At 72.6% G+C, this 175,329-nt stretch carries 153 protein-coding genes and 1 pseudogene; 93 read left to right on the top strand and 61 right to left on the bottom strand.

The window, feature by feature from the left end:
* Positions 1 to 60: 60 nt before the first annotated feature.
* Both FLW16_RS26555 and FLW16_RS26550 read right to left on the bottom strand, forming a co-directional pair.
* A complete protein-coding gene (locus FLW16_RS26555) occupies positions 61 to 285 on the bottom strand; it encodes a hypothetical protein (RefSeq protein ID WP_142562853.1) in 225 nt (74 codons plus the stop codon).
* Between the two features lie 195 nt (positions 286 to 480).
* Positions 481 to 2,568 carry a tetratricopeptide repeat protein gene (locus FLW16_RS26550; protein ID WP_260615605.1) on the bottom strand — a complete coding sequence of 696 codons (2,088 nt, stop codon included), beginning with the start codon at positions 2,566 to 2,568 and terminating at the stop codon, positions 481 to 483.
* Positions 2,569 to 3,267: 699 nt separating this feature from the next.
* Between FLW16_RS26550 and FLW16_RS26545 the strand changes: the two genes are divergently transcribed.
* Both FLW16_RS26545 and FLW16_RS26540 read left to right on the top strand, forming a co-directional pair.
* A complete protein-coding gene (locus tag FLW16_RS26545; RefSeq protein WP_142562851.1) occupies positions 3,268 to 4,443 on the top strand; it encodes a pyridoxal phosphate-dependent aminotransferase in 1,176 nt (391 codons plus the stop codon).
* Positions 4,444 to 4,496: 53 nt separating this feature from the next.
* The gene (locus FLW16_RS26540) at positions 4,497 to 4,814 is read left to right on the top strand and encodes a type II toxin-antitoxin system death-on-curing family toxin (RefSeq protein WP_260615601.1); all 318 of its coding nucleotides are present in this window, start codon (positions 4,497 to 4,499) and stop codon (positions 4,812 to 4,814) included.
* On the opposite strand, the gene FLW16_RS26535 is transcribed toward FLW16_RS26540, so the two are convergent.
* The gene (locus FLW16_RS26535; RefSeq protein ID WP_185949605.1) at positions 4,798 to 5,439 is read right to left on the bottom strand and encodes a TMEM175 family protein; all 642 of its coding nucleotides are present in this window, start codon (positions 5,437 to 5,439) and stop codon (positions 4,798 to 4,800) included. The genes FLW16_RS26540 and FLW16_RS26535 overlap by 17 nt on opposite strands.
* Positions 5,440 to 5,676: 237 nt before the next feature.
* Here FLW16_RS26535 and FLW16_RS26530 point away from each other — a divergent pair, with 237 nt between their 5' ends.
* The 3 genes from FLW16_RS26530 to FLW16_RS26520 are packed head-to-tail and all read left to right on the top strand — an operon-like array spanning position 5,677 to position 8,318.
* Complete coding sequence (locus FLW16_RS26530) at positions 5,677 to 6,612, top strand: carbamate kinase (RefSeq protein WP_260615600.1); 936 nt, start codon at positions 5,677 to 5,679, stop codon at positions 6,610 to 6,612.
* Entirely contained in the window at positions 6,612 to 7,718 is a 1,107-nt protein-coding gene (locus FLW16_RS26525) for a ring-opening amidohydrolase (RefSeq protein ID WP_142562849.1), read from the top strand. Before FLW16_RS26530 ends, FLW16_RS26525 begins: the two co-directional genes overlap by 1 nt.
* Before the next feature lie 36 nt (positions 7,719 to 7,754).
* Positions 7,755 to 8,318, top strand: a complete 564-nt coding sequence (locus FLW16_RS26520; RefSeq protein ID WP_142562848.1) for an SseB family protein — start codon at positions 7,755 to 7,757, stop codon at positions 8,316 to 8,318.
* Positions 8,319 to 8,331: 13 nt separating this feature from the next.
* Here FLW16_RS26520 and FLW16_RS26515 read toward each other — a convergent pair whose 3' ends face one another.
* Positions 8,332 to 8,571, bottom strand: a complete 240-nt coding sequence (locus tag FLW16_RS26515; protein ID WP_142562847.1) for a hypothetical protein — start codon at positions 8,569 to 8,571, stop codon at positions 8,332 to 8,334.
* A 196-nt stretch (positions 8,572 to 8,767) separates the two neighbouring features.
* Between FLW16_RS26515 and FLW16_RS26510 the strand changes: the two genes are divergently transcribed.
* From FLW16_RS26510 to FLW16_RS26485, 6 genes are all read left to right on the top strand, one after another.
* Positions 8,768 to 9,490 (top strand): A24 family peptidase, encoded by a 723-nt coding sequence (locus FLW16_RS26510; RefSeq protein WP_185949604.1) that lies wholly within the window; start codon positions 8,768 to 8,770, stop codon positions 9,488 to 9,490.
* Between the two features lie 92 nt (positions 9,491 to 9,582).
* Positions 9,583 to 10,761, top strand: coding sequence for a chorismate synthase (aroC, locus tag FLW16_RS26505; protein ID WP_221891302.1), 1,179 nt, complete (start codon positions 9,583 to 9,585; stop codon positions 10,759 to 10,761).
* Between the two features lie 14 nt (positions 10,762 to 10,775).
* Entirely contained in the window at positions 10,776 to 11,288 is a 513-nt protein-coding gene (locus FLW16_RS26500) for a shikimate kinase (protein ID WP_142562845.1), read from the top strand.
* On the top strand, positions 11,285 to 12,361 hold the full coding sequence (aroB, locus tag FLW16_RS26495) for a 3-dehydroquinate synthase (protein WP_142562844.1): 1,077 nt from the start codon (positions 11,285 to 11,287) through the stop codon (positions 12,359 to 12,361). Before FLW16_RS26500 ends, aroB begins: the two co-directional genes overlap by 4 nt.
* Positions 12,358 to 12,792: a type II 3-dehydroquinate dehydratase gene (aroQ, locus tag FLW16_RS26490; RefSeq protein ID WP_142562843.1), complete on the top strand. Its 435-nt coding sequence runs from the start codon at positions 12,358 to 12,360 to the stop codon at positions 12,790 to 12,792. The genes aroB and aroQ overlap by 4 nt, the downstream gene beginning before the upstream one ends.
* A 14-nt stretch (positions 12,793 to 12,806) precedes the next feature.
* Complete coding sequence (locus tag FLW16_RS26485; protein ID WP_142562875.1) at positions 12,807 to 13,601, top strand: SGNH/GDSL hydrolase family protein; 795 nt, start codon at positions 12,807 to 12,809, stop codon at positions 13,599 to 13,601.
* 88 nt (positions 13,602 to 13,689) lie between these two features.
* Here the strand turns inward: FLW16_RS26485 and FLW16_RS26480 are convergent, their stop codons facing one another.
* On the bottom strand, positions 13,690 to 14,181 hold the full coding sequence (locus tag FLW16_RS26480; RefSeq protein WP_221891301.1) for an NUDIX hydrolase: 492 nt from the start codon (positions 14,179 to 14,181) through the stop codon (positions 13,690 to 13,692).
* A gap of 231 nt (positions 14,182 to 14,412) precedes the next feature.
* Between FLW16_RS26480 and FLW16_RS26475 the strand changes: the two genes are divergently transcribed.
* On the top strand, positions 14,413 to 15,147 hold the full coding sequence (locus FLW16_RS26475) for a hypothetical protein (protein WP_221891300.1): 735 nt from the start codon (positions 14,413 to 14,415) through the stop codon (positions 15,145 to 15,147).
* Between the two features lie 69 nt (positions 15,148 to 15,216).
* On the opposite strand, the gene FLW16_RS26470 is transcribed toward FLW16_RS26475, so the two are convergent.
* Complete coding sequence (locus tag FLW16_RS26470) at positions 15,217 to 17,304, bottom strand: ATP-dependent DNA helicase (protein ID WP_142562842.1); 2,088 nt, start codon at positions 17,302 to 17,304, stop codon at positions 15,217 to 15,219.
* 225 nt (positions 17,305 to 17,529) lie between these two features.
* Here FLW16_RS26470 and FLW16_RS26465 point away from each other — a divergent pair, with 225 nt between their 5' ends.
* Both FLW16_RS26465 and FLW16_RS26460 read left to right on the top strand, forming a co-directional pair.
* Positions 17,530 to 18,762, top strand: coding sequence for a hypothetical protein (locus tag FLW16_RS26465; protein ID WP_142562841.1), 1,233 nt, complete (start codon positions 17,530 to 17,532; stop codon positions 18,760 to 18,762).
* A gap of 47 nt (positions 18,763 to 18,809) precedes the next feature.
* Positions 18,810 to 20,399: a Na+/H+ antiporter gene (locus FLW16_RS26460; protein ID WP_142562840.1), complete on the top strand. Its 1,590-nt coding sequence runs from the start codon at positions 18,810 to 18,812 to the stop codon at positions 20,397 to 20,399.
* Between the two features lie 18 nt (positions 20,400 to 20,417).
* Here the strand turns inward: FLW16_RS26460 and FLW16_RS26455 are convergent, their stop codons facing one another.
* Positions 20,418 to 20,678, bottom strand: coding sequence for a ubiquitin carboxyl-terminal hydrolase 14 (locus tag FLW16_RS26455; RefSeq protein WP_142562839.1), 261 nt, complete (start codon positions 20,676 to 20,678; stop codon positions 20,418 to 20,420).
* A 123-nt stretch (positions 20,679 to 20,801) separates the two neighbouring features.
* Between FLW16_RS26455 and FLW16_RS26450 the strand changes: the two genes are divergently transcribed.
* Both FLW16_RS26450 and FLW16_RS26445 read left to right on the top strand, forming a co-directional pair.
* Complete coding sequence (locus FLW16_RS26450) at positions 20,802 to 21,521, top strand: ferritin-like domain-containing protein (protein WP_142562838.1); 720 nt, start codon at positions 20,802 to 20,804, stop codon at positions 21,519 to 21,521.
* 105 nt (positions 21,522 to 21,626) lie between these two features.
* On the top strand, positions 21,627 to 21,992 hold the full coding sequence (locus tag FLW16_RS26445) for a hypothetical protein (protein ID WP_142562837.1): 366 nt from the start codon (positions 21,627 to 21,629) through the stop codon (positions 21,990 to 21,992).
* 27 nt (positions 21,993 to 22,019) lie between these two features.
* Here the strand turns inward: FLW16_RS26445 and FLW16_RS26440 are convergent, their stop codons facing one another.
* Positions 22,020 to 23,414: an MFS transporter gene (locus FLW16_RS26440; RefSeq protein ID WP_185949603.1), complete on the bottom strand. Its 1,395-nt coding sequence runs from the start codon at positions 23,412 to 23,414 to the stop codon at positions 22,020 to 22,022.
* Positions 23,415 to 23,493: 79 nt separating this feature from the next.
* Here FLW16_RS26440 and FLW16_RS26435 point away from each other — a divergent pair, with 79 nt between their 5' ends.
* From FLW16_RS26435 to FLW16_RS26425, 3 genes are all read left to right on the top strand, one after another.
* A complete protein-coding gene (locus tag FLW16_RS26435) occupies positions 23,494 to 24,354 on the top strand; it encodes a helix-turn-helix domain-containing protein (RefSeq protein ID WP_185949602.1) in 861 nt (286 codons plus the stop codon).
* A 71-nt stretch (positions 24,355 to 24,425) separates the two neighbouring features.
* Complete coding sequence (locus tag FLW16_RS26430; protein WP_142562835.1) at positions 24,426 to 24,761, top strand: YidH family protein; 336 nt, start codon at positions 24,426 to 24,428, stop codon at positions 24,759 to 24,761.
* A 7-nt stretch (positions 24,762 to 24,768) separates the two neighbouring features.
* Positions 24,769 to 25,095: a DUF202 domain-containing protein gene (locus FLW16_RS26425; RefSeq protein ID WP_142562834.1), complete on the top strand. Its 327-nt coding sequence runs from the start codon at positions 24,769 to 24,771 to the stop codon at positions 25,093 to 25,095.
* 61 nt (positions 25,096 to 25,156) lie between these two features.
* Here the strand turns inward: FLW16_RS26425 and FLW16_RS26420 are convergent, their stop codons facing one another.
* The 3 genes from FLW16_RS26420 to FLW16_RS26410 all read right to left on the bottom strand — a co-directional run bounded on the left by FLW16_RS26420 (position 25,157) and on the right by FLW16_RS26410 (position 27,691).
* Positions 25,157 to 25,912: a hypothetical protein gene (locus tag FLW16_RS26420; protein ID WP_142562833.1), complete on the bottom strand. Its 756-nt coding sequence runs from the start codon at positions 25,910 to 25,912 to the stop codon at positions 25,157 to 25,159.
* On the bottom strand, positions 25,912 to 26,475 hold the full coding sequence (locus FLW16_RS26415; RefSeq protein ID WP_142562832.1) for a hypothetical protein: 564 nt from the start codon (positions 26,473 to 26,475) through the stop codon (positions 25,912 to 25,914). The genes FLW16_RS26420 and FLW16_RS26415 overlap by 1 nt, the downstream gene beginning before the upstream one ends.
* Before the next feature lie 103 nt (positions 26,476 to 26,578).
* On the bottom strand, positions 26,579 to 27,691 hold the full coding sequence (locus FLW16_RS26410; protein WP_185949601.1) for a ferritin-like domain-containing protein: 1,113 nt from the start codon (positions 27,689 to 27,691) through the stop codon (positions 26,579 to 26,581).
* Positions 27,692 to 27,798: 107 nt separating this feature from the next.
* Between FLW16_RS26410 and FLW16_RS26405 the strand changes: the two genes are divergently transcribed.
* Entirely contained in the window at positions 27,799 to 28,467 is a 669-nt protein-coding gene (locus FLW16_RS26405) for a TetR/AcrR family transcriptional regulator C-terminal domain-containing protein (RefSeq protein ID WP_142562831.1), read from the top strand.
* A 23-nt stretch (positions 28,468 to 28,490) separates the two neighbouring features.
* On the opposite strand, the gene FLW16_RS26400 is transcribed toward FLW16_RS26405, so the two are convergent.
* Entirely contained in the window at positions 28,491 to 28,994 is a 504-nt protein-coding gene (locus FLW16_RS26400; protein ID WP_142562830.1) for a lytic transglycosylase domain-containing protein, read from the bottom strand.
* A gap of 314 nt (positions 28,995 to 29,308) precedes the next feature.
* On the opposite strand from FLW16_RS26400, the gene FLW16_RS26395 reads away from it, so the two are divergent.
* Positions 29,309 to 29,797: a glutathione peroxidase gene (locus FLW16_RS26395; RefSeq protein ID WP_142562829.1), complete on the top strand. Its 489-nt coding sequence runs from the start codon at positions 29,309 to 29,311 to the stop codon at positions 29,795 to 29,797.
* Here the strand turns inward: FLW16_RS26395 and FLW16_RS26390 are convergent.
* Positions 29,787 to 30,791 (bottom strand): LacI family DNA-binding transcriptional regulator, encoded by a 1,005-nt coding sequence (locus FLW16_RS26390; protein ID WP_142562828.1) that lies wholly within the window; start codon positions 30,789 to 30,791, stop codon positions 29,787 to 29,789. The genes FLW16_RS26395 and FLW16_RS26390 overlap by 11 nt on opposite strands.
* 123 nt (positions 30,792 to 30,914) lie before the next feature.
* On the opposite strand from FLW16_RS26390, the gene FLW16_RS26385 reads away from it, so the two are divergent.
* Positions 30,915 to 32,135: an ABC transporter ATP-binding protein gene (locus FLW16_RS26385; protein ID WP_142562827.1), complete on the top strand. Its 1,221-nt coding sequence runs from the start codon at positions 30,915 to 30,917 to the stop codon at positions 32,133 to 32,135.
* A gap of 6 nt (positions 32,136 to 32,141) precedes the next feature.
* Here FLW16_RS26385 and FLW16_RS26380 read toward each other — a convergent pair whose 3' ends face one another.
* Together FLW16_RS26380 and FLW16_RS26375 are read right to left on the bottom strand one after the other, a co-directional pair.
* A complete protein-coding gene (locus tag FLW16_RS26380; protein WP_142562826.1) occupies positions 32,142 to 33,266 on the bottom strand; it encodes a hypothetical protein in 1,125 nt (374 codons plus the stop codon).
* A complete protein-coding gene (locus FLW16_RS26375) occupies positions 33,263 to 34,432 on the bottom strand; it encodes a glycosyltransferase (protein WP_142562825.1) in 1,170 nt (389 codons plus the stop codon). Before FLW16_RS26375 ends, FLW16_RS26380 begins: the two co-directional genes overlap by 4 nt.
* Positions 34,433 to 34,598: 166 nt before the next feature.
* Between FLW16_RS26375 and FLW16_RS26370 the strand changes: the two genes are divergently transcribed.
* Positions 34,599 to 35,822, top strand: a complete 1,224-nt coding sequence (locus FLW16_RS26370) for a nucleotide sugar dehydrogenase (RefSeq protein WP_142562824.1) — start codon at positions 34,599 to 34,601, stop codon at positions 35,820 to 35,822.
* 1 nt (position 35,823) lies between these two features.
* On the opposite strand, the gene FLW16_RS26365 is transcribed toward FLW16_RS26370, so the two are convergent.
* Both FLW16_RS26365 and FLW16_RS26360 read right to left on the bottom strand, forming a co-directional pair.
* Positions 35,824 to 36,573 carry an SDR family oxidoreductase gene (locus tag FLW16_RS26365; protein WP_142562823.1) on the bottom strand — a complete coding sequence of 250 codons (750 nt, stop codon included), beginning with the start codon at positions 36,571 to 36,573 and terminating at the stop codon, positions 35,824 to 35,826.
* A 51-nt stretch (positions 36,574 to 36,624) separates the two neighbouring features.
* The gene (locus FLW16_RS26360; RefSeq protein ID WP_142562822.1) at positions 36,625 to 36,987 is read right to left on the bottom strand and encodes a carboxymuconolactone decarboxylase family protein; all 363 of its coding nucleotides are present in this window, start codon (positions 36,985 to 36,987) and stop codon (positions 36,625 to 36,627) included.
* A 333-nt stretch (positions 36,988 to 37,320) separates the two neighbouring features.
* On the opposite strand from FLW16_RS26360, the gene FLW16_RS26355 reads away from it, so the two are divergent.
* The 5 genes from FLW16_RS26355 to FLW16_RS26335 all read left to right on the top strand — a co-directional run bounded on the left by FLW16_RS26355 (position 37,321) and on the right by FLW16_RS26335 (position 43,924).
* Positions 37,321 to 37,992: a hypothetical protein gene (locus FLW16_RS26355; protein WP_142562821.1), complete on the top strand. Its 672-nt coding sequence runs from the start codon at positions 37,321 to 37,323 to the stop codon at positions 37,990 to 37,992.
* Positions 37,993 to 38,005: 13 nt separating this feature from the next.
* The gene (locus FLW16_RS26350; protein ID WP_142562820.1) at positions 38,006 to 40,987 is read left to right on the top strand and encodes an AAA family ATPase; all 2,982 of its coding nucleotides are present in this window, start codon (positions 38,006 to 38,008) and stop codon (positions 40,985 to 40,987) included.
* A gap of 107 nt (positions 40,988 to 41,094) precedes the next feature.
* Positions 41,095 to 41,610 (top strand): MarR family winged helix-turn-helix transcriptional regulator, encoded by a 516-nt coding sequence (locus tag FLW16_RS26345; RefSeq protein WP_260615596.1) that lies wholly within the window; start codon positions 41,095 to 41,097, stop codon positions 41,608 to 41,610.
* Between the two features lie 2 nt (positions 41,611 to 41,612).
* Positions 41,613 to 42,863, top strand: coding sequence for an epoxide hydrolase family protein (locus FLW16_RS26340; RefSeq protein ID WP_221891299.1), 1,251 nt, complete (start codon positions 41,613 to 41,615; stop codon positions 42,861 to 42,863).
* A 269-nt stretch (positions 42,864 to 43,132) separates the two neighbouring features.
* Positions 43,133 to 43,924, top strand: coding sequence for a ThuA domain-containing protein (locus tag FLW16_RS26335; protein WP_142562818.1), 792 nt, complete (start codon positions 43,133 to 43,135; stop codon positions 43,922 to 43,924).
* A 200-nt stretch (positions 43,925 to 44,124) separates the two neighbouring features.
* Here the strand turns inward: FLW16_RS26335 and FLW16_RS26330 are convergent, their stop codons facing one another.
* The 3 genes from FLW16_RS26330 to FLW16_RS43930 form a co-directional block, all read right to left on the bottom strand.
* Entirely contained in the window at positions 44,125 to 45,630 is a 1,506-nt protein-coding gene (locus FLW16_RS26330) for an aldehyde dehydrogenase family protein (RefSeq protein WP_142562817.1), read from the bottom strand.
* A gap of 38 nt (positions 45,631 to 45,668) precedes the next feature.
* Entirely contained in the window at positions 45,669 to 48,614 is a 2,946-nt protein-coding gene (locus FLW16_RS46000) for an AAA family ATPase (RefSeq protein ID WP_312847157.1), read from the bottom strand.
* A gap of 77 nt (positions 48,615 to 48,691) precedes the next feature.
* Positions 48,692 to 49,114 carry a hypothetical protein gene (locus FLW16_RS43930; protein ID WP_185949600.1) on the bottom strand — a complete coding sequence of 141 codons (423 nt, stop codon included), beginning with the start codon at positions 49,112 to 49,114 and terminating at the stop codon, positions 48,692 to 48,694.
* Between the two features lie 20 nt (positions 49,115 to 49,134).
* On the opposite strand from FLW16_RS43930, the gene FLW16_RS26315 reads away from it, so the two are divergent.
* Complete coding sequence (locus tag FLW16_RS26315) at positions 49,135 to 50,004, top strand: fumarylacetoacetate hydrolase family protein (RefSeq protein ID WP_142562815.1); 870 nt, start codon at positions 49,135 to 49,137, stop codon at positions 50,002 to 50,004.
* Between the two features lie 63 nt (positions 50,005 to 50,067).
* Here FLW16_RS26315 and FLW16_RS26310 read toward each other — a convergent pair whose 3' ends face one another.
* Positions 50,068 to 50,613, bottom strand: coding sequence for a DinB family protein (locus FLW16_RS26310; RefSeq protein WP_142562814.1), 546 nt, complete (start codon positions 50,611 to 50,613; stop codon positions 50,068 to 50,070).
* A 288-nt stretch (positions 50,614 to 50,901) separates the two neighbouring features.
* Here FLW16_RS26310 and FLW16_RS26305 point away from each other — a divergent pair, with 288 nt between their 5' ends.
* From FLW16_RS26305 to FLW16_RS26275, 7 genes are all read left to right on the top strand, one after another.
* Entirely contained in the window at positions 50,902 to 51,894 is a 993-nt protein-coding gene (locus FLW16_RS26305) for an SWIM zinc finger family protein (protein WP_260615603.1), read from the top strand.
* Positions 51,891 to 53,276, top strand: a complete 1,386-nt coding sequence (locus FLW16_RS26300) for a DUF5691 domain-containing protein (protein ID WP_142562813.1) — start codon at positions 51,891 to 51,893, stop codon at positions 53,274 to 53,276. Before FLW16_RS26305 ends, FLW16_RS26300 begins: the two co-directional genes overlap by 4 nt.
* Entirely contained in the window at positions 53,273 to 54,340 is a 1,068-nt protein-coding gene (locus FLW16_RS26295; RefSeq protein ID WP_142562812.1) for an AAA family ATPase, read from the top strand. The genes FLW16_RS26300 and FLW16_RS26295 overlap by 4 nt, the downstream gene beginning before the upstream one ends.
* On the top strand, positions 54,330 to 56,699 hold the full coding sequence (locus FLW16_RS26290; RefSeq protein ID WP_221891298.1) for a DUF5682 family protein: 2,370 nt from the start codon (positions 54,330 to 54,332) through the stop codon (positions 56,697 to 56,699). The genes FLW16_RS26295 and FLW16_RS26290 overlap by 11 nt, the downstream gene beginning before the upstream one ends.
* Entirely contained in the window at positions 56,699 to 57,832 is a 1,134-nt protein-coding gene (locus FLW16_RS26285) for a VWA domain-containing protein (protein ID WP_142562811.1), read from the top strand. The genes FLW16_RS26290 and FLW16_RS26285 overlap by 1 nt, the downstream gene beginning before the upstream one ends.
* Positions 57,833 to 57,861: 29 nt before the next feature.
* The gene (locus FLW16_RS26280; protein WP_260615595.1) at positions 57,862 to 59,217 is read left to right on the top strand and encodes an MFS transporter; all 1,356 of its coding nucleotides are present in this window, start codon (positions 57,862 to 57,864) and stop codon (positions 59,215 to 59,217) included.
* Between the two features lie 108 nt (positions 59,218 to 59,325).
* Entirely contained in the window at positions 59,326 to 60,321 is a 996-nt protein-coding gene (locus FLW16_RS26275; protein ID WP_142562809.1) for an enolase C-terminal domain-like protein, read from the top strand.
* Between the two features lie 92 nt (positions 60,322 to 60,413).
* On the opposite strand, the gene FLW16_RS26270 is transcribed toward FLW16_RS26275, so the two are convergent.
* Both FLW16_RS26270 and FLW16_RS26265 read right to left on the bottom strand, forming a co-directional pair.
* Positions 60,414 to 61,949 (bottom strand): LCP family protein, encoded by a 1,536-nt coding sequence (locus FLW16_RS26270; RefSeq protein ID WP_142562808.1) that lies wholly within the window; start codon positions 61,947 to 61,949, stop codon positions 60,414 to 60,416.
* Positions 61,950 to 62,117: 168 nt separating this feature from the next.
* Positions 62,118 to 62,747: a TetR family transcriptional regulator gene (locus FLW16_RS26265; protein WP_142562807.1), complete on the bottom strand. Its 630-nt coding sequence runs from the start codon at positions 62,745 to 62,747 to the stop codon at positions 62,118 to 62,120.
* A gap of 129 nt (positions 62,748 to 62,876) precedes the next feature.
* Here FLW16_RS26265 and FLW16_RS26260 point away from each other — a divergent pair, with 129 nt between their 5' ends.
* Entirely contained in the window at positions 62,877 to 63,302 is a 426-nt protein-coding gene (locus tag FLW16_RS26260; RefSeq protein ID WP_142562806.1) for a MarR family transcriptional regulator, read from the top strand.
* 54 nt (positions 63,303 to 63,356) lie between these two features.
* Here the strand turns inward: FLW16_RS26260 and FLW16_RS26255 are convergent, their stop codons facing one another.
* The gene (locus FLW16_RS26255) at positions 63,357 to 64,862 is read right to left on the bottom strand and encodes a S9 family peptidase (protein WP_142562805.1); all 1,506 of its coding nucleotides are present in this window, start codon (positions 64,860 to 64,862) and stop codon (positions 63,357 to 63,359) included.
* 127 nt (positions 64,863 to 64,989) lie between these two features.
* Between FLW16_RS26255 and FLW16_RS26250 the strand changes: the two genes are divergently transcribed.
* Complete coding sequence (locus FLW16_RS26250) at positions 64,990 to 66,090, top strand: exonuclease SbcCD subunit D (protein WP_142562804.1); 1,101 nt, start codon at positions 64,990 to 64,992, stop codon at positions 66,088 to 66,090.
* A gap of 37 nt (positions 66,091 to 66,127) precedes the next feature.
* The gene (locus FLW16_RS26245; protein WP_142562803.1) at positions 66,128 to 69,811 is read left to right on the top strand and encodes an AAA family ATPase; all 3,684 of its coding nucleotides are present in this window, start codon (positions 66,128 to 66,130) and stop codon (positions 69,809 to 69,811) included.
* A gap of 127 nt (positions 69,812 to 69,938) precedes the next feature.
* Here the strand turns inward: FLW16_RS26245 and FLW16_RS26240 are convergent, their stop codons facing one another.
* Both FLW16_RS26240 and FLW16_RS26235 read right to left on the bottom strand, forming a co-directional pair.
* On the bottom strand, positions 69,939 to 70,997 hold the full coding sequence (locus tag FLW16_RS26240) for a hypothetical protein (RefSeq protein ID WP_142562802.1): 1,059 nt from the start codon (positions 70,995 to 70,997) through the stop codon (positions 69,939 to 69,941).
* A 112-nt stretch (positions 70,998 to 71,109) separates the two neighbouring features.
* Positions 71,110 to 72,411, bottom strand: a complete 1,302-nt coding sequence (locus tag FLW16_RS26235; RefSeq protein ID WP_260615594.1) for a hydroxyacid-oxoacid transhydrogenase — start codon at positions 72,409 to 72,411, stop codon at positions 71,110 to 71,112.
* 77 nt (positions 72,412 to 72,488) lie between these two features.
* Here FLW16_RS26235 and FLW16_RS26230 point away from each other — a divergent pair, with 77 nt between their 5' ends.
* Positions 72,489 to 73,271: a GntR family transcriptional regulator gene (locus FLW16_RS26230; protein ID WP_142562800.1), complete on the top strand. Its 783-nt coding sequence runs from the start codon at positions 72,489 to 72,491 to the stop codon at positions 73,269 to 73,271.
* 48 nt (positions 73,272 to 73,319) lie between these two features.
* Positions 73,320 to 74,306: a threonine/serine dehydratase gene (locus FLW16_RS26225; RefSeq protein WP_142562799.1), complete on the top strand. Its 987-nt coding sequence runs from the start codon at positions 73,320 to 73,322 to the stop codon at positions 74,304 to 74,306.
* Positions 74,307 to 74,338: 32 nt separating this feature from the next.
* Here the strand turns inward: FLW16_RS26225 and FLW16_RS45380 are convergent, their stop codons facing one another.
* Positions 74,339 to 74,659 carry a MerR family DNA-binding transcriptional regulator gene (locus tag FLW16_RS45380; RefSeq protein WP_260615593.1) on the bottom strand — a complete coding sequence of 107 codons (321 nt, stop codon included), beginning with the start codon at positions 74,657 to 74,659 and terminating at the stop codon, positions 74,339 to 74,341.
* A 41-nt stretch (positions 74,660 to 74,700) separates the two neighbouring features.
* Complete coding sequence (locus tag FLW16_RS26215) at positions 74,701 to 75,420, bottom strand: M50 family metallopeptidase (protein ID WP_260615592.1); 720 nt, start codon at positions 75,418 to 75,420, stop codon at positions 74,701 to 74,703.
* A gap of 170 nt (positions 75,421 to 75,590) precedes the next feature.
* Between FLW16_RS26215 and FLW16_RS26210 the strand changes: the two genes are divergently transcribed.
* The 4 genes from FLW16_RS26210 to FLW16_RS26195 all read left to right on the top strand — a co-directional run bounded on the left by FLW16_RS26210 (position 75,591) and on the right by FLW16_RS26195 (position 79,153).
* A complete protein-coding gene (locus FLW16_RS26210) occupies positions 75,591 to 76,682 on the top strand; it encodes a magnesium and cobalt transport protein CorA (protein WP_260615591.1) in 1,092 nt (363 codons plus the stop codon).
* Positions 76,683 to 76,762: 80 nt separating this feature from the next.
* A complete protein-coding gene (locus FLW16_RS26205) occupies positions 76,763 to 77,320 on the top strand; it encodes a PadR family transcriptional regulator (protein ID WP_142562797.1) in 558 nt (185 codons plus the stop codon).
* Entirely contained in the window at positions 77,317 to 78,294 is a 978-nt protein-coding gene (locus tag FLW16_RS26200) for an ATP-binding cassette domain-containing protein (protein ID WP_142562796.1), read from the top strand. The genes FLW16_RS26205 and FLW16_RS26200 overlap by 4 nt, the downstream gene beginning before the upstream one ends.
* Positions 78,295 to 78,298: 4 nt before the next feature.
* The gene (locus FLW16_RS26195) at positions 78,299 to 79,153 is read left to right on the top strand and encodes an ABC transporter permease (protein ID WP_142562795.1); all 855 of its coding nucleotides are present in this window, start codon (positions 78,299 to 78,301) and stop codon (positions 79,151 to 79,153) included.
* A gap of 124 nt (positions 79,154 to 79,277) precedes the next feature.
* Here FLW16_RS26195 and FLW16_RS26190 read toward each other — a convergent pair whose 3' ends face one another.
* Entirely contained in the window at positions 79,278 to 80,612 is a 1,335-nt protein-coding gene (locus FLW16_RS26190) for a hypothetical protein (protein ID WP_142562794.1), read from the bottom strand.
* Positions 80,613 to 80,817: 205 nt separating this feature from the next.
* On the opposite strand from FLW16_RS26190, the gene FLW16_RS26185 reads away from it, so the two are divergent.
* Positions 80,818 to 83,031 carry a thiamine pyrophosphate-dependent enzyme gene (locus FLW16_RS26185; protein WP_142562793.1) on the top strand — a complete coding sequence of 738 codons (2,214 nt, stop codon included), beginning with the start codon at positions 80,818 to 80,820 and terminating at the stop codon, positions 83,029 to 83,031.
* 43 nt (positions 83,032 to 83,074) lie between these two features.
* On the opposite strand, the gene FLW16_RS26180 is transcribed toward FLW16_RS26185, so the two are convergent.
* Positions 83,075 to 83,356: a PIN domain-containing protein gene (locus FLW16_RS26180; RefSeq protein WP_142562792.1), complete on the bottom strand. Its 282-nt coding sequence runs from the start codon at positions 83,354 to 83,356 to the stop codon at positions 83,075 to 83,077.
* Positions 83,357 to 83,410: 54 nt separating this feature from the next.
* A complete protein-coding gene (locus tag FLW16_RS26175) occupies positions 83,411 to 84,001 on the bottom strand; it encodes a TetR/AcrR family transcriptional regulator (protein WP_260615589.1) in 591 nt (196 codons plus the stop codon).
* A gap of 46 nt (positions 84,002 to 84,047) precedes the next feature.
* On the opposite strand from FLW16_RS26175, the gene FLW16_RS26170 reads away from it, so the two are divergent.
* The 6 genes from FLW16_RS26170 (at position 84,048) to FLW16_RS26145 (ending at position 90,676) form a co-directional block, all read left to right on the top strand.
* Entirely contained in the window at positions 84,048 to 85,622 is a 1,575-nt protein-coding gene (locus FLW16_RS26170; RefSeq protein ID WP_142562791.1) for a carboxyl transferase domain-containing protein, read from the top strand.
* Positions 85,623 to 85,718: 96 nt separating this feature from the next.
* Positions 85,719 to 87,680: a biotin carboxylase N-terminal domain-containing protein gene (locus tag FLW16_RS26165; protein WP_142562867.1), complete on the top strand. Its 1,962-nt coding sequence runs from the start codon at positions 85,719 to 85,721 to the stop codon at positions 87,678 to 87,680.
* Complete coding sequence (locus tag FLW16_RS26160) at positions 87,671 to 88,564, top strand: hydroxymethylglutaryl-CoA lyase (RefSeq protein ID WP_142562790.1); 894 nt, start codon at positions 87,671 to 87,673, stop codon at positions 88,562 to 88,564. The genes FLW16_RS26165 and FLW16_RS26160 overlap by 10 nt, the downstream gene beginning before the upstream one ends.
* Position 88,565: 1 nt before the next feature.
* The gene (locus FLW16_RS26155) at positions 88,566 to 89,714 is read left to right on the top strand and encodes an acyl-CoA dehydrogenase family protein (RefSeq protein ID WP_142562789.1); all 1,149 of its coding nucleotides are present in this window, start codon (positions 88,566 to 88,568) and stop codon (positions 89,712 to 89,714) included.
* 81 nt (positions 89,715 to 89,795) lie between these two features.
* Positions 89,796 to 90,356: a histidine phosphatase family protein gene (locus FLW16_RS26150; protein ID WP_142562788.1), complete on the top strand. Its 561-nt coding sequence runs from the start codon at positions 89,796 to 89,798 to the stop codon at positions 90,354 to 90,356.
* 86 nt (positions 90,357 to 90,442) lie between these two features.
* Positions 90,443 to 90,676, top strand: coding sequence for a hypothetical protein (locus FLW16_RS26145; RefSeq protein WP_142562787.1), 234 nt, complete (start codon positions 90,443 to 90,445; stop codon positions 90,674 to 90,676).
* An 11-nt stretch (positions 90,677 to 90,687) separates the two neighbouring features.
* On the opposite strand, the gene FLW16_RS26140 is transcribed toward FLW16_RS26145, so the two are convergent.
* From FLW16_RS26140 to FLW16_RS26130, 3 genes are read right to left on the bottom strand one after another with little or no spacing between them, the layout of a single operon-like run.
* Positions 90,688 to 91,971: a molybdopterin-dependent oxidoreductase gene (locus tag FLW16_RS26140; protein WP_142562786.1), complete on the bottom strand. Its 1,284-nt coding sequence runs from the start codon at positions 91,969 to 91,971 to the stop codon at positions 90,688 to 90,690.
* Positions 91,972 to 92,019: 48 nt separating this feature from the next.
* Positions 92,020 to 92,691, bottom strand: a complete 672-nt coding sequence (locus FLW16_RS26135) for a response regulator (protein ID WP_142562785.1) — start codon at positions 92,689 to 92,691, stop codon at positions 92,020 to 92,022.
* Positions 92,688 to 94,388 carry a sensor histidine kinase gene (locus FLW16_RS26130; protein ID WP_142562866.1) on the bottom strand — a complete coding sequence of 567 codons (1,701 nt, stop codon included), beginning with the start codon at positions 94,386 to 94,388 and terminating at the stop codon, positions 92,688 to 92,690. Before FLW16_RS26130 ends, FLW16_RS26135 begins: the two co-directional genes overlap by 4 nt.
* Positions 94,389 to 94,583: 195 nt before the next feature.
* On the opposite strand from FLW16_RS26130, the gene FLW16_RS26125 reads away from it, so the two are divergent.
* Complete coding sequence (locus tag FLW16_RS26125; protein WP_260615588.1) at positions 94,584 to 95,963, top strand: cation:dicarboxylate symporter family transporter; 1,380 nt, start codon at positions 94,584 to 94,586, stop codon at positions 95,961 to 95,963.
* A 5-nt stretch (positions 95,964 to 95,968) separates the two neighbouring features.
* Here FLW16_RS26125 and FLW16_RS26120 read toward each other — a convergent pair whose 3' ends face one another.
* Positions 95,969 to 96,334 (bottom strand): nuclear transport factor 2 family protein, encoded by a 366-nt coding sequence (locus tag FLW16_RS26120; RefSeq protein WP_142562784.1) that lies wholly within the window; start codon positions 96,332 to 96,334, stop codon positions 95,969 to 95,971.
* 94 nt (positions 96,335 to 96,428) lie between these two features.
* Here FLW16_RS26120 and FLW16_RS26115 point away from each other — a divergent pair, with 94 nt between their 5' ends.
* Positions 96,429 to 97,313, top strand: a complete 885-nt coding sequence (locus FLW16_RS26115) for a LysR family transcriptional regulator (RefSeq protein ID WP_142562783.1) — start codon at positions 96,429 to 96,431, stop codon at positions 97,311 to 97,313.
* A gap of 83 nt (positions 97,314 to 97,396) precedes the next feature.
* Complete coding sequence (locus FLW16_RS26110; protein WP_142562782.1) at positions 97,397 to 97,840, top strand: GNAT family N-acetyltransferase; 444 nt, start codon at positions 97,397 to 97,399, stop codon at positions 97,838 to 97,840.
* Here FLW16_RS26110 and FLW16_RS26105 read toward each other — a convergent pair.
* Genes FLW16_RS26105 through FLW16_RS26095 form a run of 3 tightly spaced genes read right to left on the bottom strand, consistent with a single transcriptional unit; the run spans position 97,824 to position 101,825 of the window.
* Entirely contained in the window at positions 97,824 to 99,950 is a 2,127-nt protein-coding gene (locus tag FLW16_RS26105; RefSeq protein WP_142562781.1) for a hypothetical protein, read from the bottom strand. The two genes, FLW16_RS26110 and FLW16_RS26105, sit on opposite strands and share 17 nt — an antisense overlap.
* A gap of 37 nt (positions 99,951 to 99,987) precedes the next feature.
* On the bottom strand, positions 99,988 to 100,926 hold the full coding sequence (locus FLW16_RS26100) for a carbohydrate kinase family protein (RefSeq protein WP_142562780.1): 939 nt from the start codon (positions 100,924 to 100,926) through the stop codon (positions 99,988 to 99,990).
* Positions 100,923 to 101,825, bottom strand: coding sequence for a pseudouridine-5'-phosphate glycosidase (locus tag FLW16_RS26095; protein WP_142562779.1), 903 nt, complete (start codon positions 101,823 to 101,825; stop codon positions 100,923 to 100,925). Before FLW16_RS26095 ends, FLW16_RS26100 begins: the two co-directional genes overlap by 4 nt.
* Positions 101,826 to 102,050: 225 nt before the next feature.
* Between FLW16_RS26095 and FLW16_RS26090 the strand changes: the two genes are divergently transcribed.
* The 4 genes from FLW16_RS26090 to FLW16_RS26075 all read left to right on the top strand — a co-directional run bounded on the left by FLW16_RS26090 (position 102,051) and on the right by FLW16_RS26075 (position 106,883).
* Positions 102,051 to 103,592, top strand: coding sequence for an NAD(P)/FAD-dependent oxidoreductase (locus tag FLW16_RS26090; RefSeq protein ID WP_142562778.1), 1,542 nt, complete (start codon positions 102,051 to 102,053; stop codon positions 103,590 to 103,592).
* A 20-nt stretch (positions 103,593 to 103,612) separates the two neighbouring features.
* The gene (locus FLW16_RS26085; protein WP_185949598.1) at positions 103,613 to 104,332 is read left to right on the top strand and encodes a response regulator transcription factor; all 720 of its coding nucleotides are present in this window, start codon (positions 103,613 to 103,615) and stop codon (positions 104,330 to 104,332) included.
* Complete coding sequence (locus FLW16_RS26080) at positions 104,329 to 105,762, top strand: cell wall metabolism sensor histidine kinase WalK (RefSeq protein ID WP_142562776.1); 1,434 nt, start codon at positions 104,329 to 104,331, stop codon at positions 105,760 to 105,762. The genes FLW16_RS26085 and FLW16_RS26080 overlap by 4 nt, the downstream gene beginning before the upstream one ends.
* Before the next feature lie 179 nt (positions 105,763 to 105,941).
* A complete protein-coding gene (locus FLW16_RS26075) occupies positions 105,942 to 106,883 on the top strand; it encodes a glycosyltransferase family 2 protein (RefSeq protein ID WP_221891297.1) in 942 nt (313 codons plus the stop codon).
* Positions 106,884 to 107,350: 467 nt separating this feature from the next.
* Here the strand turns inward: FLW16_RS26075 and FLW16_RS26070 are convergent, their stop codons facing one another.
* Complete coding sequence (locus FLW16_RS26070) at positions 107,351 to 107,797, bottom strand: type II toxin-antitoxin system VapC family toxin (protein ID WP_142562775.1); 447 nt, start codon at positions 107,795 to 107,797, stop codon at positions 107,351 to 107,353.
* Between the two features lie 8 nt (positions 107,798 to 107,805).
* Complete coding sequence (locus FLW16_RS26065; protein ID WP_142562774.1) at positions 107,806 to 108,102, bottom strand: FitA-like ribbon-helix-helix domain-containing protein; 297 nt, start codon at positions 108,100 to 108,102, stop codon at positions 107,806 to 107,808.
* Between the two features lie 237 nt (positions 108,103 to 108,339).
* On the opposite strand from FLW16_RS26065, the gene FLW16_RS26060 reads away from it, so the two are divergent.
* The 3 genes from FLW16_RS26060 (at position 108,340) to FLW16_RS26050 (ending at position 112,176) form a co-directional block, all read left to right on the top strand.
* Positions 108,340 to 109,512, top strand: a complete 1,173-nt coding sequence (locus FLW16_RS26060; protein WP_142562773.1) for a bifunctional glycosyltransferase family 2/GtrA family protein — start codon at positions 108,340 to 108,342, stop codon at positions 109,510 to 109,512.
* A complete protein-coding gene (locus FLW16_RS26055; protein WP_142562772.1) occupies positions 109,509 to 111,698 on the top strand; it encodes a glycosyltransferase family 39 protein in 2,190 nt (729 codons plus the stop codon). The genes FLW16_RS26060 and FLW16_RS26055 overlap by 4 nt, the downstream gene beginning before the upstream one ends.
* 61 nt (positions 111,699 to 111,759) lie before the next feature.
* Positions 111,760 to 112,176 carry a bacterioferritin gene (locus tag FLW16_RS26050; RefSeq protein ID WP_139574893.1) on the top strand — a complete coding sequence of 139 codons (417 nt, stop codon included), beginning with the start codon at positions 111,760 to 111,762 and terminating at the stop codon, positions 112,174 to 112,176.
* A gap of 121 nt (positions 112,177 to 112,297) precedes the next feature.
* Here FLW16_RS26050 and FLW16_RS26045 read toward each other — a convergent pair whose 3' ends face one another.
* Entirely contained in the window at positions 112,298 to 113,437 is a 1,140-nt protein-coding gene (locus tag FLW16_RS26045; protein WP_142562771.1) for an FAD-dependent monooxygenase, read from the bottom strand.
* An 84-nt stretch (positions 113,438 to 113,521) separates the two neighbouring features.
* On the opposite strand from FLW16_RS26045, the gene FLW16_RS26040 reads away from it, so the two are divergent.
* On the top strand, positions 113,522 to 114,013 hold the full coding sequence (locus FLW16_RS26040; RefSeq protein WP_182899310.1) for a TetR/AcrR family transcriptional regulator: 492 nt from the start codon (positions 113,522 to 113,524) through the stop codon (positions 114,011 to 114,013).
* 100 nt (positions 114,014 to 114,113) lie between these two features.
* On the opposite strand, the gene FLW16_RS26035 is transcribed toward FLW16_RS26040, so the two are convergent.
* From FLW16_RS26035 to FLW16_RS26000, 8 genes are all read right to left on the bottom strand, one after another.
* Positions 114,114 to 114,959: a helix-turn-helix transcriptional regulator gene (locus tag FLW16_RS26035; RefSeq protein ID WP_142562769.1), complete on the bottom strand. Its 846-nt coding sequence runs from the start codon at positions 114,957 to 114,959 to the stop codon at positions 114,114 to 114,116.
* Positions 114,960 to 115,026: 67 nt separating this feature from the next.
* Positions 115,027 to 115,242: a hypothetical protein gene (locus FLW16_RS26030; RefSeq protein ID WP_142562768.1), complete on the bottom strand. Its 216-nt coding sequence runs from the start codon at positions 115,240 to 115,242 to the stop codon at positions 115,027 to 115,029.
* Positions 115,243 to 115,283: 41 nt separating this feature from the next.
* A complete protein-coding gene (locus FLW16_RS26025; RefSeq protein ID WP_142562767.1) occupies positions 115,284 to 117,044 on the bottom strand; it encodes an acyclic terpene utilization AtuA family protein in 1,761 nt (586 codons plus the stop codon).
* Positions 117,041 to 117,841, bottom strand: a complete 801-nt coding sequence (locus FLW16_RS26020; RefSeq protein WP_185949597.1) for an enoyl-CoA hydratase-related protein — start codon at positions 117,839 to 117,841, stop codon at positions 117,041 to 117,043. Before FLW16_RS26020 ends, FLW16_RS26025 begins: the two co-directional genes overlap by 4 nt.
* Positions 117,838 to 120,153, bottom strand: a complete 2,316-nt coding sequence (locus FLW16_RS26015; protein WP_142562766.1) for a biotin carboxylase N-terminal domain-containing protein — start codon at positions 120,151 to 120,153, stop codon at positions 117,838 to 117,840. Before FLW16_RS26015 ends, FLW16_RS26020 begins: the two co-directional genes overlap by 4 nt.
* Positions 120,154 to 120,205: 52 nt before the next feature.
* Positions 120,206 to 121,804: an acyl-CoA carboxylase subunit beta gene (locus FLW16_RS26010; protein WP_142562765.1), complete on the bottom strand. Its 1,599-nt coding sequence runs from the start codon at positions 121,802 to 121,804 to the stop codon at positions 120,206 to 120,208.
* Positions 121,805 to 121,934: 130 nt separating this feature from the next.
* On the bottom strand, positions 121,935 to 123,779 hold the full coding sequence (locus tag FLW16_RS44630; protein ID WP_221891296.1) for a serine/threonine-protein kinase: 1,845 nt from the start codon (positions 123,777 to 123,779) through the stop codon (positions 121,935 to 121,937).
* Positions 123,780 to 123,829: 50 nt separating this feature from the next.
* Positions 123,830 to 125,170, bottom strand: coding sequence for an FAD-binding oxidoreductase (locus tag FLW16_RS26000; RefSeq protein ID WP_260615585.1), 1,341 nt, complete (start codon positions 125,168 to 125,170; stop codon positions 123,830 to 123,832).
* Positions 125,171 to 125,367: 197 nt separating this feature from the next.
* Between FLW16_RS26000 and FLW16_RS25995 the strand changes: the two genes are divergently transcribed.
* Together FLW16_RS25995 and FLW16_RS25990 are read left to right on the top strand one after the other, a co-directional pair.
* Positions 125,368 to 128,121 carry an immune inhibitor A domain-containing protein gene (locus FLW16_RS25995; protein ID WP_142562764.1) on the top strand — a complete coding sequence of 918 codons (2,754 nt, stop codon included), beginning with the start codon at positions 125,368 to 125,370 and terminating at the stop codon, positions 128,119 to 128,121.
* Between the two features lie 122 nt (positions 128,122 to 128,243).
* Entirely contained in the window at positions 128,244 to 129,173 is a 930-nt protein-coding gene (locus FLW16_RS25990) for a diacylglycerol kinase family protein (protein WP_139574900.1), read from the top strand.
* A 3-nt stretch (positions 129,174 to 129,176) separates the two neighbouring features.
* On the opposite strand, the gene FLW16_RS25985 is transcribed toward FLW16_RS25990, so the two are convergent.
* The 3 genes from FLW16_RS25985 to FLW16_RS25970 form a co-directional block, all read right to left on the bottom strand.
* Positions 129,177 to 130,055, bottom strand: a complete 879-nt coding sequence (locus FLW16_RS25985) for an SWIM zinc finger family protein (RefSeq protein ID WP_142562763.1) — start codon at positions 130,053 to 130,055, stop codon at positions 129,177 to 129,179.
* Positions 130,056 to 133,202, bottom strand: a complete 3,147-nt coding sequence (locus FLW16_RS25980; RefSeq protein ID WP_185949596.1) for an SNF2-related protein — start codon at positions 133,200 to 133,202, stop codon at positions 130,056 to 130,058.
* A 184-nt stretch (positions 133,203 to 133,386) separates the two neighbouring features.
* Positions 133,387 to 134,037: a TetR/AcrR family transcriptional regulator gene (locus FLW16_RS25970; protein WP_185949595.1), complete on the bottom strand. Its 651-nt coding sequence runs from the start codon at positions 134,035 to 134,037 to the stop codon at positions 133,387 to 133,389.
* Between the two features lie 83 nt (positions 134,038 to 134,120).
* On the opposite strand from FLW16_RS25970, the gene FLW16_RS25965 reads away from it, so the two are divergent.
* Positions 134,121 to 135,272 carry an FAD-dependent monooxygenase gene (locus FLW16_RS25965; protein WP_185949594.1) on the top strand — a complete coding sequence of 384 codons (1,152 nt, stop codon included), beginning with the start codon at positions 134,121 to 134,123 and terminating at the stop codon, positions 135,270 to 135,272.
* Between the two features lie 70 nt (positions 135,273 to 135,342).
* Here the strand turns inward: FLW16_RS25965 and FLW16_RS25960 are convergent, their stop codons facing one another.
* From FLW16_RS25960 to FLW16_RS25950, 3 genes are read right to left on the bottom strand one after another with little or no spacing between them, the layout of a single operon-like run.
* Positions 135,343 to 136,077: an FAD:protein FMN transferase gene (locus FLW16_RS25960; RefSeq protein ID WP_221891295.1), complete on the bottom strand. Its 735-nt coding sequence runs from the start codon at positions 136,075 to 136,077 to the stop codon at positions 135,343 to 135,345.
* Positions 136,074 to 136,649 (bottom strand): FMN-binding protein, encoded by a 576-nt coding sequence (locus tag FLW16_RS25955; RefSeq protein ID WP_142562760.1) that lies wholly within the window; start codon positions 136,647 to 136,649, stop codon positions 136,074 to 136,076. Before FLW16_RS25955 ends, FLW16_RS25960 begins: the two co-directional genes overlap by 4 nt.
* Positions 136,650 to 136,670: 21 nt before the next feature.
* Positions 136,671 to 138,044 carry a ferredoxin reductase family protein gene (locus FLW16_RS25950; RefSeq protein WP_260615584.1) on the bottom strand — a complete coding sequence of 458 codons (1,374 nt, stop codon included), beginning with the start codon at positions 138,042 to 138,044 and terminating at the stop codon, positions 136,671 to 136,673.
* A 149-nt stretch (positions 138,045 to 138,193) separates the two neighbouring features.
* Here FLW16_RS25950 and FLW16_RS25945 point away from each other — a divergent pair, with 149 nt between their 5' ends.
* The 4 genes from FLW16_RS25945 to FLW16_RS25930 all read left to right on the top strand — a co-directional run bounded on the left by FLW16_RS25945 (position 138,194) and on the right by FLW16_RS25930 (position 143,312).
* Positions 138,194 to 138,922 (top strand): response regulator transcription factor, encoded by a 729-nt coding sequence (locus tag FLW16_RS25945; RefSeq protein ID WP_142562759.1) that lies wholly within the window; start codon positions 138,194 to 138,196, stop codon positions 138,920 to 138,922.
* 109 nt (positions 138,923 to 139,031) lie between these two features.
* Positions 139,032 to 140,492, top strand: coding sequence for a cell wall metabolism sensor histidine kinase WalK (locus FLW16_RS25940; protein WP_221891294.1), 1,461 nt, complete (start codon positions 139,032 to 139,034; stop codon positions 140,490 to 140,492).
* 59 nt (positions 140,493 to 140,551) lie between these two features.
* Positions 140,552 to 142,927, top strand: coding sequence for a bifunctional serine/threonine protein kinase/MFS transporter (locus FLW16_RS25935; RefSeq protein WP_142562757.1), 2,376 nt, complete (start codon positions 140,552 to 140,554; stop codon positions 142,925 to 142,927).
* 121 nt (positions 142,928 to 143,048) lie between these two features.
* Positions 143,049 to 143,312 (top strand): hypothetical protein, encoded by a 264-nt coding sequence (locus FLW16_RS25930; protein WP_139574909.1) that lies wholly within the window; start codon positions 143,049 to 143,051, stop codon positions 143,310 to 143,312.
* A 121-nt stretch (positions 143,313 to 143,433) separates the two neighbouring features.
* On the opposite strand, the gene FLW16_RS25925 is transcribed toward FLW16_RS25930, so the two are convergent.
* The 3 genes from FLW16_RS25925 to FLW16_RS25915 form a co-directional block, all read right to left on the bottom strand.
* Positions 143,434 to 143,835 (bottom strand): cellulose binding domain-containing protein, encoded by a 402-nt coding sequence (locus FLW16_RS25925; RefSeq protein ID WP_142562756.1) that lies wholly within the window; start codon positions 143,833 to 143,835, stop codon positions 143,434 to 143,436.
* A 100-nt stretch (positions 143,836 to 143,935) separates the two neighbouring features.
* Positions 143,936 to 146,317: a glycoside hydrolase family 9 protein gene (locus FLW16_RS25920; RefSeq protein WP_142562755.1), complete on the bottom strand. Its 2,382-nt coding sequence runs from the start codon at positions 146,315 to 146,317 to the stop codon at positions 143,936 to 143,938.
* A 152-nt stretch (positions 146,318 to 146,469) separates the two neighbouring features.
* Complete coding sequence (locus FLW16_RS25915) at positions 146,470 to 148,818, bottom strand: glycoside hydrolase family 48 protein (protein ID WP_396686810.1); 2,349 nt, start codon at positions 148,816 to 148,818, stop codon at positions 146,470 to 146,472.
* 492 nt (positions 148,819 to 149,310) lie between these two features.
* Here FLW16_RS25915 and FLW16_RS25910 point away from each other — a divergent pair, with 492 nt between their 5' ends.
* From FLW16_RS25910 to FLW16_RS25900, 3 genes are read left to right on the top strand one after another with little or no spacing between them, the layout of a single operon-like run.
* The gene (locus tag FLW16_RS25910) at positions 149,311 to 149,709 is read left to right on the top strand and encodes a phage holin family protein (RefSeq protein WP_142562753.1); all 399 of its coding nucleotides are present in this window, start codon (positions 149,311 to 149,313) and stop codon (positions 149,707 to 149,709) included.
* A complete protein-coding gene (locus FLW16_RS25905) occupies positions 149,706 to 150,587 on the top strand; it encodes a DUF3618 domain-containing protein (RefSeq protein WP_142562752.1) in 882 nt (293 codons plus the stop codon). The genes FLW16_RS25910 and FLW16_RS25905 overlap by 4 nt, the downstream gene beginning before the upstream one ends.
* A complete protein-coding gene (locus FLW16_RS25900) occupies positions 150,584 to 151,588 on the top strand; it encodes a YihY/virulence factor BrkB family protein (RefSeq protein ID WP_142562751.1) in 1,005 nt (334 codons plus the stop codon). Before FLW16_RS25905 ends, FLW16_RS25900 begins: the two co-directional genes overlap by 4 nt.
* A 103-nt stretch (positions 151,589 to 151,691) precedes the next feature.
* Here the strand turns inward: FLW16_RS25900 and FLW16_RS25895 are convergent, their stop codons facing one another.
* Entirely contained in the window at positions 151,692 to 152,294 is a 603-nt protein-coding gene (locus FLW16_RS25895; RefSeq protein ID WP_142562750.1) for an ABATE domain-containing protein, read from the bottom strand.
* A gap of 143 nt (positions 152,295 to 152,437) precedes the next feature.
* Between FLW16_RS25895 and FLW16_RS25890 the strand changes: the two genes are divergently transcribed.
* The 12 genes from FLW16_RS25890 (at position 152,438) to FLW16_RS25835 (ending at position 163,584) form a co-directional block, all read left to right on the top strand.
* On the top strand, positions 152,438 to 153,343 hold the full coding sequence (locus FLW16_RS25890) for a phosphotriesterase (protein ID WP_142562749.1): 906 nt from the start codon (positions 152,438 to 152,440) through the stop codon (positions 153,341 to 153,343).
* A 170-nt stretch (positions 153,344 to 153,513) separates the two neighbouring features.
* Positions 153,514 to 154,032: a MaoC family dehydratase gene (locus FLW16_RS25885; RefSeq protein ID WP_142562748.1), complete on the top strand. Its 519-nt coding sequence runs from the start codon at positions 153,514 to 153,516 to the stop codon at positions 154,030 to 154,032.
* On the top strand, positions 154,032 to 155,192 hold the full coding sequence (locus tag FLW16_RS25880; RefSeq protein WP_142562747.1) for an acyl-CoA dehydrogenase family protein: 1,161 nt from the start codon (positions 154,032 to 154,034) through the stop codon (positions 155,190 to 155,192). Before FLW16_RS25885 ends, FLW16_RS25880 begins: the two co-directional genes overlap by 1 nt.
* Complete coding sequence (locus tag FLW16_RS25875) at positions 155,189 to 155,623, top strand: HIT family protein (RefSeq protein ID WP_312847154.1); 435 nt, start codon at positions 155,189 to 155,191, stop codon at positions 155,621 to 155,623. The genes FLW16_RS25880 and FLW16_RS25875 overlap by 4 nt, the downstream gene beginning before the upstream one ends.
* A 23-nt stretch (positions 155,624 to 155,646) precedes the next feature.
* The gene (locus FLW16_RS25870) at positions 155,647 to 156,552 is read left to right on the top strand and encodes a haloalkane dehalogenase (protein WP_142562746.1); all 906 of its coding nucleotides are present in this window, start codon (positions 155,647 to 155,649) and stop codon (positions 156,550 to 156,552) included.
* A 128-nt stretch (positions 156,553 to 156,680) separates the two neighbouring features.
* Positions 156,681 to 157,862, top strand: a complete 1,182-nt coding sequence (locus tag FLW16_RS25865) for a sensor histidine kinase (RefSeq protein ID WP_142562745.1) — start codon at positions 156,681 to 156,683, stop codon at positions 157,860 to 157,862.
* Between the two features lie 85 nt (positions 157,863 to 157,947).
* Complete coding sequence (locus FLW16_RS25860) at positions 157,948 to 158,697, top strand: LytTR family DNA-binding domain-containing protein (RefSeq protein WP_139574924.1); 750 nt, start codon at positions 157,948 to 157,950, stop codon at positions 158,695 to 158,697.
* Between the two features lie 18 nt (positions 158,698 to 158,715).
* Positions 158,716 to 159,150 (top strand): hypothetical protein, encoded by a 435-nt coding sequence (locus tag FLW16_RS25855; protein ID WP_260615582.1) that lies wholly within the window; start codon positions 158,716 to 158,718, stop codon positions 159,148 to 159,150.
* A gap of 60 nt (positions 159,151 to 159,210) precedes the next feature.
* Positions 159,211 to 160,656 (top strand): cation acetate symporter, encoded by a 1,446-nt coding sequence (locus FLW16_RS25850; protein WP_142562856.1) that lies wholly within the window; start codon positions 159,211 to 159,213, stop codon positions 160,654 to 160,656.
* A gap of 202 nt (positions 160,657 to 160,858) precedes the next feature.
* On the top strand, positions 160,859 to 161,203 hold the full coding sequence (locus tag FLW16_RS25845) for a DUF485 domain-containing protein (RefSeq protein WP_142562744.1): 345 nt from the start codon (positions 160,859 to 160,861) through the stop codon (positions 161,201 to 161,203).
* Complete coding sequence (locus FLW16_RS25840) at positions 161,200 to 162,810, top strand: cation acetate symporter (protein ID WP_142562743.1); 1,611 nt, start codon at positions 161,200 to 161,202, stop codon at positions 162,808 to 162,810. The genes FLW16_RS25845 and FLW16_RS25840 overlap by 4 nt, the downstream gene beginning before the upstream one ends.
* A gap of 174 nt (positions 162,811 to 162,984) precedes the next feature.
* On the top strand, positions 162,985 to 163,584 hold the full coding sequence (locus tag FLW16_RS25835; protein ID WP_260615580.1) for a TetR/AcrR family transcriptional regulator: 600 nt from the start codon (positions 162,985 to 162,987) through the stop codon (positions 163,582 to 163,584).
* 47 nt (positions 163,585 to 163,631) lie between these two features.
* On the opposite strand, the gene FLW16_RS25830 is transcribed toward FLW16_RS25835, so the two are convergent.
* Complete coding sequence (locus FLW16_RS25830) at positions 163,632 to 165,344, bottom strand: wax ester/triacylglycerol synthase family O-acyltransferase (protein WP_312847153.1); 1,713 nt, start codon at positions 165,342 to 165,344, stop codon at positions 163,632 to 163,634.
* A gap of 321 nt (positions 165,345 to 165,665) precedes the next feature.
* Here FLW16_RS25830 and FLW16_RS25825 point away from each other — a divergent pair, with 321 nt between their 5' ends.
* The 8 genes from FLW16_RS25825 (at position 165,666) to FLW16_RS25790 (ending at position 175,086) form a co-directional block, all read left to right on the top strand.
* The gene (locus FLW16_RS25825; RefSeq protein WP_142562741.1) at positions 165,666 to 166,172 is read left to right on the top strand and encodes a flavin reductase family protein; all 507 of its coding nucleotides are present in this window, start codon (positions 165,666 to 165,668) and stop codon (positions 166,170 to 166,172) included.
* 116 nt (positions 166,173 to 166,288) lie between these two features.
* The gene (locus tag FLW16_RS25820; protein ID WP_142562740.1) at positions 166,289 to 167,527 is read left to right on the top strand and encodes a transposase domain-containing protein; all 1,239 of its coding nucleotides are present in this window, start codon (positions 166,289 to 166,291) and stop codon (positions 167,525 to 167,527) included.
* A 369-nt stretch (positions 167,528 to 167,896) separates the two neighbouring features.
* Complete coding sequence (locus tag FLW16_RS25815; protein ID WP_142562739.1) at positions 167,897 to 169,006, top strand: terpene synthase family protein; 1,110 nt, start codon at positions 167,897 to 167,899, stop codon at positions 169,004 to 169,006.
* Complete coding sequence (locus FLW16_RS25810; protein WP_142562738.1) at positions 169,003 to 170,445, top strand: cytochrome P450; 1,443 nt, start codon at positions 169,003 to 169,005, stop codon at positions 170,443 to 170,445. The genes FLW16_RS25815 and FLW16_RS25810 overlap by 4 nt, the downstream gene beginning before the upstream one ends.
* The gene (locus FLW16_RS25805) at positions 170,442 to 171,464 is read left to right on the top strand and encodes a polyprenyl synthetase family protein (RefSeq protein ID WP_260615579.1); all 1,023 of its coding nucleotides are present in this window, start codon (positions 170,442 to 170,444) and stop codon (positions 171,462 to 171,464) included. The genes FLW16_RS25810 and FLW16_RS25805 overlap by 4 nt, the downstream gene beginning before the upstream one ends.
* 80 nt (positions 171,465 to 171,544) lie before the next feature.
* Positions 171,545 to 172,900, top strand: a complete 1,356-nt coding sequence (locus FLW16_RS25800) for a cytochrome P450 (protein WP_185949593.1) — start codon at positions 171,545 to 171,547, stop codon at positions 172,898 to 172,900.
* Between the two features lie 6 nt (positions 172,901 to 172,906).
* Positions 172,907 to 174,340, top strand: a complete 1,434-nt coding sequence (locus FLW16_RS25795; protein WP_142562736.1) for an MFS transporter — start codon at positions 172,907 to 172,909, stop codon at positions 174,338 to 174,340.
* A 14-nt stretch (positions 174,341 to 174,354) separates the two neighbouring features.
* The gene (locus FLW16_RS25790) at positions 174,355 to 175,086 is read left to right on the top strand and encodes an IclR family transcriptional regulator (protein WP_185949592.1); all 732 of its coding nucleotides are present in this window, start codon (positions 174,355 to 174,357) and stop codon (positions 175,084 to 175,086) included.
* Between the two features lie 85 nt (positions 175,087 to 175,171).
* Here FLW16_RS25790 and FLW16_RS45365 read toward each other — a convergent pair.
* A pseudogene (locus tag FLW16_RS45365) lies at positions 175,172 to 175,329 on the bottom strand (4-hydroxy-3-methylbut-2-en-1-yl diphosphate synthase); the annotation flags it as partial.

The raw sequence follows: 175,329 nt of genomic DNA, 5'->3' as shown, positions 1-175,329 counted from the left end.
AAGCCCGCCTACGGGTGATCCCCGGCGACACACCGGACCAGGAACAGCTCCCGGACAGCCTCACCGCATAACCTGCAGAAACGGATCACGCGGTGGCAGCTCGTACACCACTTCCCTGGACGTGACCGGAGACAGTGGCGTCACGACCCGCAGGCCGGCCTGCTCGTAGGAGCCGTCGGCCTCGATGACGATGAGGTCGGATGGCCGCAGGCCAGGTGACTCGGTCTGGCTGTTCTCGTCCTCGTCCTCGTCCGCGCATGCGCAGAAGGCACGCGGCAGAAGCACGCGGTTGGTGTGAATACGCCCGTCGATGTCGCAGACACCCCTCACCGCTGGCGGAGCGTACGTGAGGCTCGCCGGAGCCGCTCGGTTCCGGTGAGGAGGGACTCGCCTCCATGGAAGGCGACGTGCGTCGTCTGAATTCGATGCTCGCGCAGGTATGTAGGTCCCCTGTACGGCGGCACTACTTCAGGTCCGACCCTATGAGGAGTGATTCCCATCGTCCAGCCGGTGACGGTCTGCGAGGCACTCCCGCACCCCTTTCTCGGCGGCGGTCGAGGATGGGTGACCTTCCCCCAAGACCTGACGAGCCAGTCTCAAAGACTCTTCGTACAGTTCGAGGGCAGAAGCCGTGTCGCCGAGCAGGCGCATGACCCGGGCGAGGTTGTTCATGGAGACGATGCTCGCGGGATGCGTCTCACCCAGTACCTTGCGTCGCATCGTGAGAACTTTCTGATGGAGCGCATGTGCCTCTTCCAGATCTCCCCGCACACGCGACACCTCCGCAAGGTTGTTCATCCAGACGAGATTGTCGGGATGTTCCTCTCCTAACAGCTCGCTTCCGACCCTTACTACCTCTGTGGCAAGAGTATGGGCGGTGGAGAGGTCGTGAAGACGACGGCACACCTTGCCGAGATTGTTCATTGCCATAAGAGTATGGACATTGCGTTCGCCGAGTGCGCGTAGTCGCGCGAGGACGACTTGCTCGCATATGCGCTTTGCATCGGGAAGGCGCTCATCCTGCTCCATGAGGACACCGGCCAGATCATTCATCGTCTGGATCGTGTCCGGGTGATCCTCTCGGTAGTCGCGGCGGTACACAGAGAGCATCTGCTCATAAAGGTCTTTTGCTTCGTTCAGATTTCCCAGTCCGTGAGTGACCTGCGCAAGACAGTTCGTCAGGCGCAGCAGGCGTGGGTCCGTGTCCGAGAGTGCCTCTTGGCCGATCCGCCGAGCTCGGCGGCACAGTTCTTCGGCCACCGCGTAGTCGCCGCTTCGGAACAGTCGAATGCCAAGCTCGCCGAATAGTTGTGCGGCAAGAATCCTCTCTTTCTCGCCGAATGGCACCTCTCCGTTCGCCAGGTGGGTCCAGACCTTGTCCGCATGGGGAAGCAGGGTGGCGGCGCGGCTCCAACCGTCCGGGTCTCGCTCGTCTACCTGCACGCCCGCCCACAGGAGAGCCAGTGTGGCGTTCACCCAGCGTGAGACGCTCCAGGACGAGGACGAGTCTCTTCCGGGTAGAAATACCGTTCGCAGGGCGCGCAACCATCGCAACCTGCGGTTCCCATCGGCTGTGACCCTCTCGCGGAGCACGTCTGAGATCAACTGGTGAACACGGATGTGCTCGGCGGTGGCGGAGGTGAGAAGTGACGCCTGGAGGAGCGTCGCGATGGTCTCGTCGAGGCCCACGACATCGGCACAGGCGCGCGCGAGCGCACGGGGAAGCACGGACGGGTTCATCGCCGGCAGGTTTCGAGGGACCTCCGACGGCGCCATGAACGCGAGAACGCGAAGGAGTTGCATGGCTGCAAGATTGCGTCTCGCGACCCAGTCGAAGGAGAGCTCGACAGCCGCCTCCACACTGACGCGATTGTGGCCTGAGCCCTGCCGGAGCAGGCGCGCGCGACTGGAGTCGTAGCGCTGCAGGTAGTCGCGGAGACCGATGCCGGAGTCACGGCAGTAGGCGCCCGCCTGCTCCAGCGCGAGAGGCAGGCCCCCAAGCCTTGTCGCCAGTTCCGCAGAGGAGTCCTGGTCGCTGTCGCCGGCGCGGTTGCGTAGGAACCGGGCGGCCTCTCCCTGTGGAAACACCTCTAGGAGCAAAGTCTCTGCGAGACGATCGAATTGTGGATTCCTGGACGTCATGAGGACCTGACCGCCTGACGTGACAGGTACCAGATCCAGCAGGTCCTCGCAGGTCCTGGCGTCATCGAATATCAGTAGCCATCCCTCCCGCTCGCTCAGAGACTCCACAACTCTCCTGGCTGTGGACTCGGCGGTGGCGGAGGACAGGTTCAGTTGGCTGCCGAGCTCTGCCAGGGAAGAGATCACCGACGTTCGGCTACCCGCCGAAATCCACCATCCCAAACTGATCGACGATCGTCGGCGATGTGCGTAAGCGAGAGCGAGTTGCGTTTTTCCGACACCTGCCATGCCACACAACAGAAGCGCGCGACCGCTTCCTCGCATCAGTATCGTGCCGATCCTGCGAAACTCCGCTCTGCGATTGCTGAAGTCCTTAACGGGTGCTGGGATGTTCCATATCTGAGCGTCGGTGTTCGGGGCGACCATAACTGGGGGAGGTGTAAGTTCGGCAGACGTGCCGTGCCGTGTGCGCAGCTCCATCATGAGTACGGGAATCGCGAGCAGTATGCATATAGGCCACGCCAGCCACAGGTTCGATCGCCAGGAATCGGGAAGAGCATTCGAGGCGACGTTGGTCGTCGTCGGCAACAGGACGACAGCGATGACCGATGTAGTCAAAACCCAAGAGGTCCGACGACGTGGCAAGACCAGCTCCTTCGAACGCTCTTCCCGAGGGCGGTGCCGCCGCCTTCTCGACAGATTACTCGTAGGAAGCGCCTGTGGCCACGTCGCCGGACAGATGAAGGGCTACAGATCCGGCGGTGCCGGCGGCCAGGTCTGAAGTTAGCCTCCGGGCCGAATTGGTGGTTCAATCAGCTGTGATTAATGGCGAAGTGAATCCTTCGGCTCGCTTGTCGTCCGGCAGCCCCTCCAAAGCCATGCCGGCGCAGTCGGGGGCCGGAGTGTGCAGTATGAAGATGCCGTTCATGGGATTCCCGCTGATCGTGAGCCGAGGAGTCTTCGCCGCCCGATCTGGGGGAGCAGGGTAACAGAATTGCCGTGTTACGCGTGGCTCATGCCCTAATAGCCACGGTGCGGGCAGAGAGGCGGTTGTCCCCGTCGTCTGCATTCTGCTGTCGAGGCGTGCTTGGCTTACATATAGAAGGTTTCAGATAGGCTGACGGCGTGAACGAGCCGCTGGTGCGGCGGATGCGGGAGTTCGGCACGACCGTGTTCGCCACGATGACGAAGCTGGCCGTGGAGACGGGCTCGATCAACCTGGGCCAGGGCTTCCCGGACACCGACGGGCCGGAGCGCATGCTGGAGCGCGCGGTCGAGGCCGTACGGAGCGGTCTCAACCAGTATCCGCCCGGACCGGGCCTCCCCGAGTTGCGCCAGGCGGTCGCCGAGCACCGCAAGCAGTGGTACGGCCTCGCCTACGACCCCGACGGGGAGGTCCTCGTCACCGTCGGCGCCACCGAGGCCATCGCCGCCGCGATCCTCGCGCTCTGCGAACCGGGCGACGAGGTGGTCGTCTTCGAGCCCTACTACGACTCCTACGCCGCGGCCGTCGCGCTCGCGGGAGCCGTACGCAGGGCGGTCACGCTGCGTGTCGACGCGGGGCGGTTCACCTTCGACCCGGCCGAGCTGGAGGCCGCGATCACGCCCCGCACCCGCGCGATCCTGGTGAACTCGCCGCACAACCCGACCGGGACCGTGTTCACCCGCGAGGAGCTGGAGTGCGTCGCCCGGATCTGCCTGGAGCACGACCTGATCGCGGTGACCGACGAGGTCTACGAGCACCTCGCCTTCGACGGCGTCGAGCACGTTCCGCTCGCCACGCTGCCCGGCATGCGCGAGCGCACGGTCATGATCTCCTCCGCGGGCAAGACCTTCAGCGTCACCGGCTGGAAGACCGGCTGGGTGTGCGCTCCTGCGCCGCTCGCGGGCGCCGTGCAGGCGGTCAAGCAGTTCCTCACCTTCACCGCGAACGCTCCGTGGCAGGCCGCGGTCGCGTACGCCCTGCGGGAGGAGATGGAGTGGGTCGCGGCCCAGCGGGCGGCCCTGCAGGCCAAGCGGGACCGTCTCGTGACGGGCCTGGCGCAGGCCGGCTTCGACGTGCTCCGGCCGGCCGGCACCTATTTCGTGCAGACCGACATACGGCCGCTCGGCTTCGAGGACGGTCTGGAGCTGGCCCGGCGGCTGCCCGAGCTGGCGGGAGTGGTGGCCATCCCGACCCAGGTCTTCTACGACCACCCCGCGCGGGGTCGTCACTTCCTTCGGTTCGCCTTCTGCAAGCGGGACGAGGTCATCGACGAGGCGGTTACCCGCCTGCGCCGCCTCGGCGGCGATCGGGCGTGATGGCGGAGGGTCACCTCCCGGCCGATGGTATCGGCGTGATACCGCTCCATAGGATGAAGACTGACATCGGGTTTCTCGAGGCGGCGCTGCTTCGTCCGCAGACGTCGTTGTTCGGGCGGGACGCCTACCCGGATCTGCTGACCAAGGCCGCGGCCATCCTGCACTCGATCCTCTCCAACCACCCGTTCGTGGACGGCAACAAGCGAGCGGGCTGGCTCACGACGTACGTCCTCTGCGCGAAGAACGGAGTGGACATCGAGCCGCAGGACGACGACGCCGCCTACGACTTCGTGATCGCGGTGGCGTCGGGGAAGCTCACCGAGGTCGACGAGATCGCGGATGTGTTGCGCGGCTTCACCGCCGCATCCTGAGCACACGGACCGTGCCGGCGGCGACGAGCGGGGTCGCCAGCCACAGGAAGGGCACCGCGGTGGCCGCCCACGCGCTCGCCGCGGCGGTCAGCAGCCAGTAGATCCCGATGGCCCAGTAGACCCAGGCGTTGCCGCGCAGGCGTCGCAGGTTGGCGTCCGGCCGGTGCAGGCGCTGCGCCAGCACCAGGGTGAACAGCGCGCCCTGGCAGAGCAGCAGGACGGCCTCGTTGCCGGCGAACAGGCCGGTCCCCAGGGCCCTGCCGTCCGCCTCGGCCGGCAGGTGGCCGGCGTTGGCCTCGCCGAAGATCGACGTCGTGTAGGGCAGGACGGCCACGAAGAACAGCAGCGGGATGTGCAGCAGGAGCATCGACTGGGACACCCGCTCGATCTGGTCGAACAGCGTGTGATGGGCCCGCCAGGCGAACCAGAGCATGAGAAAGGCGATGGCGAAGGCCATGAAGGAGCCGAAGTGGTCGCCGAAGAAGGCCCCCAGCCGCTGGAAGTCCTCGCCCTCGGGACGGGGGAGTTCCAGGGCGAGCAGCGTGATGGCGATCGCGAAGATCGCGTCGGCGAAGACGCCGACGCGTTCGTGCGTGAGCCCGGGACGCACCTGAGGCGTGGCCATGGGGATCTCCATGAGAGGGGGGCAGTGGCGAGCATTCTGGCAGAAGTCGCCTCGGACGGGAGCCGGAGGAGAGCCGGCCGGCGAAGGGACGGTCATGCGCAGGACCCCGGCGGGAACGGCCCTGCCGGCTCGATGCCGGGCTTGTTCGCCCACCTTGGTGAAATCTGCCCATGGATGCGGCAGGGGTGGGCGAGACTCGCCAATGAAGGCCCGGATGGGGCTGGATAGTTTCCGGATGTGGGCGGACGCGTACTGATCGCACTGGGCGGCAACGCCATGACGGCTCCCGACGGGAGCGCGTCCCCGGCCGACCAGCAGCGGGCGATCGGCGAGGCGATGGCCGACGTGGCGGAGCTGCGGAGGGCCGGGCACGAGGTGGTGCTCACCCACGGCAACGGCCCCCAGGTCGGCAATCTCCTGCTGAAGAACCAGCTCGCCGCCCACGTCGTGCCGCCCGTGCCGCTCGACTGGTGCGTGGCCCAGACGCAGGGCACGATCGGCACGCTCATCATGAACGCCCTGCAGCGCGAGCTGGGGCACGCCCGGGTGGCGGCGATCGTCACCCGCACGCTCGTGGACCCGGCCGACCCGGCGTTCCAGGACCCCGTCAAGCCGATCGGGCGGTACTTCGGGCAGGACGAGGCACGCCGTTTCGAGGGGCACGGCCAGGTGTGGCGGCGCTTCGACCGCGGATGGCGGCGGGTGGTCGCCTCGCCGCGGCCCGTGGAGATCCTGGACGCCCCCGCAGCCGTCGCGCTCATCGACGCCGGATTCACCGTCGTCGCCGCGGGAGGCGGGGGAGTGCCGGTCGTGCGAGGGGAGGACGGCACGCTGACCGGGATCGAGGCCGTGATCGACAAGGATCTCGCCGCCGCCGCGCTTGCGGTCGCCATCGGCGCCACCGACCTCGTGATCGCGACCGACGTGCCGTACGCCGCCGTCGACTTCGGCACGCCCCGCGCCCGTCCCATCGGGGAGATCGACGTGGCCGCCCTGCGCGGGTTGCAGGCGGCCGGTCACTTCGCCGGAGGCAGCATGGGGCCCAAGGTCGAGGCCGCCCTGTGCTTCGCCGAGGAGACCGGGGGACGGGCCGTGATCACCTCGCTGCACCACATCGGTGCCGCGCTGTCAGGAAATATCGGTACGAGGGTGTACAGAGGGGTGGAGAGATAGTGCCGGATCCGATCGAGGTACGGAAGGTCCCCATCGAGAGCGTCACCGACGCCTCCGGGCTGGCGAGGCTGATCGACGACGGCGTGATCGAGGCCGACCGCGTGCTGGCCGTCATCGGCAAGACCGAGGGCAACGGCGGCGTGAACGACTACACGCGGATCCTGGCCGACCGGGCCTTCCGCGAGGTGCTCGTGGCCAAGGGCACGCGTACCGCCGAGGAGGCCGCACAGGTGCCCCTGGTGTGGTCGGGCGGCACCGACGGCGTGCTCAGCCCGCATGCGACGATCTTCGCGACCGTCGATCCGGCCACGGCCGTACGGACCGACGAGCCGCGGGTGAGCGTCGGCGTGGCGATGAGCGAGGTGATCCTCCCCGAGGACATCGGCAGGCCCGCCATGGTGGAGAAGGTGGCCGCCGGGGTGCGCGAGGCGATGAAGATCGCCGGCATCGACGACCCGGCCGACGTCCACTACGTGCAGACCAAGACGCCGCTGCTCACGTTGTCCACGATCACCGACGCCAAGGAACGCGGCCAGACGGTCGTCACCGAGGACACGCTGAAGTCGATGGACATCTCCAACTCCACCACGGCGCTCGGCATCGCGGTCGCGCTCGGGGAGATCGAGACGCCCTCGGCCGAGCAGATCCACAAGGACCTGTCGCTCTACTCGTCGGTCGCCTCGTGCTCCAGCGGCGTCGAGCTCGACCGGGCCCAGATCGTCGTGGTGGGCAACGTACGCGGGATCGGCGGGCGCTACCGCGCCGGCCACTCGGTCATGAAGGACGCCCTGGACACCGACGGGATCTGGGAGGCCATCCGCGGGGCGGGCGTCGACCTGCCGGAGCGCCCGAACCGAGATGATCTCGGCGACCGGCTGGTGAACCTGTTCATCAAGTGCGAGGCGGACCCTTCAGGCCGCGTACGCGGGCGGCGCAACATCATGCTCGACGACTCCGACGTCCACTGGCACCGCCAGATCAAGGCGACCGTCGGCGGGGTGGCGGCGAGCGTGACCGGCGACCCGGCCGTGTTCGTCTCCGTGGCGGCGGTGCACCAGGGCCCGTCCGGCGGAGGACCCGTGATCGCCATAGCCGACCTGGGCTGACACCACCGGCGCGGTCCTTGGGTAGGGTCGGGAGACGTGCCATCGATTCCGCAGCCCCTGCGCCCCGACGACGACGGCGGCACCGACGCGTCCGTCGCGTCGGCGCTGTCGGCGTTCCAGGCCGGCACGGCGACGGCGGCCGACGTCCTGGCGGTGCTCGCCGGGACGAGGCTGCTGGTGCCCGTGGTCGCGCTGCTCACCGAGTCGGAAGTGGGGGAGCACGGCCTGCGCCAGGAGAAGGAGAGCGAGATGGCCCTCCCGAAACTGGTCGGCAAGGACGGTCGTGAGGCCGTGCTCGCCTTCACCGGGACCGAGCCGATGCGCAGGTGGCGCCCGGACGCCCGGCCTGTGCAGGCCACGGCCCCGCAGGTCTGCCAGGCGGCGCGGCACGAGAACGCCGCCGCCGTCGTGGTGGACGTGGCCGGGCCGGTCCCGTTCGTGATCGAGGGCGGCCTGCTGCAGGCCCTCGCCACGGTGGAGGAGGCCAAGAGGGACGCCTCCGCCGTCGACCGGCTCGCCCGCGAGGTGCCGGGCGCCACGGTGGCCCATTTGGGGACCGCGGAGGAGAAGCGCCGCCGCTGGTGGAGCCGCCGCGCCTGACCCCGCCCATGCGCTAGCGGAAGGGATTGCGCCCGGTGACCGTCAGGTAGAGCGGGAAGAAGACGGCCCACATGATGAGGCATCCCAGAAACCATGCCTCGGGCGTCGCTATCCGGACGGGCCCGAAGGTGAAGACCGCGGGGTGGCCCCGCCTGAGGTGCTCCTTGGCATCCGCGTAGACCCACGCGTCGACCGCGCACGCCGCGATCAGGACGAGAATCGGTGCCAGCACGGTCAGGGATGGCCCTGTCATTGCGCCGTCCTTCCGGCCTCATCGGCGAAGTGCTTTCGCGATCAGCCTACTGGCTTCGGCCTTTTCGCCGTGGGGTACGGCGAGCGGCGCCGGGTCCGTCGTCCACAGGTGCGGGGTCGTCCGCAGAAGCGCGGTCTGTCCACAGGGCAGCGCGCACCCCGGGCGGTGGCGGCGCGCGGGCGTTAGGGTCGGCCGCGTGTCCCTCCTCGTCCTCGCCGCCGTCCTCGCCGCCGCCGTCCTCGGCCTGGTCGCGGGAGCGTACGCCCGGGCGGTCGCCGCGGGGTTCGAGACGCAGCCGGGAGCACAGCCCGGAGCACAGCCGGGAGCGCGGCCCTGCGGGGAACCGGGCGGCCTCCGCGGGGAGGCGCTGCCGGCGTTCGCCGCGGCGGCCCGCGCCGTGCCGCTGCCCCGCCCGCCGTACGTGATCGAGGGCGCGACCGCGCTGGCCGCGGCGCTGGTGACCTGGCGCGTCCACGACGGCTGGGTGCTCGCCGCGTGGCTGTACGCGGTTCTCGCGGGGGCCGCCCTCGCGGAGATCGACCGGCGGACCTGGCGACTGCCCGACGCGATCACGCTGCCGTCGTACCCGATCCTGCTGGTCCTGCTCGCGCCGTCGGGCCGCCTGCTGCCGGCGATGGCGTCGGGCTGCGCGCTTGGCGCGGTCTACGCCGTGCTGTGGTTCGCCCGCCCCACGGGCCTCGGGCTCGGCGACGTGAAGCTGGCCGGGCTGATCGGGCTGCTCACCGGGGCGCTCGGCGTGCAGGCCACGATCGTCGCCGGGATGGCGGGCCAGGTCCTCGGCGCGCTGTACGCCGTGGGGCTGCTCCTGGCGCGCAAGGCCACCCGCACGACCGAGTTCCCGTTCGGCCCGTTCATGCTCGCGGGCATGCTCGTGGCGCTGGCTTTTCCGGATATATAGGACGGGCCGTTTCCCGGTATCGGGGCACCCGTGGATGGTCAAGGGGGTGTCAGGGGGCGGCGCACTGGGACGCACATGGAAGACTTGTCACCATGCTGCGCTGGTTGACCGCCGGGGAGTCACACGGCCCCGAGCTTCTCGCGATCCTGGAAGGCCTGCCCGCCGGTGTGGAGGTGACCACCGCCGACCTCGCCGAGGCGCTGCGCCGCCGCCGTCTCGGATACGGCCGCGGGGCGCGGATGAAGTTCGAGCAGGACGAGGTGACGATCTCCGGCGGCGTACGGCACGGCCGCACGCTCGGTTCGCCCGTCGCGATCCGCATCGGCAACACCGAGTGGCCGAAGTGGGAGACCGTCATGGCCGCCGACCCGGTGGACCCGGAGGTGCTGGAGGGCCAGGCGCGCAACGCGCCGCGCTCGCGCCCCCGCCCCGGCCACGCGGACCTCGCCGGCATGCAGAAGTACGGCTTCGACGACGCCCGGCCGGTGCTCGACCGGGCCAGCGCGCGGGAGACCGCCGCCCGGGTGGCGCTCGGACAGGTCGCCCGCTCCTTCCTCAAGCAGGCGCTCGGAGTCGACATCGTCAGTCACGTGGTCTCCATCGGCGAGGCGAGCGCGCCCAGCGACGTGCTGCCCGGCCCCGGCGACATGGAGGCGGTGGACGCCGACCCGGTGCGCTGCGTCGACCCCGCCGCGAGCGCGGCGATGGTCGCCGAGATCGACAAGGCGCACAAGGACGGCGACACTCTCGGCGGTGTGGTCGAGGTCGTCGTCTACGGCCTGCCGCCGGGCCTCGGCAGCTACACCCACTGGGACCGGCGCCTCGACGCCCGCCTCGCCGCGGCACTCATGGGCATCCAGGCGATCAAGGGGGTCGCGGTCGGCGACGGCTTCGAGACAGCCCGCCGCCCCGGCTCGCGGGCGCACGACGAGATCGAGAACACCCCCGAGGGCGTGCGCCGCATGACCAACCGGGCCGGCGGCGTCGAGGGCGGCATGACCAACGGTGAGCCGCTGCGGGTCAGCGCCGCGATGAAGCCCATCTCCACCGTGCCCCGCGCGCTCGCCACGGTCGACGTGCTGACCGGCGAGCCGGCCAAGGCGCACCACGAGCGCTCGGACGTCTGCGCGGTCCCGGCCGCCGCGATCGTCGCCGAGGCGATGGTGGCGCTCGTGCTCGCGGACGCGGCCGTCGAGAAGTTCGGCGGCGACTCCGTGGAAGAGGTCGCGCGCAACCTGGCGGGCTACCTGTCGTCCCTGGTCATCAAGTAATAGGGTTTGTGATCATGCAATCGGCGCCACAAGGCCCCGCCGCGGTCCTCATCGGCCCGCCCGGCTCGGGCAAGTCCACGGTCGGGCGGCTCCTCGCGGACCGCCTCGGCCTGCCGTTCCGCGACACCGACGCCGACGTCGAGGCCGTCGCCGGCAAGAGCGTCAGCGACGTGTTCGTGGATGACGGCGAGGAGCGGTTCCGCGAGCTGGAGGCGCAGGCCGTGCGCGACGCGCTGGAGACGCACCCGGGCGTGCTCGCGCTCGGCGGCGGCGCGATCCTGCACGAGCACACGCAGAAGCTGCTGGCCGGCCACCGGGTCGTGTATCTCCAGGTCGGGCTCGACCAGGCGGTCAAGCGGGTCGGGCTCGCCTCGGCCCGGCCGCTGCTGGTGCTCAACCCGCGCAGCCGGCTCAGGCAGCTGATGGAGCAGCGCCGCCCGATCTACGAGAGCCTCGCCGCGATCACCGTCGCCACCGACGGCCGCGAGCCCGAGGACGTGGCGACCGACATCGAGGCGGCGCTGTGACCGCGACGCGCATCACCGTGCGGGGCGACAGCCCCTACGACGTCGTCGTCGGCACCGACGTGCTGGCCGAGCTGCCCGGCCTGCTGGACGCGAAGGTGCGCACCGTCGCCGTGATCCACCCCGCCGGGCTTCCCGAGATCGCAAGACCGGTCCGCGAGACCCTGGAGGGCGCCGGATTCGAGGTCGTCGCCCTGCCCGTGCCGGACGGCGAGGAGGCCAAGTCCGTCCACGTCGCGGCCGAGCTGTGGTCGGCGTTCGGGCGATACGGCATCACACGTTCCGACGCGGTCGTCGGTGTCGGCGGCGGGGCGACCACCGACCTGGCCGGATTCGTGGCCGCGACGTGGCTGCGCGGCGTCCAGGTCGTGCAGGTGCCGACCACGCTGCTGGCGATGGTGGACGCGGCGGTCGGCGGCAAGACCGGCATCAACACGCCCGAGGGCAAGAACCTGGTCGGGTCCTTCCACCCGCCGAAGGGCGTGCTGTGCGACCTGGCCACCCTGGCGAGCGTGCCGCGCGAGGACTACGTCGCCGGCCTCGCCGAGATCATCAAGGGCGGGTTCATCGCCGACCCCACGATCCTCATGCTGATCGAGGACGACCCCGCCGCCGCCCGCACCCCCGAAGGCGAGCACACCCGAGAGCTGGTCGAGCGCAAGATCCGGGTGAAGGCCGACGTCGTCGGGGCGGACCTGCGCGAAAGCGGCCTGCGGGAGATCCTCAACTACGGCCACACCCTCGGCCACGCCGTCGAGCGGGTGGAGGACTACCGCATCAGGCACGGCGAGGCCGTGGCCATCGGGTTGGTCTACGCCGCCGAGCTGTCCCGGCTCGACGGCCGCGTCGGCCGCGACGTCGTGGACCGCACACGCTCGATCCTCGAGTCGGTCGGCCTGCCCACCTCCTACCGCGCCGACGCCTGGCCCCGGCTGCGCGAGCACATGCGCGTGGACAAGAAGGCCAGGGGAGCGGTGCTGCGGTTCGTCGTGCTCGACGACGTCGGCAGGCCAGCCCGCCTGGAGAACCCTTCGGAGGAACTGCTCCAAGCGGCGTACCGGGAGGTCGCCCGATGAGGCAGGTGCTCGTCCTGAACGGGCCCAACCTGGGCCGTCTCGGGAGCCGGGAGCCCGACGTCTACGGCGCGCAGACCTTCGACGACCTGGCGGCCCTGTGCCGCGAGATCGGCCGCGAGCTGAGCCTGTCGGTGGAGGTCAGGCAGACCGACGACGAGGCCGAGCTGGTGAGCTGGATCCACGAGGCGGCCGACACCAGGACCCCCGTGGTCCTCAACCCCGCCGCCTTCACCCACTATTCGTACGCGTTGCGTGACGCGATCGCGCAGCGTACGGCTCCGCTGGTCGAGGTGCACATCTCCAACCCCAACGCGCGGGAGGAGTTCCGCCACACCTCGGTCGTGGCGGCGGTGGCCACCGGGACGATCGCGGGGTTCGGCATGCGGTCGTACGAGCTCGCGCTGCGCGCGATCGCGGACATGGGCGAGTGACGAAAGAAGGGATCATGGGCTACCGGTCGTACGTGGCGGTCGGAGACAGCTTCACCGAGGGGCTCAACGACCCCCTCCCGGACGCGCCCCCTCCGGCGCCGGGGGAGGTGGTCCGCTACCGGGGCTGGGCCGACCGGGTCGCCGAGCGGCTCGCCTTACTCGAACCGGACTTCCGCTACGCCAACCTCGCGGTGCGGGGGAAGCTGATCGACCAGATCGTCGCCGACCAGGTGCCCGTGGCCGTCGGGCTGAAGCCCGACCTCATCAGCTTCTGCGCGGGCGGCAACGACCTCATCCGCCCCGGCGCCGACCCCGACCAGATGGCCAAGAAGCTGGCCGGCGCCGTACGCGACCTGCGGGCCACCGGCGCCGACGTCGTGCTGTTCACCGGGACCGATCCCCGGGACACCCCGATCATGCGGCAGCTGCGCGGCAAGTTCGCGATCTTCTTCATGCACGTCCGCTCGATCGCCGACCTGTACGGCTGCCACCTGGTGGACATGTGGTCGATGCAGGGGCTGCGGGACTGGCGGGCCTGGAGCGGCGACCGGCTGCACATGAACGCCGAGGGTCACCGCCTGGTCGCGGCCCGGGTCCTGCACGTGCTGGGCGTGCCCGGCGAGGACGACTGGCGCAAGACCTGGCCGCCCCGGGAGACGGTGGACCCGAGGGCCAAGCGCCGCGAGGACGTGCAGTGGCTCAGGGAGCACTTCGGCCCGTGGATCGGGCGGCGCCTTCGGGGCACGTCCTCCGGCGACGGCCTCGCCCCCAAGCGTCCCGAGCTAGGCCCGCTGCCCCCTGCCACCTGACCCTGCCACCTGATCGTGCTCCCTGACCCTGCTCCCTCTCCCCGACCGGGCGGGCCTGCGCCGCGGGACAGCGCGTCCCCGCGGACGACTACGCCGGCGCGCCGGTCCGCGCCGTCGCGCGGCGCAGGCTCCGTGATGTCCAGGGTGGGCAGTCCGGATCGCCTTCGGCCTCCGCGGCGGTGAGCCAGAGGAATTCCTCCACCTCCTCCGGCGAGGCGGCCACGGGCTGGGCGTGGGGCGGCATCGTCGCGCGGAAGACCACGTTGACGACGGGGTCGCCGTCGTCGGTGACGAAGAACCCGCTCTCCACGTAGAAGAGTCGGGCTCCCGTGATGTCGACCCCGATCTCCTCGGCGACCTCACGCCGTGCCGTCTCCTCGAGCACGTCGAGTCCCGCGCCGTCGACCTCGACCTTGCCGCCCACGCCGGCGAGCGTGCCGGGTGCGTGAGCCTCCCGCTTGCCGCGCCGGATGAGCAGCCATCGGCCGTCTCGCTCCAGGAAGACCTCGACGTTCACGACGAAGGCCGGTCGGCCGCCCCGCGTGAGGCACATCGACGTGACGGGGGTGTCAGCGCTCATGCCCCCGCACTCTACGCGCGGTCGCGGGTCTCACGCCCTGCCCGAGGCGCGGACGGCGCCGTCAGGCCACGCGCCGGCGCCACCGGCGGCGCTGCCGGGCGAACGCCACCTCAGATCGGAGGAGGTCCTACCACGGTCCGATGCGCGACGGGCGGACATCGCGCGAAGATCCTGCTTCACGGCCACCGGCTCAGGGGACGCCGATGCCGGATTCGAGCAAGGGGAGCGACGATGGCGTGGAAACGATGGCGCGTGCGCGGACGGGTGTGGCTGCTCGTCGCGACGGCGGCCCTGCCGATCGCGGCGGCCGCCGTCGTGGCGGTGGCCTTCCCGTCGGTCGCCGCCACGACCTGCCCCGGCTGTTACGGGCTGGAGCGGCTGGCCCCGGACGTCTACGCGGAGTCGGGCCTGCCGCAGGACCGGAGGCGGCAGGTGGTCTCCGCGGTGGAGGAGGCGGAGCGGCGCGTCCGCGACTTCTACGGCGGCAGGCGGGCCTCTCCGCGGATCCTCGCCTGCCTCAGCGACCGCTGTTACGGCCGCATCGGCGGCGGAGGGGAGCGGGGCGTCGCGGTGCTGAACCGCGCGGTGATGCTGTCACCCGAGGGCGTGGACCCGGTCATCGCCTCCCACGAGATGTCGCACGTCGAACTGCACGCCCGGCTCGACTCGGGCGGCGCGGAGGTGCCGCAGTGGTTCGACGAGGGCCTGGCCGTCCTGGTCGCCGGCGACCCGCGGTATCTCGCGCCGGAGACGGCGGCCGACCGCTGCCTGGTGAGCACCGACGCCGCGCTGCCGGCGACGCTGGACGCCTGGCTGCGGGCCGCCGGCGCCGACCAGCACACCTACGCGAAGGCGGCGTGCCGGGTGAGCCGCTGGGTCACCGCGAACGGCGGGCCGCACGCCGTGCTCGACCTCGTCCGCCGCCTGAACGCGGGGGAGACGTTCGGCACGGTCACGAAGATGTGACCAGAGCCGGAGCGGCCGGGTCTCCCCGCACGTGAAGGCGGGACGCCTGAGCCTGCCCGGCGGCCCGGCTCAGGAGCCGGCGGTGAGGCGGCGCAGGGCGTCGCGGACCTTCGCGGGATCGGTGGTGCGCCAGAAGGGCGGCAGCGAGTTGAGCAGGAACCCGCTGTAACGGGCGGTGGCGAGCCTCGGATCGAGAACGGCGACGACGCCCCGGTCGTCCATCGACCGCAGCAGCCGGCCCGCGCCCTGCGCCAGCAGCAGCGCGGCGTGGGTGGCCGCCACGGCCATGAAGCCGTTGCCCCCCGTGGCCGCCACGTGCCGCTGCCGGGCCGAGGCGAGCGGGTCGTCGGGACGCGGGAACGGGATCCTGTCGATGATCACCAGGGTCAGCGACGGGCCCGGCACGTCGACGCCCTGCCACAGGGACAGCGTGCCGAACAGGCAGGTGGCGGGGTCGCCCGCGAACTGCTTGACGAGTTGCGAGGTCGAGTCGTCGCCCTGGCAGAGCAGCGGCACGTCGAGCCGCTCGCGCAGGGCCTCCGTGGCGGCCTTCGCGGCCCTCATGGAGGAGAACAGGCCGAGCGTCCGGCCGCCGGCCGCCTCGATGAGCTCGGCGATCTCGTCGACGTACGCCTCGGGCAGGCCGTCGCGGCCGGGCTGGGGGAGATGCGTGGCGACGTAGAGGATGCCCCGGCGCGGGTGATCGAACGGCGAGCCGACGTCGAGGCCGGTCCACTCCCCGGCGCGCAGGCCCCACTGGCGGGACAGGCTGTCGAACGAGCCGCCGAGTGCGAGCGTGGCGCTGGTGAGGACGACGGTGCGATCGCCGAACAGCTTGTCGCGCAGCATGCCGCCGACCGACAGCGGAGCCACCCGCAGGGTGGGAGGAACGCGCCCGCGCCCCTCCTCCAGCCAGACGACCTCCGCCCGGTGGACCTCCTCGGATCGCGCGTCTCCCGGGCCGCCGTTCGCGCCGCCCGCCGAATCCCGTGACTCTCCCGAGTCCCGTGAGTCCCCCCCGTCCTCCGCGTCGTCTCCGGCCTCGTCACGACCGGCCGCGGGGCCGAAGGCGTCGAGCATCCGCTGGGCGGTGTCGTGCACCTCGTCCAGCGCCGTGAAGGCGGCCTTGCGCAGCCCGGCGTTCTCCGGGTCGTCCTTGTCCTTGTTGCGCGGTCCGAGGGCCGTGATGCAGGCGAAGGCGGCGTCGCGCACCAGCGCGAGCGTCATCGCGAGCGACCCCGGCAGCGTGTCGACGCGGCCGGGCGGGGCGACGGCCAGCAGGGCGCGCAGGTCCTCGCCCGCCTCCTGGAGCCGGTCGGCCACCCCCTGCTCGATGAGCCGTCCGGCCCGGCGCACGGCGAGGCCCACCGTGCTCTCCGACAGCTCTCCGGTGACCACCGACGTCACCCGGTCGACCAGCTCGTGCGCCTCGTCCACCACGACCACGTCGTGCTCGGGCAGGACCGCGAAGTCCTCCATGGCGTCGATCGCCAGCAGCGCGTGGTTGGTGACCACGACGTCGGCCTCGCCCGCGCGCTCCCGCGCGAGCTCGGCGAAGCAGTCGGCGCCGCTGGGGCACCGCTGGGCGCCCAGGCACTCCCGGGCCGTCACGGAGAACTGCCGCCAGGCCTGGTCGCTCACGCCGGGGACGATCTCGTCGCGGTCGCCGGTCTCGGTCTCGTTGGCCCACTCCTGGATGCGCTGCACCATCCGGCCGGTGGCGCTGACCTCACGCGGGTCGAAGAGCTGGTCGTCCTCGTCCTCGGGCATCCCGTCGGCCATCTTGTGGCGGCACAGGTAGTTACGGCGGCCCTTCAGGATCGCGAACTCGGGCCGGTGCGGCAGCAGGCCCTCCAGCGCGTCGGCAAGCCGGGGCAGGTCGCGGTCGACCAGCTGGCGTTGCAGCGCGATCGTCGCGGTGGACACCACCACGGCCTGGCCCTTCTCGGCCGCGTGCCTGATCGCGGGCACGAGGTAGGCCAGCGACTTGCCGGTGCCCGTGCCGGCCTGCACCGCGAGGTGCTCCTCGCTCTCGACGGCGTCGCGCACCGCCTGCGCCATCTTGACCTGCCCCGGGCGCTCGACGCCGCCCAGTGCGGTCACCGCGGCGGTGAGGAGTTCTTCGACGGGCGGAAGCTCGGGACGGTCCTTGGGCACGGAAGAACGCTACCCGGTGCCACCGACATCCTGTGCGTGTCCGCCCCACCACATCCTGGCGTTCCAGGAACTCCCTCCCGGCACGCGTGGCACACTGAGATGTCAGTGCTCTCAAGGTCAACGGCGATCTACCCAGTGAGGTCGAAAAGGGACGAAACGGAAGTTTCGCGAGGGTTCCCGAGATCGAGTGGACGGAAAAGGGCAGGTAAAGGCACTATGTCTGCCATGTCGGAAGTTGTCCCACTGCCATCGTTCGGCGAGGTGTTCTTCGACGCGCGAGGCCAGGACCGTGTGCTCCGGGTCACGTGGCACGACGGCACGCTGGTGCTGAGCCTGTGGCGGGGCGAGATGTGCACGGCCAGTTTCCGCATGCCCATGAACGACGTGGGACGGCTGATCGACACTCTCGACGAGGGTTTCGCCGAGGCGGGCGGCGAGGAACAGGACGCCGGGACCGGGCCGTTCCCCCGGCAGGGCGCGGCGGGCCAGGACGGCTACGCCCCCCAGGAGGCGTACCCCGCGCACCCGCAGGACCAGGGGCAGGACGCCTACGCGACCCAGGTCCACGACCCGTACGCCACGCAGGTCCACGACCCGTACGCGGCCGAATCCCCGGACGCGTACGCGACGCGGGCCCAGGACGCCTACGCCGTGCCCGACGCGTACGCGGGGCAGCCCGGTGACGGATATGCGGCGCAGGATCCCTACGCCGCGCCCCAGAACGCGCCCCACCCCGCGGCCCAGATCCCGTACCCCCAGGCCCGGGACGGGTACGCCCCCGATGAGGGCCATGCCACCGCGCCCCACGGCTACGGCCAGGCCTCCGACGGGTACGCGCGGGGCGAGAACGGGTACGTCGCCCGGGACCGCCGCGGGTCGCACGACGCCGGGTTCCCCGAGCAGGCCGCCCCGTCCGACTACAACTACCAGGACTATCCCGGCCCCGATTACCCGGGGACGGGGCAGTACGCCCGTCCGCCGGTGCCGCCGCCCGCACCGGCCCCCGAGGCCTACCCGGCGCCCGCCGCGCTCGGCCCCAACGACGTGCTCGTCGCCCGGGGCACGCCCACCCAGGACCGCCTCGTCGCGTCCTCGGCCCAGACCGGCCCGCAGCCGGCCTACCCCCAGGCATCGCAACCCCAGGCCCCGCAGCCCGTGGCAGCGCAGCCGGCGGGGCAGCAGCCCGGGGCGGTCGACCCGAGCGACCCCCTCGGCCTCGGCGCGGTCCGGCCCTACGTCAACGAGCCGTACGCGAGCGAGCAGTACGCGAGCGAACCGCCGCTCTACACCACGGGCGAGCGCCTGCGGCCGGACCAGTGGCCGGCCGGTCAGGCCCCGGACCAGCACGCCGAGCACGAGCGCCGCGGGGGGCGGCGCGGCGGGCAGCCCTCCACGGACTCCCCGATTCCGTGGTCGGACGAGGACGGGGAAGGCTGGGATACCCAGCGGGGGTGGTGAGGGCCCCGGTCCGCGGGAGTTCCAGCTGTAAGTAACCTCGTCGTTTGATGGACACGTCAACGGCACTGCAGTTCCTCCTGCTCCCGGCCGGCGCCCTCGGCGTCGCCGCCCTGGCCAGGTGGCGCGACTGGTCGGCTCCACTGCTCCTGGTGGTGGCCGGCCTGGCCGCCTCCTACGTGCCGGGGGTCCCCGACTACAGCCTCGACCCCCACATCGTCCTGGTGGTCTTCCTGCCGCCGATGCTCTACTCGGCGGCTCTGGACAGCTCATACCTGCGGCTGCGCGACGCCGCCAGACCCGTCGGCCTCCTGGCCGTCGGGCTCGTCCTGGCGACCACCCTGGTGGTCGGCTTCGCCGCGCACGCGATCGTCCCCCAGCTCCCGCTCGCGGCGGCCTTCGCGCTCGGCGCGATCGTCGCCCCTCCCGACGCCGTGTCGGCGGTCGCCATCGGACGCAGGCTCGGCCTGCCCCGGCGCGCGCTGACCATCCTCGTCGGCGAGAGCCTGTTCAACGACGCCACGGCGCTGACCGCCTACCGGGTCGCGGTCGGCGCGATGACCGGCGCCGCCGCCGACCTGCTCGACATCGGCGGGGAGTTCCTCCTGGCCGCCGGCCTCGGCGTGGCGATCGGCCTCGCCATCGCCTATCTCGCGGGGTTCGTGCTGCGGCGGCTCGACGACGCGCTGATCGCCAACGGGGTCTCGCTGCTCGTGCCGTACGCCGCCTACCTCGCGGCCGAGGCCGTGCACGCCTCCGGCGTGATCGCCGTCGTGATCGTCGGCATCTACCTGGGCCACGAGCTCAGCCGGACGACGTACGGCACGCGGCTGCTGTCGGGCGCGGTCTGGAAGGTCGCCGACCTGGTGCTGGAGTCGATCGTGTTCGCCCTGATCGGCCTGCAACTGCGCCCGATCATCGCCGGGCTGGGCGGCGAGCGGCCCCAAGAGCTGGCGACGTACGCCATCGTGCTGTTCCTGGTGGTCGTGCTCGTGCGGATCGCGTGGGTGCCGCCCAGCACCTACCTGCCGAGGATGCTGTCGAAACGGGTGCGCGCCCGGGAGCCCAAGACGCCGTCCTGGCAGAACGTGATGCTGACGAGCTGGGCGGGCATGCGCGGGGTGGTGTCGCTTGCCGCGGCCTTCGCCCTGCCCGAGAACTTCCCCCAGCGCAACCTGCTGCTGTTCCTGACGTTCGCGATCGTCGTGGGCACACTGATCGTCCACGGGCTCTCGTTCCCCTGGCTGATCAGGCGGCTGGGCGTCTCCACCGCCCGGGAGCGGTACGCCGACGACCTCGCGGAGGCGGGCGCCCAGCAGGCCGCCGCGGCCGCGGCCCTGGCGCGGCTGGAGGAGCTCACCTCCGACGGCGTGCTGGACGTTCACGAAGAGGTCGTCGACCAGTTGCGCAGCCGCTCCGAGCGCCGGGCCCTGCACGCCTGGGAGCGGCTCGGCGGCGGTACCGGCCCCGAGGGCGAGGAGACGCCCGCCTCGCTCTACCGGCGGCTGCGCCGCGAGATGCTCGCCGCGGAACGCGAGGTGTTCGTGCGGCTGCGCGACGAGCGGCGCATCGACGACGAGGTCCTCCACCGTGTCATGCAGGAGCTCGACTTCGAGGAGGCGACGCTCGAACGCGGCTGAGCGGGCTCAGGGCACGGTCTATTGGCTCAGGCGCTGGTCCACGAAGCACCAGCGCCAGTTCTCTCCCGGCTCGAACGAGCGGATCACCGGGTGGCCGGTCTCCTTGTAGTGGGCGGTGGCGTGCTTGCCGGGAGAGGAGTCGCAGCAGCCGATGTGGCCGCACTCCAGGCACTTGCGCAGGTGGACCCATCGCATGCCGCGCTCCAGGCACTCCTGGCAGCCTTCGGGCGTGAGCGGCTCAGGATCGGCCGCCACGAGCAGGTGTTCGCAGTTCCCCATGCCGCAGATGCTACGGCCCGCGATCGGGTGACCGCCGCGCCCCCGCGCCCGCGGGCCGTGTACGCCGAACCTCGACAAACTCCCCCTCGGGATCTGCACATCGCTTCCGTAGGTTCGTGGGCCATGACGACGACGGTCGACACGGGCGACTTCACCGCCTGGTTACGCGACTTCGAGGGCGCGGCGCTGCTGCGGCGCACCTGGGGCGACCCCGACTGGACCGCGGGAGCACGGCTTGAGCCCGCCCTTGTACGGAGCCTCCAGCGGTTCCAGGTGGGGGAGGACGGCGACGGCGCCCGCCTCATGGACAAGGCCCGGCGGGCGGGCGACCCCGTGTACGCGGAGGCGGTCCGCCTGTTCGTGGCCGAGGAGTGCGAGCACGCCCGCCTGCTCGGCCGGCTCCTGGAGGCGGCGGGCGCGGCGACGATCTCCGGCCACTGGTCCGACGCCGCCTTCGTCCGGCTGCGGCGGCTCCTCGGACTGCGCATGGAGCTGATGGTCCTGATGCTCGCCGAGGTGGTCGCGCTCGGCTACTACCGGGCCGTGCGCGACGGCGTCAGGGACCTGCTCGCGGCGGAGGTCGCGGGCCGGATCCTCGCCGACGAGCTGCGCCACGTGCCCTTCCACCGTGATCGGCTGCGGCGGTCCTTCCGGAGATCCTCCCGGCTGTCGCGGGCGATCGCCTCGGCCCTGTGGTGGTCGCTGCTGGCGTGCGTGCTGGCCGTGGTCGCCCTCGATCACGGCGACGCCCTGCGCGGGGCCGGAGTGTCCAGGACCGCCTTCGCCCACGAGGTCGCCGGGTATTTCCGCCGCGTCGTCGCCGAGGTCATGACGCGGGGATGACGCGGGGATGACGCGGTGGCGACGAGATGAGTGCGCAGGGGCCCCGAAGGGCGCCCCTGCTTCGGTTCCGCGGCGGGCGGGCCGCGGTTGGGTAGGGTGATCGGCATGCGACTCCTCCCGTTCGCCGCCGCCTGCGCGGCCGCCGTCCTGCTCGCCTCCGGCTGCGCGAGCGCGGACAAGGCGCAGACGTGCGCCGAGTCGACGCGGCTGATCAGCCAGACCATCAGCGAGATCGGCAAGGTCGTGGACGACCCCGCCGCCATGCGAAAGAAGATCGAGGACGGCGCCGCCGACCTGGAGGACATGGCGAACAAGGCCACCGACACCACGCTCAGGGACGCACTCCAGGGGCTCGCCGACAGCCTCCAGAAGCTCAACGTCGACGACGCCAACGCGGCGGTGGACGCCGCGCAGAAGGTCGCCACCGACGGCGCGACCTACCTGCGCGAGGTCAGCCAGGCCTGCCTCTGACCCGGCTCCCGGCGCCGCCCCCTCCGCTCAGGCGTGGTCCGCGAGCCGGTCCCTTCCGGCCGGACGGAGTGCGAGCGTGACCACCACGCCGGCCACGGAGACCACGGCGGCGACCAGGAGGGCGGAGCGCAGACCGCCGGCGGTGGCCGCGCGCAGCGCCTCCCCGGCCGGGCCGGCGGTTTCGCGACCGGCCACGGCCACCAGGACGGCCAGGCCCGCGGCGCTGCCCGCCTGCAGGACGGTGGAGGACAGGCCGGAGACCACGCCCTGCTCCCGCGGGGCCACACCGGTCGAGGCGAGGATGAACATCGTGGAGAACCACAGGCCCGCGCCCAGGCCGAACCCGACGACGCCGGCCAGCAGGCCGAGGTAGGACCCGTCGGCCGACAGGCGCCACGCCAGCACCGCCGTACCCGTCGCCCCCAGGGCCACGCCGAGGATCAGTGTGCCGCGCAGCCCGAGGCGCGGGATGAGGCGTTCGGCGGCCAGATTGCCCGCAGTGATCGCGAGGGTCGGTCCGAGGAAGGCCAGGCCCGACTCGGCGGCGCCGTAGCCGAGCACCTCCTGGAAGTGCAGCGTGAGGAAGTACGGCACGCACTGCAGGGTCAGGCCGTAGACCAGGATGACCCCGGTCCCGGCGGCGGTGTGCCGGTTGGCGAGCAGCCGTGGCGGCAGCAGCGAGTCGCGCCCGTGCGCCTCGATGAGGAGGAAGGCGGCGAGCAGCCCGGCCGCCGCGACGGCGGACGCCAGCACGCCGGGGGAGGTCCAGCCCCACTGGGGGCCCTGCGCGACGGCGAACACGAGTCCGGTGACGCCCACGGTGCCGGTGAGGGCTCCCGGCAGGTCGAATCCGCCGGCCCGCCGCCTTCCGTCCGGCGTCAGCACGGCGAACGCCGCGGCAGCGCCCACCGCGGTCAGCGGCACGTTCACGAAGAAGACGGCCTGCCAGCCGAACGCGCCGGTCAGGACGCCGCCGAGCAGCGCGCCGAGACTCAGCCCGGCGGCGCCGCACGCCGCCCACACGGTCATCGCCCGGTTGCGGGCGGGCCCTTCCTCGAACATGGTGACGACCAGAGAGAGGGTCGCGGGCATCAGCACCGCTCCGCCGACCCCCTGCAGCGCCCTGGCGCAGACCAGCGGTACGGGGGAGGAGGCCAGCCCGCCGAGCAGCGAGGCGACGCCGTACAGCAGCATGCCGGCGACGAACATGCGCCGCCTGCCGACCAGGTCGGACAGGCGGCCCCCGAGCAGCAGGAAGCCGCCGAAGGGCACCGCGTAGCCGCTGACCACCCACTGCAGCGCGTACGGGGAGAATCCGGCCTGGCGGGCGATGTGCGGCAGCGCGACGTAGACGACGGTGAAGTCCAGGGCGGTGATCGAGCTGCCCAGGCCGAGAAGGACGAGAGGGATCACGAATCGCATGCGGGCAGCCTGATCGCGACCCCGGGCCCCAGCCAGCCCCGGGTTCTGACTACTCAGAAGTTGCCTAGGCTGGACGATCGTGGATCGAGCGGTCGAGCTGAGCGAGTTCCTCAAGTCCCGCAGAGCGCGGGTGCGGCCGGAGGACGTCGGCCTGCCGTACAAGGGCAACGGGACGCGGCGCGTGCGCGGCCTGCGCCGCGAGGAGCTGGCGCTGGCGGCGGGGGTCAGCGTCAGCCACTACACGCGCCTGGAACAGGGCAACGGCAGGAACGTCTCGGCCGAGGTGCTGGACGCCATCGCCGACGTGCTGCGGCTCACCGGTGACGAGCGGGTCTACCTGCACGCGCTGGCCCGCCCTGCGCATCGGCGCCACGACGTCGCGCAGGCCCCGATCAGGCCCGGGTTGCAGCGTGTCCTGGACTCGCTGGTGCTCACGCCGGCGCTCGTCCTCGGGCGGCACGCCAACGTGGTCGCCTGGAACAGGGCGGCGGCCGCCGTCTTCGCCGACTTCGCCGCGATCCCCGAAGAGCGCAGGACGATCGCCCACCTGATCTTCCTGGACGAGGACGTCAAGCGCATGCACGGCGAGGGGTGGCCGCGGCTCGCCCGGGAGCACGTGGCCCAGCTCCGCGTCCTGGCCGCGCGCCACCCGCAGAACGAGCAGATCATGGAGCACATCGACGGCATCTGCCGGCAGAACCCCGAGTTCGGAAGGCTGTGGCACGAGCACCACGTGGCCGCCGCGACGCACCGCGACTACGTCCTCGACCATCCGGTCGTGGGCGAGCTGCGGCTGTCCGCAGAGCTCGTCGGTCTGCCCGGCGACCCGGAGCTGCAGGGGATGGACCTGTTCGCCGCCGAGCCCGGCTCGGAGTCGGAGGACAGGCTGCGGCGCCTGATCGCCACGACGACGCGTGCGGCGTCGTCCCGTCTCCCGTGAAAGAGGCGACCTTCCGTAGAAGTGGCAACCCGGCAAATCTAGGGGAAAAGGGGCAGAAATAGCGTTCTCGTATGGAAGAGAACGAACCAGACCCCCGCTTCGTCCTCGCCAACGAGCGTACGTTCCTCACCTGGATCAGCACCTCCCTCGCGCTGAGCGCGGGCGGCATCGCCATCGCGGTCGTCCCCGAGGACGTCTTCGTGCCGTGGGTGCGCACGCTGCTCGCCGTCGTGCTCGTGCTGCTGTCCGCAGTGGCGGCCGGTTCGGCCTATCCTCGCTGGCGGCACATCGACCGGGCGCTGCGGCAGGACCGCGCGCTCCCGCCGCCCGCCCTGGCCCCCATGTTCGGGTACGGCGTGGCCGGCGTGGCCGTCCTGGCCCTGCTCCTCATCCTCCTGGCACGGTGAGCGGCGCGTGAGCGGCGAGCCGAGGCCGGGCCTGCACAGCGAGCGGACCCGGCTGGCCTGGGTCCGCACGGCCGTGACGATGTCGGGCTCGGCCGTCGGAGCGGCGGGGATCATGGTCCGTCACGACCTGCCCGGCCTCGCCGTCCCCTTCGCGGCGGCGGCGCTGGCCGGGGCGGTCATGCTGCTGCGCACCGGGAAACGGCACCGCGTCCTGGAGCGGACGCTCCGGCACGGGCGCCCGCTCGACCACCGGCTGGACGCCCGCATCGCCTGGGCGGGCGCGCTGGCCGTCGCCGCCGCGGCGCTGGTCGCGGTCGTGATGATCACGATGTGAGCCGGGGCCCGGTGGCCCTCCCGCGGATCCGCTTGAAGGCCCCGCGCCCGGCAGGTGGTGGTCAGATCGCCGGCATGGCTTCCATGCTGTGCGGGCGAGGGCTGGTCTCCAGCCGGACGCCGCCGATGGCCGTCACCGCCGCCTTGTCCGCGTTCTTCCCCGCCCACGCCTCCGCCTGCCCGCGCAGGGTCCGATCGGGAGAAAGCAGAGTGTCCGCCATCATCGAGAAGAGGCTCGTGCACGCCTTGGACCTGACACCGAGATCGCAGCGGGCCTTCACGGACAGCACCTTGTCCGGCCCGTCGTACCAGATATAGACGGACATATGGAGCCTGGCGGCGTCGCCGGGCCGGCAGATCATCCCCATCTTGGCACCGGTCAGCGGGTCGGAGGCCGCGGACCTCGCGCATCTCCAGGAATTGGCCGCCTGAAGCCAGTTCACCGCGACCATGGTGAGCGTCACCTTGGGCAGGTACCGCTGCTTTCCCGTGGGGAACCTCCCGGGGAAGGAAGGCGCGGGGGCGTCCGTCACCGGTTCGGTGGTCGCCAGGCCGACGGCGCCGCCGGCGACCCCGCCCAGCACCAGCGCCGCGATCAGCGTACCCACCGTGACCAGTACGAATACCGCGGTTCCCGTCCGGCCGGGCCGAGGGCCGGCGTCGGAAGGGGCCAGGATGGGAGCCCCGGTCCCGGGGGGCGCGTACGGGGGCGTCTGTTGCGCGGCGTACGGCTGAGCCGCCTGCACCGGCTGCCATGCGGCACCGTCCCACCGGAACCTGCCGTCGGGAGAGTACGGCCAGCCGGGTGGAGCCGCCATCAATATCTCCTCTTCATCGTGAGTTCGATGGATCGGGTGTTCGCGTTCCGCTCCAGCGCGTACTCCCAGTCGAGAACGAAGGTGATGTCCCCGTCACCCGCGATCTGCTCGGCCAGCCAGCCACCGACCTTCTTGACCGTCGAGGGATCGTCACGGTGGGGGAGGGCCGCGAACCACGACATGTAGTCCAACCCGGCCGCCGCCGTGGTGCTGTCCGGATTGATGATCCTTGCCTCGACCTTGCTGATGTATTCGTAGAAGTCCGCCACGTTGACGGCGCGGAAGAGGTCTGCTTCGAACCGGACCTTGCCGATTCTCAGCTCACAGGACCAGAACTGCCTCTTGTCGGCGCAGGTGTGCCCCTGGCCCCGCAGTGCCTCGACCACGGTGCCGATCTTGAGGCCGGGAACGCAGTCGTGGCCGCAGTATTTCGTGTCCTGCTTGCGGACGTTGTGGGCGACGGCGTAGGCGCCGACGCCGGCGAGCAGGAAGACGATCGCGGCGATCGCCACGACCGCGATCCGGCGGGACCCGCGGCCACTCCGCGTCAACTCCACAGTCACGAAGACGGAGTATGGCAAGGATTCCCCGCAAGTGGGGACAGAGATCGCGAATCGCGTTTGGGGCCGGGGCGTGGGGAACGCCCGGCGAACCGGTCGCGACGGGTCAGTCGCCCGCGGCGGCGATGGTCTCGCCGATCTCCTCCGCCCGTTCCTCCTCCTCGCGGGCGAAGCGCTCCGCGTCGAGCCGCTCGGCGATCTCCTCGTCCTGCCGCATCAGCGCGTCGAGGCTCTGCCCGGCCATGTCGAGCACGCCCATGTCGGCGTACGCCTTCTGGAGGCGGGGGCTCCACAGGCCGATGTCCTTCACGCACGGCACGATCCGGCTGAACAGCAGCGAACGGAACAGCCGCAGGTACTCCGACCGGTCCACGCACTCCATGGCCTCGGCGGACTCCTGCCGCGACAGGCCGATGGTCTCCCAGATCTCCTCGCCGCGCAGCCGGTCGCGCATGAGGTGGCAGCCCTCGATCACGAAGTCCTCGCGCTCGCGCAGCTCGGCGTCGGACAGGTTCCGGTAGTAGTCGCGCAGCGCCATCCGGCCGAACGCCACGTGCCTGGCCTCGTCCTGCATCACGTACGCGAGGATCTGCTTGGGCAGCGGCTTGGTGGTGATGTCGCGCATCACCCCGAACGCGGCCAGGGCCAGGCCCTCGATCAGCACCTGCATGCCGAGGTAGGGCATGTCCCATCGGGAGTCGTTCAGCGTGCTGTCCAGCAGCGCCTTGAGGTGCTCGTTGATGGGGTAGGCGAGCCCGACCTTCTCCTGGAGGAACCGGGCGTACGTCTCGGAGTGCCGCGCCTCGTCCATCGTCTGGGTGGCGGCGTAGAACTTGGAGTCGAGGTCGGGCACCGACTCCACGATGCGGGCCGAGCAGATCATCGCGCCCTGCTCGCCGTGCAGGAACTGGGAGAACTGCCAGGCGGCGTTGTGCCTGCGCACCTCGTCGCGCTGCCGCCGGTCCATGCGGTCCCACAGCGGGGAGCCGTAGATCGCGAGGGTGGTGTCGGGGACGCCGAGCACGTCGCAGGGGTCGACCTCGAGGTCCCAGTCGATCCGCTTGACGGAGTCCCACTGCTTGTCCTTGCCCTTCTGGTAGAGGGCGAGCATGCGGTCCCGGCCGTCGTCGTACTCCCAGGTGAACCGGGCCGCTCCGGTCATCTCCACGTCCCACGTGGACAGCTCGGCGGGGATGGTGTAGAGCTCGTGGGTCGACACGGGGGACCTCCCTTGACGTACACCGTACGTATCCCCGCGAGCGTGTCACGTACGCTGTACGTACGTCAATGGACGGGTGACTGCGCGCGGCGAGAGAGGATTCGGTCATGCTCAACCGGAACCGCATCGTGACCGCCGCCGTGGAGCTCATCGAGAGAGAGGGCGCCGACGCCGTCTCGATGCGCAGGATCGCCGCGGAACTCGGCGTCGGCGTCATGTCGCTGTACAACCACGTGCCCAGCAAGGCCGCGCTGCTCGACGCCGTCGCCGAGGACGTGCTGTCGCGGATCGGCTTCACCGACGACCCGTCCGCCCACTGGACCGAGCGGGTGCGCATCCAGGCGCGCGCGTTCCGGCGCATCGCCCATCACTATCCCCGTTCCACGATGGTCGTGGTGAGCAGGCAGCTGAGCTCGACCGCGGGCCTCCTCCCGGTGGAGCGCGCCCTGGCGACCCTGCGCGAGGCGGGCTTCGACGGCAGGGAGGCCGTCCGGATGCTGCGCATGTTCATCGCGTACGTCGTCGGCTCGCTGCTGCGGGAGGTGGGGGTGACCCCCACGTTCGCCCCCGCACGGGCCGACGCGATCATCGCCGAGGTGGACCCCGCGCTGTTCCCCGTGGTGAGCGAGTTGCGGCCGCATCTGGACTCCTGCGACCACGACGAGGAGTTCGAGTTCGGCCTGGAACTGCTGATCCAGGCGATGGCCGTACGGGCCGCCGCGCGGGCGGGCGGCGGGGCCGGCGAGCGGGCCGGTCGTGGAGGCGCCCGGCAGTAGGCCGCCGGGCGCCTCCGCCCGGGTCAGTACCAGTTGTGGGACCGGAAGTGGCCCCAGGCGCCGCACGGCGATCCGTATCGGCCCTTGATGTACCGCAGCCCCCACCTGATCTGGGTCTGCGGGTTGAACCGCCAGTCGTCGGCGACGTAGCCCATCTTCCGTCCGGGCAGCGCCTGCGGGATGCCGTAGGCGCCCGAGCCCTGGTTGTAGGCCCGGTGGTCCCAGTTGCTCTCCCTGGTCCAGAGGCTGTCGAGGCACTGGAACTGCTCGCCCGACCAGGTGTTGCGGGTGACGAGCCGGAAGGCGTAGGCCTTGCTGCGGAGCTTCGCCGGCGCCTGGCGGAACCGGGGCGGCTGCGCCGCTACCCGCGTCGTCCACACTCCGACGTGGGTGACGGGCCGCACGCTCTCCCCGGTCGGGGCCGCGGCGGCCCACTCGTCGGCCCACGCCACTCCGCTTCCGCCACCGGTGACGGTGGCCGCGATGACGGCGGCGACTGTGCTGCGTAGAACGCTTCTGCTGTCCAAATCGGTCCTTGTCGTCGGGTCGCGTGCGGAAGGCGGGCGCACGTGGCGCCCGCCGCGCGGCCGCGCGCCCATGGCGTGGGCGCCGCCGTCCGCTCGGCCCGCACCGGATCACCAAGAGCTTCCGGCGGGCACCGCGACGGGTCCTCACGCGGATTGAAATACGGCCGCCCGCCTCCCCGGCGGCATCTGCGGCACGTCGCGGACGGTTCTTTGCCGATCCGCCCCCCAACGCCGACCGTTCCCGGGGGCGCGGCTTACCGTGCACGGCGCGCCCTGCGGCCAGACCGGACGGGACGCTCGATTAGGGTGCGGACATGAGCGTTCTCGATATTCCGGTGACCACGATCGACGGCGAGGGCACCACCCTCGGCGACCTGCTCGGCGGCAGGGCCGCCCTGGTGGTCAACGTGGCGTCCAGGTGCGGGCTGACCCCGCAGTACGAGGGCCTGGTCGCGCTCCAGCGGGCGTACGCCGACCGGGGGTTCACCGTCGTCGGCGTGCCCTGCAACCAGTTCATGGGCCAGGAGCCCGGCTCGGCGGAGGAGATCAAGGAGTTCTGCTCCACGACCTACGGCGTGGACTTCCCGTTGCTGGAGAAGACCGAGGTCAACGGCCCGGAGCGGCATCCTCTCTACGCCGGGCTGACCGAGACCCCCGACGCGGAGGGCGAGGCCGGCGACATCCAGTGGAACTTCGAGAAGTTCCTGGTCGCCGCCGACGGCCAGGTGGTCGCCCGGTTCCGCCCCCGCGTCGTCCCCGAGGCCCCGGAGATCGCCGAGGCGATCGAGAAGGTCATCGCCTAGGCACTGAGACCCTGGGCCCGCAGCTCGCCCGTACGACGAGCTGAGTGGGCAGCGTGACGGCCGGAGGACGCCTGCCGTGCCGCAGCACCAGCTCGGCGGCGCGGTAGCCGATGTCCTGGGCCGGCTGGGCGATCACCGTCAGCGGCGGGGAGCACAGCTCGGCCCAGGGCACGTCGTCGAACATGATGAGCGACACGTCCCTGGGGATGCGCACGTCCAGCTCGCGAGCGGCCAGCACGGCCGCCTCGCCGAGCACGTTGCCGCCCGCGATCACCGCGGTGACGTCCTGCCGGTGCTGCAGCAGGCCCGCGGCCGCCGCGTAGGCGGAGTCGCGGCTCGACCGGGCGTGCACGACCAGATCCCGGTCGGCGGGCAGGCCCAGCGAGGCGATCGCGGCGCTGAACGCGGCCACCCGCTGCGACTGCCCGTGCCGGCCGAGATAGGCGATCTTCCGGTGGCCCAGCCCGGCCAGGTACTCCACGGCCGTCAGCACCCCCGCCCGGTCGTCGGGCACCACGCTCGGCACGTCCGCGCGCACCCGCCGGTCGGCGAACACGACGTTCAGCCCCGCGCGCAGCGCGGGCGCCCACATGTCGCCGTCCCCGGACGGCACCGCGATCAGCCGGTCCATGCTCTGCTCGATGAGGGTGCCGATCAGCTCGGCCTCCCGCTCGGGGTCGTCGCCGGTGACCCCCACCGTGACGGGCTCGCCGTACGAGCGGGCGCACGACAGCACGCCGTCGGTCAGCCGTGCGTAGAAGCTGTCGGTGATGTCGGGGACCAGCAGGCCGATGCCGCCCGTCCGCTGGCGCCTCAGGTTGCGTCCCAGCGCGCTCGGCCGGTAGTCGAGCCGCGCCGCCGCGGCGAGCACCTTCTCCCGGGTCTCGGCGCTCGCCGAGCCGCCCGACAGGACCCGGGACACGGTGGCCACCCCGACCCCGGCCGCCTCCGCCACTTCCTTGATGGTTATCCGCCGCTGCGCTGGACCGCTCATGGAAACGATTCCATCATGGTTCCATGGGTCGTGCTACAGAAATCTTGACAATAGGCGGTATTTCACGGGACAGTCTTGAAAACGTATCCACTTCCCCTTGTCTCGGAAGCGCGAAGGACTGGCATGGCTTCTATCGTTCTGAACAACGTCGACAAGATCTACGCGGGCGGGGTGAAGGCCGTGAACGGCCTCAACCTGGAGATCAAGGACGGCGAGTTCATGGTGCTGGTCGGCCCGTCGGGCTGTGGCAAGTCCACCGCCCTGCGGATGATCGCCGGCCTGGAGGACATCAGCGGCGGCGAGATCGTCATCGGCGACCGAGTCGTGAACCACCTTCCCCCGAAGGACCGCGACATCGCGATGGTCTTCCAGAACTACGCGCTGTACCCGCACATGACGGTCGAGGAGAACCTCGCCTTCGGCCTCAAGCTGCGCAAGATGTCGAAGCCCGAGATCCAGAAGCGGGTCAACGAGGCCGCCCGCATGCTCGGTCTGGAGCAGTACCTCAAGCGCAAGCCGGCCGCCCTGTCCGGTGGTCAGCGCCAGCGTGTCGCGATGGGCCGCGCCATCGTCCGCGAGCCCCAGGCCTTCCTCATGGACGAGCCGCTGTCCAACCTGGACGCCAAGCTCCGTGTCTCCATGCGCGCCTCGCTCAACCAGCTCCACGAGAACCTCGGCGTCACCACGGTCTACGTCACCCACGACCAGGTCGAGGCCATGACCCTGGGCGACCGCGTCTGCGTCCTGCGCGACGGCGTGCTCCAGCAGGTGGACACCCCGCAGAACCTGTTCGACGACCCGGTCAACCTGTTCGTCGCCGGCTTCATGGGCTCCCCGTCCATGAACTTCACCTACGCCGAGCTGGTCCGCGACAACGGCGGCGCGTCGGTGGCCTTCGCCGGCTACCGCCTCCCCGTCCCCGACTCGACCTTCGCCGAGAAGCCGGGCCTCGACCGCTACATCGGCCGCAAGATCATCCTCGGCATCCGGCCCTCCGACTTCGAGGACGCCGGCTCGGCCAGCGGCAACAGCGCCGGGTGGGTGCGCATCCCGGTCCGCGCCAACGTCACCGAGGAGCTGGGCTCGGAGATCAACGTCCTGTTCACGATCGACGCCCCGCCGGTCGAGCACAAGGACACCGTGGCCGCCGCCCACGACGGCGACGACGAGGAGACGACGCTGCCGCTGACCGGCGACAAGTCGCTGTGGACCGCGCGTGTCAACGCCCGCAGCCACGTCCGTCCCGGCCAGGAGATCGAGCTGGTCGTCGACACGCACAACCTGCACTTCTTCGACGTCGACTCGGGCCTGTCCATCGGCCACGAGGCCAACATCGGCCGCTGACCCGGGTCACCCCCGCCGTACCACGGGCGGCGGGGGACTCCCGGCGGAGCGCGGGCGCGGCACGCGCCCGCGCGGCCGGTCGTCGCCGGCCGGCATCCACAAGGACGTCCACGCCCGCCTCGGCCGCGCGAAGGAGAAGTCGTGCCGGAGGCGCGCCAAGAAGAAGCCGTGCCGGAGGCGCGCCAAGAAGAAGCCGTGCCGGAGGCGCGCGAAGAAGAAGCCGTGCCGGAGGCGCGCAGAACATAGCAACGCGGTGCCGGTCGCGGCGGTCGCGGCGGTGACCGCGGCCACGGCGCCCGCGGGCACCCAGCCGAGCGCGACCGCGAGCCCGGCCGTCCCGGTGCCGGCCGAGATCCCGCACAGCGCGGGCGCCGCCTTTCGCGCCGGCCCGGCCGTCCGGCCCGCGCGACGCGGCCGGCGGACGGCGTACGCGCCGGCTCCCACGATGGCCGCCAGCGCCGGCAACAGCAGCCCGGCCGCGACCACGGCCGCGCCGCGCCCGGCCGTCAGCCCGGCGGCCGTGCAGGTCAGGACGAACCCCGCGAACAGCGAGGCGGACCGCCCGAGCCGGACCCTGCCCCGCGCCCTGCCGTACGGGAGGGCGCCGAGGCACGCCCCGGCCAGTGCGGCCGGGAGCGCCGCGAGGGACGGGTCGCCCAGCACGAGCGCGGTCCCGGCGAGGAACGCGCCGGTGACGGCGGCGACCGCGGCCAGCGCGCCGCCGAGCCGGTCGAGCAGCCCGTACGCGTTGGTCATCGCGACGATCCACATCACGCTGACCGGGCCGTCCAGCCAGTCGCCCGTCAGCGTCACCTGCACGCCGCACAGCACGACCCCGCCCGCCGCCACCGACTCCACGATGAGCCGCGTGACGAGCGGCAGCGCGCCCACGTCCGCGATGAGTCCGAGCAGCGCCACCGCGGCGGCGGCCAGCAGGACCGCGCTCACCCGCCGGTCGAGCGGGCCCACGGCCGTCATCGTGCCCGCCACCGCGGCGCCCGCCGTGGCCGCCGCCAGCGTCACCCCGCCCAGGTAGGGGATCGTGCGCCGCACCGGGCGCAGGCCCGCGGCGGCGAGCAGGCAGGCGACCGCTCCCGCGAGCGCGGGCGCCAGCGCCGGGAGGGGCGTCATCGGCTGCCCACCTCCGACCGCGTCGCGCCGCGCAGCGCCCGGTAGAGGGCCTCGGTGTCGGCCACCAGCCGGTCCACGCAGAACGCCCGCCCGGTCCACGCGCGGGCCGACTCGCCCATCCGCCGCGCGAGGCCGGGGTCCACCAGCAGCCGTACGACGTGGTCGGCCATCTCGTCCGGGTCCGGCTCGGTCAGGAACCCCGTGCGGCGGTCCATGACGATCTCGGGAACGCTGCCGACCCGCGTGGCCACCACCGGCAGGCCCGCCATGCCGGCCTCCACGAGCGCCAGCGGCGTGCCCTCGGTGTCGGAGGTGAGCAGCACCACGTCGGCCGCGGCGTACACGGTCTCGACGTCGCGCCGCCAGCCGAGCAGCCGGAAGGATTCCCACATCGGCATGACGGCCCGCTCCACCTCCTCCTTCAGCTCGCCGCTGCCGCAGACGAGGAACCGTGCGCCGGGCAGCCGGGCCAGGACCGTCCTCGCGACCTCCGCGAGCCGGTCGGGCCGTTTGGCCTTCTTCAGCCGGCCGACGTACGCCACGACCGGCGCGTCCAGCGGGACGCCCAGCGCGGCGCGGGCCAGGGCACGCTCGGGCAGCGGGGCGAGCCCGGCGCCCGGCGGGATGACGACGTACTGCTCGGGCCGGCCGATCCCGGCCGCGAGGAGGTCGTCGCGCACCCGGGCGCCGACCGTGACGAGGCGGTCGGTCATCCTCGCCAGCCGGCGCTCGGTGCGGACGTAGACGGCCCGCCGCAGGCGGGAGAGCTGTCCGTCGAGGAGGTGGCCGTGGTAGGTGTGCACCCGGGCCGCCCCGACGCCCGACAGCCGCACCGCGAGGCGGCCGAGCGCGCCCGCCTTGGTGGTCCTGGTGTGCACGATGTGCGGCCTGAACTCGCGCATCGCGTTCGTCAGCCGGAACAGGGCCCGGTAGTCGTCGGCCGGCTTGATCGCGCGGCCGAGGCCGGGCACCCGGTGGACCGGGATCGTCGCGTCGCGAAGCTGCAGGTGGTCGCCTTCGCCGCCGTCCACGTATCCGGTGTACAGGCGGTGGTCGAACTCGACCGGGCTGAGCCGCTCGCACAGCCCGGTGACCTGGGTGGCGGGACCGCTCACGTTCATCCGGGCGATTATCTCCATGACACGAATCCGGTCGTCCGGTTTCATGCTGGCTCCTCCCTGATCATGTCGGAGAAGCTAGTCCGCGGTCCCACCGCCGACGGGGCGCCCGGACGCCGCCGGAAGAGACTTTTCCCTATCCGTACCCAAGCCTTACAGCCGTCCCGTCCGCCAATCCCGGGGGCGGCGGCGGGGTCGCTCCTACAGTCGTAGCGTGGCGGAGAAGCTGGTGGTCGTGGGCCAGGGCCCGGCCGGGCTGCCCCTGGCGATGCGCGCCGTGGAGGCGGGATTCCGCGTCGTCGGCCTCGACGAGGACGAGTGGCGGGTAAAGCGGCTGAACGCGGGGGAGCCGTGCGCCGAGGGCGTCGGCGCGGGCGCGCTGGCCGCCGCGCACGCCTCCGGCCGGTACGCGGCGAGCACCGACGCGGCGGACGCCTCCGGGTTCGACGTCTGCGTGCTCACCTCACCTGTGCGGATGCGGAACGGCGCGCCCGACCTCGGCCCGCTCGGCTCGGCCGCCGGCCGGATCGCCCCGTTCCTGCGGCCGGGGGCGACCGTGGTGCTGGAGGGCACCGCCTATCCCGGCACCACGGAGGAGTTCGTACGGCCGCTGCTCGAACGGGGGTCGGGACTGCGCGCGGGGGACGACTTCCACCTCGGCCACAGCCCGCACCGGGCCGAGCCGGGCAATCCGCGCTGGCGGCTCGGCAACACGCCCAAGGTCGTCTCGGGCGTCGACGCGGCCTCACTGCGGGCGGTGACGGACTTCTACGGCAGGCTGGTGCGGGAGACCGTCCCGGTCTCCTCACCCCGGGTGTCGGAGCTGTGCGCGCTGCTGGAAAGCGCCCGCGCGCAGGTCGGCGCGGCCCTGGCGAACGAGTTGTCGATCTTCGCCGCGCACCTCGGCGTCGACGTGTGGGAGGCGGTCGAGGCCGCCGCCACCACGCCCTTCGGACACGCCGCCGTGGCGCCCGGCCCCGGGATCGAGGACTCCTGCCTGCCGCTCGACGTCGCGTACCTGCCGTGGGGCATCCGGCGCGGCGTCGGACGGGGATTCCGGCTGGTCGAGGCGGCCAACGACGTCAACGCGCACATGCCCGCCCAGGTGGTCGACCGGCTCGGCCTCGCGCTCAACCGGAGGTGCCGCTCGATCAGGGGCAGCAGGATCCTGCTGCTCGGGCTGTCACCGGTCGAGGTCGCCAAGACGCTGTGCCGGCTCGGCGCCCGGGTGCGGGCCGCGGATCCGCATGCCGACGACTTCGTCGTACCGGCAGGGGTCGAGATGGTCGAGCCGGACGCCGCCGAGATGGCCAGGGCCGACGCGGTCGTCGTGCTCGGCGGGCAGGACTGCTACGACTACGACCTGGTCCAGCGGGCCAGCCGGTTCGTCTTCGACACCCGGGGCCGCTGCCGCGGCCCGAACGTCGAACGTCTGTGAGTCAGCGGTAGCGCAGCCTCGCCATGCGGCCGACCAGGTTGAGCGGCAGGAGCCTGGCGAGCGCCGCGACCGCCTTGTAGCGGGCCGACGGGACGCTCACCCAGGCCCCGCGGGCCAGGTCGCGCATGGCGTCGGCGGCGACGCGGTCGGCCGACAGCCACGCGAAGCGCGGCAGGCCGGACATGTCGAGCTTGGCCCGGTCGTGGAACTCGGTCCGCACGAACCCCGGGCACAGCGCCATCACCCGCACGCCGTGCCGGTTGACCATGTTGGCCGCCGAGGCGCTGTAGTTCACCACCCATGACTTCGTGGCGCTGTAGGTGCCGCCGGGGAGGAACGCCGCGACCGAGGCCACGTTGATCACCCCGCCCCGCCTCTTGGAGATCATGTACGGCAGGGCCGCCCGGGTCAGCCGCAGCACCGCCTCGCAGTGCAGCCGCAGCATCCGGACCTCGTCCTCCACGGGGGTGTCGAGGAAGCCGCCCTGGTGCCCGAACCCGGCGTTGTTGACCAGCAGGTCGATGCCCGAGCGCAGCCGCTCCTCGGCCGCCGCCATCCCCTCCTCGGTGGTCAGGTCGGCGTGCAGCGGCTCGACCGGCACGCCGTACCGCTTGTGCAGGGCATCGGCGGAGGCGGCGAGCCGCTCCTCGTCGCGGGCCACCAGGACCAGGGAGAATCCGTCGGCGGCCAGGCGGCGCGCGAAGGCGGCGCCGATCCCGGCGGTCGCGCCGGTGATGAGTGCGGTGGGCATGACGGCAGCGTACCCACCGCACGGGTCCCCCCGTCCGGGCCGCAGCGGCGGTCACACCTCGGCGGTTCGGCTGATCAGCTCCTCCACCTTCGCGCTGAGCCGGGCGGCCCTGGGCCACCCTGCGTACAGGGTGAGGAACACGACCGTCTCGCGCAGTTCGGCCGGGGTCAGCTCGCCCGAGCGCAGGGCGGTGTCGAGGTGCAGTTCGAGCATGTCGTCCATGTCCTGGCCGACGAGCAGGCCGAGCAGCAGCAACCGCCGTTCCCTGACCGTGAGCACCTGCCGGGACCACACCTCGGAGAACATGCGCTCCGCCGTCACTCCGAAGAAGCCGTCCGGCCCCTCGCCGGTGCCGTCTTCTTCGTAGACCTGCTTCATGTTCGCCAGCCCTCCCACGGTGATTCCTGACGTCATGCATCAAGTTGTCGTGTTCGAGGCAGTGAGGCGTTACATGATCTGCTCATCCGACACCCGCCGATCTCACCGCGCGGGCCTTCCCCTGCTTTCGCCGGTCGTCCATTGGGTATCGCCATCTGAGGGCCGCCGGGGGCGGGTGCCGGTGCCTGCCGGCATGAGCAGCCTCCGTATAACAGGAAGAGCCAAGATCCGAGAAAGATTCGGTCTAGTTTTCCGGCCCGTCGCAGATTTACCGTTGAGAGATAGTTGGAAAACGGGCACTACTACCTCGTAGACCCGCAAAGCGGAGGTTGGGCCCTGGTGGAAAGACCGCGGGTAAGGACCGGGGTGGTGGGAACGGTCGTGGGGGCGGCGGTGGCCGCCTCCTTGCTGTCCGGCTGTGCAGGCCCCGATTACACCTACGTACGCGACGATGCGGGCGGCACCTACTTCAAGGTCCCCGCGTCCTGGCGGCAGATCGACCAGAAGACGCTCGACAAGGAGTTCTTCGGCGACGCCGAGTCGGCCACCGCGCAGCTCGCGAAGCAGGCGGTGTGGACGAAGGCCTTCGACGCTCACGCCAATCCGTCGCTCGGGCACCTGCTCCAGGGCTCGGCCGGAGCCGATGACGAGCCGTTCGTGCTGGCCAGGGTGGAGAAGCTCAGCGAGGACGCCCAGAACGCGGTGTCGCTCAACGATCTGCGCAACTCCGCTCTGATGCCGGTGGCGGTGCCCAAGGAGCAGCGGCAGCAGTTGGAGGCGCAGGGCCTGTCGGGCTTCGAGCTGCTGGACGACGAGGTGCTGCCGGTCGCGGACGGTGTGCGGGGAGTCCACAGCGTCTTCAATTACAGCCTGCTGGACGGGCCGGTGCAGACGTTCGACAAGACCGCCTACCTGTCGGCGGACGGGACGACGGTCTCCACCCTTCTGATCCGCTGCTCGCCCGCGTGCTACCGCAAGCGGGCCGCGGAGATCGGCAGCGTCATCAAGTCCTTCAAGGTCAAGCACCTCATCAACCCGTGAAGGAGCCCCTCATATGAGCACGGCCCTCCCACCGAAGCACCACGAGGGGCTTCGCGAGCCGGGGTCGGGTCCGGTGGACCGCGACCCCCGCACCAGGAAACGTCTGCCGCTGTGGGACCGCACCAAGTTCCTGATCCTGCTCGCCGTCGCGTTCGGCGTGCTGCTCTGGAACCAGATCGCGACGTACGAGGGGATCATCTCCCTCTATGACGCCTTCGTGATGACCGTCAGGGACGCGTCCTGGGTCTTGTGGCTGGCGGGCATCGAGCTGGTCCGGCAGATCCACTTCCTGATCAGTGAGCGCTCGGCCGGCTACCACCGGTTCTGGACGCAGAAGGTCTTCGGCGGCTGGAACCGCTGGACCCACCGCAGGTTCAACGATTGGAACCGCTACCGCATCGCCCGCGCGATCAAGTGGGTCGTCTGGATCGCGGTCATCGCGCTGGTGCTGGGCAAGGTGCAGCAGGTCTCGCCGCTCGAGGCGCTGTACAGCGTGCCCGCCACCGTGTGGGGCTTCCTCCCCATGGTCCTGCAGCTCGTGCTGATCATGGTGGTCGCCGTCGGGCAGTTCGTGGCGATCTTCTGGTTCCTGTCGCGCGGTGGCGTCGACGTCTACTACCCCGACGACATCAAGACGCGCTTCTCCGACGTCTGGGGCCAGGACCACGTCGTCGAGCGGGTCAAGGAGAACATCGTCTTCCTGGAGAAGCCGGACGAGATCGAGGCCAGGGGCGGCTACGTGCCCAGCGGCATCCTGCTGTGGGGCCCGCCCGGCACCGGCAAGACGCTGATGGCCGAGGCGGTCGCGGGCTCGACCGGCAAGCCGTACGTGTTCGTCGACCCGGGCGCGTTCATCAACATGTTCTTCGGCGTCGGCGTCCTCAAGGTCAAGTCGCTGTTCCGCAAGCTGCGCAAGCTGGCCCTGCGGTACGGCGGCGTCATCGTCTTCTTCGACGAGGCCGACTCGCTCGGCAACCGCGGCGCGCTCGCGCAGGGCGGCCCGGGCGGCTGGGGCCGTTCCGCGCCTGCGCCTTTCGGCCCTGCTTCCTTTGAGGGGGCGGGCTGCAACGGCTTCGCCTACCTCGACCCGCACACCCGCACCGTGCTCGGCCGTAACGCCGCCGGTCCGGCCGCCGAGGCCGCGCCCCCGCGGGTGCCGCGCACCGGAGCCTTCGTCAACCGCGTGGTGTACGGCGCGGGCATGGGCGGCGGCGGTGGCGGCATGGGGACGCTGGAGGCGCTGCTCACCGAGATCTCCGGCCTGAAGAAGCCGCGCGGCTTCGTCAACCGCTACGTGCGCAGGCTGCTCGGCATGCGGCCCAAGCCGCCGCCGAAGTACCGCATCCTCATCATGATGGCCACCAACCTGCCCGAGGCCCTGGACGACGCGCTGCTGCGGCCCGGCCGCATCGACCGCATCTACAAGGTCGGCTATCCCTCCAAGGCGGGCCGGATCCGCACGTACAAGGGCTACTTCGACAAGGTCAGCCACCAGCTCACCGACGAGCAGATCGACAAGCTGGCCACGATCACGCCGTACGCCACCGGCGCGACGATCAAGGACCTGGTCAACGAGTCGCTGATCACCGCGATCCGGGACGGCCGGGAGACCATCACCTGGTCGGACGTCATGCGGGCCAAGCGGCTCAAGCAGCTCGGGCCGCCCGAGGACGTCGAGTACATCGAGCGTGAGCGGCACGCGGTCGCGGTGCACGAGGCGTGCCACGCGGTCGCCGCCTACCGCACCCGCCATCACCTGGAGATCGACCTGGCGACGATCGAGAAGGGCGCCGACTACCTCGGCATGGTGGCCAGCATCAAGCCGGAGGACCAGTTCACCCGGTGGAAGTCGGAGTACGAGGCCGACATCATGGTGTCCCTCGCCTCGCTGGCGGGGGAGCGGATGTTCTTCGGCGAGGACAACTCCTCCGGCGTCTCCGGCGACCTGCAGAGCGCGACCGCGATCACCGGGCTGATGGAGGCCCACTGGGGGATGGGCATCGGGGTGGCCTCGCTGCCGGCGCTGCAGGAGCTCGGCCTGCGCGAGGGCAAGGCGGCCCAGCCGCAGCCCGGGGGCGGCGGCACCGGCTTCACCGGCACCCCCGCGAGCCGGCGCGACGAGATGGTGCCCGACATGCTCCCCGAGCGGATCGAGTTCAACCTCAGCCGGCTGCTGGAGAAGACGGCCGAGCTGCTGCGCGAGAACCGCCGCGAGGTGCTGTCGGTCGCGCACGCGCTGGAACAGCACAAGACGCTCAACGGCGACGACGTGGTCGCGGTCATCGAGGGCAGGATGGGCCCGCTGATCGACGGCAGCGTCTACACCTCGGACGAGTTCTACGAGGAGATCGAGGCGTACCACACGGCCGCGGCGGCGGCCCACAAGGCGCACAGCGAGGTCCCGGTCGAGCTTCCGCTGCCCCGGACGCGGGTGATCGAGGCGTCGGTCGTGGCGGCGTCCTCGGGTGGCGCCGCGCCGGTGCTGGTCGCCCCGCCGCCGAACGGCCTGGCCGGTGGCAACGGGCACGCCCCGGCGGTGCAGCCGGGGGTGGCGCAGCCGGACTTCGTGCCGTGGAACGGCTCGCAGCCACCGGTCTCCCCGGGCCCGCTGCCCGGGTCGTCGCGCGCCGCGCCGTCCCGCACGTCGCACGGCGCGCTGTGGGCGGTCGTCGGGGTCGTCGTGGCGGTGGTGCTGCTCACGCTGCTGGGGGTGCTGCTCTTCGCCGCGCCGCGCGGCGCGGCCGGCGCCGGGGCCGCCGCCGTCGGGGGCGTGCCCGCCGGCACTGCCGTGCTGCTGGCCGTCGCGCTGGTCGCGGTGATCGGCGGCATCGCGGTCGCGGCCCTGCTGGTCCGCTCTCACCAGTCGGGGCGGCGGCGGGCCGAGGAGGCCAGAGACCGGGCGGCCGAACGAGCGCAGTTGCTCGCGGCGGCCATGGACCCCGAGGTCGCGATGCGGCTGCTCGGCTACGACGGCAGACGAGGTCCGGAGGCCTGAGGCGCCGTCGCGATCCGATCCCCGGCGGGCCGTGCCCGCCGGGGATCGGCGTTTCGCGGCCGCTATTCGCTTCAGTAACTTAATTAAGTTTCTGATACAGTTCGGCGGTGCCCGAGTTCGCCGAGCTGAGCATCGCCGGTCTGACCCGCGTGCTCGAAGACTTCACCCGCATGCACATCCGGCTGCCCGCGGAGCGGCGGCTGAGCTTCACGACCCTGTCCGTGCTCCACACGCTGGCGGGCGACGGCCCCAAGCGGCTCACCGAACTCGCCGGCAGCGAACAGGTCACGCAGTCGGCGATCACGCAGATGGTGACCAAGCTGGAGCGCGAGGGCCTGGTGGAGCGTCACCCCGATCCGTCGGACGGCCGGGCGGTCCTCGTCCACGTCACGGCCGCCGGCGCCGCGATCGTGGACGGACGGCGCGCCGAGCGCATGGCCCGGCTCTCCGAGCTCGCCGACCGGCTCACCGAGGCGGAGCGGGCGGCCATCGCGGCGGCGTTGCCCGCGCTGGCCCGCATGGTCGAACTGCACTCCACCGCGATCGGGGGCCCGCCGATCGAACGGAGAGCCGGTGAAGGCGACTCCGGCACGGACACGCCGCGCGACAGTACGAGGAGATGACGATGAACCCCACGCCCACCCCGTCCGCCGCGACCCGGCCGTTCCCACTGGAGCCCGCGCCCATCCACGTGCCCGACGAGGTGCTCGCCGACCTGCGGCGGCGCCTGGAACTGACCCGCCTGCCCGACGACGTGGGCAACGACGACTGGCGTTACGGCGTGAGCGCCGTCTACCTGCGGGAACTCGTCGACTACTGGCGCGACGAGTACGACTGGCGGGCGGCCGAGGCCGCCATCAACGCCTACGAGCACTACCGCGTCGAGATCGAGGGCGTGCCGGTCCACTTCATGCGCAGGCCCGGCGCCGGTCCCGACCCCACGCCGCTGATCCTCACCCACGGCTGGCCCTGGACGTTCTGGCACTGGTCCAAGGTCGTCGATCCGCTGGCCGACCCCGGCGCGTACGGCGGCGACCCGGCCGATGCGTTCGACGTGATCGTGCCCTCGTTCCCCGGCTTCGGGTTCTCCACCCCGCTGCCGCACCGCCCCGACATGAACTTCTGGAAGGTCGCCGACATCTGGCACACGCTGATGACCGAAACACTCGGCTACGAGAGGTACGGCGCGGCGGGCTGCGACGTCGGAGCCATGGTGACCGGCCAGCTCGGCCACAAGTACGCCGGCGAGCTGCACGCCATCCACATCGGGTCGGGCCAGAAGCTCACGTTGTTCAACGGTGACAGGGGCTGGGATCTCAGCGGCGGCAAGCCCATCCCGGACGGCCTGCCCGCCGACGTCCACGCCCAGGTCGTCGCGTGGGAGAGGCGGTTCGCCGTCCACCTCGCCGCGCACGTGCTCGCCCCGAGCACGCTCGCCCACGGGTTGTCCGACTCACCCGCCGGGATGCTCGCCTGGATACTGGAGCGCTGGGCGAGCTGGAGCGACAACGGCGGCGACGTCGAGACCGTCTTCACCAAGGACGACCTGCTCACCCACGCCATGATCTTCTGGGTGACCAACTCGATCGGCACGTCGATACGGACCTACGCCAACAACAACCGCTACCCCTGGACCCCGTCCCACGAGCGGCAGCCGGTCGTCGAGGCCCCCACCGGCATCACCTTCGTGGGCTACGAGAATCCGCCCGGCGTGCGCACCGACCAGCGGGTGCGGCACTTCCTCGACGGCGACCGCGCCGGCTGGTACAACCTCGTCAACCTCAACGCCCACGACCGCGGCGGCCACTTCATCCCCTGGGAGATTCCCGGCGAGTGGGTGGACGACCTGCGGCGCACCTTCCGGGGCCGGCGCTGACCCGTCCGTACGGCCGCGGCTGCGACCTGGGTGAACGGGCTGTCCGGCAGTACTTCTGATACGACCACGACTTTGTCCTACCGCAAACGAAAGTCGTTGAAACTTGGACGTAACTTCTTCCAACTTGTGACTAAAGAGGGTAACTTGGCGCCCACTTGAGGCCGTGGCCACCTTCCGGCGCACGACCCCGCCTTCGTCACCGGACCCGCGACCCACCCCTGAGGGCGGGCCACGGCGTCCAGGGCGCACGAGATGGAGGACTGTCACCCATGTCACGCAAGCGACTACTCGCTCTGGCGACGCTGTCCGCGATCGTCGCGCCGGCGTTCGCCGGCGTCAGCGCGCACGCGGCCGGCGCGGACGACTCCGCGTTCCGCGTGCTGGTCTTCTCCAAGACCACCGCCTTCCGCCACGACTCGATCCCCGCCGGTGTCGCGGCGATCCAGAAGCTCGGTCAGGAGAACGGCTTCGCGGTGGACGTGACGGAGGACGCCACCCAGTTCACCGACGCGAACCTGGCCAAATATCAGACCGTCGTCTTCATGTCCACGACCGGCGACCCGCTGGGCCAGCCCGAGCAGAAGGCGGCGTTCGAGCGCTACATCGAGAACGGGGGAGGGTACGCCGGGGTGCACGCCGCCGGTGACTCGGGCTACACCTGGGCCTGGTACGGCGGCCTCGTCGGCGCCTACTTCCGCAACCACCCGGCACAGCAGTACGCCACAGTGAAGATCGTCGGCCAGGGCGCGGCGTCCAACCGCGGGCTGCCGAACCGCTGGACTCGCTGGGACGAGTGGTACAACTACCGCACCAACCCGCGCGACGCCGGGGTGCGCGTCCTCGCCTCCCTCGACGAGACGTCGTACAACCCCGGCTCCGGCGCCATGGGCGACCACCCGATCGCCTGGTGCCACAACTACGACGGCGGGCGCGCCTGGTACACGGGCATGGGCCACACCAAGGAGGCCTACAGCGACCCGCTGTTCCTGAAGCACCTGCTGGGCGGCATCCAGATGACCGCCGGAGTGACGAGCTTCCCCTGCGACCCCCACGGCGACTGAGCACGCGCGAGGAACGCTCCACCGCGTGACGAGCGGCCGGGGGCGCCGGGGCCGATCCCCTGGACACCCGGGCGAGGCACGTGACGGGCACGCCGTCCGGTGCGGTCACCGGGCGGCGTGCCCACGCGCGTCGGGGCCGGGGGCAGGCGCGCCCACGCGTGTCGGGGCCGCTTGCCGCCGGGCGGCAAGCGGTCGCCGGGTCAGAGCCGGAAGCCGAGATCGGGCGTGATCTCCGCCACGTCCATCTGCGCCTTCTGCAGGCGACCCGAGTAGTCCCAGTTCATCGCCTGCCAGCGGGTGAACTGGTCGAGCACCCACATCCCGCTCTGCCTGCTGCCGTTGCCCGACTTGCCGTTCCCGCCGAACGGCAGGTGGGCCTCCGCGCCGGAGGTGGAGTTGTTGACGCTGACCATGCCGGCGGACACGCCCTCGCGGAACCGGAACACCGCCTTCGGGTCGGTGGTGTAGATGGACGACGACAGGCCGTATCCCGGCCGGTTGGCCAGGTCGATCGCCTCGTCGAGGCTGGAGAACGTCGTCACGCCCACGATCGGGCCGAACGTCTCCTCCAGGAACAGCCGGTCGCCGGGGCGGACGCCGTCCACCACCACGGGGTGGTAGTAGAGGCCCTCGCCGTCCATCCGGCCGACCGGGCCGGGCAGCACGGTGTGGTGCGGCTGGATCCAGCCCAGGTACTCCTCGTATCGCTCGGCGAACTTGTGGTCGAGCAGCGGGCCGTACAGCACATCGCCGTTCGGGTCGCCGATCTTCGCGTCGCGCACGGCGGCGGTGAACCGGCGCAGGAACTCGTCGTGGACGTCCTCGTGGACGATGACCGTGCCGAGGGAGGTGCACCGCTGACCGGCGGTGCCGAAGCCGGAGAACAGGGCGCCCTCGGCGGCGAGGTCGAGGTCGGCGTCCGGCATGACGACCATCGGGTTCTTGCCGCCGAGCTCCAGACAGGGTGACTGCAGGTGCCGCCCGCACAGCTCGCCGACGGCACGGCCGACCGCGCTCGATCCGGTGAAGCCGACCTTCTGCACGGTGCCCTCGCCGAGCGCGCGGTCGAGGCCCGCGTACGTCTGGCCGCCGTCGGCGAAGACGAGGTTGAGCACGCCGTCGGGCAGTCCGGCCGCCGCGAACAGCCGGTAGAGCGCGTGCGCGGAGGCCGCGGCGTACTCCGCGGGCTTCCACACCACCGCGTTGCCGCACAGCAGGGCCGGAACCAGATACCACGAGGGGACGGCCACCGGGAAGTTGCCCGCCGTCACGACCGCCGCCACGCCGACCGGGACACGGAAGGTGAACAGGCTCTTGTCGGGCATCTCCGACGGCACGGTCTGCCCGTAGAGGCGGCGGCCCTCGCCGAGGAAGAAGTCGCAGGTGTCCACGATCTCGCGGACCTCGCCCAGCGCCTCGGCGTACGGCTTGCCGATCTCCTCGGTCACCAGCCGGGCCAGCGCCTCGGTGTTGGCCTCGACCAGGCGGCCGATCGAGGCGATCACCCGTCCGCGCACCGGCGCGGGGACGCGCGCCCACTCCCGCTGGGCCGCCGCCGCGGCGCGGCAGGCGCCGGCGAAGTCGTCCGCGTCGGCGAGCAGGACGGTCGCCACCGTCTCCGTGGGCCGCGCCGGGTTCACGGACGCGTACGGCGTGCCCGAAGAGAGCTCCTCACCCGCCACGACGGAAACGATCTGCAGAGCCACCGCTGACCTCCGGAATTGTTGCTGGTGCCGAGCCTCGATTACACAGTATTTCCGTCCGCGGCGCCCGGCGACAGCCCTTCCTGGAGGGCGACCGCGGCGGCCTGGGTGCGGCTGGTCACGCCGAGCTTGGCCAGGATGTTCGAGACGTGCACGCTGACCGTCTTCTGCGAGATGAACAGCCGCTCGCCGATCTCCCGGTTGGGCAGGCCGTCCGCGACGTGGGCCAGCACCTCCCGCTCGCGCGCGGTGAGCCCGGACAGCCGCCCCGGCTCCCGCGCCGCCCTCGGCGGCTCGCCGGAGGCGATCTCCTGTGCGTCGCCGTCGTGGGCGGCGGGGGAGGCCGTGGGAACGGTCGCCGTCGGGTCGGGGAATCCGGCCCGCGTCCCGACCGCCCTGAGCGTCTCGAGAAAGGGCCGGGCTCCAAGCGCGGCGGCCACGTGCACGGTGCGCTCCCACTCGGCACGGGCCGCCGCGCGGTCACCCGTCCGCAACAGGCTCTCGGCCAGGCGCCACCGCGACCGCGCCTCCTCGTAGACGAAGCCGAAGCCGAAGGCCTCGGTGGCGCGGCGCCAGACCTCCGGATCCTCCGTGCCGTGCGCGCGGTGCCACTCGGCCTCCGCCCGCGCCAGCCAGGCGATCCCTTCCGGCCCCAGCCGGCCGCGGGGGCCGTTCGGCCCGTTCTCCGCCGCCCACCGCGCCCGGCGCAGCAGGTCGTCGCAGGGCTCGCCGGTCCGGCCGAGGTCGGCCAGCGCCCACAGGCCGGTGGCCGCGATGCGGATCAGACTGGGATCGAACGGCTCGAGCGCCGCGACGATCGCGTCGACGTGCTCGAGCGCGGTGTGCGGGTCGCCGCGCCACAGCGCCTGCTCGGCCGCCATGCCGCGCGCCATGTAGCCGACCAGCGCGTCGGACCAGAAGCGGGACAGCCACCGCAGTCTCTCGTCGGCGCCCGGGCGCCCCCGGCCCACCTCGACGAAGAGGGCGAACGACGACAGCTGGGCCTCGGCCCTGGTGCCGATCCGGACGCCGAACCCTCCCGCCAGCCGCTCCGCGGCGTCCCAGTCGCCGTCGGCGTAGTGCACCAGGTAGTGCAGGAAGCGCAGGTCGGTGCCGAACGTGCTCCAGGTGAGCCCGGTCTCCACGGCCAGCCGTACGCCGTCCTCGGTGATGCGGGCGGCCACCGCGAGGGCACCGTTCTCGTAATGCATGCGGGCGAGGTTGAAGCGCGCCCGCAGGTCGATGGACAGGTCGCCCGAGGGGCGGCGGGTGGCGCGCGTGAGCAGGTCGACGGCGTGCTCGACGCTGCTCCCGAACTCCTCCTCGATCAGGGCGAGCGAGATGAGGGCGCTGACCTCCGCGTCGCGGGCGCCGGTCGCCTCCGCGACCTCCAGCGCCCTGGACGCCGTCGCCGCCGCCTCCTCGTCGCGGTACTGCCGGGACAGCGCGCGGGCGTAGGTGGCGAGGGCCCTGGCCAGCAGCGGGCTGTGCGGTGCGATGTCCACCGCCTCCCGGGCGGCCTCGACCGCCTCGGCCTCGTCGCCGCCCGCGTCCGCCAGATAGTAGGACAGCCGCTCGCCGGTCTCCGCGATCAGGATCGGGTCGCTCGCCTCGCGGCGAATCCGCCGCACCTGTTCCGCCGCCCGGTGGTAGTCGCCGACCGAGGCCGCCGCCGCGGCGCTGGCCAGCGCGATCCTCGCCCGGTTCTCTCCGGCCAGCCGTTCGGCCTCCGGCACCTGGTCCCAGATCTCCAGTGCCCGCTCGAAGTGCCGGTGCGCCTCCGCCGGCGCGCCGAGCCCGGCGGCCAGCCGCCCGGCCTCCACCGACGCCCGCAGCGCGCCCGGCAGGTCGTGCCCCGCGAGATGGTGATGGGCCAGCTCGGCGGGGGCGCCGCCGCGTTCGGCGAGCAGCGCGGCGAACGCGGTGTGCAGGCGGGTCCGCTCGCCCGGCAGCAGGTCGTCGTAGACGGCCTCTTGGAGGAGCGCGTGCCGGAACGTGTAACCGTCGCTGCCCGCCGTGAGCAGCCGCTGCGAGACGATCTCGCGCAGCGCGTCCTCCAGCGGCAGGTCGCCGAGCCCGGTCGCGTCGCGCAGCAGGTCGTGGCCGACCCGGCGCCCGGCCACCGCGGCGACCCGCAACACCTGACGGGAGGTCTCCGACAGGGTTTCCACCCGGGCGAGCAGCAGGTCGGCCAGCGTTCCGGGCAGCCGCGCCCGTTCGGCGCCGGCCGCCAGGAGTTCCTCGGCGAAGAACGGGTTGCCCCCGGCGCGCTCGATCACGGTCGTCAGGCCGTGTCCCGCAACCGGGCCCGCTGGGCCCTGGCCGTACCGGTCGAGGACGGCGAGATACTCCGCCATCTCGTCGTCGCCGAGCGGCGGCAGCTCGACGGAGGTGACCAGCGGCAGCCGCCGCAGCTCGGCCAGGACCGGACGCAGCGGGTGGCGGCGGTGGAGGTCGTCCGTGCGGTAGGTGCCGACGAGGCAGACCCGCTCGCGCTGCAGCATGCGGGTGAGGAAGACCAGCAGGTCCCGAGTGGAGCGGTCGGCCCAGTGCAGGTCCTCGAACACGAACAGGACCGGCTGCCGCCCGGCCACCTCCGACAGCATGTCGAGCACCGACCCGAACAGGCGCTGCTGGGCGAGCCCCCCGGTGGTCACCTCCGATGGGCCCGCCTCGTCGCCGGGCAGCAGCCGCCGCAGCGCGGGACGTGCCGTGACGGCCGGACCGACCGGCCCGTCGGCATCGGCGGCGGCGCCGCGCAGGGCGTCCGCGAGCGGCAGGTAGGGCAGGGCGTCGCCGAGCTCGGCGCACTGGCCGGTGAGCGTCACGAAGCCCCGCCGTTGCGCGAGGTCGCACAACTCGGTGACGATCCGGGTCTTGCCGATCCCCGCGTCGCCGCCCACCAGGGCGACCCCCGCGAGCCCGGCCGCGGCGGCGTCGAGCACGCCCACGAGCCGATCGAGCTCAGTGGAACGCCCGATCAGCACCCTTTGCGGCGTACGCGCAACCACGCAGGTGAGTATGACACGCGACCCCGACAGAACCGTGACCGCGGCATCGGCGCTCAGCCGGTCCTGCGGCCGTCCACGAGGCGGGGGCCGCGCGCGTCGTCGCGCAGGGAGATCTCGACCCCCGGCTCGGCCGTCGGCTCCGCGAGCGACCTGTGGAAGCGCCCGGCCGTCTCCGGCGTCAGCATCCGTCCCGAGGTCAGGGGCGGCAGCGCGGCGGCGAGCGCCGCGGCGTCGGGCACGAGCACGGCCCCGGGCTTGGTGCAGAACTGCCCGGAGCCGAGGGTGAAGGAGGCGGCCGGCCCGCGCGCGATCTCGCCGGCCCGCTCCCGCCAGGCGCCGGGCGTGACCACGACGGTGCTGCCCAGCTCGCCGACGGGGACCGCATGCCGGACGGACGGACGGGCGGGCCGGACCGCCCGGGTGGCCCTTCCCCTGCCGGGCCCCGCTCGTACAGGCTGGGGCGCATAACCTCTCATCGACTCGTGAAGGCACGCTTATGCGACTTGTTCGTGGTTACCTCCTCGATGACACCGGCGCCTCGGCCCCCGCGCGCTGGGCCGTCCGTGACGAGGAGGGCGACCGCCTGCTCCCCGAGGACTTCTCGCTCGGGGAGGCGCTCTCGTCCGGCCTCGGCCACTTCCGCCGGTCCCTCGCGGCGGCGACCGGTGAGGCCGTGACGCTGGCCTCGCTCGCGGCCCCCGTGGACCACTGGACGGAGGTCTGGGCCGCGGGGGTCACCTACCGCAGATCACGGGAGGCGCGCAGAGAGGAGAGCCGCGCCCCCGACGTCTACGAGATGGTGTACGACGCTCCCCGCCCCGAGCTGTTCTTCAAGTCCCTCGGCTGGCGGGTGCGCGGGCACGGGCAGGCGATCGCCGTACGGCCCGACTCGTCCTGGGACGTCCCGGAGCCGGAACTGGCCGTGGTCGTCTGCGCCAACGGGGAGATCGCCGGTTACACCATCTGCGACGACGTGAGCTCCCGTTCCATCGAGGGCGAGAACCCGCTGTACCTTCCGCAGGCGAAGGTCTACCTCGGCGGAACCGCGCTCGGGCCGGGCATCCGCCCCGCCTGGGAGGTGCCCGACCCCTACGCCCTCGGCATCCGCCTCGGTATCTCGCGCGGCTCCCGGGAGATCTGGACGGGCTCGGCGAGCACCGGCCTGCTTCACCGGCGGATCGACGAGCTCGTCGAACACCTCCTGCGTGCCGACCGCTATCCGTACGGGGTGGTCCTGGCCACCGGCACCTGCCTCGTGCCCGAGTCGGACTTCACGCTGACGCCGGGCGACGAGGTGCGCATCGAGATCGACGGTCTGGGCCGCCTCGTCACCCCCGTGGGCACGGTCACGGACATCGACCCCTGAGCGGGAGAGCGGCTCGGTCTCACCCGATTGCGGACGATCGCCGGGACCGCGCCGCTCGTGTCCTCATTGGCCGGTGGCGCCGTCGAGCCGCTCGCGGAGCAGGTCGGCGTGCCCGTTGTGGCGCGCGTACTCGGCGATCATGCCGACCAGGACGCGGCGCAGCGAGACCGGCTGTCCGGTGGCGCGGTGGACACCGGTCTCGTCCAGTGAGCGGGCGGCCGCCACGATCTCGCGGGAGCGCTCGCACTCCGCCCGCCACACGGCGAACGCCTCCTCGACGTCCCCGTCCAGATCCTCGAAGTCCTGGTCGGGGTCGTCGTCCGAGTAATAGAGGAGCGGGACGTCCTCACCGGCGAACTGGATGCGGAACCACCAACGCTCCACGCCCCCGAGGTGCCGGAGGATCCCGTGGAGACTGAGCCCGGACGGCGGCACCCCCTTGTCCGACAGCCGATCCTCCGGGACACCCGAGCACTTCAGCGCGAACGTCTCGCGGTGCCAGTCGAGGAAGGCCGTGAGCATCTCCCGCTCGTCGCCGACGAGGGGAAGGGCGGACCGGGAATCGCCGTCCCACTTCTTCGAGTAGTTGGCCTCGGGAATCTCACTCATGGGCCAACCCTGCCAGACGGCACCGACAGTTCCCGGGCCTGGGCAGGAGCGCCGGCTCGCGAACACGGTCGCCGTGTCGCCGGCGTGATCCTCATCCGGGGAACCGTGCCCGTCGGCCCGGCTCTTCACGGCCGGCGGTTCTGCGGAGACCGCGGGGAGACCGGGTGTTCTCTCGGCCGCATGGTGTGGCGCTTGTGTCCCTGCTTCTCTCGTATCGATCCCGGGGGTCTCGGCCGGCTCCGCGAGCGAGGCTAAATGTCGGAGGCCGTCGCTAGTCTGCGGCGCGTGATGGAACGGCGGAGCCGGGAGCAGGCGCCGGCGGAGGCTCCCGATGGGACGACCAGCGCGGGCGCCGGGGAACACGCGGCGCCCAGGCGAGCCCAGGCGGAGCAGCGGGAGAGCAGGGTCGCCGCGGGCCTGTCGGAGCTGGAGCGGTGGCTGGCCGACCAGATCGGGCAGGGGATCGCGCAGGCGCGCCAGACGGGGCCGGCCGACTGGGACGACCTCGCCAGGCGGCTGGTCGACGCGCAGGCGCCGGGTGCGGCGGGGACGGTCACCCGGCTCTCACGGGTGCTCGGCGCCGAGGACTGGCCGGGCCTTCTGCTCGGAGAGTACGCGCTGCTTCATCTGCTCGCGGTCGCCCATCGCCGCGCCGCCGCGCTGCCCGAGCCGTTGCGGCAGACCGTGCGGGCGCGGGTCGGCTTCCCCGTCACGAGGGAGTCGGTCCTGGCCACCCCGGCGGTGCGGGACCACTGGGATGTCGTCGGCTGCCGGGACGAGGAGCAGGACCGGCTGGTCGCCCGGCGCGTGTGGCTGGCGGGACGGACGACGGGCCGCCTGGCGATGGTGCTGTCGTTCGCTCCCGCCGGGCAGCCGCTCGAGTCGTTTCCGCCGCCGGGCTCGTCGATCGACGCCGACCTGGCCTTCTACCCGGGGGCGTCGCCGCTGCGCGCCCTGGTCGCCGAGCGACGGGGTCTCGTCGACGCGGGGCCGCCCCCGGGGACGAAGGTCTCCCAGGTGCCCGCGCTGATCGCGGAGGTGCTCGCGGCCGATCCATGGACCGACTCCTGGCCGCTGGTGCTCGACGGAGTCGTCCCCTGCCCGGACGGGCTCGCGGACGACGAGGGGAACGCACTGCCGCTGCACCCGTCCGCGGGCGTCCCGTGGCGGCTGCTGGCCGTCTCGGGCGGAAGGCCGGTGACGGTCGCCGCCGAATGGACGCCGCGCGGGCTGCTCCCGCTGACGGCGTGGGACGAGGACGGCGGGGTGGTGCGGTTATGACGCGGGCCGTTTCCGGCGGAGGGGAGGCCGGGCGGGCTTCGTGGGCGGAACTGGTGTCCATCGCGCTGGTGGGCGCCGACCGCCGCGCCGTACCACCGGAGAGCCTGCTGGAGCAGGCCGCCGAGCAGGTGGTCCGGATGCGCGCGGGGCGGCGGCCGGGCAGGGGCAGGCCGCCGGCCCCCGCGGCGGCGGAGACGCTGCCACTCGTGCCCGGCGCCGCCGCGGACCGGCTGGCCCGGATGCTCGGGGGTGAGCAGGGCAGGCTGCTGACCGAGTGGCTGGAGACGGCAGCCGAGCGGCGGGTGCGGGTCCCGGCCGAGATGATCCCCGGGCTGCTCGACCTCGGGGCGCGGGACCGGTCGATCCGCGCCTGCCTGGGGGCGGTCGCCGGAGCCCGGGGCCGCTGGCTCGCCGGTCTCAACTCCGCCTGGGCCTACCTGCTGGCGGAGCCGGCGCACGTGCCGCCCGATGAGGTGTGGGAGCTCGGCACGAGCGGCGACAGGCGTGCCTTCCTGACCGTGTTGCGGCGCCGCGACCCCGCTGCCGCGCGGGAGCTGCTCGAACGCGGCTGGAGCGCGGAGACGCCGGAGGACCGGGCCGTCTTCGTGACGATCCTCGCCGACGGCCTCGGCATGGCCGACGAACCGTTCCTGGAGGCGGTGCTCGACGACCGGCGCCGAGAGGTGCGGCAGGCCGCGGCCGACCTCCTCACCCGCCTGCCGCGGTCGCGGCTGGCCCTCCGCATGACCGCACGGGCGCGCCGTTTCGTGACCGGGAACGGCTCCGGGCTCCGGGCGGAGCCGCCGCCGGCCTGCGACGGCGAGATGGAGCGCGACGGCGTCAGGGCGCGGCCGCCCGCCGGGATGGAGACGCGGGGCTGGTGGCTGCAGCAGGTGGTGGCGCACACGCCGCTGTCGTTCTGGCCGGGTCACCTCGGCATGCCGCCGGACGAGATCGCCGGGGCCCGGATCGGCGACTGGGAGCGGGAGGTCCGCATGGGCTGGACCAGGGCCGCCATCCTGCAGCAGGACGCGACGTGGGCGCGTGCCCTGTTCGAGGCCGAGCCGCTGACCGACCTGCTGGCCGTGCTCCCGCCGGAGGAGCGATCCCACCGGGCCGCCGAGCTGGTGGCGGGCCATCCGGTGGACGGCCAGATGGTCATGATGCTGGGCGGCGTGCCCCGGCCGTGGGGGCACCGGCTCGCGAGGGCCGTGCTCAAGAAGATCGTCGAGACCACGCGGACGCAGCCGTGGAACGCCGGCGAGCTGATCCGGCTGGCGGGGGAGCGGTTCGACCCCGCGATGCACGAGCACGCCGGGGAGGTCCCCGAACTGGCCGCGACCCTGCGGTTCCGCTTCGACATGCTCAAGGAGCTTGCATGACCAGCGTTCTGCGCCCGCACGCGGAGGACCAGTTCGCCGACGAGCTGGTGATCCTCGCGAAGACCGACGACCGGCCACGCCCGCCGGGCTGGCGGCTGTCGCCCTGGGCGGTGACGACCTACGTGCTGGGGGACGGCGGCCAGATCACGCCGAAGTACATCGGCCCGCGCAGGATCGTCGAGGTCGCGGTGGCGACGCTCGCCACCGACCGGGCGCTGCTGCTGCTCGGCGTGCCCGGCACGGCCAAGACCTGGCTGTCCGAGCACCTCGCCGCGGCGATCAGCGGCGACTCCACCCTGCTCGTGCAGGGCACGGCCGGCACGCCGGAGGAGGCCGTCCGCTACGGGTGGAACTACGCGCGGCTGCTGTCGGAGGGCCCTTCCCGCGGGGCGCTGACGCCGAGCCCGGTCATGCGCGCGATGGCGGAGGGACGGCTGGCCCGGGTCGAGGAGCTCACGCGCATGCCGTCCGACGTGCAGGACGCCCTGATCACCGTGCTGTCGGAGAAGACGCTGCCGATCCCCGAGCTGGGGGAGGAGGTGCAGGCGGCCAAGGGCTTCAACGTCATCGCCACCGCGAACGACCGCGACCGCGGGGTCAACGACCTGTCGAGCGCGCTGCGCAGGCGGTTCAACACCGTCGTGCTGCCGGTCCCCGCCAGCACGGAGGAGGAGGTCGGCATCGTGGCCCGCCGCGTGGCGCAGCTCGGCCGCTCCCTGGAACTGCCCGAGACCGTGACCGGGCTGGAGGAGATCCGGCGCGTGGTGACGGTCTTCCGGGAGCTGCGCGCGGGCGTGACATCCGACGGGCGGACCAAGGTCAAGTCGCCCAGCGGCACGCTCAGCACGGCGGAGGCCATCTCGGTCGTCACCAATGGGATCGTGCTCGCCGCCCATTTCGGGGACGGCGTGCTGCGCCCGGCCGACGTCGCGGGCGGCATCGTGGGGGCCGTGGTCCAGGACCCGGTGTCCGACCGCGTGGTCTGGCAGGAGTACCTGGAGACGGTCGTCCGCGACCGCGACGACTGGCGCGACTTCTACCGGGCCTGCCGCGATGTCGGCTGAGATCGCCGCCGGCGCCTCGTCCGGGCGGGGGGCGCCGGTGCCAGGTCTGCCGGTGCCGCGTGTGTCGGTGCTGGGGGTGCGGCACCACGGGCCGGGATCGGCCAGGGCCGTGCGTGACGAGCTGAACAGGATCAGGCCCGATCTGGTGCTCGTCGAGGGCCCGCCCGAGGCCGACGGCCTGGTGGCGCTCGCCGCCGACCCTGGGATGCGCCCGCCCGTCGCGCTGCTCGCGTACGTGCCGGGGGAGCCGTCGCGGGCCGCCTTTTGGCCGTTCGCGGAGTTCTCGCCCGAGTGGCAGGCCATCGCCTACGCCGCCCGGGCGGGCGTCGAGGCGCGGTTCTGCGACCTGCCCGCCGCGCACAGTCTCGCGCTCGACGCCGACCCCGTACGCCGCGATCCCATCGGCGAGCTCGCCCGCGCGGCGGGATACGACGACCCGGAGCGGTGGTGGGAGGACCTGGTCGAGCACCGGGGCGAGGCCGGGACGCTCGACGTGGTCGCCGAGGCGATGCGGGCCGTGCGCGAGGGGCACGTCGCGGGAGGCGTCGAGGCCCGGCGCGAGGCGTACATGCGCAGGACGCTGCGGAAGGCGGCGCGAGAGGGCTTCGCCCGGATCGCGGTGGTCTGCGGGGCCTGGCACCTGCCCGCGCTGACTTCACCCCCGCTGTCCTCGCCCGTGCTGTCCCCGCCCGTGCTGTCCCCGCCCGCCCTGTCCCCGCCCGCCCTGTCCCCGCCCGGAGGCCGTGCCCGCGGGAGCGGCCGGCCCACCGGGTCCGGCCCGGAGACGCCAGACGTGCCCCGCCGGCCGCCCTCCCCGGCCGAGGACGAGCGGCTGCTGCGCGGTCTGCCCAAGGTCAGGATCGAGATGACGTGGGTGCCGTGGACCCACGGACGGCTCGCCGCGGGGGCGGGCTACGGCGCGGGCGTCGCCGCGCCCGGGTGGTACGAGCACCTGTTCACGGCGCCCGACCGCCCGGTGGAGCGCTGGCTCGCCCGCGCCGCCGCGATCCTGCGGGAGGAGGACCTGCCCGTCTCCTCCGCGCACGTCATCGAGGCCGTACGGCTGGCCGAGGGGCTGGCGACGCTGCGCGGCAGGCCCCTCGCCGGGCTGTCGGAGGTCACCGAGGCGGTCAGGGCGGTGCTGTGCGGCGGCGACGAGCTGCCGGTCGAGCTGGTCCAGCGGCGGATGGTCGTGGGGGAGCGGCTCGGGCGGGTGCCGGACACCACGCCGATGGTGCCGCTGCGGCGGGACCTGCGCGACGAGCAGCGGCGGCTGCGCATGAAGCCCGAGGCCATGGCCGGGGAGCACGACCTCGACCTGCGCAGGCCGCTCGACCTCGGCCGAAGCCGGCTGCTGCACCGGCTCGCCCTGCTGGACGTGCCCTGGGGGACGCCACGGCGGGCCAGGAGCAAGGGGACGTTCAAGGAGTCCTGGTCGCTGGAGTGGCGCCCCGAGCTCGACGTGGCCCTCATCGAGGCCGCCGTGTGGGGGATCACGGTCGAGGCGGCGGCGACGGCCCGCGTCCGCGACCTCGCGGGCGGCGCGGGCCTGCCCGAGCTGGCCGCGCTGGTCGAGCGCTGCCTGCTCGCCCATCTGCCGGACGCGCTGCCGTACGTCCTGGGGCGGATCGAGGACCGGGCGGCGCTCGACGGCGAGGTGCGCCATCTCATGGGGGCGCTGCCCGCGCTCGTGCGGGCCCGCCGGTACGGGGACGTGCGCGGCACCGAGGGGCTCGCGGGCGTCACCGAGTCGATGCTCGCGCGGATCTGCGCCGGGCTGTCCCCCGCCCTCACGGGGCTGGACGAGGACGCGGCCCGCGAGATGGCGGCGCTGATGGACGGCGTCCACACCGCGGCCGGGTTGATGGGAAGCGGCCGGTGGCTCGCGACGCTGGCCGGGATCGCCCGGCGCGACGACCTGCCGGGGCTGCTCGACGGCCGGATCGTGCGGATCCTGTTCGACGCCGAGGCGCTGGAGGACGACGTGGCCGCCCGCATGGCGCGGTCGATGTCGCACGGCAACCCCCCGGCCCGGTCGGCGGCCTGGATGGAGGGCTTCCTGTCCGGAGGCGGCCTGCTGCTCGTCCACGACCCGCGCCTGCTCGCCACGGTGGACGCCTGGCTCACCGGCCTGTCACCCGAGGCGTTCGTGGACGTGCTGCCGTTGCTGCGGCGCACGTTCGGCGCGTTCCCGGCGCCGGAGCGGCGGATGATCGGCGGGCGGGTCCGCTCCGGCGCCGCACTGCGTCCCGGCTCGCCGGGGGGCGACGAGGGGGCGGACTACGACGACGGGCTGGCGGCGGGGGCCGTGCGGACCGTGCGCGACATCCTGGGACGCGGGACGGGCGGGAGGCCCTGATGGACGGCGAGGACGAGCGGCTGCGCCGCTGGCGGCTGGTGCTGGGCGGCGCGGCCGAGGGGACGCTGGAGGGCGCGGACGCCCGGATGGACGCCGCCCTCACGGCCCTGTACGACGGGCAGGAACGGCGCGGCGCCGGCCTCGGCGCGTCCGCGCCGCGGGTGGCCCGATGGCTGGGGGACATCAGGGAGTACTTCCCCGCAGGTGTCGTGCAGGTCATGCAGAAGGACGCCATCGAGCGGCTCGACCTGACCCGGCTGCTGCTGGAGCCCGAGATGCTGGAGGCCGTCGAGCCCGACGTGCACCTGGTGGGCACGCTGCTGTCGCTGGGCCGGCTGATGCCGGAGCGGGCCCGCGAGTCGGCCAGGGCCGTCGTCCGCACGGTCGTGCGGGAGCTGGAGGCGCGGCTCACGCGGCGCACCCTGACGGCCGTCAGCGGCGCGCTCGACCGCTCGGCGAGGACCCACCGGCCCAGGCGAGCGGCCGAGGTCGACTGGAACCGTACGATCCGGGCGAACCTCCGCAACTACCTCCCCGAGCGGAAGACCGTCGTGCCGTCCCGGCTGGTCGGATACGCCCGCGGGCAGCGGGCCGTCCAGCGGGAGGTCGTGCTGGCCGTCGACCAGAGCGGCTCGATGGCCGCCTCTGTGGTGTACGCGGGCGTCTTCGCCGCGGTGCTCGCCTCGATGCGTTCGCTCAAGACCTCGTTCGTGGCCTTCGACACGGCCGTGGCCGACCTGACCGACCGGCTGCGCGACCCCGTCGAGGTGCTGTTCGGCACCCAGCTCGGCGGCGGCACCGACATCAACCGGGCGGTGGCCTACTGCCAGAGCCTCGTCACCCGGCCGGCCGACACGATCTTCCTGCTGGTCAGCGACCTGTACGAGGGCGGGCCGCGGGAGGAGATGCTGCGCAGGATCTCCGCCATGACCGCCGCCGGGGTCCAGGTGATCGTGCTGCTCGCGCTGTCGGACGAGGGGACGCCGCAGTACGACCACGACAACGCGGCGGCGCTGGCCGCGATGGGTGTGCCGGCCTTCGCCTGCACGCCGGACGCCTTTCCCGGCCTCATGGCGGCCGCCATCGAGCGTCGGTCCTACGACCAAGGTCGCATTTTCGCGTCAGGACGGTGATTTGTAATGTCCGTATCATGTCTTCGGTAATGACCGCAGCCCCAGCCGTCTTCAGCCAGCGCTACCGTGCCCTGAGCGTCGGGATCGTGGCCCTGGTGATGCTCGTGGCGTTCGAATATCTCGCGGTGGCCACCGCGATGCCCCTGATCGGCCGGGAGCTGAACGGCTACCACCTGTACGGCCTCGCGTTCAGCGGCGGCATGGCGGCCAACATCATCGCCACGGTGGTCGGCGGGCGCTGGAGCGACGCACGGGGGCCGTTCCCCGCCTTGTGGACGGGAGTGGCGGGATTCGTCGCCGGGCTGGCCGTCTCCGGGTTCGCGCCCGTCATGGAGGTCTTCCTCGTCGGGCGCTTCCTCCAGGGACTCGGCGGCGGCCTGTTCAACGTGGCCCTGTACGTCCTCGTCGCCCAGGCGTACCCCTCCGCCATGCACCCGCGGGTGTTCTCCGCGCTGGCAGCGGCGTGGGTGCTGCCGTCCGTGGTCGGCCCGGCCGTCACCGGTTTCGTGGCGGAGACCTGGAACTGGCGCCTGATCTTCCTGGGCGTGGCGGTGCTGTCGGTCCCCGCCGCGCTGATCATGTGGCGGGGACTGCCCGCCACGGACGGGCAGCCGAGGGAGGCGATGGGCCGGGCCTTCCTGCCCCGGTTCGCCTGGGGCGTGTGCGCCGCGATCGGCGCGGCTCTGCTGCAGTACGGCAGCGGCGCGGCGGGTGCGGGGATCGTCCTGGCGGTCGCCGGTGCGGCGGTCCTCGCGGTGGCGCTGCCGAAACTGCTGCCCAAGGGGACGCTGCGCGCGGCCCGGGGACTGCCCACCGTGGTCGCGCTGCGCGGCCTGGCGGCCGGATCGTTCTTCGCCGCCGAGGTGTTCGTCCCGCTGATGCTGGTGCAGGAGCGGCACCTGAACACGGCCGAGGCCGGGCTCGCGCTCACCGGCGGGGCCCTCGCCTGGTCGCTCGGCTCGTGGATCCAGGGCCGCAGGCCCCACGCGCGGGCGCTGACCATCCGCCTCGGCGCGACGCTGATCGCCGTCGGCATCTGCGCCACCGCACTGATCGTCATCCCTGCCACGCCGGCCGTCGTGGTCTTCGCGGGCTGGGTCGTGGCGGGCCTGGGCATCGGAATGGTCTTCCCGACGTTGTCGGTGCTGGTGCTGGAGCTGTCCGCCCCCGGGGAGGAGGGCCGCAACAGCGCGTCGCTGAGCATCGGCGAATCGGTCTTCTCCGTCGTCGCCGTCGCGATCACGGGGGCCGTGTTCGCCGCGTACGGGGGCCGGCCGTGGGTCTACGTGACGTGCCTGGGCCTGCTGGTCGTCATGGCGGGCACGGCCACTCTCGTCGGCGGCCGTTTCGAGCACCGCCGCGAAGCGGGCACCATGGAGGTCTAGGGAATCCCGGAAATCCCGCCGTGGAGCAGGCCGGCCGGACGCCGCGCACCCGAGGCGCCGCCGGGACGGCCTTCGGCGGGATCCGGGGGAAGAAGCGAGGGGATCCGAGTGCCGCGTGTCCGGGAGCTGGAGGTCTTCAGGATGACCCTGCCGTACGGCAGGCGTCCGGAGACCGTCCTGATAAAGATCACGGACTACGGCGGCATGGTCGGCTGGGGCGAGGCCGTCGATCCCGCCGAGGCCGGCCCGCTGGAGCGGGGCCTGCCCGCGCTCATCGGCCTCGACTGGGAGCACCCCTCGGAGCTGGGGGAGATCCCCGGCGGCGCGGCCGGCGACATGGCCTGCTGGGACCTGTGGGGCCGCATGAACGGCGTCCCGCTCTCCCACGCCCTCGGCGGCAGCCGCACGTCGCTGATCGCGACCGTCAGGCTGGCGGCCGACCGCTCGCTCGAGAGCATGGTCGCCCGCGTGAACCGGCACGTCTGCGCGGGCTACGGCCACGTGACGCTGGACGTGCACCCCGGCTGGGACGTCGAGCCGCTGCGCGCCGTGCGCGCCGCCTATCCCGGCCTGGCCATCGCGGTGGACGGGCGCGGCGCCTACACGGAGATCGCGCAGCTGGAGGCGCTGGACTCCTACGGGGTGGTGGCCATCGAACGCCCCTTCAAGGACCTGCTGACCAGCGCCGACCTGCAGGACCGGGTGTCCGCCTCGGTCGCGGTCGAGGTGACCTCCGTGCCCGACCTCGACGAGGCGGTGAGCCTCAAAGCGGGCCGGGCGCTGCTGCTGCGCCCCGCGAAGTTCGGCTCGCTCGGCGCCGTACGGCTCGCGCACGACCGCGCGGTGGAGGCCGGGTGGGACATCGTCTGCGCCGGCGGTCTCGGCGCGGGGCTGGCCCGGGCCGCGACGGTCGCCGTCGCCAGCCTGCCCGGCTGTTCCCTGCCCAGCGACGTGGCCGAGCCGCCGCGAAGCGCCCAGGTGGTGCTCCCGCCGGTCGGCGCGTCCGGCGGGGTCGTCGCCGTGCCGCTCACCCAGCCCGGTCTCGGGCACACGGTGGACGAGGACCGGGTGCGCCGCATGGCCCGCGAGTCGTTCCGCGTCTGACAGTGGCGACCAGCGCGGGTGAGAGCCCCGCGTCCGCTTGTCTCAGCCTGCCGCCCTCGTAGGGTCACCGGCGCGGACGACAGGAGACGGGCTCAGCGCGCCATCGCCGTGTGCGGCGCCCCGCAGCCGTCGTCGATCGGGCTGGGCGTCCCCGGCGGCGAGAGCACGGGCGTGGGGGAGGGCGGCGGCAGGGAGTGCCGGTGCCGATGCCGCCCCAGAGCGGGCGAGGGCGCGGGCGAGGAGCCGGACGGCGCGGCGGAAGGGCCGGTCTGGGCGTGGACCGAGGCGCGGATCGCCCTGGCCGTGAGCAGCCGGATCCGGTCCCAGTCGGGATAGGCGGTGTTGATCAGGGGCGGCACGAACTGCAGGCTGGTGATCGCGGCGTGCTTCACCTTCCAGGCGAGCGGCACCAGGTGCTCCAGCATGGGCCGGGGCACGTCGGTGCTGATTATCCTGCGCGTGGCCGCCGCGATCTCGGTGAACCGCGTCAGCACCGTGGCCGGGTCGGCCTGGGAGAGCAGGGCCCCGAGGACGCAGCGCTGCCGATGCATCCGGTCGAAGTCGTCGCTGAAGGTGCGGGAGCGGGCGTACCACAGCGCCTCGGTGCCGTTCAGCCGCCGGGTGCCCGCTCTGACGGTGCCCTCGTTGTGCAGGCCGTACACGACGTCGCGGTCCACCGCCACCACGAGCCCGCCGAGGGCGTCGATCATCTTCGCGAAGCCCCAGATGTTGACCAGGGCGTACCAGTCGATCCGCAGGCCCAGGATGTGGCCGACCGTCTCCTTGAGTACCTCGGCGCCCATGTGCCGCCGCCCGCCGAACAGCTCGGGGTGGTCGTCGGCGTACTGCCACACCGAGAACAGCAGGTCCTCGCGCCAGCCGGGGCGATACTCCGGAAGCTGGAAACCGAAGGGGAACCGGGCGGCCATGGCGCTGCCCGGGGGGAAGCGGACGTGCTCCAGGTTGCGCGGCAGGCCGAGCAGCACGGTGTTGCCGGTCCGCACGTCCACGCTGGCGACGTTGATGCTGTCGGTGCGCATCCCGATCCGGTTGTCGCCCCAGTCGCCGCCGAGCAGGAGCACGTTGACCCGGTCGCGGCCCGCCCACGGGTCGTCCCGGCGTACGGCGCCGCCGACCTGGGCGGTCCCGTCCGGCGTGGCGAACAGCGAGTCGAGGGTCTGCTCGGACACACGGACATACCGGGCGGCGATCGCGAACGGCACCGCGACGACGACCGCGAGCACGCCCGCGACCAGCCCGGTGAGGATCTGTCCCCTGCGGGGCAGCCGCCCGGGCCGCAGGACGACGTACGAACGGACGACCAGCCAGAACCAGGCGACGGCACAGGCCGCGAACACCAGTGAGATCTGGCCCAGCCAGCCCAGCGCGCGCCCGGCGAGGCCCGCGTCCGCGCCGACGGCCACGCACGCGGCGGCGACGACCACGGTCAGGTAGCCGCCCAGCAGGAGCAGCCCGGTGCGCCACCGGCCCGCTCGCAGGTGGGCCGCGCCGGGCAGCACCGCCGACAGCGCCACCCAGCCGATGAGCGCGGCGGCTGTGAACACCGGCCCGCTGCGACGCGTCGCCGGCGGGGCGCCGTTCCGCGGCGCCAGATCAGGGGTGACCACGCGTCAATTGAAGCGACACCGGCCGCGGAAAGCCCGTGACCGGCCCGAGCAGGGGAAGTCCGTACCCGGATTTGACCAGGACTCGCCCCTATCGTGGGAACCGGGTCCCGAGCGGCGATCGAACGGCCGGTGGCGGGGCTGTGCGGCCGGCCGGATCCGGGTCGCGGGTCATGATGCGCCCGTGGAGAGGTTCAGGGCGTCGGGGATGGTCGCGAAGGCGTTGCGCAGCCGGTCGGTGAGCGCCTTGCGGCCGCCGTCGCCGCCGTCGTGGACCCAGTCGCGGGCGGCGACGCTCCAAGCGGTGGTCGCCAGCTCGGCCAGGATGCGCAACCGCAGGTCATCGGGGTCGAGGCCGAGCTTTTCCGCCAGACAGGCGACGACCTGCCTCTCCACCCCGGTGCGCTGGTACTCCACATGGCCCAGGAGGGCGGGGGTGGTGAGGATCAGGCGCCGGGTGGCGATGTAGCGATGGTCCCAGTCGGGCGGCAGGACCCCGGCGGTGCGGGCGAGGGTGTCGCACAGTTCGGCGAGCACCGCGCCGGACGGCCGGCGGTCCGCGAGCTCTCCCAGATAGGTCGTCCACACTTCGGTCTCGGCCTCCACGGCCGCCGCTTCTTTCGTCGCGAACGCGCGGAAGAACGTGCTGCGTGAGACCTCCGCCTCGTCGACCAGTTCCTCCACCGTGGTGGCGTCGAAGCCCTTCTCCGTGAACAGGCGCAGTGCGATGTCGGCGATGGCGCGTCGGGTACGCAGCCGCTTGCGTTCACGTAGCGGCAGCGAGCGGTCGTCGGCGGTCATACCCGGAATCCTACTCCCAATCCGATCCTGAATCTCTTAAGAGATTCAGTCGCTAGTGGCACTTGTGCATTATTGAGACTGAGTGTCAGAATCTGAACATCGGGCGCCGCATCAAGCAAGGAGATCGACATGACCACCACTCTGAACCCCGCGATCGTCGGCCAGGCCGAGAAGCACCACACGGCGGTCCTGACCCGCGCACTGTCGGGCACGACCGTCGACGAGAAGCAGTGGATCACTCTGAACCAGGCCCTGGCCGCCGGCGGCACGGTCGAGCGGGCCGCGCACGTCGCCCACGTCGCCCAGCTGACCCTGTGGCGGCCCGCCGACGTCGACACCGCGCTCGCGGCCCTGGCCGGCACCGGCCTGGTGCGGGAAACGCCCGGTGACCAGGTCGAGGTCACCGACGCCGGCCGTGCGCTGGTGGCGAAGGTGCGCGCCGAGTCCGGCGAGATCCTCGGCCGTGCCTACGGTTCGGTTCCGGCCGCGGACCTGGCTGTCGCGGCGCGCGTGCTGACCACCATCACGGCCCGGATGGCCGAGGAACTCGGCTGATGCCCACTCTTGGGCCGGACGTCCTCGCGAGGTCGCCGCCCGAACCCGGAGCGGCTACCAGGGGAAGGCGAACAGGCCGTAGTAGGCGGCGGTCAGCAGCAGCAGCGCGGTCCCGCCGAGCACGCCGGCGAGCACGCTCCTCTGCCAGGGCGTCGGCTCCCAGCCGTCCCGCAGGCCGCCGATCACCGCCGCGAACGTCGTGACCGTCTGCACGAGCATCAGGAGGGCGAGCAGGCGCACGACCAGCCACCCGGCCTGCACGGCGGGCCAGGCGCCGGCCTGGTTGACCGAGAACAACACGATGAGCGTGATGAACGCCAGGACGGCGGCGAGCTCCCCGAGGCCGGTCCAGGCCATCCGGCGCAGCCGCCGCCGGATGGCCGGCCACAGCTGCACCGTGGCCTCCATCCTGGCCTGCAGCCGCAGGTCGCGCCCGCGCAGCCGGACGACCATCTCGGTGACCGGCGCCGCGACGTACCCCACTGCGGCCAGGCAGAGCGCGAGCCACAGGATCGTGCTGTCCCCCCACCACGGCGCGGCCGGCACGTCGGCCGCCTCGAAGCGCTGCACAGGCGTCGCCCCCGCGATCGCCACCGAGGGCCTGGCCGTACGCGGCAGGTCCTTCATCCAGTTGGCCAGCGTGGGCAGGTAGTCCGCCGCGTACGCCCCGCCGCGGATCCGCATGGCGTGGTCGGCCCCGGCGAGGAAGCGGATCGTGTAGTCGGTGTTGCCGCTCTTGGCCAGGGCGCCGGTGAGCGTCTCGGTGCTCTCCACGAACGGGATGGACGGGTCGTCGGTGCCGTACAGCGCCAGGACGGGCTGGGTGATCCCGCGCAGGGCGGGCACCCCGTCGTAACGCAGGAAGTCGAAGCCGACCCCGCCCATCGCCCGGGTGAGCAGGTCGCGTACGCCGGTCGGGGCGTGCAGGCGTAGCAGCTGCTCGTTCAGCGCCCAGGCGACCTGGCGCAGCGGTGAGACGTTCGGAGAGGAGACCAGGACCACGAACGCGGCCTGCGGATCACGCTCGGCGGCGATCGGGACGACCCAGCCGCCCTCGCTGACGCCCCACAGGCCGGCTCGCGCCGGGTCGACGTCGGACCGCCCGCGCAGCACCCGCAGCATGCGCAGGGCGTCGTCCGCGAGCAGGCCGAAGTCGCGGCTGCGGAATGAGTAGCCCACCGTCCGCTTGTCGTACGCCAGCGTCACGATGCCCGCCCGGGCCAGCCACTCGGCCTGCTGGGTGAACTCCCCGCCGTCGCCCGACCCCGAGCCCTGCACGAACACCATCGCGGGGTGGCGTCCCGGGGACAGGGGCGCCCTGATCGTCGCCTTCAGCGTCTCGTTCTTCGCCGGCACGAGCAGCGTCTCGGTACGGAACCGATCGGTGCGGGCGACCGGCCGCGCTTCGGCGGCAGGCTGGGGAGGTAGATCGCGAAACTGGGGCGAAGTGGACAGAGGCGGGGGATCGAAGGCCGGCGGGGAGAGCACGTGGCCGACGGCGGCGAGCACCACCATCAGCACACCGGCGATCACCCCGAGAGTGCCCCGGCCGACGTTCATGAGGCCGCTCCCCCATGCGTACTCGCGATACGGAACCCAGGCTAAGTCATTACTCCTCCTTTGCGGCATGCACCAGAGGGGCGATTGGGGCCGCGTTTGTCGGCGGGACCTGTTAGCTTCCTGCGACATGCGTGTCCTGCACAGCTCCGACTGGCATCTCGGCCGGTCCTTCCACCGCGAGAGCCTGCTCGGCGCCCAGGCCGCGTTCGTCGACCACCTGGTCGAGACCGTGCGGGCCGAGCGGGTCGACGTCGTGGTGGTCTCCGGCGACGTCTACGACCGGGCCCTGCCTCCCGTCGACGCGGTCGCGCTGTGCAACGAGGCGCTGGCCAGGCTCAAGGCCCTCGGCGTGCACACCGTGCTGATCAGCGGCAACCACGACTCCGCCGTACGGCTGGGCTTCGGCGCCGACCTCATGGAGCGGGTGCACCTGCGCACCGACCCCGGCAGGGCCTGGGAACCGATCATGATCGGCGAGGTGGCGTTCTTCGGCATCCCCTACCTCGAGCCCGAGCTGGTCAGGGGGCCGTGGGAGCTGGCCGAGCGCAGCCACACCGCCGCCGTCACGTACGCGATGGACCGTGTGCGGGCGCATCCGGCGGCGCGCAGGGTCGTGCTCGCCCACGCGTTCGTCACCGGGGGAGAGGCCAGCGACAGCGAGCGGGACATCAGCGTCGGCGGGGTCTCGCACGTGCCGTTGAGCGCGTTCTCCGGGGTCGACTACGTGGCGCTGGGGCACCTGCACGGCCGTCAGGTGATGAGCGAGACGGTCCGCTACAGCGGCTCGCCGATCGCCTACTCCTTCTCCGAGGCCGGCCACACCAAGGGCTCCTGGCTGGCCGACCTCGGCACGGGCCGGACGGAGTTCGTCCCCGCCCCCGTGCCCCGGCCGGTGAGCACGGTGAAGGGCCGCATCGACGACCTGCTGACCGACGGCCGCTTCGAGCGGTACGAGGACCACTGGCTGCAGGTGACGCTGACCGACCCGGTGCGGCCGCGCGAGGCGATGGAGCGCCTGCGCCGGCGCTTCCCGCACACGCTGGCGCTCGCCTTCGCGCCGGACGGCGTGGCGGAGGGACCGGCGGGCCGGGCGAGGATCGCCGGCCGGGCCGAGATCGAGGTGGCGCTCGACTTCGTCCGCGAGGTCCGCGGTGAACCCGCGGACGACGACGAACGGCACCTGCTGCAGGAGGCGGTCGAGGCGTGCCGCATCAAGGAGAACGCGTGAGCCGCCCGCCCGGCCCGTGGACGAGTGAGGAGGTCCGGTGAGGCTGCATCGGCTGCGCCTGGTCGCGTTCGGGTCGTTTCCCGGGACGGAGGAGGTCGACTTCGACGCGCTCGGCGAGGCGGGCCTGTTCCTGATCCACGGACCGACCGGCGCCGGCAAGACGACCGTGCTCGACGCCGTCTGCTACGCCCTGTACGGCAGGGTGCCCGGCCAGCGGGAGAGTGCCAGGAGCCTGCGCTGCGACCACGCGCCGCCCGACCGCGGGCCTTCGGTCACGCTGGAGCTGACGATCCGGGGCAGGCGCCTGCGCATCACCCGGTCGCCCGCCTGGATGCGGCCGAAGCTGCGGGGCTCCGGCCTGGTCGAGGAGAAGGCCAAGGCCCGGGTCGAGGAGCTGACCGAGCCCGGCGGGCAGTGGATCGTGCGCAGCACCCGCAGCGACGAGGCCGGCGACTTCGTGAACACGCTGACGGGCATGACCGCGGCACAGTTCTGCCAGGTCGCGATGCTGCCGCAGGGCGAGTTCGCGAAGTTCCTGCGGGCCGGCGGCGAGGAGCGGCGGGAGCTGCTGGAGCGGCTGTTCTCCGTACGGGTGTTCAGCGACGTGGAGCGGTGGCTGGCCGACCACCGCACGCGCACGGGGCGGGAGGCGCAGGAGCTGGGCCAGCGGGTCGAGTCGGTGCTCGACCGCATGCGCGGCGCGGCGGGCGACGACCTGCCGCTGCCCGAGGACGCCGAAGACCCCGCGGCCTGGGCGGGGGAGGCGCTCGACCTCGCCCGCGGCGCGCTCGCCGACGCGGTCGCGGCCCGCGCGGCGAGCCAGGAGGCGCTGCTGTCGGCCCGCGCCCGTCTGGAGGAGGGCAGGGCCCTGGCCGACCGGCAGCGCAGGCACGCCGCCGCCCTCGCCCGCCGGCAGGAGCTCGACGCGGCGGCGGACGAGCGGTCGGACCTGGAGGCGATGCTGGACGAGGCCGCCCGGGCCGATCGGGTGGCGCCGCTGATCCGGCAGGCCGCCCAGCGAGCGGAGGCCGCCGCCAAGGCGCGGCGGGTGGCAGCCGACTCCCTGCTCCGCGCGCTTCCCGGCCTCGGGCTGGGGCCCCACGGGGATCCGGGCGTGGAGCGGCCGGGCGCGCGGCCGGGCGCGGAATGGCCGGAGGTCGCGCGGCCGGGTGTCGCGCGGCCGGGCGACATGTCGCGGGGTGACTTGTGGCTGGGTGACTTGTGGCCGGGGGCCGAGAGCGTCGTCGCCCGGCCCGGCCCCCAGGGGCCGGACCCGGAGGGGATGGACCCGGAGCGGATCGGCACGGAGCGGATCGGCACGGAGCGGATCGGCACGGAGCGGATCGGCACGGAGCGGATCGGCACGGAGCGGATCGGCACGGAGCGGATCGGCACGGAGCGGATCGGCACGGAGCGGCTGGCCGTGCTGGAGCGGGAGCGGCGCGACGAGGTCGCCCGGGTGCGCCAGATCCTCCCTGAGGAGGCGCGGCTGCGGCAGGTGCGAAGCGAGCGCGCGGACGCCGAGCGCGGGCTGGCGGCGCTGACCGAGGAGGAGGCGGAGCTGACGCGGCGGCTGACGGCCCTGCCCGCCGAGCGGCTCGACGCCGAGGAACGGCTCGCCCGGGCACGTACGGCGGCGGCGAGCCTGCCGGGCCTGACGGCCGCCAGGGACACCGCGCTCCGGCTGCGGGAGGTCACCGGGCAGGCCGCGCTGCTGGACGCCGAGCTGGCGCGGCTCGCCGAGGACGAGGCACGGGCGCTGGCCGCGCAGGCCGAGCTGCCGGAGCTGCTGGCCGGCGCCGAAGAGCGGCTCAGGGGCTTGCGGGACATGGCCGCGCGCGTCCCCGCTCTGGAGGCCGTGGCTCATATGGCGGGGGAGCGGCTGGACGCCGCGCGGTTGCGCGACGCCCTGACCGCCGATCTGGAGCAGGCCGAGCACGACCGGCGCGAGGCCGTCGACCTGGCCCAGGAGCGTCGCGACCGGCTCCAGGAGGTCCGCCAGGCCAGGATCGACGGAATGGCCGCCGAACTGGCGGCCGGGCTCGTGGCCGGGGCGCCCTGCGCTGTCTGCGGCGCCGTCGAACACCCCCGTCCCGCCGCGCCCGCCGGACGGGCCGCGACGGCGGACGACGAGCAGGCGGCGCAGGAGGCGTTCGAGGCCGCGCAGCGGGCCCGCGAGGAGGCGGAGACGCGCGTCGCCGCCCTCTCGTCGCGGCTCGGCGACGCGGCGGCGCGCGCCGCCGACCTGTCCCAGGAGGACGCGTCCGCCGCCCTCGCGGACGCCCGCGAGGAGCTGGCGCGGCTGCGCGCTGCCGAGACGGCGGTCGCGGCGGCCGAGGCGGAGGCCGGGCGGCTCGCGGCGGAGCTGGAGACGGCCCGCGAGCGGGCCGCGGAGCTGACCGGGCTGCTGACCGAGACCAGGACCAGGCGAGACGCCCTGCTCGCGGAGGGGGAGCGGCTCGCCGCCGGTCTGGAGGGCGACCTCGCGACGGCGGAGGCGGATCTGGAACGCGCCCGGTCCCTGGCTATGGCAGAGGAGGAACTGACCGCCCGCGCCGCCCGGCTCGCCGCCGAGCTGGAGGAGCTGGGTGCGCGGGCCGCGCGCACCGGTGCGGCGCTCGCCGAGGCACGCGCGCACAGGGACGGGCTGGAGGCCGACGAGCGCAGGCTGGCCGAGGTGATCGACGCAGCCCGGGGCGAGGACCCCTCGCTCGCCGCCCGCCTCGACCGGCTGGGCGAGGAGGCGGACCTGCTCACGGAGGCGGCCGAGGCGGCGGCATCGGCCGCCGCCGCCGACCGCGAGAGCGAGGCGGCGCTGGCCGAGGCGGCCAGGGCCGCCGGCGGGGAGGGGTTCGCGAGCGTGGAGCACGCGGCGGCCGCCGTGCGCACCCCGGAGGACCGGGAGGCGATGTCCGAGCGGCTGGGACACCTGGACGCCGAGCGGGCCACGGTCGAGGGGTTGCTCGCCGATCCCGAACTTGTCGCGGCGGCGGCCGAGCCCGCCGCGGACCTGCCGGAGCTGGAAGCCTGCCACGAGCGGACCGAGCGGGACCACACCGCCCGCACGTCGGCGCGCGACCGGGCGAAGGGCAGGCTCGACCAGCTCACGGGGCTCGCCGGCGAACTGGACGCGGCGCTGCGCGCCTACCGGCCCGCGGAGGAACGGCACCGCCTGGCGCGGCGGCTCGCCGAGCTGGCGACCGGCACGTCCGGCGACAACCGGTGGCACATGAGGCTGTCGGCGTACGTGCTGGGCGAGCGCCTCCGCCAGGTCGTCGATGCGGCGAACGAGCGCCTCGACCGCATGTCGAGCGGGCGCTACCTGCTGCGGCACGACCTGAACCGGTCCGCGGGCGACCGGGGCCGGTCGGGCGGCGGGCTGGGCCTGCGGGTGCTCGACGCCTGGACCGGCGTGGAACGCGACCCGGCCACGCTGTCCGGCGGCGAGAGCTTCATCACCTCGCTCGCCCTGGCGCTGGGCCTGGCCGATGTGGTGACCGCCGAGGCGGGCGGCGCGGAGATCGGCAGCCTCTTCGTGGACGAGGGCTTCGGCACCCTCGACGACGAGACGCTCGACGACGTGCTCGACATCCTCGACGGCCTGCGCGAGGGCGGCAGGGCCGTCGGCGTGGTCAGCCACGTCGCCGAGCTTCGGGTGCGCATCCCCGCCCAGCTCCGCGTGGTCAAGGGCCGTTCCGGCTCCACCCTGTCGCACCGCTGAGCCCCGCCGCCCGAGCCCCGCCGCCGAAGTCCCCGGTCGCCGGAGCCCCGCCGTTCAGGCGGCTTCCGGCGCCCTCGCCGTTCCCCCCGGCGAGGACGTCCCGGGGCGCCCGCGGACGGAACGTACGTCAGGTGCGGAGGCTGTAGGCGTACACCCACATGAACTTGTCGAAGAACGTGTCCCAGGGGAAGAACAGGGGCCAGACCTCGCTGTCGGCGACGAAGCCCGGGGCGGTCGAGACGTGGCGGGGCTCGGCCCATCGGGCGAGGAAGTCACCGGTGCGGCGGGTGTTGGGATCGCTGACGACGACGCCGTCCTCGCTGACGCGGATGACGGCGTAGTTGTGCCTCTTTTCCTGGATCGTGGTCGTCATCGGCATGTTCTCGGCGTGGAAGCGCGTCATCTTCTCCCGCCACGCCGCACGATCCGGCTTCGCGTTGTTCAGCAGCTGGATCTTGCCGGACATGGGCGAGACGAGGCCCAGGGCCAGCATCACCGGTTCCTCCAGGGCTCCGGCGAGCCTCCCGTAACCGCCCCACATGACAGCGAAGGCCTTCTCGAAGATCGCGGGCCAGACGGGGAACGAGGTGTCCTTCGTGTCGTTGCCCCGCAGGCAGTACAGCAGCTCGGGTTCCTTCGACAACCTGTTCACCGGCAGGGCGCCGGAGACCCGGAACACCTCCGGTCTCTGGCTCGACGCCGGCGCCCTGTCGGGAGCGGGAGCGCGCTTCAGCGCGACCTCGTACGTGTCGGGGCCGCCGGAGAGCGCCGAGGTCAGCAGAGCCGGCTGGGCGACGGCGATCGCCTGCAGGGCGGAGATGACCCGGCAGTCGCCGACCAGCCCCTGGTTGACGTCGGAGGGGAGCGGCGTCCCGGAGAAGGGCCTGTTCGTCAGCGGCAGGAAGGCGCCGGCCATCGTCTCGCTCTCGGCGACCATGGGCTCGGGAACGCCCTCTGCGAGCAGCGCGACGAGGTCCTCGTCGGCGAGCTGGACCGTGGTTCCCGCCGCCGCCCAGTCCTTTCCGTGCTTGACCGTCCGTACGCAGCCCGGTTTCGGCTTGTCCACAACGATGATCTCCGACACCGTCAGCTCGACGGGCGCGCCCGACAGCGACTGGCCCTTGATCATGCGGCCTTCGGGAAACCGGACCCGGCCCGGCAGGGATTTAAGGGGCTGTTCGGACATAAGGCACCGCCTTGCGTGGTCCTATGGGCCCTCATGGTCTATGCGCAGGTCAGAGGGGTCAACCGTGAAGGATTCTCACGTCGCGCCTCGACCGGATGGACGCGCGCCCCGCTCACCAAAGGGCGAGCGAACGGGTCAGGATGCCGGCGAGGTCCTCCTCCCGCACGGGCCTGGGGGAGGTGGTGAGCAGCCGCTGCTGCTTCATCGCCCCCTCCACCAGCGCCGGCACGTCGGCCTCCGCGTATCCCACGCCGCCGATGCCGTTCGGGATGCCGACGTCGCGCATGAGCGCGGTCAGCACGCCGGGCAGGAACTCCGCCGGCTCGTCCGGCACGGCCGCCGCCGGATCGAGCAGTTCGGCCACGCGCAGGTGCCGCGCCGGGTCCGCCTCGAAGGTGAACCGGAACGCCTCCGGCGCGGTCAGCGCCACGGCCATGCCGTGCGGCACCATCGGCTCGCCGCCGGGATAGCCATGGGGGTGGAAGTCCTTCACCCGGCCCGCGATCGGATAGGCGTTGGCGTGCGGGATGTGCACGCCCGCGTTGCCGAACCCGAGCCCCGCGAACGTCGCCGCCAGCGCCATCGCGCCCCTCGCCTCCGCGTCGTCGCCGTGCCGTACGGCGGTGCGGAACGAACCCGCGAGCAGCCGGATCGCCTGCTCCGACCACATGTCCGCCACCGGGTTCGACCCGCAGTACGGCACGCGCTCCTCCGGCCGCCTGCGCTCGTAGGAGGTGTACGGCCGGGCGGTGTAGCTCTCCAGGGCGTGACAGAGGATGTCCATCCCCGCCGCGGCGGTCACCTCGGGCGGTTGCGTCATGGTGAGGTCCGGGTCCACGACGGCCAGCACGGGACGGAGGCGGGCGTGGCTGATCCCCGTCTTGACCTTCAGGCCGAGCACGTCGAGCACGCAGATCGTGGTGCTCTCCGAGCCGGTGCCCGTGGTCGTGGGCACCGCGACCAGCGGCTTGAGCGGCCGGGAGGGGGCGCGCCCGGCGCCGATCGGCGCGTTGAGGTAGTCCGTCAGCTCGCCCGGATTCGTCGTCAGCAGGTTGACGGCCTTGGCCGTGTCGATGCTCGACCCGCCGCCGACGGCGACGAAGGCGTCCCACGGGCCGCTCGCGCGGGCGTGCCCGATCGCCGCGAGCAGGCTCTCGTCGGTGGGCTCGACGTGCACGCCGTCGTACACCTCCGCGTGCATGCCGAACCTGGAGATCTGTTCGGCGATCCGCGCCGGGGCGCCCGTCGCCGCCACGCCCGCGTCGGTCACCACCAGCACGCGGCGCACGCCGTACTGCCCGAGGTCGAAGCCGATCTCGGCGGACGCGCCGGGGCCGAACTTCAGGGCGGGCGCGCCGTACGTGAAGACGGACTCGGGGTCGCTCGGCACGATCACGATCGCTGGGCCTTTCACTCGCGGGGTCATGAGGGCACAGGCCGGGGATGCCCGCGCGGCGCGCGGCACACCCGATGGGCAACCTGGCATGTAGCATGCTGCATGTCAATGCGCCGCCGTACGCGGGCGAGCCCATTCCGGAGGGTGGTCAGACGGTGCGAGCGGTCGCCGGCACGTCCAGTCTCACCGAGCAGGTCATCGAGGCGGTCAGGGAGGCCATCCACACGGGGGAGCTGCGGCCGGGAGAGCTCTATTCGGTGTACCGGCTGGCCGAGCAGCTCAACGTCTCCCGCACCCCCGTACGCGAGGCGATGCTCAGGCTGGCGGAGGCCGGCCTGGTGCGGTTCGAGCGGAGCCGGGGCTTCCGGGTGCTGCGCCGCGACCCCAGGGAGATCGCAGAGGTGTTCCACCTGCGGCTGCTGCTCGAGGTGCCGGCGACCAGACGGGCGGCCCGCCATGCCGGTCCAGGCCTCGCCCGCGCGCTGCGCGAGGAGCTGGAAGCCATGCGCGCCGCGGCGGCCGACCACGACGAGCCGCGGTTCATGCGGCACGACCGGGCGTTCCACGACGCGATCCTCGCCGCGGGGGCCAACCGGCGCCTCGCCGAGGTCGTCGCCGGGCTCAGAGACGCCACGGCGACGCTGGGCGCCTCCACCGTGGACCGCTCCCGCTCGCTGGCGGACGTCGCCGCGGAGCACGAGCCGATCCTCGCCGCCGTCCTGGGGGGCGACCCGGAGGCCGCCGCCGCGGCGATGCGCGGCCACGTGGCCCACACCGGCGAGCTCCTCGTGGCCCAGGCCGCCGCCGAGAACGGCCGGCCCGCCGACCCCGCCGACATCGCCCTCATCCACGACGCAACGGACGAATCTACAATGTAAAGGACCGGGCGGGCTGCGACGACGAGTGACCGCGCACATGATCGGAGCATGGATGAGAACCGAACGGCACGAACCGTCGTCATTCCCCGGCGCGACGACGTGGAGAACGCCAGGCGGGTGGTGCGGGCCCACCTGCGCCCCACACCGGTGGACCCGGGCGCCGGCACGCCCGATGATCCCGCGCTGAAGCTGGAGAGCCTGCAGCCCACGGGGTCGTTCAAGGTCCGCGGCGCGCTCAACGCCGTGGCCGCCGCACCCGCGCCGCGTGTGGTGACGGCGTCGGCCGGCAACCACGGGCTGGGCGTCGCCTTCGCCGCGAACGCGCTCGGCGGCAAGGCCACGGTGGTGGTCCCGAGGACCGCCTCGGCGGCGAAGACGGACCGGCTGCGCCGCCTGGACGTCGACCTGGTGCGCGCCGGCGAGAGCTTCGACGAGGCGGAGGAACACGCACTCGCGCTCGCCGAGGCGTCGGGGTGGTGCTACATATCGGCCTACAACGATCCGTACGTCATCGCGGGTCAGGGCACGATCGGAGCCGAGCTGGACGAGCAGCTCGACGGGCCGCTGACCGTGGTGTGCGCGATCGGGGGCGGAGGGCTCGCCTCCGGGCTGGCGCTGTGGGCCGCGGGCCGCGCGGACGTACGCGTCGTCGGCGTGGAGGCCGCGGCCTCCACCGCCGTGTCCACGGCGGTCGCCGCGGGCCGTCGCGTGCCCGTCGAGGTCGGCCCGACCCTCGCCGACGGCCTGGCCGGGAACATCGAGCCCGGATCGGTCACCGTCGGCCTTGTCGCGCGATATGCGCATCAACTGGTCACGGTGACCGAGGACGAGATCCGCGCCGCGTTGCGCTACCTGGCCGCCGAGCGTGGATACGTGGCCGAGGGCGCGGGAGCGGTGCCGGTCGCCGCCCTGCTCGCCGGAAAGGTCGCCGCGCACGGCCGGGTCGTGGCGGTGGTCTCGGGCCGCAACATCACCGCCGCCGCGCTCGCGTCCGTCCTCGCGGCCGGTGAGGCGGAACCGGCCGCATCATCGTGAGCAGAGACCGGGGGTGTCTCGCCGGCGACAGGTCAGGGGGTGTGCTCGCCCGTGGTCGTCGTGGTGAGCGCGGCGAGGGCCCGCAGCGCCGCCGCCGGGTCGTCGGCGAAGAACCGCACCCGCCGTACGGCCGCCGCCGAGGGTGCGGCCGTCGTCCAAGGGCGGCGCGGGCGGGGCGCCTCGATGGGTTCGCGCAGCTCGACCACGATGTTCGTCTGGGACGAGACCGCGAGGCGCACGAGTCTCTTCTCGTCGTAGCGAACCGGCGGCTCGGGCAGCACGCCCAGGTGGTGATAGTGCCGCACGGTACGGGTGGACACCCCGGCCAGCGCGGCGAGTTCTCCGATCCGCATGCCCTCAGTAGGGACGTTGACGTCGCGTCAAGGGCAACGGCTCACAGAGGCAGCCAGCGGGCGGTGAGGAGATAGCCGCCGTAGACGAGCGCGGCGGCGGAGACGAGCAGGAACAGCAGCACCCAGAGCGTGCCGGGCACGCGGGTCAGCCGGGCGAGCTGGTCGGCGTCGGAGTCCGGGGCGCGGCCGAGGCGGCGCTTGGTCTGCAGCTCCAGGATCGGCCGCACACCGCCGAGCAGCAGGAACCACGCGGCGGCGTACGCGCAGGCCGACTGGACGTGGGGCGGGGCGAACCACGACAGCGCGAAGACCGCGCCGCCCACGGCGAGCAGCGAGACGGCGCCGAAGAAGTTCCTGATCATCAGCAGCATGCACGTCAGCAGCGCGAGCACGGCCCACAGCAGCATCGTGATCCGCCCGCCGGAGACCAGCCAGGCCGATCCGAGCCCGATCAGCGAGGGCGCGACGTATCCCGCCGCCGCTGTGGCGATCATGCCGGGCCCCGTCGGCCTGCCCCTGGTGAGCGTCACGCCCGACGTGTCCGAGTGGAGGCGGATGCCGCGCAGCTTGCGCCGGGTCAGCACCGCGATCAGCGCGTGGCCCCCCTCGTGCGCGATCGTGATCAGGCCGCGGGAGATGTGCCACGACGCCGGGTAGGCGACGACGGCGAGAGCGGCGAACCCGGACAGGACGACCAGCCAGAGCGGAGGCGCGATCTGGGTGGCGGTCAGGTGGTTCCACAGGGGCTTCAGGGGGTTCACCCCCGAGATCGTACGGCCCGCCGCACCGGCCCGTGCTCCCTGTGCTCCCTCTGCTTCCGTCCCCGGTCCGTACGATCCGGCGGAGTAAGCGGGACGATGGCGGTTACCTTCTACGTGTGGCTGAGCGGCGTATGCGTGGACTGCGTGGATTGAGTGGATTGAGTGGGCTGATGAGGGCGAAACCGGAGCAGGCTCCCGAGCACTCCATGGACCCCCGCTCGGACGAGGGGGAGACGTTCAGGCAGAGCGTGATCGACAACGCGGTGTACGTGGACGGCGAGCGCGTGGACTCGCCGCTGTCGCTGGGCGACGCGATCGCCTCGCTGCGCTCGCGGCCCAACGCGATGGCGTGGATCGGCCTCTACCGGCCCGAGGAGGCCGAGCTGATCAAGGCGGCCGAGGAGTTCGGCCTGCACGAGCTCGCCATCGAGGACGCCATCGTCGCCCACCAGCGGCCCAAGGCCGATCGGTACGGCGACACGCTGTTCGTCGTGCTGCGGGCGGCGCAGTACCTCGACAAACCCGAGAAGGTCGCCTTCGGCGAGCTGCACGTCTTCGTCGGCCCCGACTTCGTGCTGACCGTGCGGCACAGCGAGGCGCCCGACCTGTCCAAGGTGCGCCGGCGCATGGAGTCGGACCCCGACCTGCTCCGCCAGGGGCCGCAGGCCGTGCTGTACGCGATCCTCGACGCGGTGGTGGACGGCTACGCGCCGGTGGTCGCCGGGCTGCAGAACGACATCGACGAGATCGAGGTGCAGGTCTTCGGCGGCGACCCCGCCGCGCCCCGGCGCATCTACAGCCTGTCGCGGGAGGTCATCGAGTTCCAGCGGGCGACCAGCCCGCTGGTCCCGATGCTCGACGGCTTCATCGCGGGCTCGCCCAAATACGGCGTGAACGAGGAGCTGCAGCGTTACCTGCGCGACGTGTCCGACCACGCCATCACGGTCACCGAGCGCGTGGCGGGCTTCCGGCAGATGCTCCAGGACATCCTCGTCGTCAACTCCACACTCGTCAGCCAGCAGCAGAACGAGGAGATGACCAAGCTCACGGCCGCGAGCATCGCCCAGGGCGACGAGGTCAAGAAGATCTCGGCGTGGGCGGCCATCCTGTTCGCGCCGACGCTGGTCGGCACGATCTACGGGATGAACTTCGACCACATGCCCGAGCTGCACTGGGTGCTCGGATACCCCGTGGCGATCATGCTCATGGGCGTCGTCTGTCTCACGCTCTACCTGGTCTTCAAGCGCCGCGACTGGCTCTGAGCCCCCTGGGGCCGGGCGCGGCCTTGTCGTGCCAACTATCTAGATATATCGTTTACGTATCTCGATAGTTGGAGGATCGGATGCACGACGAGATGTGGCCTCCGGCGCCCCCGTTCGCGCCGCCTCCGCCGCCCCACCTCGATCTCCCGCTCCCGCCGGTTCCGCCCGGGCCCCCGCTCGGTGTGCCGCCCGCGCTGGGCCCGCGCGTACGGCGGGGCGACGTCCGTGCGGCCCTGCTGCGCCTGCTGACGGAGGAGCCGCGCAACGGCTACCAGATGATCGAGGAGATCGCGCGGCGCAGCGGGGGAGTGTGGCGGCCCAGTCCCGGCTCCGTCTACCCCGCCCTCCAGCAGATGGAGGACGAGGGGCTGGTCAATGGGGTGGAGGCCGGCGGCAGCCGTACGTACCGGCTCACGGAGGAGGGACGGCGGCAGGCCGACGAACGGGCCGAGCCGTGGGCCGACGTGTGCCGCAGCCTGCCGGAGGACCGGCACGAGCTGCGGATGCTGTGGGGGCAGCTGAGCGAGGCGTTCGTCCACCTCACCCATGTCGCGGACGACCGCCAGGTCGCCGAGACCAAGAAGCTGCTCAAGAGCGCCAGGCAGGCGATGTTCCGGATCCTCGCGGAGGACACGTGAACGTCGCGGTGGAGGTGCGCGGGCTGCGCAAGAACTACGGCGAGGTCGAGGCCGTCAAGGGCGTCGCCTTCGAGGTGGCGCCCGGCGAGGTGTTCGGTTTCCTCGGGCCGAACGGCGCGGGGAAGACCACCACGATCAGCATGCTGTGCACGCTGGTCACCCCGACGGGCGGCACGGCGCGCGTCGCGGGGTACGACGTGGTGAAGCAGCGCGACGAGGTGCGCCGCAACATCGGCCTGGTCTTTCAGGACCCGACCCTGGACGGCTACCTCACCGCCGAGCAGAACCTGCGCTTCCACGCCGAGCTGTACGGCGTGCCGAAGGAGGTGCTCGGCGACCGGATGCGCCAGGTGCTGGAGATGGTCGGGCTGTGGGACCGTAAGGACAGCAAGGTCATGACGTTCTCCGGCGGCATGAAGCGCCGACTGGAGATCGCCCGCGGCCTGCTGCACTCGCCCCGCGTGCTGTTCTTGGACGAGCCCACGGTGGGTCTGGACCCGCAGACGCGCTCGGCCATCTGGGGGTACATCAACAAGCTGCGTCACAGCGAGGACATCACGATCTTCATGACGACGCACTACATGGACGAGGCCGAGTACTGCGACCGCATCGCGATCATCGACCACGGCGAGATCGTCGTGATCGACTCGCCGGAGGCGCTGAAGGCGAGCGTCGGCGAGGACCGGGTGCAGATCCAGACCGGCGACGACGAGCGGGCCATCGGGTTGCTCAAGGAGAGGTTCGGCGTCGACGCCGCCGTGCGCGAGGGCCAGGTGACGTTCGCCGTGGCGGCAGGGGAGGAGTTCGTGCCCCGGCTGTTCGCCGGCCTCGGCGTGCCGATCCGGTCGGTGAGCGTGTCGCGCCCGTCGCTCGACGACGTCTTCATGTCCTACACCGGCTCCACGATCCGCGACGCCGAGTCGTCGGGCACGGGCAACCAGTGGATGCGGGCGAGAGCCATGCGGGGAAGGTGAGCCGATGACGACCGACGTGGTCCGGGTCAGCGTGCCGCGCGCGAGCGGCGGCCACGACCTGCGCGCGATCAAGGTGGTCCTGCACCGGGAGATGCTGCGGTTCGCGAACGACCGCACCAGGATCGTCTCCTCGCTGGTCCAGCCCGTGCTGTGGCTGTTCGTGATGGGCACCGGGCTCGGCACGCTCGTGCGCGGGTCGATCCCGGGCGTCGACTTCCGCACGTTCATGTACCCCGGCATGATCTCGATGACGGTGATCATGACGGCGATGTTCTCGGCCGGCTCGATCGTCTGGGACCGCGAGTTCGGCTTCCTGCGCGAGATGCTGGTCGCGCCGGTGAGCCGGGGCGCGATCGTGATCGGCAAGTGCCTCGGAGGCGCCGTCGTCGCCTGCCTGCAGGGTGTGATCATCGTCGCTCTCGCGGGGCTGGTCGGCGTGCCGTACTCGCCGGTGCTGATCCTCACGCTGCTCGGCGAGATGTTCCTGGCCGCCTTCACGATCACGGCGTTCGGCGTGACGCTGGCCGCCAGGATGCGCAACATGCAGAGCTTCTTCGGCGTGATGCAGATGGCGATCATGCCGATGATGTTCCTGTCGGGCGCGATGTTCCCGCTGGCCAACCTGCCGTCGTGGCTGCACGTGCTGACCACGGTCAACCCGTTGACGTACGCGGTGGACCCGATGCGCCGGGCGGTCTTCGGCCACCTCGACGTGCCGCCACAGGTGGACGCGATGCTCAACCCCGGAGTGAGCTGGTTCGGCCACAGGCTGCCGGTGCCGCTCGAACTCGGCCTGGTCGCCGCCATCGGCGCCGCCCTGCTCGGCGTGGCCGTCCTCCAGTTCCGGCGTACGGACTGAAAAGCGCGGTGCACGGCGAACCGCGATCGCCGAGACGCCGGCGGCCGGCGGACGACCGCGGACGTGAACCGGCCCGGGGCGTGCGGCACGCCCCGGGCCGGCTCAGTGATTCTCCAGCGATCCTCTAGCGCTTCACGCGCACCCAGTCGCTCCGGCTGGTGGAGCGATCGGCCTCGCCGTTACCCGCGAAGACGACCTTCCAGTAGCCGGACGCCGACGCCTTGGTCTTGCCCCAGAACTTGCCGGTGCTGTTCGTCCACAGCGTCTTGACGTAGTGCCAGGAGCCGCCGGCCTTCTTGAACCACACGCTCACCCTCTGGTGGCCGTAGCCCTCCCAGCCGTCGTCCCAGGCCTGGAGCTTGCCCCGGAAGGTGAGGTACCGGTGATACCTGACCGGCTCCGGCGCGGCGTTGAACTGGACGACCCGGGTGTCGGCCTTGGGCGTGGGCGGAGGCGTCGGCCGGGGCACGCGGACCGTCACGTAGTCGGTCGCGCTCGCCGAGTAGCCCGCTCCGCCGGTGCCCTCGAACTCGGCCCGCCACCAGCCGGAGGTCCTGGCCGTGACGTCCGCCGAGAAGCGGCCGTAGGAGTCGGTCCAGTCGGAGGTGACGTACTGCCAGCGATAACCGCCGGCCGGCTTGAACAGGATCTTCACCTGCCGGCCCGGGTAGCCGCTCCAGCCGGCGAAGCCGGAGATCTCCAGCCGGCCGCGCAGGCGCAGGGCGTCACCGGCGTCGACGGGCTCGGGGGAGGCGTCGAATCCGGTGATCCGGGTGCGGCTGGCCTGGGCCCTGACGTCGACCCGGTCGCTGTCGCTCGTCGCGGGCTCGGCATCGGACGCGCCCTCGAACTCGGCGCGCCACCAGCCGCTCCTGTCCGCCCTGCGGTCGACGGAGAAGCGGCCGTGCCGGTCGGTCGTCACCGAGCCGACCCGGCTGTAGGAGCCGCCGACCGGCTTGAAGGCGATGTACACCCGCTGCCCGTCGTACGCCTGCCGGCCGTCGCCGTCCCGGTAGGTCAGCGTGCCGGTCAGCCTGATCCCGTCGCCCCGGTCGACGACGTCCGGCGCCGCGTCGAAGTCGAGGTCGGTGGTCCAGTGGACCTGGAACTCCTTGCTCGCGGTGCCGCCGTCGGCCCGCACCTCCAGCTTCCAGGCGCCCGGCTCGTCCCTGAAGGTGAAGCCGTACTTGGCCGTGTAGGCGCCGGAGCCCGCGGGGCCGGGATCCAGCGCGACGGTGCGGCCGTCACGGTCGACCAGCCTCGCCGCGCCCTCCTCGGACGCCTTGTAGGTGAAGGTCGCCGTCGTGCCCGCGCCGCCGGCGACGACGACGGGACTGGGGGAGACGGTCAGGTCGCCGGGACCCGCTGCCGTCGCCGCGCCGGCGGTGGCGGGGAGCGCGACGAGGGCCGCCCCTCCCAGAGCCACTGCCGCGATCGCGGCATGAATGCGTTTCAACATTCCGGTGAACCATCCTTCCCGGTGGTTGAACGCGGCCTGAGGGTGCCACGTCATTCATTACGAGTAGACGGGCGAATGCCGGTGACGGTTTAACGCTCTGACTTATCGTCATCGATTCGTGTCAAAAAGCATGATCCATAACCGCTGGTGTACGGAGTTGTCGCTGTGCGGGACGGAGCGTGCATCGTGCGACATAATCGGCCGTGTGGTGCGGGACGCTGTGGAGACGCATTTCGCCGAGGCCGTCGGGGCGCTGACCCCCGGACCCTCCCGGGATCCGGACCTGCCGGTGCGGCCGGGCACGGGCCTGACGGGGAGGCGGTGCCGTGAACTGTTCGCCGTGCAGCTCGGCAGCCGGCTTCTCGACGTCGCCGCCCGCCTCATGCGTGAGCGCGACGAGGGCTTCTACACGATCGGGTCGTCGGGGCACGAGGGCAACGCCGCCGTGGCGGCCGCGCTCCGCGTGGACGACCCCGCGCTCCTGCACTACCGGTCCGGCGCCTTCTACCTGGCCCGTTCGGCTCAGGCGGGGCGGCTGGCCGAGGAGGGGCTGCGCGACGTGCTGCTGGGGATCGCGGCGTCGGCCGAGGAGCCGATCGCGGGCGGCCGGCACAAGGTGTTCGGCCACCCCGGCCTCGCCGTCATCCCGCAGACCTCCACGATCGCCAGTCACCTGCCGCGCGCCGTCGGCGTCGGCTTCGCGATCGAGCGGGCGCGCATGCTCGGGCTTCCCTCGCCCTGGCCCGGGGACGCCGTCGCCGTCTGCAGCTTCGGCGACGCGTCGATGAACCACGCCTCCGCGCTGACCGGGCTGAACACCGCCGCGTACGGCCGATTCCGCGGGCTGCAGATCCCGGTGCTCTTCGTGTGCGAGGACAACGGCCTCGGCATCAGCGTGAAGACGCCGCCGGACTGGATCGCGCAGGCAAGACACCCCCTGCTGGAGTACTTCCAGGCCGACGGCGGCGACCTGGCCGAGACCTACGACGTGGCGCTGCGCGCCGTCGAGCACGTGCGCGCCAACCGCGCCCCGGCCTTCCTGCACCTGCGCACCGTCCGCCTGATGGGCCACGCGGGGTCCGACGTGGAGATCGGCTACCGCACCCGCCGGGAGATCGCCGCCGACCTGGACCGCGACCCCCTCGTCCGTACGGCGAGGCTGCTCGTGGAGGCGGGCCTGGCCGCGCCCGACGAGCTGCTCGCACGCTACGAGACCGAGCGCGACCACGTGCTGAAGCTGGCGTCGGAGTGCGCCCGGCGGCCCCGGCTCGCGACGGCGGCTGAGGTGATCGCCCCGCTCGCGCCGCGCCGCCCCGAGACGGTGGCCGCCGAGGCCCTGCGGTCCGCGCCCGCCGAGGCGCGCGAGCGCGCCTTCGCCGCCCTGCCGGAGCAGGAGGGCAGGCTGACGGTCGCCCAGGCCGTCAACCGGGCGCTGGCCGACGCGATGGCGCTGGACCCCGGGGTCCTGGTGTTCGGCGAGGACGTGGCCCGCAAGGGCGGGGTGTACGGCGTGACGCGGGGGCTGCTGCGCAGGTTCGGGGCCGAGCGGGTCTTCGACATGCTCCTGGACGAGCAGGCGATCCTCGGCCTCGCGCTCGGGGCCGGGGTGTCGGGGCTGCTGCCGGTGCCGGAGATCCAATACCTGGCCTACCTGCACAACGCGCTTGATCAGATTCGCGGCGAGGCGTCGACCATGCAGTTCTTCTCGCAGGGCGCGTATCGCAATCCTTTGGTCGTACGAGTCGCCTCATATGCCTACCAAAAGGGCTTTGGGGGACATTTCCATAACGACAACTCAATTGCCGCATTGCGCGATATTCCCGGCGTGATCGTCGCGTCGCCGGCCCGGCCCGACGACGCCGCCGCGATGCTGCGCACCTGCCTGGCCGCCGCCCGCACGGACGGCAGCGTCTGTGTGTTCCTCGAACCCATCGCGCTGTACCACACGCGTGACCTCTTCGAGGAGGGCGACGACGGCTGGCTCGCGCCGTACGCGCCGCCGGCGCGCTGGGCCGAGACGCACGTCCCGGTCGGCCGCGCCCGCTCCTACGGGGACGGCCGCGACCTGACCATCGTCACGTACGGCAACGGCCTGCGGATGAGTCTCCGGGCGGCGGTCAAGCTCACGGCGGAGGACATGAGCTGCCGGGTGCTCGATCTGCGGTGGCTGTCGCCGTTGCCGGTCGACGACCTCATGCGCGCGGCCGAACTGACCGGGCGCGTGCTGATCGCCGACGAGACCCGCCGCAGCGGCGGCGTCTCCGAGAGCGTGATCGCGGCACTCGTCGACAACGGCTTCCGCGGCCCGATCGCCCGGGTGACCTCACAGGACAGCTTCGTGCCGCTCGGCCCGGCCGCCGACACCGTGCTGCTGTCGGAGTCCGACATCGAACGCGCCGCCCGCAAGCTGCTCGCCTGACCGGTCAGGCGGTCAGAATCGCGATGCGGCGTACGGCCCGGACCTACGCCGGAAGCAGGGTGAATGCGGGAGTGTGGATGGGACGGACCACCGAGAAGTCCCGTGCGTCGACGGTCATCACCTCGGCGACCCGCGTCCGCTCCGCCACGGTCTTTGGCCCGCCCAGTCTGCCGAGCATGTAGCAGCTCTCGGCGGCGACGAAGCTGGGAACCAGCAGCGGGCGGTTCGCCTTTTTAAGCCGCACGAACTCCTGTACGCAACGCTCGTGGTTCTTGTCGTCCAGGAAGGTGGCGGCCACGATCGGACCGGTGTCGACAACGATCACGCTTCGTGACCATAGCCCTCCGCAAGGATTACGCGAGCCCGGCGGCGAGGGGATTCAGAGCCGCGCCAGCGCGGCGCGGGCCATGGCGGTGAGCAGGTCGGCCATGGACTCGGGGGAGAGCTCCCCGGCGCTGCGTGGAGTGGAGTTGAGCAGGCCGAAGACCGCGTGCGTGGCGGCGCGCAGCCGCGCGGGCGGGCACGCGGGGTGCAGCTCGGACAGCACCGTCACCCATTCCTCGACGTACAGCCGCTGAAGACGCCGGATGGCCCGGCGGGCCTGCTCCGGCACGTTGTCCAGCTCGCGCTCGTGGACGCGGATGAGGGCGGGGTGAGTCAGCGCGAACTCGATGTGCCCGGACAGCAGCGCGTCGAGCGCCGCCTCCGCGGTGTCGGGATCGGCGGTGGTGGCCAGCCGTGCCCCCTGCTCGCGCAGCCTCTCGCTGATGTCCAGCAGCATCTCCGTGAGCAGGGCCTCCTTGCCGCTGAAGTGCCGATACAGCGCCGGCCCCGACACGCCCACGGCCGCGCCGATGTCCTCGATGGACACGCCGTGGAAGCCGCGCGCCGCGAAGAGGTCCGCGGCCGCTGCGAGGATCTCGGCCCGCCGATTGCGGGTAGGGGTCTTCACGGTCCTCCCGGTCTTCACGGCACCATGGTAGACGGAGTCTGTTAATGATGATTAACATCCGAGCATGAGCACGAGTGACTGGCCGGTGCTGGAGAGCCGGTGCGACCCGGGCGGCGAGCCGTACAAGCGCAACGCGGAGGCGAACGAACGCCTGGTGGCGGACCTGCGGGAACGGCTCGCGGCGGCGGCGCGCGGCGGCCCCGAGCGGGCCAGGGCCAGGCACGTCCAGCGCGGCAAGCTGCTGCCCAGGGACCGCGTCGACACGCTCCTCGACCCCGGCGGGCGCTTCCTGGAGCTGTCCCCGCTCGCGGCCACCGGCATGTACGACGACCAGGCCCCGGCCGCCGGGATCATCACCGGTGTGGGGCGGGTGAGCGGGCGCGAGGTCGTGATCGTGGCCAACGACGCCACCGTCAAGGGCGGCACCTACTACCCCATCACGGTCAAGAAGCACCTGCGCGCCCAGGAGGTCGCCCTCCACAACAATCTGCCGTGCGTGTACCTGGTCGACTCGGGCGGCGCCTTCCTGCCGAAACAGGACGAGGTCTTCCCCGACCGCGAGCACTTCGGCCGCATCTTCTACAACCAGGCCACCATGTCGGCGCGGGGCATCCCCCAGATCGCGGCCGTGCTCGGCTCCTGCACCGCGGGCGGCGCGTACGTCCCGGCGATGAGCGACGAGGCCGTGATCGTCCGCGACCAGGGCACGATCTTCCTGGGCGGCCCGCCGCTGGTGAAGGCCGCCACCGGCGAGACCGTCACCGCCGAGGAACTGGGCGGCGGCGAGGTCCACGCCCGCGTCAGCGGCGTCACCGACCACCTCGCCGAGGACGACGCGCACGCCCTGAAGATCGTGCGGGACATCGTGTCGACGCTCGCGCCGAAAGGCCCTCGCCCCTGGGAGGTCGCGCCCGCCGAGCCGCCGCTCTGGGACCCGCGCGACCTTTACGGCATCGTCCCCCAGGACACCCGCCAGCCGTACGACGTGCGCGAGGTGATCGCCCGGGTGGTCGACGGCAGCCGGTTCCTCGAGTTCAAGGCCGAGTACGGCCCGACCCTGGTCACCGGATTCGCCAGGATCCACGGGCACCCCGTGGGGATCGTGGCCAACAACGGCATCCTGTTCAGCGAGTCGGCGCTCAAGGGCGCGCACTTCATCGAGCTGTGCGACCGGCGGTCGATCCCGCTGGTGTTCCTGCAGAACATCAGCGGCTTCATGGTCGGCAAGGCGTACGAGGCCGGGGGCATCGCCAAGCACGGCGCGAAAATGGTGACGGCGGTCGCCTGCGCCCGGGTGCCGAAGTTCACGGTGATCATCGGCGGCTCGTTCGGCGCGGGCAACTACGCGATGGCCGGTCGCGCCTACTCGCCCCGCTTCCTGTGGATGTGGCCGAACGCCCGCATCTCCGTCATGGGCGGCGAGCAGGCGGCCACCGTGCTCACCATGGTCGGCGACGCCGACGCCGACGAGATCCGGGCCCAGTACGAGCACCAGGGCAACCCCTACTACTCGACCGCGCGCCTGTGGGACGACGGAGTGATCGACCCGGCGGACACCAGGACCGTCCTCGGCCTGGCGCTCGGCGCCGCCGCGAACGCCCCCCTCGAACCCGTCGGCTACGGCGTCTTCCGGATGTGAGGCAGTGTTGATGACTCGTTCACCGGCTCCTCGTTCGCTTTGCGAGCGGCTCGTTCCTCACCGCTCACTCCGCTCACTGCGTCGGGTTCTCTCGTGATGTTCTCCAGTGTCCTGATCGCCAACCGGGGCGAGATCGCCGTCCGGATCATCCGTACGCTGCGCGCCCTGGGCGTGCGCGCGGTCGCCGTCCACAGTGACGCCGACCGCGACGCGCGCCACGTGCGCGAGGCCGACCTCGCCGTACGGCTCCCGCGCGGTTACCTCGACATCGACGCGATCGTCGAGGCCGCCCGGGTGAGCGGCGCCGAGGCCGTCCACCCCGGGTACGGCTTCCTCGCCGAGAACGCCGAGTTCGCCCAGCGCTGCGCGCAGGAGGGCCTGGTGTTCGTCGGCCCGCCGGCCGGGGCCATCGAGGCCATGGGCGACAAGATCCGGGCCAAGGAGACGGTCGCCCGCGCGGGCGTGCCGGTCGTGCCCGGCGGCGCGGAACCGCACGACGACCTGGCCGAGGTCGCCGAACGCATCGGCTTCCCTGTGCTGATCAAGCCGTCCGCGGGCGGGGGCGGCAAGGGCATGCTGCGGGTCGAGTCCGCCGACGGCCTGGCCGCGGCCGTCGAGTCGGCCCGCCGTACGGCGACGGCGGCCTTCAGGGACGGCACCCTGCTGATCGAGCGGTTCGTGGACCGGCCCCGGCACATCGAGATCCAGATCATGGCCGACGGCCACGGGAACGTCGTGCACCTCGGCGAGCGCGAGTGCAGCCTGCAGCGCCGCCACCAGAAGATCGTCGAGGAGGCGCCCTCGCCGCTGCTCGACGACGCGACGCGGGCCCGCATGGGGGCGGCGGCGGTGCAGGCCGCCCGGTCGGTCGGCTACGTCGGCGCCGGGACGGTCGAGTTCATCGTCCCCGGCTCCCATCCCGGCGACTTCTTCTTCATGGAGATGAACACCCGGCTGCAGGTCGAGCACCCCGTCACCGAGATGGTCACGAGCCTCGACCTGGTCGAACTGCAACTGCGGATCGCGGCGGGGGAGTCGCTGCCGTTCGGGCAGGACGAGGTGCGCCTGCGCGGCCACGCCGTCGAAGCCCGCGTCTACGCCGAGGACCCGGCCCGCGACTTCCTGCCGACCGGCGGCCGGATCCTGGCCCTGCGCGAGCCCGCAGGCGAGGGCGTGCGGTTCGACTCCGGGCTGACCGGCGGGATGGCCGTGGGCAGTGACTACGACCCCATGCTGGCCAAGGCGGTGGCCTGGGCCCCCGACCGGGCGGGTGCGCTCGCGGCCCTCGACCGTGCGCTGGCCTCGACCGTGATCCTCGGGGTCACCACGAACATCGGGTTCCTGCGCGCGCTGCTGACCGACCCCGAGGTCGCGGCCGGGCGGCTCGACACCGGGCTGGTCGAGCGGCGGCTCGGCGACCTGGTGAGCGGCGAGGTGCCGGACGAGGTTCTCGCCGCCGCCGCGCTCGTCTTCCACGCCGGGTTCCACGCCGGGTTCCACGTCTCCGGGCGTACGACCGACGACCCGTGGGACGTGGCGGACGGCTGGCGCGTCGGGGAGCCCGCCTGGACCGTGCACCGGCTCGGCGTGCCCGTACGGGTGCGGGGCGGCGCAGGCGACGCGGAGATCGAAGTTAACGATCGTTCACTCGGCCGTGTGCGACTGGAGTGGACGGGCGCCGACGAGGCGGCGGTCACCCTCGGCGGCGTCACCCGGAGGTACGCGGTGGCCCGGAACCGCGACACGGTGTGGCTCGCCGAGGGCGGCCGCGCATGGCCCGTCACCCGGCACGATCCCGGCGACCCGAAGGACCGGCAGGGTGGGGCGCTCGCCGGCGACGGGGTCGTACGCAGCCCGATGCCGGGGACGGTGCTGCTCGTCAAGGCGGCGGAGGGCGACCGGGTCACCGCGGGTCAGCCGCTGGTGGTGGTGGAGGCGATGAAGATGGAACACACCCTGACGGCGCCGGCCGACGGCGTGCTCGCCGAGCTGCGGGCCCGGCCGGGGCAGACGGTGGAGCTGGACGCGGTCGTGGCGAGGGTGACGCCGTGCGAGTGACGATCTACGAGGTCGGCCCGCGCGACGGCCTGCAGAACGAGTCAGCCGTCGTGCCCGTCGAGGTCAAGCGCGAGTTCATCGGCCGGCTGGCCGAGGCCGGGCTGACGACCATCGAGGCGACGAGCTTCGTCCACCCCAAGTGGGTGCCCCAGCTCGCCGACGCAGGGGAGCTGCTGGAGAGCCTGCCGCGGGTGCCGGGAGTCCGCTACCCGGTGCTCGTCCCGAACGAGCGGGGCCTCGACCGCGCTCTGGAGCAGGGCGTGACCGACATCGCGATCTTCGGCAGCGCCACCGAGTCGTTCGCCCAGCGCAATTTGAACCGGACCGTCGAGTCGCAGTTCGAGATGTTCGCCCCCGTCGTCGAACGGGCCCTCGCCCACGGCATGCGGGTCAGGGCGTACGTGTCGATGTGCTTCGCCGACCCCTGGGAGGGGCCGGTGCCGCCCGAGCAGGTCGCCCGGGTCGGGCGCAGGCTGCTCGACCTCGGGTGCTACGAGCTGTCGCTCGGCGACACGATCGGCGTCGGCACGCCCCGGCACGTCGAGGCGTTGCTCGACGCCTTCGCCGAGGCCGGCGTCGGGCCCGACCGGCTGGCCGTCCACTTCCACGACACCTACGGCCAGGCCCTCGCCAACACGCTCACCGCGATCAGGCGGGGGATCACGGTCGTGGACTCCTCCGCCGGCGGCATCGGCGGCTGCCCGTACGCCAAGAGCGCCACCGGCAACCTCGCGACCGAGGACCTGGTCTGGATGCTCGACGGTCTCGGCGTCGAGACCGGGGTGGACGTCAGGTCGCTGGCTGCCACCAGCCTCTGGCTCGCCGAGATCCTGGGCCGGCCGAGCCCCTCCCGCGTCGTCCAGGCTCTGGCCAAGGAGAGTTGAGATGCTCAACGACGAGCACGTCGAACTGCGCAAGTCGGTCGAGGAGTTCGCCCGCGAGGTGGTGGCCCCCGTCATCGGGGACTACTACGAGCGGTGCGAGTTCCCGTACGACATCGTCCGCAAGATGGGCGCGATGGGCCTGTTCGGCCTGCCCGTCCCGGAGGAGTACGGCGGCATGGGCGGGGACTACTTCGCGTTGTGCCTGGCCCTGGAGGAGCTGGCCAGGGTCGACTCCTCGGTGGCGATCACCCTGGAGGCGGCGGTCTCGCTGGGCGAGATGCCCATCCTGCGGTTCGGCACCGACGCCCAGAAGCAGCGGTGGCTGCCGAAGATGGCGGCGGGGGAGACCCTCGGGGCGTTCGGCCTGACCGAGCCCGGCGGCGGGTCCGACGTGCCGGGCGGCATGCGCACCACGGCCGTTCTCGACGGCGGCGAATGGTTGATCAACGGCTCGAAGGCGTTCATCACCAACTCGGGCACCGACATCACCGGCGTCGTCGCCGTGGCGGCGATCACCGGCCGCAGGGAGGACGGCAGGCCGGAGATCTCCACGATCCTCGTGCCGTCGGGCACGCCCGGCTTCACCGTGTCGAAGAAGTACTCCAAGGTCGGCTGGTCGGCCTCGGACACCCGGGAGCTGTCGTTCGCCGACTGCCGGGTGCCGGAGGAGAACCTGCTGGGCGAGCGCGGCCGGGGCTACGCGCAGTTCCTCCAGACGCTGGACGAGGGCCGGGTGGCCATCGCCGCGCTGTCGGTCGGCCTCGCCCAGGGCTGCGTGGACGAGTCGCTGCGGTACGTGCGGGAGCGCCGGGCCTTCGGCCAGGAGATCGGCCGCTACCAGGCCGTGCAGTTCAAGATCGCCGACATGGAGGCCAGGGTGCACACGGCCCGCCTGGCCTACTACCACGCCGCCGAGCGCATGCTGGCCGGCCTGCCGTTCAAGAAGGAGGCGGCGATCGCCAAGCTCGTGTCGTCCAACGCCGCGATGGACAACGCCCGCGACGCCACCCAGGTCTTCGGCGGCTACGGCTTCATGAACGAGTTCCCCGTCGGCCGCTTCTACCGCGACGCGAAGATCCTGGAGATCGGCGAGGGCACCAGCGAGGTGCAGCGGATGCTCATCGCCCGCGAACTCGGCCTGCCCGCCTGAGGGTTCAGCGGTGGGCGAAGTGCCGGACCTCGTTCCGGGGCGTCGCGCACTGTGGAAGCCTGCAGGGGACGGAGGGCCGGCATGGCGGTCGAGATCGTGTACGAGACGCATTCGATCACGGAGGACAACGAGAGGGGCATCGCCACCGGATGGCTGCCGGGCAGGCTCTCAGAAGCAGGACGGCGGCTCGCGGCCGAGCTGGGCGAACGGCGCAGGAACACGGGCCTCGCTGCCGTGTTCGTCTCCGACCTGCACCGGGCGGTGGAGACGGTCCGGATCGCGTTCGCCGGCGCGGCGACCCCCGTTCACCAGGACCCACGGCTGCGCGAATGCGACTACGGCCCGCTCAACGGCGGCCCGGTCTCGTCGGTCGCCGCCCGTCGGGCCGCGCACATCGACGTGCCCTTTCCCGGAGGCCAGAGTTATCGCCAGGTGGTCGAGGCCACGGAGAGCTTCCTGCGTGATCTGGCCGCCGGTTGGGACGGCGCCCGCGTGCTCGTCGTCGCCCACTCGGCCAACAGGTGGGCGCTGGACCGCCTGCTGACCGGCGCTCGCCTGGAAGACCTGGTGGACGCGCCCTTCGCCTGGCGCGAGGGCTGGCACTACACGCTGCCCACCGGCTGGCGCGGCCCCGGAGACTGACCGTCCTCCGTGCGCGGCGATCCCGCCTGCCGGTCACGCGGCTCTCCCGCTGCCGCAGGGTCGGTGCGAGGCATAGGGTCTCGATCATGAGACGGATGCTCGTGCTCATGGGCGCGGGAGTCGCGGCCCTGGCCGCGCTGCGGGAGGGCTGGACGCCGTCCCCGGACGACGAGGCCGATGGGACGCTCTGCCTCGTCAGGCGGGTCGGCGGCCGGGACGTCCACCTGACGGTGTGGTTCACAGGCCCGGAGCCGGGACGTGCCGGCGACGGATACCACGTGAGCGCCACCTCGTCCCTCGACGGCGCCGGACGCTGCTGACGGGCCGGCCGTCAGGGCATGGTCCGGGGCGGGAGGACGGTGAGGTACAGCGGGGCGTGGCCGTCGTAGCCGAGGCCGTGCTGGTTCCAGGGGACGTCCGCGGGCCGGGGCTGGACGTTGCCCGCCTCGTCGCGGGCTCGTGACATCACGCGGTAACGCCCCGGCCGCGCCCCTCGCCACGGCACCTCGAACCGCACCCAGATCAGCGGCTCTGGCGGGGTGAGGAGCGTCGCCCTGCGCCAGGACGTCTCCACCACCCAGCGCCCGGGGGCGATCAGTCGTTCGATCGCGACGTCGACGCGGTCGATCGTCCCCGCGCCGGACCAGGCCCGGCCGTGCAACGTGTGGTCGCCCGGCGGGAGCGTGACGCCGTCGTCGAGTTCGAGGGCGCTGCGGACTCGCCCGACGGTCGGCCGGACGGGGGCGGGATAGGACGGTCCGGTCAGCACCTGGTTGCGCTGCGGGCCCTGCGGGGGCAGGCGCCGTACGGACGCCTCGATCGTGCCGAGCCATTTCACCGCCGTGTTGGCGCCCCACCCGGACATGAGGGCGCGCAGCGGGTAGCCGTGGTCGGCGGGCAGGTCGGCCCCGTTCATGCGGTGCACCAGCAGGCTGTCGTCCCGCAGGGCCTTCACCGCGGGGACGACCTCCGAGTAGTGCACGGTCCCCTCCGGGGTGGTGATCTCGTCCAGGCCGGTGAACCGGACGTCCACGGCGTGATCGAGCCCTGCCGCCGCGAGCACGTCCCTGACCCGTACGCCGGTCCACTCGGCGGCGCCGACCGCGCCGAAGTGCCACTGGGTGTAGCCGGTGGGAAGCCACCGGCCGTCGCCTGACGGCGGAAGCTCGGGGAAGAAGGCCGAGCAGTTCGCGCCGCAGTCGAGGGTGCGGCGCACGGTGACCTGGGGCAGCGCGAGCAGGTCCGCGTACGAGAACGACCTGGGGCGCGAGACCGCGTCCCCGGTGATCCGCAGCCGCCACGACGCGCGGTCGATGTGCGGCGGGCGGGCCCGGTTGTGGATGTAGAACCGGTCGTTGGGGATCAGGTCTCCATATCCGCTGACCGGGCCCCATTTCATCTCCTCCGAGCCGTTTCCCCGGTGCGAGAAGTAACGGGACGGGGTCTCCTGCACGACGAAGTCCTGCCGGGCGGACCCGGGGGCCGCCTGCGGCGGCGGCGCCTGCCGTACGGCGGCGAGGGCCAGCGGTCCCGCCGCCGAGTAGGTGAGGAACCGGCGGCGGGAGCATCCCGTCTCCCCGCTCTCGGCCCGGTCGTGCCGACGGCGCTCTTCCATGGCCCTCACCCCGACCTGTATCTGCCCATTTAAGGGCAAATGCCTCGGTCAGGCGATGGTGTAGCTGAGCTCCGGGCGGCCGGGGCCGCCGTACCTCGGGCCCCGGCGCGCGACGCCGGTGTCGACGAGGTATTCCAGGTAGCGCCGGGCCGTCACCCGGGACACGCCCACGGCCGCGCCCACGGCCTGGGCGGACATGCCGCCGGCGGCGTCCCGCAGCGCGCCCGCCACCGCCTCCAGGGTGTCGGCCGTCATCCCCTTCGGCAGATGAGGGCGGGCGGTTCCGCGCAGGGTGGACAGCGCCCGGTCCACCTCGCCCTGGCCGCTGACCTCGCCCGGCCCGCTGATCGACGACCGGAACGCCGCGTACCGTTCGAGCTTCTCCTGCAGCAGGGCGAAGGTGAAGGGCTTCAGCAGATACTGCACGACCCCGGCGGAGACGGCCGACCTGACCACCGACAGGTCCCGCGCGGAGGTGACGGCGATGACGTCACAGGGGAGGCCCGCGGCCCGCATGGCCCGGCAGACGTCCAGCCCGTGCATGTCCGGCAGGTAGAGGTCGAGGAGCACGAGATCCACCGGTTCGCGGCGCAGCGCGCGGACGGCCTCGCCGCCGGATCTGGCCACGCCGGCGACCCGGAAGCCCGGCACCCGCTCGACGTACAGGCGGTTCGCCTCGGCCGTGAGCTCCTCGTCCTCCACGATCAGGACCGAGATCACGGCCGCACCTCCTCGCGTGCCGAGCCGCCGCCGGGAGCGCCTGCGGGCGCCGGGCCCGGCCCGTCCGCCGGGGGCGGCAGCGGGAGCCGTACGGTGAAGACCGCTCCCTGACCACCGGCTCCCTCTCCACCGGCCCCCTGACCACCGGCGCCCGCCTCGATGCCGCCGCCCAGACGCCGGGCCGCCTGCCCCGCCATCGCGAGGCCGAGCCCCCGGCCGTCCCCCTTCGTGGACCAGCCGCGCCGGAACACGTCCCGTACGACGGCGGGGTCGAGCCCGGGACCGCTGTCGGCGACCCGGATCAGGAACGTGCCGTCCTCGGCGCGCAGGTGGACGCGGACCCGGGCGGGCGGCGCGCCCTGAACAGTGCTCTGCACGGTGCCCTGCACCGCGGCGTCGATCGCGTTGTCGATCAGGTTGCCGACGATGGTCACGAGGTCGCGGGCGTCGAGTGCGACGTCGTCGAGCTCGCTGTCGGGACTGATCACGAGGTCGACTCCGCGTTCTGCGGCCGCCGCGCTCTTGCCGAGCAGCAGCGCCGCGAGGACGGGTTCGCGGATCGCGCCCACTACGCGGTCGGTGAGCCGCTGGGCCGCCCGCAGCTCCGCGGTGGCGAACTCCACCGCCTGGTCGGCGCGGCCCAGCTCCACGAGCGCGACGACCGTGTGCAGCCGGTTGGCCGCCTCGTGCGCGGCCGAGCGGAGCGACTCGGCGAAGCCGCGTTCGGCGTCGAGCTGCCCGGTGAGGGCCTGCAGCTCCGTGTGGTCGCGGAGCGTGACCACCGTGCCGAGCGAGCGCGCACCGGAGCGGACCACGGCGGCGCTCGCCACCAGCACGCGCTCCCCGGTCAGGTGGATCTCGTCGGACCGGCTCTCCCCGGAGCCGAGCATCGCGGCCAGCGAGGGCGACAGGCCCAGATCGCCCACGTGCCGTCCCTCCGCGTCCCCGGGCAGGCCGAGCAGCTCGCGGGCGCCGTCGTTGGCGAGGGTCAGCCGGCCGTCCCGGTCGACGAGCAGCAGCCCCTCGCGCACCGCGTGCAGGATCGCGTTGTGGTACTCGTACATGCGGCTCAGCTCCGCCGGGCCCAGCCCGTGCGTCTGGCGGCGCAGGCGGGCGCCCACCAGGTAGGCGCCGGCGATGCCCGCCGCCAGGCCGAGCAGGCCGGTGAGGACGGCCGAGCCGATCTGCTCGCGCACCTCGGCAGTGATCTTCGCCACCGTGATGCCGGCGCTGACCAGCGCCCGCACCCTGCCGGTGGCGTCCCGCACGGGGGTGACGGCCCGTACGGACGGCCCCAGCGTGCCGGTGTAGGTCTCGGTGAACGTGCGCCCGGCCAGCGCCGGCGCCGTGGTGCCGAGGAAGCGCCCGCCGATCTGCCGGGGGTTGGGATGCGTGTACCTGCGGCCCTCCCTGCTCATGATCGTGATGAAGTCCAGCCCGGCCTCGGCGCGCACCCGTTCCGCGTACGGCTGGAGCGCGGCCGAGGGATCGGGATCGTCCAGCGCGTCGAGCACGGTGGGCGCGTCGGCCACGCTGATCGCCACCGCCCTGCTCGTCCTCGCGGCCTCGTCGCCGAGAAGCTCGCGCGTACGGAGGAAGCCGAGAAGGGTGGCGCCGGCCACGGTGATCCCGACGACCAGGATCTGCAGCACGAGCACCTGCCGGGCCAGGCTCCAGCGTCCGAGCCTGGCGGTCATCGTCGTCACGGCCTCAGCGTCCTCGCTCCACGTGCGGGTCTGCGCGGCTTCACCGCCGGGGGTCGCGCCGGTGAGAACCGCCGTGAACGAAATGTACGCAATAGTGACCCAGATCACTACCGTGGCGCATAGTCACCGACCAGATCGCATCCGCGCCCGCGTCGTCGCGGGCCGCATGAGGACGAGGAGGGTCGCGTGACGACCACACTGAACCGCGCGGGTGACCGGGTGCCCCGGGACCGGACCCGTTATCTGTACCTGGCGGTGATCGCCGCGGTCCTCCTCGGGATCGCCGTCGGGCTGGCGGCACCGGACGCCGGGGTCGCGCTGAAGCCGCTGGGCACGGCCTTCGTGGCCCTGATCAAGATGATGATCAGCCCGATCATCTTCTGCACGATCGTGCTCGGCGTCGGATCGGTGGCCCAGGCCGCGAAGGTCGGCAAGGTGGGCGGGCTGGCCATCGGCTACTTCCTGGTCATGTCCACGGTGGCGCTGGCCATCGGCCTGCTCGTGGGCAACGTCCTGCACCCCGGCGAGGGGCTCCAGCTGACCGACGAGCTGCGCAAGGCCGCCGAGGAGCAGGCGGCCAAGGGCAGCGAGAGCGACATGACGTCGTTCCTGCTCGGCATCATCCCGGCGACCTTCGTCTCCGCGTTCACCGAGGGTCAGGTGCTGCAGACCCTGCTGGTCGCGCTGCTGACCGGCTTCGCGCTACAGGCGATGGGGGAGCGGGCGGAGCCCATCCTGCGAGGGCTCGAACACCTGCAGCGGCTCGTCTTCCGCGTCCTGGCCATGATCATGTGGGCGGCCCCGGTCGGCGCGTTCGGCGCGATCGCCGCCGTGGTCGGCGCGGGCGGGTTCGACGCGCTGCGCAGCCTGGCCGTGCTGATGGGCGGGTTCTACCTGACGTGCCTGCTGTTCGTGGGGGTCGTGCTCGGCACGGTGCTGTGGCTGGGCGCCCGGATCAACCTGCTGTCGCTGCTGCGCTACCTCGGCCGGGAGTTCCTGCTCATCCTGTCCACGTCCTCCTCCGAGTCGGCGCTGCCGCGCCTGATCGCCAAGATGGAGCACCTGGGGGTGAGCCGCGCCGTCGCCGGCATCACGGTCCCGACCGGCTACTCCTTCAATCTCGACGGCACCGCCATCTACCTGACCATGGCGACGCTTTTCGTGGCGCGGGCGACCGGCTTCCCGCTCTCCGCGGGCGAGCAGATCGGCCTGCTGGTCTTCATGATCATCGCGTCCAAGGGGGCGGCGGGCGTCACGGGCGCCGGCCTCGCCACGCTGGCGGCGGGCCTGCAGTCGCACCGGCCGGCCCTCGTGGACGGCGTCGGGCTGATCGTGGGCATCGACCGGTTCATGTCGGAGGCCCGGGCGCTGACCAACTTCGCGGGAAACGCGGTCGCCACCGTCCTGATCGGCACGTGGGTGGGCGACTTCGACCGGTCGCGGGCGGAGGAGGTGCTGGCCGGCCGGGTCCCCTTCGACGAGGCGACGTTCGTGGACGACGGGGGTGCCGCCCCGGCCCCCGAGGCGGACCGCGCCCCCGCCGCCGCCCCGGCGGCTCAGCCGTAACCGGATCAGCGGGCGGGCGGCTGGAACTCCGGCTGGTCGAGCACTCGCAGCCAGCTTCCGTCGGGCTGGCGCCGTACGACCTGGGCCCGGGCGCCGGCGCCGTCCCTCGGCGGGGTCGAGGTCAGCGCGATGTCGCCGCTGACCAATGTCGGCAGCGGTTCCTCGGGCTCGAAACGGGGACGGTTCGCCAGCACCTTCTCCCACAGGGCGCGGATCGCCTCCCGGCCGACCGTCACGCCGCCCGGCGGGTAGGCCAGCACCGCGTTCTCCTCGTACAGCGCCGCCACTCCCGCGGCGTCCCCGGCGTTGGACCGCTCGACGAACAGGCGGGTGATGTCCTCAGGCCGCATGGCCTTCTCGTACTCCGGCATGGGTTCCTCCCGATCTCTCGTACGGCCTCCAGCCTGCCGAGCCGCCTGTCAGAAGTCCAACAGATGGATCTGATGGGAACTAGAATCACTGGTTATGGATCTGCGCCAGCTGGAGTATTTCGTCGCGGTCGCCGAGGAGCGCAACTTCACCCGCGCCGCCGAGCGGGTGCACATCAGTCAGTCGGGCGTCAGCGCCCAGATCCGGCAGCTCGAACGCGAACTCGGCGCCGAGCTGTTCGACCGGTCCGCGCGGAGCGTCACGCTGACCGTCGCGGGGAAGGCCGCGCTCGACCACGCCCGCGCCGCGCTCGCCGCGGCCGGGGCGCTGGGCCAGGCGGTGGGCGAGGTGACCGGCCTCATCCGGGGCCGGCTCACCGTCGGAATGGTCGTCGGCTGCACCGTCACGCCGCTGTTCGACGCCCTCGCCGCGTTCCACCGGGCCCATCCGGGGGTCGAGATCTCCCTGCTGGAGGACAACTCCGACCGGCTCGTCGAGGGGGTGCGCGCCGGCGCCCTCGACCTGGCCCTCGCCGGGCTCGCCGCCGCTCCGGACGGCCTGGAGACGTTGACGGTCGTCAGCGAGCGGCTCGTCGCCGCCGTCCCCCCGGACCACCCCCTCGCGGGCCGGGGCGGGATCACCCTGGGCGATCTCGGTTCCCACCCGATCGTCTGCATGCCGTACGGCACCGGCCTGCGCACGGTGTTCGACCGGGCCTGCGCGGCCCGGGGCCTCCAGCCGGTGATCGCGCTGCAGGCCGGGGCGGCCGACGCCGTCGCCGGCCTCGCGGCCCGGGGGCTCGGCGTCGCCGTCCTCAGCGAGTCGATGGCCGCGGCCCACCGCGACCGGCTCACCGCGCTCCCCATCGAGGACGCCGAGACGCCCGCCCTGCTCGCGCTGGTGTGGCGGGGCGGGCAGGGCCCGGCCGTACGCGAGTTCGTGCGGCACGCCCGGCGGTCCTTCGCCGGCACCGCCGTCTGAGGCGCTCTCCCGTCTGCCGCAGGTCTCGGGGGGTGGGCGCTCGGATTGGACGTATGTGCCTGCGTACTCCTAGAGTCCCTTTCATGACGTCTGGTGATCTCCAGCTCCGGAGGGCCGAGAAGACCGACGCGGACGAGATCTTCGCACTCGCCCGCGAGTTCGCGGTGACGTTCCGGCCCGAGCGTGCGCCGTTCGACGCGGCGCTGCCGCAACTCCTGGAGAACGAGGACGCCTTCCTCATCGTCGCCACGGTCGAGGGGACCGTACGCGGCTACCTGCTGGGCTTCACCCACCTCACGCTGTTCGCCAACGGCAGGGTCGCGTGGGTGGAGGAGGCGATGATCGAGAGCGGCTACCGCCGCCACGGCATCGGGCGGCGGCTGCTGGAGGAGTTCGAGACGTGGGCGCGCTCACGGCAGGCCGGATACGTCGCGCTGGCGACCCGGCGGGCCGCCGAGTTCTACGGCGCCCTCGGCTACGAGGTGTCCGCCACCTACTACCGCAAGATGCTCAGACCGAAGACGTGAGCTGGGCGTCCAGGCGGTAGCCGTCCACGGTCACGTAGACCGAGTCGCCGGGTCGCGCGTTCAGCCGCATCAGGACCGGCTGGAGCGAGTCGAACACCGGCTGCCGGTCGCGCCACACCAGCACGACGGCGTTGTCCCCCGGGCCGGTGACCGACAGCAGCGTCCCCGGGCGCATGCCGAGCTGGGCGGCGTACCCCTCGGGGACCGCCACCGGCTCGCCGCGCAGATGGCCGCTGGTGACGTCGATCCGCTGCCAGCGGCGCGGGTCCGAGGCCGGGCTGGAGGTCGGGCGGGGGTTCGGCACCAGGTGCGGCCGGGGCACGCCCCCCGCGAGGTTGCCGCCCGCCAGGTTCCCGTTCAGATTGCCGCCCGGGTGCCCGTTCAGGGTGCCGTTCGGGTGCCCGTTCAGGGTGCCGCTCGTGAGCGCGCTGAGGGCGGCGAGCGCGGTGGCGGCGTCGGGCCCGTTGTTGGCCTGCGAGGGGATCGGGACCCCGCCGCGGCCGTGGTGGTGCCCGTTCGCGCCCGGCGTACGGCGGGGCAGCGGCGCGGGCTTCGCCGTCTGGTCGGGGCCGTGCCGGGTGGGCAGGGCGCCGGGGTCGGACGGGGAGCCCGCCTGCGGCATGGAGTCCAGCCACGCCTTGGCCGAGTGGGCGCGGATGCCGAGCTGGCCGAGCAGCTCCACGACGTCGGCGTCCGCGGGCTTGTTCGCCAGAAGCTGGCGGGTCTTCTCCCGCAGCCCCACCAGGTCGCCGACCACGAGCCAGCCGTCCTGCAGGCGGCGGTCGGGCATCAGCGTCACCAGCACCCGCCACAGCGGCGTGCCGAGGGCCGGGACCTCGATGGGGTGGGACGGGTCCGCCGCGATGAGCTGCTCCTGGGTGGCCGCGGCGCCCAGCCACTCGGTGAGCCCGAACAGATGGCCGGTGAGCGGCGCGGAGTCGGGGGAGCGCAGCCACAGCAGCACCCGCTCCTCGGCCGCGCGCTGGGCCTGGGAGAGCAGGTCGCGGTCAACGTTGAGATTGTGGGCCAGCGTGCGCAGGCTCACCGGCTCGGCGGCGAACAGCCGCTCGGCGGCGACGGCCCTGGCGAGCGGGTCCCAGCCGCGGAACAGGCCCTCGATCACCGCGACCATCGGGTGCGCGCTGAGGTCGGCCGGCTGCCGCTCCCGCGCCGCCTCGGCCGCCGGCTGGGCGGGGGCGTCCGCGGGCTGCGGGAGCGAGGCCCCGGACTGCCGGACGAAGGGCTGGGTGGCGGGTTTGGCCGGCTCCGCGACAGGCGCCGGCGCGGCGGGCGACGGGGCCGGTGACGGCGCGCCCTGCCCCGGCCGGGCGGGCGCCTGCCCCTGCTGCGCGGGTCCCTGGGCGGGCGTCTGGGCGGCCCGCCCGGGCGCCGGCGCGGTCGGCCGGGCGAACGGCTGAGACGCGGTTCCGGGGGCGGCGGCCTGCGGGAAGGGCTGAGAGGAGGGCCCGGTCTGGGGGAACGGCTGCGACGTGGTTCCCGGTGCGGCGGCCTGCGGGAATGGCTGAGAGGAGGGCCCGGCCTGCGGGAACGGCTGCGACGTCGTCCCCGGTGCGGCCTGCGGGAGGGGCCCGGAGGCGGGACCGGCGGGCGCCTGTGCCTGTGCGGCCTGGGTCGCGGCCTCGCTCCCCGCGAGCGCCTGCGCGGGCCGTCCGGACGCCAGCTCGCTCTCCAGGCGCCCGAACACCTCGCGGAACACCGTGGTCAGGAGGACCTCGGGCGACGCGGGGGCGGCCGGGGCCTGGAGATCGCACGGAGTCAGACGGCGCAGCCGGTACCACCCGCCGAGGTGGTTGACCACCGTGCGTACGGGGTCGGGCCAGCCGGGCATGGCCGGGTCCACGGTGTGCACCTGGAGCGCCGGGAGCAGGTCGGTGAGGGGCAGGTGGTCCCAGCGGCCGACGGCGAGGCGGGCGAGCCGCTCGCAGAGCCAGTCAACGCCGGTCGCCCGCATCGCGCGGCCGATCCCGACGGATGCCCACCAGCCGCCGGGCAGGCGCGGGTCGGCCAGCATCTCGGCCACCTGCTGAGGACGGCTCCAGCGCAGGGCCGGGACCAGGTCGCTCAGGCAGATCGTTGACTCGGCGTCCATCGGTATGACCGCACCCTCCCGAGAGTGACGCATGTTGCTAATGGTGCAGCTTACGCCGCAAACCAGCAATTGGTGTCAATAGGGTAAAGTTCCCAGGATCCGGCCGGGCGCCGACCTGCGCGACCGCCGCCGCACCCGCCTCACACCCCTTGCGCAGGGCCTCCTCGGGTGTGCTCCCGGCCATCGAGGCGACCAGGAAGCCCGCGGCGAACGCGTCTCCCGCGCCCGTCGAGTCGACCACCTCCGCCGGGGGCGCGACCGCTCTGGCGACTATACGGCCATCGCGGGCCAGCAGGGCACCGCCGGCCCCCAGCTTGACCACCGCCGTGCCGTAGTGGGCGCTGAGGGTGCGGGCCGCCGCCTCCGGATCCGCGGCGTCCGCGAGCAGCAGCGCCTCCTCCAGGTTGGGGATCACGACGCTCGCCTGGGCGGTCTCGCGGAGGAACCGCTCGGGTCCGAACGCGCGCAGCGGCCCGCAGGAGGCCGGATCGACGCTGACGGGGATCCCGCGCCCGGCGGCCTCGCGCATGGCGAGGCGCACGAGCTCCAGGCCCGGCTCGGCGAACATCGTGTACGCCGACAGGTGCAGATGCCCGACCCCGTCGAGCAGGTCGGGCGTCCAGTCGCCGACTCCGATGTGGCCGCTCGCCCCGCGGTTGGTGAGCATGGACCGCTCACCGGTGGAGTCGACCATGGCGATCACGACGGCCGAGGGCCGTTCCGGGTCGATCCGCAGGTGCGGCCGGACCCCGGCCTTGGTCAGCTGGGCCGTGTGCCACTCGCCGGTGTCGTACCCGGCCCGCGCGAGCAGGCGGGTGTCGGCGCCGAGCCGGGCGGCCCAGGAGGCGGTGTTCGCCCCCGAGCCGCCCGGGCGCAACGCGATGTCGGCGGGCGTGTCGGTGCCGGTGGCCGCGGGGCCGTCGTGCAGCGCGACGACGTCGGTGACCACGTCGCCGATCACCAGCAGACCGCTCACCCGGCCGCCCAGGCGGACGCGATCTCCCCGGCCAGGCGGGTGTTGCCGCGTACGGCCGCGAGGTTGGCCTCCAGCGACGCGCCACCCGTGCCCTCGACCAGGTATTCCAGCAGGAACGGGGTGATGGCCTGCCCGGTGACCCCGCGCTCCTCGGCGGCGCGCAGGCCCTCCGCGAGCACGCGGTCGTGCAGGCCGGGGTCGAGCTGGAGCTCGACCGGAACCGGGTTCGCCACGATCAGCGCGGTGTCCAGCCCGCCGAGCGCGTCCTGGGCCCGCATGACGCCGGCGGCCTCCTGCGGCGTCTCGACGCGCCAGTCCACCGGCTCACCGGAGCTGTGCAGGTAGAAGCCGGGGAACTCGTCGGTCCGGTAGCCGACGACGGTGACCTGCTTGGTCTCCAGCCGCTGGAGCGTCGCGGGCACGTCGAGGATCGACTTCACCCCGGCGCACACGACCGTGATCCTGGTGCGGCTGAGCGTGTCGATGTCGGCCGACTCGTCCTGCACCGTGGTCCAGCCGCGGTGGACGCCGCCGAGACCCCCGGTGGCGAACACCCGCACGCCCGCGCGGGCGGCCAGGAACGAGGTGCCCGAGACGGTCGTGGCGCCGCTCAGCCCGAGCGCCGCGGCCGGGGCGAGATCGCGGAAGCCGAGCTTGCGCAGGCCCGGCTCGGTCGCGATCCGCTCCAGCCCGTCCTTGTCCAGGCCCACCCGGGGGACGCCGTCCAGCACCGCCACCGTCGCCGGCACGGCCCCCGCCTGCCGGACGATGTCCTCCAGTTCGAGGGCGACCTGGAGGTTGCGGGGCTGGGGAAGCCCGTGGGAGATGATGGTGGACTCCAGGGCGACGACCGGACGGCCGGCGGCCAGCGCCTCGGCGACCTCATCGGAAACGCGCATGTCTCTCCTGTCTCCCGCTTGGGGTTTTTTCGTTGGCGGAAGATTGTCCGCTTCGGCATATTCTGCCCGAGTCTTGCGGGGGATCTTGCGATAAGTTGCGGGCGTCCGCCCAGGCCCACCCGCCGCCATTCCTCCCGTGACCCCCTCCGAGACCCTCCCACGCCCGCCGCCCCGGCCCGCGAACACCTGTGACACCGAGCCACGTACGACCCGGGAGAACGCTCCATGCCACGCTCGCACTACGACGTCGTCATCGCCGGCGCCGGGCACAACGGTCTCGTCGCCGCGGCCTACCTCGCCCGGGCGGGGCGCAGCGTGCTGGTCCTGGAACGCCTCGGCCACGTGGGCGGCCTCGCGGTGTCGGCCCGCGCGTTCCCCGGCGTGGACGCGCGGCTGTCGCGCTACTCCTACCTGGTCAGCCTGCTGCCCACGAAGATCGTGAAGGATCTGGGGCTGCGCCTCGACCTGCGCCGCCGCCGCTTCGCCTCCTACACCCCGGCCGGCGACACCGGCCTGCTCGTGGACAACGAGGACGCCGCGCGCACCGCCGCCTCCTTCGAGGCGGTGACCGGGGGACGGCACGACCTGGCGGCCTGGGAGCGGTTCTACGGGATGACCGCCCACGTGGCCCGGCGGGTCGCGCCGACCCTGCTCGAACCGCTGCGCGGCCGTACGGCCCTGCGGGAGGTCGTGGGGGACGACGAGGCGTGGCGCGACCTGTTCGAACGGCCCGTCGGCGAGGTGGTGGACGAGCGGTTCGCCGACGACACGGTCCGCGGGGTCGTCCTCACCGACGCCCTGATCGGCACCTTCGCCGATCCGGCCACCGACCTGCTGGCCAACCGGTGCTTCCTCTACCACGTCATCGGCGACGGCACGGGCGAGTGGAACGTCCCTGTCGGGGGCATGGGCGCGGTGACCACCGAACTCGCCGAGGTCGCCCGGCGGCACGGGGCCGAGATCCGCACCGGGGCCGAGGTGCTGGCCATCGACCCGGGCACGGGAGAGGTCACGTTCGACGACGGCGCGGAGCACGCGGTGACCGCGGGGAAGGTGCTGGCCAACCTGCCTCCCGCCGTGCTCGCCCGGCTGCTCGGGGAGACGCCCGAGCGGCCCGAGGGCGCCCAGCTCAAGATCAACATGGTGCTGTCGCGGCTGCCCCGGCTGCGGGACCCCGCCGTGGACCCCGCCGAGGCGTTCAGCGGCACCTTCCACATCAACGAGAGCCGCGACCAGCTCGCCGCGGCGTACGCGCAGGCCGCCGCGGGGAAGGTGCCGGACCTGCCGCCAGCCGAGGTCTACTGCCACTCGCTCACCGACCCCTCGATCCTCGGCCCGCGGCTGCGGGAGGCGGGGGCGCACACGATGACGCTGTTCGGCCTGCACATGCCGGCGCGCCTGTTCGCCGATCCGGCGGCCAAGCGGGAGGCGCTGGCCCGCACGCTCGCCTCGATCGACTCCGTGCTCGACGAGCCCATCGAGGACTGCCTGCTGCGCGCGCCCTCGGGCGAGCCCTGCCTGGAGGTCAAGACCCCGCTCGACCTGGAGCGGGACGCGGGCCTGCCCGGCGGCCACATCTTCCACCACGACCTGTCCTGGCCGTACGCCGAGGAGGAGGGCGGCCACGGGGCCCGGCCCGCTCAGTGGGGCGTCGAGACGGCGCACGAGCGGGTGCTGCTGTGCGGCGCGGGCGCCCGTCGAGGCGGCGGCGTCAGCGGCATCCCCGGCCACAACGCCGCGATGGCGGTGTTAACGGAACCTTCATGACGCCCGGGTAGCTTGTGCCGGTGCGTGAGGAACCGGCAAAACTACTGGTAGTGGACGACGAGCCCGCCCTGAGGGAGGCGTTGCGCAGCAGCCTGGAGTTCGAGGGCTACGCGGTCGAGACCGCCGCCGACGGGCTGACCGCGCTCGACCTCCTCGACCGCGCGGGACAGAACGGGGGATCGTACGACGCGGTCCTCCTCGACGTCATGATGCCCCGGCTCGACGGGCTGACGGCCTGCCGGCGGCTGCGCGCCTCGGGCAGCCGGCTCCCGGTCCTCATGCTGACCGCGCGCGACGCCGTCGGCGACCGCGTCTCCGGTCTGGACGCCGGGGCGGACGACTACCTGGTCAAGCCGTTCGAGCTCGACGAGCTGCTCGCCCGGGTGCGGGCGCTGCTGCGGCGCGGCGGGCAGTACGCGCAGAACGAGAGCGGCGGCGACGTCCTCGCCTTCGGCGACCTGCGCATGGACACCGCGAGCTGGGAGGTCACCCGGGCCGGCCGCAGGCTCGACCTCACCCGCACCGAGCACCTGCTGCTCGAACTGTTCCTCACCCATCCCCGTCAGGTGCTCACCCGCGAGCAGATCCTGCGGGAGGTGTGGGGCTTCGACTTCGAGCCGTCGTCGAACTCGCTCGACGTGTACGTGATGTACCTGCGGCGCAAGACCGAGGCGGGCGGGCTGCCGCGACTGATCCACACCGTGCGCGGCGTGGGCTACGTGCTGCGGCCGTCGCCGTGAGGCGGCGCTCGCTCCGGTCCCGGCTCACCCTGCTGATCGCGGCGGCGGTCGCCCTGGCCGTCGCGGTGGCGGCGGCCGTGTGCTGGCTGCTCGTCCGCGGCGAGATGCGCGGCCAGATCGTCGGCTCGATCACGCACCTGCAGCCGCCGGCGCAACAGGTCGGGTTCGCGCTGCGGGACTGCGCCGGTCAGGGACGCAAGGAGGGCCACCCGCGGCCCGACTGGGACCCCTCCGGGCGCAGCTGGCAGGTCGTCCTGGCGGACGGCTCGGTGTGCGTCGCGTCCGGATCGGCGCAGGTGACGCCGACCGCGCGGGAGCAGATGATGGCGGTCTCCGGCGGCACGCCCGTGCTGCGCGACGCGGTCACCACCGACGGCACCTCGGTGCTCGTCTACACCTTCAGGTATCAGCCGCGTTTCGGCGGCCCGCCGGGCGACGCCGCCCAGTTCCCGGAGCCGCCCCTGCCGCAGGGCCCGGTGACGGTCAGCGTGTTCCGCTCCACCGCCGAGATGGACCAGACGCTCCGCATCCTCGCCCTCGTCTTCGGCTCGGTCAGCGTGCTCGGCGTGCTCGGCGCCGCCGTGGCCGGTCTCTGGCTGGCCCGTACGGCGCTGCGCCCGGTGGAGCGGCTGACCCGCGCGGTCGAGCACGTGGCCAGGACGGAGGACCTGAGCGTGACGATCCCGGTGGAGGGGGAGGACGAGATCGCCCGCCTCAGCCGGTCGTTCAACACGATGACCGCCGCCCTGTCCAGCTCGCAGGAGCGCCAGCGGCGGCTCGTGGCCGACGCGGGACACGAGCTGCGCACCCCGTTGACGAGCCTGCGCACCAACATCGACCTGATGCTGCGCAGTGAGAACACCGGCCGCGCCATCGAGCCTGCGGCCAAGCGGCGCCTGCTGGCGAACGTCAAGGAGCAGTTCGAGGAGATGTCGAGCCTCATCGGCGACCTGCTCGAGCTGTCGAGGAAGGCGGAGAGCGGCGAGCTGTCGTCCGACATCGACCTGCACGAGGTGGTGGCGTCGGCGGTCGAGCGGGCCAGGCGGCGCGGCCCCGGGCTGCGCTTCGACGTCGACCTGGAGCCGTGGCAGGTCCACGGGGACGCCCGGGGCCTGCAGCGGGCCGCGGTGAACGTGCTCGACAACGCCGTGAAGTTCAGCCCGCCCGGGGGCCTGGTGACCGTGCGGCTCAAGGGCGGCGTGCTGACCGTGCGCGACGAGGGCCCCGGCATCCCCGGGGACGAGCTGCCGCACGTCTTCGAGCGGTTCTGGCGCTCGCCGTCGGCGCGCAGCCTGCCCGGCTCGGGCCTCGGCCTGTCGATCGTGGCGCAGGCCGTACGGGACGCCGGGGGACGGGTCGCGATCGAGAACGCGCCCGGCGGCGGCACGCTCGCCACGGTCGAACTCCCCGGCGGCCCGCCGACCCCCTGACCCGCTCACGGCATGGAGGAGGCGCACCTCGGCGGGAGGCGTACCGATGGATCTCCGGCGGTGCCCCGCCAGGAGCCCCGGTGCGGCCGGGCGAACGGCTCCCGCCAACGTGTGCCATCGGGAGTTTCGAACGGCGGTGCTCCACTAGTGTGGGCGGGTTAACGCGACGGGAACGACGGATGACGAGATCCCGCTCGCTCCACCAGGTGCCGAGCCCGTTCTGGAGACGCGACAGGATGACCAGCCCGAAGGCCACCGTCGACGTGGTGGTGCTCACCATGAACGACCGGCCCGAGCCGTTCGAACGGGCGATGGAGTCCCTCCTGGCCCAGCGGGACGTCGACCTGCGTGTGGTCATCGTCGGCAACGGTGTCGAGCCCGACCACGTGCCCGCCGGGGTCCGCACGGTGGTCCTGCCCGTCAACGAGGGCATCCCCGCCGGGCGGAACGCCGGCGCCGACGCCCTCGCCGGGCCCGACGCCGGTGAGTTCGTCTTCTTCCTCGACAACGACGCCGTCCTGCCTGTCACCGACACCCTCGCCCGGCTCGTCGCCGTCGCCCGCCGCCACCCGACGGCGGCGTACATCCAGCCGCGCATCGCCGACCCCGGCACCGGGGTCACGCTGCGCCGCTGGGTGCCCCGCCTGCGCGCCGGCACCGCCTCCCGGCCCGGCACCATCACCGTCATGGCCGAAGGCGTCGTCCTCGTCCGCCGCGCCGACTACGAGCAGGCCGGGGGCTGGCCGGGCCACTTCTTCCTCTTCCACGAGGGCATCGACCTGAGCTGGCGGCTGTGGGACCTCGGACGCGTCGGCCACTACGCGCCGGACGTCGTCATCCACCACCCCGCCACCGACCCCGCGAGGCACGCCCCCTTCTATCGCCTCGTCGCGCGCAACCGCGTGTGGCTCGCCTACCGCCGCCTGCCCGCCCCGCTGATTCCGGTCTATCTGGCCGTCTGGACCGTGGTCAGCGTCGCCCGGATCCGCTCCCGCGCGAACCTCGCCGTCTGGTTCCGGGGGCTGCGCGAGGGCCTGAAGGGCGGGCACGGGCAGCGCCGTCCCATGTCCTGGGCCACCGTGGCACGCCTCACCCGCGCGGGCCGCCCCCCGATCGTCTGACCGGCGGGGCCAGGGCGGCGTCTCGCACCTCGAGGGCCGAAACGATCACGCGATGTCCGTCTCCAGCAGCCGACGCAGCACCTCCCGGAGTCGATCACGTTTCAGCCGGACGCTCTTGGGCTGCGCCCCTCAGGTGCGGGAACGGGACGCATGATCTCTTTCTGCCAGGGCTCGTTGGAGCCAGGCCTCACGCTCGCGCAGCTTCCTCAGCTCCGCGCCGAATCCCGGGTTGCCCGTCGGGACGTCCGCCAGCGTCTTCCGGAGCGCGTCTATCGCGCGCTGGACGCCCTCAAGCGTGCCCCTGGCCTTCGCGTGGTCGATGCGCCCGATGAGTGCGGCGCTGTGTCGGCGGACGTCCTGCTCGGTACGCGCATGGGTTTCCTCCCTCGCGGTCGCCCAGCGTCGCGGCTCTTCGACCGTCTGCCGTTCCTTGCGGTAATGCGGCTGTGTGCACGGCTGGCCGGGGTTCACACGAGAGCGAATCCGAGTGCTTCGGCGGCCTGCGCCTGAAAGCGATCGCGGCTGGCGAAGCCGAGCTTGTCTCCCTCTTCCTCCAGAAGAGGAATCGCCGCGGTCTCGGCCAGAGCGAGGTGAATCGCGTCGAGCGCGCGCAGCGCATGGGCATAGACGATCTCGGTGGCGCGCCGTTCGAGTACCTCACGTGGAGCGGCGAGCAGCGTGACAGGACCGTCTTCGCCGAGGTCGGACGATAGAACCGCGAGAGTTCCGTCCAGATCCATCAGCCGTTGCGTGCGTGCCGCGCGCACCAGAACGCCGGTCACTTCAACCACCGTCAGCGTCCCCGTCACCAACAGATGATCAGGGTCTTCCAGCAGCTCACGAGCCCGGCCATGACCGGGCTCGTCACGAAGGTAGGCGCAGGCGAGGACGGAGGAGTCGACATAGGTGAGCATGGCGGCGGTCAGCGACCTTCGGCCCAGAGCCGGTCAAGTATGGGGCCGATACCTTCGGTCGTTTCCAGAGCGCGCTCGCGGTCGGTGCTGGTCACCCGTTGCGCCGTGGGCACATGACCTTCCGCGAGGACACCCAGGCGGCGGGCCCGGGCGCGCAGTTCGGCCCGTGCGTCGAGCACCTCATCGGCGACGCCCCTCGCGAGGATCTCTCCGGCGGTCGCGTTGATGGATCGGCCAGTCCGGTGAGCTCGGCGCGTGATGCGCCGATGTAGGTCGTCATCGATCCGAAGCAGCAGTTGTTTCATCGTTCGATGCTATCAATAAAGGCCGCTACTGTGATATCACTTTGGGCGGCTGGCCCCGCTTGTCTCCTACTGGCAGCGGCACCGAGCGGCCCAACGAGACGGTGGGTTCGATCGAGGGCCAGGTCATGGTCACCGGGCCGCCCCCCGATCGTCTGACCGGAGCCCCTCGGGGGCGTTCTCATCCGGGGTTAATGAACGCCTCAGAGCCGTCCCATTCCGGCCCGCGAGCGTGGGCCCATGAGCATGACGATGGTTTCCGGGCCGGCGGCCGGGGCGTCCCGCAGGACCCGCCTGGTCGAGGTTGTCGTCCCCGTGTACAACGAGGAGCGCGTCCTGGCCGCGAGCGTGGAGCGGCTGCACGCCTACCTGAGCGGAGACTTCCCGTACGGCTTCCGCGTGACGATCGCCGACAACGCGAGCACGGACGGCACGTGGACGATCGCCCGGCGGCTGGCCCGGGAGCTGCCGGGAGTGCGGGCCGTCCATCTCGACCAGAAGGGCCGGGGCCGGGCGTTGCGGCGGGTGTGGGAGTCCAGCGACGCCGACGTGGTCGGCTACATGGACGTGGACCTGTCGACCGACCTGGACGCGTTCCTCCCCCTGATCGCGCCGCTGATGACCGGCCACAGCGACCTGGCGATCGGGACCCGCCTGTCCCCGTGGTCCAACGTGGTGCGCGGCCCGAAGCGGGAGGTCATCTCCAGGTCGTACAACCTGCTGCTGCGCTCGCTCATGGGGGCGCGCTTCTCCGACGCGCAGTGCGGGTTCAAGGCGGCGCGCACCGAGGTCGTGCAGGCCCTGCTCCCCGCGGTGAAGGACGAGGCGTGGTTCTTCGACACCGAGCTGCTGCTGCTGGCCGAGCAGCACGGGCTGCGCATTCACGAGGTGCCGGTCGACTGGGTGGACGACCCCGACAGCCGTGTGGACATCGTCAGGACGGCCGTGGACGACCTCAAGGGCATGTGGCGGGTCGCCCGGGGGAGCCTCGCGGCCCCCGCGGCGCCGCCGTCCCGGACGTCGATGCGCACGCAGATCCCCGTCTTCGCGGTGATCGGGGCGATCAGCACCGTGGCGCACCTGGCGCTGTTCTGGATGCTGCGCTCGGTGCTGCCGCCCGTGGCGGCCAACGCGATCGCGCTGTTCGTCACCGCCGTCGCCAACACCGCGGCCAACCGCCGCTTCACCTTCGGCGTGCGGGGCCGGGCGGGCGCTCTGCGGCATCACCTCGGCGGGCTCGTCGCCTTCGTCGCCGGGCTCGCGCTGACCAGCGGGGGGCTGGCCGCGCTGCCCGGCGGCGCGTCACGGGCGGCCGAGCTCGCCGCCGTCATCGTGGCGAACGGCCTGGCCACCCTGCTGCGCTTCCTGCTCCTGCGCTCCTGGGTCTTCGCGCCCCGGAAGGACTCCCGATGACCCTCCTCGCCTCCGTGACCCCGATGAGCCACCGGGCCCCGGCGGACCGGGTGACGCCGCTCCTGCGCTGGGGGAAATGGGCCGTCCTCGTCCTGGCCGCCGTGCTCTACACGTGGGCGCTCGGCCGCAACGGGTACGCCAACGACTACTACGCCGCCGCGATCTACTCCGGCACGAAGAGCTGGAAGGCGTTCTTCTTCGGCGCGCTCGACGCCGGGTCGTACATCACGGTCGACAAGCCGCCCTTCGCGCTGTGGGTGATGGGGCTGTCGGCGCGGATCTTCGGGTTCGGCACGTGGAGCATGCTGCTGCCGCAGGCGGCGGCCGGCGTGGCGTCGGTCGCACTGGTCCACTCCGCCGCGGGGCGGGCGCTGCGCGGGCTCGACGCCCGTGCGGCCGGGGCCGCGGCCCTGCTGGCGGCGCTCGTCATGACGCTGACCCCCATCACCGTGGCCATCAACAGGGACAACAACCCGGACACCGTCCTGGTGCTGCTGCTGGTCGCGGCCGGATGGTTCTGCATGGAGGCGATCCGCACCGGGCGCCTGCGCACGCTGCTGGTCACGGCCGTGCTGGTGGGCCTCGCCTTCAACACCAAGATGCTCCAGGCATACCTCGTGCTGCCGGGGTTCGCGCTGACCTATCTCTACGCCGCGCCGGGGGCGTTCGTACGCCGGATCGGACGCCTGCTGGCCGCCGGGGCGGTCCTCGTGGTCACCAGCGCGTGGTGGATGGTCGTGGTCGACCGATGGCCCGTGTCCTCGCGGCCGTACATCGGCGGCAGCACGGACAACACCGTCTGGGACCTGGTGATCGGTTACAACGGCCTGGGCCGGATCTTCGGCGGCGCGGGCAACGGCGGCGGCCCGGGCAGGCTTCCCGCCGACGCCCCGGAAGGCGTGACACGCGCCTTCGGCGGCGGCCCGGGTGGTGGGGCCGGTGGCGGCTTCGGCGGCGCGTCCGGCGCGGGCAGGCTGTTCAACGACGTCATGGCCGGGCAGATCTCCTGGCTGCTCCCGTTCGCCGCCGTGGCCCTCGTCTGCGGTCTCGTCCTGGTCTCCAGGCCGCGCCTCCAGCCGTCGAAGGGGACCGCGAGGGACGCGGTGCGCGCGTCGCTGCTGGTGTGGGGCGGCTGGCTCGTCGTGCACTATGCCGTCTTCAGCTTCTCCAGCGGCACCTTCCATCCGTACTACACGACCGCGATGGCCCCCGCGGTCGCCGCGCTGACCGGCGTCGGCGGCGTGCTGATGTGGCGGGCGGCACGCGCCTCGGCCGCCTGGCGGCTGATCCTGGCCGCCGCGGTCGCCGTGACCGGAGCCTGGTCGTTCGTCGTGCTGCGCCGTACGCCGGAGTTCGTGCCGTGGCTCGCCTGGGTTGTCGCGGGCGCCACGGCGGTCGCGGTGCTCGCCCTGGCGGTCACGGCGTTCGCGGGCCGCGGCACGGAGAGTGACACGGAGAGTGACACCGGGCGTGGCGGTCCGGCCGGGCGTGGGGGCCGGGCGGCCGCGCGGATCACGGCCGTGGCGCTCGCCGCGGCGGTCGCGGCCGGGCTGGCCGGTCCGGCGGCGTACGCGGTGACGCCGCTGGGCGCGGCGGTGAACGGCACCAACCCCACGGCGGGGCCGTCGCAGGGCATGGGAGGACCGTTCGGCCGCGGCGGCTTCGGCGGCATGACCCCGCCCGGAGGCATGCGACCGGGAGGCGCGACGGCTCCCGGGGGCGAGGCGCCCGGCGGGAACACGCAGGCCGGGGCCGTGCAGGATAGGGCCGTGCAGGATAGGGCGGTGCAGGGCGGACGCGGCATGCGCGGGCCCGGCGGCCAGGTGGACGCCGCGATGGCGGCGTACCTGAAGCGGAACAAGGGCAGCGCCACCTGGCTGGTGGCGGTGGACAGCGCGCAGAGCGCGTCGTCGCTCATCCTGTCCACCGGCGAGCCGGTCATCGCGATGGGCGGATTCACCGGGTCCGACCCGGCGATGACGGTGGACAAGCTGCAGCGGTACGTGGCCGAGGGGAAGCTCACGTACATCCTGATCGGCGACGGCGGTTTCGGGCCCTCCCGCGGCGCGAGCCCGGACGTCACCGAATGGGTGAAGGCGCACGGCACGCGGGTCGGGGCCGTGGAGTACGGGGGCACGGACAGCGGCACGGGCGGTAGCGGGTCCTCCCTGTACAAGCTGGGCTGACGGCGTTCGGCCGCCTCCTCAGCGGGTACGTGATGGCCTTCCGACCGATGAAAGGACTCCTATGGACACCGAGGGCTTCATCGCCCTGCTCAACGAGGATCTGGAGAGCGAGTACCGCTCGATCGTGCAGTACGTGCAGCACACGGCCACGATCAAGGGCGCGCAGTACCTGTCGATCATCGAGGAGCTCAAGCAGCACCTCGGCCAGGAACTCGACCACGCGAGCACGCTGGCCGAGCAGATCGACTTCCTCGGCGGCGTCCCGAGCGTCCGCGTTCCCGAGGTGCCGGTGGCGACCGACGGCGCCGACGCCCTCCGGCTCGACCTGGAGTTGGAGCAGGAGCAGCTGCGCCGCTACCGCGAGCGCGTGGAGCAGGCCCAGGAACTCGGCCTGAGCGACGTGGCCGAGGCGCTGCGCCCGCTGCTGCAGCAGACGCAGGACCACGTCATGGACCTGCAGACCGCTCTGGGGAAGTGACGGACGGCCGCGGGGGGAGTGAGGCGGGACGTCGCGGCCGGTGCCGGGCCGCGACGTCCCGCAGGTGAGTGCCGGGAAGGCCGGGCGCAACCGGCCGGGCGCGTGCCCACGAGGAGCGGCGCTACGCGCTGTGCGCGTCCGCAGGGCCGGTTCCACCGCCGCTTCCGCCGCCGCTTCCGCCGCCGCTTCCGCCGCCACCGAACATCGTCACCGCGGTCTCCTGGCCCAACGCCTGGTTCTCCGCGACATAGGGCCGCAGCTCCGCCTCGTACGCGGCGAAGGCGGCCGCGTGATCGCCGCCGGCCGAGGCCAGGGCGCGTGCCAGCGTCCGGGCGCCGATCAGCGCCTGTGAGGTGCCCATGCCGCTGGTCGGCGCGGCGCAGTAGCCCGCGTCGCCGACCAGCGCGATCCGGCCCGACGACCAGCGGTCCAGGTGGACCTGGCAGGTCGAGGAGAAGTAGAAGTCGTCCGCCTCGCTCATCGCCTCCAGCAGCCGGGGCACCTGCCAGCCGCGCCCGGCGTAGGCGGCGCGCACCGCCTGCTCCTGCTCGTGCCTGGGCCGCCTGTCGAGCGCGGGTGAGGCCGTGGAGAAGGACAGACTGACCGTGAGCCGGTCGGCGTCGCCGGTGTTGAGCAGGAAGATCGCCGTGTCCTTGCCGTGCTGCAGGATTCCGCTGCGGCGAAGGCCGAGGTGGTTGGCGATGCTGAAGCCGGCACCGGAAAGGCCCAGGTGGCGCAGCGCGCCGGCATGGGGGCCGAAGGCCAGCTGCCTCACCTTCGAGTGCACGCCGTCGGCGCCGAACACCAGGTCGAACTCGCGGGTGCCGCCGCGTTCGAACTCGACCGTCACCCCAGACCCGTGGACCCCGGACTCGTGCTGGGTCAGTGCGGTGATCGAGTCGTCGAACACGTACGCCACGTCGCCGGCGGTGATGCGGTGCAGGATGCGGGTCAGCTCCCGCTTGGGCACTTCCAGTTCGCCGGCGAACGCCTCGGCGGGCAGGCGCCCGATCTCGGCGCCCTCCTCGTCGACCAGGACGGTGCCGCTCATCTTCGTGTCGTGTTCGCGGACCTCGGAGAGGATGCCCATCTCCTCCAGCACGTCGAAGGCCGCGCCGCGGAAGTCCACGGCGTAGCCGCTGTCGCGCAGGTCAGGCGCGCGCTCGACCACCGTCACGTCGTAGCCGTCGCGGTGCAGGAAGTAGGCGAGGGCGGGTCCGGCCACGCTCGAACCCGAGATCAGAACCTTCGTCGTGGTCATGGCATGACCGTAGCCCGGGTTTGTCCATGTGGTCAAACCATTTGGATAAACCATTTGGGCAAGGCATCCGGTATGCTGCGCGGCATGGGAAACCGAGAGGATCTGCTGGCCGGAGCCAAGCGGTGCCTGATCGAGCGCGGGTGGGCGCACACGACCGTCCGCGACATCGCCGCTGCCGCCGGGGTCAGCCATGCCGCCATCGGCTACCACTTCGGCTCCAAGGACGCCCTGCTCACCCAGGCCCTGGTCGAAGCGGTCGACGAGCTCTCCCAGGAACTCGCCTCTCGCGCCCCGTCCGGCAAGCCCGAGGAGGGCTGGCAGGCGCTGATCGACAGCTTCACCACCCACCGGGCGCTGTGGGTGGCCCAGCTCGAGGCCGTGGTGCAGGCCGAGCGGTCACCGGAGGTGCGCGAACACCTCGCCAAGGGGCAGCGCGAGGGACGGGAGGGACTCGGCGGCTCGGTGCCGCTCGCCCTGCTGACCGGCCTGATGCTGCAATGGCTGGTGGATCCCGACCGCGCCCCCAGCGGCGCGGAGGTGATCGCCGGGCTTCGCTCGCTCGCCGCCGAGCTCTGACCGGCACAGTGGCCTCCAGGCCCGCCGGCGGTGGCACGGCGGCGCCTCGCGGTGAGCGTACGGCGGCCGGGCCACCCGCGGCCGGGTCAGCGCGGCCGGGTCAGCGCGGCCGGGCGTAGTCGTCGAGGGCGCGCACGATCAGCGCCCTCGCGTCGTCGCGGAAGGCCGCCACCTCGCAGAACTCCTCGAACGCCTGGGCGTAGAAGGCGACGTCCTCGGCGTCGCGAAGCAGCAGGTCCCTTGTCCTGGTCGCGACCCCGACCATGCAGTCGTCGTAGATCCAGAACGAGTTCATCAGGGCGGACGGCAACTGCGCCTCGAACGGCAGCAGCCCGAACTCCACGTTCGGCAGCGTGGTCACCGCGATCAGCCGGTCGAGCTGGCCGCGCATCACGTCCGGCGGCGCGAGCCGGTAACGCAGCACCGCCTCCGGCATGACGAACCGGAACCGCCGCGCCGGGTCGTACAGGATCTCCTGGCGCCGCATGCGGACGCGGATGGCGTCGTCCACGTCGTCGGTGGACTCGTACACCCGCCTGACCTTGCCGAAGATGTGCCTGGCGTACTCGGTGGTCTGCAGCAGGCCGATCACCACGCCCGGCTCGAAGGCCCGGAACAGCCGGGTGCGCGTCTCCAGGTCGCGGACGTCCTCCTGCAGCCCGGCCAGGCCGTTCCTGTGCCGCTGGCGCCAGGAGTCCTGCCGCTCCAGCAGGCCGGCCGCCTGCCGGATCAGGCCGTCGACCGTCTGCGGGTCGGCGTCCACGGCCTTCCCCCACAGGGCCACGTCGTCCTCGGTGGCGGTCTGGCGGGCGTTCTCGATCCGCGAGACCTTCGACGGCTGCCAGCGCAGCCGCTCGGCGAGGTCCTTCCCGGACATGCGGGCGTTCTCCCGCAACCGGCGTAGCTGGGCTCCCAGGTCCATGCGGGCCTGATGGAAACCGCTCATGCCCACCTCCGGCCGTGGTGCGGACCAAGGTAGACCCGGCACACCGGATCACGCCAGAGGGCGGCCATCAGTCGTGATCAGGCAAGACCCGCCGGGCGATCTCGACGAGGAGTTCCCTCGGCACCTCGACCGCGTTCTCCCCGTCGAGCACATGGCGCAGGTCGGCGCGGGCCTCCCGGTCCACGACCTCCAGGCCCTGGACGACTATCGTGCCGCGGTCGGTCTCGTAGAGGGAGGGGCAGGCCCCCGCCTCCGACGTGGAGCCGAGAAAGCGCAATCGCATGTCCTTGTCTCCCGATTGGCGGCGATCGGGCGCAATCCTAGTCATGGGGGAACGGGCACGCACACGGCGCGAAGCCGCTCACCGAGCGCCTTCGCCTGGGCGTCGAGGAGCGGGCTGGCCGCCACGCCTCTGCCCAGGAGCCCGTGGACGACGAAGTTCAGCGCGTGCAGGTTCGGCAGCGCGAACCGCTCGATCGGGAGGTCGCCGACCTCCGGCAGCAGTTCCCTGAGCCGGTCAACGGTCAGGAAGGCCGCGAGCCACGGATACCGTGCGGGGTCGCGCACCCAGACGCCGAGGTTGGCGTCGCCGCCCTTGTCGCCCGAGCGGGCGCCGGCGACCGTGCCGAGCGGCGCGACCGGCCCGGCCGCGAGATCCCCGGCGTACGGCGGGACCGCGGCACCGGCCGCGTCGCCCGGCGGCGGCCCGCCCGCCTGCTCGCCCAAAATCGGGCCGGACGGCGGCACGTGCGGCACTTCGACGCGGACCCCGTCCACGGTCACCACCGGAAGTACGGCCCCCGCGTCGACCGACGAGGGCCAGTAGACCCCGTAGGGGGAGGCGTCGCCGGGCGGCGTCAGGCCGTAGAAGCCGGGGTAGCTCGCCAGACCGGTCTCCACGACGGCGGAGGAGAACGCCCGCCCGGCCCTGCGCGGATCGGGGTCCATGACCGTGATCCGCAGCAGCGCGGTCCCGGCGTCGTCCCCGCCGTTCACCTCCGCATGGCCGAGGGGGGTGAGTTCCACGTCGACCCGCTCGAACGACTCGCGGGGGACGCGGGCCCAGATCGCCTCCTGCGCGATCCGGGCCTTGGCCGTGATGTCGAGGCCGGTCAGCACGAGCGTCATCGTGTTGCGGTGGCCGCCGAGGTAGGTGACGGCGACCTTCAGCGTGTCCGGCGGGGGTTCGCCGCGCACGCCCGTGATCCTGACCCGGTCGGGCCCCTCCTGCTCCAGCCGGACGGTGTCGAACCGGGCGATCACGTCCGGCCCGAGGTAGCGGGGCGAGGCGATCTCGTACAGCAGTTGGGCGGTCACGGTCCCGGCCGAGACCAGTCCGCCGGTGCCGGGGTGCTTGGTGATCACGCTCGACCCGTCGGCGTACAGCTCGGCGATGGGGAAGCCGCAGTGGGCGAGGTCCGGCACCTCCTCGAAGAAGGCGTAGTTGCCGCCGGTCGCCTGGCAGCCGCACTCGATCACATGCCCGGCGACGACGGAACCGGCCAGCGGGTCGAGGTCGCCGGGACCCCAGCCGAACCACCACATGCCGGGCCCGGTGACCAGCGCCGCGTCGGTGACCCGCCCGGTCACGACGACGTCCGCGCCGTGTTCGAGCGCCACGGCGATCGGCCGGCCGCCGAGGTAGGCGTTGGCGGTGAGGGGCGCCGCCCGCAGGGTCTCGCCGGTGTCCGCGTTGACCGGCGGCTCGGCGAGTGGCATGAGGTCGTCCCCGGTGACGTGGGCGACGGCCGCGCGCAGCCCGAGCCGGTCGGCCAGGGCCGAGACCGCCTCCGCGCAACCGGCCGGATCGAGGCCGCCCGCGTTGGCGACGACTCTGATGCCCCGGTCGAGGCAGGTGCCGAGGACCCGCTCCATCTGCGTGAGGAACGTACGCGCGTAGCCGGGGCGGCCCTTGAGCCGGTTGCCGGCGAGGATCGACATGGTGAGCTCGGCCAGCCAGTCGCCCGTCAGCACGTCGATGGGCCCGCCCTCGACCATCTCCTCGGCGGCCGACAGCCGGTCGCCGTAGAAGCCGCCGCAGTTCGCGACCCGCATCGGTCCCGGCCGTCCGGCCTCCGCGGTCATCGCCCGGCTTCTGCGGCCGGGGCCTCGGCGGGAACCCAGGCGGCGGGCCGTTTCTCCGCGAAGGCCCGGATGCCCTCCTGCCCCTCCTCCGAGGTGAAGCGCTCGGCCGACAGCGCGGCCATCGCGCGGAACCCCTCCTCGACCGGCAGCAGCGGCACCTCCCGCACGAGCCGCTTGGTGATCGACAGCGCCTCGGGGCCGCCGCGCAGCAGCATGCCGGTGTAGTGGGCCACGGTCGCGTCGAGGTCCTCCTCCGGGACGGCCCGGGTCAGCAGGCCGATCTCCGCCGCGCGTTCGGCGGTGAAGACCTCGCCGGTGAGGAAATACTCGGCCGCGGCCCGGGGCTCCAGGCGGCGCAGGCAGGTGACCGCGATCATGGCGGGGACCACCCCGAGCCGCACCTCGGTGAAGGCGAACGACGCGGTCGCCGGGGCGACGGCGAAGTCGCAGGCCGCCACCAGGCCGAGGCCGCCCGCTCGCGCCGTGCCGTTCAGGCGGCACACGACCGGCTTCGGGCTCTCCCAGATCCGCAGCATGATGTCGGGGAACGACGCGGTGACCGGCGCCCCTCCGCCGCGCTGCTCCTTAAGGTCGGCGCCCGCGCAGAACACCGGCCCCGTGCCGGTGAGCACGACGACCCGTACGGCGGGCTCGTCCAGCGCCCACGTCAGGGCGTCGTCGAGCTGCCGCAGCAACCGGGACGACAGGGCGTTGCGGTTGTGCGGCGAGTCGAGCGTGATCGTGGCCACGCCGCCCGCCTGCTCCCGGCGCACCAGCACCTCCTGGGGTTCGCTCACTGCTGCGTCGCCTCCCCGCCCGGATCCGCGCCGATCTCCCTGCCGATCTGTGCCCCGATCGCCGTGCCCGTCTCCGGGCCGATCTCTGTGCTCATCTCCGGGCCGATCTCCGGGCCCATCTCCGGGCCGCCTGGCGTGCCCGGATCCGCGCTCGTCTCCGGCCGTGTCTCCGGCAGTGTCTCCGGCCCTGTCTCCGGTCTCGTCTCCGGGTGGCCTTCCGCGCCGGGGAGGTCGCCCCGATCCGGGTCAGAACCCGCACCGGCCGCCGTGCCGGCTTCGGCGCCGGGCTCCGCCGCGGGCTCCGTTCCGGTGCCTTCCGCGTGCAGGCCGCCGTCCGGTTCCCGCGGCGGCGACGGCTCGATGACGGCGAGCGGCACGCCCGCCTCGATCTGCGCGCCCGGCGTCACGTGCAGCGCGGCCACCGTGCCCGAGGCGGGGGACACGATCAGGTGCTCCATCTTCATCGCCTCCAGCACGACCACCGGCTGCCCGGCCTCGACCACGTCACCGGGCTTGACCTCGACACGCAGGACCGTACCCGGCATCGGGGCGGGCAGTGCTCCCGGCGTCACGCGCGCGGCGGGTTCGGGCAGCCGCTCGACGGGGGTGAGCCGCACCGGACCGAGCGGGGAGTCGACATGCACCGTGCCGGGGTTCAAGCCGGGGTTCAAGCCGGGGTAGGAGGCCACCTCGAAGGCGTGCCGCAGGCCCGCCGTCTCCAGCACCACCCGGCCGGGTTCCGCCGCCACGAGCGTGACGTCCTCGAAGCCCTCGGCCCGCAGCCCGTCCCTGGTCAGCCGGTAGGCGACCTCCAGGCGTCCGCCGTCCTCGGCGCGGAACACCGCGCGTTGCGGCTGGGACGGGACGTTGCGCCAGCCGCTCGGCAGCCCGCCCAGCACGCCCTCGCGCCGGGCGGCCGCGCGGTTGGCAGCCGCCCCGGCGAGCGCCGCCGCGAGCGCGGACAGCCGTACGGCCTCGGGACCGGCGAGCGGGGCCGGTGCGGGATGCCGGTCGAGGAAGCCGGTGTCGAGCGCCCCGGACAGGAAGTCCGGGTGCCGCAGCACTCCCACGAGCAGGTCGCGGTTGGTCGTCAGCCCGTGGATGCGCGCCCGCGCGAGCGCGTCCGCCAGCCGCCGGGCCGCCTCCGCCCGGTCCCGGCCGTACGAGACGACCTTGGCGAGCATCGGGTCGTAGTGGACGCCCACCTCGGTGCCGGAGAGCACGCCCGAGTCGAGTCGCAGCCGTGCCCCGAGCCCGAACTCGCCGTCCACGCCGGGGATCTCGAAACGGTGCAGCACGCCGCTCTGCGGGCGGCCCCCGGAGTCCTCCGCGTACAGACGGGCCTCGATCGCGTGACCGACCGGGCTCGGCGGCAGCGCGGCGAGATGGGCGCCCTCGGCCACCTCGATCTGCAGCCGGACGAGGTCGACCCCGTAGACGCATTCGGTGACCGGGTGCTCCACCTGGAGGCGGGTGTTCATCTCCAGGAAGAAGAAGCCCTCGTCCGACAGCAGGAACTCGACGGTGCCCGCGCCCTGGTAGCCGATCGCGCGGGCGGCCCGGATCGCCGCCTCGCTCAGCTCGCGGCGCAGCTCGGGGGTGACCGCGGGGGAGGGGGCCTCCTCGATCACCTTCTGGTGGCGGCGCTGGATCGAGCACTCGCGCTCGCCGAGCGCCCAGACCGTGCCGTGGGCGTCGGCGAGGATCTGCACCTCGATGTGACGGGCGCCCTCAAGCAGCGGCTCGGCGAACAGCGTGCCGTCGCCGAAGGCCGACAGCGCCTCCCGCCGGGCCGACTCGACGGCCCCGGCGAGATCGGCCGGATCGCGCACCACCCGCATGCCGCGCCCGCCGCCGCCCGCCGACGCCTTGACCAGCACGGGAGCCGTCATCTCCACCGGGCCGTCCGGGGACAGCGGGATGGTCGGCAGGACCGGCACGCCGGCCTCCGCCATCAGCGCCTTGGCCTCGATCTTCTTGCCCATCGCGGCGACGGCCTCGGGGGAGGGGCCGATCCAGGTCAGCCCGGCGTCCAGCACGGCGCGGGCGAAGCCGGGGTTCTCCGACAGGAAGCCGTACCCGGGGTGGACCGCGTCGGCTCCCGACCTGCGGGCCGCCTCGACGATCCGCTCCGGATCGAGGTACGCCAGGGGGGCGCCCAGCCGTACGGCCTGGTCGGCCTCGGCGGTGTGCGGGGCGGACGCGTCGGCGTCGGTGAAGACGGCGACGGTCTCGATCCCCAGCTCCCGGCAGGTGCGGAAGACCCGGCGGGCGATCTCCCCGCGGTTCGCGACCAGCAGCCGCCCGATCATGACCCCTCACCCCCGTCGATCCGCGTACGCATGGTGCCGATGAGCATGCCGGTCACATCCGGAAGACGCCGTAGCCGGCCCGGCCGGCGTCCGGCGCTCCCGCCGCCGCCGACAGGCACAGCCCGAGCACCGTACGGGTGTCGCGGGGGTCGATGACCCCGTCGTCGTACAGCCGGCCGGACAGGAAGAACGCCGCCGACTCCGACTCGATCTGCGCCTCGACCGCCGCCCGCATCGCCGCGTCGGCCTCCTCGTCGTAGACCTGCCCCCGCGCCTGGGCGGCGGCCCGGCCCACGATCGACATGACGCCCGCGAGCTGGGCAGGGCCCATGACCGCCGACTTGGCGCTCGGCCAGCTGAACAGGAAGCGGGGGTCGTAGGCCCGCCCGCACATCCCGTAGTTGCCCGCGCCGTAGGAGGCGCCCATGACGATCGTGATGTGCGGCACGGTCGAGTTGGCCACCGCGTTGATCATCAGCGCGCCGTGCTTGATGATGCCGCTCTGCTCGTACTCTCTGCCGACCATGTACCCCGTGGTGTTCTGCAGGAAGACCAGCGGCGTACGCGACTGGTTCGCGAGCTGGATGAACTGGGCGGCCTTCTGGGACTCCGCGCCGAACAGCACGCCGCTGGCGTTGGCGAGGACCCCGACCGGGTGGCCGTGGACGCTCGCCCACCCGGTGACCAGGCTCGGCCCGTAGAGCGGCTTGAACTCGTCGAAGTCGCTGCCGTCCACCACCCGGGCCAGGACCTCGCGGGGATCGAAGGGGACCTTCAGGTCCTCCGGCACGATCCCCAGCAGTTCGTCCTCGTCGTACAGCGGAGCCGCGTAGCCGGAGGCGGGAACGTTCCCGCTCGTGCGCCAGTCGAGCCGCCGCACGATGCGGCGGCCGATCCGCAGCGCGTCGTACTCGTCGGCGGCGAGGTGGTCGGCCAGCCCGGAGGCCCGCGCGTGCATCTCCGCGCCGCCCAGCGACTCGTCGTCGGACTCCTCGCCGGTCGCCATCTTCACCAGGGGCGGGCCGCCGAGGAACACCTTGGCCCGCTCCCGCACCATGACGACGTGGTCGCTCAGGCCCGGCACGTACGCGCCGCCCGCGGTGGCGTTGCCGAAGACCAGCGCGATCGTCGGGACGCCCTCGGCCGACAGCCGGGTCAGGTCGCGGAAGACCTGACCGCCGGGGATGAAGATGTCCTTCTGCGACGGCAGGTCCGCGCCGCCCGACTCCACCAGGTTCACGTACGGCATGCGGTTGCGCAGCGCGATCTCGGCGGCGCGCAGCGTCTTGCGCAGCGTCCAGGGATTGGACGCGCCGCCGCGCACGGTCGGGTCGCTGGCCGTGACGACGCATTGGACGCCCTCGATCACCCCGATGCCGGTCACGACGCTCGCGCCGACGGGATACTCGGTGCCCCAGGCCGCCAGCGGGGACAGCTCCAGGAACGGCGAGTCGGGGTCGACGAGCAGTTCGATGCGCTCGCGGGGGAGCAGCTTGCCGCGCTCCCGGTGCCGTTCGACGTACTTGGGCCCGCCTCCGGCGACGGCCTTGGCGTGCTCGGCCTCGAGCTCGGCGAGCTTCGCCAGCATGGCCTCGCGCCGCGTTCCGTACTCGCCGCTGGAGGTGTCCAGCCGGCTGACGAGCACCGTCATGGCACCACCGAACCGTGTTCTGTCACGTGATGATCCTCCGTGGTGAGCCGCCGTCACGTCAACGAGCCGGGTCCGGCCCCCGCCCCGTCCGAATCGGCCTCGACCTGAACCAGCCCCGGCGCCTTCCGGATCAGCCGCAGTGTGACCACGCGCTGCTCCAGGCGGCCGTGCCGTAGCCGCCGCCCCAGATGACGCACTTGCCCTTGGCCGGCAGCCGGAGCGGCCCGGCGTAGGTCGTGTAGCTGCCGGAGTCGGTCTTCGACGAGCCGTTCTGGACCTTGAGCACCGCGCTCATCTTGATCTTCCCGGGCACGACGTACTTCGACATGGTGATCACGCAGTTGTAGCCGTTGGACGCGTTGTAGAGCAGGTACGTCGTCGCCTGCCCGTAGGAGTGCGAGTCGACGACGGCGTAGCCGCCGCCGCACACGCCCTTGGCGGTGTACGGGTTGGGCTTGGGCGCCGCGGTCTGGGTCGGGGTGGCCTTGGCCGTCGGGCTGGGCTTGGGCGCCGCGGTGGTCTTCGCCGGCGCCGGGGTGGTCTGCGCGGGCGCCGGGGTGGTCTGCGCGGGCGCGGTGGCCTTGTGAGTGGGCTTGACCTGGGTCGGGACCGCGTGGGAGGGCGACGGCTGCGCCCGGCGGGTGCGCGCGGGGGAGGCCGACGGCTTCGGCCCCACGCTCGGCCGGCGTGCCGAGGGACTCGGCGAGGGCTTCCTGTCCTTCGGCCGCGCGGGGTTGGTGACCAGCTCGGACGGCTGCGGGATGGGCACCTCGGCGTCCTGGGACTGTGTAACCGCGGGCGAGGCGGTCGGGCCGAGGGCGTCCTCCGAGGAGATCTGCTGGGCGGACACCCACGTCGGCACGAGGAAGGCCGCCGCCGCGAGGGCCGACACCCCGATCCCGGCCGCCGTCCACGTCAGCACCGGCCGCCGCGGCCGCGCCCCGTCGGGGCCGGGCCCGCGCCGTACGGGCGGTGCGGGCGGCGTGGGCGCTCCGGCGCCCTGCGGCCTCGGGGCGGGCGCGTGCGGCCCGGGCGCCGGTGCGGCGCCCTGCGGTCCCGGCGCGGGGGCATGGGGGTAGGCCCCGTGCGGCCCCGGACCGGATGCCTGCGGCCCGGGTGTCTGCGGTCCTGGTGTCTGCGGCTGGGGTGCGGCGGCGGGCCGTACGGGCACGGTGGGCTGCCCGGTGAGCCGCGCGACCACGTCCTCGGCCGAGGGACGCAGCGCGGGGTCCTTCGACAGGCACGCGGCGACGATGTCCCGCAGGGGCGCCGCGAGGTCGCCCAGGTCGGGCTCGGCGTGCAGGATCCGGGTGATCACCGAGGGGATCGTGTCCGCTCCGAAGGCGGGTCTGCCGGTGGCGGCGAACGCCATCGTGACGCCCCAGGCGAACATGTCGGCGGACGCGCCCGCCGTGCCGCCGGAGAGCACCTCGGGGGCCAGGTAGGCGGGCGTGCCGATGGACGCGCCGGTCGCGGTGGACTGGGGCGAGTCGGGCGCCCTGGCCACCCCGAAGTCGATGACGACCGGGCCCTCGGGGCCCATCAGGACGTTGGCCGGCTTGAAGTCGCGATGGGTGATGCCCGCCCGGTGGATGGCGGCCAGCGCCGTCGCCGTGCTGATGGCGAGCCGTTCGAGCGCGGCGCCCCGGCGCGGGCCCTCCCGGTCGACGAGCTGCCGCAGCGACGGCCCGGACACGAACTCGCTGACGATGAACGGCTGATTGCCCGCGAGGTCGGCGTACAGGACGGGGGCCGTGCAGAAGGGCGCGACCCGCTGCGCCAGCGCGACCTCGCGCAGGAACCGCTCCCGTGCCTCGGGATCGGCCGTCAGCCGGGTGTGCAGCAACTTGACCGCGACCTGCTCGCCCGCCGGGCCGCGCCCGAGGAAGACGACTCCCTGGCCGCCCTCCCCGAGCCGGTCGACGAGCGTGAACGGGCCCAGGCGGTCGGGATCCCCAGCCTCTAACGCCACCATCGCCCCCGATTAACACGCAACCTGACAATGGGACCAAACGCTACCAGTGGTCAGATCGCCTTACCGGGGTTGAGGATGTTCAGGGGGTCGAACACCTGCTTGATGCCCTGGTGCAGTTCGGCCGCCACGGGGCCGGTCTCCAGGCCGAGCCAGCGCTTCTTCAGCAGGCCCACGCCGTGCTCGCCGGTGAGCGTCCCGCCGAGGTCGAGCGCGGCGCGGAAGACCTCGTCGGCCGCGGTCCAGACCTCCTCGGGCGGCTCGGCGAGGCCGCGGTCGAACACGAACACCGGGTGCACGTTGCCGTCCCCCGCGTGGGCGACCGTCGCGATCATGACGCCGTGCCGGGCCGCGACCTCCTCGATCGTGGTGATCATCTCGGGGAGCGCCGAGCGGGGCACGCACACGTCCTCCACCAGGCACTGGCCCAGCCGCTCCTTGGCCTGGTAGGCCAGGCGCCTGATGCCGATGAGCTCGGCGGCCTCCTCCGGCGTGGACGACACCGCGACGAACGACGCGGCCCCGCACAGCGCCGCCATCTCGTCCGCCGAGCCCTCCGCCTGGGCGATGAGCATCGCCTTGGTCGAGGGCTCCAGCCCGATGTTCTTCCAGTCGTCGATGGCCTGCAGGGTCGTGCGGTCCATCAGTTCGAGCATCGACGGCTGGCAGCCCGCGGCGACGATCGCCGACACGGCCGCCGCGGCGTCGCGCAGCGAGGTGAACTCGGCGGCGACCGTGGCCATCTCGCGCGGCGCCCGCCGCAGCCGCACCGTCGCGGCGGTGATCACGCCGAGCGTGCCCTCCGAGCCGACGAACAGGCCGGTCAGGTCGTAGCCGGTCACGCCCTTCATCGTCCGCCGGCCGGTGTTCAGCACCCGCCCGTCCGCCAGCACGACCTCGAGCCCGAGCGCGGAGTCGCGGGTCACGCCGTACTTCACGCACCGCAGGCCGCCCGCGTTGGTCGCCAGGTTGCCGCCGATGGTCGAGATCTCGTACGACGAGGGGTCGGGGGCGTACATCAGGCCGTGCTCGCGGGCCGCCCGGTCGAGGTCGGCGGTGATGACGCCGGGCTCCACGACCGCGATCTCGTCCTGGGGCGACAGCTCGCGGATCGCGGTCATCCGCGCGAGGGACAGGACGACGCAGCCGTCGACGGCCGTCGCCCCGCCGGCGAGCCCGGTGCCCGCGCCGCGCGGCACCACCGGCACGCGGTGCTCGCTCGCCCAGCGCATCGTCGCCACGACGTCGTCGCGCGACTCCGCCAGGACCACGCCGAGCGGCCTGCCCGGCGGCACGAACGTGCGGTCCCTGGCGTACGAGTCGGTGACGTCGGGGTCGGTGAGGACTCGCCCGTCCGGCAGCGCCGCGGCGAGCGCGGAGGTCAGCTCGTTCACGTCTGGACTTTACGACACGGTTCGGTATCGGCTCTCATCCGGAATTATTAACGGTTTTCGGTACAGATCACATTTTGACAACCATACCGGTTGCCTCTTTACCCTCCCTTTACCCCCTCGTTTAAGGTCCCGCATGCGCGCTCATCCCGGCGCGCTGTGCATGGGTGTCCGGGGAACCCGGACGGGAAGGGATCTCGTTGTCCAGAAGAATCCGGCGTCTCGCCGCGATCGTGCCCGCGCTCGGGCTGGCGGCAGGAGGTCTGGCCGCGGCCGGTGCGGCTGCGGCGCCCACGGCGGGCTACCAGCCCTCCGCCAAGGACCACTACATCAACTACGCGCCGCCGCGTGTGCAGGGCGACTTCACCACGACCGAGGAGAAGGTCCCGGCCAAGGGCGCCAAGCGCACCGCGGCCCTGGCACAGGCCGTCGACCACAAGTTCGCGAGCGGCAACCCGGTCGCGGCGCGGGTGCTGGCCAAGCACGAGAAGCAGGCGATCAGAACCGGGAAGAACCCCTTCGACTTCATCTACAAGAAGGCGCAGACGACCCGCACCGCCAAGCTCCTCACGCTGCTGGTCGAGTTCAACGACCAGGCCAACGACGACTTCTCCGGCTGGTCGCACCCGAAGACGATCGACGACGTCGACGACTGCATCACCGAGCCGCCGGGCACCAAGCTGAACGGCCCGCTGCACAACAAGATCCCCAACCCCGCGACCGCAGGCGGCGGGGGCAAGGACAACAACTCCATGTGGGTGGCCGACTTCAACACCGCCCACTACAACAACATGCTCTACACCTCCAAGGGGATCACGACCCGGGTCCGCCCGGACCTGACCGACCCCCGGGACGGCAAGAAGGGCATCGACATCTCCGGCTCCACCATGAAGAACATGTACGAGGAGATGTCGAAGGGCGCCTACACCGTCACCGGTGAGGCCGTCGGCTGGATCAAGGTCCCGCACTCCGAGGCGTGGTACGGCGCGGGCAAGTGCCACACCTACCCGCAGGACATGACCGGCCACCCGGACAACCCGCGCGGCGCCGCCCAGCTGGCGGTCGACGCGGTCGACGCGCTCGTGAAGTCGAACCCGAACTTCCCGTGGGCGGACTACGACGTGGAGGACACCTCCGACGCCGACGGCGACGGCAACTACGACGAGCCGGACGGCGTCGTCGACCACCTCGTGCTGATCCACGCCGGTGAGGACAAGTCGGGCGGCGGCGGCGCCGAGGGCACGTTCTCCCTGTGGGCCCACTCCAGCGACGTGGCCGGCGGCTACACGGTGCCGGGCACGAGCGTGAAGATCTCCAACTACATCCTGCAGCCGGAGGACGCCGGGGTGGGCGTGTTCGCCCACGAGTACGGCCACGACCTCGGCCTGCCGGACCTGTACGACACCACCGGCGCCGGCGACTCCGACGTCGACTTCTGGGACCTGATGTCGAGCGGCTCGCACTCCGGGCCGATCTTCCAGTCCCTGCCCACCCACATGGGCCTGTGGGACAAGTGGGTGCTCGGCTGGGCCAACCCGAAGATCATCGAGCCGGGCGGCAAGAACCAGCTCGTGGCGGTCGGCCAGACCTCGCGTACGCCGAAGGGCACCGAGGACGGCGTCCGGATCAACCTGCCGGACAAGCAGAACATCATGTCCACCCCGCACAGCGGGGCGAACCTGTGGTGGTCCAACAGCGACCAGGACTGGGCCGACAACAAGCTGAGCAGGATCGTCGACGTCCCCGCCGGACCGGACGCGAAGTTCTGGTGGTGGAGCGACTGGGGCATCGAGGCCGACTGGGACTTCGGGTTCTTCGAGATCTCCGCCGACGGCGGCGCCACCTGGACCGAGCAGAAGATCTACAACGAGGACGGCAGCCTCGCCAGCACCGGCGACGACTACACCGACCCCAACGGCCGCCTGAAGGACTACGGCAACAAGAAGTACGGCCTCACCGGTGAGAGCGGCGGCTGGCACCACCTGTACGTCGACCTCGCGCCGTTCGCGGGCAAGTCCGTCCAGATCCGCCTGCGCTACGCCACGGACGCGGCGTCCGTGCAGCGCGGCTGGTTCAACGACGACTTCTCGCTGAACAACGGCGCCACCGCGGTCTGGACCGACGACGTCGAGGGCGGCGCCAACGGCTGGACGGCCACCAAGGGCACGTTCACCGACACCAGCGGCGCCGGCTGGGTCATCCACTCCGGCCAGGAGCAGGCGGCGCAGTACTACCTGGCCGAGTGGCGCAACTTCGACGGGTTCGACAAGGGCCTGCAGTACGCCTACGACACGACCTGGCTGCGCGACGGCGCGTGGAAGGTCGAGAAGGTCAAGTACAACGCCCCCGGCCTGCTCGTGTGGTACCGCGACACCTCGGTGGCCAACAACGACGTCTCGGGCCGCACGTTCGACCTGCCGTCGGTGGGCCCGAAGGGCGAGCTCCTCATCGTGGACTCGCACTTCGACCCGCTGCGCCGTACGGGTGCGGCGGCGGAGAAGGACCCGACCGTCCTGAAGAACCTGCCGTCCCGTCCGCAGTCGTCCAACGCGGCGTTCAACTTCGTCGGCACCTACCCGTTCAAGGAGTGCGTCGAGGGCGAGCCGTTCAAGGAGTACTGCACCTCGTTCGGCAAGCAGGCGGCGGTGTCGGCGTTCACGGACGCCAAGGGCTGGTACCCCGGCCTGGAGGTCCGCGACGACAGCCTCTACTACCGCCAGCGTGACTCCTCGGCCGTCGTCCCGTCCAAGGACAACCAGCCGTACTCGACCAGGATCGTCCACGCGGACGGCACCCCGGCGACGGAGCTGTACGGCACCGACATCGGCGGCGCGATCCTCGGCACCGGCAACCCCGGCGACGAGGGCAAGCAGCTCGGCGTGCAGATCAAGCTGATCAGCCCGCTGCCGGCCAACCTGGGCGCGATCGTCCAGGTCACCCCGGCCAAGAAGTAACCGCCACCGGGCTGTAGAGCCCTGTGGTCCCCGTGCCCGGCCGCCGTCCGCTCCGGACGGCAGCCGGGCACACTCGTGCCCGGGGCCGCGCGCCCGGCCGCGGCGGCCCCTAGCATGTGACCGTGCGGAGCAAGGCGGAGCATACGGCGGCCATCCACCGGGAGCGGAAGGCCGCCGTCGTCGTGAACACCAAGTCCCGGCGGGGCCGCCGCCACTACGCCGAGGTGCTGCGGCTGCTGAAGGAGCGCGACTTCCGGCTCACGGGCGTCCATCCCGTGACCGACCCCTCGCGGCTGCGCGACATCCTGACCCGCGCGCTCGACTCCGGCCCCGACCTGCTCGTCGTCGGCGGCGGCGACGGCACGCTGAGCAGCTCGGTCAGGCACGTGGCGGGCCGCGACGTCGCCCTCGGCGTGCTGCCGCTGGGCACCACCAACAACTTCGCCCGCAGCCTGGGGCTGCCGCTCGACCTGGCCGGGGCGATCGGCGTGTTCACCGAGGGCAAGGTGGCCGACATCGACCTCGGCATCTGCGGCGACCGGCCCTTCGCCAACCTCGCGAGCTTCGGCGTCTCTGTCGAGGTGGCGGGCACCGTCAAGCCGTGGCTCAAGCGGATGCTCGGCCGGGCGGCCTACCCGCTGACCGCGATCACGATCCTGCCGAGGCACCGGCCGTTCCGCGCCTACATCACGGTGGACGGCAAGCGCCACGAGCTGCTGACCCACCAGCTCAACATCGCCAACGGCCGATTCCACGGCGGCTGGCAGATCGCCAGGGACGTGAGCATCGACAACCGCAAGCTGGTGGCCTACCAGCTCGGCTCCGGCAAGCGGCTGCGCCTGCTCGGGGAGACCCTCGTGCGGGCGACCACCGGCAGGTGGACCAGCCTCGCGGGCGGGCCCTTCGTGACCGGTCAGGAGATGCTGCTGGAGACCGACCCGCCGATGGCGGCCGACATCGACGGCGAGGTGCGGCTGCGCACCCCGCTCGTGCTCAGGACCATCCCGAACGGCGTCCGGGTGATGGTCCCGCAGAGCTTCGAGGACACCTGATCCCTACTCGTTCTCCTCGGCCGCGAGAGTCCGGTACGCGGGCCGCAGCAGGTCGAGGAGCGGGATGTGCCTGGCCTTGACCTGCGGCGGGTCCAGCGCGCGCAGCAGCAGGTCGGGAGGCGACCCGGGATCGGCCGGCGGGCCGAGGCGGGCCGGTGAGGCGCCGGCCTCGTAGAAGTCGCCGATCCGCTCGGCGAACGGAACGTCGGCCACATCGAGCAGCCCGGGTACACCGCCGCCGGGCCCACCCTGAACGCGGCCGCCGTGAACGTCGCCGGCGTGGCCGCCTCCGCCGGTGGCGCGGAGGGCGTCGAGCAGCGCCTCCCTGCCCATGCCCCGCCAGGCCAGCACCAGGAACGGGTCGTCGTCGAACGCCTCGGCCAGCAGGTAGAGCACGGCCGACAGGTGCTTGCACGGAAAGCCCCAGTCGGGACAGGAGCAGGCCATGTCCAGGCCGCGCTCGCCCGGGAACAGCGGCAGCCCGCACGCCTCGAAGACCTGCTCGATCTCCGGCGGCATCTCCCCGGCGAGCAGCTTGGCCCGGTGGAGGGCCTGCGCGGCCAGCGCCTCGACCAGCCCCGCCCACTCCCGCGCGCCGTAGGCCGTGACCCGCACGCTCACGTCGTACGGCTCCGGGCGCGAGCCCTGCACCCGGGCCTGCACCAGGCCGGGACCGAGGTCGAGGTCGAGCACCTGGCCCCGTCGCGCGTAGGCCCGCCCCCGGCTCAGCCTGCCCGCGTCGCAGACGCGCTCCAGGATGTCGATGAACCGCCGCGACCACCATTGCTCGCCGATGGAGCCCCGCTTCGAGCGCGCCTTGATGCCGCCCTCGACCCTGATGGGCCGCGCGGCCTCGAACCAGCCGTCCCGCCCGACCGGCATTCAGCTCACCGCCTCGGGGGACAGGCGGAACAGCTCGCGCAGCTCCGCCGTGGACAGCCCGGCGATCCAGTCCTCGCCCGTCCCGACGACGCTTTCTGCCAGGGCCTTCTTGCGCTCGATCATCTCGTCGATCCGCTCCTCCAGGGTCCCTGTGCAGATGAACTTCCTGACCTGCACGTTGCGGGTCTGGCCGATGCGGAACGCCCGGTCGGTGGCCTGGTTCTCCACGGCGGGGTTCCACCACCGGTCCACGTGCACGACGTGGGCGGCGGCGGTGAGGTTGAGCCCGGTGCCGGCGGCCTTGAGCGACAGCAGGAAGATCATCGGCTCGTCCTCGGTCTGGAACCGCTCCACCAGCGCGTCGCGCGTCTTCTTCGGCAGCCCGCCGTGCAGCCACAGCACCGGACGGTCGAGACGCGCCGCCAGATAGGGCTGCAGCATCGAGCCGAACTCGGCGTACTGCGTGAAGACCAGCGCTTTGTCTCCCTCGCTGAGGATCTCCTCGGCCAGCTCCTCCAGCCGGGCCAGCTTCCCCGACCGGCCGGTCAGCCGGGAGCCGTCCTTGAGCAGGTGTGCGGGGTGGTTGCAGACCTGCTTGAGCCTGGTCATCGCGGCCAGGACGTTCCCACGCCGCTCGATGCCCTCGCTGCCGGCGATCCTGTCCATCATGTCCGCGACCACCGCCTGGTAGAGGCTCGCCTGCTCAGGGGTGAGCGTGCACCAGACCTTCATCTCCATCTTGTCCGGCAGGTCGGAGATGATCGTTTTGTCGGTCTTCAGGCGCCGGAGCACGAACGGGCCCGTGGCCCGCTTGAGCGCGGTCGTGGCCACCTCGTCGCCGCGCCGTTCGATCGGCTCCTGGTAGCGGTCGCGGAAGGCCCTCGCCGATCCGAGCAGGCCGGGGTTGCAGAACTCCATGATCGACCACAGCTCGGCCAGATGGTTCTCGACCGGGGTGCCGGTCAGCGCCAGCCTCGTCCGCGCCGGGAGCGAGCGCACCGCCTGGGCCTGCCGGGCGGCGGCGTTCTTGATGGCCTGGGCCTCGTCGCAGACGACCCGGGCCCAGGGGAACCCGGCCAGGGTGTCGTGGTCGCGCAACGCCGTGCCGTACGTCGTGAGCACGAGGTCGGCCACGCGCACCCGCTCGTCCAGTTCCTCGCCGCGCAGGCGGCTCGTGCCGTGATGGAGGTAGACGTCCAGCGAGGGCGCGAAGCGGGCGGCCTCCTTCTGCCAGTTGCTGAGCAGCGACATCGGGCACACCAGCAGCGTCGCCCCCACCTGCTCTCCCTGCTCACGTTCGCGGAGAAGCAGGGACAATGTCTGAAGAGTCTTACCGAGCCCCATATCGTCCGCAAGAATGGCGCCGAGTCCGATTTGGGACATGAAGGTGAGCCAGGCGAGGCCGCGCTCCTGGTAGGGCCGCAGCGTGCCGTGGAAGGCGGCCGGGGTCGCCACGGGTTCGAGACGGCGGTCGGCCTCGCCGGACAGCAGGTCGCCGAGCAGGCCGTCGGCGTCCACCTCGACGAGCGGGAGCTCGTCGTCCCCGCCGTGGACCACCTCCTGGACGACCTCCCCGATCGTCATCTGACCCGAACCACGGCGCTCCACCGCCTTGAGCGCGGCCCCGAGCTGCCGGGCGTCCAGCTCGACCCACTGCCCCCGCAGCCGGACCAGCGGCACCTTGAGCCGGGCCAGCTCGGCCAGCTCCGCCTCGCTGATCGTCTCGTCGCCGACGGCCAGCTCGGCCCGGAAGTCCACGAGCTGCGCCAGCCCGAACCCCTGGTCGGCGGCGGCCCCTGGCCCGGAGCGAGACCGTGCGGTGAGCTTCAGGCCGAGCCGGGCGCGGCCCGCCCACGCGGGCAGCTGCACGCCGAACCCGGCCGACTGGAGGAGGGGCGCGGCGTGCCGGAGGAAGTGGAAGGCCCCCTCCACGTCGAGGCCGACATGCGCCGGCCGGGCCTCCCGCAGCGCGTGGTCGATCGTCGGATAGAGCCGGGCCGCCCGGCCCAGGCCGGCGAGCAGCGTCTCGTCCGGCCGCCCGGGCAGGCCGGGCATGCTCTCGCCCGCCCAGATGAGGGGAGCGGGCACGTAGAGGCTAGGGTCCTCGGCCGACTGGAGGGCGAACTCCACCCGCCACGCCCCCGCGCCCGCCTCGGCTGCGGCGTTCCTCCGGGAGGCGGTATCCGCGTGCGCCGCAGTGTCCGGCAGGACCGGCGGCTCCGCATGGGCCGCGCCCTCCTCGGCTGCCGTCCCCGGGCTCGCGGTCGCCTCGTGGCCGGGCTGCTCCTCGGCCGGGAGGGGCTCGACGAGGCGGAAGCACACCCTGACCGGGCCGTCGAGCTGGTGGGCCGCCCTGAACCAGTCCTCCAGCGGCCGGGCCAGCGCCTCCGCCTCCTCCCGGCGCGCGCCGGGGAGGGCCGCCGTGTCCCCGGTGAGCGCCACCGTCCACCGGTCGGCCAGGGGACCGCGCGGCCCGGGCCGGTGACCGCCGAGCAGGCGCTCCGGCAGTGCCTGCCGCACGGCGGCGTCGGCCAGGCCGGCAAGCGCCTCGATCAGCACATGGGCGGACGGCCGCTCCTCGCCCACGGCCCGGCAGACCGGCGGCATGGCGGCGGCGAGCTCGCGGAAGCGGTCGGCGTGCGCGCCGGTCAACACCGGCCGCCAGCGCGCCGCGTAGCCGCCGTCCTCGTCGACGAGCTGGGGCAGCACCCGGCCGTGTCTCACCAGGTCCCTGGCGTGGGCGGCGACGACCGCCAGATAGCGCAGGGACGGCCCGGCGGCGGGCGGCGGCTCGAACGTCGCCGTCAGCAGCCGCAGCGCGGGCCCCGGCTCGATCAGCAGCACGGGCACCCGCCACGGGCTGATCCTCGGGCGGCGCGCGGTGATCCGCAGGCCGGTCTCCGGCGAGGGGAGGGGACTCGTCGCCGAGCTCGGCAGCAGCAGCACCGCCTCGCCGGACACGGCCTTGCCCGCCGCCTCGGCCGCGGCGTCCCCCCAGCGCGGCAGCTCCGCGGCGAGGGTGCTCGCCGGGGCGGCGAAGGGGTGAGGGCGCACCTCGGCGCGGGAGGCCACCGGCTCCGCGCCGGCCGTCTCCTCCGCCCAGAGCACGAGTCTCCCGCCGTTCCAGGCGGCGTGGATCACGACCACGCCGTTTCCTCCACCCCGAGTGCGAGCCGCCCGCCGCCGCAGGCCGCGTGAATCACGAGCACGCCGTCTCCTCCCGCCAATTCGGAACGCTAGCAGCGGAAACGGGCTTCCGATCCGCCTCCGCCGTCCCCCTGCGGACAACGCACCGCGCTCGCCTGCCTGAGCAGGGCGGCGTCACGCCTCGTCACTCGGTGGGCGGGATCCGTACGTCGGTGTAGCGGCGCAGGTCGTCGCCGTCGAGCGGAGTTCCGGGGAGGGGCGATTCCGCGCCGGCGCGCAGGCCGTCCAGCATGATCTCCACCACGCGCCCCATGGCCTGCTCGTTGTGCATACCCGGCGGCGTGTACACGTTCAGGGTCATCAGCAGGGCGATGTCGCCGGGGCCGACGTCGGCGCGCAGCACGCCGTCCGCCTGCGCCCGTTCGATCATCCGCAGGACGGCGGCGATCACCCGCTGCCGCATCTCGTGCAGGTCCTGGCCGACGCGCATCCGCTGGTGCAGGTGCGGTTCGAGTTTCGCCGGCAGCACGCCCAGCCGCAGGGCCACAGAGCCGCGCAGGAAACGGCACAACGCGTGCCAGGCGTCCGGCTCCTCGCGCCAGGCCGTCTCCGCCAGGTCCACCAGCCGGCGCAGGCTCTCCTCGCCGACCGCCCGGAGGAGCGCGTCCCTGTCGGGGAAGCGGCGGTAGAGCGTGCCGACGCCCACGCCGGCCCGGCGGGCGACCTCCTCCAGCGGCACGTCGACGCCCTGCTCCAGGAACAGCTCCTGGGCCGCCGAGACGATCAGGTCCCGGTTGCGGCGCGCGTCGGCGCGCAGCCCCTTCTCCACTGCCACCTCACCAGGGATCTGGACGATTTTCCTCCGGTTAGGATACCGTCGCTTATGTGGAGGAAATCCTTCCGGTTAGGGGGCACATGATGAGCACAGCGCTGATCTCGGGAGCGGGGATCGCGGGCCCGACGCTGGCCTACTGGCTGGCCAGGCACGGTTTCCGGGTCACGGTGGTGGAACGCGGGGGAAAGCCCCGGTCCAGCGGCAACCCGGTGGACGTCAGAGGGCCGGCCGTCACGGTCGCGGAACGAATGGGCGTCATGCCCCGGCTGCGCCGGGCCGCCACCGGCACGACGGGGGTCAGCTTCGTCGACGCGGCGGGCAGGCGGGTCGGCCGGATGGACATGCGCGCCGTGCAGCGGCCGGGCGAGGTCGAGGTGCCGCGCGGCGACCTCGCGTCGATCCTGTACGGGGCGAGCCGCGACCACGCCGAGTTCCTCTTCGACGACTCCATCACGGCGCTCGGCCAGGACGAGCACGGGGTGGACGTCGCCTTCGAGCATGCCGCCCCCCGCCGCTTCGACCTGGTGATCGGAGCCGACGGCCTGCACTCGGTGACGCGGCGCCTGACGTTCGCCGAGGAGACGGGGGCACCGCAGGGCGGGCCCGTACGCCACATGGGCCTGTACGTCGCGACGACGCCGCTCCCCGAGGGGGCGGCCGGAGCGGGCAGGGACATTCTCCTGCACAACACCCCCGGCAAGGCGATCGCCGTCAATCCCCGGCCCGCGGGCGCGTTCTTCCTCTACCGCAGCCCGGCGGCGCCGGGGTTCGACCACCGCGACACCGAGCAGCACAAGCGGATGCTGATCGACGCCTTCGCGGACGTGTCGTGGCGGGCGCCGGAACTGCTCGAACACGTGCGCACCGCCGGCGACCTCTACTTCGACTCCGTCAGCCAGGTGCGCCTGCCCCGGTGGTGGAAGGGCCGCGTCGCGCTCCTCGGCGACGCCGCGTCCTGCGTGTCGCTGTTCGGGGACGGTTCCACCCTGGCCATGGCGGGGGCGTTCACCCTCGCCGAGGCGCTGGCCGCCCACTCGGGCGATCCCGCGGCGGCCTTTCTGCGGTACGAGGCGGTGCACCGGCGCCTGGTGGAGCCCAAACAGCGCAACGTCGCGCAGGCGTCGGCACTTCTGGCCCCCGCGACGCGGGGCGGCATCCTCGCCAGGAACCTGGCCACCCGCCTGTGGCCCGCCGTGGCCGCCGCCACACGGCTCAAGCACGCTCTCGCGTGGTGAGTGTGCCGGTGGCGGACCCGGCCGGCCACCCGGGGTCGGGGCCGCCGGCGCAGGCCCGCGCGTCGTCCCCTCAGAGGCCGGAGGTCCGCCAGGTGGCGCCGGTCGCGGTGACGGCGAAGGCCTCGTAGCCGTCCAGCTCCTCCACCCACTCCCGGGCGGCGGCGCCCATGGCGAAGGCGCCGGTGGCGTACGCGTCGGCCAGGGCGAGGTCCGGCCCGATCACCGTCACCGAGGCCAGCTCGGTGGCGGGCCTGCCGGTGTGGGGGTCGATGACGTGCGCCCCGCGCTCCGCCGTGCCCGAGGTCGCCACGGCGAGGTCGTTGCCCGACACCACGGCGGCGAGGTCTCCCGGGCGGAGGGGGTGGGCGACGCCGACCCGCCAGGTGCGGCCGGGGACCGCCGCGCCGGACAGCCGCACGTCCCCGCCCCCGTTCACGCAGTGGTCCGGCACGCCCGCCTCGCGCAGCATGGCGGAGGCCCGTTCGACCGCCCATCCCTTGACGATGGCAGAGGGGTCGAGGCGGCCTCCCGGATACGCCGTGAAGTATCCGCGGGACCGGTCGCTCACCGATTCGCACATGCGCAGGATGTCGGCCACCTCCGGCGGGCAGTCGGCCAGGGCGATCTCACCCCGGCCCAGCCGGCTGACCGGGCTGTCCGGCTTGTAGGTCGAGAAGACCTCGTCGACGTGGTGCAGCCAGGCCACCGCCTCCGCGACGTACGGCTCGGCGTCGTCGTGTCCGCCGGAGTGACGTAGGTCGAAGGAGAAGACGGTGCCCATCACGTGCTCGACGTGGCGTGTCACAGGCCGGCCTTGTCGAGCGCGCTCTGCAGGGAGCGGATGTACCCGTCGCTGGTGTAGGTGGCGCCGGAGACCGTGTCGATCTGGGCGGACCTCGCCGACAGCGCCTCCTCGTTGAGGATCGGCAGGGCCTCGTTGTTGATCTCGAGGTCGCGGCGGTTGTTCGCGGGGGCCACCGGCACCTTGATCCCGGCCAGTTGCCCGCCGGAGATCACGATCTGCACCTGCACGGGACCCCAGCGGGTGTCGGCGGAGTCGCCGGTGACGGTCTTCTCACCGCTGGTGGCACCCGCGGTGGCGCCCTGCCCGGTCCACGCCGACCCGGAATCGGAGGAGCCGGAGAAGCCCTCGCCGGGGCGGCCCCCGCCCCCGTCGCCGAACTCGTCGTGGTCGCGGCCGAAGAAGCCGTCGTCCGGGCCCCGCCCGCTCTGGACGCGGTCGCCGTCACCGGCGTCACCGCCCCGCGTGACGGCGGCCGGACGCTCGGCCAGCGAGGTCACCTCGTGCGGTTTGAAGGACAGCAGCAGCACGAGACCGACGGCGGTCGCGAGCACGGCCAGAATGGCTCTGCGCATGGAACTCCCAATCCAGGACGATCAGAACTCGAACGATTCGTGGTGTATGCGGCGCTTCGGCACCCCGGCGGCCCGCAGGGCGGCGGTGACGGCGCCCGTCATCCCGGCCGGCCCGCAGACGTACGCCTCGTGGCCGGGCAGGTCCGGCACCAGCCCGGCGAGCGTCGCGGGCGTGAACGGGTCGCCGATCACGGCCCGGGGGCCGACGCAGTAGTGCAGGGTCGCGCCGCGCGCCGTGGCGATCTCCTCGAGCTCGGCGCGGAACACCAGGTCCCGTTCGTCGCGCGCACGGTAGAGGAGGGTCAGGTCGCCGGGGGCGGCCGGCACCGACTCGAACAGCGCGCGCAGCGGCGTGATGCCGACGCCGCCCGCGACGAGCAGCACCTTGCGCGCCCGGCGCCCGCTCGCGGTGAACGCGCCGTACGGTCCCTCGGCGAGCACCCGGGTGCCGGGCCGCAGCGCGGCGAGAGAGCGGCTCTGGTCGCCCAGGTCCTTCACCGTGATCCGCATCTCGCTCGCGCCGGGCGGGGCGGACAGCGAGTACGGGTTGGGGGACCACCACAGGTCCCTGGTCAGGAACCGCCAGCGGAAGAACTGGCCGGGCTCGGCCCGCAGCCGGTCCAGGCGCCGTCCGGTCACGTACACGGAGACGACTCCGGGAGCCTCGGGCACCACCCGGGAGATCCTCAGGCGGTGCCGCACGGCCAGCCGTACGGGCGTGAGAAAGCGGTACCACGCGATCAGCGCCGCGACGCCCCAGTAGAGGACGTACCAGAAGGTGCGGGCGACCGGGGCCACGGCGAACTCCGCGCCCGTGGCGAGCTGGTGCCCGAAGGCCAGCCACGCGGCCAGATAGGTGTAGAAGTGCAGGTGGAACCAGGTCTCGTAGCGCAGCTTCGGGCGGATCCCGCGGGCGGAGACGACCCCGACGCCCACCAGGAGCAGCAGCGCGACGGTGGCCTTCAGCACGTCGGGATAGGTGAGGTTCAGCGTCGCCGTCTCGCTCACCACGTCGGTGCGGTCGGTCAGCGCGTAACCCCAGATGATCAGCAGCATGTGCGCCACCACCAGGCCGACGACGTAACGGCCGCCCATGGAGTGCCACCGGGCGAGCCGGTCGGAGCCGACGCCGCGCTCCAGCGCGGGGACCCGGGCCATCAGCGCCAGCAGCACGGCGATCGCGTATCCCGCGAGCAGCCCGGTGATGCGCCCCGCGTTCGTCAGCCAGTCGTCGAAGCCCGCGACGCTGGGCGTGTTCGCCCACCACATGCCGATGACCGCCACCACGCCCGCGGCGATGAGCGTCAGGACCGCCTCGGGGCGGGCGCGCACGCTCCGTCGCGGCGGATGCGCGTGCCCGGTCGTCACCGCTGCCCCCGGGAAGGTGGTGGTCACGGATGCCTCCTCGTCGTCATCACGCGACCCACCGTGCCAATGGAACCTCTTGTTTTCCTATGAACCGGGGCACCTGCGGACCATTCATAGGATTCTCTGAGGTGACTCACAGGGTAGGCCCGGTGAGCGGGGAGGACCCTGTAACCATCATGCGTAAGACTTCGAACGACCAGCCCGGACTGGTCCGCCCCGACGGAAACCCCGTACGCGTCCTCGTGGTCGACGACGAACCGGACCTCGTCGAGGTCCTCGCCGCGGTGCTGAAGTACGAGGGGTGGGAGGTGCGCACTGCGGGCGACGGGACGTCGGCCGTGCAGGAGGCGCGGGAGTTCCAGCCCGACGCGGTGCTGCTGGACATGATGCTGCCCGACTTCGACGGGCTGGAGGTGCTGCGCCGCCTGCGTGCCGAGGCCCCGGACGTGTGCGTGCTGTTCCTGACCGCGCGCGACGCGGTGGAGGACCGCATCGCGGGCATCACGGCGGGCGGGGACGACTACGTGACCAAACCGTTCAGCCTGGAGGAGGTGCTCGCCCGGCTGCGCGGGCTGCTGCGCCGCGCCGGCATGGCGCGCAGCGCCGAGGGCGACCGGCTGGTGGTGGGCGACCTGATGATGGACGAGGACGCCCGCGAGGTGACCCGGGACGGGGAGCTGGTCGAGCTCACGCCGACCGAGTTCGAGTTGCTGCGCTTCCTCATGCGCAACCCCCGGCGCGTGCTGAGCAAGGCGCAGATCCTCGACCGCGTCTGGTCGTACGACTTCGGCGGGCAGGCGCACGTGGTCGAGCTGTACATCAGCTACCTGCGCAAGAAGATCGACGCCGGCCGCAGGCCGCTGATCCACACGGTGCGGGGCGTGGGATACGTCCTGCGGCCGTGACCGGTCCGCCGTGACCGGCTCGCCGCGCCAGGCAGCGCCGTCCAGGACAGCGCCGGCCAGGACGGTGCCGCGCCGGGCGGTGCCGCGCACGCGCCGCCTCCTTCGCCTGGTGCCGACGACGCTGCGGGCCCGCCTGGTGGTGGGCACGCTGGTGCTGCTCGTGCTCGCCTGCGCGGCGGCCGGGGCGGCCTCGTCCCTCCTGCTCGAACGGTTCATGGTCGAACGGCTGGACCAGCAGTTGTCCGTGACGGCCGGGCGGTTCGCGGCGAGCCTGGTCCACGAGGAGCGTGAGCACGGGTATCCGCGCAATCCGTACGGCGAGCGCGGGGACTCGCGCGGCCAGGCGACCGGCACGCTGGGCGCGTTCGTCCGGGACGGCGAGGTGGGTGTCGCGGTGGTGGGCCGGGCCGACCCGGTGCTGTCGGCGGCGGACCGCAAGGCGCTGGCCGCCGTCCCGCCCGACGGGCTCGGGCACACGGTGGAGCTGGCCTCGGGCGGCCTCGACGACTACCGGCTGATGGGCGTCCGCGATCCCGACGGGGATCTTCTCGTCACCGGCCTGCCGCTGGACGACGTGCGCACCACCGTGCGGCGCCTGCAGATCGCCGAGATCGGGGTGTTCGCCGTCGTCGTGCTCGTGACCGGAATCGCCGGGGCCGTCTGGGTGAGGCTGTCGCTGCGCCCGCTGGACCGGGTCGCGGCCACGGCCCGGCGCGTGGCCCGCCTGCCGCTCGCCGACGGGGAGGTGGCGCTGCCCGAGGGGGTGCCCGACGAGGACCCCCGCACCGAGATCGGCCAGGTGGGGGAGGCGTTCAACCGCATGCTCGGCCACGTGGGGCGTGCCCTCGCCCACCGCCACGCCAGCGAGCAGCGGATGCGCACCTTCGCCGCCGACGCCAGCCACGAACTGCGCACCCCGCTCGCCGCCGTCCGCGCCCACGTCCAGCTCGCCCGGCGCGACGAGGAGGCCGTTCCCGGCGCCGTGCGGCACGCCCTGGAACGCATCGACGCGGAGTCGGCCCGCATGGGCACGCTCGTGGACGACCTGCTGCTGCTGACCCGGCTCGACGCCGGCCGTCCGCTGGCGCGCGAGGAGGTCGACCTGACCCGCCTGGCCATCGACGCCACCGGCGACGCCCGCGCCTACGGGCCCGACCACCGCTGGAGGCTCGACCTGCCCGAGGAGCCGGTCACCGTGCCCGGGGACCCCGACCGGCTCCACCAGGTGGTGGCCAACCTGCTGGGCAACGCCCGCGCGCACACCCCGTCCGGCACGACGGTGACCGTGGCCTTGTGCGTGCCCGGCCCGGACAAGGTGGAGCTGACCGTGACCGACGACGGCCCCGGCATCCCCGGCGACCTGCAGGCAGAGATCTTCGAGCGGTTCGTCCGCGCCGACAAGGCCCGCACCCGGGCCTCGGGCGGCAGCGGCCTGGGGCTCGCGATCGTCAGGGCGGTGGTGGCCGCGCACGGCGGCACCGTCGACGTCGAGAGCCGTCCCGGCCGTACGGCGTTCCGCGTGGTGCTGCCCGCCGGCCCTGTGGAGTCGGGCAAAGAGCTTCTCGATTGATCCGGACCGTGATGATCGGTTCCGGTAGTGTCGCCCCCGTCCGATACGGGGAGGGGGACATGGCGGGGTTACGGGCGCTTCGTACCGACGATCCGCGGCAGGTGGGCCTCTACCGGCTGGTCGGCCTGCTCGGCGAGGGCGGCCAGGGGACCGTCTACCAGGGCCTGGCCCCGAGCGGTGAGCCGGTGGCGGTGAAACTGCTGCACGCGCGGTTCGCCGGCGACGACCGGGCGCGTGCCCGGTTCGCGGCCGAACTGGACCACGCGCGCAGGGTCGCGGCGTTCTGCACGGCCCGGGTGCTGGACGCCGACGTGGCGGGGGATCGTCCCTACATCGTCAGCGAGTTCGTGGCGGGGCCGTCGCTGGCTGAGGTGATCGCCTCGGGCGGGCCGGTGCGGGGCAGCGGGCTGGAGCGGCTGGCGATCGCGACGGTGACCGCGCTTGCGGCGATCCACGAGGCCGGGGTGGTGCACAGGGATTTCAAGCCGGGCAACGTGATCATGGGCGCGGACGGGCCGCGGGTGATCGACTTCGGGATCGCGCGGGCGCTGGACGCCACCGGCACCATGTCCAGCGCGGTCGTGGGCACCCCCGCCTACATGGCACCCGAGCAGATCGCGGGGCAGGCGGTCGGTCCTGCCGCCGACGTCTTCGCCTGGGCCTGCACGATGGCCTACGCCGCGAACGGGGCCACCCCGTTCGGGCAGGACTCCATCCCCGCGGTCATGCACCGCATCCTGCACGCCGACCCCGACCTGGGCCCCCTCGACGGCGCACTGACCGGCCCGTTGCGCGAGATCCTCACCGTCTGCCTGGCCAAGGACCCCGCCCGCCGCCCCTCCGCCCGGCAGATCCTGCTGAGCCTCCTCGGCGCCGGCCATCCCGCCGACACCCTGCTCGAAGAAGGCGCCCGCGTCGCCGCCCACTCCGGTCCCGGCGCAGGCCCACCGCCGTACGACGGGACGCGGCCCTCCGACGTCCCGCCGCCGCGCACGCTGCCGCTGTCCTCCCCGCCCCCGGCCGCCGCCGGCCCGCGGCCTCCCGCCGGCCGGGGACGCGGCGCGCCGCCGATGATCGTCGCGGCGGTGCTGGCGCTGGGCGGGTTCACGGTGCTTCTGGACGGAACAGCGATCGGGACGGCCCTGCCCACGCTCTGGAGGGACCTGGGAGGGTCGTACGAGGGCGCGCAATGGGTGATCAGCGCCTACCTGCCGGCCTCGACGATGATCATTCCCGTCACGGGATGGCTGGCTCAGCGGTTCGGGGCGAAGGCGGTCTGGATCACCGCGCTCGTCCTGTCGCTGGCCGCCTCGGTCCTGTGCGGGCTGGCCTGGTCGCTCGGCGCCCTCATCGCCTTCCGGGTACTGCAGGGGCTCGGCGCCGGAATGATCCTCCCGCTGAGCCGCATCCTCGCCGTTGAGGTCGCGGGCCGCGAACGGCTCGGCCGGGCCATGGCCCTGATCGCGGTGGCCGTACAGGTGGCGCCCATCGCCGGGCCCGTCGTCGCGGGAGTGGTCGTCGACGTGCTGTCGTGGCGGTGGATCTTCCTGCTCGGTGTCCCCCTGCTGCTGCTGACGAGCCTTCTGTCCGCCGTGATCCCCTCCTCGGCACCCGACCCGGCGGCCGCCGGCCGGCTCGACGTGGGCGGGCTGATCTGCCTGAGCGGTGGGCTGACCGCGGTCGTCTTCGGATTGAGTCAGGTCGGCGGGCCCGCCTCGGTCGCCACGCTCCAGGTCGCGCTCCCCCTGACGGCAGGGGTGGGGCTGCTCGCGGCCTACGCGGGGTGGGCGGCCAGGTCCACCAGGCCCCGGGTGGTGGACGTGCGCCTGTTCCGCGACCGCGCGTTCGCCGCCTCGGCCTCCGCGTCGCTGCTCCACCACTTCGTCTTCGCCGCGGCGTTCCTGGTGCCGCTCTACTTCCAGACCGACGCCGGCCTGTCGGCCTCGCAGGCCGGGCTGCTCTTCGCCGCACAGGGGGTGGGCACGCTCGTCGCGGTGCTCCCGGCCGGCTGGCTCGCCGACGTCTCGCGCAACGCGCGTCTGCCGGTCCTCGCCGGCCTCGCCTTGGTCGCGGCCGGCACGCTTCCCTTCGCCCTCGCCCCGGCGCCCTCGGATCTGATGCCGATGCTGGTCGCGGCACTGTTCGTCCGCGGCGTCGGGCTCGCGTTCGCGGGCACGCCCCTGATGGCGAGTCTCTACCAGTCGCTGCCGGATGCGCAGGTTCCGGCGGCGACGACGGCGAACGCCATGGGCCTGCAGTCCGGCGGGGCCGCGGGGACGGCGACGATGGCGGTGGTGCTGGGGTGGTTCGCCGTCTCCGGCACCTGGAGTTCGGGATACCGCCCGGCGTTCTGGGTGACGCTGGTGGTCGCCGCGCTCACCGTGGTCCCCGCCTTGTTCCTGCCCGCGCGCGAGCCCCGCCGGGCGGGTTCCTGACCACGACCCCATTCGAGGGGGTGCCGTGAAACAAATGTTGCATATGAGGAATACTTAGGCGTTGGGGGGGCAGGGGGGGTCTTTCTTAGCGGAGGTCCCTCCGCGACAAGAGAGGTGTGCAATGACCGCGACCGCTACCGAGCGCCGCACTGCTGACGGGCTTACCCACCCTTGGCCGGATGACCGCTACGAGGTCAGGTGCGACAGGGAGAGCCCGTTCACCGGTAGCCGTGACCGTTACCACTACGCCAAGAACGCCGTGGAGTCGGCGAAGGCGCTGGAGAGAGCGGGGCTCGCCCGCCGCGTTGTGGTCGTCAGGCTGGCGGACGAGACCGTCATCTACGACCGTGTCGGCGACGTGAACCTGCCTCCCGAGTCGTGGTGATCCGGCATGACACAGTGTGACATGTCCGCTCGCGTCTGGTTCGTATAACGGAAGACGACGATCCCCCCGGGAGTGTGTCCCGGGGGGATCGTCTGTGTGGGTGCGGGCCTGTCGCGGGTCGTCAGGCGGGCGTGCAGGTGATGCTGGGAGCTCTGTCGCCGCCCCCGCTGGTCATGAGGCCGAAGGCGGTCGAGCCGCCCATCGGGATGTCGCCGTTGTAGCTCTCGTTGCCGAACGCGTAGATGCCCGGCAGGCCGATCACCGGAAGCGACACGGCTCCCCCTACCTGGGTGACGACGGTGCCGTCGGTGTATCGCAACGACACGCGCCAGCCCTTGATCGCCGACGACCCGCTGTTGCGCACGGTCACCTGTGCGACCGCGCCGTGGCTCTGCGAACCGCCCCACACGGTGGTGATCGTGTAGGTCGCCGTGCAGCCGATCGAGTCCGCGGCCGCCGGGACCGCCGTGATCCCCGCGGTCGCCAGGATCAGGGCTGCCGTGGCGATCGTCTGTCTGATCATCGATCTCTCCCTTGCTCGGCGCTGACGTGGATACCCGCCTCCCCCAGAGAGGGGTCCGTCTGGGGAAGGCGGGCGGACTCGGGCGAGCCCGGGAAGCGGGCTACGCGGGGGTGCAGGTGACGGACGACGGGACGGTGCCCGAGCCGGTGCCGGTGAAGCCGAAGCTCGTGGTGGCGCCGGCGCTCAGGCTGCCGTTCCAGGACAGGTTCTTCACCGTGACGTTCGACCCGCTCTGGCTGACGGTGCCGCTCCACAGCTGGGAGACGGTCTGGCCGTTCGGGAACGACCAGGCCACCGTCCAGCCGGAGACGGCCGAGGTGCCGGAGTTGCGTACGGTGACGTCCGCCTGGAAGCCGCCCTGCCACGCGTTGGTGACCTTGTAGGTGGCGGTGCAGGCCTTGCCGTAGACCGTCGGGCTGGGCGACGGCGACGGGGACGGCGAGATCGAGGGGCTGGGCGACGGGGACGGGGAGACCGACGGGCTGGGCGACGGCGACGGGGAGACCGAGGGGCTGGGCGACGGCGACGGCGAGACCGACGGGCTGGGCGACGGGGACGGCTCGGTCCCGGGCGCGTTGCCCCAGATCTTGGTCGATCCCGAGTAGAGCGTCATGTTCTGCACCGTCGCCGGCGTGGACGGCGTGGTGGACACCCCGGTGTACGACCAGTCGTTCGACGGGTCCCACGAACCCGAGCTGGCGATGCGGAACTGCACCTCACGCCGCGACTCCGACTGCCCCTGCGGCGCGATGACCTGGCCCGAGCAGTCGATCGTGACGTAGTAGACCCTGCCGGAGAACTGCGTCGGGCCGGTCGGCGGCTTGCACTGGTTGTAGTTGGCCGTCAGCGTGATCTGGCTCGGCGTGGTGTCGCCGTCGAGGGTGAAGTAGTAGCGGAACGAACCGTCGGACAGCGCGCGGGCCGGCCAGGCCGAGTGGTTGTAGACCATCGTCTTGATCTCGGTGAAGTTCTGGCCGGTGGCGTTGAGCGACGCCTGGAGGTAGATCTCCGGGCCGTCGGGGGTCTCCGCGACCGGGAAGTTGGCCAGCGGCGTGCCGCCGTACTCCTTGTACAGCCGCACCAGCGCGCTGGTGAAGCCGGCGTTGTAGTCGGTGGCGACCTCGTTCATCGTGTAGTCGGCACGGCTGTCGGTGTAGGCGTCGTCGGCCGACTTGGGGCCGCCGACCAGCGCGCCGTACAGGATGTGCCGGCTCTGCTCCGGCTCGCCGTTCAGGTTGTTGGTCCAGGTGCCGTGCGCGGTGCGGTGGTGCGGGTTGCGCGGCGGGTTGGTCCCGAAGCCGATCTCGTACGACGACTTGCGCGGGTTGTCGCCGAGCGCGTAGTTGATCTGCCGCACGGCGAAGTCGTGGTAGCGGGCCTTGCGGGTGGCGTCGGTCAGCCAGTCGCTGTAGTAGAGCGCGACGAACGCCGTGTTGGCGGCGTAGCGGAGCGAGCCCCACGAGTCGAGCACGGCCTGGCCGCCGGGGGAGTAGTTCACCTTCTGCCCGTTGACGCCGACCGTCCACCAGTCGAGCCACCGGTTCGCGTCGTCGGCGTACTGCTGCTTGCCGGTCAGCTTGGCCAGCAGCGCGTAGCAGCCGTACGACTTGTCGTCCCAGGCGATCGTCCACTTGTACGACTTGATGGTCGACTGCGGCTCGGTGCCGAGGTTGGCGTAGTACGACTCGGCCTTGGCGAGGTAGGAGGAGTCCTGGGTGGCGCGGTAGAGCCAGATGGCGCCCCACACCAGCTCGTCGTTGTAGCCGCTCCAGGACTTGTAGAAGTTGGCCGCGTCGGTGATGCAGTCGCTGTACTTGCCCCGCACGGTGTCGGCGAACGTGTACAGCTGCTTGGCGTGGGTGAGGAGCTTGTCGGCGTACGACGGGTCGGTGGGCCGGAAGACCATCGAGGAGGCCGCCATCGCGGCCGCCGTCTCACCGGCCAGGTCGGCTCCGCCGCACGAGGAGTCGATCTTGTACGAGGGCCTGCTCATCGGCAGTACCTCGGCCGCCCCCCACCAGGCGTGGTCGGCGTTGCCGCTGCCGACCTGGCCGTACAGGACGTTGGGGGAGGGGTGCGCCTTGACGAAGTAGTCGTTGACGAAGCGCAGGCTGTTGAGCAGGTAGGTGAGCTGCCCGGACGAGGCGTAGGCGTCGCGGTAGTCCACCGCGCCCCACGCGAGCATCGTCGTGCTGAACGCCATCGGCAGGCCGAACTTGACGTGGTCGCCGGCGTCGTACCAGCCGCCGGTCAGGTCCAGGCCGGCGTCCTTGCCGTCGTTGAGCGCCGAGTCGCCGCGCCAGGTGACGCGGTTGGTGGACGGCAGCGTGCCGGACTGCTGGGCCTCATAGAAGAACAGCGACTTCTGCAACGCCTCGCCGTAGTTGAACGCCGGGGCCGCGGAAGCCGACATGGGGACCGCGGCCGGGACGACCGCGGTGGAGATGATCAGCGCCGCCAGTGCCGGGAACGTACGCCGCATGGAGATGTGCCTCACATAGGTGGGGGGTCGGGGGCGCGGCGGCGGGTCAGGCGCCGCCGCGCCCCGGCTTACTCGGTCGTGTCCCGCCGGGACACTTCCTTGGGGTGCGGTGAAGGGTCAGGCGACACCGCACCCCGGCTTACGGGGCGTGCTCAGCCGTTGGGGAAGAGCAGGCCGTACTGTCCGAGCGCGGTGGCCACGTCGGTCTGCGCCCAGAAGCGGTGGTAGTGGAAGACCGGAGCCGATCCACCGTTCAGGTACGACTGGACCTTCGGCCAGTCCGGGTCGTTCTTGTACCAGGACCGGATGGAGATGAAGGTCGAGTTGCTGTTGATCGGGTCGCCGTTCGGCATCTTGCCGGTCCAGCCGGACGGGACGTAGATCGGGTCGTCGAGGCGGTTGTAGTCCGTCTTGGTCTCGGCCACCGACACGCCCTTGGCGTCCTGGTTGTTCTTCCAGATGCCGTCGAGCAGCGCCTTGGCCGTGCTCTTGGCCTGGGCGTTGCCCGACTTGGCCGCGTAGAACATCAGCGTCTTGGCGTACGAACCGGCCACGCCGATGTCGTCGGTGTAGTCGGCGATGGTCACGTGCAGGCCGGTGTTGGCCGGCGGCATCCCCGGGCCGCTGAAGCTGGCGTCCGGCTGGCCGGTCCAGCGCAGCGTCGACGGGATCTGGAAGGTGCCGTCGGAGTTCACCGTGGTGCCGGACAGCGCCCAGGTGACCCACTTGTCGAGCACCGACTTGGCGTCGGCGTTGCCCGTGGCGTAGTAGTACTCGGCCACGCGCTCCATCGACCACGCCTGGAAGCCGAACCACTGGTTCGACGGCGGGTCATGGTAGACCGGCTGCCAGTCGTAGGCCATGCCGAAGAACTTCGGCAGCCCCGACGGCGGGGCGGCGTAGTGGCCCTCCCAGCTGTTGGTCGCGCCGCCGGCGATGGCGCCCTCGGCCGACTGCAGCCACTTGTAGAACTGGATCTGCCGGGTGAGGCTGGTCGACCAGTCGGTGACCGCGGTGGCGCCCTTGGGCTTCAGCGCGCTGACGTTCGACAGCGCCCAGGCCGCCATCGGGTTCTGGTAGCCGCCGTGGTTGTGGCTGGAGCCGATGCGCCAGGCCCAGCCGGCCGACGTGTCGGTCGCGCCGCCCCAGGCGTAGTACCAGGACAGCAGGTAGTTCGACGCGTTCTTGCCGGTGCCCGCCGGGCAGGAGGTGCTGGTGCAGCCGGGCTGCTTGAAGTACTTGTCGTACATCGCGTAGCGCAGGTAGTCGCCCATCTTCGCGGCGTTGGCCACGGAGGTGGAGATCTGCGACTGCTTGCCCTGCTCGGTCGCCCAGGTCAGCGCCCAGTAGGCGGCCTGGACGGCGCGGGCGTCGGCGTCCGGCGCGTTGGTGTACTTCCACTGCTTGGCGTAGCTGCTGTCGCCGGTGAACAGGTCGAGGTACCCGTTCGGGCCGCCGAACTTGAAGGTGTCGCACGACGGCTGAGGAATGGTCTCGAAGACCGACTCCTCGGGCCCGCGCTGGTAGGTGTTGATGTACGCCGGCTTGGTGGTGCCGTCGCCGCAGCGGCCGTAGCCGTAGGTGTTGTCGACGTCCAGCAGCCAGTGCATGCCGTAGATGTCGGAGGTGCCGTAGGCGGACTTCAGCTCGCCCGCGATCGGGTCGCTGCCGACGCTGACGCTGTTGTCCAGCTTCGACGGGTACTGGCTGATGTCGTTCCACTCACCCGCGTACGTCGCCGGCTTGCTGGCGTCGTACTTGTCGTTGGTGGGCTGGTCGGCGTGCGACGGGATGATGTACTTCTCCATCGTCGTCCACGCGGTGTTGAACTTCGACCAGTCACCGGTGATCTTGCCGTACATCGCCTCCAGCCACAGGTAGTAGCTGAACGCCTCCGACGTCGTCTCGTGGCCCTGGTCGGGAGCCTCCACGAGCAGCGTCTCGACCGAGTGGTACGGCACGCCCTGGGGCGAGAAGTACCCGTTGGCCGGGTCGTGGATCTTGTTGTACATCGTCATGAAGTTGTTGATGTACTGGTTGTTCCCCGGCGAGGGGCTCGTCGACGGCGACGCGGACGGCGACGCCGAGGGGGAGGCGGAGGGGGACGCCGACGGGCTGGCGGAGGGGCTCGCCGACGGCGACGCGGACGGGCTGGGCGAGGGGCTCGGGGACGGGCTGACGGTCGCCCCACAGGTCACGCCGTTGATGGAGAACGAGGTGGGCTTGTTGTTGCTGCCGGACCACGTTCCCTGGAACCCGACGTTGGTCGTCGCGCCGGTGCCGAGGTTCCCGTTCCACGACATGTTCGTGGCCGTGACGGTGGCGCCGCTCTGGCTCCAGTTCGCCGACCAGCCGTTCGACAGCTTCTGCCCGTTCGGGAAGTTGAACTTGAGCGTCCAGCTGCTGATCGAGTCGCCCAGGTTCTTGATGTCCAGGCTGGCCGTGAAACCGCCCGATCCGGAACCCCAGGAGTTAAGCGCGTACTGGACGTCGCAGGACACGGCGGCGGACGCGGGGGTCTGCGCCAGCCCGACGAGGAGGCCGCCGGACACGGAGGCGGCCGCCAGCAGGGCGAGCCGTCTCCGCGATCGTGGGAGCGCTCCCGTACTCAGAGCTCTCGTTCGCATTTGAGGAGGGTCTCCAAAGTGGGTTGGGGGTGGGAGCATCGGATGGAGAAATGCCAGGTAGCGGATTTCACGGCCGATGCGGGCAAGGGTGGATCTGAACCGATACGATGGGAGCGCTCCCACCTCAGGATTGTGGATTGGGCCCCCGGTATGTCAATGACGGGTTGCCGACGCCTCACGCGGTGACCCCCTCGGGCGGTGAGCCGGGGCCCCTTGCTGGCCTTTTGCCCGCGTCTGGCGGATGTGGCGCTAATTCATAACTGAAACTTTCATGTGTAACAGCCTGGCCGTTCACCCCGCCGGGGCCCGTGGTTAGGGCTCTCGGCTGCGGGTAGGCGCTTCCCAACCCTGGAAGGGAGGCAGGCCATGACCATCCAGAAGGAGTCGCCGTCCACGGGCGAACTCGTCCGCCGGCTGTCCGAGGACGTCTCCCGGCTGATCCGCGACGAACTGCGGCTGGCGCGGCTGGAAATGACTCGCAAGGGCAAACGCGCGGGCATGGGCGCGGGCCTGCTCGGCGCCGCGGGCCTCATCGCGTTCTACGGCGGGGGAGCCCTCGTGGCCGCGGCGATCCTGGCGCTCGCGCTCGTGCTGCCGGCCTGGGCCAGCGCCCTGATCGTCGGCGCCGCGCTGCTGGCGCTCGCCGGGCTGGTCGCCCTGGTGGGCAAGGAGCAGGTGTCCCGTGCGGCGCCGCCCACTCCCGACGAGGCGATGCGCAGCCTCAAGGCAGACATCGACGTCATGAAGGAGAGTGCGCGCAGATGACCGAGACCGATCCCGGAGCGGCCCGGCCGAACGCCGGGACCGTGGGTGTGCACAGACAGGACGTGTCCGAGCCGGTCACCGAGCCGGAGTCGCTGAACGCCGTACGGCAGTCGCGGCCCGGCCCCGAGCCCGTCGCCGCGGCCCGGGACACCGAGACCAGAGGCGAACACGAGGACAAGGGGCACGACGAGATCGCCGAGGTCCGCCAGGAGATCGAGCGGACCCGCGACCACCTCGGCGACACGATCGAGGCCCTGGCCGCCAAGGCCGACGTGAAGGCGCGGGCGCAGGAACGCGTGCACGCGACCACCGCGGCCGCGCGGGCCAGGGTGGCCGGTGTCACCGGGCGCGTGCGCGAGGCCACGCCGCAGCCGCTGCGCGGAGCCGCAGGCAGGGTCGGCGAGCAGGCGAAGCGCCGTTCCGGCCTGATCGCCGCCGCCGGAGCCGCGGGCACCGCGCTGCTGCTGCTGCGCCGGATCACCCGGAGCCAGGGTCGTATGACGAGGCCCGGTGTGTCCGGCATGTTCCAGAAGCCGGGCATCTCTGGCAAGGGCATGCCGAGGATGCGCGGCGCCGGCGGAGCCCGCATGGGCAGGGGGATGTTCGGCACGTCCGGCAAGATCGGGATGCCGCGCGGCGGACCTCGCATGTTCGGCTCCCGGATGTTCGGCGCCAAGAGCAGGTTCGGCGGCATGGGCCCGCTCGGCGGCAAGGGCGCGTTCGGCGGGAAGAGAACGCTCGGCGGCATGAGCAGGTTCGGCCGCAAGAGCGGCATGTTCGGCCGGAAGAGCATGTTCGGGGGGACCGGCATGTTCGGCGGTCGCCGGATGCTCCCGCGGTCACGTCGCACGCTCATGCGGAGGTTCGCGCACCGATGACCGACCCCGAGGATGAGCAGGGGCCGCTGGAGAGGCTGTCGCGCCGCGACTGGATCGGAGTCGTCAAGCGCACGGCCAAGGAGTTCAAGGAGGACAACGTCCCCGACTGGGCGGCCTCGCTGACGTACTACGCCGTCCTCTCGATCTTCCCCGGGCTCATCGTGCTGGTGTCGATACTCGGCCTGCTGGGGCAGAGCGCCACCGCCTCGCTGCTCGGGAACATCAAGTCGCTGACGCCGGGGCCGGTCCAGCAGATGCTGCAGACCGGCCTCGCCAACGTCCAGCAGCACCAGGGCACCGCCGGGGTGTTCGCCGTCACGGGTCTGCTGCTCGCGCTGTGGGCGGCCTCCGGCTACATGGGGGCGTTCATCCGGGCGACCAACGCGATCTTCGACATCCGCGAGGGCCGTCCGTTCTGGAAGGTGACCCCGCTCCGGGTGGGGCTGACGCTGCTGCTGGTGATCCTGATGGCGGTCTCCGTGCTCGCCGTCACCTTCACCGGCCGCCTCGCCGAGATCGCGGGGAACCTGCTCGGCCTCGGGCCCGCCGCGGTCACCGTCTGGGGCATCGTGAAGTGGCCGGTCCTCGTGCTGCTCGCGGCGGGCATGATCACCCTGCTCTACTACGCCGCGCCCAACGTCCGCCAGCCCGGCGTGCGGTGGCTCAGCCCCGGCAGCCTGTTCGCCGTCGTGGCCTGGGTCGTGGTGTCCGCCGGCTTCGGGCTGTACGTCGCGCGGTTCGGCTCCTACAACAAGACGTACGGCACGCTCGCGGCCGTGGTCGTCTTCCTCATCTGGCTGTGGCTGTCGAACATCGTGATCCTGAGCGGCGCGGAACTCGACGCCGAGCTCCAGCGCGGTCGCAGGATCGCCGACGGCGAGTCCCCCGCGGAGCCGTACGTCGACCCCCGTGATCCCCCGAAGAACCCCGAGCCCGAGGAGGGCCTGAGCGAGGCTCCCGCGACACGGCGTGAAGCGCGCCAGGAAGCCGACGCGCCGTAAGGCCGCACCCGGCATCGGCGAACCGGAAGACATCGTGAGGAAGGCCCGGCCCTGTGCCGGGCCTCTCACATGATCACGGCGCCTCTCATGATCACGGCGCCTGTCATGGCTGAGGTGACGGAGGCGCGCCGTCGCCCATTCCGGACAGGGCGGCGTTGCGGCGGGCGCGGAGCGCGCGAACCCTGCCCCGGCTCGCGCACGCGGGGGACGGGCACCAGCGCCGCCGCCCGGGCGGGTCGACGAAAACGCCCCGGCAGTCGGGCTCGGGGCAGCTCTTCAGGGCCAGCCGGTCGGAGCCGGTCATCTGGTCCACCGCCTGGCGGGCGATCCGGGCCAGGGCGTGCGCCGTGGTCGCCGGGGGTTCGCGCCGCAGCCGGTCGTCGGCGCTCAGCCGGACCGGATCGTCGTGCTCGCCGAGGAACGTGGCCAGGTGGGCCACGGCGTCCGCCGATGGCGGCCGCTCCTCGACGGTGGCGAGCGCGAGCGCACGCAGCGCCTCTCGCAGGGCCCACGTGCGGTGCAGGTCGTCCTGTCCCGGTGGCCGGGCCGGGGACAGCTCGCACCGCTCCAGCCACTCCGCCAGGCGGGCGGGAGTGGCCAGCCGTTCCACCGGCGCCGCGCTGAACGTGCGGCCTCTGGTGGCGAGCAGGTTCAACCAGACGCCGCCGCAGTCGAAGCGGAAGGCGAGCTTGTCGTCTCTGGTCACGAAGCCAGCGTAACGCTTCAGCCGTTACATCCACTACAGTCCTCCTCGTAACGCCCAAGGCGTTACTTCAGCGAGGAGGAGCGGGACATGACGACGAGCGGCGCCGACCCGGCACCTGGCGACGCGGAGCGGGAGGACGGACGATGACGGCGGCCATCCGGACCGTGCTCGGGGACATACCGCCCGAGGAGCTGGGGGTCTGCGACGCCCACGATCATCTGTTCTTCGCCTCGCCGGCCCTGCCGGGTCAGGAACTGGACGACCCCGGGGCCGCGCTCGCCGAGCTCGACGCCTTCGCCGCTCTCGGCGGGCGTGCGGTGGTGCAGTGGACCCCCTGGGGGCTGGGGCCGCGGGCGCAGGAACTGCCGGGCCTGTCCCGGCGGTCCGGCGTGCACGTCGTCTCCGCCACCGGCCTCCACCAGGCCAGGCACTACGACCCGGACGAGCTGCGGCGCGTCCGCGACGGGCTGACCGGCCTGTTCGTCCGCGAGCTGACCGCCGCTCCCGTGAGAGCGGGCCTGATCAAGGTCGCCGGCGCCTATCACCGGCTCGACGACCACGCGCGGCACGTCATGGCGGCCGCCGCCGAGGCGCACCACGCCACCGACGCGCCCATCGGCGTCCACCTGGAGGCCGGAACCGCGGCCATGGACGTGCTCGACCTGCTGTGCCGTACGCACGGGGTCCCTCCGCACCGCGTGATCCTCGGGCACCTGCACCGGTTCCCGGACACGCGCATCCACAGGGAGGCCGCCGAGGCCGGCGCCTTCCTGGCGTTCGACGGTCCGTCGCGGGCGCACCACGCCGGCGACTGGCGGCTGCTGGACTGCCTGGAGGCGCTCGCGGGCGCGGGACACTCCCGCCGGATCCTGCTCGGCGGTGACACGGTCACCGCGGCGGCCAGGTCCGGGGCCGACGGTCCGGGCATGCCGTTCCTGCTCGGCGGCCTGCGCCCGCGGATCGAGCGGGAGCTCGGCCCCGGCGTCGCATCGGCGATCTTCGTTGCGAATCCGGCCCGGGCGTTCGCGGCGCAATGGCGGCGGCCGTGAGCCCGGGAGAGGCCCCGCCTTCTCGACCAGGAGAAAGGACGGGGCCGGGTCCGCTCAGCAGCAGTGCACCATGTCCGCGCTGGCGGGGGTGGACGAGGCCGCGAACAGGACCTGTGATGGCGCGGACCGGGCTCACCCCGGCGGGAGCAGATCCAGAATAGTCTTCTGGTGTGACGGTCCATGAAGCCCGCATCGGGCGCTACTACGAGGACTTCGTGGTCGGCGACGTCTACCAGCACCCGCTCGGCCGGACGATCAGCGAGGCCGACAACACCTGGTTCACGCTGCTGACGATGAACACCAACCAGAACCACTTCAACGCGCACTTCGCCGCTCGGGCTCCGGTCGGAAAGATCATCGTGAACTCGGGTCTCTCGGTGGCGATCGTGCTCGGGTTGTCGGTCATCGACGTCAGCCAGACGGCCATGATGAACCTCGGCTGGGACGAGATCAGGCTGACCCATCCGGTCTTCGTGGGCGACACGCTGTACGCCGAGTCGATCGTGGTGGACAAGCGCGAGTCGAGGTCGCGGCCGTACGCCGGCATCGTCGCCTGCCGCACCCGCGGCCTGAACCAGGACGGGGACGAGGTGATGTCCTGGCGGCGCGCGGTGATGGTCTACAAGCGTGACGCGCCGCACGACAAGGGGTACTTCCCGCGTGCCAAGAACGGCCCGATGGAGGCGTAGTGGACTTCGAGCTGAACGAGGAGCAGCGGCTGTTCCGGCGGACGCTGCGGGAGTTCGTGGACAAGGAGATCGTCCCCGTCGCGTCCGAGTGGGAGCGCACCGGGCGCTACCCGGAGGAGATCGTCCGGCGGTTCGCGCAACTGGGACTGTTCGGCATCACCGTCCCGGAGGAGTACGGCGGGCTCGACCTCGACCGGGTGTCGTTCGCCCTCGTCTTCGAGGAGATCGCCCGGGGCTGGATGGGCGTGGCGGGGATCCTCGGCTCCCACTCCCTGTCCACCTGGATGATCGCCAAGTACGGCACGGACGAGCAGCGCCGCCACTCCCTGCCCGACCTGGCGACCGGCGCCCGCCGCACCGGGATCGCGCTGACCGAGCCGGGCGCGGGCACCGATCTGCAGGGCATCGCCACCCGGGCGGTCCGCGACGGCGACCACTACGTCGTCACCGGGACCAAGACGTGGATCACCAACGCGCGGCACGCCGACCCGCTGCCCGTCCTGGTGAAGACCTCGATCGAGACGCCCGCCCACCGCGGGATGTCGGTGCTGCTGGTGGACGCCGCCAGCGAGGGCCTGACCGTCAGCCGCGACCTGCCCAAGCTGGGCTACAAGGGCACCGAGACGTGCGAGGTCGTCCTCGACGGCGTGCGCGTGCCGGCGTCGCGGCTGCTCGGCGGCACGGAGGGGCGCGGCATGCAGCAGGTGCTGTCGGCGCTCGAACTGGGCCGTCTCAACATCGCCGCCCGGGCCGTCGGCGTCGCCCAGTGCGCCTATGACGCGGCCCTGGGCTACGCCCGCGAACGGCACGCGTTCGGGCAGCCGATCGCCGGGTTCCAGGCGATCCAGCTCAAGCTGGCCGACATGGCGACCGATATCCAGGCGGCCAGGCTCATGACGTACTGGGCCGCCGTGCGGTCGGAGGCGGGGCCGGTGCGCAGCGAGGCCGCGATGGCGAAGTACTTCGCCTCGGAGATGGCGCTCAGGACGACGATGGAGGCGATGCGGATCCACGGCGGGTACGGCTACTCGCAGGAGTTCGTGGTCGAGCGTCTCTACCGGGACGCGCCGCTCATGGCGATCGGGGAGGGCACCAACGACGTGCAGCGGCTCATCATCGCCAAGGCCCTCGTCGAGGGCGACGCCACGCTCGGCTGGTGACCGTGGACGGTTGCGTGTTCTGTGAGATCGCGGCGGGGGAGCGGCCCGCCCACGTGGTGCTGGACGACGAGGTGGCGGCGGCCTTCCTCGACACCCGGCCGGTGTTCAAGGGGCACGTGCTCGTCGTGCCGCGCGGCCACGTCGAGACCCTGCCCGACCTTCCGGCGGAAGCGGTCGGACCGTTCTTCGCCCGGGTCCAGGCCGTCGCGCGGGCGGTCGAGGCGGGCACCGGCGCGGCCGGCACGTTCGTCGCGATGAACAACCGGATCAGCCAGAGCGTGCCCCACCTGCACGTCCACGTCGTGCCGCGCAACCGCAAGGACGGCCTGCGCGGCTTCTTCTGGCCCCGGGTCAAGTACGACGGCGACGCCGAGATCGAGGACTACGCCGCCCGCATCCGCGCCGCGCTGGACGAGCCTCCCCAGCCGTGAATCTACAACGTAAAGGCCAAGGCATGGACTTTCTGCGCACTCCCGGCGAGCGCTTCGCCGACCTGCCCGACTTCCCCTACGAACCCCGCTATGCCGAGGTGACCGGCGGCGCCCGGATGGCGTACGTCGAGGCGGGCCCGGCGGACGGCCCGCCGGTGCTGCTGCTGCACGGGGAGCCGAGCTGGTCGTTCCTCTACCGGCATGTGATGGCCGTGCTGGCCGAGGCGGGCTGCCGTGCCGTCGCCCCCGACCTGGTGGGCTTCGGCCGGTCGGACAAGCCGTCCCGCCCGGAGGACCACACGTACGCCCGGCACGTGGAGTGGGTGCGATCGCTCGCCTTCGACGCGCTCGACCTGCGCGGCGTGACACTGGTCGGTCAGGACTGGGGCGGGCTGATCGGGCTGCGGCTCGTCGCCGAGCACACCGGCCGCTTCGCCCGGGTGGTCGCCGCCAACACCGGCCTGCCGACCGGCGACATCCCGATGCCCGAGGTGTGGCACCGCTTCCGGGAGGCCGTCGAGAAGGCGCCCGTGCTCGACATCGCCCGGTTCATCCAGTCGGGCTGCGTCACCGAGCTGCCCGAGCCCGTACGGCGGGCCTACGACGCGCCGTTCCCGTCCGAGGAGTTCAAGGCCGGGCCGCGGGCGATGCCGGGCCTGGTGCCGATCACCCCCGACGACCCGGCCGCTCCCGCCAACCGCGCCGCCTGGCAGACCCTCGTCACCCTCGACCTGCCGTTCCTCGTCGCGTTCTCCGACCGCGACCCCATCACCGGCGGGATGGCGCCGATCCTGAAGAAGTCCATGCGCGGCGCGGCCGGGCTCGACCACCCCGTCATCGGCGGCGCCGGCCACTTCCTGCAGGAGGACGCCGGCCGCGAGCTGGGCGAGGCCGTCGCCGCCTTCGTCCACGAGACGGCTTCCCGGTAGGTCCGTCGCGCGGAGGACGGCCGGGCGGCCTCACGCGCCGGCCGTCCCGACGCCGGTCTCCCGCCGCCCCGCCGTTCATCGGGCCGGGCGCGTCGTCCCCGCCCGGCTCGGGAGTAGGCTGCGGCGGCGTGGAACCGGTCGTCACCGCGCTCGTCGTCGCCGTCCTCGTCGCCGTGCCGGCGGTCGTGCTGTGGCGGGTGCTGCGCGGCCGGCGCGACCTCGGCAGCAGCCCCGCAGAGCGGGCGACGTTCGAGACGCTGCACACCGCGTCGCTGGCCGCGCCGCCGCTGCGCGCCGGGCTGACCCAGGCCGGGGCGCTGAAGGCGTCGCGGCACCTGCGCGAGCTGCTCGGCTCCCCGGCCATCGCCATCACCAACGGCGAGGAGCTGCTCGTCTACGACGGGGCGGGCGACCACCACGCGGCCGAGGCGTTCGAGCACGCGGCGGAGACGCTGAAGGACGGCCGCACCCAGGTGCTCGCGCTCGACTGCGCGCGGCCCGAGTGCCCCGTCAGGCACGCCGTCGTCGTCCCGCTCACCACCGACGACCGCGTCGTCGGCTCGCTCGCGGCGTACGGCGACCACGCCTCGGCGGGGCTCGTGCGGGCGGCGCAGGAGGTCGCGCGGTGGGTCGACTCCCAGCTGGAGCTGGCCGAGCTCGACCGCTCCCGGACGATGCTGATGGAGGCGGAGGTCCGGGCGCTGCGGGCGCAGATCTCGCCCCACTTCATCTACAACTCGCTGACCACCATCGCGTCGTTCGTCCGCACCGACCCCGAGCGGGCCAGGGAACTGCTGCTGGAGTTCGCCGACTTCACCCGCTACTCCTTCCGGCGGCACGGCGACTTCACCACGCTCGCCGAGGAACTGCGTTCGATCGACCGCTACCTCACGCTCGAGCGGGCCAGATTCGGCGACCAGCTCCAGGTCACGCTGCGCATCGCGCCGGAGGTGCTGCCCGTGGCCGTGCCGTTCCTGTGCCTGCAGCCGCTGGTGGAGAACGCCGTACGGCACGGCCTGGAGGCCAAGCCGGGCGTGGGCCGCATCACGATCGTCGCCGAGGACGCGGGCGCGGAGTGCGGCATCACCGTCGAGGACGACGGCGTCGGCATGGACCCCGAACGGCTGCGGCGGGTGCTCGCCGGCGAGGACCGCTCGGGCGCGGGCGGGATCGGCGTGGCCAACGTGGACGAGCGGCTGCGCCAGGTCTACGGCGACGAGTACGGTCTCGTCGTGGAGACCGGCGAGGGCGCCGGCACCAAGGTCACCGTGCGGGTCCCCAAGTATCACCCCGGGGTCTCCCTCCACTGACACCGTCTCGTGACAACGGGAGGCGTTGACTTACCGACGTTGTGGTCATCACTCTCTAGGGGATCGGTCGGTGAAAGGGGTGATCGTGAGCGGTCTGCGGGTTCTGGCGGTGGACGACGAGCAGCCCGCGCTGGAGGACGTCGCCTATCTGCTGCGCGCGGATCCCCGCATCGGCGACGTGCTCACCGCCCGCGACGGGGCCGCCGCGCTGCGGCTGCTCGACCGCGCCATCGCGGACGGCAGGCCGGTGGACGCGGTCTTCCTCGACATCCGCATGCGCGGGCTCGACGGAGTGGTGCTGGGCCGGCTGCTGACCCAGTTCACCCGGCCGCCGAAGATCGTGTTCGTGACGGCGTACGAGGACCACGCCGTCGACGCCTTCGAGCTGAAGGCCGAGGACTACCTGCTCAAGCCCGTACGGCCGGAGCGGCTCGCCGAGGCGATCCGCCGGGTGTGCGGCAGCCGCGGCGAGCCGGGGGAGGGGCCGCAGGCGGACACGATCCCGGTCGAGCTGGGCGGCGTCACCCGGTTCGTGGCGAGCACGGAGGTGCGCTACGTCGAGGCGCAGGGCGACTACGCGCGGCTGCACACGGCGACCGGCAGCCACCTGGTCCGCATCCCGCTGGCCACGCTGGAGGAACGCTGGGCGTCGGCCGGGTTCCTGCGCGTCCACCGCAGCCACCTCGTCGCGGTCAAGCACATCGACGAGCTGCACATCGACTCGGGCAAGTGCGTGGTGCGGGTGGGGGAGACCGAGATCCCGGTGAGCCGCCGCCACACCCGGGAGCTGCGCGACCTGCTCGTCCGCCGGGCCCGCAGGGGCCAGACCCGGTGAGCGGCCGGTGAGGGCGCGATGACCGGCAAGCCCCGCAGGGCGGCGGCGACCGGCGCGCGCGGGCAGGGTGAAGGGGCGGCGACGACCGGGAAGCCCCGCAGGGTGGTGGTGACCAGCCCCCGCACGGCGGCGGCGCGCAGGCCGCGGCACCCGCTCACCCGTGAGATCGACGAGCAGACCCGGCTGGGCGAGGTCTACATGGGCTCCCTGGTGCGGACCCAGTTCCGCCTGGCGTTGTTCGTGTGCACCCTGCTCGCCTGCGTCGTGGGCGGGCTGCCGCTGCTGTTCCTGCTGGCCCCGGAGCTGCGCGCGGCCGAGCTGTTCGGCCTGCCGCTGCCGTGGGTCGTGCTCGCCGGGCTGATCTACCCGGCGCTCGTCGGTGGCGCCTGGCTGTACGTGCGGCAGGCCGAGCGCAACGAGCGCGACTTCGCCGACCTCGTGGAACGCCAATGAGGACGGTGGGGGGATGAGGACGGTGCGCCGGTGAGCCAGATCGCCGCGGTCGTCCTGGTGATGCTGGCGACCGTCCTCATCGGCGCGTTCGGCATCCGGGTGTCGCGCACCACGTCGGACTTCTACGTCGCCTCCCGCACGGTCTCGCCCCTGTGGAACGCCTCGGCCATCGGCGGGGAGTACCTGTCGGCGGCGTCCTTCCTCGGCGTCGCGGGGCTGATCCTCACCTTCGGCGCGGACATGCTGTGGCTGCCGGTCGGCTGGACCGGCGGCTACCTCGTGCTGCTGGTGCTGGTGTCGGCGCCGCTGCGGCGGTCGGGGGCCTACACGCTGCCCGACTTCGCCGAGGCGCGGCTGGAGTCGATGGCGGTGCGGCGGCTGTCCAGCGTGCTCGTCGTGCTGATCGGCTGGCTGTACCTCATGCCGCAGTTCCAGAGCGCCGGGGTGGTCTTCCGTACGATCACCGGGGCGCCGCCGTGGACGGGCAGCCTGCTGGTGGCGGTGGTGGTCGCGACCAACGTGCTGTCGGGCGGCATGCGGTCGATCACGTTCGTCCAGGCGTTCCAGTACTGGCTGAAGCTGACCGCGCTGGCGGTGCCGCTGGCGTTCATGCTGGTGGCCTGGTGGTCGGACGGAAGGCCCGGGCTCGCCCCCGGGGACGAGTGGGTGCTGCCGCTCCACGGCCGCGATCACCCCGTCTACGAGACGTACTCGCTGATCCTCGCGACGTTCCTCGGGACGATGGGGCTGCCGCACGTGCTCGTACGCTTCTACACCAACCCGGACGGCCGGGCCGCCCGCCGCACCACGCTCGTCGTGCTGACGCTGCTCGGCGCCTTCTACCTGATGCCCGCGGTGTACGGCTACCTCGGCCACGTCTACGGCATGCCGCAGAGCGACACCGTGGTCATCGCGCTGCCGGGGCGGCTGGTCGGCGGGCCGGTGGGCGAGTTCCTGACCGCGCTGGTGACCGCGGGGGCGTTCGCGGCGTTCCTGTCGACCTCGTCGGGGCTGACGGTGTCGGTCGCCGGAGTGATCGCGCAGGACATCCTGCGCGGCGGGGTGCGCGCGTTCCGCGTCGCGACCGTGCTCGCGGTGCTCGTGCCGTTCGCGCTGGCGGGCCTGGCCAGGGCGCTGCCGGTGGCGACCGTGGTGGGGCTGGCGTTCGCCGTGGCCGCCTCGTCGTTCTGCCCGCTGCTCGTGCTCGGCATCTGGTGGCGCAGGCTGACGACGGCGGGGGCGATGGCCGGGCTGCTGGCCGGGGGAGGGCTGGCCTGCGCGGCGGTCGTGATCACCATCATCGGCGGCCCGCACACCGGCTGGGCGGGGTCGCTGCTGGCGGAGCCGGCGGCCTGGACGGTGCCCGTGTCGTTCACGGTCATGGTGGTGGTGTCGCTGCTGACGCCGTCGCGGGTGCCGCGCGGCGTGGCGCGCACGATGGTCCGCCTGCACACGCCCGAGACGCTGAACGTCGACCGGGGCGACTGGCGCCCGCGTTTCATGTAGTCGTGCGTTCAGCGGCGGCCTGGCGTTTCATGTCACGCGTGTGTGACCGCTCGGCGCGTGCAACCGACCATTCGTCGCACGGATGCGCCATGTGAACGAGCGGGCGGTACGGCTGGGCGACTCGGCGGCCCCCGGGACTCGTCGGTGGACACGGCGCGCTCCTACGTTGAAGTGATTCAGATCACTTGCCGAAGGAGATCTTGTGACCGTCCAGCACGATCCATCGGTCTACGAACGTATACAAGCGGGTGAGCAGTTCCAGGAGCTGCGCCGCCGCTTCCGGTCCTGGGTCTTCCCCATGACCATCGCCTTCCTGGTGTGGTACCTGCTCTACGTGGTGCTGTCCGGCTTCGCCCGGGACTTCATGGGCACCAAGTTGTTCGGCAACATCAACGTCGCCCTCGTCTTCGGCGTGCTGCAGTTCGTGTCGACGTTCCTGATCGCCTGGGCGTACTCGCGGCACGCGGCGGCCAAGCTCGACCCGATCGCCGACGAGCTGCGCGACGGGACCGAGACCCGCGACGAGGTCGGGGAGGGCGCCAAGTGAGTCACGAGACGCTGTCCACGATCCTCTTCCTGGTCTTCGTCGCCCTCACGCTGGCGATCACGTTCTGGGCCAGCCGCAACACCAAGAGCGCGGCGGACTTCTACGCGGGCGGCCGGTCGTTCAGCGGTCTGCAGAACGGCCTGGCGATCGGCGGCGACTACATGTCGGCCGCGTCGTTCCTCGGCATCGCCGGCATCATCGCGCTGTCCGGCTACGACGGCTTCCTCTACTCGATCGGCTTCCTCGTCGCCTGGCTGGTGGCGCTGCTGCTCGTCGCCGAGCTCATGCGCAACTCCGGCAAGTACACGATGGCCGACGTGCTGGCGTTCCGGATGTCGCCGCGCCCTGTCCGTACGGCGGCCGGAGTGTCCACGATCGTCGTCAGCATCTTCTATCTGCTCGCGCAGATGGTCGGCGCGGGCGCGCTCGTCGGTCTGCTGCTCGGCGTCCACTCTCAGGCGGGCAAGATCTGGACGATCATCGCGGTCGGCCTGCTGATGATCATCTATGTCGTGTTCGGCGGCATGAAGGGCACCACCTGGGTGCAGATCGTCAAGGCCGTCATGCTGATGGTCGGCGCCGCGCTGATCACCCTGCTCGTGCTCGGCAAGTTCGGCTTCAACCTGTCCGGGCTGCTCGGCGACGCCGCCACCCAGAGCGGCAAGGGCGACGCCTTCCTCAACGCGGGCCTCAAGTACGGCACCGCTACCCAGGGGACCTGGGGCAAGATCGACCTGATCAGCCTCGGCCTGGCCCTGGTGCTCGGCACGGCGGGCCTGCCGCACGTCCTCATCCGCTTCTACACGGTGCCCACCGCCAGGGACGCCCGCAAGTCGGTCCTGTGGGGCATCGGCATCATCGGCGTGTTCTACCTGCTGACGCTGGTGCTCGGCTTCGGCGCCGCGGCCCTGGTGGGCTCGAAGACGATCGCCGCGGCCGACAAGGCCGGCAACACGGCGGCCCCGCTGCTCGCCCAGAAGGTGGGCCAGGACATCTTCGGCGACGTCGGCGGCACGGTCCTGCTGGCGGTCATCGCGGCGGTCGCGTTCGCCACGATCCTCGCGGTGGTCGCGGGCCTGACCCTCGCGTCCTCCTCCAGCTTCGCCCACGACCTGTACGCCCACGTGTTCAAGCGGGGCGGCGCCACCGAGCGCCAGGAGGTCGTGGTCGCCCGCGTCGCCGCGTTCGTGATCGGCGCGGTCGCGATCGCGCTGAGCATCTTCGCCCAGTCGCTCAACGTGGCGTTCCTCGTGTCGCTGGCCTTCGCGGTGGCCGCGTCGGGCAACCTGCCGGCGATCCTCTACAGCCTGTTCTGGAAGAGGTTCAACACGGCGGGCGCGGTCTCGGCCATCTACGGCGGCCTGATCTCCGCCGTGGTGCTGGTGATCTTCTCGCCGGTCGTCTCGGGCGCGCCGACGGCGATGTTCCCCGACGCCGACTTCCACCTGATCCCGCTGTCGAACCCGGGCATCTTCTCGATCCCGATCGGCTTCCTGTGCGGCTACCTCGGCACGATCCTGAGCAAGGAGTACAACGCGTCGAAGTACGCAGAGATCGAGGTCCGCTCGCTCACCGGCCTCGGCGCCGAGCAGGCCACGGGCCACTGACGCCGGCTCCCGGTAACACGTCGCCGGCTCCCCGGCGGTGCCTCCCACCGCCGCCGGGGAGCCGGCGCGCTCACATACGCCCGGCCGTGCGCTCCGCGCTCACGGTCGGGCGTATGCCTGCCCTGTCCCTCGCGTCATGGTGTTGGGGCGCCCACTCTGGTTATGGTTCGGACCGTGGACAGCCCTCTCCAGACCGCCAAGGCGTGGTCGCGCTCGCGGAGAAGGAAGCAGCCGCCCGACGGCGACGCCCGCACCCGCATCCTCGACGCCGCCGAGGAACTGTTCGCGGGCGGCGGCTACGAGGCCACGCCGACCGCGCGCATCGCCGAACTCGCCGGCGTGCCCAAGGGCCTGGTCTTCCACTACTTCCCCCGCAAGATCGACGTGCTGATCTCGCTGGTGGACGAGCGCACCGTGGTGGTCGAGGAGGAGGTCGAGGCGGTCCCCGGTGACGCGGCCGGCGCGCTGTCGCGGCTCGCCCGCAGGCCGCCGCTGCGCGCGTCCCCCGCGATGCGGCGCATCCTGTTCCGCGAGGCCGACACCCACCTGTCCGTTCGGGAGCGCCTGAGCCGCCTGAACGCCGAGATCATCCGCAGGGCCAGGTTCGCCCTGGAGCTCGCCCTGCCGGGCGGGCGTGGTGACGCCGCCCGGCTGGAGGCCGCCGCCGCGACCTTCGCCGCGGTCCTGCTGTACCAGGAGAGCATCTGCCTGCTCACCGGCCATCACATCGACCCCGACGCGGTCGCGGAACTGATCGCCAACGCCCTGCACTGACGAGGGCCGTGCTCCTTCCCGGCGCGCCTCCGGCGCGACCCGGGCGGTCAGGCCGGCACCATCTCCTCCCGCTCCTCCCGCGGCCGTACGGGAGCCGCGTCGCCGTGCGGGGCCGGGTCGTCCGGGTCGTCCGGGGAGTCGTCGAGCAGGGCCAGGAGCTCGTCCATCGCCTCACGCAGGTGGCCGATCATGCTCCGGACATCGGGCAACCGGGTCGGGCAGGCGACGACGCCGAAGTCCAGCCGCCCGTCGTACGACGCGCAGGTGATGCTGATCCCCCCGGTGGCGTCGGTGACCACCGACAGCGGGTGGTAGGCGAGCATCCGGGCGCCGCACAGGTACAACGGCAGGCGGGGGCCCGGCACGTTCGACACGATGAGGTTGACGCCCGCCCCCGCGACCCCGGCGAGGCGGAACACCACCGGCGTGGCCAGCGCCGCGAAGGCGTTCGGCACCATCGCGCACACGTCGTCCAGCCAGGTGCGATGGGAGACGGCGAAGCGCCGCTTGGCGGCGGCCAGCGCCGAGCGGACGGCGGCCAGGCGCTCCCGAGGGGAGGCGACGTCCGTGGCCAGCGGTGTGATCATCGCCGAGATCCGGTTGCCGACCCGCCCGTCCGCGGCGTCCCGGGACGACCCGCCCGCGCCCGGCGACCGCTGAGAGCGCAACGCCACCGGCACGGCCGCCACCAGCGGCCGGTCGGGCAGCGCGTCGTGGGCGAGCAGCCAGCGCCGCAGCGCCGAGGCGCACAGCGTCATCACCACGTCGTTCGGGCCCATGCCGAAGGCCCTGGCCACCCTCCTGACCTCCGTCAGCGGCACCGAGCCGAGCGCGACCTCCCGCTCCCCGGAGATCGGGCCGTTGAACGGCGTGCGCGGCGCGACCAGCGGCGGCGTCTCGGGCAGCGGGCGCGCGTCCCCCGCGAGCGCGCGGGCGGCCTGGGCCACGAGCCGGGCGTCGGGCAGCGCCGCCACCACCGGGATCGCGTCCAGGTCCGCGGCGGCGCGGGCGAGCGAGCACAGCGTCTCCACCGGCTGGACGATCGACCGGGTGATCGCCCCGGCGAGCATCGCGAGCAGCCCGGGCGGCTGCACCGGCGCCGGGGCCGGGGGCGCCTCCACGCGGCGCGGCTGCGGCGACGGGTCGAGCAACGCGGTCAGGATCTCCGAGCCCGACACGCCGTCGATCGCACAGTGGTGGACCTTGGTGTAGAGGGCACAGCGGCCGCCCTCCAGGCCGTGGATCAGGTGCGCCTCCCACAGCGGCCGCCCGCGGTCGAGCCGCCGCGCGTGGACGCCCGCCACGTACGCCGCCAGTTCCCGTTCCCCGCCGGGCGCCGGGAGAGTGGTCTCGCGCACGTGCGCGTCGAGGTCCACGTCCGGGTCGTCCAGCCAGTACGGCCGGTCGAGCCCGAAGGGCACGTCGGCCAGCCGCATCCGCAGCGGGGGGGCGAGGTGCAGCCGCTCGCGCAGCAGCGCGAGCAGCGCATCCCTGGTCAGGGCGCCGGAGGGCGAGGTGGACGGGTCGAGTATGGCGACGCCCGCCACATGGGTCGCGGTCGTCGCCGACTCCACGCTCAGGAACTGCGCGTCGAGTGCCGTCAACTGGCGCATCTCGTCATCCTCCCGCTCACGCCGCCCGGTCATGCCGCCGGTCCGCGGCCGCTCACGCCGCCCGGGACCCACGGCCCCGGCGCCGTACGCCCGGGGGCCGCTCACCCGCGGGATCTCCTGGCGCAGGATAATCGCCTGCCTGCGCACCGTGACCATCATCGCCGTGTCGCGTTACCGCCGCATTTCTCCCACGTGCCGCCGGGGGATGTTCAGGCGCGCCCGTGACTTCCTCGAGACGATCTGCCCCCGATCAGCCGGCCCACGCGACGACGGGCATCCCGTCGTCGGCCCGGACGGCGGCGCCGAGAGCGTGCCATGGAGCACCTCGACGTCGTCCGCATATCTATGTAAATCTAGTAGGAAATGTTTACTTCTGTCCGGAGGAGTCGTAGCGTCGGCGGTATGAGCCAGGGCGCGCGATGGCCGGACCGCCCCTCTCGGACAGCTGTGACCGACACGGAGGTTTCCATGACGGAGACTCTGCCCGCCCCTGCTCTGGACGCCGAAGGCTTCAGGCGTGCCCTCGCGATGCACGCGGCGGGCGTCGTCGTCATCACCGCCCAGAGCGACGGCGTACCCGTCGGGCTGACCGCCACCTCGTTCTCCTCGGTCAGCCTGGACCCGCCCCTTGTCTCCTTCTACGTGGACCAGGCGTCGACCACCTGGCCTTCGCTTCGCTCGGCGGATCACTTCGCGGTGAACGTCCTGGCCAGCGACCAGGCCGAGCTCGCCGCCCGCTTCGCGCGCAAGGGCGTCGACCGGTTCGCCGAGCCCACCCGGTGGCGTCCCGGGCCGCTCGGCGCGCCGCTGCTTGAGGGCGTGGCCGCGCATCTGATCTGCCTGCCGTACGAGACGGTCGAAGTGGGCGACCACATCCTCGTCGTGGGACTGGTCGCCGAGGCCGACGTAGGCGGCCCGGGTCGCCCTCTGCTGTATCACCGGGGCCGCTTCGGCCGGTTCACCGCTCATCCCTGACCGTCGACCCGGACGACTCTCCTGACGACTCGGGAGGAGGCGGCCGCGCACCCGGGCGGGGAAAGGCGTGGGCGGCCCGGGGTGAGGCCCGGCGTCCCGTGTTCTACAGTCCGCATATGAGGCGTGACGCGGACGGGCGGCTCCCGGACTGGCTGTCGATCGGCGTCGTGGCGGCGTCCATCCCCCGGGAGACCGTCGACCGGGCGCTGCTGGAGACGGGACGGCAGGCCCGGAGGTCGGACGGCAAGCTGCCGCCGTATCTCATGGTCTACTTCGCCATGGGGATGGCGCTGTTCCCTGACGGCGACTACGAGGACGTCGCCGGACGCCTGATCGACACCTTCTCCTCCTGGGGCTGCTGGGATCCGCGGCGTGAGCGGCCCACCTCCGGCGGCATCACCCAGGCGCGCAGGCGGCTGGGCCACGAGCCGCTGCGCGCGTTGTTCGCCCGGGTGGCCGTGCCCGTCGCGGACCCGGCCGTCCCGGGCGCCTTCCTCGGCCCATGGCGGATCGCCGGGCTCGACGCGGTCGACTGGGACGCCCCCGACTCCAAGGAGAACGTCGCGGAGTTCGGCTACGGCGTGCTGGACGGCGGGGTCTCCGCGCTGCCCCGGATCCGCCTCGTGACGGTGACCGAGTCCGCCTCCCGCACCGTCGTCGCCGCGGAGATCGGAGGCCAGGGGGAGAACGTGCGGACGCTGGCCCGCAGGCTCTATCCACGGCTCGGCGGCGACTGGCTGCTCATCGCGGGGACCGACTTCTTCGGCTGGCCCGACTGGTGCGGCGCGGCCCGGACGGGCGCGCAGCTGCTGTGGCGCGTCCCCGCCGGGCTGCCGCTTGCGGTCGTCGCCGCCCACGACGACGGGTCCGCCACCGCGGTGCTGGTCGATCCCGACGTCGGCGGCGAGGCCCGCGACGCGCTGGTGCGGGCCGCGTCGGCGGGCCACGTGCCGCCCGGGGACCCCGGCGAGGCGGGCGCCGCGCTCGTGCGCGCCCTGGAGTACGAGACGCCGGGCGGCGAGCGCGTGACCCTGGTCACCACCATCACCGATCCCGCCGCTGCGCCCGCGGAGGCGCTCGCCCGGGCGCACCACGAGTGGGCCGCACGCCGCGCCGGGCGCGACGAGCTCAACGGCCTGCTGCGCGGCCCCGGACGCGTGCTGCGCTCGCACAGCCCCGAGATGGTGCGGCAGGAGATTTATGGCTACCTGCTCGCGCATCGCGCGATCGGCGGGCTCGTTTCCCGGGCCGCCGCCGAGGCGGCGGGGCCGGCCGGAAACGCGTCTCCCGAGCCGGGAATACGCGTCCTCGGACGCCTTTCCAGGATCGTTTCGGACGGCATGACAACGGCCTAGCTCACGGTTTCGGGGGGAGAATTCCCGCTTAGCTTAGCCCGCGTCATCCCTGCCTTGCAGTCGCCGGCCAGTCCGAGCCGCCGAGAATATGTCCGTTAATATAACCTTTGTTCTCTGTTGTCCGACTGAGATGGCGAGCCTAAGCTAAGCGGACTTCGGCTCTCCCGTATCGCGCTGAACAGCGGATTTCAGCTCGCAACCTACTAAGCCAGTAGGGAATGTTGACATGGCGCGAATGGCGCATTTAGAGTGACGCCCTGAATGCACCCGTATTTGTTCGCGCCTGACGATCGGCCGGTTCACGCATGCCTTTCCGCCCGGCATCGGGCATTTTCCGGCGCGCCGGAATGACAATTCCCGGGAGTAGCCATGGGCCACGTTCTCCACGCGCAATCGCCTCTGACGGAGGCCGGCTCGCCTCCGGCGGAGGCGAGCCCGACCGAGTTCTTCCTTCCCGAGCTGCCGCGGCTGCTGCCGTTCGCCTACCATCCCAACGCCGCGCAGATCGAGTTCGCCTCCAACGGCTGGGTGCGGACGATGCTGGGCGAGTGCTTCGCCGGCGAGGAGCACCTGCTCTTCTTCCTCCGGCAGCGCAACGGGCTGTACGGGCCGCTGACGGTGCCGTACGCCATTGAGCAGCGCGCCAGGGACATCGCCGACTGGTACCAGTACGTCACCGTCATCGACAGCTTCGTCTCCGATCGCTCCGCCCTCGGCGCGAGCGACGGCCGGGCGCGGGAGGCCTTCGCGGCCATCCTGGCCGACTTCAACGGCGCTACCGGCACACGGACCGACGACCCGTACGTGAGGGCGGGCAAGGACCTGTGGCGGCGGATCAGCCCGGGACTCAGTGCGGGACAGGTGCGGCGGTTCGCCGCGAGCCTCGACGCGTTCCTGCACGGCTGCACCGCCGAGATCCGGGCGAAGCTCGTCAACGAGGTGCCCGACTACGAGAGCTGCCTGGCCGTGCGGATGGAGAGCTTCGGCTGCGACTTCATCGAGCTCATGACCGAGTACGGCGCGGGCGTCGACATGACCGACCTGATCCCGCGGCTCGGCGAGGTCCACCTGCACTGCCGGCGTCAGATGATCATCATCAACGACCTGCTGTCGTGGCGGAAGGAGCACGCGCAGGACGACAAGATGACGGTGGTCCGGGTCCTGATCGAGCGGGAGGGCCTCGGCCTCCAGCAGGCCGTCGACCGGCTGTGCGAGCTCGTCGAACGTCACGAGAGGGCCTACATCGCGGCCCGCGACGCCGTGCTGGAGGGCCCGCTGGGCGAGCGGGCGGACGTGCGGACCTACCTGAGCGCCCTCGACCACATGATGGGCGGCAGCCAGGAGTTCGAGTACCTCACCCCGCGCTACTTCGGGGACGGCTCCGTCTGGGACGGCACCACCTCGGGCTGGGTCGACCTGCACGCCCCCGTCACGAGGTTCCGATCGGAGCCCCACAGCCCCGAGGGGAGCGCCGCATGACCGTCCCCGAGCCGCGCCCGGCCGCCGAGAACCCGGGCCAGGACTGTCCGGTCACCTCCGCCCGGCATGAGCCGGCGCGACCCTCCTACCGGTTCGTCGTGGCGCCGGGCGCCCTCCCGGTCCTCGGGCACGCCGTCCACCTGTGGCGCCGGCCGCTGGAGTTCCTCTCCGCGCTTCCGCCGCGCGGCGACCTGGTGGAGGTCCGGCTGGGCCCTCGTAAGGCGTATCTCGCCTGCCACCCCGACGTGGTGATGTGGATGCTGCAGCGGTCGCGGACGTTCGACAAGGGCGGCCCGCTCTTCGAGAAGGCCCGGCTGCTCGTCGGCAACGGCCTGGTCGCCTCCGAATGGGAGGACCACCGGGTGCAGCGCAGAATGCTCCAGCCGGCCTTCCACCACAGCCGCATGCCCGGGTACGTCGCCCTGATGGCCGAGGAGATCGACGAGGTCGTCGGCGCGTGGCGGGAGGGCGAGCCGTTCGACGTGAGCGACGCGATGCACGCGCTCACCCTCCGCATCACCGCGCGGACCATGTTCGCCACCACAGTGGGCGAGCGGGCCGTCCCCGAGGTCGCGTACTGCATGCCGATCATCATGCGCGGCGTCTACAAGCGGATGGTGGCGCCGCTCGGCTGGCAGGAGCGCCTCCCCACCCCGGGCAACCGCCGCTTCGAACGGGTGCGCGCCCGCATGCACGCGGTCATCGCGGAGACCATCGAGGACGCACGCCGGGCCGGGACCGACCGTGGCGATCTGCTGTCGATCCTCGTCAACGCCCGGGACGAGCGCACCGGCGAGGGACTGACCGACGAGGAGGTCTACGACCAGGTCATGACCCTGCTCATCGGCGGCACGGAGACGACGGGCAACACCATGGCCTGGGTCCTCCACCTGCTGGCGCGGCACCCGGAGATCGAGGAGCGCCTGCACGCGGAGGTGGACGAGGTGCTCGGCGGCCGCCTGCCGGCCTTCGAGGACCTGCCGCGGCTCGACTACACCTGGCGGGTGCTCAACGAGACCCTCCGCATGTATCCCCCGGCCTGGCTGCTCACCCGCGTCACCACCGAGGAGACGGAGCTGGCGGGGACGCGGCTGAGCCCGGGCACGACGGTCATGTACAGCCCGTACGCGCTGGGCCGCAACCCGGGCGTGTTCGAGGACCCGGACCGGTTCGACCCGGACCGCTGGCTGCCGGAGCGGGCCAAGCACGTGCCGCGCGGTGCGATGGTCCCGTTCAGCGCGGGCAGCCGCAAGTGCATCGGCGACGGCTTCGGCCAGGCGGAGACCACTCTCACGCTCGCGACCATCGCCTCCCGCTGGCGGCTGCGCCCGGCGGGCGGCAGCGCACCGCAGACCGCGGTGCCCAAGGCCTCGCTCGGCACCGGGAGGCTGCTGATGACGCCGGTGCGCCGCGCCCGGAGCAGGGTGGGGGCGCTGTGACGGTCTCCGCGGACAGCGCGGTCGGCACGCTCGGCCGCTGCCGCACGCTCGTGCTGCCGGCCCTGCGGGAGGCCGTCGGACGGCTGGACCCGTGGGCTGGGCGGATGACCGCCTACGCCTTCGGCTGGACGGACGTCGCAGGCAACGCCGTCCCCGGCGACGGCGGCAAGGGGATGCGCCAGGCCCTTTCGCTGCTCACCGCGCAGGCACTCGGCGCCCCGGCCGAGGCGGCGGTCGCCGGGGCGGTGGCGGTCGAGCTGGTCCACGGCTTCTCGCTCGTGCACGACGACGTGATGGACGGCGACGAGCGGCGGCGGCACCGCGACACCGTCTGGAAGGCGTACGGCGTGGGGGCGGCGGTGCTGGCCGGCGACGCCATGCTGGGCCTCGCCATGGACACGCTCGCGAACGCCGCCCCCGGCACAGAACCGGCGGCCGTGCGCCTGCTGTCCCGCGCGCTGCTCGATCTGGCCAACGGGCAGGCCGCCGACCTCGCGTTCGAAGGGCGCCCGTGGTCGGGCCCCGGCGCGGTGGGCGTGGACGAGTACCTGGCGATGGCCGCCGGAAAGACGGGCTCGCTGCTCGGCTGTGCCGCGGGGCTCGGGGCCGTGCTCGCCGGGGCTTCGCCCGAGACGGTCGCGGCCGTGACCGGCATGGGACGCGAGCTCGGCCTGGCGTTCCAGGCGGTCGACGACCTGCTCGGCATCTGGGGCGACCCGGAGGTCACCGGCAAGCCGGTCCACAACGACCTGCGCCGGCGCAAGAAGACGCTCCCGGTGGTCGCGGCGCTGGCGGCCGACCGGTCCGGCCGGCTGGCCGCCCTCCTCGACGCGCCGGTGCCGCGGCTCGCCGAGGCGGCCGCCCTGATCGCCGAAGCGGGGGGCCGGGCGTTCGCGGCGGAGCGCGCGGCGCGCCATCTGGACGCCGCCCTGAGGACCCTCGACCGCGTGACCGTCGATCCCGTGGCCGCCGCCGAGCTCGCCGGGCTGGCCGAGTTCGTCGTGGCCCGCACGCACTGACCGCCCGCAGCGCCACCCGCGTGCCGCCGGCGTCCGCCCGGACGGCACCGACCCCCCAGTCGCCTGAGGAGATGAGGACGATGACCGCCACCCTGCCCGAGGTGAGGCCGGCCCCCGGCGGCGCGCCGCTGTTCGGTCACCTCCACCGGATGCTGAACGACCCCCGCGGCTTCTTCGAGTCGCTGCGCGGCCACGGCCCCGTCGTGACGATCGGCCTCGGACCGATCCGGGCCTACGTGGTGAACGACCCGGCGCTGACCCACCAGATCCTCACGAAGGACGTTCGCAAGCTCGAGAAGGGCGTGGCGTTCGAGAAGTCGGCGCCGTTCCTCGGCGAGGGCCTGCTCAACTCCAGGGAGCCGCAGCACATGGCGCACCGCCGGCTCGTGCAGCCGGCGTTCCACCACCGGCGCGTCGCCGCGTACGCCGAGCAGATGCGAGAGGCCGCGGAACAGCGCGTCGGCGCGTGGCGGGACGGCCAGACCGTGGACCTCGACCTGGAGATCCACGCCTTCGCGGTCGCCGTCGTGTGCCGGGCGCTGTTCTCCTCCGGGCTCGGCGACACGGTCGCCGTCGCCGTGGAGGAGTCGCTTCCCGTGCTGCTCAAGGGCGTCACCAGGCGGATCGCCTTCCCCGTGGGCTGGCTGGAACGGCTGCCCACCCCCGGCAACCGCCGGTTCGAGCGGGCCCGCCGCCGCCTCGACGAGACCCTCAGCGGGGTCATCGCGGAGTACGAGGCGCGCGGGGCGGACGGCGGGACCGGTGACGGGGACCTCATGGCGATGCTGCTGCAGGCCCGCCCGCACCTGAGCGACCGGCAGATCCACGACGAGGCGATGGCGCTGTTCCTGGGCGGCGTCGAGACGGCGCGGGACGTCCTGAGCTGGACCTGCCACCTGCTCAGCACGCACAGGGACGTCCAGGAGAGGCTCGCCGCCGAGGTCGGCGAGGTCCTGGACGCCCGGCCGCTCGGCCACGAGGCGCTGGACGAGCTCGGCTACCTGCGCCGGGTGCTCACCGAGGGGCTGCGGCTCTATCCGCCCGCCTGGCTCTTCACCCGGCGGGCGGTGGCCGACGTCGACCTCGGCGGCCACCTGGTCCCGGCCGGCAGCCACGTGCTGTTCTCCGTCCACGCCGTCCAGCGCGACCCGGCCGTGTACCCCGAGCCGGACCGGTTCGACCCGGACCGCTGGGCCGGGGACGCGGGAGCGCGCATCCCGCGCATCTCCTACCTGCCTTTCGGCGCCGGCAACCGGAGCTGCATCGGCGAGCCGTTCGCCTGGGAGGAGATGATGATCTTCATGGCCGCGCTCGTGCGGCGGTGGAGTCTCCACCCGGCGCCCGGCGAGACGATCCGCCCGGCCCGGTCTCCGATGCTCCAGCCCCGGCGGCTGCCCATGGTCGTCAGGGAAAGAACCCGCTCACGAGAGAACTGAAGCCCCATGTCCGCATCTTCCACCGCGGCCCCGCCCGCGCAGGCTCCGCCCAGATACGGCCACCGCCCCGGCGTCGTCCTCGCGCTGATCGTCACCTGCTACATGATGATCATCGTCGACAACAACGTGATGACGATCGCCCTTCCGAAGATCCAGGCCGGTCTCCACTTCACGCCCACGGCCCTGTCATGGGTGCTCAGCTCATACATGCTCACGTTCGGCGGCCTGCTGCTGCTCGGCGGCCGGGCGGGAGACCTGTTCGGCCGCCGCCGGGTGTTCGTCGCCGGCGTCGTGCTGTTCACGATCAGCTCGCTGCTCGGCGGCATGGCCGTCACCTCCTGGCAGCTGCTCGCGGCACGGGCGGTGCAGGGCGTCGGCGCCGCGCTGGCCTCGCCCGGCGCGATGTCGCTGCTGATCACGAACTTCGCCGAGGGCGCCCCGCGCAACCGGGCGCTGGCGGTCTACGCGACCGCAGCCGGGCTGGGTCAGACGCTCGGCATGATCCTCGGCGGGGTGGTCACCGAGTGGACCTCCTGGCGCTGGGTGCTGTTCGTCAACGTGCCGTTCGGGGTCGCGGTGGCGGTGCTCACCCCGCTGTTCGTCACGGAGCCGCGGCGGGGCGCCGGGCGGCTCGACCTGGCCGGCGCGCTGAGCGGGACGGCCGGCATGGCCGCCCTCGTGTACGGCTTCATCCGGGCCGCCTCCACCGGCTGGGACGACGGGGTGACGATCGGCGCGTTCGCCGTAGCGCTCGTGCTGCTGGCCGTCTTCGTGGTGGTGCAGGTGCGGGTGGCGCACCCGACGATGCCCCTGCGGCTGTTTCACGACCGGAACCGCGCGACCGGCTACGCGACCGTGCTGCTGACCATGGCCTGCCTGTTCAGCGTGCTGTTCTTCGTGTCGCAGTTCCTGCAGGACGTGCTGGGATTCGGCGCGCTCGCGACCGGGCTGGCGTTCCTGCCGATGTCGCTCGGCACGTTCGTCACCTCCCGGTTCACCCCCCGGCTGCTGCCGCGCACCGGGGCGATGCCGCTCATCGTCACCGGGCTGCTGCTCGTCGTCGGCGCCGCGTTCTGGCTGTCGCGTCTGGACGCCGGCACGCCGTACAGCCCGCACCTGCTGGTGCCGATCCTGATGTTCGGCGTCGGCATCGGCGCGTTCCTGATGCCGCTGAACGCGACGATCCTCGCCGGTGTGGGGCCCGCGGACGCCGGCGCCGCGTCGGGGATCATGCAGACCATGCAGCAGATCGGCGGCTCGCTGGGCCTGGCCGTCCTCGTGACCGTGTACGGCACGAGCCTGCGCCAGGCCCGCACCTCGGATCACGCCCAGGCGCTCGCGCAGGCGATGGGGACGGCGTTCCTGTTCGCCACTGTGTTCGTCGGGATCGCCCTGGTGCTGGTGGCGGTCCTGATACGCACGCCGCGCCGGGCCGGATGAGCGGTGGGAGACTCATGGTGGACGCGGGGGCCGCCCGCGGCGCGTCCGGCGCCGTGGAGAAGTCATACCTCATTCTCGGCGCACTGCCCGCGCAGGGCTGGATCGGCGCCGCCGAGGTGGCCCGGCGCACCGGGCTGCCCCGGTCGACGGTCCATCGCATCCTCGGGCTGCTGGCCGACCTGCGGCTGGCCGACCGGCACCTGAACGGCTACCGGCTCGGCGAGCGCATCCGCGACCTCGCCGTCCAGGCGTCCGGGATTCGCCCGTCCGCGCTGCGCGACCGGCTGCTGCCGTACCTGCTGGACCTGTACCGCGTGACGAACCACGCGGTGCTGCTCGGCGTGCCCTGGGACGGCGGCGTCCTGTGCCTGGAACGGCTGCACGGCCACCACGGCGTGCACCTGCCGATCAGGGTGGGGTCGGTCACCCCTCCCGGCGGCACGGCGATGGGCAGGGTGCTGCTCGCCTTCGCCGACGGCCCGCTCGTGGCCGGACCGGACGGGCTCCGGCAGGACCTCGGCCGGGTGCGCAGGACGGGCATCGCCGCGGAACTGGGCGGCTGCCGTCCCGGCGTCGCCAGCCTCGCCGTCCCGGTGTGGGGACCGGGACGACGCGTCGCCGCGGCCATCGCCGTGGCCGGGCCCGCCGGCGGCCTCGACGTCCCCGCCGTCTCACGGGCGCTGCGCCGCGTGGGGCACGCCGCGTCGCAGGCCGTCGCCCGGCGGTCCGAGGCCCGCGCCGGGTAGGCCGCGTCGGCTAGGCCGTGCCGGTTAGGCCGTGCCGGGAGCGGATCGCGGCAGGGGCAGGTCGTGGCGGGGGTGGGTCGTCGCGCTACTGGACGATCACCTCCGTCCCCGCGGCCTCGTCGTCGAGGTCGACGTCGACGCCCATCTCCTCGGCGAGGCGCAGGGCCTGCTCGATGAGGGTCTCGACGATCTGTGACTCGGGGACGGTCTTGATGACCTCGCCCTTCACGAAGATCTGGCCCT

It is taken from the genome of Microbispora sp. KK1-11 (assembly GCF_006874435.1).
Classification (GTDB): domain Bacteria; phylum Actinomycetota; class Actinomycetes; order Streptosporangiales; family Streptosporangiaceae; genus Microbispora; species Microbispora catharanthi.
This window is presented reverse-complemented; position numbering and strand designations above follow the sequence as displayed.

What these genes read in the sequence shown, in the direction of transcription:
- FLW16_RS26055 (WP_142562772.1), top strand. Translation starts at nt 109,509, where the DNA reads ATGACCCTCCTCGCCTCCGTGACCCCGATGAGCCACCGGGCCCCGGCG.
- FLW16_RS26380 (WP_142562826.1), bottom strand. Translation starts at nt 33,266, where the DNA reads ATGACGCCCCTCCCGGCGCTGGCGCCCGCGCTCGCGGGAGCGGTCGCC.
- FLW16_RS26430 (WP_142562835.1), top strand. Translation starts at nt 24,426, where the DNA reads ATGGAAGAGAACGAACCAGACCCCCGCTTCGTCCTCGCCAACGAGCGT.
- FLW16_RS25800 (WP_185949593.1), top strand. Translation starts at nt 171,545, where the DNA reads ATGACCGCCACCCTGCCCGAGGTGAGGCCGGCCCCCGGCGGCGCGCCG.
- FLW16_RS26025 (WP_142562767.1), bottom strand. Translation starts at nt 117,044, where the DNA reads ATGACCGCGGAGGCCGGACGGCCGGGACCGATGCGGGTCGCGAACTGC.
- FLW16_RS26395 (WP_142562829.1), top strand. Translation starts at nt 29,309, where the DNA reads ATGAGCGTTCTCGATATTCCGGTGACCACGATCGACGGCGAGGGCACC.
- FLW16_RS26515 (WP_142562847.1), bottom strand. Translation starts at nt 8,571, where the DNA reads ATGACAGGGCCATCCCTGACCGTGCTGGCACCGATTCTCGTCCTGATC.
- FLW16_RS26090 (WP_142562778.1), top strand. Translation starts at nt 102,051, where the DNA reads ATGCCACGCTCGCACTACGACGTCGTCATCGCCGGCGCCGGGCACAAC.
- FLW16_RS26450 (WP_142562838.1), top strand. Translation starts at nt 20,802, where the DNA reads ATGACGACGACGGTCGACACGGGCGACTTCACCGCCTGGTTACGCGAC.
- FLW16_RS25820 (WP_142562740.1), top strand. Translation starts at nt 166,289, where the DNA reads ATGAGGCGTGACGCGGACGGGCGGCTCCCGGACTGGCTGTCGATCGGC.
- FLW16_RS26035 (WP_142562769.1), bottom strand. Translation starts at nt 114,959, where the DNA reads ATGAGCGGTTTCCATCAGGCCCGCATGGACCTGGGAGCCCAGCTACGC.
- FLW16_RS26445 (WP_142562837.1), top strand. Translation starts at nt 21,627, where the DNA reads ATGCGACTCCTCCCGTTCGCCGCCGCCTGCGCGGCCGCCGTCCTGCTC.
- FLW16_RS44630 (WP_221891296.1), bottom strand. Translation starts at nt 123,779, where the DNA reads ATGGTGGCGTTAGAGGCTGGGGATCCCGACCGCCTGGGCCCGTTCACG.
- FLW16_RS26105 (WP_142562781.1), bottom strand. Translation starts at nt 99,950, where the DNA reads ATGGACGCCGAGTCAACGATCTGCCTGAGCGACCTGGTCCCGGCCCTG.
- FLW16_RS26190 (WP_142562794.1), bottom strand. Translation starts at nt 80,612, where the DNA reads ATGTTGAAACGCATTCATGCCGCGATCGCGGCAGTGGCTCTGGGAGGG.
- FLW16_RS26280 (WP_260615595.1), top strand. Translation starts at nt 57,862, where the DNA reads ATGACCGCAGCCCCAGCCGTCTTCAGCCAGCGCTACCGTGCCCTGAGC.
- FLW16_RS26405 (WP_142562831.1), top strand. Translation starts at nt 27,799, where the DNA reads ATGCTCAACCGGAACCGCATCGTGACCGCCGCCGTGGAGCTCATCGAG.
- FLW16_RS26540 (WP_260615601.1), top strand. Translation starts at nt 4,497, where the DNA reads ATGAAGACTGACATCGGGTTTCTCGAGGCGGCGCTGCTTCGTCCGCAG.
- FLW16_RS26045 (WP_142562771.1), bottom strand. Translation starts at nt 113,437, where the DNA reads ATGACCACGACGAAGGTTCTGATCTCGGGTTCGAGCGTGGCCGGACCC.
- FLW16_RS26375 (WP_142562825.1), bottom strand. Translation starts at nt 34,432, where the DNA reads ATGAAACCGGACGACCGGATTCGTGTCATGGAGATAATCGCCCGGATG.
- FLW16_RS26010 (WP_142562765.1), bottom strand. Translation starts at nt 121,804, where the DNA reads ATGACGGTGCTCGTCAGCCGGCTGGACACCTCCAGCGGCGAGTACGGA.
- FLW16_RS26460 (WP_142562840.1), top strand. Translation starts at nt 18,810, where the DNA reads ATGGACACGTCAACGGCACTGCAGTTCCTCCTGCTCCCGGCCGGCGCC.
- FLW16_RS26015 (WP_142562766.1), bottom strand. Translation starts at nt 120,153, where the DNA reads ATGATCGGGCGGCTGCTGGTCGCGAACCGCGGGGAGATCGCCCGCCGG.
- FLW16_RS26480 (WP_221891301.1), bottom strand. Translation starts at nt 14,181, where the DNA reads ATGAGCGCTGACACCCCCGTCACGTCGATGTGCCTCACGCGGGGCGGC.
- FLW16_RS25965 (WP_185949594.1), top strand. Translation starts at nt 134,121, where the DNA reads ATGAGCACAGCGCTGATCTCGGGAGCGGGGATCGCGGGCCCGACGCTG.
- FLW16_RS26365 (WP_142562823.1), bottom strand. Translation starts at nt 36,573, where the DNA reads ATGCCCACCGCACTCATCACCGGCGCGACCGCCGGGATCGGCGCCGCC.
- FLW16_RS26385 (WP_142562827.1), top strand. Translation starts at nt 30,915, where the DNA reads ATGGCTTCTATCGTTCTGAACAACGTCGACAAGATCTACGCGGGCGGG.
- FLW16_RS25985 (WP_142562763.1), bottom strand. Translation starts at nt 130,055, where the DNA reads ATGCCGGTCGGGCGGGACGGCTGGTTCGAGGCCGCGCGGCCCATCAGG.
- FLW16_RS25810 (WP_142562738.1), top strand. Translation starts at nt 169,003, where the DNA reads ATGACCGTCCCCGAGCCGCGCCCGGCCGCCGAGAACCCGGGCCAGGAC.
- FLW16_RS25890 (WP_142562749.1), top strand. Translation starts at nt 152,438, where the DNA reads ATGACGGCGGCCATCCGGACCGTGCTCGGGGACATACCGCCCGAGGAG.
- FLW16_RS26465 (WP_142562841.1), top strand. Translation starts at nt 17,530, where the DNA reads ATGTCGGAAGTTGTCCCACTGCCATCGTTCGGCGAGGTGTTCTTCGAC.
- FLW16_RS26295 (WP_142562812.1), top strand. Translation starts at nt 53,273, where the DNA reads ATGACCAGCGTTCTGCGCCCGCACGCGGAGGACCAGTTCGCCGACGAG.
- FLW16_RS26145 (WP_142562787.1), top strand. Translation starts at nt 90,443, where the DNA reads ATGAGACGGATGCTCGTGCTCATGGGCGCGGGAGTCGCGGCCCTGGCC.
- FLW16_RS26110 (WP_142562782.1), top strand. Translation starts at nt 97,397, where the DNA reads ATGACGTCTGGTGATCTCCAGCTCCGGAGGGCCGAGAAGACCGACGCG.
- FLW16_RS26340 (WP_221891299.1), top strand. Translation starts at nt 41,613, where the DNA reads ATGAACCCCACGCCCACCCCGTCCGCCGCGACCCGGCCGTTCCCACTG.
- FLW16_RS26335 (WP_142562818.1), top strand. Translation starts at nt 43,133, where the DNA reads ATGTCACGCAAGCGACTACTCGCTCTGGCGACGCTGTCCGCGATCGTC.
- FLW16_RS25910 (WP_142562753.1), top strand. Translation starts at nt 149,311, where the DNA reads ATGACCATCCAGAAGGAGTCGCCGTCCACGGGCGAACTCGTCCGCCGG.
- FLW16_RS26265 (WP_142562807.1), bottom strand. Translation starts at nt 62,747, where the DNA reads ATGACCGCCGACGACCGCTCGCTGCCGCTACGTGAACGCAAGCGGCTG.
- FLW16_RS26285 (WP_142562811.1), top strand. Translation starts at nt 56,699, where the DNA reads ATGGACGGCGAGGACGAGCGGCTGCGCCGCTGGCGGCTGGTGCTGGGC.
- FLW16_RS25925 (WP_142562756.1), bottom strand. Translation starts at nt 143,835, where the DNA reads ATGATCAGACAGACGATCGCCACGGCAGCCCTGATCCTGGCGACCGCG.
- FLW16_RS26260 (WP_142562806.1), top strand. Translation starts at nt 62,877, where the DNA reads ATGACCACCACTCTGAACCCCGCGATCGTCGGCCAGGCCGAGAAGCAC.
- FLW16_RS26030 (WP_142562768.1), bottom strand. Translation starts at nt 115,242, where the DNA reads ATGCGATTGCGCTTTCTCGGCTCCACGTCGGAGGCGGGGGCCTGCCCC.
- FLW16_RS26250 (WP_142562804.1), top strand. Translation starts at nt 64,990, where the DNA reads ATGCGTGTCCTGCACAGCTCCGACTGGCATCTCGGCCGGTCCTTCCAC.
- FLW16_RS26230 (WP_142562800.1), top strand. Translation starts at nt 72,489, where the DNA reads ATGCTGCATGTCAATGCGCCGCCGTACGCGGGCGAGCCCATTCCGGAG.
- FLW16_RS26305 (WP_260615603.1), top strand. Translation starts at nt 50,902, where the DNA reads ATGGAACGGCGGAGCCGGGAGCAGGCGCCGGCGGAGGCTCCCGATGGG.
- FLW16_RS26350 (WP_142562820.1), top strand. Translation starts at nt 38,006, where the DNA reads ATGAGCACGGCCCTCCCACCGAAGCACCACGAGGGGCTTCGCGAGCCG.
- FLW16_RS26485 (WP_142562875.1), top strand. Translation starts at nt 12,807, where the DNA reads ATGGGCTACCGGTCGTACGTGGCGGTCGGAGACAGCTTCACCGAGGGG.
- FLW16_RS25945 (WP_142562759.1), top strand. Translation starts at nt 138,194, where the DNA reads ATGCGTAAGACTTCGAACGACCAGCCCGGACTGGTCCGCCCCGACGGA.
- FLW16_RS26500 (WP_142562845.1), top strand. Translation starts at nt 10,776, where the DNA reads ATGCAATCGGCGCCACAAGGCCCCGCCGCGGTCCTCATCGGCCCGCCC.
- aroC (WP_221891302.1), top strand. Translation starts at nt 9,583, where the DNA reads ATGCTGCGCTGGTTGACCGCCGGGGAGTCACACGGCCCCGAGCTTCTC.
- FLW16_RS25790 (WP_185949592.1), top strand. Translation starts at nt 174,355, where the DNA reads ATGGTGGACGCGGGGGCCGCCCGCGGCGCGTCCGGCGCCGTGGAGAAG.
- FLW16_RS25900 (WP_142562751.1), top strand. Translation starts at nt 150,584, where the DNA reads ATGACCGACCCCGAGGATGAGCAGGGGCCGCTGGAGAGGCTGTCGCGC.
- FLW16_RS26550 (WP_260615605.1), bottom strand. Translation starts at nt 2,568, where the DNA reads ATGGTCGCCCCGAACACCGACGCTCAGATATGGAACATCCCAGCACCC.
- FLW16_RS26390 (WP_142562828.1), bottom strand. Translation starts at nt 30,791, where the DNA reads ATGAGCGGTCCAGCGCAGCGGCGGATAACCATCAAGGAAGTGGCGGAG.
- FLW16_RS26040 (WP_182899310.1), top strand. Translation starts at nt 113,522, where the DNA reads ATGGGAAACCGAGAGGATCTGCTGGCCGGAGCCAAGCGGTGCCTGATC.
- FLW16_RS26475 (WP_221891300.1), top strand. Translation starts at nt 14,413, where the DNA reads ATGGCGTGGAAACGATGGCGCGTGCGCGGACGGGTGTGGCTGCTCGTC.
- FLW16_RS26300 (WP_142562813.1), top strand. Translation starts at nt 51,891, where the DNA reads ATGACGCGGGCCGTTTCCGGCGGAGGGGAGGCCGGGCGGGCTTCGTGG.
- FLW16_RS26240 (WP_142562802.1), bottom strand. Translation starts at nt 70,997, where the DNA reads ATGTCCGAACAGCCCCTTAAATCCCTGCCGGGCCGGGTCCGGTTTCCC.
- FLW16_RS26065 (WP_142562774.1), bottom strand. Translation starts at nt 108,102, where the DNA reads ATGAAACAACTGCTGCTTCGGATCGATGACGACCTACATCGGCGCATC.
- FLW16_RS26095 (WP_142562779.1), bottom strand. Translation starts at nt 101,825, where the DNA reads ATGCGCGTTTCCGATGAGGTCGCCGAGGCGCTGGCCGCCGGCCGTCCG.
- FLW16_RS25920 (WP_142562755.1), bottom strand. Translation starts at nt 146,317, where the DNA reads ATGCGGCGTACGTTCCCGGCACTGGCGGCGCTGATCATCTCCACCGCG.
- FLW16_RS26290 (WP_221891298.1), top strand. Translation starts at nt 54,330, where the DNA reads ATGTCGGCTGAGATCGCCGCCGGCGCCTCGTCCGGGCGGGGGGCGCCG.
- FLW16_RS25850 (WP_142562856.1), top strand. Translation starts at nt 159,211, where the DNA reads ATGCTGGCGACCGTCCTCATCGGCGCGTTCGGCATCCGGGTGTCGCGC.
- FLW16_RS26130 (WP_142562866.1), bottom strand. Translation starts at nt 94,388, where the DNA reads ATGACCGCCAGGCTCGGACGCTGGAGCCTGGCCCGGCAGGTGCTCGTG.
- FLW16_RS26115 (WP_142562783.1), top strand. Translation starts at nt 96,429, where the DNA reads ATGGATCTGCGCCAGCTGGAGTATTTCGTCGCGGTCGCCGAGGAGCGC.
- FLW16_RS45380 (WP_260615593.1), bottom strand. Translation starts at nt 74,659, where the DNA reads ATGCGGATCGGAGAACTCGCCGCGCTGGCCGGGGTGTCCACCCGTACC.
- FLW16_RS26165 (WP_142562867.1), top strand. Translation starts at nt 85,719, where the DNA reads ATGTTCTCCAGTGTCCTGATCGCCAACCGGGGCGAGATCGCCGTCCGG.
- FLW16_RS25825 (WP_142562741.1), top strand. Translation starts at nt 165,666, where the DNA reads ATGACGGAGACTCTGCCCGCCCCTGCTCTGGACGCCGAAGGCTTCAGG.
- FLW16_RS26155 (WP_142562789.1), top strand. Translation starts at nt 88,566, where the DNA reads ATGCTCAACGACGAGCACGTCGAACTGCGCAAGTCGGTCGAGGAGTTC.
- FLW16_RS25795 (WP_142562736.1), top strand. Translation starts at nt 172,907, where the DNA reads ATGTCCGCATCTTCCACCGCGGCCCCGCCCGCGCAGGCTCCGCCCAGA.
- FLW16_RS26150 (WP_142562788.1), top strand. Translation starts at nt 89,796, where the DNA reads ATGGCGGTCGAGATCGTGTACGAGACGCATTCGATCACGGAGGACAAC.
- FLW16_RS26535 (WP_185949605.1), bottom strand. Translation starts at nt 5,439, where the DNA reads ATGGCCACGCCTCAGGTGCGTCCCGGGCTCACGCACGAACGCGTCGGC.
- FLW16_RS26075 (WP_221891297.1), top strand. Translation starts at nt 105,942, where the DNA reads ATGACGAGATCCCGCTCGCTCCACCAGGTGCCGAGCCCGTTCTGGAGA.
- FLW16_RS26195 (WP_142562795.1), top strand. Translation starts at nt 78,299, where the DNA reads ATGACGACCGACGTGGTCCGGGTCAGCGTGCCGCGCGCGAGCGGCGGC.
- FLW16_RS26225 (WP_142562799.1), top strand. Translation starts at nt 73,320, where the DNA reads ATGGATGAGAACCGAACGGCACGAACCGTCGTCATTCCCCGGCGCGAC.
- FLW16_RS26170 (WP_142562791.1), top strand. Translation starts at nt 84,048, where the DNA reads ATGAGCACGAGTGACTGGCCGGTGCTGGAGAGCCGGTGCGACCCGGGC.
- FLW16_RS26205 (WP_142562797.1), top strand. Translation starts at nt 76,763, where the DNA reads ATGCACGACGAGATGTGGCCTCCGGCGCCCCCGTTCGCGCCGCCTCCG.
- FLW16_RS25905 (WP_142562752.1), top strand. Translation starts at nt 149,706, where the DNA reads ATGACCGAGACCGATCCCGGAGCGGCCCGGCCGAACGCCGGGACCGTG.
- FLW16_RS25955 (WP_142562760.1), bottom strand. Translation starts at nt 136,649, where the DNA reads ATGCGCAGAGCCATTCTGGCCGTGCTCGCGACCGCCGTCGGTCTCGTG.
- FLW16_RS26455 (WP_142562839.1), bottom strand. Translation starts at nt 20,678, where the DNA reads ATGGGGAACTGCGAACACCTGCTCGTGGCGGCCGATCCTGAGCCGCTC.
- FLW16_RS26310 (WP_142562814.1), bottom strand. Translation starts at nt 50,613, where the DNA reads ATGAGTGAGATTCCCGAGGCCAACTACTCGAAGAAGTGGGACGGCGAT.
- FLW16_RS26050 (WP_139574893.1), top strand. Translation starts at nt 111,760, where the DNA reads ATGGACACCGAGGGCTTCATCGCCCTGCTCAACGAGGATCTGGAGAGC.
- aroQ (WP_142562843.1), top strand. Translation starts at nt 12,358, where the DNA reads ATGAGGCAGGTGCTCGTCCTGAACGGGCCCAACCTGGGCCGTCTCGGG.
- FLW16_RS26360 (WP_142562822.1), bottom strand. Translation starts at nt 36,987, where the DNA reads ATGACGTCAGGAATCACCGTGGGAGGGCTGGCGAACATGAAGCAGGTC.
- FLW16_RS26420 (WP_142562833.1), bottom strand. Translation starts at nt 25,912, where the DNA reads ATGGCGGCTCCACCCGGCTGGCCGTACTCTCCCGACGGCAGGTTCCGG.
- FLW16_RS26440 (WP_185949603.1), bottom strand. Translation starts at nt 23,414, where the DNA reads ATGCGATTCGTGATCCCTCTCGTCCTTCTCGGCCTGGGCAGCTCGATC.
- FLW16_RS26255 (WP_142562805.1), bottom strand. Translation starts at nt 64,862, where the DNA reads ATGAACGTCGGCCGGGGCACTCTCGGGGTGATCGCCGGTGTGCTGATG.
- FLW16_RS25930 (WP_139574909.1), top strand. Translation starts at nt 143,049, where the DNA reads ATGACCGCGACCGCTACCGAGCGCCGCACTGCTGACGGGCTTACCCAC.
- FLW16_RS26140 (WP_142562786.1), bottom strand. Translation starts at nt 91,971, where the DNA reads ATGGAAGAGCGCCGTCGGCACGACCGGGCCGAGAGCGGGGAGACGGGA.
- FLW16_RS43930 (WP_185949600.1), bottom strand. Translation starts at nt 49,114, where the DNA reads ATGAGAGGTTATGCGCCCCAGCCTGTACGAGCGGGGCCCGGCAGGGGA.
- FLW16_RS26210 (WP_260615591.1), top strand. Translation starts at nt 75,591, where the DNA reads ATGAGGGCGAAACCGGAGCAGGCTCCCGAGCACTCCATGGACCCCCGC.
- FLW16_RS26120 (WP_142562784.1), bottom strand. Translation starts at nt 96,334, where the DNA reads ATGCCGGAGTACGAGAAGGCCATGCGGCCTGAGGACATCACCCGCCTG.
- FLW16_RS26070 (WP_142562775.1), bottom strand. Translation starts at nt 107,797, where the DNA reads ATGCTCACCTATGTCGACTCCTCCGTCCTCGCCTGCGCCTACCTTCGT.
- FLW16_RS25855 (WP_260615582.1), top strand. Translation starts at nt 158,716, where the DNA reads ATGACCGGCAAGCCCCGCAGGGCGGCGGCGACCGGCGCGCGCGGGCAG.
- FLW16_RS25815 (WP_142562739.1), top strand. Translation starts at nt 167,897, where the DNA reads ATGGGCCACGTTCTCCACGCGCAATCGCCTCTGACGGAGGCCGGCTCG.
- FLW16_RS25870 (WP_142562746.1), top strand. Translation starts at nt 155,647, where the DNA reads ATGGACTTTCTGCGCACTCCCGGCGAGCGCTTCGCCGACCTGCCCGAC.
- FLW16_RS26060 (WP_142562773.1), top strand. Translation starts at nt 108,340, where the DNA reads ATGAGCATGACGATGGTTTCCGGGCCGGCGGCCGGGGCGTCCCGCAGG.
- FLW16_RS26315 (WP_142562815.1), top strand. Translation starts at nt 49,135, where the DNA reads ATGCGACTTGTTCGTGGTTACCTCCTCGATGACACCGGCGCCTCGGCC.
- FLW16_RS25935 (WP_142562757.1), top strand. Translation starts at nt 140,552, where the DNA reads ATGGCGGGGTTACGGGCGCTTCGTACCGACGATCCGCGGCAGGTGGGC.